Source organism: Novibacillus thermophilus (assembly GCF_002005165.1).
Lineage (GTDB): Bacteria > Bacillota > Bacilli > Thermoactinomycetales > Novibacillaceae > Novibacillus > Novibacillus thermophilus.
Genome location: NZ_CP019699.1, coordinates 3,281,743 through 3,512,428 on the forward strand (window position 1 = coordinate 3,281,743; position 230,686 = coordinate 3,512,428).

General features: G+C 52.4%; 208 protein-coding genes, 1 tRNA gene and 15 pseudogenes (1 of these 224 cut by a window edge). 24 read left to right on the top strand and 200 right to left on the bottom strand.

The window, feature by feature from the left end:
- On the bottom strand, positions 1-918 hold the beginning of the coding sequence (gene rnr / locus B0W44_RS16015; RefSeq protein WP_077720885.1) for a ribonuclease R. It extends 1,365 nt beyond the left edge of the window; only the first 918 of its 2,283 coding nucleotides appear in the window; the start codon lies at positions 916-918; the stop codon falls past the left edge of the window.
- Between the two features lie 125 nt (positions 919-1,043).
- Positions 1,044-1,277 (bottom strand): preprotein translocase subunit SecG, encoded by a 234-nt coding sequence (gene secG / locus B0W44_RS16020; protein ID WP_077720886.1) that lies wholly within the window; start codon positions 1,275-1,277, stop codon positions 1,044-1,046.
- 157 nt (positions 1,278-1,434) lie between these two features.
- Here secG and B0W44_RS16025 point away from each other — a divergent pair.
- A pseudogene (locus B0W44_RS16025) lies at positions 1,435-2,714 on the top strand (ISNCY family transposase).
- 326 nt (positions 2,715-3,040) lie between these two features.
- Here B0W44_RS16025 and eno read toward each other — a convergent pair.
- From eno to rpoN, 7 genes are all read right to left on the bottom strand, one after another.
- Positions 3,041-4,357: a phosphopyruvate hydratase gene (gene eno / locus B0W44_RS16030; RefSeq protein WP_077720887.1), complete on the bottom strand. Its 1,317-nt coding sequence runs from the start codon at positions 4,355-4,357 to the stop codon at positions 3,041-3,043.
- A gap of 32 nt (positions 4,358-4,389) precedes the next feature.
- Positions 4,390-5,931 (bottom strand): 2,3-bisphosphoglycerate-independent phosphoglycerate mutase, encoded by a 1,542-nt coding sequence (gene gpmI, locus B0W44_RS16035; protein ID WP_077720888.1) that lies wholly within the window; start codon positions 5,929-5,931, stop codon positions 4,390-4,392.
- Between the two features lie 10 nt (positions 5,932-5,941).
- Complete coding sequence (gene tpiA, locus B0W44_RS16040; RefSeq protein ID WP_077720889.1) at positions 5,942-6,697, bottom strand: triose-phosphate isomerase; 756 nt, start codon at positions 6,695-6,697, stop codon at positions 5,942-5,944.
- A 259-nt stretch (positions 6,698-6,956) separates the two neighbouring features.
- Positions 6,957-8,138: a phosphoglycerate kinase gene (locus B0W44_RS16045; RefSeq protein ID WP_077720890.1), complete on the bottom strand. Its 1,182-nt coding sequence runs from the start codon at positions 8,136-8,138 to the stop codon at positions 6,957-6,959.
- A gap of 145 nt (positions 8,139-8,283) precedes the next feature.
- A complete protein-coding gene (gene gap / locus B0W44_RS16050; protein WP_149027056.1) occupies positions 8,284-9,288 on the bottom strand; it encodes a type I glyceraldehyde-3-phosphate dehydrogenase in 1,005 nt (334 codons plus the stop codon).
- Positions 9,266-10,336, bottom strand: coding sequence for a sugar-binding transcriptional regulator (locus tag B0W44_RS16055; protein ID WP_077720892.1), 1,071 nt, complete (start codon positions 10,334-10,336; stop codon positions 9,266-9,268). Before B0W44_RS16055 ends, gap begins: the two co-directional genes overlap by 23 nt.
- A 133-nt stretch (positions 10,337-10,469) precedes the next feature.
- Positions 10,470-11,792 (bottom strand): RNA polymerase factor sigma-54, encoded by a 1,323-nt coding sequence (gene rpoN, locus B0W44_RS16060; protein ID WP_077720893.1) that lies wholly within the window; start codon positions 11,790-11,792, stop codon positions 10,470-10,472.
- A 138-nt stretch (positions 11,793-11,930) separates the two neighbouring features.
- Between rpoN and B0W44_RS16065 the strand changes: the two genes are divergently transcribed.
- Both B0W44_RS16065 and clpP read left to right on the top strand, forming a co-directional pair.
- Positions 11,931-12,005 (top strand) — tRNA-Arg (locus B0W44_RS16065).
- Positions 12,006-12,261: 256 nt separating this feature from the next.
- A complete protein-coding gene (gene clpP / locus B0W44_RS16070) occupies positions 12,262-12,855 on the top strand; it encodes an ATP-dependent Clp endopeptidase proteolytic subunit ClpP (RefSeq protein ID WP_077720894.1) in 594 nt (197 codons plus the stop codon).
- Positions 12,856-12,919: 64 nt separating this feature from the next.
- Here the strand turns inward: clpP and B0W44_RS16075 are convergent, their stop codons facing one another.
- The 14 genes from B0W44_RS16075 to B0W44_RS16140 form a co-directional block, all read right to left on the bottom strand.
- Complete coding sequence (locus B0W44_RS16075) at positions 12,920-13,186, bottom strand: HPr family phosphocarrier protein (protein WP_077720895.1); 267 nt, start codon at positions 13,184-13,186, stop codon at positions 12,920-12,922.
- A gap of 53 nt (positions 13,187-13,239) precedes the next feature.
- On the bottom strand, positions 13,240-14,184 hold the full coding sequence (gene whiA, locus B0W44_RS16080) for a DNA-binding protein WhiA (RefSeq protein ID WP_077720896.1): 945 nt from the start codon (positions 14,182-14,184) through the stop codon (positions 13,240-13,242).
- 43 nt (positions 14,185-14,227) lie between these two features.
- Positions 14,228-15,253, bottom strand: a complete 1,026-nt coding sequence (locus tag B0W44_RS16085) for a gluconeogenesis factor YvcK family protein (protein ID WP_228441273.1) — start codon at positions 15,251-15,253, stop codon at positions 14,228-14,230.
- Positions 15,231-16,139, bottom strand: coding sequence for an RNase adapter RapZ (gene rapZ / locus B0W44_RS16090; protein WP_077720898.1), 909 nt, complete (start codon positions 16,137-16,139; stop codon positions 15,231-15,233). Before rapZ ends, B0W44_RS16085 begins: the two co-directional genes overlap by 23 nt.
- Positions 16,140-16,322: 183 nt before the next feature.
- Positions 16,323-18,047 carry a DUF6584 family protein gene (locus B0W44_RS16095; RefSeq protein WP_077720899.1) on the bottom strand — a complete coding sequence of 575 codons (1,725 nt, stop codon included), beginning with the start codon at positions 18,045-18,047 and terminating at the stop codon, positions 16,323-16,325.
- 91 nt (positions 18,048-18,138) lie between these two features.
- Positions 18,139-19,092 carry a ribose-phosphate diphosphokinase gene (locus tag B0W44_RS16100; protein WP_077720900.1) on the bottom strand — a complete coding sequence of 318 codons (954 nt, stop codon included), beginning with the start codon at positions 19,090-19,092 and terminating at the stop codon, positions 18,139-18,141.
- 67 nt (positions 19,093-19,159) lie between these two features.
- On the bottom strand, positions 19,160-19,798 hold the full coding sequence (gene hisIE / locus B0W44_RS16105) for a bifunctional phosphoribosyl-AMP cyclohydrolase/phosphoribosyl-ATP diphosphatase HisIE (RefSeq protein WP_077720901.1): 639 nt from the start codon (positions 19,796-19,798) through the stop codon (positions 19,160-19,162).
- Entirely contained in the window at positions 19,792-20,553 is a 762-nt protein-coding gene (gene hisF / locus B0W44_RS16110; protein ID WP_077720902.1) for an imidazole glycerol phosphate synthase subunit HisF, read from the bottom strand. Before hisF ends, hisIE begins: the two co-directional genes overlap by 7 nt.
- A gap of 171 nt (positions 20,554-20,724) precedes the next feature.
- Positions 20,725-21,480: a 1-(5-phosphoribosyl)-5-[(5-phosphoribosylamino)methylideneamino]imidazole-4-carboxamide isomerase gene (gene hisA, locus B0W44_RS16115; RefSeq protein ID WP_077720903.1), complete on the bottom strand. Its 756-nt coding sequence runs from the start codon at positions 21,478-21,480 to the stop codon at positions 20,725-20,727.
- Positions 21,480-22,094 (bottom strand): imidazole glycerol phosphate synthase subunit HisH, encoded by a 615-nt coding sequence (hisH, locus tag B0W44_RS16120; protein ID WP_228441277.1) that lies wholly within the window; start codon positions 22,092-22,094, stop codon positions 21,480-21,482. The genes hisA and hisH overlap by 1 nt, the downstream gene beginning before the upstream one ends.
- Position 22,095: 1 nt before the next feature.
- Positions 22,096-22,698, bottom strand: a complete 603-nt coding sequence (hisB, locus tag B0W44_RS16125; protein ID WP_077720905.1) for an imidazoleglycerol-phosphate dehydratase HisB — start codon at positions 22,696-22,698, stop codon at positions 22,096-22,098.
- Positions 22,691-23,986, bottom strand: a complete 1,296-nt coding sequence (gene hisD / locus B0W44_RS16130) for a histidinol dehydrogenase (RefSeq protein WP_077720906.1) — start codon at positions 23,984-23,986, stop codon at positions 22,691-22,693. The genes hisB and hisD overlap by 8 nt, the downstream gene beginning before the upstream one ends.
- Positions 23,964-24,632, bottom strand: coding sequence for an ATP phosphoribosyltransferase (gene hisG / locus B0W44_RS16135; protein ID WP_077720907.1), 669 nt, complete (start codon positions 24,630-24,632; stop codon positions 23,964-23,966). The genes hisD and hisG overlap by 23 nt, the downstream gene beginning before the upstream one ends.
- Entirely contained in the window at positions 24,629-25,852 is a 1,224-nt protein-coding gene (locus tag B0W44_RS16140) for an ATP phosphoribosyltransferase regulatory subunit (protein WP_077720908.1), read from the bottom strand. The genes hisG and B0W44_RS16140 overlap by 4 nt, the downstream gene beginning before the upstream one ends.
- 468 nt (positions 25,853-26,320) lie before the next feature.
- Here B0W44_RS16140 and B0W44_RS16145 point away from each other — a divergent pair, with 468 nt between their 5' ends.
- Entirely contained in the window at positions 26,321-27,898 is a 1,578-nt protein-coding gene (locus B0W44_RS16145; protein ID WP_077720909.1) for a PTS sugar transporter, read from the top strand.
- Between the two features lie 431 nt (positions 27,899-28,329).
- Here B0W44_RS16145 and B0W44_RS16150 read toward each other — a convergent pair whose 3' ends face one another.
- From B0W44_RS16150 to lgt, 3 genes are all read right to left on the bottom strand, one after another.
- The gene (locus tag B0W44_RS16150) at positions 28,330-28,830 is read right to left on the bottom strand and encodes an acyltransferase (RefSeq protein ID WP_077720910.1); all 501 of its coding nucleotides are present in this window, start codon (positions 28,828-28,830) and stop codon (positions 28,330-28,332) included.
- Positions 28,831-28,935: 105 nt separating this feature from the next.
- Entirely contained in the window at positions 28,936-29,883 is a 948-nt protein-coding gene (locus B0W44_RS16155) for a nucleoside recognition domain-containing protein (RefSeq protein WP_077720911.1), read from the bottom strand.
- Positions 29,880-30,797, bottom strand: coding sequence for a prolipoprotein diacylglyceryl transferase (gene lgt, locus B0W44_RS16160; RefSeq protein ID WP_149027057.1), 918 nt, complete (start codon positions 30,795-30,797; stop codon positions 29,880-29,882). Before lgt ends, B0W44_RS16155 begins: the two co-directional genes overlap by 4 nt.
- A gap of 231 nt (positions 30,798-31,028) precedes the next feature.
- Here lgt and B0W44_RS16165 point away from each other — a divergent pair, with 231 nt between their 5' ends.
- Complete coding sequence (locus B0W44_RS16165) at positions 31,029-33,692, top strand: M14 family metallopeptidase (RefSeq protein ID WP_228441279.1); 2,664 nt, start codon at positions 31,029-31,031, stop codon at positions 33,690-33,692.
- Positions 33,693-33,742: 50 nt separating this feature from the next.
- Here the strand turns inward: B0W44_RS16165 and hprK are convergent, their stop codons facing one another.
- The 32 genes and pseudogenes from hprK to B0W44_RS16325 all read right to left on the bottom strand — a co-directional run bounded on the left by hprK (position 33,743) and on the right by B0W44_RS16325 (position 73,221).
- Positions 33,743-34,678, bottom strand: coding sequence for an HPr(Ser) kinase/phosphatase (hprK, locus tag B0W44_RS16170; protein ID WP_077721448.1), 936 nt, complete (start codon positions 34,676-34,678; stop codon positions 33,743-33,745).
- Between the two features lie 174 nt (positions 34,679-34,852).
- Positions 34,853-35,962 carry an ABC transporter ATP-binding protein gene (locus tag B0W44_RS16175; protein WP_077720912.1) on the bottom strand — a complete coding sequence of 370 codons (1,110 nt, stop codon included), beginning with the start codon at positions 35,960-35,962 and terminating at the stop codon, positions 34,853-34,855.
- Between the two features lie 114 nt (positions 35,963-36,076).
- Positions 36,077-37,093 (bottom strand): PucR family transcriptional regulator, encoded by a 1,017-nt coding sequence (locus B0W44_RS16180; protein ID WP_077720913.1) that lies wholly within the window; start codon positions 37,091-37,093, stop codon positions 36,077-36,079.
- Between the two features lie 175 nt (positions 37,094-37,268).
- Positions 37,269-37,607: a phage holin family protein gene (locus B0W44_RS16185; protein ID WP_077720914.1), complete on the bottom strand. Its 339-nt coding sequence runs from the start codon at positions 37,605-37,607 to the stop codon at positions 37,269-37,271.
- Between the two features lie 48 nt (positions 37,608-37,655).
- Complete coding sequence (locus B0W44_RS16190; RefSeq protein ID WP_077720915.1) at positions 37,656-38,366, bottom strand: class F sortase; 711 nt, start codon at positions 38,364-38,366, stop codon at positions 37,656-37,658.
- 9 nt (positions 38,367-38,375) lie between these two features.
- Complete coding sequence (locus B0W44_RS16195) at positions 38,376-39,095, bottom strand: DUF4397 domain-containing protein (protein WP_228441693.1); 720 nt, start codon at positions 39,093-39,095, stop codon at positions 38,376-38,378.
- A gap of 80 nt (positions 39,096-39,175) precedes the next feature.
- The gene (gene uvrA / locus B0W44_RS16200) at positions 39,176-42,040 is read right to left on the bottom strand and encodes an excinuclease ABC subunit UvrA (protein ID WP_077720917.1); all 2,865 of its coding nucleotides are present in this window, start codon (positions 42,038-42,040) and stop codon (positions 39,176-39,178) included.
- Between the two features lie 7 nt (positions 42,041-42,047).
- Positions 42,048-44,027 (bottom strand): excinuclease ABC subunit UvrB, encoded by a 1,980-nt coding sequence (uvrB, locus tag B0W44_RS16205; RefSeq protein ID WP_077720919.1) that lies wholly within the window; start codon positions 44,025-44,027, stop codon positions 42,048-42,050.
- Between the two features lie 304 nt (positions 44,028-44,331).
- Positions 44,332-45,516: a PDZ domain-containing protein gene (locus B0W44_RS16210; RefSeq protein WP_077720920.1), complete on the bottom strand. Its 1,185-nt coding sequence runs from the start codon at positions 45,514-45,516 to the stop codon at positions 44,332-44,334.
- 83 nt (positions 45,517-45,599) lie between these two features.
- Positions 45,600-47,051, bottom strand: a complete 1,452-nt coding sequence (locus B0W44_RS16215; protein WP_077720921.1) for a S41 family peptidase — start codon at positions 47,049-47,051, stop codon at positions 45,600-45,602.
- A 116-nt stretch (positions 47,052-47,167) separates the two neighbouring features.
- The gene (locus B0W44_RS16220; RefSeq protein ID WP_077720923.1) at positions 47,168-48,346 is read right to left on the bottom strand and encodes a murein hydrolase activator EnvC family protein; all 1,179 of its coding nucleotides are present in this window, start codon (positions 48,344-48,346) and stop codon (positions 47,168-47,170) included.
- Positions 48,347-48,371: 25 nt separating this feature from the next.
- A complete protein-coding gene (gene ftsX / locus B0W44_RS16225; RefSeq protein ID WP_077720925.1) occupies positions 48,372-49,259 on the bottom strand; it encodes a permease-like cell division protein FtsX in 888 nt (295 codons plus the stop codon).
- A complete protein-coding gene (gene ftsE, locus B0W44_RS16230; RefSeq protein ID WP_077720927.1) occupies positions 49,249-49,935 on the bottom strand; it encodes a cell division ATP-binding protein FtsE in 687 nt (228 codons plus the stop codon). The genes ftsX and ftsE overlap by 11 nt, the downstream gene beginning before the upstream one ends.
- Positions 49,936-50,099: 164 nt before the next feature.
- The gene (gene argH, locus B0W44_RS16235; RefSeq protein ID WP_077720928.1) at positions 50,100-51,503 is read right to left on the bottom strand and encodes an argininosuccinate lyase; all 1,404 of its coding nucleotides are present in this window, start codon (positions 51,501-51,503) and stop codon (positions 50,100-50,102) included.
- On the bottom strand, positions 51,500-52,774 hold the full coding sequence (locus B0W44_RS16240) for an argininosuccinate synthase (protein ID WP_077720930.1): 1,275 nt from the start codon (positions 52,772-52,774) through the stop codon (positions 51,500-51,502). The genes argH and B0W44_RS16240 overlap by 4 nt, the downstream gene beginning before the upstream one ends.
- 94 nt (positions 52,775-52,868) lie before the next feature.
- Complete coding sequence (gene argF, locus B0W44_RS16245; RefSeq protein WP_077720931.1) at positions 52,869-53,825, bottom strand: ornithine carbamoyltransferase; 957 nt, start codon at positions 53,823-53,825, stop codon at positions 52,869-52,871.
- 97 nt (positions 53,826-53,922) lie between these two features.
- Positions 53,923-57,159 carry a carbamoyl-phosphate synthase (glutamine-hydrolyzing) large subunit gene (gene carB / locus B0W44_RS16250; protein ID WP_077720932.1) on the bottom strand — a complete coding sequence of 1,079 codons (3,237 nt, stop codon included), beginning with the start codon at positions 57,157-57,159 and terminating at the stop codon, positions 53,923-53,925.
- Complete coding sequence (locus B0W44_RS16255) at positions 57,152-58,243, bottom strand: carbamoyl phosphate synthase small subunit (RefSeq protein ID WP_228441281.1); 1,092 nt, start codon at positions 58,241-58,243, stop codon at positions 57,152-57,154. The genes carB and B0W44_RS16255 overlap by 8 nt, the downstream gene beginning before the upstream one ends.
- Positions 58,240-59,399 (bottom strand): annotated as a pseudogene (locus B0W44_RS16260) (acetylornithine transaminase). The gene B0W44_RS16255 and the pseudogene B0W44_RS16260 overlap by 4 nt, the downstream one beginning before the upstream one ends.
- Entirely contained in the window at positions 59,353-60,201 is an 849-nt protein-coding gene (gene argB, locus B0W44_RS16265) for an acetylglutamate kinase (RefSeq protein ID WP_169835637.1), read from the bottom strand. Before argB ends, B0W44_RS16260 begins: the two are co-directional and overlap by 47 nt.
- A 67-nt stretch (positions 60,202-60,268) precedes the next feature.
- Complete coding sequence (argJ, locus tag B0W44_RS16270) at positions 60,269-61,531, bottom strand: bifunctional glutamate N-acetyltransferase/amino-acid acetyltransferase ArgJ (protein ID WP_077720935.1); 1,263 nt, start codon at positions 61,529-61,531, stop codon at positions 60,269-60,271.
- A 14-nt stretch (positions 61,532-61,545) separates the two neighbouring features.
- On the bottom strand, positions 61,546-62,580 hold the full coding sequence (gene argC, locus B0W44_RS16275; RefSeq protein ID WP_077720936.1) for an N-acetyl-gamma-glutamyl-phosphate reductase: 1,035 nt from the start codon (positions 62,578-62,580) through the stop codon (positions 61,546-61,548).
- Between the two features lie 140 nt (positions 62,581-62,720).
- A complete protein-coding gene (locus B0W44_RS16280; protein WP_077720937.1) occupies positions 62,721-63,110 on the bottom strand; it encodes a c-type cytochrome in 390 nt (129 codons plus the stop codon).
- Between the two features lie 185 nt (positions 63,111-63,295).
- A complete protein-coding gene (gene tkt, locus B0W44_RS16285; protein ID WP_077720939.1) occupies positions 63,296-65,293 on the bottom strand; it encodes a transketolase in 1,998 nt (665 codons plus the stop codon).
- Positions 65,294-65,405: 112 nt separating this feature from the next.
- Positions 65,406-66,513 (bottom strand): peptide chain release factor 2 gene (gene prfB / locus B0W44_RS16290; protein ID WP_149027058.1). Its coding sequence is split into 2 segments (ribosomal slippage): positions 65,406-66,440 and positions 66,442-66,513, totalling 1,107 coding nucleotides; the frame shifts between segments, so codons are not numbered across the junction.
- Between the two features lie 142 nt (positions 66,514-66,655).
- Positions 66,656-69,196 (bottom strand): preprotein translocase subunit SecA, encoded by a 2,541-nt coding sequence (secA, locus tag B0W44_RS16295; protein ID WP_077721452.1) that lies wholly within the window; start codon positions 69,194-69,196, stop codon positions 66,656-66,658.
- 159 nt (positions 69,197-69,355) lie between these two features.
- Positions 69,356-69,925, bottom strand: coding sequence for a ribosome hibernation-promoting factor, HPF/YfiA family (gene hpf, locus B0W44_RS16300; protein WP_077720942.1), 570 nt, complete (start codon positions 69,923-69,925; stop codon positions 69,356-69,358).
- 178 nt (positions 69,926-70,103) lie between these two features.
- Positions 70,104-70,301, bottom strand: a complete 198-nt coding sequence (locus B0W44_RS16305; RefSeq protein ID WP_077720943.1) for a cold shock domain-containing protein — start codon at positions 70,299-70,301, stop codon at positions 70,104-70,106.
- A gap of 215 nt (positions 70,302-70,516) precedes the next feature.
- Complete coding sequence (locus B0W44_RS16310) at positions 70,517-70,912, bottom strand: hypothetical protein (protein ID WP_077720945.1); 396 nt, start codon at positions 70,910-70,912, stop codon at positions 70,517-70,519.
- Positions 70,912-71,310, bottom strand: a complete 399-nt coding sequence (gene fliS / locus B0W44_RS16315) for a flagellar export chaperone FliS (protein ID WP_077720946.1) — start codon at positions 71,308-71,310, stop codon at positions 70,912-70,914. Before fliS ends, B0W44_RS16310 begins: the two co-directional genes overlap by 1 nt.
- Before the next feature lie 30 nt (positions 71,311-71,340).
- Positions 71,341-72,840, bottom strand: coding sequence for a flagellar filament capping protein FliD (gene fliD, locus B0W44_RS16320; protein WP_169835638.1), 1,500 nt, complete (start codon positions 72,838-72,840; stop codon positions 71,341-71,343).
- Between the two features lie 27 nt (positions 72,841-72,867).
- The gene (locus B0W44_RS16325; RefSeq protein WP_169835639.1) at positions 72,868-73,221 is read right to left on the bottom strand and encodes a flagellar protein FlaG; all 354 of its coding nucleotides are present in this window, start codon (positions 73,219-73,221) and stop codon (positions 72,868-72,870) included.
- A gap of 212 nt (positions 73,222-73,433) precedes the next feature.
- On the opposite strand from B0W44_RS16325, the gene tagD reads away from it, so the two are divergent.
- Together tagD and B0W44_RS16335 are read left to right on the top strand one after the other, a co-directional pair.
- Positions 73,434-73,832 carry a glycerol-3-phosphate cytidylyltransferase gene (gene tagD / locus B0W44_RS16330; protein WP_077720949.1) on the top strand — a complete coding sequence of 133 codons (399 nt, stop codon included), beginning with the start codon at positions 73,434-73,436 and terminating at the stop codon, positions 73,830-73,832.
- 23 nt (positions 73,833-73,855) lie between these two features.
- Positions 73,856-75,139 (top strand): annotated as a pseudogene (locus B0W44_RS16335) (CDP-glycerol glycerophosphotransferase family protein); the annotation flags it as partial.
- Between the two features lie 106 nt (positions 75,140-75,245).
- Here B0W44_RS16335 and csrA read toward each other — a convergent pair.
- The 8 genes from csrA to B0W44_RS16375 form a co-directional block, all read right to left on the bottom strand.
- Positions 75,246-75,509 carry a carbon storage regulator CsrA gene (csrA, locus tag B0W44_RS16340; RefSeq protein WP_077720952.1) on the bottom strand — a complete coding sequence of 88 codons (264 nt, stop codon included), beginning with the start codon at positions 75,507-75,509 and terminating at the stop codon, positions 75,246-75,248.
- Entirely contained in the window at positions 75,509-75,970 is a 462-nt protein-coding gene (gene fliW, locus B0W44_RS16345; protein WP_077720955.1) for a flagellar assembly protein FliW, read from the bottom strand. The genes csrA and fliW overlap by 1 nt, the downstream gene beginning before the upstream one ends.
- Entirely contained in the window at positions 75,967-76,440 is a 474-nt protein-coding gene (locus B0W44_RS16350; protein ID WP_228441694.1) for a DUF6470 family protein, read from the bottom strand. The genes fliW and B0W44_RS16350 overlap by 4 nt, the downstream gene beginning before the upstream one ends.
- 28 nt (positions 76,441-76,468) lie before the next feature.
- A complete protein-coding gene (flgL, locus tag B0W44_RS16355) occupies positions 76,469-77,398 on the bottom strand; it encodes a flagellar hook-associated protein FlgL (protein WP_077720957.1) in 930 nt (309 codons plus the stop codon).
- A gap of 32 nt (positions 77,399-77,430) precedes the next feature.
- A complete protein-coding gene (gene flgK, locus B0W44_RS16360; protein WP_077720959.1) occupies positions 77,431-79,032 on the bottom strand; it encodes a flagellar hook-associated protein FlgK in 1,602 nt (533 codons plus the stop codon).
- A gap of 18 nt (positions 79,033-79,050) precedes the next feature.
- Positions 79,051-79,542, bottom strand: a complete 492-nt coding sequence (locus B0W44_RS16365; RefSeq protein WP_077720961.1) for a flagellar protein FlgN — start codon at positions 79,540-79,542, stop codon at positions 79,051-79,053.
- 11 nt (positions 79,543-79,553) lie between these two features.
- Entirely contained in the window at positions 79,554-79,838 is a 285-nt protein-coding gene (flgM, locus tag B0W44_RS16370) for a flagellar biosynthesis anti-sigma factor FlgM (protein WP_077720962.1), read from the bottom strand.
- A 63-nt stretch (positions 79,839-79,901) separates the two neighbouring features.
- Positions 79,902-80,330, bottom strand: a complete 429-nt coding sequence (locus B0W44_RS16375; RefSeq protein WP_077720963.1) for a hypothetical protein — start codon at positions 80,328-80,330, stop codon at positions 79,902-79,904.
- 133 nt (positions 80,331-80,463) lie between these two features.
- Between B0W44_RS16375 and B0W44_RS16380 the strand changes: the two genes are divergently transcribed.
- Positions 80,464-82,200, top strand: coding sequence for a flagellar assembly protein A (locus B0W44_RS16380; protein ID WP_077720964.1), 1,737 nt, complete (start codon positions 80,464-80,466; stop codon positions 82,198-82,200).
- 67 nt (positions 82,201-82,267) lie between these two features.
- Here the strand turns inward: B0W44_RS16380 and B0W44_RS16385 are convergent, their stop codons facing one another.
- The 9 genes and pseudogenes from B0W44_RS16385 to B0W44_RS16425 form a co-directional block, all read right to left on the bottom strand.
- Positions 82,268-82,540, bottom strand: a complete 273-nt coding sequence (locus B0W44_RS16385; protein WP_077720965.1) for an HU family DNA-binding protein — start codon at positions 82,538-82,540, stop codon at positions 82,268-82,270.
- Positions 82,541-82,673: 133 nt separating this feature from the next.
- Complete coding sequence (locus B0W44_RS16390) at positions 82,674-83,381, bottom strand: ComFC family protein (protein ID WP_149027059.1); 708 nt, start codon at positions 83,379-83,381, stop codon at positions 82,674-82,676.
- A gap of 45 nt (positions 83,382-83,426) precedes the next feature.
- Entirely contained in the window at positions 83,427-85,193 is a 1,767-nt protein-coding gene (locus B0W44_RS16395) for an ATP-dependent helicase ComFA (RefSeq protein WP_077720967.1), read from the bottom strand.
- 225 nt (positions 85,194-85,418) lie between these two features.
- On the bottom strand, positions 85,419-85,841 hold the full coding sequence (locus tag B0W44_RS16400; protein ID WP_077720968.1) for a hypothetical protein: 423 nt from the start codon (positions 85,839-85,841) through the stop codon (positions 85,419-85,421).
- 76 nt (positions 85,842-85,917) lie between these two features.
- Positions 85,918-86,622, bottom strand: a complete 705-nt coding sequence (locus tag B0W44_RS16405; RefSeq protein WP_077720969.1) for a response regulator — start codon at positions 86,620-86,622, stop codon at positions 85,918-85,920.
- Complete coding sequence (locus B0W44_RS16410; protein ID WP_228441284.1) at positions 86,612-87,784, bottom strand: sensor histidine kinase; 1,173 nt, start codon at positions 87,782-87,784, stop codon at positions 86,612-86,614. The genes B0W44_RS16405 and B0W44_RS16410 overlap by 11 nt, the downstream gene beginning before the upstream one ends.
- 205 nt (positions 87,785-87,989) lie before the next feature.
- Positions 87,990-89,258 (bottom strand): O-antigen ligase family protein, encoded by a 1,269-nt coding sequence (locus B0W44_RS16415; protein WP_077720970.1) that lies wholly within the window; start codon positions 89,256-89,258, stop codon positions 87,990-87,992.
- Between the two features lie 63 nt (positions 89,259-89,321).
- A pseudogene (gene metK / locus B0W44_RS16420) lies at positions 89,322-90,529 on the bottom strand (methionine adenosyltransferase).
- 106 nt (positions 90,530-90,635) lie between these two features.
- On the bottom strand, positions 90,636-93,065 hold the full coding sequence (locus tag B0W44_RS16425) for a S8 family serine peptidase (protein ID WP_169835640.1): 2,430 nt from the start codon (positions 93,063-93,065) through the stop codon (positions 90,636-90,638).
- A gap of 343 nt (positions 93,066-93,408) precedes the next feature.
- On the opposite strand from B0W44_RS16425, the gene B0W44_RS16430 reads away from it, so the two are divergent.
- From B0W44_RS16430 to B0W44_RS16440, 3 genes are all read left to right on the top strand, one after another.
- The gene (locus tag B0W44_RS16430) at positions 93,409-94,431 is read left to right on the top strand and encodes an LCP family protein (RefSeq protein ID WP_077720972.1); all 1,023 of its coding nucleotides are present in this window, start codon (positions 93,409-93,411) and stop codon (positions 94,429-94,431) included.
- Positions 94,432-94,622: 191 nt separating this feature from the next.
- The gene (locus B0W44_RS16435) at positions 94,623-95,558 is read left to right on the top strand and encodes an LCP family protein (protein WP_169835641.1); all 936 of its coding nucleotides are present in this window, start codon (positions 94,623-94,625) and stop codon (positions 95,556-95,558) included.
- 32 nt (positions 95,559-95,590) lie between these two features.
- Positions 95,591-96,214, top strand: coding sequence for a YigZ family protein (locus B0W44_RS16440; RefSeq protein ID WP_077720974.1), 624 nt, complete (start codon positions 95,591-95,593; stop codon positions 96,212-96,214).
- A 271-nt stretch (positions 96,215-96,485) separates the two neighbouring features.
- On the opposite strand, the gene B0W44_RS16445 is transcribed toward B0W44_RS16440, so the two are convergent.
- The 9 genes and pseudogenes from B0W44_RS16445 to B0W44_RS16485 form a co-directional block, all read right to left on the bottom strand.
- A complete protein-coding gene (locus B0W44_RS16445; protein ID WP_077721455.1) occupies positions 96,486-97,121 on the bottom strand; it encodes an exopolysaccharide biosynthesis polyprenyl glycosylphosphotransferase in 636 nt (211 codons plus the stop codon).
- Positions 97,122-97,228: 107 nt separating this feature from the next.
- Complete coding sequence (locus B0W44_RS16450) at positions 97,229-98,563, bottom strand: UDP-glucose dehydrogenase family protein (protein ID WP_077720975.1); 1,335 nt, start codon at positions 98,561-98,563, stop codon at positions 97,229-97,231.
- A 51-nt stretch (positions 98,564-98,614) separates the two neighbouring features.
- Positions 98,615-99,504, bottom strand: a pseudogene (gene galU, locus B0W44_RS16455) (UTP--glucose-1-phosphate uridylyltransferase GalU).
- A 17-nt stretch (positions 99,505-99,521) separates the two neighbouring features.
- On the bottom strand, positions 99,522-100,898 hold the full coding sequence (locus B0W44_RS16460) for a sugar transferase (RefSeq protein WP_077720976.1): 1,377 nt from the start codon (positions 100,896-100,898) through the stop codon (positions 99,522-99,524).
- Between the two features lie 573 nt (positions 100,899-101,471).
- Entirely contained in the window at positions 101,472-102,785 is a 1,314-nt protein-coding gene (locus tag B0W44_RS16465) for a nucleotide sugar dehydrogenase (protein WP_269466618.1), read from the bottom strand.
- Complete coding sequence (locus B0W44_RS16470) at positions 102,766-106,449, bottom strand: glycosyltransferase (protein WP_077720977.1); 3,684 nt, start codon at positions 106,447-106,449, stop codon at positions 102,766-102,768. Before B0W44_RS16470 ends, B0W44_RS16465 begins: the two co-directional genes overlap by 20 nt.
- Positions 106,409-108,967: a glycosyltransferase gene (locus B0W44_RS16475; RefSeq protein ID WP_077720978.1), complete on the bottom strand. Its 2,559-nt coding sequence runs from the start codon at positions 108,965-108,967 to the stop codon at positions 106,409-106,411. Before B0W44_RS16475 ends, B0W44_RS16470 begins: the two co-directional genes overlap by 41 nt.
- Positions 108,968-108,995: 28 nt before the next feature.
- Positions 108,996-110,519 carry an ABC transporter ATP-binding protein gene (locus B0W44_RS16480; RefSeq protein WP_077720979.1) on the bottom strand — a complete coding sequence of 508 codons (1,524 nt, stop codon included), beginning with the start codon at positions 110,517-110,519 and terminating at the stop codon, positions 108,996-108,998.
- A gap of 13 nt (positions 110,520-110,532) precedes the next feature.
- Positions 110,533-111,308: pseudogene (locus B0W44_RS16485) on the bottom strand (ABC transporter permease).
- 267 nt (positions 111,309-111,575) lie between these two features.
- Between B0W44_RS16485 and B0W44_RS16490 the strand changes: the two are divergent.
- Positions 111,576-112,898 (top strand): IS1380 family transposase, encoded by a 1,323-nt coding sequence (locus tag B0W44_RS16490; protein ID WP_077718401.1) that lies wholly within the window; start codon positions 111,576-111,578, stop codon positions 112,896-112,898.
- Between the two features lie 220 nt (positions 112,899-113,118).
- On the opposite strand, the gene B0W44_RS16495 is transcribed toward B0W44_RS16490, so the two are convergent.
- The 13 genes from B0W44_RS16495 to B0W44_RS16555 all read right to left on the bottom strand — a co-directional run bounded on the left by B0W44_RS16495 (position 113,119) and on the right by B0W44_RS16555 (position 127,130).
- Positions 113,119-113,847 (bottom strand): glycosyltransferase family 2 protein, encoded by a 729-nt coding sequence (locus B0W44_RS16495; protein ID WP_077720980.1) that lies wholly within the window; start codon positions 113,845-113,847, stop codon positions 113,119-113,121.
- Positions 113,848-113,889: 42 nt separating this feature from the next.
- Positions 113,890-115,014, bottom strand: coding sequence for a glycosyltransferase (locus B0W44_RS16500; RefSeq protein WP_077720981.1), 1,125 nt, complete (start codon positions 115,012-115,014; stop codon positions 113,890-113,892).
- A gap of 150 nt (positions 115,015-115,164) precedes the next feature.
- On the bottom strand, positions 115,165-118,434 hold the full coding sequence (locus tag B0W44_RS16505) for an N-acetylglucosaminidase (RefSeq protein WP_169835642.1): 3,270 nt from the start codon (positions 118,432-118,434) through the stop codon (positions 115,165-115,167).
- Between the two features lie 27 nt (positions 118,435-118,461).
- Positions 118,462-119,583 (bottom strand): glycosyltransferase, encoded by a 1,122-nt coding sequence (locus tag B0W44_RS16510; protein ID WP_077720983.1) that lies wholly within the window; start codon positions 119,581-119,583, stop codon positions 118,462-118,464.
- An 88-nt stretch (positions 119,584-119,671) separates the two neighbouring features.
- Entirely contained in the window at positions 119,672-120,652 is a 981-nt protein-coding gene (locus B0W44_RS16515; protein WP_077720984.1) for a CDP-alcohol phosphatidyltransferase family protein, read from the bottom strand.
- A gap of 6 nt (positions 120,653-120,658) precedes the next feature.
- Positions 120,659-121,393: an ABC transporter ATP-binding protein gene (locus B0W44_RS16520; protein WP_077720985.1), complete on the bottom strand. Its 735-nt coding sequence runs from the start codon at positions 121,391-121,393 to the stop codon at positions 120,659-120,661.
- An 18-nt stretch (positions 121,394-121,411) separates the two neighbouring features.
- The gene (locus B0W44_RS16525; RefSeq protein WP_077720986.1) at positions 121,412-122,185 is read right to left on the bottom strand and encodes an ABC transporter permease; all 774 of its coding nucleotides are present in this window, start codon (positions 122,183-122,185) and stop codon (positions 121,412-121,414) included.
- Between the two features lie 28 nt (positions 122,186-122,213).
- The gene (locus B0W44_RS16530) at positions 122,214-123,293 is read right to left on the bottom strand and encodes an iron-containing alcohol dehydrogenase family protein (RefSeq protein WP_077720987.1); all 1,080 of its coding nucleotides are present in this window, start codon (positions 123,291-123,293) and stop codon (positions 122,214-122,216) included.
- 30 nt (positions 123,294-123,323) lie between these two features.
- The gene (locus B0W44_RS16535; RefSeq protein WP_077720988.1) at positions 123,324-124,040 is read right to left on the bottom strand and encodes a phosphocholine cytidylyltransferase family protein; all 717 of its coding nucleotides are present in this window, start codon (positions 124,038-124,040) and stop codon (positions 123,324-123,326) included.
- Positions 124,041-124,098: 58 nt separating this feature from the next.
- Positions 124,099-124,299 carry a hypothetical protein gene (locus B0W44_RS16540; protein ID WP_077720989.1) on the bottom strand — a complete coding sequence of 67 codons (201 nt, stop codon included), beginning with the start codon at positions 124,297-124,299 and terminating at the stop codon, positions 124,099-124,101.
- A gap of 38 nt (positions 124,300-124,337) precedes the next feature.
- Positions 124,338-124,847 carry a CDP-alcohol phosphatidyltransferase family protein gene (locus tag B0W44_RS16545; protein ID WP_077720990.1) on the bottom strand — a complete coding sequence of 170 codons (510 nt, stop codon included), beginning with the start codon at positions 124,845-124,847 and terminating at the stop codon, positions 124,338-124,340.
- Positions 124,807-125,859 carry a glycosyltransferase family 2 protein gene (locus B0W44_RS16550; protein ID WP_077720991.1) on the bottom strand — a complete coding sequence of 351 codons (1,053 nt, stop codon included), beginning with the start codon at positions 125,857-125,859 and terminating at the stop codon, positions 124,807-124,809. Before B0W44_RS16550 ends, B0W44_RS16545 begins: the two co-directional genes overlap by 41 nt.
- A gap of 401 nt (positions 125,860-126,260) precedes the next feature.
- The gene (locus tag B0W44_RS16555) at positions 126,261-127,130 is read right to left on the bottom strand and encodes a polysaccharide pyruvyl transferase family protein (protein ID WP_077720992.1); all 870 of its coding nucleotides are present in this window, start codon (positions 127,128-127,130) and stop codon (positions 126,261-126,263) included.
- Between the two features lie 133 nt (positions 127,131-127,263).
- Between B0W44_RS16555 and B0W44_RS16560 the strand changes: the two genes are divergently transcribed.
- Positions 127,264-128,223, top strand: coding sequence for an LCP family glycopolymer transferase (locus tag B0W44_RS16560; RefSeq protein ID WP_169835643.1), 960 nt, complete (start codon positions 127,264-127,266; stop codon positions 128,221-128,223).
- A gap of 70 nt (positions 128,224-128,293) precedes the next feature.
- Positions 128,294-129,343 carry a hypothetical protein gene (locus B0W44_RS16565; protein ID WP_077720994.1) on the top strand — a complete coding sequence of 350 codons (1,050 nt, stop codon included), beginning with the start codon at positions 128,294-128,296 and terminating at the stop codon, positions 129,341-129,343.
- A 60-nt stretch (positions 129,344-129,403) separates the two neighbouring features.
- Here the strand turns inward: B0W44_RS16565 and B0W44_RS16570 are convergent.
- Positions 129,404-129,679: pseudogene (locus B0W44_RS16570) on the bottom strand (group II intron maturase-specific domain-containing protein); the annotation flags it as partial.
- Positions 129,680-129,906: 227 nt separating this feature from the next.
- Between B0W44_RS16570 and B0W44_RS16575 the strand changes: the two are divergent.
- On the top strand, positions 129,907-131,133 hold the full coding sequence (locus B0W44_RS16575) for an IS256 family transposase (RefSeq protein WP_077718568.1): 1,227 nt from the start codon (positions 129,907-129,909) through the stop codon (positions 131,131-131,133).
- Between the two features lie 123 nt (positions 131,134-131,256).
- Here the strand turns inward: B0W44_RS16575 and istB are convergent.
- From istB to B0W44_RS16600, 5 genes and pseudogenes are all read right to left on the bottom strand, one after another.
- Positions 131,257-132,024 (bottom strand): annotated as a pseudogene (istB, locus tag B0W44_RS16580) (IS21-like element helper ATPase IstB).
- A complete protein-coding gene (gene istA, locus B0W44_RS16585) occupies positions 132,021-132,899 on the bottom strand; it encodes an IS21 family transposase (RefSeq protein WP_237087421.1) in 879 nt (292 codons plus the stop codon). Before istA ends, istB begins: the two are co-directional and overlap by 4 nt.
- A 253-nt stretch (positions 132,900-133,152) precedes the next feature.
- Positions 133,153-133,837, bottom strand: a pseudogene (locus tag B0W44_RS16590) (reverse transcriptase domain-containing protein); the annotation flags it as partial.
- Positions 133,838-134,357: 520 nt separating this feature from the next.
- Positions 134,358-136,094 carry a phospho-sugar mutase gene (locus B0W44_RS16595; protein ID WP_077720995.1) on the bottom strand — a complete coding sequence of 579 codons (1,737 nt, stop codon included), beginning with the start codon at positions 136,092-136,094 and terminating at the stop codon, positions 134,358-134,360.
- A gap of 235 nt (positions 136,095-136,329) precedes the next feature.
- The gene (locus B0W44_RS16600; protein ID WP_335582673.1) at positions 136,330-137,061 is read right to left on the bottom strand and encodes a glycerophosphodiester phosphodiesterase; all 732 of its coding nucleotides are present in this window, start codon (positions 137,059-137,061) and stop codon (positions 136,330-136,332) included.
- A 241-nt stretch (positions 137,062-137,302) separates the two neighbouring features.
- Here B0W44_RS16600 and B0W44_RS18710 point away from each other — a divergent pair, with 241 nt between their 5' ends.
- The gene (locus B0W44_RS18710) at positions 137,303-138,073 is read left to right on the top strand and encodes a VanZ family protein (RefSeq protein ID WP_228441287.1); all 771 of its coding nucleotides are present in this window, start codon (positions 137,303-137,305) and stop codon (positions 138,071-138,073) included.
- Between the two features lie 6 nt (positions 138,074-138,079).
- Here B0W44_RS18710 and B0W44_RS16610 read toward each other — a convergent pair whose 3' ends face one another.
- Positions 138,080-138,292, bottom strand: coding sequence for a hypothetical protein (locus tag B0W44_RS16610; RefSeq protein ID WP_077720997.1), 213 nt, complete (start codon positions 138,290-138,292; stop codon positions 138,080-138,082).
- Positions 138,293-138,535: 243 nt separating this feature from the next.
- Here B0W44_RS16610 and B0W44_RS16615 point away from each other — a divergent pair, with 243 nt between their 5' ends.
- On the top strand, positions 138,536-139,279 hold the full coding sequence (locus B0W44_RS16615) for a sigma-70 family RNA polymerase sigma factor (protein ID WP_418304108.1): 744 nt from the start codon (positions 138,536-138,538) through the stop codon (positions 139,277-139,279).
- Positions 139,280-139,581: 302 nt separating this feature from the next.
- Here B0W44_RS16615 and B0W44_RS16620 read toward each other — a convergent pair whose 3' ends face one another.
- From B0W44_RS16620 to B0W44_RS16640, 5 genes and pseudogenes are all read right to left on the bottom strand, one after another.
- On the bottom strand, positions 139,582-140,856 hold the full coding sequence (locus tag B0W44_RS16620) for a peptidase (RefSeq protein ID WP_077720999.1): 1,275 nt from the start codon (positions 140,854-140,856) through the stop codon (positions 139,582-139,584).
- A 30-nt stretch (positions 140,857-140,886) separates the two neighbouring features.
- On the bottom strand, positions 140,887-142,074 hold the full coding sequence (locus tag B0W44_RS16625) for a thiolase family protein (RefSeq protein WP_077721000.1): 1,188 nt from the start codon (positions 142,072-142,074) through the stop codon (positions 140,887-140,889).
- A 28-nt stretch (positions 142,075-142,102) separates the two neighbouring features.
- The gene (locus B0W44_RS16630) at positions 142,103-142,765 is read right to left on the bottom strand and encodes a 3-oxoacid CoA-transferase subunit B (RefSeq protein WP_077721001.1); all 663 of its coding nucleotides are present in this window, start codon (positions 142,763-142,765) and stop codon (positions 142,103-142,105) included.
- Positions 142,766-142,779: 14 nt separating this feature from the next.
- The gene (locus B0W44_RS16635) at positions 142,780-143,472 is read right to left on the bottom strand and encodes a CoA transferase subunit A (RefSeq protein ID WP_077721002.1); all 693 of its coding nucleotides are present in this window, start codon (positions 143,470-143,472) and stop codon (positions 142,780-142,782) included.
- Positions 143,473-143,509: 37 nt separating this feature from the next.
- A pseudogene (locus B0W44_RS16640) lies at positions 143,510-144,875 on the bottom strand (aspartate aminotransferase family protein).
- A gap of 182 nt (positions 144,876-145,057) precedes the next feature.
- Between B0W44_RS16640 and B0W44_RS16645 the strand changes: the two are divergent.
- Complete coding sequence (locus B0W44_RS16645; protein WP_077721003.1) at positions 145,058-146,707, top strand: PucR family transcriptional regulator; 1,650 nt, start codon at positions 145,058-145,060, stop codon at positions 146,705-146,707.
- 115 nt (positions 146,708-146,822) lie between these two features.
- On the opposite strand, the gene B0W44_RS16650 is transcribed toward B0W44_RS16645, so the two are convergent.
- From B0W44_RS16650 to B0W44_RS16745, 20 genes are all read right to left on the bottom strand, one after another.
- The gene (locus B0W44_RS16650; protein WP_077721004.1) at positions 146,823-147,668 is read right to left on the bottom strand and encodes an ABC transporter substrate-binding protein; all 846 of its coding nucleotides are present in this window, start codon (positions 147,666-147,668) and stop codon (positions 146,823-146,825) included.
- 40 nt (positions 147,669-147,708) lie between these two features.
- Positions 147,709-148,431, bottom strand: a complete 723-nt coding sequence (locus B0W44_RS16655) for an amino acid ABC transporter ATP-binding protein (RefSeq protein WP_077721005.1) — start codon at positions 148,429-148,431, stop codon at positions 147,709-147,711.
- 6 nt (positions 148,432-148,437) lie between these two features.
- Complete coding sequence (locus B0W44_RS16660) at positions 148,438-149,094, bottom strand: amino acid ABC transporter permease (protein ID WP_077721463.1); 657 nt, start codon at positions 149,092-149,094, stop codon at positions 148,438-148,440.
- Positions 149,095-149,354: 260 nt separating this feature from the next.
- Positions 149,355-149,996: a bifunctional 2-keto-4-hydroxyglutarate aldolase/2-keto-3-deoxy-6-phosphogluconate aldolase gene (locus B0W44_RS16665; RefSeq protein WP_077721006.1), complete on the bottom strand. Its 642-nt coding sequence runs from the start codon at positions 149,994-149,996 to the stop codon at positions 149,355-149,357.
- A 15-nt stretch (positions 149,997-150,011) separates the two neighbouring features.
- Complete coding sequence (locus B0W44_RS16670) at positions 150,012-150,590, bottom strand: glucose-6-phosphate isomerase family protein (protein WP_077721007.1); 579 nt, start codon at positions 150,588-150,590, stop codon at positions 150,012-150,014.
- 21 nt (positions 150,591-150,611) lie between these two features.
- Positions 150,612-151,553 carry a hypothetical protein gene (locus tag B0W44_RS16675; RefSeq protein ID WP_077721008.1) on the bottom strand — a complete coding sequence of 314 codons (942 nt, stop codon included), beginning with the start codon at positions 151,551-151,553 and terminating at the stop codon, positions 150,612-150,614.
- A 15-nt stretch (positions 151,554-151,568) separates the two neighbouring features.
- Positions 151,569-152,537: a phosphotriesterase family protein gene (locus B0W44_RS16680; RefSeq protein ID WP_228441290.1), complete on the bottom strand. Its 969-nt coding sequence runs from the start codon at positions 152,535-152,537 to the stop codon at positions 151,569-151,571.
- A 2-nt stretch (positions 152,538-152,539) separates the two neighbouring features.
- Positions 152,540-153,496 carry a phosphoglycerate dehydrogenase gene (locus B0W44_RS16685; protein ID WP_228441697.1) on the bottom strand — a complete coding sequence of 319 codons (957 nt, stop codon included), beginning with the start codon at positions 153,494-153,496 and terminating at the stop codon, positions 152,540-152,542.
- Positions 153,497-153,615: 119 nt separating this feature from the next.
- Entirely contained in the window at positions 153,616-154,641 is a 1,026-nt protein-coding gene (locus B0W44_RS16690) for a zinc-dependent alcohol dehydrogenase (RefSeq protein ID WP_228441294.1), read from the bottom strand.
- Between the two features lie 13 nt (positions 154,642-154,654).
- Positions 154,655-155,686: a zinc-dependent alcohol dehydrogenase gene (locus B0W44_RS16695; protein ID WP_077721011.1), complete on the bottom strand. Its 1,032-nt coding sequence runs from the start codon at positions 155,684-155,686 to the stop codon at positions 154,655-154,657.
- Positions 155,687-155,708: 22 nt separating this feature from the next.
- Positions 155,709-156,668 carry an ABC transporter permease gene (locus B0W44_RS16700; RefSeq protein WP_077721012.1) on the bottom strand — a complete coding sequence of 320 codons (960 nt, stop codon included), beginning with the start codon at positions 156,666-156,668 and terminating at the stop codon, positions 155,709-155,711.
- A gap of 5 nt (positions 156,669-156,673) precedes the next feature.
- Complete coding sequence (locus tag B0W44_RS16705) at positions 156,674-158,155, bottom strand: sugar ABC transporter ATP-binding protein (RefSeq protein ID WP_077721013.1); 1,482 nt, start codon at positions 158,153-158,155, stop codon at positions 156,674-156,676.
- A 258-nt stretch (positions 158,156-158,413) separates the two neighbouring features.
- Positions 158,414-159,499: a substrate-binding domain-containing protein gene (locus B0W44_RS16710; protein WP_077721014.1), complete on the bottom strand. Its 1,086-nt coding sequence runs from the start codon at positions 159,497-159,499 to the stop codon at positions 158,414-158,416.
- A gap of 159 nt (positions 159,500-159,658) precedes the next feature.
- A complete protein-coding gene (locus tag B0W44_RS16715; protein ID WP_077721015.1) occupies positions 159,659-160,435 on the bottom strand; it encodes a glucose 1-dehydrogenase in 777 nt (258 codons plus the stop codon).
- A gap of 66 nt (positions 160,436-160,501) precedes the next feature.
- Complete coding sequence (gene pfkB, locus B0W44_RS16720; protein WP_077721016.1) at positions 160,502-161,449, bottom strand: 1-phosphofructokinase; 948 nt, start codon at positions 161,447-161,449, stop codon at positions 160,502-160,504.
- Positions 161,446-162,486: a galactitol-1-phosphate 5-dehydrogenase gene (locus B0W44_RS16725; RefSeq protein ID WP_077721017.1), complete on the bottom strand. Its 1,041-nt coding sequence runs from the start codon at positions 162,484-162,486 to the stop codon at positions 161,446-161,448. Before B0W44_RS16725 ends, pfkB begins: the two co-directional genes overlap by 4 nt.
- A 33-nt stretch (positions 162,487-162,519) precedes the next feature.
- Positions 162,520-164,004 carry a xylulokinase gene (locus B0W44_RS16730; RefSeq protein WP_077721018.1) on the bottom strand — a complete coding sequence of 495 codons (1,485 nt, stop codon included), beginning with the start codon at positions 164,002-164,004 and terminating at the stop codon, positions 162,520-162,522.
- Between the two features lie 17 nt (positions 164,005-164,021).
- The gene (locus B0W44_RS16735; protein ID WP_077721019.1) at positions 164,022-164,879 is read right to left on the bottom strand and encodes a class II fructose-bisphosphate aldolase; all 858 of its coding nucleotides are present in this window, start codon (positions 164,877-164,879) and stop codon (positions 164,022-164,024) included.
- Positions 164,870-166,411 (bottom strand): xylulokinase, encoded by a 1,542-nt coding sequence (gene xylB / locus B0W44_RS16740; RefSeq protein WP_077721020.1) that lies wholly within the window; start codon positions 166,409-166,411, stop codon positions 164,870-164,872. The genes B0W44_RS16735 and xylB overlap by 10 nt, the downstream gene beginning before the upstream one ends.
- Before the next feature lie 29 nt (positions 166,412-166,440).
- Entirely contained in the window at positions 166,441-167,178 is a 738-nt protein-coding gene (locus B0W44_RS16745) for a GntR family transcriptional regulator (RefSeq protein WP_077721021.1), read from the bottom strand.
- A 194-nt stretch (positions 167,179-167,372) separates the two neighbouring features.
- Between B0W44_RS16745 and B0W44_RS16750 the strand changes: the two genes are divergently transcribed.
- Positions 167,373-168,245, top strand: a complete 873-nt coding sequence (locus B0W44_RS16750; RefSeq protein ID WP_077721022.1) for a D-psicose 3-epimerase — start codon at positions 167,373-167,375, stop codon at positions 168,243-168,245.
- Between the two features lie 64 nt (positions 168,246-168,309).
- Here the strand turns inward: B0W44_RS16750 and B0W44_RS16755 are convergent, their stop codons facing one another.
- The 5 genes from B0W44_RS16755 to B0W44_RS16775 are packed head-to-tail and all read right to left on the bottom strand — an operon-like array spanning position 168,310 to position 172,697.
- On the bottom strand, positions 168,310-169,122 hold the full coding sequence (locus B0W44_RS16755) for a carbon-nitrogen hydrolase family protein (RefSeq protein ID WP_077721023.1): 813 nt from the start codon (positions 169,120-169,122) through the stop codon (positions 168,310-168,312).
- Between the two features lie 24 nt (positions 169,123-169,146).
- On the bottom strand, positions 169,147-170,430 hold the full coding sequence (locus B0W44_RS16760) for a TRAP transporter large permease (protein ID WP_077721024.1): 1,284 nt from the start codon (positions 170,428-170,430) through the stop codon (positions 169,147-169,149).
- Positions 170,431-170,907 carry a TRAP transporter small permease gene (locus tag B0W44_RS16765; protein WP_077721025.1) on the bottom strand — a complete coding sequence of 159 codons (477 nt, stop codon included), beginning with the start codon at positions 170,905-170,907 and terminating at the stop codon, positions 170,431-170,433.
- 48 nt (positions 170,908-170,955) lie between these two features.
- Entirely contained in the window at positions 170,956-172,002 is a 1,047-nt protein-coding gene (locus tag B0W44_RS16770) for a TRAP transporter substrate-binding protein (RefSeq protein WP_077721026.1), read from the bottom strand.
- A 35-nt stretch (positions 172,003-172,037) separates the two neighbouring features.
- On the bottom strand, positions 172,038-172,697 hold the full coding sequence (locus B0W44_RS16775) for an RraA family protein (RefSeq protein ID WP_077721027.1): 660 nt from the start codon (positions 172,695-172,697) through the stop codon (positions 172,038-172,040).
- 149 nt (positions 172,698-172,846) lie between these two features.
- On the opposite strand from B0W44_RS16775, the gene B0W44_RS16780 reads away from it, so the two are divergent.
- From B0W44_RS16780 to B0W44_RS16790, 3 genes are all read left to right on the top strand, one after another.
- A complete protein-coding gene (locus B0W44_RS16780) occupies positions 172,847-173,152 on the top strand; it encodes a helix-turn-helix domain-containing protein (protein ID WP_228441296.1) in 306 nt (101 codons plus the stop codon).
- A gap of 76 nt (positions 173,153-173,228) precedes the next feature.
- Positions 173,229-173,612, top strand: coding sequence for a helix-turn-helix transcriptional regulator (locus B0W44_RS16785; protein ID WP_077721028.1), 384 nt, complete (start codon positions 173,229-173,231; stop codon positions 173,610-173,612).
- Positions 173,613-173,872: 260 nt separating this feature from the next.
- A complete protein-coding gene (locus tag B0W44_RS16790) occupies positions 173,873-174,736 on the top strand; it encodes a VOC family protein (RefSeq protein WP_077721029.1) in 864 nt (287 codons plus the stop codon).
- Here B0W44_RS16790 and B0W44_RS16795 read toward each other — a convergent pair.
- From B0W44_RS16795 to B0W44_RS19295, 10 genes and pseudogenes are all read right to left on the bottom strand, one after another.
- Positions 174,720-175,022: a nucleotidyltransferase domain-containing protein gene (locus B0W44_RS16795; RefSeq protein ID WP_169835645.1), complete on the bottom strand. Its 303-nt coding sequence runs from the start codon at positions 175,020-175,022 to the stop codon at positions 174,720-174,722. The two genes, B0W44_RS16790 and B0W44_RS16795, sit on opposite strands and share 17 nt — an antisense overlap.
- A 27-nt stretch (positions 175,023-175,049) precedes the next feature.
- Positions 175,050-176,066, bottom strand: coding sequence for a tRNA dihydrouridine synthase DusB (gene dusB, locus B0W44_RS16800; protein ID WP_077721031.1), 1,017 nt, complete (start codon positions 176,064-176,066; stop codon positions 175,050-175,052).
- 324 nt (positions 176,067-176,390) lie between these two features.
- Positions 176,391-177,536 (bottom strand): non-hydrolyzing UDP-N-acetylglucosamine 2-epimerase, encoded by a 1,146-nt coding sequence (gene wecB, locus B0W44_RS16805; RefSeq protein WP_077721032.1) that lies wholly within the window; start codon positions 177,534-177,536, stop codon positions 176,391-176,393.
- Positions 177,537-177,792: 256 nt separating this feature from the next.
- Positions 177,793-179,079 (bottom strand): TIGR02710 family CRISPR-associated CARF protein, encoded by a 1,287-nt coding sequence (locus B0W44_RS16810; protein WP_077721033.1) that lies wholly within the window; start codon positions 179,077-179,079, stop codon positions 177,793-177,795.
- 213 nt (positions 179,080-179,292) lie between these two features.
- A complete protein-coding gene (locus B0W44_RS18300; RefSeq protein WP_169835646.1) occupies positions 179,293-179,454 on the bottom strand; it encodes a hypothetical protein in 162 nt (53 codons plus the stop codon).
- Positions 179,455-179,536: 82 nt separating this feature from the next.
- Positions 179,537-180,346, bottom strand: coding sequence for a PHP domain-containing protein (locus B0W44_RS16815; protein WP_077721034.1), 810 nt, complete (start codon positions 180,344-180,346; stop codon positions 179,537-179,539).
- A 91-nt stretch (positions 180,347-180,437) separates the two neighbouring features.
- A complete protein-coding gene (locus B0W44_RS19280; RefSeq protein WP_418304057.1) occupies positions 180,438-180,707 on the bottom strand; it encodes a UDP binding domain-containing protein in 270 nt (89 codons plus the stop codon).
- 16 nt (positions 180,708-180,723) lie between these two features.
- Entirely contained in the window at positions 180,724-180,861 is a 138-nt protein-coding gene (locus B0W44_RS19285) for a hypothetical protein (RefSeq protein ID WP_418304058.1), read from the bottom strand.
- Between the two features lie 12 nt (positions 180,862-180,873).
- A pseudogene (locus B0W44_RS19290) lies at positions 180,874-180,927 on the bottom strand (hypothetical protein); the annotation flags it as partial.
- A pseudogene (locus B0W44_RS19295) lies at positions 180,918-181,061 on the bottom strand (hypothetical protein); the annotation flags it as partial. The pseudogenes B0W44_RS19290 and B0W44_RS19295, both read right to left, overlap by 10 nt.
- Positions 181,062-181,295: 234 nt before the next feature.
- Here B0W44_RS19295 and B0W44_RS16825 point away from each other — a divergent pair.
- Entirely contained in the window at positions 181,296-182,237 is a 942-nt protein-coding gene (locus tag B0W44_RS16825; protein WP_169835647.1) for an MltG/YceG/YrrL family protein, read from the top strand.
- A gap of 262 nt (positions 182,238-182,499) precedes the next feature.
- Here the strand turns inward: B0W44_RS16825 and fabZ are convergent, their stop codons facing one another.
- The 45 genes and pseudogenes from fabZ to B0W44_RS17050 form a co-directional block, all read right to left on the bottom strand.
- Positions 182,500-182,925 carry a 3-hydroxyacyl-ACP dehydratase FabZ gene (gene fabZ, locus B0W44_RS16835; protein ID WP_077721037.1) on the bottom strand — a complete coding sequence of 142 codons (426 nt, stop codon included), beginning with the start codon at positions 182,923-182,925 and terminating at the stop codon, positions 182,500-182,502.
- Positions 182,926-183,114: 189 nt separating this feature from the next.
- Positions 183,115-183,636, bottom strand: a complete 522-nt coding sequence (locus B0W44_RS16840) for a CDP-alcohol phosphatidyltransferase family protein (protein WP_077721038.1) — start codon at positions 183,634-183,636, stop codon at positions 183,115-183,117.
- A 44-nt stretch (positions 183,637-183,680) separates the two neighbouring features.
- On the bottom strand, positions 183,681-183,965 hold the full coding sequence (locus tag B0W44_RS16845; RefSeq protein WP_077721039.1) for a DNA-directed RNA polymerase subunit beta: 285 nt from the start codon (positions 183,963-183,965) through the stop codon (positions 183,681-183,683).
- Positions 183,966-183,977: 12 nt separating this feature from the next.
- Positions 183,978-184,802 carry a flagellar hook-basal body protein gene (locus B0W44_RS16850; RefSeq protein ID WP_077721040.1) on the bottom strand — a complete coding sequence of 275 codons (825 nt, stop codon included), beginning with the start codon at positions 184,800-184,802 and terminating at the stop codon, positions 183,978-183,980.
- Positions 184,803-184,816: 14 nt separating this feature from the next.
- Positions 184,817-184,915, bottom strand: a complete 99-nt coding sequence (locus tag B0W44_RS19300) for a flagellar basal body rod C-terminal domain-containing protein (protein ID WP_418304059.1) — start codon at positions 184,913-184,915, stop codon at positions 184,817-184,819.
- Positions 184,915-185,646 (bottom strand): flagellar hook-basal body protein, encoded by a 732-nt coding sequence (locus B0W44_RS19305; RefSeq protein ID WP_418304060.1) that lies wholly within the window; start codon positions 185,644-185,646, stop codon positions 184,915-184,917. Before B0W44_RS19305 ends, B0W44_RS19300 begins: the two co-directional genes overlap by 1 nt.
- A 299-nt stretch (positions 185,647-185,945) precedes the next feature.
- On the bottom strand, positions 185,946-186,236 hold the full coding sequence (gene spoIIID / locus B0W44_RS16860; RefSeq protein ID WP_077721041.1) for a sporulation transcriptional regulator SpoIIID: 291 nt from the start codon (positions 186,234-186,236) through the stop codon (positions 185,946-185,948).
- Between the two features lie 164 nt (positions 186,237-186,400).
- Positions 186,401-187,105: a M23 family metallopeptidase gene (locus B0W44_RS16865; protein WP_077721042.1), complete on the bottom strand. Its 705-nt coding sequence runs from the start codon at positions 187,103-187,105 to the stop codon at positions 186,401-186,403.
- A 267-nt stretch (positions 187,106-187,372) separates the two neighbouring features.
- On the bottom strand, positions 187,373-188,341 hold the full coding sequence (gene spoIID, locus B0W44_RS16870) for a stage II sporulation protein D (RefSeq protein WP_077721043.1): 969 nt from the start codon (positions 188,339-188,341) through the stop codon (positions 187,373-187,375).
- A gap of 140 nt (positions 188,342-188,481) precedes the next feature.
- Positions 188,482-189,795 (bottom strand): UDP-N-acetylglucosamine 1-carboxyvinyltransferase, encoded by a 1,314-nt coding sequence (murA, locus tag B0W44_RS16875; RefSeq protein ID WP_077721471.1) that lies wholly within the window; start codon positions 189,793-189,795, stop codon positions 188,482-188,484.
- A gap of 24 nt (positions 189,796-189,819) precedes the next feature.
- The gene (locus B0W44_RS16880) at positions 189,820-190,572 is read right to left on the bottom strand and encodes a YwmB family TATA-box binding protein (protein WP_169835648.1); all 753 of its coding nucleotides are present in this window, start codon (positions 190,570-190,572) and stop codon (positions 189,820-189,822) included.
- A 237-nt stretch (positions 190,573-190,809) separates the two neighbouring features.
- On the bottom strand, positions 190,810-191,043 hold the full coding sequence (locus B0W44_RS16885; RefSeq protein ID WP_077721045.1) for a DUF1146 family protein: 234 nt from the start codon (positions 191,041-191,043) through the stop codon (positions 190,810-190,812).
- 231 nt (positions 191,044-191,274) lie between these two features.
- Positions 191,275-192,786 (bottom strand): NADH-quinone oxidoreductase subunit NuoN, encoded by a 1,512-nt coding sequence (nuoN, locus tag B0W44_RS16890; protein ID WP_077721046.1) that lies wholly within the window; start codon positions 192,784-192,786, stop codon positions 191,275-191,277.
- 4 nt (positions 192,787-192,790) lie between these two features.
- Positions 192,791-194,317 carry a complex I subunit 4 family protein gene (locus B0W44_RS16895; protein WP_077721047.1) on the bottom strand — a complete coding sequence of 509 codons (1,527 nt, stop codon included), beginning with the start codon at positions 194,315-194,317 and terminating at the stop codon, positions 192,791-192,793.
- The gene (gene nuoL / locus B0W44_RS16900; RefSeq protein WP_077721048.1) at positions 194,232-196,184 is read right to left on the bottom strand and encodes an NADH-quinone oxidoreductase subunit L; all 1,953 of its coding nucleotides are present in this window, start codon (positions 196,182-196,184) and stop codon (positions 194,232-194,234) included. Before nuoL ends, B0W44_RS16895 begins: the two co-directional genes overlap by 86 nt.
- Positions 196,185-196,195: 11 nt before the next feature.
- Positions 196,196-196,501 (bottom strand): NADH-quinone oxidoreductase subunit NuoK, encoded by a 306-nt coding sequence (gene nuoK / locus B0W44_RS16905; RefSeq protein ID WP_077721049.1) that lies wholly within the window; start codon positions 196,499-196,501, stop codon positions 196,196-196,198.
- Complete coding sequence (locus B0W44_RS16910; protein WP_077721472.1) at positions 196,501-196,998, bottom strand: NADH-quinone oxidoreductase subunit J; 498 nt, start codon at positions 196,996-196,998, stop codon at positions 196,501-196,503. Before B0W44_RS16910 ends, nuoK begins: the two co-directional genes overlap by 1 nt.
- A gap of 2 nt (positions 196,999-197,000) precedes the next feature.
- On the bottom strand, positions 197,001-197,420 hold the full coding sequence (gene nuoI / locus B0W44_RS16915) for an NADH-quinone oxidoreductase subunit NuoI (protein WP_077721050.1): 420 nt from the start codon (positions 197,418-197,420) through the stop codon (positions 197,001-197,003).
- 75 nt (positions 197,421-197,495) lie between these two features.
- A complete protein-coding gene (gene nuoH, locus B0W44_RS16920) occupies positions 197,496-198,509 on the bottom strand; it encodes an NADH-quinone oxidoreductase subunit NuoH (protein WP_077721051.1) in 1,014 nt (337 codons plus the stop codon).
- Positions 198,509-199,591, bottom strand: a complete 1,083-nt coding sequence (locus tag B0W44_RS16925) for an NADH-quinone oxidoreductase subunit D (protein ID WP_077721474.1) — start codon at positions 199,589-199,591, stop codon at positions 198,509-198,511. The genes nuoH and B0W44_RS16925 overlap by 1 nt, the downstream gene beginning before the upstream one ends.
- 25 nt (positions 199,592-199,616) lie before the next feature.
- Entirely contained in the window at positions 199,617-200,309 is a 693-nt protein-coding gene (locus B0W44_RS16930) for an NADH-quinone oxidoreductase subunit C (RefSeq protein WP_077721052.1), read from the bottom strand.
- Entirely contained in the window at positions 200,306-200,824 is a 519-nt protein-coding gene (locus tag B0W44_RS16935) for a NuoB/complex I 20 kDa subunit family protein (protein WP_077721053.1), read from the bottom strand. The genes B0W44_RS16930 and B0W44_RS16935 overlap by 4 nt, the downstream gene beginning before the upstream one ends.
- On the bottom strand, positions 200,815-201,189 hold the full coding sequence (locus B0W44_RS16940; RefSeq protein ID WP_077721054.1) for an NADH-quinone oxidoreductase subunit A: 375 nt from the start codon (positions 201,187-201,189) through the stop codon (positions 200,815-200,817). The genes B0W44_RS16935 and B0W44_RS16940 overlap by 10 nt, the downstream gene beginning before the upstream one ends.
- 160 nt (positions 201,190-201,349) lie before the next feature.
- Complete coding sequence (locus tag B0W44_RS16945) at positions 201,350-201,751, bottom strand: F0F1 ATP synthase subunit epsilon (protein ID WP_077721055.1); 402 nt, start codon at positions 201,749-201,751, stop codon at positions 201,350-201,352.
- A 28-nt stretch (positions 201,752-201,779) separates the two neighbouring features.
- Positions 201,780-203,201 carry a F0F1 ATP synthase subunit beta gene (atpD, locus tag B0W44_RS16950; RefSeq protein WP_077721056.1) on the bottom strand — a complete coding sequence of 474 codons (1,422 nt, stop codon included), beginning with the start codon at positions 203,199-203,201 and terminating at the stop codon, positions 201,780-201,782.
- 79 nt (positions 203,202-203,280) lie between these two features.
- Positions 203,281-204,135 carry an ATP synthase F1 subunit gamma gene (atpG, locus tag B0W44_RS16955; protein ID WP_077721477.1) on the bottom strand — a complete coding sequence of 285 codons (855 nt, stop codon included), beginning with the start codon at positions 204,133-204,135 and terminating at the stop codon, positions 203,281-203,283.
- A 145-nt stretch (positions 204,136-204,280) separates the two neighbouring features.
- Positions 204,281-205,794, bottom strand: a pseudogene (atpA, locus tag B0W44_RS16960) (F0F1 ATP synthase subunit alpha).
- Between the two features lie 29 nt (positions 205,795-205,823).
- Entirely contained in the window at positions 205,824-206,363 is a 540-nt protein-coding gene (locus B0W44_RS16965) for a F0F1 ATP synthase subunit delta (RefSeq protein WP_077721057.1), read from the bottom strand.
- Positions 206,360-206,854 (bottom strand): F0F1 ATP synthase subunit B, encoded by a 495-nt coding sequence (gene atpF, locus B0W44_RS16970; RefSeq protein ID WP_077721058.1) that lies wholly within the window; start codon positions 206,852-206,854, stop codon positions 206,360-206,362. Before atpF ends, B0W44_RS16965 begins: the two co-directional genes overlap by 4 nt.
- A 170-nt stretch (positions 206,855-207,024) precedes the next feature.
- Positions 207,025-207,243, bottom strand: coding sequence for a F0F1 ATP synthase subunit C (atpE, locus tag B0W44_RS16975; protein ID WP_149027062.1), 219 nt, complete (start codon positions 207,241-207,243; stop codon positions 207,025-207,027).
- 102 nt (positions 207,244-207,345) lie between these two features.
- Positions 207,346-208,056, bottom strand: coding sequence for a F0F1 ATP synthase subunit A (atpB, locus tag B0W44_RS16980; protein WP_077721059.1), 711 nt, complete (start codon positions 208,054-208,056; stop codon positions 207,346-207,348).
- Positions 208,057-208,455 (bottom strand): ATP synthase subunit I, encoded by a 399-nt coding sequence (locus B0W44_RS16985; RefSeq protein WP_077721060.1) that lies wholly within the window; start codon positions 208,453-208,455, stop codon positions 208,057-208,059.
- On the bottom strand, positions 208,452-208,676 hold the full coding sequence (locus B0W44_RS16990; protein ID WP_077721061.1) for an AtpZ/AtpI family protein: 225 nt from the start codon (positions 208,674-208,676) through the stop codon (positions 208,452-208,454). Before B0W44_RS16990 ends, B0W44_RS16985 begins: the two co-directional genes overlap by 4 nt.
- Before the next feature lie 204 nt (positions 208,677-208,880).
- On the bottom strand, positions 208,881-209,510 hold the full coding sequence (gene upp / locus B0W44_RS16995; RefSeq protein WP_077721062.1) for a uracil phosphoribosyltransferase: 630 nt from the start codon (positions 209,508-209,510) through the stop codon (positions 208,881-208,883).
- A gap of 101 nt (positions 209,511-209,611) precedes the next feature.
- The gene (locus B0W44_RS17000) at positions 209,612-210,859 is read right to left on the bottom strand and encodes a serine hydroxymethyltransferase (RefSeq protein ID WP_077721063.1); all 1,248 of its coding nucleotides are present in this window, start codon (positions 210,857-210,859) and stop codon (positions 209,612-209,614) included.
- A gap of 210 nt (positions 210,860-211,069) precedes the next feature.
- The gene (locus B0W44_RS17005) at positions 211,070-211,627 is read right to left on the bottom strand and encodes a TIGR01440 family protein (RefSeq protein ID WP_077721064.1); all 558 of its coding nucleotides are present in this window, start codon (positions 211,625-211,627) and stop codon (positions 211,070-211,072) included.
- A 5-nt stretch (positions 211,628-211,632) separates the two neighbouring features.
- Entirely contained in the window at positions 211,633-212,076 is a 444-nt protein-coding gene (gene rpiB / locus B0W44_RS17010; RefSeq protein WP_077721065.1) for a ribose 5-phosphate isomerase B, read from the bottom strand.
- A gap of 111 nt (positions 212,077-212,187) precedes the next feature.
- Positions 212,188-212,709 (bottom strand): low molecular weight protein arginine phosphatase, encoded by a 522-nt coding sequence (locus B0W44_RS17015; RefSeq protein WP_077721066.1) that lies wholly within the window; start codon positions 212,707-212,709, stop codon positions 212,188-212,190.
- Positions 212,624-213,304: a manganese efflux pump MntP gene (locus tag B0W44_RS17020; RefSeq protein ID WP_228441299.1), complete on the bottom strand. Its 681-nt coding sequence runs from the start codon at positions 213,302-213,304 to the stop codon at positions 212,624-212,626. Before B0W44_RS17020 ends, B0W44_RS17015 begins: the two co-directional genes overlap by 86 nt.
- Positions 213,305-213,384: 80 nt before the next feature.
- Positions 213,385-214,443: an L-threonylcarbamoyladenylate synthase gene (locus tag B0W44_RS17025; RefSeq protein ID WP_077721067.1), complete on the bottom strand. Its 1,059-nt coding sequence runs from the start codon at positions 214,441-214,443 to the stop codon at positions 213,385-213,387.
- An 81-nt stretch (positions 214,444-214,524) separates the two neighbouring features.
- Complete coding sequence (locus B0W44_RS17030) at positions 214,525-214,971, bottom strand: GNAT family N-acetyltransferase (protein ID WP_077721068.1); 447 nt, start codon at positions 214,969-214,971, stop codon at positions 214,525-214,527.
- A 90-nt stretch (positions 214,972-215,061) separates the two neighbouring features.
- Complete coding sequence (spoIIR, locus tag B0W44_RS17035; protein WP_169835649.1) at positions 215,062-215,712, bottom strand: stage II sporulation protein R; 651 nt, start codon at positions 215,710-215,712, stop codon at positions 215,062-215,064.
- A 195-nt stretch (positions 215,713-215,907) separates the two neighbouring features.
- On the bottom strand, positions 215,908-216,792 hold the full coding sequence (prmC, locus tag B0W44_RS17040) for a peptide chain release factor N(5)-glutamine methyltransferase (protein ID WP_077721070.1): 885 nt from the start codon (positions 216,790-216,792) through the stop codon (positions 215,908-215,910).
- A gap of 14 nt (positions 216,793-216,806) precedes the next feature.
- Positions 216,807-217,874, bottom strand: a complete 1,068-nt coding sequence (gene prfA / locus B0W44_RS17045) for a peptide chain release factor 1 (protein WP_077721071.1) — start codon at positions 217,872-217,874, stop codon at positions 216,807-216,809.
- A 150-nt stretch (positions 217,875-218,024) separates the two neighbouring features.
- Positions 218,025-218,246 carry a helix-turn-helix transcriptional regulator gene (locus B0W44_RS17050; protein ID WP_077721072.1) on the bottom strand — a complete coding sequence of 74 codons (222 nt, stop codon included), beginning with the start codon at positions 218,244-218,246 and terminating at the stop codon, positions 218,025-218,027.
- A 160-nt stretch (positions 218,247-218,406) separates the two neighbouring features.
- Between B0W44_RS17050 and B0W44_RS17055 the strand changes: the two genes are divergently transcribed.
- The gene (locus tag B0W44_RS17055; RefSeq protein WP_077721073.1) at positions 218,407-218,733 is read left to right on the top strand and encodes a helix-turn-helix transcriptional regulator; all 327 of its coding nucleotides are present in this window, start codon (positions 218,407-218,409) and stop codon (positions 218,731-218,733) included.
- 131 nt (positions 218,734-218,864) lie between these two features.
- Here the strand turns inward: B0W44_RS17055 and B0W44_RS17060 are convergent, their stop codons facing one another.
- The 11 genes and pseudogenes from B0W44_RS17060 to B0W44_RS17110 all read right to left on the bottom strand — a co-directional run bounded on the left by B0W44_RS17060 (position 218,865) and on the right by B0W44_RS17110 (position 230,559).
- On the bottom strand, positions 218,865-219,242 hold the full coding sequence (locus tag B0W44_RS17060; protein WP_077721074.1) for a hypothetical protein: 378 nt from the start codon (positions 219,240-219,242) through the stop codon (positions 218,865-218,867).
- Positions 219,243-219,364: 122 nt separating this feature from the next.
- Positions 219,365-219,565, bottom strand: coding sequence for a 50S ribosomal protein L31 (rpmE, locus tag B0W44_RS17065; RefSeq protein ID WP_077721075.1), 201 nt, complete (start codon positions 219,563-219,565; stop codon positions 219,365-219,367).
- A gap of 121 nt (positions 219,566-219,686) precedes the next feature.
- The gene (locus tag B0W44_RS17070; protein WP_077721076.1) at positions 219,687-220,652 is read right to left on the bottom strand and encodes a peptidoglycan DD-metalloendopeptidase family protein; all 966 of its coding nucleotides are present in this window, start codon (positions 220,650-220,652) and stop codon (positions 219,687-219,689) included.
- A 109-nt stretch (positions 220,653-220,761) separates the two neighbouring features.
- Positions 220,762-222,032 (bottom strand): annotated as a pseudogene (gene rho / locus B0W44_RS17075) (transcription termination factor Rho).
- 70 nt (positions 222,033-222,102) lie between these two features.
- On the bottom strand, positions 222,103-223,068 hold the full coding sequence (glpX, locus tag B0W44_RS17080) for a class II fructose-bisphosphatase (protein WP_077721077.1): 966 nt from the start codon (positions 223,066-223,068) through the stop codon (positions 222,103-222,105).
- Positions 223,069-223,128: 60 nt separating this feature from the next.
- Positions 223,129-224,409, bottom strand: coding sequence for a UDP-N-acetylglucosamine 1-carboxyvinyltransferase (locus B0W44_RS17085; protein ID WP_077721078.1), 1,281 nt, complete (start codon positions 224,407-224,409; stop codon positions 223,129-223,131).
- Positions 224,410-224,826: 417 nt separating this feature from the next.
- On the bottom strand, positions 224,827-225,474 hold the full coding sequence (gene fsa / locus B0W44_RS17090; RefSeq protein WP_077721079.1) for a fructose-6-phosphate aldolase: 648 nt from the start codon (positions 225,472-225,474) through the stop codon (positions 224,827-224,829).
- Positions 225,475-225,578: 104 nt separating this feature from the next.
- Entirely contained in the window at positions 225,579-226,439 is an 861-nt protein-coding gene (fba, locus tag B0W44_RS17095) for a class II fructose-1,6-bisphosphate aldolase (RefSeq protein ID WP_077721080.1), read from the bottom strand.
- Positions 226,440-226,510: 71 nt separating this feature from the next.
- On the bottom strand, positions 226,511-226,882 hold the full coding sequence (locus B0W44_RS17100) for a response regulator (RefSeq protein ID WP_077721081.1): 372 nt from the start codon (positions 226,880-226,882) through the stop codon (positions 226,511-226,513).
- Positions 226,883-227,113: 231 nt separating this feature from the next.
- Positions 227,114-228,515 (bottom strand): annotated as a pseudogene (gene ltrA / locus B0W44_RS17105) (group II intron reverse transcriptase/maturase).
- A gap of 424 nt (positions 228,516-228,939) precedes the next feature.
- Complete coding sequence (locus B0W44_RS17110; protein WP_077721082.1) at positions 228,940-230,559, bottom strand: CTP synthase; 1,620 nt, start codon at positions 230,557-230,559, stop codon at positions 228,940-228,942.
- Positions 230,560-230,686 lie beyond the last annotated feature (127 nt).

Sequence of the window (230,686 nt, forward strand, 5' to 3'; positions counted from 1 at the left end):
GCCACGGCGGTACGCTTCTCGATCCAAGGCAGATCCTTCCCGGACGTAGTAACTGACGTCGGCGATGTGGACGCCGAGACGGATGTGACCGTTGTCCAACGGCTCCACTGACACCGCATCGTCCAAATCTTTGGCATCGTCTCCGTCTATCGTCACTGTGGTCCTTTCTCTGAGATCCCGACGTCCCGAGATTTCTTCCGGCGCAATCTCATCCGGCACTTGACGCGCTTCTTCCATCACTTCTTCTGGAAATTTTTCGGGTAAATCGTATTTGCGGATGATGGACACAATATCGACACCTGGATCGTTTTTGTGCCCGAGAATTTCCACCACTTCACCGGCAGCGCTTTTGCGGTCATCCGGGTAGTCTTTAATCTCGACGACGACTTTTTGGCCGTCAACGGCGCCGTTTAATCCGTCTGGCGGAATGAAGACATCTGCCGTCAACCGTTTATCGTCCGGAATGACAAAGCCGAAGTTGTGGCTGGCGGAAAATGTGCCGACGATTTTCGTCTGGCCGCGGCCGATAATGCGGACGATCTCCCCCTCCATCCGCTTTTCACCCGTGTGTTGCTTGTTGATGCGGGCGATGACGGTATCGCCGTCCATCGCCCCTTTCATATCGTTGGGGTGAATGAAAATGTCCGGGTGATCCGTTTCGGAAGGGAGGACAAAACCGAACCCTTTCGGGTGTACTTGCAATTTGCCGCGAATGAGATTCAACCGCTCTGGAATGCCGTAACGGTTAGTACGGGTGCGGACGATTTGCCCGCTCTCTTCCAATTGATTCAATGTTTTAACGAGTTGGCGGAAGCCGTCCGATCCTTCGACGCCAAATACTTGTTCCAATTCTTTGACCGTCAACGGTCTATACGCCTTTTCCCGCATAAAGGCGACAATGTCTTCAGCCTGTACCAAACACCTGCAGCTCCTTCCCTCACAGTTTCTGCTTCTTTTCACAGTGTACCCTTAACCTTTTCGCCTTTAAACACAAAAAGAAACAGCCAGGGCAAAACCCCGCTGTTTCCCGAGTACTCGCCGCTTTATCGCAAGAAGTAACCCACGATCAAAGTAATAATGAAAAATAACGTGGACAATACGATGGTCAACTTTCCGAGTAATGCGTCGATCCCGCGGGCTTTCTGTTTCCCCATTAAGTGTTCGGCACCGCCGGCGATGGCTCCAGAGAGGCCAGCACTTCTTCCGGACTGCAGGACAACGACGAGAATAAGGGCAATCGAAACGATAATGAGTACTATTTTGGCTGCGAGTTCCATCCCTCACACCTCCTGATGTCCGTTCCATCCCACTTTTGTTAATGTACCATAAGTAAGCGGAGAGTTCAAGAAAGGGATGTCCCGGTGTTGTTCGTCAGTGATATTGTCATATTGTAACGCGTCAGTGAAAATGTCACATATGGGAGAGAACATATTCATGAGCAGACAAGAGCTGAAGCGTTACACCGTCATTGATCGCTGGATTCAAGGTTTGATCACAGGAGGTGAAGCCGCTGAACTCCTTGGGTTAAGTTACCGCCAGGTTTGTCGTCTCAAAAAACGGGTGCTTGAGGAGGGGGAAACGGGGATTATCCACAAAAACAAAGGACGCAAACCGGCACACGCACTGTCTGACAATACACGTCAAAGAATTCTGGAGCTCCACCAAAGCGATGCGTATCAAGGGTGTAATGATGTGCATTTTGCCGAATTGTTGGCCAAGTACGAAGGAATTCACGTCAGTCCGTCAACCGTGCGTCGCATTCGCTCTGAGGCCGGCATCAAACCGAAACGCAAACGGCGCCCGCCGAAAGTGCATCGCCCGCGACAGCGCAAACCGCAGCCAGGCATGTTGGTCCAAATGGACGGCAGTCCTCACCCTTGGCTGGAAGATCGGGCAGAACCGATGTCCCTGCTTGCCGCCATTGATGATGCCACCGGTCACATTGTGGCTGCGCTTTTCCGGCCACAAGAAGACACGGAAGGTTATTTCAGGCTCACACAACAGATGATCGAGCAGAAAGGTATTCCGATGAGTGTGTATTCGGATCAACACATGATTTTCCGTTCCCCTCACGAAAAGCAAACGATCGAGCAGGAATTGGCGGGAGAACCCGTTCCGTTGTCGCCATTCGGACAAGCTTTGGAGGAGTTAGGCATAACCCACATCAAGGCCTTAACCCCCAAGCCAAAGGTCGGATTGAACGGCTGTTTCAAACGCTACAAGACCGTTGGATTGTCGAATTGCGCCTCCGGGGGATTTACACCATTGAGGAGGCCAACACGGTGCTGCAGGAGTTCATCGAAGCCCATAATCCACAGTTTGCTGTTGCGCCACGTGATACGGAAAGTGCCTTTGTCCCCTTAGAACCAGGGCAGTCTTTAGATTTGATTCTTTGCTACCGTGATCAACGCACGTTGAGCACGGGAGAAACGATCTCCTACGAAGGCAAAACGTACAGGATCGATATCGCAGGAAACAAACAAGTTATCCCGATCAAAACACGTGTCGAGGTGCGAAAAACACTGGACGGCCAGTTGTTTGTCCGGTACAAAGGGAAAGATTATCCCCTAAAGGAAACGGTGAAGCCAAAGCGTGAGCCATCGCCAAAACAAAAGGCGAGCTCGGAGAGGAAACCTCACAAGCCCGCACCCCATCATCCTTGGCGCCAATATGGGCGCACCCAATCTAACTCTAGGATACGACAACGGGCTTAAAAAATCTAGTCTGTGCCGTTAGAATACGGACTGTGATCCCTTCATCCCTTTTAGCCAGGGAGCTTGTCGTGGGCATTTTTATCAAGGGCGAGTGAATCTCGGGCGCAAGCCTTTACCCTTGATGAAAGGGCCACTACAAGCTACGCTCCTGAACGGGATGGAGGGAACAACTAAAATAGGACAGAATCACTGACGAGTTAATAGGACATTTTCACTGACGCTTGACAGAAAGGGATGTCCCGGTTGCTCCGATGTCTGCTCGACGTTGTGGAAATGACCATAGAGGTTGCACTGGCGCTCCCGCGCCAGCACTCCTGATGTCATGTCTACTCCGATGTCTGCTCGACGTTGTGGAAATGACCGTAGAGGTTGTAGAAGGCGGATTTGGCGGCATAGCGGGCAATGTGTCCCAGTTCGTCCTCGATTCGGAGCAATTGATTGTACTTGGCGACGCGGTCGGTGCGGGAGGGCGCCCCGGTCTTTATTTGACCGGCATTCGTGGCCACCGCAATGTCTGCGATGGTCGTGTCTTCTGTCTCTCCCGAGCGGTGGGAAATGACAGCGGTATATCCTGCGCGTTTCGCCATCTCGATGGCATCGAACGTCTCCGTCAGTGTCCCGATTTGGTTCACTTTTATCAGGATGGAATTGCCGCTGCTCGCCTCGATGCCCCGCTTAAGCCGTTTTGTATTCGTAACGAAAAAGTCGTCGCCGACGAGCTGGACGTTCTTTCCTAAACGCTCCGTCAACTGTCTCCAGCCTTCCCACTCGTCTTCAGACAGGCCGTCTTCAATGGAAATAATCGGGTACTTCTTCACCAATTTCTCGTAGTAGGCAATCATGTCGTCCGTTGACCGCGTGACTCCTTCTCCAGCAAAGACGTACTTGCCGTCCTCATACAGCTCGGTCGCGGCCACGTCGAGGGCGAGAAACACCTCTTCTCCCGGTTTGTATCCCGCCCGTTCAATAGCGGCGACGATCGTTTCCAGCGCCTCCTCGTTCGAACGTAAATGAGGCGCAAAACCGCCTTCGTCCCCGACAGCCGTGCTGAGGCCTTTTTCTTTGAGCACATTCTTCAAACTGTGGAAGACCTCTGTTCCGGCACGGAGCGCTTCCTTGAAACTTTCAAAACCGGTCGGCATGACCATAAATTCTTGTATGTCCACATTATTGTCTGCATGTTCTCCGCCGTTCAGAATGTTCATCATCGGTGTGGGGAGTGTCTTGCTGTTAAACCCGCCCAAATAGCTGTAAAGGGGAATATTGAGTGCCTCCGCCGCTGCCCGGGCCGTGGCCAGCGATACACCGAGAACGGCGTTCGCCCCGAGCTTTCCTTTGTTCTCCGTACCGTCCAACTCGATGAGCAGTTGGTCGACCCCTGCTTGATCGAGGGCATCCAGTCCCTCCAACTCGGGGGCGATGACAAGGTTCACGTTGTCGACGGCTTTTTGCACGCCCTTTCCGACGTAGCGCTTTTTGTCGCCGTCCCGCAGTTCGACGGCTTCATGGGCCCCTGTCGACGCACCGGACGGGACGATGGCCCGGCCGACGGCGCCTGACTCGAGGACAACTTCCACTTCCACCGTAGGATTGCCGCGCGAATCCAAAACTTCACGCCCGTACACTTCAAGTATCATCGTCATACAACATACCTCCTGCCTAGCATGTTCATTTTTTACGGTACCTGCTTGATCACGGATTTTCCTGTCATCGCTTTCGGTTGCTTTAGCTCCATTAACTGAAGGACGGTGGGGGCAATATCGGCGAGAATGCCGTCGTCCCGCAACCGGAGCCCTTTTTTCGTCACGATAAACGGTACGGGATTTGTCGTGTGGGATGTCACCGCGTTACCGTTCTGATCGACCACCATGTCGGCGTTGCCGTGATCGGCCGTTATGACGGCAATCCCCCCGACACCGAGCAGTGTGTCAACGACTTGGCCGAGGCACGCGTCCACCGCTTCCACGGCCCGGACAGTCGGCTCAAACTTACCAGAATGACCGACCATGTCCGGATTGGCAAAATTCAAGACAATAAAATCGTGAGTTCCCTCTTCTATTTCTTTCATGAGGGCTTCCGTCACTTCATACACGCTCATCTCCGGCTTCAAGTCGTACGTCGCCACCTTCGGGGAGTTAATTAATATGCGTTTCTCCCCCGCGAATTTCTCTTCGCGCCCGCCGCTGAAGAAGTACGTGACGTGGGGGTATTTTTCCGTTTCAGCTATGCGCAACTGTTTCAAGCCCGCCTGGCTCACCACTTCTCCCAACGTCTCTTGCGGGAGCTCAGGCGGAAAAGCGACCCTGGCGTCAATCGTATCGCTGTATTTAGTCATCGAGACGTAACACAAATCTTCTGGGCGCGTCATGCGTGTAAAGCCGTCAAAATCGTCTTGCGTCAACGATTGGGAGATTTGAATCACCCGGTCTGGACGGAAGTTAAAGCAAATGAGGGCATCGCCGTCCGATACCTTTCCGACTGGTTCACCGTCCTCCCGCACACACACCGTCGGAAGGACGAATTCGTCATACACTCCTTCTCCGTAGGAATCACGAATGGCCTGCAGCGGGTTGTTCGTTTCTTGCCCAGTCCCTTCCACGATGGCGCGGTACGCTTTTTGTACCCGATCCCACCGTTTATCGCGGTCCATAGCGTAGTAGCGTCCCTGTAAAGTCGCCAGTTCACCGATCCCGATGTCTTCCATTTGCCCCATCAACTCTTCTACATAGCGGACTCCGCTGTCGGGAGCGACATCGCGGCCGTCTAAAAAAGCGTGCACGTAGACACGATCCAGACCTTCCCGTTTTGCCAATCGCAGCAGGGCGTACAAGTGCTCATTGTGACTATGTACACCGCCGTCAGACAGCAGTCCCATCACGTGCAGGGAACTGTTCCGCTTTTTTACGTGGTTGATGGCTTGGAGCAGGGCATCGTTGGCGAAAAACGTACGATCTTCCACCGCTTTCGCAATGCGCGTTAAGTCTTGATAGACGATGCGTCCGGCCCCGATGTTTAAATGCCCGACTTCCGAATTGCCCATCTGCCCTTCCGGTAAACCGACGGCTTCACCGCACGCGGTCAACGTCGTGTGCGGGTACTCGGACCAGTAGCGGTCAAAATTGGGCTTGTGCGCATGGGCGACAGCGTTCCCCTCACGCTCTACACGCAGGGCGAAACCGTCCAATATGATGAGAGCTACAGGTTTAGGTACTGCCATCACGGTCCTCCTATCCCCGTCCTCCTTCTACGAGAGCCCTGAACGATGCCGGATCCAGGCTGGCACCGCCGACCAGCGCTCCGTCAATGTCGGGCTGAGCCATGAAGCGTTCGACGTTATCCGGTTTTACACTGCCGCCGTACTGAATGCGCACTTCGTTCGCCACTTGCTGGTCGTACAAATCAGCAATCACCTTGCGAATATAGGCAATGACGTCGTTGGCGTCTTCTGCCGTCGCAGTCTTCCCGGTGCCGATCGCCCAAACGGGTTCATACGCGACGACGAGACGCTTCACGTCGCGGGAACGCAAGCCGTCTAACGCCTGTGTCACCTGCCGTTTGACGACTTTTTTCGTTTCGTCGTTTTCCCGCTCTTCCAATTGTTCTCCGACACATACAATGGGGACGATATCTACATCGAAGAGGGCTTTCGCCTTTTTGTTGACTGCCTCGTCCGTTTCGGCGAAATAGGCCCGCCGTTCGGAGTGTCCAATGATGCAATAGCCGACTCCTAGCTGTTTGAGCATCACGGGGCTGATTTCTCCCGTAAAAGCCCCTTCCCGTTCCCAGTGAACGTTTTGAGCGCCAACACCGATTTCACTGTTTCGTGCAGCATCTGCGAGTGCCGGCAGCGCGGTAAAAGGGGCACAAATGACAGCTTCCACCCCGCTGGGCTTCTGCCAGTTTTTGACCGTGTCCCAAAAATTTTTCGTTTCTTCCACAGTTTTGTGCATTTTCCAGTTTCCCGCTATGATCGGGATTCGCATGAACCATGCCTCCTTAGCCGTAAGAAAGTAAGTGTCCACCAGTTGCGGGCACATGCAAAAGGGAGGGGCGTGTGGTCCAAACCTGGACCGAACGGTATGGCCACTTTACTTTTCCCAAGTTGACTGGACACGTCAGGGCCTTAGGCCTTAGCGCGTACCGTTCTCTTTTCCGTCCAAAATGGCCCCGTACTGCCTGAAGGTGTAGCAGTCTTACCGAGTAACAGGCTTACAGGTCCCCGTACTGCGCCGTTCCGACCGGTTACCGGTCGTTGAGGGCCGCGACGCCGGGGAGTTCCTTCCCTTCCATGAATTCAAGCGACGCGCCACCCCCCGTCGAAATATGGGTGATCCTGTCGGAAAGCCCCGCTTTTTCCACAGCTGCTGCTGAATCGCCCCCTCCGATAATGGTGGTGGCATCCGCTTCTGCCATCGCCTGGGCAACCGCGTTCGTCCCGTGGGCAAACGCGTCGAATTCAAAAACGCCCATCGGACCGTTCCAGATAACGAGTTTGGAGCTTTTTATCACGTCGGCGTACACTTCCCTCGTTTTAGGGCCGATGTCAAGCGCCTCCGCATCTTTCGGAATGCGGTCAATCGGAACGACCTCAGATGGTGCATCCGGGGCAAACTGTGTGGCCACGACAGCGTCTTCCGGCATATAAAAGTTGACACCTAGGCGTTCGGCTTTCTCCATAAACTGTTTCGCCAGATCGACCTTGTCCCGCTCGAGAAGGGACTTTCCGATTTCAAAACCTTTTGCTTTGACGAAAGTGTAAGCCAATCCCCCTCCAATCATAAGATTGTCCGCTTTGTCGAGCAAGTTTTCGATCACACCGATCTTGTCCCGCACTTTCGCGCCCCCGACGATAGCCGTAAACGGCCGTTCCGGTGTTCGAAGGGCTCGACCGAGGGTTTCCAGTTCTTTTTCCATAAGCAGTCCGGCCACTGCCGGCAGGTACTCCGCAATCCCGGCCGTTGACGCGTGGGCCCTGTGGGCCGCACCGAAGGCGTCATTGACGTAGACATCGGCCAGCTTAGCGAAGGCGCGGGCCAGTTCGGGATCGTTTTGCTCCTCTCCCGGATAGAACCGCACATTCTCCAACAGCACGATATCCCCTTCCCGCATTGCGGATATTTTCGCTTCAACCTCGTCTCCGACGGCTTCGTCCACTTTTTCCACCGTGCGGCCCAATATGTCCGCCAAGCGGACAGCGACGGGAGTCAGGCGGAGCTTTTCCACAACTTTTCCTTTCGGTCTTCCGAGGTGGCTTGAGAGGATCACTTTGGCACCTCGTTCCACGAGGTAGCGGACAGTCGGAATCGCCGCTTTAATTCTTGTATCGTCGACAATGCGACCGTCTTCTAACGGAACGTTGAAGTCGACGCGGCAAAACACTTTCTTTCCCTTGACGTCAATATCGCGGACAGACTGTTTGTTCACATGCCATCACTCCCCGAGCTCGTATGTATGAAATTTGTCGAGTGCGCCTGTCCCCATAGTAGGCCGTAAGACCTGCATTGTCAAAAGAAAGAGGAGATACTCCATCTCCCCTTTACTTTCCTCCAGTCATATGACACTTTCGCGTTCATCCCTGTTTCATCACGTAAGCGGCCAGTTCCACACAACGGTTGGAATAACCCCATTCGTTGTCATACCATGAGACGACTTTCACCATGTTGTCATCGAGCACCATCGTCGACAGGGCGTCGATGACAGAAGAATGGGGGTCGCCGTTATAGTCTTTAGATACGAGGGGCTCGTCGCTGTACGCGAGTATACCTTTTAACCGGCCTTCCGCAGCTGCTTTTAATGTCCTGTTGACGTCTTCCACCTCTACACGTTGCTCTAACTCAGCGACGAGGTCGACGACCGAGACGTTCGGTGTCGGAACCCGCATCGCCATCCCGTTCAATTTGCCGTTCAACTCCGGCAGCACCTTACCGACAGCGGCAGCGGCACCTGTCGTCGTCGGAATGATCGACTGGCCGGCAGCGCGGGCCCGGCGCAAGTCCTTGTGCGGCAGGTCTAAAATCTGCTGGTCGTTCGTGTAGGAGTGGACGGTTGTCATCAGACCTCGCTTAATTCCGAATGCCTCGTGCAACACTTTAGCCATGGGAGCCAAACAGTTCGTCGTACACGATGCGTTGGAGATGACGTCGTGGGCGGCAGGATCGTACGTGTCCTCGTTCACACCCAAGACGATCATGTGGTCGGCGTCTTTGGACGGAGCGGAAATAATCACTTTTTTCGCACCGCCTTCTAAATGTTTCGCCGCATCGGCCCGCTTCGTAAAGCGTCCCGTCGATTCAATCACCAAGTCGACCCCGAGGTCCCCCCACGGCAATTGGGCGGGGTCTCGTTCGGAAAGGACTTTGATTTCTTTTCCGCCGACTGTGATCGCCCCTGCCCCCGCTTCGACTGCCGTCTCCAGGGTACCGTGTACGGAGTCGTATTTTAACAAATGGGCCAGTGTTTCCGCGTCAGTCAAATCGTTAACAGCGACGACTTCGACATCTTTGTGCTGAAGTGAAGCGCGGAACACGTTGCGCCCGATGCGTCCAAATCCGTTAATCCCTATTCTCGTTACCACGGTATACATCCTCCTCAGTTTTCTTTGCTAAAAGGTGGATCATCGATTGCGCCGCAGCCTCGTCCGTCACCAGTATGTCACGGCTGCCGCCCCGGCACACGGAAGCGATCGCTTCCCCTTTACTCGCACCGCCGGCGACCGCAATGACAATTTCCGCCTGGTGCACATCTTCGAGGCGCAACCCGACTGTTTGCATGCGATGCACGATTTCGCCCCTCCGGTTGAAGTAGTAGCCAAACGCTTCTCCGACAGCTTTCTTTTCTCGCAGTTTGGCGATCAGTGATGCCGGGGCGTTCCTCCTGGTGGCCATGGCCAAGGCATCTCCAATCCCGTGCAACACGATGCGCGCCCGTCGAATCACCTTGAGCACGTCTAAAATGTTCGGCTCATTCATCAGTGACCGGTACACCTCTTCGCTCATTTGATCCGGTACGTGCATCAGCCGGTAAGAGGCCCCAGTTTTTTTGGCCATGAGCGAAGCCAGATAGTTTGCCTGCAGCTCAACGGCTTCTCCCAGCCCTCCGCGAGACGGGACAAAAATCGTCTCTTTCAATACCGGAGAATCTGTGAGCATTTCGGCCACCGCTGCAACAGTCGTCCCGCCGTTCACCGCGATCACGTCTCCCGGCCGGGCCTTATTCAGCAGGACGTTGGCTCCAGCTCGGCCTAAAGCTTTTTTAGCGGCGAGAGACTGATCCGCGTTTCCGGGGACGATGACCACTTCCGACAGACCGAACTTCACGGCGAGCTCCTGCTCTAGTTCCCCCAACCCGAACAGTTCTTTCATTAAGAGCTCCATCTCATCAACTAACTGCCGTCCCTCATCCGTCAGACTCATGCCGACACTCTGGGTGACGATCAAACCCTGACGTTTGAGAAAGTCGACTTCCCCCCGCAAAACCCGTTCTGTCATGTTGACGGACACCGCCAAACTCCGCCTTCCGATCGGCTGCAGCAACTGGATGTGACGCAAAAGGTCGTAACGCTTCTTCATCACATCCAACAAGTCAGGGAGCAGCTGTTTTTGCATCGCTAGAAGCCGCTTCATACAATCTCCTCTGGGTCATTTAATGTCCCGCGTAAACATTTTATGTCCCGCATCAGCTAAAAAAAAGGTGATCTCTTCACCTTCATTTTAACGAACGTTCCTCTATTATGCAATACCCGCCATTTTGACAATTTCAGCCCAACCGCTTTCGCTTGGCTGAAGAAGGGATGGCCAGCTCTTCGCGGTACTTGGCTACCGTCCGCCTCGAAATTTTGATGCCCATTTTGCTCAGCACGTTGGCCAACTGTTGATCGGACAACGGTTTCTTTTTGTTTTCATTGCGCACAATTTGCTTAATTTGTTCCTTTACCCCGACCCGCGACGTCCCTTCTCCTCCGATCGTCGCCAACCCACCGGAGAACAGTGTTTTAAAGGACATGAGGCCGCGAGGCGTCTGCACATATTTATTGCGAATGGCGCGACTCACTGTCGATTCGTGGAGGCCTAGCTCATGGGCGACGTCTGCTAAGGTCATCGGGCGTAAAAAAGCAATGCCTCGTTCCAAAAAGATCTCTTGTCGCCGCACGATCACCTTTGAAATGTTGTACAGCGTCTTTCGCCTGGAATCGAGACTGCGAAACAGCCAGTCTGCCGCTTGAAATCGTTCCGCTAAATACTGTCTGACCGGGTGATGCTGCTCTCTCACTTGTGATCGGAGGCGGACGTATTCCGGGCGTATGCGCAGCATCTCTTGAAACGGATCGTTCACGCTGATGGCGTACTCGCCGTCGACACGTTCGACAATGACGTCAGGGACGATGTAATTTCCCGGGTCGTGGAGCAACTGCAAGCCGGGATTCGGATCTAACTTGCGAAGCATATCCACCAGTTGTTGCAACGTGCGTTCGTCACAGTCCAATGCGAGTGCCACTTGCTTCCACTTGCCCTCTGCCAAATGTTCCAAGTGGTCCCGGACTAAGGGAGCTAGGAGAGGCGGGGCATCCTGCATGCGCGCAATTTGCAACAGCAGACACTCGCGCAAGTCGCGGGCGCAAATGCCCGCCGGCTCGAATTGCTGCAAGGTGTGTAAAACGCGTTCAACCGTTTCTTCATCTGTGTTAAAACGTTTACACACTTCGTGCACGGATAGCTGGACGTAACCCCTTTCGTCCAAGTGGCCCAATATGAAGAGGGCCAATCGCCTTTCAAGCGGTTTCAAGTTTACGAGACGTAACTGCTCTTCCATCTGTTCCTGTAACGACTTCCCAACACTGACGTTCTCCCACCACTTGTCCGGTGTCTCATCAGTCTGGCGGTATTTTAAATTTTTCCACGATGTCACCGTCCCGGATGTCGGTTCCTCCCAGTCGAGTACCGGGTTTTCCATCACTTGTTCTGCCAGGTACGTGTTTAACTCTGTTATGGAATACTGCAATACAGACAAGGCCTGTCGCAACTCGGGAGTCATGACTAACTGCTGACGTTGTTCTTGAACGAGATGCATTCCCGCTTGCATTGTGATCACCTGTCTCTATGATAACAAAAAATCGGCGTTCTGTATCTACTTTTGTCAACTTACATGTCAATTTTTTTGATGAATGCCGTCTTGATTGTGAACGGGAAATCACATATAATAGTTAATGTTTCACTCTCTGCGCCTATAGCTCAGGGGATAGAGCGCTGGTCTCCGGAACCAGGTGCCCAGGTTCGAATCCTGGTAGGCGCACCACTTATAAACGGAATATCCCAAGGGTTCAGCGCCTTGCCACAAGTCGGCAGGGCGCTTTTGATTTTCCTCCACCCCGTCGTCCGGGAAAAGGGGCGTGTTTTACCTTGAAGGTTATCAATCTGTCAAAAGTAGTATACAATAAGGAGTGTGACAATTGCTGCAAAATACATACAGGGTTGAGTTTGACCTTTTTTGACCTTTACGTTATGATAAAAAGACGTAAACTGAATGACTTAACTATGAGGAGGTTACGACATTGACCACTTTAGTTCCGACAGTGGTAGAACAAACGAATCGCGGCGAGAGAGCTTACGACATCTATTCCCGCTTGTTAAAAGACCGGATCATTTTCTTAGGCAGCCCCATTAACGACCAGGTGGCGAATTTAGTCGTGGCACAGCTGTTGTTTTTACAGGCAGAGGACTCCAGCAAAGACATCTCCCTGTACATCAACAGCCCCGGCGGTTCAATTACAGCTGGTATGGCCATATACGACACGATGCAGTACATCAAACCGGACGTGAGCACCATCTGTATCGGATTGGCGGCGTCCATGGCAGCGTTTCTGCTCTCTTCCGGAACGAAGGGCAAGCGTTTCGTGCTGCCTAACAGCGAAGTCATGATTCACCAACCGCTCGGCGGCGCAGAGGGACAAGCGGCAGACATCGAGATCAGAGCCAAACGCATCTTACGACTGCGCGACCGCTTAAACCAACTGCTTTCAGAACAGACGGGACAATCGCTGAAAAAAATCGAAAAAGATACCGACCGCGATCATTTCATGAGCGCAGAAGAAGCCAAGGCGTACGGTCTGGTCGACGACATTATTCAACGCCCGCCCGTGAAGTAAAGTCTTATAGGTGTATAGAAGACAACCGATCCTAAAAGTGGATCGGTTGCATTTTTTATGTCGGCTACTCTTCTTTACTGACCATTGCCACAAGGGCGTCAACGGCTTCCTGGGCATCGGAGCCTTCGGCCGAAATGGTGATTTCCGTGTTCGTACTGATGGCGAGGCTCATAATGCCCATAATGCTTTTGGCATTCACTTTTTTCTCGCCTTTGTGCACGAAGATTTCGGAAGAGTATTTGTTGGCTTCCTGTACGAACAGCGCTGCCGGGCGCGCATGCAATCCCGTCTTCAATTTGACGACGACATTCTGTTCAGCTGTTTCCGCCATTTTTCGAACCTCCTAAGGGAATATAGAACAATCGATGTTATTATAACACGTCTTTATGCCCTGTTACTCGCATTCCTCAATTTATCCGCAATTTGGTTCAATTTTCGCAATCTGTGGTTAACGCCGGACTTGCTCACCTTTTGGCCGGACAGCCGTTCCCCGAGCTCTTTCAAGCTCATGTCCGGATGGCGAAGCCTTAATTCTGCCACTTGCCGCAATCGGGGTGACAACTGGTCCAGTCCAATTTCCCGCTCGATGAGACGGATATTTTCCACTTGTCGCATTGCGGCGCTGATCGTTTTATTTAAATTGGCCGTTTCACAGTTGACGATCCGGTTGACAGAATTGCGCATGTCTTTCACGATCCGCACGTCTTCAAAGTGCAAGAGGGCCTGGTGGGCACCGATGAGATTGAGAAACTGTGTAATTTTCTCTCCCTCTTTGACGTAGACGATGTACCCGTTTTTGCGCTCAATCCACTTCGCGTTCAAGTCAAACCGATTACACAGATGCCGTAGGGCTTCGCTGTGCTCCCTGTACAACGCCGCCAGTTCGAGGTGGTAAGAACCGCTCTCCGGGCTGTTCACCGACCCTCCAGCTAAAAATGCCCCGCGCAAGTATGCGCGTGCGCAGCAGGTCGAGTGAACGAGGGACGGGTCAATGCCCGGCTTGTACTGACCATCCTCGCCTGCGATGCGTAAGCTTTTTAAAATGTCGCGCCCTCGCCCGGGAACGCGCACTAAGTACACGTTGTTTTTTTTCAGCCGCATTTTGCGCCGAACGAGAAGTTCGCTGTTGATGCCAAATAGTCGTTTGATCAAAAGGTAGATGCGCCTGGCGATGGCTGCATTCTCTGTTTGTACTTCCAGCGACACGCGGTGCCCCTGAATATTGAGGGTTCCGTTTATCCGGACGACAGCCGACAATTCTGCTCTGTTACAACAGTGCTTAGCCTCAATTTGCGTCAGCTCTTTTTTCGTCTTGGACGCAAACGACACAATGATCACTTCCTTCACATGCCTTTAAAACAGCCCAAGAACGTTACACTTGACTGCGGTGCTTTCGACTGATCAACTCCACAATGCGACGGCTCAACCGCCCTGTGTCATGCCGTACGTAAGTTTCGTACTGGAGAAAGTTGTCGGCGATCACATCGTATCCGTACTGTTTGATCCGATCTGAGTCCAGGCGCACGGCGACTGCCCCTTTTTTTTGATACTGCCTCGCCACTGGGTCGGGCGGCTCACAGTTGTTGGCTAGGACGCAGTGAAACAACCCGTCACCGACGTGATCGTGAATGGCTTTCAGGTGGTCACTCGCCGTGAAACCGTCCGTCTCTCCCGGTTGCGTCATCACATTGCAGACGAACATCTTAAGGGCATTAGACTTGCGAATGGCGTCTGCCATCCCGCTGACGAGCAAATTAGGTAAAATGCTCGTGTACAAACTCCCAGGGCCTATCACGATCGCATCCGCCTCTTCTATGGCACGGAGGGCTGCCTCAAGGGGTTTGGGACGCGGAGGGTCCAAAAATACGCGTTTAATCCGACTGCCCTGCAACGGAATAATCGACTCGCCGACGACAACCGACCCGTCAGCCATTTCGGCCTTCAGCACGACATCTTCTTCCGATGCCGGCAGCACTTGTCCGCGGACTGCCAGGACACGGCTCATTTCTTTGATCGCTGTGACAAAATCGCCTGTTATTTCCTTCATCGCAGCAAGAAATAGGTTCCCCAAATTGTGCCCGGCGAGCCCATCTCCGTTTTTGAACCGGTACTGTAACATCCGCTCCAACAGCGGCTCCGTATCGGCCAAGGCAACGAGCACATTGCGAATGTCCCCGGGCGGCGGAATTTTCAGTTCTGAACGCAGCCGTCCTGAACTTCCTCCGTCGTCGGCAACTGTCACGATGGCGGTCAAATGTAGCGGGTACTCTTTCAGGCCGCGGAGCATGACGGACAACCCCGTTCCCCGCCGATCGCGACTACTTTTGCCTCTTTTGCCAAGCTGGGTTGTGCAGTTTCCATGGAGCACCTCGTTATTATCGGTCTTTCTCCCAATCACGGTGATTTACTCTTGTGAACGCATGTTCTTCGAAGTGAGTCTTCAAGTATTCGGCGATGGCGACGGATCGGTGTTTGCCGCCGGTACAGCCGATTCCGACGACGAGTTGCGTTTTGCCCTCGCGATGATAGTGCGGTAAAAGAAAAGTGAGCAAATCGACCAATTTGTTCAAAAACTGTTTCGTTTCAGCCCACTTCAATACATATTCATACACTTCCGGTTCTTTACCTGTGAAAGGTTTTAGCGATTCCACATAGTGCGGATTCGGCAAAAAGCGAACGTCAAACAAGAGATCGGCATCGATCGGAACACCGTACTTAAAGCCAAAGGACATGAACGTCACGGTCAAGCGATTTTGCTCTTCGTTGGAAAATCTCGACACAATTTTCTCTTTCAGCTGGGCAGGGGTGAGCTGGCTCGTGTCGATAATCTGGTGAGCCCGTCCCTTCACTTCCTCCAGCATCCTGCGCTCTTGTTGAATGCCGCTCAACAGCGATCCTCTCATCGACAGCGGGTGTCGTCTCCGCGTTTCTTTGTATCGGCGCACCAGCGTTTGGTCACTGGCGTCCAAAAACAACACCTGGTAGTGTATGTGTGGGTGTTCAGCCAATCCGTCTAACGACTCGATCAGGGAATCAAAAAACTCCCGACCGCGCAAATCGACCACGACGGCAACTTTCCCCACCTTTCCTCCGGACTGTTCGATCAGTTCGGCAAACTTTGGAATAAGCTGAGCGGGCAAGTTGTCGACGATAAAAAAGCCTAAATCTTCCAAACTTTGGATGGCGACGGTCTTACCTGCACCTGACATGCCGGTAATAATCAGAAAATTAATCTCCCTTTCCACTTTGACGAACCACCCACCGATCAGTGTCACTTTATTCATCTTACCCTATCTCTGCTTAGGATGAAAGAGGGGATTGTGACATTTTGCACAAAAAAAGGAAGCACAAGGGGCGACCTGTGCTTCTGCATCCAATCTATATGAAAGGGGGTCTCTTACGTTCCCCACTATTATACATGAGCTTTATTGCGCCCATGTTACAGCAGAGTTAAAACTTCGTAACATCTAGTCTTTTTCGTCCGTCCGAAAGAAGGGGAGCCATACACCTTCATTCATGCGCCGAATGACACCACATACCGTTTCAATTTCCCGCACATGCCTTCCAATCGTCCCAGGGGAAACACTGTACTTCCGCGCTACCTCATGCTGGGTCACAGCCATGCCGTACATTTTTGCCACAAAGTACTCAAGGGCAGCAGCCCACCCTTCCGCTTTGCGAATGGACGGGACGTTCGGGTACGATTTGCGCAAAAACTCGAACCACAGCGATTGCACATCGTACTGTTGAATGATGTCATAGTCGCCCTTCATCGAGGTCAGAACTTTATCGAGAACCAATTGCCACGGGCGGCGCCATACTGGGAGTTCTTCCCGAAGGTCGGCCGTGTTGACAGACAGTTTCCGGCGGTTCAGCCAGACAGTGAAGGGGCCCTTCGCTTTCATTTGCCGCAAGACGAACAGCGCCACACGTTTTAAATCGTCGTCTTCGTCCTTTCGGAGCAGAAAATCGCGCAATGCACGCTCTGCATCTTCATCCCCTATATAGCCGATAGCCTGAATGACCTGCAGCTTTGTCTCCCGATCGCCGTGAACGAGAGCCCAGAAAAAGGCGGCGCGAATCACCGGATCGTGGCGCAGCTGATCGGGGATCAGTGACGGTTCTCTCTCCAGTTGGCGAAACTGTTCACCAAACGGGAGGCGATAGTGGTAGCCGATGACCGGGGGATTTTCACGCCATTCAGACAGTTGATTCAAGTAAAACGTCGGAACGCCCGACTCCCCGTCGATCCGTTCGGCCTGTTTCCAAAGGCGCTCGGCCTCATCCAGCCGCCCCGTGTTGAAGGCGGCGGTTGCCGCGTGGTGAAGCAGGGCGGCATCCGCGCCAGGTTCCCACCGCAACAAGCGCTGAAATGTGTTGTACGCCGCTTCGTGCTCCCCTAGCGTACCGAGAGTCGTGCCGAGTTTCAACACGTGCTCTCTTTGCAGCGGAAAACACTTCTTCAATCCCGCCAGTAAGTGACCCAGTTTTTCCGTTTCGCCCAAGCGGAAGAAAAACACGGCCAAATTGCACAGTGCGTGAAAATCGCCTGGATGTTCCTCCAACAGCTCGTATACTGTCTCCAAGGCTTGATCTATTTGACCGCAGTAGTAGTAAGCCAAAGCCAAATGGTTGCGAGCCGGCAGACAGTCCGGATATTGATGGACTAGTTCGCTCAACAGGCGCCGGGCCGCCGAAAACTGTCCGTTCTCCAAGAGCATTTGAGCCCGGTCCAGTTCCTCTTGCCATTCTGCGTAAGGAACGTCTTCAACCGTCAGCGGGCGACGCCCCAATTCAACTGCCAACATGTGTAACATTTCATCCGCTTCCTCTGCGAACTCACCTTCGGGGTCTGCCTGCAGGTAACGCAAAATATATTGTTCCGCCTCTTCAAAGCGTTCCATGTTCGCGGCGTTGTTCGCCATGTAAAAGTAACATTCGGCCAAATCAGGCGCAACCTTTTCGGTGACGTGACGCAACACTTCGTTTGACTCCTCGAATCGTCCCATCTCCGAAAGCACTCCGGCCAAGTTGCAGTAGTTCACCGGATTGTTCGGTTCTTTCTCCACTGCCAGCCGAAAGTATTTCAAAGCTTTTTCGTAGTGGTTTTTCTCCAGCGACTGAATGGCTCGCTCAAAAAAGAAGTTGGCATCCATGGATAGAGAGATGACATTGTTTACATGCTCCGGCATTGAGGGCTATCCTCCAGTGTCGACACACACATGTGCTGTCAGCGTATTAAATCCGTTCCTATGGCCAACAGTATATCACACCTTTTTCCGTCTAACTACCCGATCCTGTCCGAAAAAGCGTGCTGATGGAACCGCCAAACTGTACAATTTTGATCCCTTCGGCGATAAGGGGGGCGACTGACAAAACTTTAAACCGCGGCGAAAGGGTTTCAGGCACGGGCAATGTGTCCGTGATCACGAGCTGGCGAATCGCCGGGTGATCCAAGCGCTTCACGGCGTCCGCGGAAAAAACCGGGTGGGTCGCACAAACGTAGGCGTCACGAGCTCCTTTTTCCTTCAGTCCCTCCACCACGTTCACAATCGTCCCGCCTGTATCGATCATGTCCTCGATGATGATCGGCGTCCGACCTTCCACTTCCCCGATGATGTGTGTTACTTTCGCTTCGTTATGGGCTGGACGCCGTTTAATCATGATCGCAAAAGGAGCGTCGATCATCGTCGCCAGCTTTTCAGCCGTCTTGGCCCGTCCAGCATCCGGGGAGACGATGACAGGGTCGTCGATCCGCTGGGCCTCCAAGTACTCGGTAATGATGTCGAGGGCAGTCAAATGATCCACGGGAATGTTGAAGAACCCTTGAATAGCTGGAGCGTGTAAATCGAGGGTCACGACGCGGTTGATGCCGACAGTCGTCAACACGTCCGCCACCATTTTGGCCGAAATCGGTTCGCGGGGGGCGTCTTTCTTCTCCTGACGGGCGTACCCGTAATACGGTATGATAGCGTTTACTGTACGAGCCGATGCCCGGCGCGCCGCATCTGCCATCACCAAAAGTTCGACGAAATGTTCATTTACGGGGGGTGAAAAAGACTGCAGCAAGTACACGTCTCGATTACGGACACTTTCTTCGTAGTGAACGTAAATTTCACCGCTCTTAAATCGGCTGAGTTGAACGTTGCCCGGTTTGATTCCCAATACGCGTGCCACTTGACGGGTCAGCTTAGGATTGGAAGAACCGGCAAACAGTTTCATGCTCTCGTTTTTCACTATGTGTCGCCTCCGCTTTATCCTGTTCTTCCCCTTACTCGATTATAGCATGTCCGCCGCTCCTTCCTCACCGGTCCTTTTGACGATTCTGCAACTCCTTTAACACGTTGTCGAGCGGCAGTTTTTGTTCCTGCAACAACACGAGCAAGTGGAACAAGAGGTCAGCGACCTCGTGCTGCAATTCAGAAGCTGACCGGTTTTTCGCGGCGATGATCACTTCACTCGCCTCTTCCCCCACTTTCTTTAAAATTTTGTCCACGCCTTCTTCAAACAAATAGGTCGTGTAGGCCCCTTCCGGACGTTCCGCGTCCCTTTTGGCGATTAACGCTTCCAGGTCGCGTATGACCGCCAATCGATCCGATTGTGTTTGCGTTTTGTTCCCCTTTTCACTGAAGCAGGAAAAAGCTCCCGTGTGGCACGCGGGACCGTCTGGATTTACTTGGACGAGCAGCGCATCCCGGTCACAGTCGTAGGCGAGCGACACAACTTGCTGCGTATGTCCAGACGTGGCACCTTTGTGCCACAGTTCCTGACGCGAACGACTCCAGAACCACGTCTCCCCCGTCTCGACGGTGCGTTTCAGCGCTTCTTCGTTCATGTAAGCGAGGGTGAGGACGGTCTTGCTCTGGGCGTCTTGTACAATAACGGGGACGAGCCCGTTCTCATTGAACTGAATCCCGGATGTGTCAAACTGGGAGATTACCATCGCACCGGTACCCCTTCCTTCTGAAGATGTTCTTTCACTTCACGAATCGTCACTTCTTTGTAATGAAAAATGGATGCAGCCAGCGCGGCGTCCGCTTTCCCCACTGTGAAAACGTCGACGAAATGCTGGCTGTTGCCCGCCCCGCCGGAAGCGATGACCGGGATGTCTACAGCTGTCGCCAGTTCCTGCGTCAGTTCGAGGTCGTAACCGTTTTTGCGACCGTCTTGATCCATACTGGTCAACAATATTTCTCCCGCTCCGAGTTCCGCAACTTTTTTCGCCCACTCCCGAGCGAGGAGGCCCGTCGCTTTTCGCCCGCCGTGTGTGTAGACGTACCAGTCTTGTTGCGCCGGTTCGTACCGGGCATCGATGGCGACGACGATACACTGGCTGCCGAATGCCCGCGCACCTTCCTCAACCAGTTCTGGATTTAGTACAGCTGCCGTGTTGACGGATATTTTGTCCGCTCCGGCACGGAGTAAACGCTGCATGTCATCCGTGGATGAAATGCCGCCGCCGACGGTAAACGGAATCCGAACGCTTGCGGCAGTCTCGCGGACGACGTCGACCATCGTCTCCCGGCCTTCGTGGGAAGCGGAAATGTCCAAAAACACGAGTTCGTCCGCCCCCTCCCGGTCGTACACATCGGCCAGTTCCACCGGATCACCGGCGTCGCGCAAGTTGACAAACGACACCCCTTTGACGACACGGCCGTCTTTGACGTCCAGGCACGGAATTATGCGCTTTGTTAACATATCAGTCATCCTCCGAACGACCATTTAGCTGAGATAGCGTTACTGTCCTTTTCCAGTCCCCACAGGGAGAAACACGCCTTACGACGGAACACTGGAAACGGACGCTCCACGTGTCGCCGATGCGAGACAGACGCTTTAAGCAACCCGTTTCTCGCTGGCATCACGTGTGCATCAACTATTTCGCGTATCATCCCGTACGTTCGACGCAACTGCCCGGAGAGCGTCCTGCAACACGACGTCCCCCGTGTACAGGGCGCGGCCGACGACGGCGCCGGTAACGCCGTCGCCTTCGTGTTGAGCAAGCTGAACAATGTCCTCTAACCGGCTGACTCCCCCCGACGCAATCACATTAGCGCCGCTCGTCACAGCCAAGCGGCGAACGGCGTCGACGTTCGGACCGGACAGTGTTCCGTCCCGGGCAATGTCGGTAAAAATAAACGTTCTCGCTCCTACTTCCACAAGCTCTCTGGCCAGCACTTCGGCCTTCACCTCTGACGTCTCCAGCCAGCCGTGTGTGGCGACATATCCGTCTTTCGCATCGAGGCCAATGGCGATCCGCTCGCCGTAAGCGGCGAGGGCCTCTTTCACGAGCTCGACGTTTTCCACGGCCGCCGACCCGAGGATTAACCGCTCCACCCCTAACTGCAGCAGCTCCTCGATCCGCTCATGGCTGCGGATGCCGCCACCTACCTGCACCGGAATATTCACGGCCTGAACGATGGCTTGAATCGAGGGCATGTTCACGGGTTCCCCGGTCCGCGCGGCGTCCAAATCGACGAGGTGCAGCCACTCTGCGCCGCTCTCCTCCCAGCGCTGCGCCACTTCCACAGGGTCTTTTCCGTAAACTGTCTCCTGGTTGTAATCGCCTTGCCGCAAGCGGACGCACTGTCCTCCGCGCAAGTCAATGGCTGGGTACAACGTAAACACTACACCGTCTCCTTTTCACACATGCGTGCGAAATTTTGCAGCAGTTGTAAGCCGAGGTCTCCGCTTTTTTCCGGGTGAAACTGCATGCCGAACACTGAGTGGCGGCCAACTAAGGCCGCGATGTTCCCGCCGTAATCGGTCGTCGCCAGCAAGTCTTCCTGATTCGCCACTTCCGCGTAGTAGGAGTGGACAAAGTACACGTGTCCCTCATTCAACCCGTAAAACAGCGGGTGCGGTTGGACAAAGCGCAGTTCATTCCACCCTACGTGCGGAATTTTCACACCTTGCGGCAAACGGCGCACTGTGCCCGGCAACAAGTTGAGACCGCGGTGTAACCCGTTTTCCTCACTCTCCGTAAACAACAACTGCATGCCGAGGCAAATGCCCAGGAGGGGGGTGCCGCGTTTAGACAGCTCCCAAAGCGTTTCATCTAGACCAGCTTTGCGCAACTGCAACATCGCGTCGCCGAACGCACCAACTCCCGGCAGGATGACGCCGTCGCTGTCCAAAAGGTCCTGCGGGTCGGCACTGATCCGCGCGCTGAACTTCAGCCGCTCCAGCGCCTTCTGCACACTGTACAAATTTCCCCTGCCGTAATCGACGATTGTAATCACCCTAGAGCACCCCTTTTGACGACGGGACGCCTTTGACGCGGGGGTCGATCTCGACGGCTTCATCCAGCGCACGCCCTAACGCTTTAAACAACGCTTCGACCATGTGGTGTGTGTTCATGCCGTAATGCAACATGACGTGCAAATTGCACCGCGCCTCTAACGCCAGCTTCCAGAAAAATTCGTGCACGAGTTCCGTGTCGAATGTGCCTACGCGTTGGGCCGGCAGTTGGACGCGGTATTCCAAGTGAGGCCGGTTGCTCAAGTCGATAACGACTTGTCCGAGGGATTCGTCCATCGGGATCACCGCCTGGCCGTACCGGCGGATGCCCTTTTTGTCCCCCAGTGCTCGGTTGATCGCCTGTCCCAAGCAAATGGCGATATCTTCACTCGTGTGATGGTCGTCCACGTCCGTGTCACCGCGCGCCGCCACCGTCAGGTCGAAATGGCCGTGTTTGGCAAACAGGTCGAGCATGTGCGACAAGAACGGCACACCCGTATTCAACTCTGTTTTTCCGCGGCCGTCCAGTTTTAATGTCAGGTGAATATCTGTTTCACCGGTCTTGCGGCTAACGGTGGCCACCCGCTGTCTTTCACTGTCATTCATCGGATTCACCCTCTCTCCTGTCTAAGCGGATGCGAATCGCTTCCGCATGTCCCCCGAGTCCTTCACTTTCAGCCAGTGTGACGATGCGCTCGGCGTCGCGCTCCAACGCTTGGCGACTGTAGGCGATCAAGCTGGACCGCTTCACAAAGTCATCCACACTAAGGGGTGACGCAAAGCGGGCCGTTCCGTTCGTCGGCAAGATGTGATTCGGCCCCGCCCAGTAATCTCCTACCGGTTCCGGACTGTACGGCCCGATGAAAACCGCACCCGCATGTGTAATGCGCCCCAACACACCCCACGGGTCTTCCACCATCAATTCTAAATGCTCCGGTGCCAGGCGATTGACGACGTCAATGCCTTCGCCCAAACAGTCTGTAACGCAAATCGCTCCGTAGTCCCTCAGCGACTGGGCGGCAATGTCGGCACGGGACAAGCGCTGACACTGCCGCTTGAGTTCTTCTTCTACGGCGTCGGCCAATGCCGTCGACGTCGTCACCAGTACAGCTGAGGCAAGAGGGTCGTGTTCGGCTTGGGACAGAAGGTCCGCCGCGACGAATGCCGGATCTGCCGTTTCGTCCGCTAACACGACAATTTCACTCGGACCGGCGATCATATCGATGTCCACCAGTCCAAAAACAGACTGCTTCGCCAAAGCGACATAAATATTGCCGGGCCCGACAATTTTATCCACCCGCGGTATCGATTCCGTGCCGTAAGCGAGGGCCGCCACCGCTTGAGCCCCGCCCACCTTGTATATTTCTGTCACGCCGGCAATGTCGGCAGCCACCAAGATGGCAGGATGGACGGAACCGCCTTTTTCCGGCGGCGTCACCATGGTAATCCGTTCCACACCCGCCACCTTGGCCGGGATGGCGTTCATCAAGACAGAAGACGGGTAGGCCGCCCGTCCCCCAGGGACGTAAATGCCGACAGACGCGAGGGGAAGATAGCGCTGTCCGAGAATCGTTCCGTCGTCTTTGGCCTCCCACCAGGACGTTCGCCTTTGCCGTTCGTGAAACACCCGGATCCGCTCCGCTGCCCCGCGGAGAGCTGTCACGAATTCCTCAGACGTCTCCGCGTAGGCCCGCTTCACTTCCTCCCCTTGGACGCGTAACCGATCGCGATCCAACGCCACACCGTCGAAGGTTTCCGTCCATCGGAACAGTGCAGCATCGCCTTCGTGCTTGACTGTGTGCAATATGTGGGTGACACGCTCCCGCTGTTCGGGTGTCCCAACTTCGGTTTGCCGCCGCGTGTCCAGCGTGTCACTTGTCAACCGCCGTATCATATTGCTCGCTCCCCTCTACGACCTCTCTCACTTGCCGGCACAACTGGTCGATCCTTTCGGCCTTCATCCGGTAACTGGCCCGGTTGGCGATGAGACGCGACGTGATGGTCGTGATCGTCTCCTCTTCGACTAAGCCGTTTTCCTTCAGCGTCCGTCCCGTAGAGACAATGTCCACAATTCTCTCCGCCAACCCGATGAGCGGGGCCAGCTCCACCGAACCGTTCAGCTTAATGACTTCCACCTGCTGGCCCTGCCCGCGGAAATAGCGGGAAGCTGTGCGGGGGTATTTCGTCGCCACGCGGGAAAACGGATCACCTAAAGTGTGCGGAGGGCCGGCGACACACATGCGACATTGTCCAATAGACAGATCCAACAATTCGTACACGTTGCGCTCTTCTTCCATCAACACATCTTTGCCGACGATGCCGATGTCCGCGACACCGTATTCCACGTACGTCGGCACGTCCGTCGGTTTGGCCAAGAAAAAGGTGAAACCCGCCTCCTCAAGCGGGATAATCAGCTTCCGCGACGACTCAGAGAAGTCGGCGGGAAGCGGAATGCCGGCTGAGCGGAAAAGTTCGACCGTCTCACTGAAGATACGCCCTTTCGGCATCGCCACTGTCAACATTTGCTGCTTGTCACTCATCCGTCTCCCCCCGATCCGCCCTCCACACAAACCACCTCGTCGTACCGTTCACTCAGCTTTTCGACATCCGCCTTTTCCAGCTCTGACCCCACTTGCATGGTCACCCGACGGCCTTTCTGCCGCCATTTCCTCGCTGAACGCAACGCCTCGAACCTCTCGGAAGGGTCGTACACGATGAGCACGTGCTCCTTCTGATCCTCGGTCAAAGGGCTTACGTCCAGCACGCGATCCACCTTCAACTGAAAGCCGACGGCTGCTGCGGACCGGCCGAACCGGGCGAGCAGCGCGTCGTACCGGCCACCACTTAACAAGGGAAAGCCGTGGTCCTCTGCGTACCCTTCAAAGTATATTCCCGTATAGTAGTTCATCTTGCCAATCATGCTCAGATCTAACGTGACAAACGGGGTCACACCGTAAACGTCCAGCGCCTCCCACACTTTGCGCAAATGATCGAGGGCCTCTCGTTCCTCGACCGATGCCGCTTCAGCCATCCTCTCCTGTAACAGCGCCTTTCCGCCCCGCCACGCGAGGAGCTCGTTGAGCCGCCGCTTGGCATCGCCGCCGAGAGACAACTGTGCCACCGCTTCGCGATAACCGACATAGTCGTAGTCGTTCAAATAGCTTTTGAGCTGTTCAATCGCCTTGTCGTCCCCAATACAATGTCGCAGAAAGGCGTTTAAAAAACCGACATGCCCGATGGCCAACTGAAACGGTTCGACTGAACAGACCTTCAAACTCTCGATGGCCAGGGCCAGCATTTCCGCGTCGCCGTCGGGAGATGCGTCTCCGATCAACTCCACACCCATCTGTTTGAATTCCGCGCTCCGTCCCGCTTCGTTCTCCTGGGCTCGAAATATGTGGGCGCAGTAAGACAGGCGCAAGGGCAGCGGTTCGTGGCGCAACACCGAAGCGACGACACGCGCAATCGGCGTGGTCATATCCGGGCGCAGGACGAGGGTGTTGCCGTGTTTGTCCAACAGTTTAAACTGTTTATGATTCAACGTGGAGCTCGCTCCACCGACCGTCTCGTCATACTCCAGTGTCGGAGTCATCACTTCATCGTAGCCCCATAGCCCAAACAAGCGGCCGACGCGCTCCTCAATCAAGCGCAGTTTGCGCACGGCTTCGGGCAAGTAATCGCGCATACCCACGGGCTTTTCAAAACCTCGTGGCTCATCCGCTGCATGGCCGGGATGCGATGTGTGGCTCAAACGCCTCATCCAATTGCCTCCAAACTCACAAACACTTTAGTGTGGTAGCAAACTAAAGCGCCTTATCGTTGCCAGTTATCTTACCACGCGTCCCTTTTTCCGTCAATACAATGAACCCAGCTAAGCGCAAGTTGCGATGCTCTTAAAAACCGATCATACCAGGCATTGAACATTGCAAAACAAGACTATCCCTTTTTAAGGTCAAGATACGTCTTCATCTTTTTTTCAAATGTAAAGGCGATTGACGGTAAGATCGGTTTATGGGATTCTAATTTTAAAGTTCTTCAATAAAGGGGCAAAGTCCTTTTTTTGAGCTTCAAATTCCTCACGCTTCAGAGGCGATTTTCATGCAAAATGCTCAAAAAAAAAAGAGGGGGGCGTGACACAACGCCTAACGGCTAATTTTCAACTCAACTCTTAGCTCGCTGGTCACAATGGTGGTTCCCTTCTCGTGAGCGATATAAAGGAGGTCCTAGCTTGAGTTCGAAAAAGGTTGCGATCTTGGGAAGTAGCGGCGGGAATTTGTATACCCTCGGTGGAAAAGATCCAATGAAACTTCTGCAAGAAATACACGCCCAGTGTGTTGCGGCGAATGTTGGCATTGCTGCCGTGCAATTCATTGGTGCGAAGGCCTCGATGGACACGGTCCAGGAGACGACACCGGCGGAGTTATACGTATGGGATTCGTCGACACAAACAGCCCGTGTGGCGTTTTCTGGAACACTTCGAGAAGTGAACGAACAGGCCGTGCACATCGACAACGAAGTCGCTCAACAAATTGACGCCGGCCACATTGACGGCATTATCTTAATGAGTGCCGATCCAAACGGTACGAATAAAGAAGCGATTGCCGCAGCGATTAGAAAGCGCATCCCGATTGTTGGGACAGGCGGTACCTCTATGGCGATAACCAGTTCTAAAGGCGGTCATGTCATCGCCGCGTCGGGGACGACGGGAACGACGAACCGGACGCGCGCTGTTTCGTTCCTCAGTTCACTGGCGAAATATTGGGGGATGAGTTATCGGCCGGCGATTGGTCACTCGAAGGAGACCGTGGCAGACAACCCTCTAAAACGGATTCAATTTAGAGGGATCATGTTAGCTGCCTTACCGGGCTTTATTTCTCTCGCCATTATTCTCGCTCTTAGTAAAATCCCCATCCTGTCAAGCCTAAGTGACGTTTTTGATATCCTAATAAAAGCGTTGCCAGTTATACTAGCTGCCATAGCCGCTAGACAAATATCCGGATTAGACGAAATTGCCATAGTTGCAGGCATTGTCTCGGGTGTGTTATCTGTTGATGGCGGGATCATTGGCGGGATGATCGCGGGAATCCTCGCGGGAATTCTTGTCAGTTTCCTTTTTCAAAAGTGTGTTAGCTGGAATTTCCCGACAACGACCGTTAACATTGTCGCCGGTGGACTATCCGGACTCATGGCCGGCTCGTTTGTTTACTTTCTCATCGCACCGTTGGCGTTGGAAGCCGGAAATTTAATTCGGCAAGCCATTGAATCGACGATTGCTTTAAGTCCGATTTTGGCTGGTCTTGTAGCCGGACTCCTTATTTGGCCGGCCATTCTTGGCGGCGTTTATCATGCAGCTATTTTACCTATTGTGCTCTTGGAAATGGAAAAATCAGGAAATAGCTTTCTCGGCGCTGTAGATATGACGGGTCTCGTCATGGTATCGGCTGGAATAACTTTGGCCAACGTTATCTTACCCCGCAAGAGGGGAGAAGCGACACTCGCAACACCCGGATTTTTAATCAATATGGGGTTTGGGACGTTTGTCGAGGCGGCCTATCCATTTATGTTCTCTAACAAAATGGTTTTTGCCGGAGCGATAGGATCGGCTGGATTGGCCGGTTTACTTGTCGGACTTTTTGAAGTAAGGGGAACGGCTTATGTGCCATCCCTCGTATCTCCCTTTTTGTCCAACAATGTGACCGGACTCACGATGGCCATGGCAGGCGGCTTTGTCAGTTCATTTGTGATTACACTCATTGCAAACAAATTGAGTAAGAAAAAAGACAGTACCACAATGAAGGGGGACTGACGAATGTTTAAAGGAGACATGGAGAGAAAACGTAAAATTGCCATCGAAATAAAGCGTGGTAAGCAATGGAAGAATATAATGGACAAACGATATGAAGTGCTGGCATAACCGGAGATGATGTAAAAATCGCAAAAGCGGTTGTCGACGCTGGTGTACAAATGTCGGAGCCTCATCACCCGACAGTTGCCCTTTCCCGCTGACATCAGGAAGTGACAACGATACACGGTGGGAACACGTCAGGCATACGACTTGATTTAGTAGAGGACGTGTAGCAGCCTCCAATCCGCTATGGAAGCATCTCTCTCGACGCAGTAAACGCGTCGCCAGAAGAAACACGATTACTGCCAATGGAGCCGTTTTCGTCCATTCGCCGCGCGTCATGAAGAACCGTCGTTCAAACCGTTCGACACCATATTAAATCCTGCCATTTTTTAAGACCGTGGATGATCCTCCACATACCGGACAAACTTCGCCGGATTGCCGGCGACGAACGCGTTCGGTTCCACGTCTTTCGTCACAATGGAACCGGCGGCGACAACGGCGTTGTCGCCGATTCTCACTCCTGGCAAAATCGTACAGTTGGCCCCGATCATGACGTTAGAACCGATCTCTACCGCCCCGAGTCGGTACTCGTGCAGTAAGTATTCGTGAGCTAAAATCGTCGTATTGTAGCCGATAATGGTGTTGTCGCCGATTTTAATTTTTTCCGGAAAAAAGATATCCATCATCACCATAAAAGCGACAGCCGTCTGCTGTCCCACTTCCATTCCCAAAAACGAGCGGTACATGGCGTTCTTAAGCCTTAGACTCGGACAGTAGCGGGCCAACTGGATGACGATGACGTTTTTGAACACTTTCCAAAAAGGGACAGTGCGGTACATTTGCCACAATGAATTGCTGCCGCTTACAGGATACCGCGTTGTACGGCGCATCGGAGCCCCCCTATCTCAAATACGTCTGCCGTTCTAGGGTCATCCTGCACAATCATCCGTCTGCCCTCCGACCACCGGGCAAAAGATGATGGCGGCTGGGAAACGTCACAACGACTCCCCTTTCGCCAGCGGCGGCTGATAGCTGCGACGCCGCCAAATGCGCGCCACAACCACTGTGAGGACTATCGCCACGACGACTCGTAACAACAGCAGCGCCCAGATCGGGATTCCCAGCGGGACGAACAGCAGTGTGTCCTCCACGACAGCGTGACAACCGCTTAAGAACAGCAGCATCACATACAAATCGCGTTTGGAAAAAGCCTGCTCCCGCGCCTGCTCGATGATCACCCCTGCTCCGAAAGCAAGGCCAAAGAGCAGCCCCGCCGCCATCGTAACGGCCCCGCGCTCCGGGATGCCGAGGACGTTCATGGAAGCAGAAAGTTTGCGCGAGACGATGTCCAGTACCCCCCAGTCGTTCAACGCTTGAATCATGATCATCAACAAAAAGACGACGACGGAAAACTGCAGGGTACCTGTCACCGCCGTTTGCAAGGCATTCCAGACAATCGGGAGAAAACCGCTCACTTCCGCCTGATCGGGGGCGACCAACCCGTAGCGGGCCGGCTGGTCTCCACCCGACCAGACGAGATGAATGAGGGCCGCTGAACTGAAGGCCATAAACAGCCGCATCGCTGAGACAGCCAGGAGACTGACGCCAATTTTTTTGCACAGAGCCCCTTCCACGAGCAAGTTGTGAGAAAAACTGAGCATGACGGCGAGGATAAACACTTCCTTCACCGTAAATTCCATCGTGAGCACAGCTCCGATGGCAGCGTACAAATTGAGCAGATTCCCGAGCGCCAGCGGAATCGCCGCATCTCCCGGGAGACCGATCCAGCCCATGACCGGCTCGAACAAAAGGACGGCCCAGTCGATGATGGGCGTATGTTGCAAGACGGCTACGATAAACGTGACGGGGAACAGCACTTTTCCTAACGCCCACGCTGTCCTGATCCCAGTCTCGCATCCTTTGCGCCACTGGATTGACTTCATGTCGCCTCTGGCACCTCACCTGCATCCAAGTATTTCACCTTCGCCCGACCTGTTGACCGACGCACAATGATGACAGCGACGGCCGCGATCACGGTGAGGACACTCACTAATTGCGCCGTGCGAATGTTGCCGTAAGCCATCGCTCCCGGCTCAAACAATACGTACATAGGAGACCACAACACCTCGAGGACCCCTTCCAGCCACACCGGTCCGTCAAAAGCCAAACTGTCCGTGCGCAGTCCTTCGATAAAAAAACGCCCTAGTGAATACCATATGAGATACCCGAAGAAAATTTCACCGCGGCGCGGGTTAAATTTTCGCAAGACGACCAATATGGCGACACCGACCACGTTCCACACCGATTCGTACAAAAACGTCGGGTGGTAGTACGCGCCGTCAATGTACATCTGATTGACAATCCAATCTGGCAGGTGAAGGTCTTCCAAAAACGAGCGCGACACTTCGCCGCCGTGCGCTTCCTGGTTCATAAAATTGCCCCAGCGCCCGATCGCCTGCCCGAGCAAAAGGCTCGGCGCCACAATGTCTGCCATCTGCAAAAACGGAATCCCTTTTTTCCGCGTATAAAAATAGCCGGCTGTGATGGCACCGATCAACGCGCCGTGAATGGCGATTCCGCCTTTCCACACGGCGATAATGTCCATTGGGTTCTGCGCGTAGTAATCCCACTGAAAAATGACGTAATACAGCCTCGCGCCGACAATCGCCGCTGGCAACACCCACACGAGCATGTCAAAAAAAACGTCACTGACCCACCCGTGCCTTCTGCCTTCGCGAACGGCCACCCACAGTCCGACTAACGTCGCTGTTCCGAGAATGATGCCGTACCAATGCACTGAAAGGGGGCCAAGTTTAAACGCAATCGGATCCAACGCTTGCACCGCTGCCATCATCATCTCGTGGTACTCCTTCCTCAATCGTCCACATCTCACCTTATTGTAGCGCAAAATTCGGTGAAGTGCGAACCTGTCAGACGCCGGAAAAGGCGGACAGACCGAACGACCGGCATCATCTGTTCTGTTGCTTTCTTCCTATTTTTGTTGAAAATTATCTCAATAAAGTACAATTTTATGCAAAGTAATGTTATATTTCTACTATACAAATAAATATATCAAGGAGGATGCAAGATGGGAGTTAAACGGTTGTGGACATCTGCCTTGACTGTGTTCAGCATCATGGCGTTGCTCGCACCGTCCCTTTGGACAAGCCCGTCAGCCGCAGCTTCACTTCGCGATGTCGACCTCGAGCGCGAAACATCCCTCGTCCGCATTACGGTTCCGGATCGGTCGACATTGGACGAGCTGGTGGCAAGTGACCTCGATTTGACCGAGTACGTGCGCGAGCGAGACGGTGCTATCGAAGTGGACGCCGTTGTCACCGAAAGTGAACGAAAGGCCTTAAAGGCGCAAGGCTACACCGTCGAAACGGTGACGACTTACAGTGAAGTCGAGCGCACTTTAAAGCAGCGAGAACAAAAAGTCCGCCAACTCCAACAAGCGACAGCACGCGTGGACAAAATCAACATCTTGCGGGCCCAACACTTTGCGAACCAGGGCGGAACGTTCCTGTACGTTGAAGCGAAAACGAGCGCAGGGGATGCCGGAAGTGTTTCCCTCACCGCCACGTGGACGGAAGACGGTGAAAAGAAAACAGCCACGCTGCAGCGCAAAGTGGACCAGAACGAATATTTGTACCACCACATGTTAGTCGAGATCGGTGCAGTGCCCGATCGCGTCGTCATCACCAGCAACCAAGGCGGACGCGCTGAAGTGCCGGTCACGGAGTGGGTTGGCGGAGAACCACCCGATGAAGGAGAACACTACGTCAGTGACTTTATCGACCACTATATGACTCCGACAGAGGTGACGGCACGCATCGAGCAACTGGCCGCAGAATTTCCAGAGCTGGCCGAGATCGTCACTCTCCCTTACGAAACGAATGGCTACCGCCGAAAAGCGCAAGCCTTGATCGGCAATCCCGAAATCCACCCCGATGCCACGGTGGTGCTCACATCCAAAGCCTGGGGACACGAAGGCGGAAACGACATCACCGTAGACGTTGAGGCATCAGATGAAGCAAACGCCGACTTAACCGTCGAAGTCAACGGAAACCACATGACTGTCAACCTCGCGACGAACGCGTCGGCTGAACCTTCTAGCACAGCTGCCGACGTCGTGGACGCCGTGAATGCATCCGCCGGACATCTAGTCACGGCGACCCTGTTTCGCAACAGTTCAGGCGACGACACGGTCCGCCCGCAGGAGAGAACGGCGCTGAACAACGGATTGGACGCACCCCCGGAAGTGTCGCGGGAACCGTTCGAAGTCAAAGCGATTCGCATCGGAAAACACCGTGACGGATCCAAGGTGGGCGTCATGGCCTACGCCCAGGAACACGCTCGCGAATGGGTGACGCCCCTCGTCGCTGTGGAGACTGCTGAACGCCTCTTGCGCAACTACGCCACCGACGCCGACACGAAAAAACTCGTCGACAACTTGGACATCTTCATCGTTCCGACGGTAAACCCAGACGGCGGACACTACTCGTTTTACGACTACAACTGGCAGCGTAAGAACATGACGAACCACTGTGGACCCGAAAATTCCGACCCTTACCGACAGGATACGTGGGGTGTAGACTTAAACCGCAACCACACCGTCGGGTCTGTCTACGACGGCTACATCGGCGCTTCGACCAACTGTACGTCGGGCACGTACGCCGGACCGGAGGAACTGTCGGAACCAGAGAGCCGAAATTTGATCTGGCTCGCTGAAGAAAACCCAAACATTCAGTTCGCCATGAACATTCACAGCTACGGCGGCTATTTCATGTGGCCCCCAGGTGCGTACGACGCTGAACGCAACACGTTGCCACGTCCGACCGCAGGAGAGGAAGCTTATTTCTGGCAGGCGTCGCAAACGATTTTGGAAGCGATCAAAGCGTACAGAGGGACTGTGATTTTGCCTGGACGAACCGGTCCGATTCCGGACGTTCTTTACTCCGCAGCTGGAAACTCAGCCGACGCTCTCTGGTATGAACACGGGATTTACGCGTGGGACTTTGAAGTCGGTGCAGACTTGTGGAACCCGGACACGAAAGAGTGGGAACCTGTCGGATTCCAGCCCCCGTTTGAAGAAGGGCACGCCGAAGCGATGGAGTTCGCAAACGGCATGATCGGGCTGTTTGAAGTCGCCTACCAGTACGCGACAGACGACAGACCGCCCCATTCGACGCTGAGCCCGGGAGAAGGTGCGTATGACGGACCGGTGAAAGTTCGCTTCGATACGAGCGAGCCCGCTACCGTCTACTACACACTGGACGGGTCGCGCCCGACGTTCGATTCCGACAAAATCCAAATTGCCGGTACCCGGGAAGGCGCCGAAACGTTAACGATCAGCAAAACGACGACGATCCATTGGTTTTCAGTGGACCCTGCCGGCAACGTTGAGGGAAATTACGATCCAGAAGGCGATGGAGACAACTACAACAAAGCGACGATTGAAATAAATTACGGTTTACCTGACGGCATCAACGCCGCCGGCCTGAAGACGCTCATCGATCGATTGGAGCGAGAAGGAGAAATTACGCACGACGACTCTGCTCGCCATTTACGCACCCATCTGACAGCCGTCGACCGCTACGAAAGACAAGAAGCAGCAGAAAAGGTCGTCAAACACGTACAAACCTTTAAACAAGTGTTGAACCACCAGCAAGAACACGAGTGGATCTCCGAAAAAGCTTTTGACATTTTGAAAACGTACGCCGACTTTTTGCTGGAGAAGTGGCAATAGACGAGACGGCAAAAAGCCCTTGCGGAAAGGCACCGGTCCCGCAAGGGTTTTTAATCAAACTCGTCCGCATCTTCAATCACGTTCGTCAGCTGTTCAGCAAATTGGACGGCAGCGTTGTACCCCATGCGCTTCAAACGGTAATTCATCGCGGCCACTTCGATGATGACCGCCAAGTTTCGGCCCGGCCGCACCGGGACCGTGAGCATGGGGAGCTCTGTGTCGATTATTTTCATTTTTTCTTCGTCCAGTCCTAACCGCTCATACTGTCGGTTTTCCTTCCACACTTCCAGCTGAATGACGAGAGAAATCGCCTTAAAGTCCCGGACGGCGCCGGCCCCGAACAACGTCATCACATTAATGATGCCGAGGCCGCGAATCTCCAACAGGTGACGAATCAAATGCGGGGCGTTTCCGACGAGTCGGTTTTCCGCCGTTTGCCTGATTTCCACCGCGTCATCGGCTACGAGGCGGTGTCCCCGCTTCACAAGTTCTAGTGCCGTCTCACTTTTACCGATCCCGCTCGCCCCGACGAGCAAAATTCCGACTCCGTACACGTCCACGAGGACGCCGTGCATCGTCGCCCGCGGAGCGAGGACGTCTTCCAAATAGTTCGTCACCCGGCTGGCAAATTTCGTCGTCGGCAGTTCCGTTCTCAACACGGGCAACCCCATCTCCGATGCCGGACGCACTAATTCGGGAGGAGCTTCAAAATTGCGCGTAATACAAATGCACGGCGTTTCCTTCCGACACAACTTCCGCATTCTGTCCTGCCGTTCTTCCTCATTTAGTTTATGAAAAAACGATAACTCCGTCTTACCCAACAGCTGTATGCGTTCCGCCGGGTAGTACGTGAAGTAACCGGCCATCTCCAATCCAGGGCGAGACAGGTCACTGACCTTTATTTTGTGATCGAGACCTTCGCTGCCACACACGACTTCCAGATCAAATTTGCGCACTAAATCCTCTACGGTTACATCGTTCGCCATCCACAACCGCCTGCCTCATTCTGTCTTCACATGCCTTTCAATCCATTCCATTGCGGATGCTGCAACGGAGATGGCGGTCGGCATGTGTTACTGTCTTTTTCGATGTTAGCAAATCTCGTCCTTCGTTTCCACAAAAATAGGCCGGGAAAACACCCGACCACTGGAGAAAAACGATTAAAAAACTGTTTCTTCTGTCTCCTTGTCGAAAATGTGGCACTTGTTCATATCGAAAGCTAACTTCACTTCGTCTCCCATCTCGACGCCGGAACGGGCATCGACGCGGGCAACGACCGTCTCGTCTCCGATCCCGCTCAAGTACAAATACATCTCGGACCCCATGTTTTCCGACACTTCTACTTTTGATTTCAACACGCTGTGGGGAGACGCCTCCAGAAACACCGGCTCGTCGTGAATGTCTTCCGGCCGAATGCCGAAAACTACCTCTTTACCGGCATACCCTTTGTCTTTCAACAGTTTGGCTTTGCCTTCTGGAATTTCAACATCTAAATTGTTCGTCTTGAAGTGCAGCTTGCCACTCTCCTCTAGCACGGTACCAGAGATGAAGTTCATCGCCGGCGATCCGATAAATCCTGCGACAAACATGTTCGCCGGATGATTGTATATCGTGTCAGGGGAATCGGCTTGCTGGATGACGCCGTCCTTCATGACGACGATGCGATCTCCCATCGTCATCGCTTCCGTCTGGTCGTGGGTCACGTAGATGACAGTCGTCTCCAGCCGCTTGGCCAACTTGCTGATTTCCGTGCGCATTTGCACGCGCAACTTCGCATCGAGGTTCGACAGCGGTTCGTCCATGAGAAACACTTGCGGTTCGCGTACAATCGCCCGTCCGAGGGCTACGCGCTGCCGCTGACCGCCTGAGAGCGCCTTCGGTTTGCGGTCCAGCAGGTGTTCGATGTCGAGGATGCGCGCCGCTTCCTTCACCCGCTTGTCGATCTCGTCTTTCTTAAACTTGCGCAACTTCAGTCCAAACGCCATGTTTTGGTACACATTCATGTGCGGGTACAAGGCGTAACTTTGAAACACCATGGCGATGTCCCGGTCTTTCGGCGCCACATCGTTGACCAGTCGGTCTCCGATGTACAGTTCTCCTTCCGAAATTTCTTCCAGACCGGCAATCATGCGCAACGTGGTCGACTTCCCACAACCCGACGGACCGACGAGCACCAAAAACTCCTTATCGTTGATCTCTAAGTTGAAATCTTTGACGGCAGTCACATCGCCGTACCGCTTGTAGACGTGGTTTAATGTTAAACCTGCCACAACATCACTCCTCTCACCATTTCCTGTTCATTGTAGCGTTTTCACCCATTCGCAAGCTAGGGGCATCCTGTCCAAAATTAATTGAACAGTTTTACCAAAAAATGTGGACGTCGATTACGGTTTCGTCATCAACAGGGCGAGACGGATTAATATAGCGTCCTCAAACCGGCGCACGTCCCGTCCGGTTTCTTGCTTCAGTTTGTCCAACCGGTAAAGGAGGGTGTTGCGGTGCACGTACAACTGCCGCGCCGTTTCGCTCACATTTAAATTTAAGCGGAAAAATGTTTCAAGGGTCTCCCGCATTTCTTGATCTTTCCACCACGTATGGCTGGCCGAGGCCACGTCTTCCAGGAAAGCGCGCCTTTCCTCACGGGGCAGCGCCTGCAGCAGTCGTTCCAGGGCCATGTCCCACGTGGCAAAAACACGGCGTCCAGGGTGAAGGGCCATCCCGAGGGAAAACGTCTGTTTGATCTCCAGCCACGCTTTGCCGAGCTCCTCGATCGTCTCAACTGGCGGGTGAACCACTGCCCGAACGTCTTCACTGAGTTCCGACGTAAACATTTCCACTAATCCGTCAGCCCAGTGCCACAGCATCTCCTGCCATTCTTCCGCTTCGTCACCTTCGTAAACAATCCCAGCCAGCGGAAGCAAGAGGTAGTCTCTCGTCGACATGGCAAGCACCCAGACCTGCTCGTCAAAAAACGACTGGATCACGCGGATCACTTCTTTTTCACCGGTCAAGACGTGCTCTCCGCACCGAGCCACATAGAACGGAATGCGTTCTGACAGCGTGAACCTGCCACCGAGCGAAGGGAGCGCAGAAAAAGCGTCTCGCGACTGTTCCACTTCACGCAACCACGCGATTAACTGATTTTTCGGTGACCTCCCTCTGCCTGTTGACATCTCCTCCTTCTCCCTCTCAACCAGTAAGGAAATGAGCTGTTTTTCACGGTCGCTGACAGAACCTGCCACCCACAACCCCCGCGTCCGGTCTGTCGGAAAAACCAGCACGTCACTGTCACCACTGTGCTGCATGCCCTCTGGTCTCGAGTCGAGCCGACCCCATTCTACGTCTGTCAGCAAAATATCTTTTAGTTTTTGGGCAACCTTTTGCCAACGATGTTCGCTCAACCCGCGTTCCTCCCGTCATCAGCTTCTTGAGATGCGTGGTTCAGAAGGGTGTTGGGGCATGTGTCAAAGTCACGGGCTCTTGGTGGAAGTGGCCCTTTCGACGAAAGTGGGCCACCTACTCTATAACCATCCCCTCCTGGGGGACGTCCCTGAGACCCTGAGACACGGATGCCACCTAGTCGCGGATCATGCCGTTTAAGGCCCAACTGACCACGCTGACGATGAGCGCTCCCCAGAAAGCGCCCCAAAAACTCGTCACTTCCAGCCCCGGTACGAGCATGCCAGTCACATAAAACGTCACGGCGTTAATGACGAGCAAAAACAGCCCAAGACTCAAAACGGTGATCGGAAGCGTCAAGAATACGAGAACGGGTCGGATAAACGTGTTGATCACAGCGAGAATGACAGCAGCGATCAGGGCCGATCCGAACCCGTCAACTTCAATGCTATCCAACAGAAAAGCTGCGGCTAACACGGCCACTCCGTTAATCAGCAGACCAACGAGCCAGCGCATTTTCAAAAGCACTCCTTTCCGTTCGCCTTCTCCCTCTATTTTATTCCACTATACACCGATCTTGACATACGTGTACACATTTGCTCCTGAGACTTTTGCTGGAGCAGGAACAATCTCTTCCAGTTCACAGCGGACGAGGATGCGCTCCAGATGAGTCTGTGCGCTTTTTGAATAAGCGCCGACACAGGAAAATAAATGGAGAGACGGGAAGGGGGACTGTGCGACAAACACTTCGCGCGCTTGCCATTTGTCGAGGGGTTTTATCTCTTTACTGACGACCCGGTACTGCCACCTCGTCCCATGCCGATCTTCAATCACGACGACATCTCCTGCCTGCAGCCGTTTAAGGTGATAAAAGACGGCAGGACCCGTGTAGTGGTCCACGTGGCCGGACATGACGGCGGTGCCCCATTCCCCCATGTGGGCACTGCCACGGTACCACCCTACCTCTTGCCAATCTTGTGGCATCTCCATGGCACCCGTTTGATCTATCCCGACTTCGCGCACGTCGGCATCGAGCTTCAAGGCGGGAATGACGAGTTTCACCGGTTTTTCCGTGCGGCCTGGCGGAATGCCGTCCCACGCATGTGAGCCGGTGTCAGCAGAGACTGTGTGGGGCTTGCCCAACAACAGCAGAGCGAACAGAATAGAGACGACCACAACGGACACCTTCCGTCGAATCGGAAACGCTGTCGGAGAATCGACGTCCCCGTTCAAACTAAAACAACGGGGGTGTTCCCCCGTTGTTTCCACCGCCATCGATTGGAGTTACTCCACAATGGGGCTGGCTCCCCCCATTCCAGACTTCGGCAAGCCCGGCACCACCCCGTCTTCCAACAGCAAGACTTCGAGGCCGGGCGCCTGGCCGGCCACTCCCATCAATACGGTGCTGTACGCTTTTCCTGGCTCCAAATCGAGAGCCACTTCAGATACCGTAGGCGCTTCGGGATTGCCGCTCGGGTTGATGGACAGGTTGACCTCGCCAGCTGGTAAATCACTGTACTGCGACGCCGTCAACACCCCGATGCCTGTAAACAGCGCTCGATCGTCTGCTGACACGTCCACTTCAGGAGCGTTCGGCGACAAGTGAATTAAGCGCAACGAAGCCTGGTCTCCCCTTCCACCAGAACGGTCGGGAAACAGCGCCACATCCAGATCTTCTTCTTGACCGGCTATGGCCGCCGTAACGGCCACCCCCGGCTCTAGTTCAAAGCTGTCGCGCACAATCGGCGTTTCGGTCTCACCGGAAGCAAACAATTCGACCTTATGCTTTCCCCCTCTAAGCGAAGCGTAGTCGGACACGGACTGGAATTCAAATCCTTCCAGGACTCTGTGCCCGTCCACGTATACATCTACGTTGAGGAGATCCGGCGAAGCGTGCAAAAAACGGACGTAGGCGTCATCCGAGGCAGCTTGACTTCCCGCTGCCGGCAAACTGACAGCGAACGATAACACCAATGAACAAAGCAAGACACTCAACGTACGCATCAATGTGCTCATCCCCTTACTGGCATGTTGGATACAGTGTTAGTATTTGTCAACGCCCTGCCAGTATAGGTGGAAATAATTTACGCGTTTGACGCCTTTTCATACAAGGTTTCCGTCCGCTTTTTATCCCTCTCCAAGATCGGGGCGAGGTACTGTCCGGTATACGACCGCTTCACCTGTACGATCTCCTCTGGAGTCCCAGTGGCCACGACTTTTCCGCCTCCGTCACCGCCTTCGGGTCCGAGATCGATCACGTAGTCAGCCGTCTTGATGACGTCTAAATTGTGCTCGATCACAATGACGGTCTCGCCGTTTTCTACGAGACGGTGCAACACTTTCAACAACCGGGCAATGTCGTCGGTGTGAAGCCCCGTCGTCGGCTCGTCGAGGATGTACAGCGACCTTCCGGTATTGCGGCGATAAAGTTCAGATGCCAGCTTCACCCGTTGAGCTTCTCCACCGGACAGGGTCGTCGCCGGTTGACCCAATTTCATATAGCCGAGACCGACATCGTACAGCGTCTGGATTTTCCGCTTGATGCGCGGAATATTCTGGAAGAACGTGAGGGCATCTTCCACCGTCATGTCCAAGACTTCCGCCACGTTTTTCCCTTTATAGCGAACGTCTAACGTTTCCCGATTGTATCGTTTTCCTTTGCACACTTCACACGGCACGTACACGTCGGGCAAGAAGTGCATCTCGATTTTGATCACCCCATCACCGCGGCACGCTTCACACCGCCCCCCTTTTACATTGAAACTGAAGCGCCCTTTTTTGTACCCGCGCACTTTCGCTTCCTGCGTCGTGGCAAACACTTCACGGATGTCGTCAAATACTCCTGTGTACGTGGCTGGATTGGAGCGGGGTGTGCGGCCAATGGGCGACTGGTCGATGTCGATCACTTTGTCGAGGTGTTCAATTCCGAGAAGGGCTTTGTGAGCCCCCGGTTTTTGTTTGGCGCGGTGCAATTCACGGGACAGCGCTTTGTGCAAAATTTCATTCACGAGGGTACTTTTTCCCGAGCCGGACACACCCGTCACAACCGTAAACGTGCCGAGGGGGAACTTGACGTTAATATTTTTTAAGTTGTTTTCTTTGGCGCCCCGCACTTCAATCCATTTTCCGTTCGGTTGGCGCCGTTCCACCGGCAGCGGAATGAACTTCTCCCCGCTTAAGTACTGTCCGGTGAGAGACTGTTTATCCCGCATCACTTCATCCGGTGAACCGGCGGCTACCACTCTCCCGCCGTGAACGCCTGCCCCGGGACCGATGTCGATAATGTAGTCTGCCGCGCGCATCGTGTCTTCATCGTGCTCGACCACAATGAGGGTATTGCCCAAGTCACGCATCCGCTTCAGTGAGTCGATCAGGCGGTTGTTGTCCCGTTGGTGCAAACCGATGCTCGGCTCGTCCAAAATGTACAGCACCCCTACGAGACTGGAACCGATTTGCGTCGCCAAGCGGATGCGCTGCGCTTCTCCGCCGGACAGTGTACCTGCTGCCCTGCTCAGCGTCAAGTAATCGAGGCCGACGTCCGCTAAAAAAGAGAGGCGCGATTCAATTTCCCGCAAAATGAGGCGCGCAATGGCGACTTCTCGCTCGCTCAGTTCCAAATTTCGAAAGAAGTCAAGCGCTTCCTGGACGGAGCGCTCGGTCACCTCGTGGATCGTCTCGCCCCCGACGAGGACCGCGAGGGATTCTGGACGCAATCTCGCACCCTTACACGCCGGACACTTCGTCTCCGACATGTACGTTTCTGCCAGTTCGCGGACGTAATCCGAACTCGTCTCACGGTAGCGGCGCTCCAGATTCGGAATGACTCCTTCGTAGCGCACCAACGTCTCCCTCACCCGTCCGAAGTCGTTCGTGTAGCGAAACGGAATGCGCTCATGGCCACCGTACAGCAACAAGTGCTGCTCTTCGTCGCTCAACTCCTCAAACGGAACCTTCGGGTCAATGCCGTAATAAGCGCAGACGGCGTCCAACAACTGTTCGTAATAGTTGGATGACGAATTGGCCCACGGATCGATCACGCCCTCTTTGAGGGACTTTGACTTGTCGGGAATGACCATGTCTTCGTCCACTTTTTTTTGCATGCCGAGGCCGTCACACGTCGGACACGCGCCGAACGGACTGTTAAATGAAAACATGCGCGGTGTCAGTTCGTCTATACTGAAGCCGCACTCCGGGCAAGCCAGATTTTCACTGAACAAAAACTCCTCACCGTCTACAACGTCCACCACAACAGTGCCGCCAGTCAGTTTGAGGGCCGTTTCCAGCGAATCGGAAAGGCGTGACTCAATTCCGGCCTTTATGACAATGCGGTCAACCACGACTTCAATCGTGTGCTTCCTGTTCTTCTCCAATTTGATCTCGTCTGTCGCTTCCCGCAATTCGCCGTCTACGCGCACACGGACGTACCCTTGTTGACGGATGCTTTCCAACACTTTCACGTGTTCGCCTTTACGCCCCCGGACGAGAGGAGCTAATATTTGAATTCTCGTGCGATCAGGCAATTGGGTGATACGGTCCACCATCTGTTCGACCGTTTGCGATTGAATTTCGATTCCGTGTTTCGGGCAGTGGGGACGGCCGATGCGGGCGAACAAGAGGCGCAAGTAGTCGTAAATCTCCGTTACAGTACCGACCGTCGAACGTGGGTTGCGGCTCGTCGTTTTTTGGTCGATGGATATGGCCGGCGACAACCCGTCGATGGAGTCGACATCCGGTTTGTCCATCTGCCCGAGAAACTGGCGCGCATAAGCCGAGAGAGATTCCACGTAACGGCGCTGTCCTTCGGCGTAAATCGTGTCAAAGGCGAGGGACGACTTTCCAGAGCCGGAAAGCCCCGTCAACACGACAAACTGATCCCTGGGAATGGTGACGTCAATATTTTTTAAGTTGTGGGCCCGTGCCCCTTTAACTACAATGCGATCGTGTGCCATGAACCCGTTAGGCTCCTTCCGCTTTCAACTCGATAATTAAGTCTCTCAACTCCGCAGCCCGTTCAAACTGCAACGCTTTGGCCGCTTCTTTCATCTCGGCTTCCATCCGCTCGATGACGGCTTTGCGGTCCCGCTTCGGCAGTTTGGTTAAGTCTTTGTCCAAGTAATCGGCTTTTTCCTCGGCGACGCGCGTCGCCTCGATGACATCCCGTACGGCTTTTTGAATTGTTCGCGGCGTGATGCCGTGCTTCTTGTTGTACTCGAGCTGAATTTGACGGCGCCGCTCTGTTTCGTCGATCGCTTTCTGCATCGACTCCGTGATCGTGTCCGCGTACATGATCACCATGCCGTCCGCGTTCCGCGCTGCGCGTCCGATCGTCTGAATGAGGGCTCGTTCTCCGCGCAAGAAGCCTTCTTTGTCCGCGTCCAAAATGGCGACGAGGGACACTTCCGGCAAGTCGAGACCTTCCCTGAGCAAGTTAATGCCAACGACGACGTCGTGCACGCCGAGGCGTAAATCGCGCAGTATTTGCATTCGCTCTATCGTCTTAATGTCGGAATGCAGGTAGCGCACTTTAATCCCTACGTCGTTCAAATAGTCCGTGAGGTCTTCCGCCATTTTTTTCGTCAACGTCGTCACGAGGACGCGCTCGTCCCGCTCCCGCCTCTTGTTGATCTCCTCGATCAGATCGTCAATCTGCCCTTTGATGGGCCGGACGACGACTTTCGGATCGACAAGCCCCGTCGGACGGATGATCTGCTCGACGACTTCCGGGCACTTCTCCAACTCGTACGGCCCGGGCGTCGCCGACACGTACACGATCTGGTGGATGTGTTTCTCCCATTCTTCAAACCGGAGCGGACGGTTGTCGGCGGCAGAGGGAAGGCGGAACCCGTGCTCGATCAAGGTCATCTTGCGCGCCCGGTCTCCTTTGTACATCCCGTTGATCTGCGGCAACGTCACGTGCGATTCGTCGACGATCATCAAGTAGTCGTCGGGAAAGTGGTCCAGCAGCGTGTACGGCGCTTCTCCCGGGGCGCGGCCGGTCAAATGGCGGGAGTAGTTCTCGATCCCCGAACAAAAGCCGACTTCCTGCATCATCTCAATGTCGTAGCGCGTGCGCTGCTCCAAGCGTTGCGCCTCCAGCAATTTGTTCTCGGCTTTCAGCTCGGCGAGCCTTTCTTCCAGTTCAGCCTCAATGCGCTGAATGGCCACGCGCATTTTGTCTTCCCGGGTGACGAAGTGGGAAGCGGGGAAAATGGCCACGTGTTCGCGTTCGCCGATCACTTCGCCGGTGACGACGTCAATCTCGCGGATGCGTTCGATTTCGTCCCCAAAAAATTCGACCCGCACCGCCTGTTCCGAGCGAGATGCCGGAAAAATTTCCAACACGTCCCCGCGCACGCGAAACGTACCCCGCGTAAAGTTGACGTCGTTGCGGGTGTACTGAATATCCACCAGGCGGTGCAGCACTTCATTGCGGTCTTTCTCCATTCCGACGCGCAGTGACAGGAGCAGATCTCGGTACTCTTCCGGAGATCCTAACCCGTAAATGCAGGACACACTGGCGACAATGATCACGTCGTTGCGCTCGTACAGCGCACTCGTCGCCGAGTGCCGCAGTTTGTCAATCTCATCGTTGATCGAGGCGTCCTTCTCGATGTACGTGTCGGTCTGGGGGACGTACGCTTCCGGCTGGTAATAATCGTAGTAGCTGACGAAGTACTCTACGGCGTTGTGTGGGAAAAATTCTTTCAACTCACTGCACAACTGTGCTGCCAACGTTTTGTTGTGGGCGATGACGAGGGTCGGCTTGTTCACTTTGGCGATGACGTTGGCCATCGTAAACGTCTTTCCGGTGCCGGTCGCCCCTAACAGTGTCTGGTGTTTCTTGCCTTGCTTTATACCTTCAACAAGCTTCTCAATCGCTTGGGGTTGGTCACCTTGAGGTTCGTAATCGGAAACGAGCTGAAATGTGCCCTTCACTACCCTCTCACCTCTTCACGGGTTAATGACTTCTGTTCCATTATAGCACAACGGCACAACGAAGGGGAACGCTTGTTCCGATGGCACATCAAAAGAAAAGATGACCCTAAACGGCGAGTCAAAACAGGTACAACTATTGTTCCCGATGAGGAGTGGGGGTAAACGGATACGGGTTTCACCTCTCAAAAACCAGTTGCCTCACATCTAGCTCTTTAGCGGGATGAAATGATGTACAGAAACTGTGACCGCTCCGCACGTCATTCTCTTTTCTAAACGATGACCATCCCGTTGTCAGGGTCATTCGCTACCCTTCCAGTCCTTTCTTCACCTCGCTGCCCCGGTAGCTGGTACGGTCCGTGAACAGTGTCCACCATCCGTAGCGGTGCAAGGACGGCGCCACTGCCCGGGGTGACTCTTCTACTGGGACGAGGCCCAATTGATGAGGTTCGTCTGCATACAGCGAACGCTGCACAATGCGTCGTTCGTTATCTCCGTCCACCACTTCCAGCTTGCAAAAAGCGGGGGACAGTTGCAACGCCGCGTACAGGTCCGTCGTGTTGTACACGGCTTGTCCGTTCGCACGGGTTATGACTTCTCCGGGGCGAATGCCCATATCTTCAGCTGGGCTCCCCGTTTTTACCGCCAGAACCCGTATCCCGTCTTCACACATTTTAAACACTGGTGTTCCGCTCACCTCTTGCCGACGAGACAACCGGGTGACCCCTTCCTGGCCGAGCAGTGCCCAAAGGGCACCGATCCAAAGCCAGATGTCCGCGTTAAACGTAATGGGCATCATGCTGACCAGAGCCAGTGTAGCGCCGAAAACGGCCGTCATAGATCCGGTGAAACGGGCCCGCTGTTCTTGGGTCCGGGCGACGGCGAAATCCGAGTAGACCAAGGGAACCGGTAAGACAAACCAACTGCTCCCAGTCTGAACCACGACGGGAACGACCCACAGCGACTGCAACATTACTGCCCCCACGTGCTTCCCCCGGTGGGGCATTAAAACAGGACAATAAGATCGACCGGCCTCCCACACGGTGAGCAAACCGCCTAACACAGTGAGCACAGCGGTGAACATGAGCAGATTTTGAACATCTAGCGTCTGCAGTGAAAGCAATGCCGACTGGATGGCAGAAGGAACGGCAGTCAGCTCGATCCGCTGACAGATGAGGGCCAGCACACTCGTCGCTCCCGCCACATAACTGAAACCCATCCACCTTACGCGAAAGAGACCGAGTACGACAGCAGCCGTCCCCAGCCACCACCCGTGGACGGCCTTTATGCCGGCATCCCAGTCAAACGACAGCATGACGGCCGAAACGGCTGCACCGACGGCGAGTGCTGACACCATGCGCCTTGTCACCAGACTCCCGGGTGACAAGAGACTGATCCCAAAGAAGCGGCGGTGCCACGCCCGCAGGCGAAAGCCATGCCAGATGACGAACATTAGTGCGACGTAAAGGTAAGGGTTCAGAAAAGTGTCCATGGCGGCCTCCTAAAAACGAAGATACTTACACTTTTCATGACAGCGTAAGTATCTTCGACACACGTTAGATCGTTTCCTGCAGGTTACAATCTTTTTTTCAATTCGTCAACAGCGCGCTGTAACATCACGTCGTTTTCCGGATTGCGAATCAATTCCACCAGTTGTTCCTGCAGTTTCAGTGCAGTTGGCTTGTCAATGGCACCTGTCTGCTTAAGGTTGTGATCGCGTTGAAAAGTTTCGACTGCACTCTCTGTCTCAGCGTCAAAGTACCCGTCCGTACGTCCCGTGTCGTATCCAAGCCCTTCGAGGATCAGTTGAGCGCCGCGCACCTGTTCCGAATTGTCATCCCGTTTCCACTCCTCCTCTGCAGAAGGGGGAGTCGCCTCGTAATAGGGAGGGTACGTGACTTTAATGTCCGGCTGCACCCCTTTTTCGTGTACCCAGTTTTGATCAGGGGTCAGCCATTTGGCAATGGTGTACTTCAGATTGCTGTTGTCTTTGAAGTCCCGTGTCGTCTGTACGGTCCCCTTGCCGAAAGACGGTTCTCCGATCAGCGTATATCCGCCAGCTTCTTTTAAAGCAGCCGCCAAAATTTCGGAGGCACTCGCGCTTCCCCGATCGATCAACACGACGATCGGGTACGGTTTTTTTCCGTCCAGCGACGACTTCGTCGCTTTTTTGTTTCCGTCCCGGTCCTCGATCCACAAGATGGGCCTTCCTTCTGGAACGAGCAGGTTGCTGATCTCTTCAACGGCAGCCAAATACCCTCCAGGGTTTCCGCGCAAATCGATAATCAAGCCTTGCATGTTTTGTCCTTCCAGCTGTTTTAAACTGGCAGCAAAGTCTTCTGCCGTTTTCTCAGCAAAATTGGACAGACGTATCTTTCCGATGTTGTGGTCCAACATGTCAGAGGATACCGTTTCTAGAGGAATTTCGTCGCGGGTGACAGTAATTTTCAGCGGAGTGGAACTTCCAGAGCGCAGAATCTCCAACTCCACCTCTGTCCCTTTCGGTCCGCGAATTTTTGCAACGGACTCGTTTAGCGTCAGCCCTTCCAAACTTTCCCCATCTACACGCAACACTTGATCATTTGGGCGCAGACCTGCTTTTTCCGCCGGCGACCCGTCGATAGGAGCGACAATGGTAACTCTGCCATCTTGCATCGTCACTTCAGCGCCGATGCCTTCAAAAGACGATTCCAGTGACGAGTGAAAGTGGTCGGCTGCTTCGGGATCCATGTACTCGGAATAAGGGTCCCCGAGGGATTCCACCATTCCCTGAATGGCACCGTCAATCAGCTTCGCCGAATCCACTTCGTGCAAGTAATTCTTTTGCAGCAGCTCATACGTTTCTTCCAGTTTGTCAAATTCTTCCTCCAAATCGCGATCCACCGGGCTGCCCGATTCGGACAGACTGGAGAAAACGCTCGCTTCCCGAAGCCACGATCCGTCTGACAAGACAGCCATTGTGACCAATGCCGTCAGGACTATCGAAAGAATGACGAACAAAAAAGCCGTTCGCCCCCGTACATACATCCGCCTTGCACCACCTTTAACAGTCTGCTCCCAGTATATGTAGAGCTCGACTATATTATAAAAACACTTTAACAGTGACGCGACGATTTCTCAAGGGCGAACCTTTACCAGGAGATCTACTTTAAATAGTTCATTGGATTAACGGCTGTACTGCCTTTTAGCACTTCAAAGTGCAAGTGCGGGCCCGTTGAGCGGCCAGCGTTACCGACTTTCGCAATTTGTTGGCCCCGTTTGACGCTTTGACCCGGGGACACGAGAATCCCGTCGGCGTACATGTGGGCGTACAGCGTCGACAATCCGTTCCCGTGGGCAATCATGATGCGGTTACCGTAACCGCTGGACGGGCCTGCTGCCGTCACCACGCCGTCCGCAGCGGCGTAAATTGGTGTGCCGACTGGAGCGGCGATGTCAATCCCTTTGTGCATGCGGCCGTTCCGGGGACCGTAAGGAGAGGAGAGCCTTCCGTTCACAGGCCACGCCAGCGTCCCGCCAGAATCGCGAAAGGCCGCCCCGCTGCCTCCTCCGACACCGGACGAAGGCGATTGCTGCCGCTGCTGCGCTTCAACTTTTGCTGCCAACTGGGCCGCAAGCTCCCGTTCGCGTTGCGCCTCTTTCTCACTGATCTCTTCCAGTTCCGCGTGCTCCCTTTTAAGACTGGCAAGGGCCGTTTCCTTTTCCTTTTGCTTTTGAGCCAACAGTTCCCGCTGTTCTTCAGCCTCGGCCCGCAGCGTGTTCAACTTGGCGAGCGACGATTCAATCGTCTGTTTCGCTTTTGCGATGAGGTCACGATCGCGTTTTTGCTCTTCTAGCAAGTCTTTATCCTGCTTCATGATCGTCTGGATCGATTCGAAGCGCGCCAGGAAGTCACTGAAGTTTTCCGCACCGAGCAGAACTTCTAAGTACGACACTTGCCCGTTTTCGTACATGAGGCGGACGCGCTCTTTAAACAGCTTGTCCCGTTTCTGGACACGCGCTTCCGCTTCTTTTAACTTTTGTCTTGCTTCTTCAAGCTCTGCCTCTGTCTTCGCGATGTCGTCGTTCAGTTGACGGATCTTCTCCCTTGTCTCTTCCAGGCTCTCTTCCAATTGATCCAGTTCGCTCTGAATCGACTCCTGCTTTCGTTCGTTCTGTTTGAGCTGCTGTTTCAGCTCTTTCTGCCTCTCCTGTTTTTCCTTCACGTTTTGGCGCAACTCTTTAATGTCGTCATTCACACTGCCGGCTGCTGTCCAACTGGGAGCGGTTAGTGACACCATTAACGTTGTCGCTGCAGCCAGCGGCAAAAGCTTTTTCTTCAACACAATTCCTCCCCCAATGGTATTGCTACACTTTCAAAAAGCGGTGAATCGAGATAAAGCTCCCCATCGCCCCAATGATCGTTCCAATCCCCAAAAGCAGCGCAGTCACTTGGAAAGCGAGGGGGTACATGGGCAACAAGTCCAAAAACCACAGTTCAAATTGAGTGACGAGCTTCGTCGTGATACTGTAGTAGCCGAACAGCAGAACGGCAGAAGGCAAAATCGCTCCGAGGAGCCCGATGAGCAGCCCTTCTATGAAAAACGGCCAGCGAATGAACCAGTTCGTGGCACCGACTAACTTCATAATTTCAATTTCGCGGCGCCGGGCCAGAATGGTGAGACGGATCGTGTTCGATATGAGAAACATGGCCGTCAATCCGAGGAGGACGATGAGAACGACCCCCACGTTGCGTACTGTTTTCGTCACGTTGAACAGCCTGTCCGTGAACTCTTCGCCGTAGCGTGCGTTGTCTACACCGTCAAACTGTTCGATATTCGCTGCGACGGCCTTTGTCTGCTGAGGTTCAAACGTCTCGACCCGAAAAACGTCCGGGAGGGGATTTTCTTCAATGCCTTCCAGCAAACTGGCGTCTCCCAAATCTTCTTCCAGCTGTTTCAACCCTTCTTCTTTTGAAATGAACTCCACCTGGCTCACTTCGGGCATAGCCGTAATTCGGTGTTCAACGCGGCGGATCACACTCTCATCCGCTTCAAGCTCGAGTGATACGCGAATTTCCACCTGATCTTCGATCACTTCGGCCACGTGGTTCACATTCATCGCCAACAGAAGGAAGATGCCGAGTATAAACAAGGTCACGGTCACGGCGCTGACGGCCGCAAAGCTCATCCAACCGTTCCGGCCGAGACTCTTCCAGCCTTCGCGCACGTGACGAACGAATGTTCTAGCTTTCATACCCGTACTCTCCCCGCAACTCGTCGCGCACAATTTGACCGTCCTCAATGGCGACAACCCGTTTTTTCATCTGGTTGACGATGTCCCGGTTGTGTGTCGCCATCACTACTGTCGTGCCTAAGTCGTTAATTTCCTCGAACAGTTCCATGATGCCCCACGACGTTTCCGGATCCAAGTTCCCGGTAGGTTCATCCGCGATGATGACCGACGGCTTGTTCGCCATGGCCCGGGCGATGGCAACGCGCTGCATCTCTCCGCCGGACAGCTCGTCTGGATAAGCGTCCATCCGGTCTTCCAAACCGACAAGTTCAAACAGCTCGCGTACCCGTTGCTCAATGCGCTTTCGCGGCGTTTCGACAACTTCCATGGCAAACGCGACATTTTCAAATGACGTCATCCGCGGCAGAAGCCGGAAATCTTGAAAGACGACCCCGATGTTTCGACGAATTTGCGGAATTTTGCGTTCTTTCACTTTGTCCACGTTAATGCCGTTTATGTATATCTGGCCTTTTGTCGGGCGTTCTTCGCGGTACATTAACTTGATGAACGTCGACTTCCCGGCCCCGCTCGGCCCGACTACGTACACAAATTCACCGCGGCCAATCTTGATGTCGATGTTTTGTAACGCGTCGTTTCCGTTCTCGTAGACCTTCCACACGCCGTACATCTCAATCACGACACATCATCCTACTCTGTCAAAATCCCTCTCGATGCTACAAATTTAACTCTATTATAGCTTGTCTATTGACAAAAATAAAAGAAAAATTGTGGAAATGTGTAGAAAAGAAAACTCTCATACCTTATGTATCGGCAATGAGAGTCTCTCGATGAAATGACATTCTATTGAACGTGTTTTATCCAAGAGAAAGTTTCGTTCAAGCGGGATTTTCTTTCAGAAAGGACTCGTTCCACCTGTCGGCGGGACGGGCCCCCGTACACATCGCGAGCGTCGACGACACGCTCGACATTTAGGGCATCGTAGACAGTTTCATCGATTTCCGGACAAAACTGTCGATACTCGTCCAGTGAAAGATCAAGGAGATATTTTTTCTGTTCAATACAGTATAAGACAATTTTCCCGACAATTTCGTGGGCCTGTCGAAAGGGGATGTTTTTTCCGACTAAAAAGTCAGCCAAGTCGGTGGCGTTGGAAAAGTCGCGCTCAACGGCAGCGCGCATGTTGTCTTTCTTCACCTTCAGCGTGGCAATCATCGGCGCCATCAGTTTCAAGGCCCCCGACACTGTGTCCACCGTGTCGAACAACCCTTCTTTATCTTCTTGCATGTCTTTGTTGTAAGCGAGGGGGAGCCCTTTGAGCACTGTTAAAAGGGCGATGAGATGACCGTACACGCGGCCCGTTTTGCCCCGCACCAGTTCCGCCACGTCGGGGTTCTTTTTTTGCGGCATGATACTCGATCCGGTGCAAAACGCATCGTCCAGCTCGATAAAGTCGTACTCCTGACTCGACCACAAAACGAGCTCCTCCCCCATGCGAGACAAGTGGGCCATGATCAAAGAGGCGGCACTCAGAAACTCGACGATAAAATCGCGGTCGCTGACAGCATCCAAGCTGTTGTCGTACATGGTGGAAAACCCGAGTTCTTCGGCGACGACTTTCCGGTCAAGGGGAAATGTGGTCCCGGCGAGAGCACCCGCTCCGAGGGGACTGCAGTCAGCGCGCTTGTAACTGTCTTGCAGCCGTTCGATGTCCCGGCCGAACATGGCCACATAGGCGAGCATGTGGTGGGCGAGGCGAATTGGCTGCGCCCGCTGCAGGTGGGTGTACCCGGGGAGAATTGTATCCACATGCTCCTCTGCTTTTTGCAACAGGGCTTCTTGAAGCCGAGCCAACTGCTCGACAGTCTGCACTGTGACCCGCTTGACGTACAAATGCAGGTCTAGAGCCACCTGGTCATTGCGACTGCGTCCCGTGTGCAGTTTACCTCCGAGAGGTCCGATTTCGTCCGTCAGCATTTTTTCGATGTTCATGTGAATGTCTTCATACGCAACGGAATAGCTCACCTCACCGCTGTCGATCCGCTGCTTCACTTTTCGCAATCCTTGGACAATCGCATCCGCCTCGTCCGGAGTCAACACACCGACACGTCCGAGCATGCGGACGTGTGCCATACTTCCCTCGATGTCTACTTCTGCCAAACGCTGATCAAATCCGATGGAGGCCGTATAGGCCTCCACTAGTTTGTTCGTCGGTTGTGTGAAGCGGCCGCCCCACATTTTTTTCATCGTCCGTCCTCCTGTCCCGCTCCTGTTGTGACGATTTTCTGTTCAGACTGGGGAACGTCGACCTTACCGCTGTCTGCTTCACGGTTCACCTGGGCGTAAACTTTCGTCGGCAGCCCCCACAAGTGGATGAATCCGACAGCGGCATCGTGGTCGAACGTGTCCTCCACAGTGTAAGTGGCCAATTTTTCGTTGTACAGCGACTTAGGCGACTTACGGCCGTTCACTGTGCAATGGCCCTTGAACAGCGAGAGGCGGACGACGCCCGTGACGTTTTTCTGCGTTTCGTCAATGAAGGCATTGAGGGCCTCAGTCAACGGAGAAAAGTACAACCCTTCATAAATGAGCTGCGCCCACTTTTGTTCGATAATCGGTTTGAACTGGCTGATTTCACGCGTCTGGGTCAAAAATTCCAGTTCTTTGTGGGCTGTGAGCAGCGTAATTGCTGCAGGGCACTCGTACACTTCCCGGGATTTAATGCCGACGAGCCGGTTCTCGACGTGATCGATCCGTCCGATTCCGTGCGCCCCCGCCAAACGGTTCAACTCTGAAATCATGTGGGCAAACGACATGTTTTCACCGTTTAGCGCAACGGGAACCCCTTGCTCAAACGCGATTTCCACTTCTTCTGGTTCATCCGGCGTATCGGCTAATGCCCGCGTCCACTCGTATGCGTCTTCCGGCGGCGCTGTCCAAGGATTTTCGAGGACGCCGCACTCGCAGCTCCGCCCCCACAAATTTTGGTCAATGCTGTACGGTTTTTCCACTTTCACCGGCACGGGGATGCCGTGGTTTTGGGCGTACGCAATCTCTTCTTCCCGCGACATCGCCCACTCCCGCACCGGTGCCAGCACCTTCAAATCAGGGTTTAAGGCCGCGACTGCTACGTCGAAACGCACTTGGTCGTTGCCTTTACCCGTACAGCCGTGGGCGACGGCTTCAGCTCCTTCCTGTTCCGCAATCTGCACGAGCACTTTGGAAATTAAGGGTCGGGACAGCGCCGATACGAGCGGGTACTTCCCCTCGTACAGGGCGTTCGCCTTCAGGGCCGGCTTGATAAATTCTTCCGCGAGCATGTCTTTCGCATCGACGACGAACGACTGGATCGCACCGATTTTGAGCGCTTTTTCCCGAACGAAATCCAAATCTTTTCCTTCTCCCACATCGAGGGACACAGCAATCACGTCGTAGCCGTACTTCTCTTGCAGCCACTTTATCGCCACTGACGTGTCCAACCCCCCGGAATACGCCAACACCACTTTCGGATTCGCCATTTTAATCGATCCTCTCAAATAAAAATTCACTTATAGGTATAATTATACACAAATGGCGCGAAAAAGCTAGAGGGGTATTCAACTTTTTCCCTCGTTAGAGCAAACTGGCAAGAATCGCCTTCTGCACGTGCAAGCGGTTCTCAGCCTGGTTCACGACAACGGACTGGGGACCATCTATCACGTCGGCGGTCACTTCTTCTCCCCGGTGCGCCGGCAAACAGTGCAAGAAAATGGCGCCGTCCTTCGCTTCGGCCATCAACTCCCCATTCACTTGATACCCTTGAAACGCCTTCCGCCTTTCCGACGCTTCTGCTTCCTGCCCCATACTCGCCCACACGTCGGTGTAGACGGCATCCGCTCCTTTCACCGCTTCATGCGGGTCATGGGTCACGGTCACACGGGAGCCGTTTTCTCGGGCCGCCTGTTCACTGTCGCGGACGATGTCTCCGTCCGGCTCGTAACCCGAGGGCGTGGCCACGGCAACGTGAATGCCCATTTTGGCCGCACCGAGGAGAAGCGAATGGGCCATGTTGTTTCCGTCCCCGACATAGGCGAGCTTGAGCCCTTTTAGTTGACCGAAGTGCTCCTTGAGCGTCAACAAGTCGGCCAGCACTTGACACGGATGGAACGCGTCCGTTAAGCCGTTAATCACCGGCACACTCGCATAGCGCGCCAGTTCGACGACGTCAGTGTGGGCGTACGTGCGAATCATGATCCCGTCTACGTAGCGGGAAAGGACCCGTGCCGTGTCTGGAATCGTCTCTCCCCGTCCGAGCTGAATGTCGTTCTTCCCGAGAAAAAGGGCGTGCCCTCCTAGCTGAAACATGCCGACTTCAAACGAAACCCGCGTCCGCGTGGACGATTTGGCAAAGATCATGCCTAACGTCTTGCCGACGAGGGGGCGGTACGGTTTCCCTTGCTTCTGCCACTGTTTTAAATCTTTCGCGAAGGCGAGCAGTGACGTCAGTTCGTCCTGACTAAAATCGGCTAACGTGAGAAAGTGGCGCCCTTGCAACTCTTCCGCATTGTACGCTGCCTCTGTAGAACTCATCTAGCCGTCTCTCCTTTCTTTCCGGTAACAATTTTACGCTTGCGGCATTGGAAACATGTAAATGTATTGGCGGCGGAAGAAGGGATGCCTTACGTGTTTATACCGGTGATGCCGTCGATTGTGACAGCCCGTAAAACTCTTTCAAAGAATAGACAGTGTCCGGCGGCCGATTTGCGGCTACTTTGAGTGACCACTCCACTGCCTCCAACGTGAGAAAGAGGGGAACGTTGTACTGTAAAGCTGTTTCCCTCAACTTAAACCCGTCGCGGGTCTGCTCCCCGCTTCGAGTTGGAATGTTCACGACGGCTTTGACGCGTTCAGCTTTGACCGCTTCTCGCGCTTCCGCCCACGTGCAGGTGTGAACGTGTAGACCGTTTTGTCGCAACGTTTCGGCTGTTCCGGGAGTGGCGAGAAGGTCCAGTCCTTTTTTCGCAAGGCGCTTCAACAGAGGGAGCGCTGCTTCTTTTTTGCTGTCGCCAATGCTGATGAGCACGCGTTTCCCACAGGCATCGTCCCACACTCCGTCCGTGTAGCCCGGTACAGACCACGGAAGGACTTTCGCCATCGCCTCCACTGCCGTCGAACCGAGGCCGATCACTTCACCGGTCGACTGCATGTTCGGGCCGACTGCGGCGTCTACCCCCGGCAACTTCGCCGTTGAAAACACTGGGGCTTTCACTGCGCATCCGGCAGGCCTCGGCAACAAGCCCAGTGGCGCCACGTCAGACAGCCGTTTACCGAGCTGCACCTCGGTCGCCCACAGCAGGACAGGATGTCCGGTCACTTTGCTCACAACGGGAGCGGTGCGCGAGGCGCGGGGGTTTACTTCCAAGACGTACACCCGCCCGCGCCAAACGACGAACTGTATGTTGAGCATTCCTTTGTGGGGCAGCGCGCGTGCGATGCGCTCCGTGTAATCGACGATTTGCTGCTGCACAACTTTTGAAACGTCAACCGCCGGGAAAAATGCCATGCTGTCACCAGAGTGGACACCTGCCCTCTCCACGTGCTCAATCAACAGCGGGATTGTCACGTCGCGTCCGTCCGTCACCGCGTCTACTTCGATTTCCGTTCCTTCCAGGTAGCGGTCGAGAAGGAGCGGATACGCCTGCGGAGCAAACGCCTCCCGCTTCAGCAGTGCCGTCAACTGTTCGGAAGCGTGCACGATGTGCATGCCTTGACCGCCAATGACGTACGACGGACGCAACAAGAGGGGGTAGCCGAGCTGTTCAGCCGCTTCAAGCAACACGTGATCGTTCTGCACTGCCACACCGGGGATGTGCGGGATGCCCAGCTGCTGAAGCAATGTATAAAACCGGTCGCGGTCTTCCACAAGGTCGATGGCTTCGCGGCACGTCCCCAGAACGGGGAGCCCGGCTGCTTCCAGCTCCGCCACTAGCTTCACTGCCGTTTGACCCCCGTACTGCAACAGGACGCCCCTCACCTGCTCTTTCCGGGCAACAGCGACGACGTCGTCTGCCGTCAACGGCTCAAAGTACAGTCGGTCTGCCGTCGCGTAATCAGTACTCACCGTTTCCGGGTTGTTGTTGACGACGACCGACGGTATGCCCATCTGCTTTAACGCTTTGACGCCGTGCACGGAGCAGTAGTCGAATTCGATGCCCTGCCCGATGCGAATCGGTCCCGATCCGGCAACGAGCACTTTCTCCCCTTGGGCGTCGACCGGCACTTCGTCAGTTCCCGACCACGTGGAGTAAAAGTACGGCGTTTCCGCTACGAACTCGGCCGCACACGTGTCGACGCACTTGTAACCCGGTTTGAAGCCGGCCTGTTCGCACCGCTTGCGCACCGCCTGTGCGGGCACACCGAACAGCCCGGCCAAGTGCGTAGCCGTGAAGCCGAGCCGTTTGGCCTTGCGCAACTCCTCCCCGGTCACGTCCTGCCACGCCGTCTGTTTCAACTGCTGTTCCGTTTGAACGAGCGTACGGAGCTTAAACAGAAAAAACGGGTCGATATCCGTCAAACGGTGCACGTCTTCCAGCGACCAGCCCCGCCGGAACGCTTCCCCCAGCAAAAACAGCCGCTCGTCATCGGCACACTCAAGCCTGTGTTGCAACACATCGTCCGGCAATGCCTCGTGTTCCGGCTGCAGCAGGCCGTACTGGCCAACGTCGAGGGAGCGCACGGCTTTCATCAGAGCGGCTTCAAACGTCCGCTCCAGTGCCATTACTTCACCCGTCGCCTTCATTTGCGTCCCCAACACGCGGTCCCCTTGCGGAAATTTGTCAAAGGGCCAGCGGGGCAGCTTGACGGCGATGTAGTCGACGGCCGGCTCAAAACTGGCATACGTGTGGCCGGTCACTGGGTTCACACATTCGTCCAAGTGCAAACCGACAGAAAGTTTGGCAGCGATGCGGGCGATCGGATAACCCGTCACTTTCGACGCCAGCGCACTGGAACGGCTGACCCGCGGATTCACTTCGATAATGGCATACTCTCCCGTCTCAGGGTGGAGGGCGAACTGAATGTTACAGCCGCCGACGACGCCGAGGGAGCGGATGACCTTGAGGGCCGAGCTGCGCAGCATCTGATGTTGCTGGTCGGTCAGCGTCTGCGACGGCGCCACAACGACGCTGTCGCCGGTATGGATGCCCACGGGATCGACGTTTTCCATGTTGCACACGGTGATGCACGTGTCGTTCACATCCCGCATCACCTCGTATTCGATCTCTTTCCACCCTTTTATGCTCTGCTCGACGAGCACTTGGTGAATCGGGCTCGCCTTCAGTCCCCGGCGCACAATTTGCCTCAGCTGCTCTTCGTCACGGGCAATGCCGCCTCCCGAACCCCCCAGCGTATACGCCGGACGCACAATCAGCGGGTAGCCCGTCTCGCCGGCAAACGAAAGGGCTGTCTCCATATCGCGGGCGATGATGCTGGCAGGGACCGGCTCCCCGATCTGTTCCATCATGTTTTTAAACATTTCCCGATCTTCGCTGTTTTCAATTGTACGAATCGGGGTCCCCAACAATTGGACGCCGTATCGTTGCAACACCCCCGCTTTGTTTAAGGCGATGGCCAAGTTTAAACCAGTCTGACCGCCGGTGGTGGCGAGCAACCCGTCAGGACGCTCCCTGGCAATGATCTTCGTCACCGATTCAACCGTCAACGGTTCCAAGTAGAGGGTGTCGGCTACTTCTTCGTCGGTCATAATCGTCGCCGGGTTGTTGTTCACCAGTACGACGTGAATCTGTTCCTCTTTTAAGGCGAGACACGCCTGCGTCCCGGCGTAGTCGAATTCCGCCGCCTGCCCAATCGTGATCGGACCGGAGCCGATGACGAGCACTTTCTGTATGTGGGGCTGTTTAGGCATAAGTGGTCTCCTTTCGCTGACGGTTCACTTTGCGGACAAACTGCTGGAAGATCACTTCTGCTTCGGCAGGTCCCGGTCGGGCTTCAGGGTGAAACTGTACGCACTGAATCGGGTAGCGCTTGTGCCTGAACCCTTCTACCGAGTCGTCGTTCACGTTCACATACGTCAGCTCCCACTCGTCAGGGTCGAGAGACTCCTTCACGACGACGTAGCCGTGATTTTGCGAGGTGATCCACACTTTGTCTGTAGACACACTTTTGACGGGATGATTGCTGCCCCGGTGTCCGTATGGCATTCTTTCTGTCGAAGCGCCAAAGGCGAGGGCGACGACTTGCTGTCCGAGGCAAATGCCGAGGGTAGGAAGTTGCTCTAACAACGGCCGTAGCCTCTGGGCGTAGGGCGAGAGTGCCTGCGGATCTCCAGGGCCGTTGGAGAGGAGCAAACCGTCGGGGCGAAGGGCTAAAATTTGTTCGTTCGACCAATTGAACGGAACGGCCGTGACCCGGCACCCGTGGGCCAAAAGCGCCTCGACGATGGACTGTTTACGCCCGTAGTCGATCAGCACAATGTGTGGTCTGCCGTCGTTTTTCCCGTACGTTTCCGGCTGTGTGACAGAGGCCTTTTGCACCCATTCAAGGGAGAGCGAATCCGGCCACTCCACGTGACGCGGCCACCGGCTTTCACAGCTCAACCTTCCCCGCACCAACCCTTTTTCCCGCACGATGGTCGTCACGGCCCGGGTGTCGATCCCGCTGATCCCTGGAATGCCGTGACGGTCCAGCTTCTCCGCCAGAGTCTCCGCCTTTCCGTAAGGGGACGGATGCGGACAGTATTCGCCAACGACAATCCCAGCAGCCTGTGGCCTCGGACTCTCGTCTTCCCCCGCGTGAACGCCGTAGTTGCCAATCATCGGATACGTAAACGTCACGATCTGCCCCCCGTACGACGGGTCAGTCAACACCTCCTGGTAACCGGTCATCCCGGTGTAAAACACGATTTCCCCCACAGCCTCTCGCGGCTGACCGATCCACTCACCGGGGAAGACGTCCCCAGTGTCGAGCAGCAAAAAAGCTTTCATCGTCATTCCCCCACTCCTACTGCCGTGAACGCGCGTGTCAATAAGTCAACAGCTTGGTCGAGCTCCGCCTCACTCACAGTTAACGGCGGCAGCAGTCGCAACACGTCTGGACCTGCTGCCAGCACGAGCAACCCTTCTTTTTGGGCGGACGCGATCAGCTCTTGCGTTCGCGGTTCGTTGAGCGCGATCCCGACCATCAACCCGCGCCCCCGAATTTCAGACACGAGGGGATGGGACTGCAAACGATGCTGAAGCCGGGATTTGAGCGTCTGCCCTTTCGCTTTTACATCGTCCAAGAACCCAGGCTGCTGCAAGACGTCCAAAACGGCAAGCCCCGCTTCCATCGCCAACGGATTGCCGCCGAACGTGGACCCGTGACTACCCGGCCCAAAGTGAGCCGCCACCTCGGACGCGGCCAGGAGACACCCGACTGGAAATCCGTTGCCCAACCCTTTGGCCAACGTGACCACGTCCGGCTGAATGTCGTACGATTCGTAGGCAAAAAGCGTCCCCGTCCGCCCCATGCCGGTTTGCACTTCGTCCACGACGAGAAGCGAGCCGCGCTCGCGGCACAACTGCTCCACCCTTTTCAACCAGACAGCGTCAGCCGGACGCACGCCGCCTTCACCTTGAACCACTTCCAGCATCACCGCCGCCGTGTGAGGTGACATCGCGCTGTCTAACGCCTTGACATCTCCCCACGGCACGGTGACAAAGCCGGGCACTAACGGCTGAAAGCCGTCTTTCACCTTATCCTGTCCCGTGGCGGTTAACGTGGCGAGAGTCCGGCCGTGAAACGACTGGGTAAAGGTGACGATCTCCGGCCGGGGCTGTTGGCTGCCTTCCGCGCCAGTTTAATCGCGGCTTCATTCGCTTCGGCTCCGCTGTTACAGAAGAAAGCGGCACCTAAACCGCTCGCCTCGGTCAGGCGTCGCGCCAGCGCCTCCTGCGCTGAAATGGGAAACAAGTTGGAGACGTGCCACAGCGCGTGCAGTTGCCGCTCCACACGCTGTACGACATGCGGGTGGCAATGGCCGATGTTGACCACCCCGATGCCCGACGTAAAATCTAAGTACTCGCGCCCGGACTGATCCCAAATGCGCGTCCCTTTCCCCTCAGTCGGCACGATGGGCCAACGCGTGTACGTCTCCATTAAGGCCATCCATCTCACACCCTTCCGCGACCACTTTCGTCCCCGGAAACGAATCGTCGTGTTGGGACAGCGTCCCTGCAAGGAAACCTGCTGCACGACCGTCTGCTATGCAAACCGTCTGCACGCCGTTCGCCACACATTCAGCCGCCGCCTTCACTTTGGGAATCATACCGTCCCGAATGACGCCTTCGTCTATGAGGCGGGCAACGTCTCCCGGCGTAATGCGATCAATCGGATTCAAGCCGTCCCCGGCCAAAATTCCCGGGACATCCGTCGCCAGGACGAGACAGTCGGCCTTTAGCGCCTTCGCAACGGCCCCGGCCGCCGTATCGGCGTTAATGTTGTAGTGCTGTCCATCGCCATCGACACCTAGGGAAGCGACGACGGGAATCCAACCGAGGGAGCGCAGCTCATGCAGTACGCTGACGTTCACCTGCTCAACCTCACCGACGAAACCGAGGCGGGGGTCTTGCTGCCGCACCCGTATCAAATTTCTGTCCACACCGGAAATACCGACGGCGGAACAACCCGCTTGTTCCAGACGGGAGACGAGTTGTTTGTTGATTGAGCCGCCTAACACCATTTCTACTAATTCTAGTACGGCCTCGTCCGTCACCCGAAGCCCGTTCACGAATTTCGCTTCCAGCGACAGCTGTTTCGCAAAGTCGTTTATACGCAGTCCGCCGCCGTGGACGATGACGACATGCACGCCTGCCTTCTGGAGTGACGCGCACTCTTGAAAAAAGGAAGCGGGCAACGTATTCAAAAGACTTCCGCCCAGCTTGACGACGATCGTCTGTTTTTCGGCCATTTTAGAAACTCTCCCTTTTCTAGCCTTTCCTCTACAGGTCACTACACAGCGGTTACCGCCCTTGTCGTCACGTCCGGTAACTGGAATTGATGCGCACGTAGTCATACGTGAGATCACAGCCCCAGGCCGTCGCCTCTTCTTTCCCCTGGTGCAAGTCAACGTCAATGACGACCGGGTCGTGTTTCATCGCTTCCGCCACTTTCGCCTCATCGTAATCGACGGGGAAGCTGCGGCGGACGACGGGAATTCCACCGATGGCAATGTCCACGTTGTCCGGTTGGACGGGAACGTCACTGTATCCGACAGCGCAGATGATGCGTCCCCAGTTGGGATCAGCGCCGAACACGGCCGTTTTGACCAAGTTGGAACCGATCACCGCTTTCGCCGTCTGCCGCGCCATTTCACAACTTGCCGCGCCCGTTACACGCACTTCGATCAGCTTCGTCGCCCCTTCTCCGTCGCGGGCAATCGCCTTCGCCAGCTGTTCGTTGACATAGTGAAAGGCAGTGGCAAACGCCGCCCAATCTGGGTGCCCTTCATGGAGCGCCTGGTGCCCTGCCAGGCCACTCGCCATGGCGATGACCATGTCGTTCGTGCTCGTGTCCCCGTCGACGGCGATCATGTTGTACGTCGCATCCGTTGTCGACCGGAGCAGGTGTTCTAAAGCAGAAGGTTCAATGACAGCGTCTGTCGTGATAAACCCGAGCATCGTCGCCATGTTCGGTTGAATCATCCCCGAACCTTTTGCCGCCCCGGCCACTTGTACGTCTACCCCGTCAACTTTGACCGTCACGTGAACTTTTTTTACACACGTGTCCGTCGTTAATATGGACTGGCAAAAGTCATCGGAGGCGGAGATGTCTTTTTGCGGCTTAAGTTCTTGAATCCCCTTGGAAATTTTGTCCATCGGCAACCGTTCACCGATCACCCCTGTCGACGCCACTCCGACGTAGTGGGGCGGTATGCCGATGACCCGGGCGGCCTCCGCCTGCATGCGGTAAGCGTCCTGCTCACCTTCAACGCCCGTGCACGCGTTAGCGTTGCCGCTGTTGACGACGATGGCTTGCATTTTGCCGTCAACTTGCAAGCTGGATTGCGTCACCTTCAGCGGCGCTGCTTGAAACGTGTTCGTCGTGTACACGGCCGCCGTCACTGCAGGGACATCACACACGATCAGACCTAAGTCCAAGCGCTTGCGCCTGACGCCGCAGTGAACTCCGGCCGCTCTAAAACCGCGGGGAGCGGTCACATCAGGCTCTTCTACTACGCTGAACTCAGCCGATGTTTCGTTTGCGTTCCCGTCTTCCGTTGTGAGCACGCTGTTTTTCATCTGTTTCCACTCCTTCAAGGATATACAGGAGACCCTGTCAATCCGGCTGTCTCCGGCCAACCCATGCGAATGTTCAAATTTTGCAACGCCTGCCCAGAAGCCCCCTTCATTAAATTGTCGATGACAGACAGCACGACAACCCGCCCGGTGCGTTCATCGACATGAAACCCGATGTCGCAAAAATTGCTTCCGGTCACGTCCTTTGTCTGCGGCCACTGCCCCGGCCCGCGCAAGCGAACAAACGGTGCCTCGTCGTAATGTTCGCGGTAGAGAGCCTGAATGTCGTCGGTTGTCACCCCGCCAGTCAGGGCTGCGTACACCGTACAACAAATCCCACGGCTCATCGGGATCAAGTGGGGGGTAAACGATACACGGAGATCGACTCCCGCAAAGCGGCGGCAGCCGAGTTCAATTTCCGGAATGTGTTGATGGCCGTCCACTTTGTACGGCCGTACATTCTCATTCACTTCGGCGAACAGCAGCGGCACTTTCGCACTCCGGCCGGCACCGGAAACACCGGACTTGGCATCGATGACGACAGTGCCCGGATCGATGACGTTCTCCGCCAACAGCGGCAACAACCCCGTTAGAGCTGCCGTCGGATAGCACCCGGGATTGGCGACGACTGACGCTTCCCGAATCGCCTCCCGGTTCCACTCGCTCAAACCGTAAACCGCTTGCTCTAAGTAACGCGGCTCAGCCGGTTCACGCCCATACCACGATCGGTACTCCCCGGGATCAGTCAAGCGAAAGTCCCCGGACAAGTCGATGCAGATTAAACCGCGCTCTGCGAGCCGGGGGACCCACTGACTGCTCACGCCAGCCGGTGTAGCAAAAAAGACAACCTCTCCCGAAGACGCTATAAGATCCAGTGACCATTCAGATAACGAGTCGTGCACATGGCTCAAATGGGGGTACACCTCTCCCAACGTTTCGCCTCCAGCCGATGTGGAAATGAGGGCTCCTATCTCAATGTGGGGGTGCTGCTCACACAACCGCACCAGTTCAATGCCGCTGTAACCTGTCGATCCTACAATAACGACTTTCACTTTCCAAACACGCCTTTACCAACGTTTTGTATTATTATACATTTACACTTATATTAATACAATCCCTTTTTGGCCCTAAATCAAAAAAAGCACAAAAAAAACTTGCTTCACCTGAGCAAAGCAAGTTTTTGCGTGACGTGTTATTTTTGATCGGCCAGCCAGGCGGCCAGGTCTTCCTTAGCCTCTTCGTCCACGGCGTCGCCCTGCGGGGGCATTGATCCGATACCGTTATTGATGATGTCTAAAATTTCTTCCTCACTATACTTCGTACCGACTTGTTCCAACGACGGACCGGCACTCCCTTCCAAGTTCCCGCCGTGGCATGCAGCACACGACCCGGCGTACGCCTCCTGCGCAGCGGCTTCGTCATATGCGGCTGCACCGCCTTCTTCTGGCGCCTCCTCTTCTACGGCAGTGTCGCCGTCTTCCGTCCCTTGCTGCCCTTCTTCGTCCGTACTGGCGCCGCAACCGCTCATGAGCGCGAGCGACAGGACGACACCGAGTAGCACGTTAAGCCATTTCACTTGCATTGTCACAACCTCCCAAGTTGTTCTCACTATCGGTAGGGTGTCCGTCACACGTCCGGCTTATGCATGTTTCGTAGTAGTCCGTACAGACGTTTGTCAAGGCTACGTGTCCGGAACGTCGGCCGATCCCATGTAAAAAACTCCGATCGACCATTTCCTGCCGATCGGAGCTTGGCCTGATTGATCCGTTACAATAATTCTCGCAAACGGGCGACGACATTCTCCACGGTAAAACCGAAAGCTTCCATCACCTTGTTGCCCGGTGCTGATTCGCCAAAGCGGTCGATGCCGAGGACGTCACCCTCTGCTCCGACGTATCGCTCCCATCCCATAGAGGAGCCTGCTTCTACCGCCAGGCGCTTTGTCACTGCCGGCGGCAACACGTCATTTCGATACGCCTCGTCCTGCTGTTCAAACAGTTCCCAGCTGGGCATGCTCACGACGCGCACGTGGATGCCGTCTTCTGCCAACCGCTGCTGGGCTTGCACAGCGAGGTGCAGTTCCGAGCCGGTGGCGATGACGATGGCGGCCGGGTCGCCATTGGCCGCTTCCTCCACGATGTAGGCACCTCGCCGCACACCATCCCGGGCATGTTTCACCGTCCCTTCCAACACCGGCAGTCCTTGTCGGCTAAGGGCGAGGACGGCGGGGCCGTGCGTCTGACTCAGCACGTAGCGCCACGCTTCCGCTGTCTCGACGGCATCGCCGGGACGAAGGACGGTGAGGTTCGGAATGGCCCGGAGGGCAGCTAGATGTTCCACGGGCTGATGGGTCGGGCCGTCTTCGCCGACCCCGATGCTGTCGTGGGTGAAGACGTACACGACCGGCTGGTCCATGAGGGCGGCGAGGCGGATGGACGGTCGCAAGTAGTCGGAAAAGACGAGGAACGTGCCGCCGTAAGGGCGTACGCCTCCGTGCAGGGCGAGACCGTTCATGATGCCGCCCATGGCGTGTTCTCTTACGCCGTACCATACGTTGCGGCCGCTGTAGTCTTCAGCTGAATAAATGTCGAATTGTTTCAGCGTCGTCTTGTTGGAGCCACTCAAATCAGCTGATCCGCCGAGCAAGGTCGGATAGTGAGGAGCAACAGCGTTAAGCACATCACCAGAGGCGTTGCGCGTCGCCAGCTTGTCACCTGCTCGGTAGCGGGGAAGCTCGTCTTCCCACCCTTTCGGCAAGTTGCCATGTAAAGCTGCACGCAGTTTTTGCCCTTCTTCGGGATAGGCGGCTTCGTAAGCTTTCAGCCGGGCCTCCCACTCTCGTTCAGCTTCTTCTCCAGCGGTGCGCACCGCGCGAAACGCTTCCTTCGCTTCGTCCGGCACGTGAAACGGGGGATGCTCCCACTGGTAGGTCTGTTTCGTCAGTTTCACCTCTTCCTCCCCGAGGGGAGCGCCGTGGGCCGCAGCTGTGTCCTGTTTGTTCGGACTGCCGTAGCCGATGTGGGTTTTCACTTCGATCAAGGTCGGCTGCCCTCGATGGTTTTTCGCCTCTTCCAGGGCTCGGTGGATGGCGCCGAGGTCGTTTCCGTCTTCGACGCGGAGGACGTGCCAGCCGTACGCCCGAAAGCGCGCTGCCACATCTTCGGTGAACGCTTTGTTCGTCTCCCCGTCCAGGGAAATGTCGTTAGAATCGTACAGCACGATGAGGCGGTCCAGTTTCAAGTGCCCGGCGAGGGAGGCAGCTTCGGCCGTCACACCTTCCATCAAATCGCCGTCGCCGACGATCGTGTACGTGTAGTGATCGATCACGGTGTGTTCCGGCTTGTTGAAGGTGTGGGCGAGGAAACGCTCGGCCATGGCAAAGCCGACGGCGTTGGTAAACCCTTGTCCGAGGGGACCGGTCGTCGTTTCCACACCGGGCGTCATGCCGTATTCCGGATGCCCCGGGGCTTTGCTCCCCCACTGGCGGAAGTTTTTCAACTCGTCCAAGGACAAGTCGTAGCCGCTTAAGTGCAGCAAACTGTACAGCAGCATCGACCCGTGGCCGGCCGACAATACAAAGCGATCCCGGTTCGGCCAGGCAGGGTTAGCCGGGTTGTGGCGCATGAACCGCGTCCACAACACGTACGCCATCGGCGCAGCTCCCATCGGCATTCCCGGGTGGCCGGAGTTCGCCTTTTCTACAGCGTCGATGGACAACGTGCGAATGGCGTGAACCGCTAACTGGTCTTTTTCCGTGTACTTCATAACAATCCAAACTCCCCAATATTGTGTGATATGTATTCGGTTGCCCCTATTATACACAATCTGGCAACCGTTTTTCACAAAGTTTTCCAAAAACATACATCCTACAGCAGAGTCATTGGTCCATATTGCTCCGCAAATAAGCGTCGATGAAAAGGTCGATCTCCCCGTCCATCACGGCATTGACGTTTCCAATCTCCACGTTGGTGCGGTGGTCTTTCACCATGCTGTACGGGTGGAAGACGTAGGAACGTATCTGATTCCCCCAAGCGATCTCACGCTGCTCGCCTTGGATTTCGGCCAGTTTCTTCTCCCTCTCGGCACGCTTCAACTCGTACAGGCGGGCTTTTAATATTTTCATCGCCCGTTCGCGGTTTTTAATTTGAGACCGCTCCGACTGGCACGTGACGACAGTGCCGGTGGGAATGTGGGTAATGCGAACGGCTGAGTCCGTCGTGTTCACATGCTGTCCGCCGGCCCCGCTGGAACGGTACGTATCGATTTTCAGCTCGTCTGTGTTCAACTCAATCTCGGTGTCGTCGTCTGCAATCTCCGGCATGACGTTGCAGGAGACGAACGACGTGTGACGGCGGCCGCTCGAGTCAAACGGAGAAATGCGCACGAGGCGGTGGACACCCTTTTCCGCCTTTAGATACCCGTACGCGTTGTGCCCTTTAATCAGGAGCGTGACACTCTTGACACCCGCTTCGTCCCCCGGGAGGTAATCGAGCGTCTCCACGTGAAACTGGTGATGTTGAGCCCAACGCGTATACATGCGCAAGAGCATTTCCGCCCAATCCTGGGACTCCGTTCCACCAGCACCGGGGTGCAGTTCGAGGATCGCGTTGTTGCGGTCGTAAGGATCACTCAAGAGCAGTTCCAGTTCGAACTGAGACAAGGCTTTTTTCAACTCACGCATGTTCTGAGATGCCTCGTCGTAGAGGGATGCGTCACCCTCTTCTTCCGCCAGTTCCATGAGCACTTGAATGTCCTCGTACAGACTGTACAATGTTTCCATCTGTTCCACTTGGTGTTTCAAGTGGTTACTCTCGTCAATGACTTGTCGAGCTTGATCCCGGTCGTCCCAAAAATCGGGGCGGGACATTTTCTGTTCCAGTCGTTCAATTTGTTTCTTTTTCTCCCCGAGGTCAAAGAGACCCCCTGATTTCCGCCAGTCGGCTGGCTGTCTTTTCGAGCTCTTGCTTCAGTTCCGTTTCGTTCATCTCACATCATACCTTTCCGTGTAAAAATTGAGGGATTGAATGCTAAAAACGTCATCGGCATGAGAAAGAAAACCGTCTGCCTATCGGATTGGCGTCACGCGGTAGGCGTACGCCATGGTGTTGGTTCCCCGAGGCCGGGGCGCTATTCCGTCCCCGTCTTCCCAACAGCGCCGTGACACTGTTTGTACTTTTTGCCGCTTCCGCACGGGCACGGGTCGTTGCGGCCCACTTTCGCTCCTACGCGGACAGGCTGTCTTTTTTTCGGTTCCTGTTTCGGAGCGGGTTGATTGTAATTTCTCGTCGTCGCCGTTTGTCCGACGGCCACTTCTTCCCGTTCCAGATTGTCGCTCACTTCCGCCTTCATGACGAGCTTCGCCACTTCCTCGGATATTTCGAATACCATCTCGTTGAACATGTTAAACCCTTCAAACTGGTATTCGCGGAGCGGATTGCTCTGCCCGTACGCCCTGAGGTGGATGCCCTGACGCAGTTGTTCCATAGCGTCGATGTGGTCCATCCACTTGCGGTCAACAGTCCTCAGCACGACCACTTTTTCAAACTCGTTCATCCGTTCACGGGTGATTTGCTGTTCCCGTTCATCGTACTGCGTGAGCACTTTGTCTTCAACAATTTGAATGACCTCATCCCGCTCTTTCAACTTGATCTCATCGGCTGTCAGACGTTCCGGTTCTTTGAGCAAGTTAGCGTTGACGTAATCGACGATCGCGTCAATGTCCCACTCTTCCGGGATGTCCTTCTCCGGTGTGCTCAGCTCGACAATGTGCTCGATGACGGTTTTGATCATACCACGGACAATGTCGCGCATGTTGTCCGTTTCCAGCACTTCGCGCCGCTGTTTGTAGATGATGGAGCGCTGCTCGTTCAACACGTTGTCGTACTGCAACACAATCCGCCGGGTATCAAAGTTCGCGCCTTCAATACGCTTCTGCGACGTTTCGATCGCCTTCGTAAACATCCGCCCTTCGATCTCTTGCTCGTCGTCCATCCCCATTTTCTCCAAGACCCCTTTTATCCGGTCGGACCCGAAGCGGCGGATCAAATCGTCTTCAAAGGAAAGGAAAAACTGGGACGAACCCGGGTCTCCCTGTCGGCCGGAACGTCCTCGCAACTGGTTGTCGATGCGCCGGCTCTCATGCCGCTCCGTCCCGATGATGTGCAGGCCCCCCAGCTCGGCAACCCCTTCGCCGAGGACGATGTCTGTTCCGCGCCCGGCCATGTTCGTCGCAATGGTGACGGCCCCCTTCTGTCCTGCCTGACTGATAATTTCCGCTTCTTCCCGGTGGTGTTTGGCATTCAACACTTTGTGGGGAATGCCCTTTTTCTTCAGCATTTTCGACAGGCGTTCCGAGTTGGCGATGGACACAGTGCCGACGAGGACCGGCTGCCCTTTCTCGTGGCGCCTCACGATTTCCTCCACCACTTTGCGGTACTTCACTTCTTCCGTCTTGTACAGGACGTCGGACAGGTCCTTTCGGATCATCGGTTTGTTCGTCGGGATGACGACGACGTCCATGCCGTAAATTTTGCGGAACTCTTCTTCCTCTGTTTTCGCTGTACCGGTCATCCCCGCCAGTTTCTCATACATGCGGAAGTAGTTTTGGAACGTTATCGTGGCCAGCGTCATGCTCTCCTTCTGCACCTGCAGCCCTTCTTTTGCTTCGATAGCCTGGTGCAGCCCGTCACTGTAACGGCGCCCGTGCATGAGGCGGCCAGTAAACTCGTCGACGATGACGACACCGTCTTCGTTGACGACGTAATCTTCGTCGCGGTGCATCATGACGTTCGCCTTGAGCGCCTGGTTGATGTGGTGATTGAGCGTCATGTTTTTCGCGTCGTACAAATTGTCGATGCCAAACGCCTGCTCCGCCTTGTCGACGCCCTGTTCGGTCAGCATCACGGAGCGGGTTTTCTCATCGACGGTAAAATCTTCGTCCGGCTTCAACCGCTTGGCAAACCGGTCCGCGGCGTAGTATATGTCTGTCGTCTTGTTCGCCTGCCCGGTAATGATGAGCGGTGTCCGCGCTTCGTCAATTAAAATGCTGTCCACTTCGTCCACGATGGCGTAGTGAAGCGGACGTTGCACGATTTGCTCTTTGTACAGCACCATGTTGTCGCGCAAGTAGTCAAAGCCGAATTCGTTGTTCGTGCCGAACGTAATGTCCGCCTGATACGCCTCTCGCTTCTCTTCGGCTTTCATCCCGTGCAAATTCAACCCGACGGTCAGGCCGAGAAATTCGTAAATTTGTCCCATGCTCTCCCGGTCGCGCTGGGCCAAATACTCGTTCACAGTGACGACGTGCACGCCTTTTTCCGTAAGGGCATTTAAGTAGGCGGGAAGCGTCGCCACGAGTGTCTTCCCTTCCCCCGTCTTCATCTCCGCAATGCGCCCTTGGTGCAGGACGACGCCCCCCATTAACTGCACGTAAAAATGGCGCATCCCGAGCACCCGCCGCGCCGCCTCCCGCACGACGGCAAACGCTTCCGGCAGCAAGTCGTCCAACGTCTCCCCGCCCGCCAGCCGCTCTTTAAACTCAGACGTCTTGTTCCTCAGCTGTTCGTCCGTACAACGGCTGATCTCCGGTTCCAACGCCTCGATGCGGTCGGCTATTTTCTTTATCTTTTTCAGTTCCTTGTCGTTTTGACTCGGAAACACTTTTCGCATCGCCGATTTAAGAGACACGCGTTTTCACTCCTTTCGCTCGTTGTCCCAATCCGTGCTTTACCGTATAGTTTATCATGAAAAAGCGCCGATGACCTAATTTGGTCAACTGCATGCAGCAAAAAGGCTTGCCGGTGCGGCAAGCCGTGGTCGCGATTCAAACTACATTTCCGGCTCAATTAAACCGTAACGCCCGTCTTTTCGCTTGTAGACGACGTTCACTTCATTCGTGCTGGAATTAGAAAAGACGAAAAAGTTGTGTCCCAGCATGTCCATCTGCAAGATCGCTTCTTCTACATCCATCGGCTTTAAAGTAAAGCGCTTCGTGCGCACAATTTCAAATTCGCTTTCATCCGTCTCCTCTGCGTCTACGGCGGAAGGCGGTGAACCGTTTAACCCGTTTTCTTTAAAAAGCGTGCGGAGGCTTCCATTCTGTCTCGCTTTTCGGTTGACTCTCGTCTTATACTTGCGAATCTGTCGTTCCAGCTTTTCCACCACGAGGTCGATGGACGCGTACATGTCGCCGCTCGTCTCCTCGGCTCTGAGCAACACCCCTGGAAACGGGATCGTCACTTCCACTGTGTGCTCATCCTTGAGAACCGATAGCGAGACGTTCGCCGGAGCCGTCGGAGCCGTGTTGAAGTACTTTTCCACGCGGCTCAGCTTCTTTTCCACGTAATCGCGCAATGCAGCTGTGACCTCGATGTTGTGACCCCGGATGTTATATTGCATCAGGTCATTCCTCCTTATCGCTTTTATACTTATGTATTCCCGAAGAAATGTAAAAATCCTTCTCAAACCCTTAATCTTTTCTTTACATATTCTTGACACTATCCATCGTGAGCATTGAAAAACCCCTTGCATCCACTTGGATCCAAGGGGTATCCATTCGACGTTAGGTTAATCAGTTTTACAACTTGTTGACGTTAGAAGCTTGCGGGCCGCGTGCGCCTTCGACGATTTCGAATTCGACGGCTTGGCCCTCTTCTAATGTCTTAAAGCCCTCTTCATTGATGGCAGAGTAGTGAACGAACACATCACCGCCATCTTCGCGCTCGATAAAACCGTAACCTTTCTCTGCATTGAACCACTTAACTTTCCCTTGCATGAACGTACACAATCCTTTCTAAAGTTAAAACTATGAGAGGGCATCTCACATACACTACTATACCATTCCTGAAAGTGCCAGTCAATTGAAAGCGCTGTTAAAACTTTGCCATTTATCCACAGCAAAGCCCACGGTCCATTCAGTTATGCACAATCTTATCCACATTATCCACAGCTTCATGTCCACACTTTCCACAAGAACGTGGGTTTTTTTGTCTAAAGTGACAGAATGTTGTCGAAAAAACCCGCCTGCACGGGCGGGTCACTCTTTCCGGTCGAACAGCACAGGGGGACCGACGAATACGGTATTCTGCTCGCGTAACCCCGGTGCTGTCTCTCGGCAGTTTTCAGTTTTTTTAAGTTTAAGGCAGCTGTTTCCTTGACGTCTGCAACTCGCTCTGTCAAAGCCGTTTGTTTTTGCAGGATGCGGCGCAATCGATCTTGGACGTCGGGTTGGCGCTTTTCTGTCTCAGGCAGTGCATCAAATTGCTGCTGAAGGGCCTCTATGCGGTTTTGCGCCTCCTCCAGACGCTCCCAATCTTCCTCGGACAGTGCGCGGTCCACCACATTCACGAGGCGTTCGTAGGCCGTTAAAACCGTGAGAGCTGACATTATAAACCGGCCTCAACGGACGCCTGTTGTCTCGCGTACTTCACGACTTCTTTCCACGCATCGCGCAACTCAGTCAACAACCCTGTCACTTCCTCTACGACGGCCGCATCTTTTTTCACGTTGGCTTGCGTTAGGCGGAACAACATGTAGTCGTACAGCGCCTCCAGCTGTCGCCCGACGTTCACGGACGTGTCGAGAGTCAGCATGAGTTCTTGAATAATGTCTTGTGTTCGGTGCAACCGGTCGTTAGCTGTTTCAATTTCTTGGCGCTCGATGGCCTCCCGCGCCTGGCCGAGAAAGCGAATCGCACCGTTGTACAACTGCAGGGTCAACTCTGCAGGAGACGCGGTTTCATACTGATTGCGCAAATACACTTGCTGTGCGTTATGGTATGCCACGTTCGAAAACCCCTTTATCAGCTGTTTGCCTCAACCTTGCATGCTGCCCAGTTGACTCATCAACCAGGCGTTCTGCTGATTTAACCGCTCCATTGCCTTCTCCAGTGCGGTGAACTGGCGCCAGTAACGGTCTTCGATTTGCTGCAGGCGGCGCTCCATGTCTGAAATGCGTTCATCGAGATCGCGCAACTGTTTTCCGATGAGGCTGTTGTCCGCTTCAGAGAGGGAAACGGGGTAACCCGCTTTTTCATTGAGCTGACTGATGACTCGGTTTACGGAATCGTACACCCTTTTGGCGATACCCGTCTCCTTGTATTTCGCTGCCTCGTCTTGAGACGTGCCGCTCACAGTGAACAAGTTCATGACGAAGTCAGGGTCGTTGGAAATGGCTTCACGCAGCTTCGCTTCGTCTATATACAATTTCCCGCCGTCGCGGTAGCGGGAAAGCCCGACGACGGGGTCGCCGACCGTAATGCCGATCTCAGACAAGTGACCGACACCTTCTACCGTTGAATAAAAGTCTAGGCGCAAGTCGCTCAACGCTCTGCTCAAAAGCGGATCGTTTTTAATCAGGCCGCTTCTCGCTCGTTCCTCCCACTTCTCGATCTCTGTCTCGGACAGCTGTTCCCGCTGTTCATCGGTGAGGGGTGGATAATCGCGGTATCGATTCTCTCCCAGCTTTTCGTTGACTTTCGCAATTAAATCGTTGTACGCTTCCACAAACGCCTTCACTTTCTCAAATATAGCATCTACATCGCGGGAGATGGACAGATTGACCGTCTGCCCTCCCGTCATCTGTTTGACGTCCATCTGGATGCCGTCGTACGTAAAGCGGTTCGTATCACTCGTCAGTGTGACACCGTTAATCACGATTTTGGCCTGCTGTGGAGGTTCATTCTTTGGATGAAGACCGGCCAAACTGAGCACATTGTTGTCTTCGACCGCGACGCTAATTTCTGCCTGCGAGTGAACGTCATCCGATTTCAACACAATTTGATTCACGTTATTGCGGTCAATTTCGGCTCTAAATCCACTTTCATAGAGCTTTTCATTCAACTTGACGACGACGCTCTCGACGGTGTCTTCTCCGGTCACATTGAACTCTACACCGTTCACTGAAAACGTGAAGTCACCGGCCCACCCTTCCGCTTCGGAAAACTTCTGTCCAGGGTGTGCCACCGCAAAGTCAAACGTGGCCGACGCGTGTTTCCCCGCCTGAGCCAACTGGACGACTTCCACCGAGTACATCGATTGGGACGGACGCCCCACGACCGAACTGGTGAGTGCGGCTTCGTTTGACGACACGACGTTGTACACGGAAAAACCGCTTTGGAGCCGGAGGGCGTCTACTTTTTCCCGAAAAGAGGTGAACAGGCGGTTCATCTCCCGGTAGTCCTCGCGCTGCCACTCGAGCATTTGCCTGTTTTGGTTCAACCGGTCGAGGGGAAGGCGCTCAACGCGCATCAAGTCTCGGATGATCTGGTTCGTATCCAGCCCTGTCGCCAAGCCGGTAAACATGGTCCGATTCACACTGTACACCATCTCGGTCACCCTTTGCTAACGTTTTTCATCGACCATCATTCCCATGAACCTGTACATGTCCGCCATCATGTCCAAAAACCGCTTTGGCGGAACTTCGCGAATGACTTCATCCTCCAGCGTGTCCACAATCTCTACGTAGTAGCGGTGCGTATCTTCATGCAACCGAAACCGCAAGTGGGTCTGCAACACTTTCAGCGCTTCGTTTAACCCGCCGATCGCCTGGTCCAGATCGGAAACGTCCGGTACTGTAACCGTCTGTTGCGATGCCCCCTCGTTTAAGTGACTGCGAAGAGCATCTCTCAGTTCTTGTCCATTCGGTTGCTGAACAAGAGGTGTGAACGTTGTAACGGATTGAATGGAAAGCGTCAAAAGGATCACCCCAGTTCCATAACCCCAATTCAATTGTTAGTTATAGTATCGGAAGAATCAGATGGATGTTTAACCGCAACTTTTCGCCATCACCTCCCGTTTCTCTGTTAGAGCGCCACCCCAGAAGCTCGGGACCAATTCACCACATCTCGTCTTGAATGAAACGGCTCACATATTATAATGGAACTATGGTTTACAAGGGGGTACATCACATGAAAAAAGTCATCACTTACGGAACGTTCGACCTATTGCACTGGGGCCACGTCAACTTGTTGAAACGGGCCAGGGAACTAGGCGATTACCTGATCGTCGCCCTCTCGACAGACGAATTTAACGCCGTCAAAAAGAAAAAGGCGTACTACAGCTACGAAAATCGGAAACTGATTCTCGAGGCGATCCGTTACGTCGACAAAGTGATTCCAGAGAAAACGTGGGAGCAAAAAGTCGACGATGTCCTCAACCACGACATCGACATTTTCGTCATGGGGGACGACTGGAAAGGAACATTTGACTTTTTGAAGGAGTACTGCGAGGTCGTCTACCTGCCGCGCACGGTCGGCATCTCCACTACACAGATCAAACGGGATTTACTCTCCGTGAGAAACGGATAAGCGCGGGCTTTCGCCATGTGACGAAGCATTTCACACGTTTGAGAAGGGAAAGGAACGACACCGTGAGAGAGACGATTAAACAATACAAGCGATTGTACAGATGCTTAAAAAAAACGTACAAGCGACTGTTTCGCCTGATGTCACGCCTTCCGGTAAAAAAAGATTCCATCGTCTTCGAAAGCTTTCGCGGCGTGCAATACAGCTGTAATCCCCGGGCCATCTACGAATACATGCGACAGTACCATCCCCACTTTCGCATGGTGTGGAGCGTGGACAAGCGCTCTGTCGATTACTTTGAGAAACACCGCATTCCGTACGTCAAGCGCTCCTCCATCCGCTGGATGTTTTGGATGGCGCGAGCCCAGTACTGGGTGACGAACAGCCGCTTACCGCTCTGGCTCCCCAAACCGAAACACACGACCTACGTCCAGACGTGGCACGGCACGACCCTTAAGAAGTTAGCCGGCGACATGGACGAGGTGCACATGCCTGGAACGGACACCGTGAAGTACAAGCGCAACTTTTTTAAAGAATCGGGCAAGTGGGACGTGCTCATCTCGCCGAACGCTTATTCAACGGACATCTTTCGCCGGGCGTTTCTTTTTGGCAAAACGCTGATCGAAACGGGGTATCCGCGGAACGACTACCTGTACACACACAACAACCGGCAGGCGATCGAACAGTTAAAGACGACGTACGACATCCCGAAGGACAAAAAAGTACTCCTTTACGCTCCGACGTGGCGTGACGACCAGTCTTACGAAAAAGGCCGCTATAAATTTGACCTCCCCCTCGATTTGAACCTGCTCAAGCAAAAGTTGGGGGAGGAGTACGTCGTCATTTTACGCATGCACTACCTCGTGGCAGAAAATTTTGACCTTTCGCCTTACGAAGGGTTTGTGTACGACTATTCGACGAACGTGGACATTCGCGATTTGTATCTCATATCCGATTTGTTGATTACCGACTACTCGTCCGTCTTCTTCGACTACGCCAACTTGCGGCGCCCCATCGTCTTCTACATGTTTGACATCGATCAGTACCGGGACACGCTGCGCGGCTTTTACTTCGACATCGAGAAAAACGCTCCCGGCCCCATCGTGAAGACGACAGAGGAAGTTGTCGAGGCCATCGAGTCTTTTGCCGCTCAAAACTTCGCCGTACCGCCTTCGTTCCATCCATTTTACGACAAATTTTGTTACCTGGAAGACGGTGAAGCGACGAAACGGGTGGTGGAACGCGTGTTTCTGGGAAAAGACTTGACGCAAGAGACGGCGAACACCGCTGTCACGACCTCCACCCGCTGAGCGGATCCACAACCGGCTACGCCATACGGTGTGCCATTTGTATGTGGAGAGGTGGCGCACCTCCCCGCACCACGTCACACAATGTCCATTCCATTGCTCTCGCAAGTCACTCGCCTCTACCCTGTTCTTCCCCTTTGCGGTCTTCGCTCACTCGCTTCAGCTGCCGCAACAAATCGGCAGAAGGTGGCCCTGTGCGGGCCCGCCTGTTCTCCTCTTCTACGGCGTCCAGCAGTTCCTTGCGCACAATTTCCACATCCTTTGGCGCCTGTATACCGAGCTTCACCCGGTCGCCCTCCACTTGCAGGACGACGACTTCGATGTTCTCATCGATAACCAGCGTCTCCCCGACTTTCCTCCGCAGGACGAGCATCAGCGTTCCCCGCTTCCTGCCGCCTGTTTGGAGAACAGCGGGTGTTTGACGGCGTAGCGCGAATCGTTCAAAATGACCTGCCGCCCTAACCGGCGGCGGTGATTGATGACGACCGGAGCTTGCAGATTGACGGTGGACTGTCTGAAGTCTTCTGCGACGACGACGATATTCCGCACCCAGATGTCTTCCGGCGCGTGAATCTCCAATTGCTCGACGATCGCTTCTGGCAGTTGGAAGTCGTAATCACGGAAAAACGCGAAAGGATCGACGGTCAAAAAGCACAACTGTGCCTCCTCAAGGGACTGCAAGTGGTAGAACGGCCACATCTCCTCATGAAAAAGGACCGCAAAACGGGTGCGGTCAGGCCACCCCGGCAAACCTGCCGGGAAAACGATCTGGTCGTCGTCTGGTATGTCCACTTCCCCCATGTAAGCAGTCTGATAGTGGGTCATGCCCTTCATCCTTCCAAGTCAAAGTCACGGTTCACATCGTAATCAGACAGCCAAAGCTTCGTCACCTTTCCTTCCTGCTCCATCCGGTAGGCGACTTCGCCCAGTTTCCAGTGCCGTGTCACGCGGTCAGGCGTATAGCGCAAGCGAGGCGGCTCCGAAGGAGGCGGATCAAGGGCAACCCCTTTGGGGCGAAACATCGATTCGAACGCTAATTCGACGATGACGTCCTCCCCGGTGTGAATGGCAGCATACCGATCCCCTTCCCGGGCGACGCGGGCCGTCCCTTCCAACACCGCCTGACGGGCCAGCTCTGCCAGGCGTCCGCTTAATTCGACCGGAGGATACATGCCGAGGGCCCGTCGGCCGGCCGTCTGGTCAATTTCCAGGCCGCCGCGTTCCCGAACCGTCTCGTACCGGGGCATGACGGCAGGCTGTACACCTAACCGGGGCAACTGCTGTCTTATATTGAGGAGCTTCATTCCGCTCACTGATCTACAACCCCTGTCTCTACTTCAAAAAGTCCACAAGGCTCGGTTGAATGATGCGGGCACCGGTGGAGAGGGAGGCGATGTACACATTCTCTGCCATTTTCAAGTTCGTAATGGCTTCAGCAATGTCGACGTCCTCCGTGCGGGACAGCAATCTCTGCAAGTTGACACTGTCGTCGTTCAGCCGCTCCGTCGTCAGCTCCAGCCGCCGGGTCCGCCCGCCGACGCTGGCCAGTGACCGGAGCAAGGCGTCTTGCCGCTCATCCAAACGGCCGATGATCTCATGTATCCCCTCAGTATCTTCGTTTCGCAACGCTTGCGACAGTCCGTGCATGACGTCAAAAAGGTTGTTGTACACGTCTTGATGATCACCGTCACCACCGCCTTCATCCACAAGCGGTCCGAACACTTCCTCGAACGTGACGTTCACCTCGATTTGTACGCCCGGCCCCACTTGTAATACGATTTTGCCGTTGTCGATATCGCTTAGGTCGGGATTTTCAGGATTATAAGGCGGTGCATCCGTCTTTTCCCCGTTAAAGACGTACTTGCCCTGGAACTTTTCGTTGGCGATGCTCTCCAGCTGCTCAATCATTTCGTCGATTTCCGCCGCGATGTTCTCCCGGGCGGTATCCGGGTTTGTATCGTTCGCCCCTTGAATGGCCAGCTCTTTCGCCCGCTGGATGATCTCGTTCACCGCGTGCATCAGACTTTCCGTCGTCTCCAGCCGGGAGAGGGCGTAGTCCCGGTTCTTCTGGTACTGTTCGTTGGCCCGCAGTTCACTGCGGTAGCGCATCGAAAAGTTAAACCCGACCGGGTCGTCGGAAGGGCGGTTCATTTTCCGTCCGGTCGTCAAGTATTCCTGGTAACGCTGCATGTGCAGCAAGTTGTGGTTCAAGTTCGTCATCATGTTCCGCGAAAGCATGCTTTGTGTCACACGGAAACTCATCCCGTTACCTCCTCACGAATATACGTGTCCGCTTACCTTCCCACGTGGCCCATGCCGTTAATGATCCGGTCCAGCATTTCGTCGATGGCCGTGATGTTGCGAGCCGCGGCGTTGTACGCGTGCTGAAACATGATCAGATTCGCCATCTCTTCGTCTAAGGACACAGCGCTGACGGACGCCCGCCTCATCTCCACGTGGTTCAAGACCGACATGTTGTTGCTCAACTGCTTTCCGGCGCTGTCCGTTTCGACTCCCAGATTGGCTGCATACGCACTGTAGTAGCCGCCGATCGTCCCTTTGGCCACCGTCGCATTGCCGTTTCCGTCGTCGAACTCGAATTGCCCTTCGTCTTTGAACTTGGCTATGATCAAGGCGATGCCGTTACTTTCCGGCAGGGCTGTGTAGCTACCATCCTCATGGACAATGACTTTGTTCGACGGCGCGAGCAGCGATTCATCTTTTAAAAGTTCTGATGAAACACGAATATTTTCAGCGGTGAAGGCCTCGCTGTCATCTGCTGTCTCAAACAACAGGCCACCCGGCTGAGGCGGCTCCTGACCGTCCCACCCTAGCTGGTGGAGACCGTTTAAGCCGTTTACGGTAATCGTAAGGGGTTCGTCAAGAACCGTGTCTTTTTGATACAAAATAGTCCCGTCTTCTGCTATGATGTCACTTGCCAACACTGTCCCTGCTGGAAGGGTGACTTCTACCTTTCCTTGAACGAGCGTGTTCACCAGGGCGTTCAGCTCATTTTGATAACGCGTAACGGTATCGAGGGACACGAATATCCCGTTGATCTCGCCGCCGTCGATAAAGTCTTTTAAAGAATCATCCAGTGAATAAGGGTTATTCGTGCCGTCCAAAAGTACGCCGTCAAATTCTTGGTCTGACGGGTCACTCTCACCGTTGGCCAAGACAATCTTGTACGTCTCGTTCCCTTTCTCGCCTGACACTTCGACGCGGATGTCGAGGAGCCGAGACAACTGGTCGACGGCCAGATCGCGCCGGTCGCGCAAGTCGTTGGCGTTGTCTCCCGACGCCTCCACTTTGTTAATCTGCTCGTTTAAATCCCGAATGTGTTTGAGGAGTTCGTTCGCTTCGTTAAACTTAATGTCGAGGTTTTCCTCCAGATCGCGTTTCAAATCGCTCAACTGTCGACCCTTGGCGTTAAAAGCTTCCACCAGCGCCTGCATCTTTTGGATCACGAGGGTCCGCGTCGTGTGCTCCCCTGGGTTGGCGGCGAGCTCGTCCCACGCCGTCCAAAACTCATCCAAGGCAGCGCCGAGCCCGTTTTCAGACGGCTCGTTAACGATCGCTTCCAATTTTTCCAGCGTGTCCAGGCGGACTTCCCAGTCGCCCACCCGCTGGTGCTCATGGCGAAACTGGCTGTCGAGAAAAGCCTCACGTAAACGGACGACGTCGCGGACGATGACCCCAGTCCCAAGCTGTCCGGCCATCGCCGAGCGGTTTACGCCAATCGGGTCAAGGGGCGTCATCGTTCCCATATTGACCCGCTGCCTGGTATACCCTTCCGTATTGGCGTTGGCGATGTTGTGCCCTGTCGTGTAGATTCCGTACTGTTGGGCGTAAATTGCCCGTTTCATCGTTTCCAGACCGTGAAAAGTAGATCGCACTTACGTCTCCTCCCGTTCTCACGCTTTGCGGTCAAATATGCCACTGCTTTCCCTGTTTTCTGCCGGCTCCTGCTGTCTCGGGCCGTACAGGTAATCTTCTGCCGGGTGTTTCGTCAGGACGTTCAACGTGTGCTGCACGTGCTGCAGCGACTCGTGCACGAGCGTCTGATTGAGCTCGTTCTCGCGCTTCAACTGTTCAATGAGCTGCAACAGTTGTTTCATTTGCCCTTGAATCGCAGTGCGGTCGCGTTCATCCATCTGTTCCAACAGTTGATGGAGCGTCACGTGTCGCACATCTTTCGCAGCCGGCGCAATTTGCCCCACGCACTTCAACCGCTCTTCTTCCACGGTTTCAAGCTTTGCGATCAGAGCGTCCTCTTCTTTCAGCAAATTTTGGAGGGCGTCTGGCTGCCCAGACATGACAACCTTTCGCTTTTTCTCCGCAACAGTCAACAGTTCTCGGTGAAGTTCTATGAGTTGATCCAAAATGGCGGACAGTTGTTTAAACATGAGTCCGCCTCCTACAGCGATTTCCAGTACTGGATCATTTTCTCCACGACTTGACGGGCGTCGACGTAGTACGTGCCGTTCTGTACGGCATCCATGAGCTGGTTGATCCGTTCACTCCGCTCCGGTGATGTCACATCGCGCACGGTCTGTTGGTGCAACGCTTTCGCTTCCTGTGAAATATTCACTTCATCCCGTGCGTTCTCCGTTCCCGAAGGCTTGTTGCCAGAGGGAGCCGACTGCTTCGTCTGCTGGTAGGCACTGATCGACTGTACCGATTGGTTCCCTTCGATTCTCACATTCTCACGTCCTTTTAAGTCAACCTATCATTGTTATCGGAAAAATGGACAGACGTTACAGTCCTAATTTTTGGGCTTGTAAATCCGGTATTTATGTCGCACATTTGAATGAAGAGAGTCTCTGTCATGCTTCTTTTGAACCACTTTCTCCACTTCGTCCGTCAAACGTTTTTCACATTGGGAGCACAGCCTCCCCGAGCGGATTCGTTTTCCGCAACTCTCACAATGGTAAAACATGTTGGGATTGTCCTTTGTTAAAACGAGACGGCCTTCGATAATGAATTGAATGATTTCCCGCACGCTCACCCCGGTCGCCTCACTCAGTTCTTTCATTCTCGTTTCTGGGTTGTCGCGCAAGTAGTCCCGACACCGCATAAAATCTTGTTCCCTCTTTTCCGTGCAAGCGGGGCAGAGGGATTGCTGGCGGTAACGCACGAACACCTTGCCGCAGCGGGAACAGTTCCCAATCCGGTTCATCGCGTTTTTGTTCACGGGGCACCCTCCTGCTCTTCGGGGACATCTATCGAAAAACAAGCGTCATCGTCCGATATATTGATATATAAGGGCAACGTGTGACTCACTCCAGACTACTTCACTTTTGATATCGGCAAGGGGGCGGTTTATTTTGAATGCTGGCAACAGTTTACAGGTCACCGGTGACAAAATCCGGATGGCAGACCCCGACTTAAAATCGGCCCTCATCGTTCCCGGCAAACACTGCATATTGATTGTAAGCGGAAAAAAAGTGTCCAGCCCGATCCAAATCGCTCCGGAAGACGACGTGACGTGGCGCGGGGCACACGAAACTGACCCCCCTTTTGAATTTAAAGTCACGGCCGACCGTCTGCAAGTGCAGCTGACCGTGTACGCTGACTGTTACGACAAGTGGGCGGCTTCCCTGGAGCGAAAAAAAGAGGGGTGGGTCGTCAACTGTTCCCCGGAACCGGATCCCAACCGGCCAGTGAGGGTTGACGACATAATACGACAGTACCGTGCGCGCCGTTTCCAAGCCGTCCTCGACCGTTCAGCAGTCGAACAGGCCCTTGATGAAAAAGCGGGAACGCCTGTCGTCATCGCCAGAGGAATTCCTGCGACAAAAGGGAAAAACGGGTGGGTAGAGCCCCACTTCGCCCTTGATGAAGAAGTGGAGTTTGAAACGACGGGAAACAGAATCAACTTTCGAGAAAAACGGCGCATCCCGATCCTCCGGGCTGGTGATCTGATGGCAACGGTGCACCCTCCCATTCCAGGCAAGCCGGGAACAGACGTATGGGGACACCCCATTCCACCCGCTCCCGCTCGGCCTGCCAAATACCGTCTAAAACAAAATGTGCGGGAAGACAACGGGAAAATTTACGCGAAGATCACCGGACGCCCGAGTATGACGCGAGAGATCAACCCCGTACTGGACGTCGTCTCTGTCTACACGGTCCCCGGAGATGTCGACCTCACGTTCGGTCACGTCCGCTTTGAGGGGGACGTCATCGTGTTGGGGAACATTCTGGAATCGATGAAAGTCACGGCGACGCAGCGCATTATCGTGCACGGCGGCGTATACGGTGCGGAGCTAGCCGCGGGCGGCTCTGTTCACGTCGATCAAACGATAAGCAACAGTAAAGTGTACGCCGGTCAACGCGGCACACTCGCCCGCAAACTGCAACAGCCCCTCAAAAAACTTTACAGACACGTCATGTCTGTCGAGAAATCGCGTCAACAGCTGGAAAGCGAAGCGAAAAAACAGCAGAAAACCGTCTTGCAAACTGACATTTTGCATCACTTGCTCACCCGCTTTTACCCGGACACGACCAAACAGATTAAGACTGTCCTCAACCTGTTGGACACGACAAACAAAGGGTTACTGCCCAACGAATTCATTCCGGTCAAAGAAAGTTTGGAACGGCTAGTCGAAGAAAGCAAGTCCCGGTTCCGTCTCGCAACGTGGCACAGTGTACGGGATGAACTCCAACACTTCCTTCACGAAACGCTGGCTACCTGTCTACAGAAAGAAACCCTCACGTTGCAAACGGCGGATGTGAGTGAACTGGAAGTGCACGGCGACATCGTGTTTACCGGAAAGGGGAGCACTCATTCCCACATGTCCGCCAGTGAATGCATTTTGTTCACGAAACCGAATGCCTCTTGCCGCGGCGGATCTTTAACCGCCGGAAAACGCATCGTAGCAGAAAACTTGGGGAGTTTAAGCGGGAGCAAGACCGTCTGCCGGGCCGGCAAGCGGATCGCCGCTAAATCGATTCAGCACTGCGACATTCAAATCGAAGGACCCGTCCAATACGTGGAAGACATGACAGACATCGAATTTTACAAAGATAAAGGCCAAACGCGATCCCGTCCCTGGACTTGACCGCAAACTCAAAATAGAGCCTTCGCACAAAGCGCGGCTCTATTTTGACCTTTTTGACCTTTCGCGGTTATTGAACTGATTCTTTTAACTGTTTTCCAGGTTTGAAAGCGGGCACTTTGCTCGCTTTAATCTGAATTTCTTCACCCGTCTGCGGATTGCGCCCTTTGCGAGCGGAGCGTTCCCGCACTTCGAAGTTGCCGAATCCGATAAGGGAAACTTTTTCTCCGTTCTTCAGCGCTTCTGAGATCGTTTCCAATACCGCATCCACCACTTGTGTGGCATCTTTCTTCGTTAATCCTCGCTTCTCTGCCACCTTCTCGACGAGTTCCGTCTTGTTCATTCATCTCACTCCTTATCCAAAAATGAAGTCTCGTTCCTTTTGTTACCCGTATGCACGCAATTTATACTTGATGGCACAACATTCTACTCAGTTTATCGGCCCAATTTTCACAAATTGTTAGTTTTTAACCTTCTCAACGCGCAAACGTCACCGCCAGCACCTGGGGACAACCTCCTTGCAACAACTCACGGGAACAGGCGCGCAACGTCGCCCCCGTCGTGTAGACATCGTCGACGATTAACAGCGGACCGCAGTGTCCTAAGTCGCTTTTCAACGTAAAGGCTCCCGTCATCCCCATCAAGCGGCTTTGCCTCGGTTGTCGGCTCTGTTTCGGCGTATCCCTCGTGCGGACTAACGTACTGACGACTGGACGGCGCAACTTTTTGCCGATGACGCGGGCTAACAATTCGGCCTGGTTAAAGCCCCGCTCCTCTTCTCGCCTTTTGTGCAGCGGAACGTACGTGACGGCGTCGATCTCTTTACTTTCGTATTCCCGCCACACCACGTCCGCCATCATCGTCCCCAGAACATCTGCTAACGTCTCCCGCCCGCGGTATTTGAATAGACTGATCACTTCGCGCGCTAGGGGCGTGTACTGCACAACGGCGCGGTTCACCACGGGCACCCCTCCTTCGAAGCGGACGCAATCGGAACAGTGCGCTACTCTCGCCTTCTCCGGAAACGGCTCCATGTGTCGACCGCACTGTTCACAACGCGTCTCACCGATCCATCCGATCTCCTCCCGGCATTCAGTGCAGAGCGGCCATCTCCCGCCCCTCTCAGCTGGGCGGGAACAAAAAGCACACGGCTTCGGTTGCGGAAACAGCCAGTCTACATACACGGTTTGAGATCCCCCTCAACGTAACGGGCCGTCAGGTGCTCAAGGCTACCTCCCGTCTTTCGCTTTAAGCCAACCGTTCTCCCACGCCTCTCGATTCATGCGGCGGATATGTTTCAACGCGCGACTCTGTTCCCGGGAGGCTTCCTGCGCGATCCAAAATACGTGCCCACTCGGAAACGAAGAAGATCGGCCACACCGGCCCGACATTTGGACGAGTGCCGCTTCGTCCCATATCGGGTGGTCCGCCTGCAGGATGGCGACGTGGGCATTGGAGACGGTCACCCCCCGTTCCAATACGGTCGTCGTCACCAAACAGTCGTACTCGCCGTCGCGAAAGTCTTGGACTTTCTTTTCCCGTTCGCGGTCACGGCTGGAAACTCCTGCCGCACGCAGTTCCGGCGCGTGCGCGCTCAACCAGTGTAACACCGGGGTGACATGAGACAAACTGGGGACAAACAGATAGGCTTGACCACCTACACGCTGCACGTGAGCCAAAAATTGATCGAGAGCGGTTATCTGCCGCTTCTTTAGAACCTTCTCCCACAAGCGCCGCTCCAAGGTGATGTACGGCTCCGGAAGTGGGTGGCCGTGATGGCGTACCGGAATCGTGACTCCCGGCAATTTACCCTGTCGAAACGCCGTCTGCCAGCTCCGCGGCGGCGTCGCCGTCAGCCACAGCTGTTGGCCGGTTTCTTTTAGCGCGCGACGAACGCCCGCTTGCAGTGACTCATTGTGCCTGTAAGGAAACGCGTCTACCTCATCGACGACGATCAAGTCAAACGTCCGGTACCACCTGAGCAGCTGATGTGTCGTCGCGATCACCAACTCGCCGTCCAGCCACGTCTCGCCGCTCTCTCCGTGCAGCTTCACGATGCGGACAGCGGGAAAAGCGTGTCGAAAGCGAGGCGTTAATTCGTTGACGACATCTTTGCGCGGAGTGGCGACGGCGACACGCCCCTGCCTGTTCAGCACGTGCGAAACCGCGGCAAACGTCATCTCCGTCTTCCCCGCCCCGGTCACCGCCCACAAGAGCAGTACCGGTTCCTTCCCGTCTCGGACAAACGCCAAGGCCCGCTCCGCCGCCCGCCTTTGGGCGGGAGTCAACGACATGGTCCCGGCCTGAGTCCCGTTTCGACTGGACGCCCTTTCCCTTCCAGCTGCTTCCTGTACAGTGTTCTCCTCCTCCCGTGCAGGCATGGGAATTTGCAACAGCGGCTCACAGGCACGGCTCCTTCCGAGCAACAAACATTCGTCACAGTAGTAACACGTGCCGCCGCACCGGGCGCAAGCCGTTTGAACTAAGCGACTCCGACCTGCGTGACAGCGTTCACATCTCCAGTTCGCTTGTCCGCCTATCGTGCGAACCGCCGAACGGAGGAACACCTCCCCCTTCAGCACACCCACTTGCAGCACACGCAGTATCCTCTGCTGCGAAAGGTCATCCCCTTTCCAGCGGATTGCGAGGACTCGCCGTACCTCACTCAAGAGGAGTGATCGGCCGCCCAAGAGGGGACGCCATTCACGCCACAGCTCGGCACTCTTCTTTAAGCTCCCTCTCTCCATCGCTGCGCCTAATCCGACTGGCACGTTTTCTCCCCCGACTCCGCCTCTCGCAAAGCCCACGTGCATCCACCCTCTTTCCCGCCTTTTTCCTTTCTCCAAAGCCTCCCGCTCACACATCGCCTGCGCCACGGATCTGTAACGCCATCCCTCCGTCACGTCGACCCCTTTCTCTCGCCAGTACGCCACGTCGGTTTCGAGCGCGAGACTGACACACCACCGCCCTTCGACACGGTACAACCAGGCAGTCATCGCCCCGCCTCCACCTTTCGTCTTAATGCGTGCAGCAGGCCATTCTTCCTACATTTTATATTGAGATCCTGTGAGAGGCGACCAACCGCTTTCTTCTTTTTGCTGCACTTTTTACAGCAAAATGTGCGATACCGCTTCCATTCGCGGGTTTTCAGGATTTTCCAACACACGTGAAAAAAGACCTATCCTTGCCGATAGATCTCGTGAAAAACGGGATGCTTCGATTTATAGCAAATCTTGAACGACACTGCGAGCTCTGGCGTTATCCAGTTGCCGCAAGTCGAGGACGGCTGGGCGCACCTCCTGCAAGCGCTCCGGAATGAGCTGGTCGGACGGGCACTCCCTGTCTGCAGCGTTAAAACGTCTCACTTCTATCCAGGAGAACCGGCGTTTAAGCCGTTGCAAAATAGCCAGTGTATCGTCTGTCGAGCCTAAATCAATGCACGTACACCTGCAGACCTCTCCGCGCACCCAGTTCCAAAACACGTACGAGCGCACCCACCACTCTATCGTCGCCTGACTGTCGGCGGAAATCACGACAAGGTGCTTTGTCCCCTTGCCTGATCCGCTGCGGCGCAGAGACGCCCAGAGTCGCCAAACACTTCCCAACAACACAGTCAAAACGAGCACGCTGATCCACGGGAACATGGTTCGACCCTCCTTTATGCCATCCTATGCACAAAGGGGGGTACGAGTGCCTGGGACGGTCCGGAGCCTTTCGGGGTTATTTGACTTTAACCCAGCCGCTCTTAATGGCCGTGATGACGGCTTGCGTCCGGTCTTGCACGTTCATTTTTTGCAGAACACTGCTCACGTGGTTTTTCACCGTCTTTTCACTGATGAACAAGTACTCGCCAATGGCCCGGTTGCTGCGCCCTTCAGCCATCAGCTTTAGTACCTCCATCTCCCGGCGAGTCAACAACCCTCGCCACCCTTCGTTCATGTTGGCAGAATGCAGGTCGTCTAGCACTCCTTCTTGCTCACTTAACCGCCGGAACTCTTCGATCAATTTGCCGGTCACTTTCGGATGGATGTATGCGTTTCCCGAAGCGACCATCCGCACGGCTTCAATCAAGTCCTCTGCTTCCATGTCTTTTAACAAATACCCGAACGCACCCAGTCGAAGGGTTTCAAACACGTACGCTTCATCGTCGTGAATCGAGAGGACGATGACGCGCGTGTTCGGACACGAATCCCGCAAACACTGGGTCGCTTCCACTCCGTTCACATTGGGCATATTGATGTCCATGAGGACGACGTCAGGTTGTAATTCGCGGCAGACTGCGGTTACTTCCTCCCCGTCCGAACACTCTGCCACCACTTCCATATCTTCCTCCAAATCGAGGATTCGTTTCACTCCCTCTCGAAACAACTGGTGGTCGTCCGCCAAAACGACTCTTGTTTTCTCTGCCTTTTCATTACCCAGCATGATGTTTCCCCCCGTCCATCGGAATGTTAAATTTCACATGTGTGCCCGCTCCAAGGGATGTGCGGATCTCCATCTTTCCTTCTAACATCTCGACGCGTTCCCTCATGCCGATTAAACCGAACTGATTTTCGCTCTGTTCTTCCGGTGGATATTCAAAACCGACACCGTCGTCCCGAATGCTGACCGTGACGCCCCGCGGCTGAAATTCGAGGCGAACCACCACTTCAGACGCCTTGGCGTGCTTCCCCACATTGCTCAACGCTTCCTGGATCAGCCGGAACAAAGCCACCTCCATCGGAGGGGCGAGACGCTTTTCTTTTCCTAGAACAATTAACTCATACATGACCCTGTACCTTTGTTTAAAATTTTCTAAGTATTTGCGCAGCGTCGGTAACAATCCGAGATCATCCAGCACCATCGGGCGTAAGTCAAAAATAATTTTACGCACTTCCGACAAACTGGAACGCACGGTTTCCTTTAAATCATGCAGTTCACGGCGCGCCTGTTCCACATCTTTCTGCAGCAGCCGCTCTGCAATTTCAGAAAGCATGACGACGTGCGCCATCATTTGCGCGGGGCCGTCGTGAATTTCCCGGGCCACCCGCTTGCGCTCCTCCTCTTGCGCCTGTATAATTTTTAAACCGATCATCTGCCGGTGCTGCGCCTTCTCCAATTCTGCACCTAACTGATTTAAGTCTCCCGTCAGAAAATCTAGCACGACCCCGACTTGCGCGGCCAGACTGTCGGCTCGTTCAATCGTTTTCGCAATGTTCTTCAGCCTTTGTTGCAGCTCGTTGCGCTGGTTGCGCAAATTCGCTTCCCGCTCACGCGCCACAAACAAATTCAGCTGTTTCTCATTTGCGCTTTCATACGCTTTACGTATATCTTCTTCCGTGTATGTATTGAAATAGCGGCTCACTTCCGCCAAACGTTGGCGGGATATGCGATACTGCACCTCCAACCTGTCCACTTCGCGAATGACGTGCCTCACTTCTGCTTCCACTTGCTGAAGTTTCTGATAAAGGGCTTCTTCTTCTTTACGAGCCATTTCGGCTATTTCAAAAATTTGAGACTTGCTCCGCTCCACAGCCTCAACTGTATTTTCAATCACTTTGTCTAAAAGAGCAATATCGATTTTCCGGCTATTTCGCACATTTTTCACCCCTTTAGACAACAACTGCAACGAATTTACTAAATTTTTCGCAATACTGTTCTTTTCCAGCGATTTGTTTTACAGGATTAGTACTTTTGGACAGTGCGAATATATCTATTTTAGCCGATGTCCAAATCGTTGGCTATCGACCTCTTGGATTAGGCCTAAAGACCTATTTTGGAGCCAAAAGAAAATCCCCGCCTGGCCTCGGGGACTAATGAACGGCACGCGGAGAGTGGGATAGCTTCCGCTTTTCTATTTTCGGTTGCTTCAAAGGCGCGAGCTGCATCCAGCGGATGTGAATAAAGCCGAGGGAGAGAAGGAACAGCCACCCCGTCTGAGGGACGAGAATCGTGTAGTCGGCCAGACCCTGGCCGAGAAAGGCCATGACGAGAGACATGAGCACAATGGCCAACTCTTTCTCGCGACGGCTGTTTGCCCAGTGAATCCACTGTACTCCCCGGATGAGGCCGGTCACGAGCAACAGCGTGAACAGTGTAAACCCGATCAGCCCAAAGTCGACGGCGATGCCAATCCACAAGTTGTGGGCGTGATACTCGTACTGTCCGAAATACTCCATGAACACTTCGCCGAAGTGAAGCGGCAGCACTCCGAACAACCAGTTGTCGTAAAAGATGTCCAGCGACCGCTCCCATATTTGCAACCGCAAAAACAGGTCTGTGTCAAAACTCGCTTCCCTCGGAAGCCACTCTTTACCCAAGAGCAACAGTAAGCCCGGTAAGGCGATGAGCAGCAACACGTGTGAAAAGTGAAAACTCTTGAGCCAGTGTTTGAAGAAAGAGCCGTACAAAAACCAGAGCTGGACGGCCATCCCTGCGCCGAGAGCAATCCAGGCCATGCGCGTTCCCGTGAGATCGAATCCGAGCGCGTACACGGCGAAAATCCCCGCCCAAAACAGCCGCTGCTTCAACGAACGGCCCGCTGCTACGATCTTGTAGAAACAGACGAGGGCCAAGCAGACCAACAGTCCCGCTGCCAGGTTGGCGTTGCCAGACGTTCCCGTACTGCGGATAGATTCTGTCGGCTTCCACGACTCCAAGCCAAAGAAGTAAGCGAGGGACGAAGGCAAAAAGTCGAAGCCGCCCAGGCGGTCTATGAGCATCACGGCTACGATGCCGGTTCCGGTCACAGCCGTCAACGTCAGCCCAGTCCGAAAGTGGGCCACCGTCAAACTTTTCTTCATCCAGCTGTAAACTACCACGTAAACGGTGAGAAAGAGGATGGCGACAAACCCCCACGGCGTTTGGTGAACGAGTGTCGCCACTAATGCCACTGAAGCGAGCCCGAGCAGTGTGACAGTGACGAGATCCCCTTCCAGCAACTGCCACCTGTACTTTCCCCAAGCCCACAAGGCGATGAACCCGAGCCACACGCCGGGCAAAACCGGTGAAAGGACGGTACACACTAATAAAGCAGCAAACAAAGGGTTCTGCCATACACCCTCAGCACGAATGTGAGTCACGATGAATCCCCCATATAAGTATCTTTCTGTTTTTTTTTTGTTATCTGTCTTTGTCACGAGATGTCAAACGATTGCCTCAGCCTGCTTGCGCAACAATTCCGCTTTGTCCGTACGTTCCCACGGCAGGTCGAGATCCATTCGTCCGAAGTGGCCGTAGGTCGCTGTTTGCCGGTAAATCGGCCGTTTCAAATCGAGCATCTGGATAATGCCTGACGGTCGTAAGTCAAAATTTTGTCGTATGAGGCGTACGAGCACCCGTTCGCTCACCTTTCCCGTTTCAAACGTGTCCACACTGATGGATACGGGTTGGGAGACCCCGATGGCATAGGCCAGCTGAACTTCACACCTGTCGGCCAGGCCGGCAGCCACGACGTTTTTCGCGACGTAGCGCGCAGCGTAAGCAGCCGAACGGTCCACCTTCGTCGGATCTTTCCCGGAGAAAGCACCCCCTCCGTGTCGGGCGTATCCGCCGTACGTGTCGACGATAATTTTACGTCCCGTCAAACCGGCGTCTCCTTGTGGCCCGCCGATGACGAACCGCCCCGTCGGATTGATAAAGTACTTCGTTTCACTGTCGAGCCACACACTGGGCACGACAGGTTCGATGACGTCGCGACGTATGTCTTGTCGAATTTGTTCCAGCGATACCTCTTCGGCGTGTTGAGCGGAAACGACGACGGTATCTACCCGCACCGGACGATCCCCGTCGTATTCGACGGTCACTTGCGTTTTGCCGTCGGGTCGCAAGTAAGGGAGCGTTCCGTCTCGGCGCACTTCAGACAACCGACGGGCCAGTTTGTGGGCTAACGAGATAGGCAGCGGCATCAGTTCCTCCGTTTCATTACAGGCGTATCCGAACATCAAGCCCTGGTCCCCTGCCCCAAGTTGTCGTCTGTCTGCCGATTTTCTCCCTTTTCCCGATCTTCGTAAGCGACGTTGACGCCGGCTGCAATTTCTGGGGACTGTTCGTCAATGGAGGTCAGCACTGCACACGTATCGGCGTCAAACCCGTACTTTGCCCTCGTATAACCGATCTCCTTAATCGTCTGCCGCACAATTTTCGGTATGTCCACATAACACGTCGTCGTAATCTCTCCAGCAACGAGGACGAGCCCAGTCGTCACGGACGTCTCACACGCGACACGGGCATTCGGATCTTGAGTTAAAATCGCATCCAAAACAGCGTCTGATATTTGGTCGCAAATTTTGTCAGGGTGCCCTTCCGTTACCGATTCAGATGAAAACAAGCGCCGTCCTTCAGTTAATACCATCATGAATTCCTCCGTGTTAGAGCCTATCTGTTTCGTTCGACGGCATTTCAATGATATGCTTATGTTAGCGAACTTACACGCACCTGTCAATTGACAGCTTCTGCACCTATTCCAAAAAATAGGTGATCGTATACGGAGTGGCTTGTTCTCCGGACAGGCGTCGAACGCGGATGTAGTACCGCCCTTCCGGCAGTGTCTCCGTCCAGCTGAGGGATTTGTCGCCAGGGGCGATCTCGCGACGCTCTAGTGCCATCCTCTCCTCGTCGTACACGGTGACTTCCGCCCGAACCGCCTCTTCCAGACCGTCGATGCGCACTGTCACGTCCGATTCCCGTGGCACGGTCAACTGGTACCAGTCGTAGTCTGCAGCACTGTGAAGGGAAGATTCAACCGGAGTCGACGGATGGGACAAATGCCGCGCCTGATCGGATCGGTCGTTCGGCTCGCTGACGTCGTTGACGAGGGGCTCGTAATGGACGGCCAAATCGTACTTGCCCACGGTGGGGTGCATGTTCAGATCGCTGACGCGAACGTAGTAAATCCCGCCGGCTTCGGCCCGGATTTGCAACTGTTCCCTTCCGGTAGGCCCGTTTTCGTCGACGAGTACGCCACTGCCCCCCAGTTGCTGTACGAACAGAACGAGATCGGTGCGCGGCGAAGCAGCTGACACGTCCACGTACAAATTGCCGCCCTCTGGTGTCCTGAGGCGGTACCAATCATCGTCCCCTTCTGTATGAAACGTCCCTTCGACGAGCGTTGCCTCATCCAGGTCTAACTCGTGTGCATGCCACTGCTGGTCGTTGTCCTCGTACAGATCCGGAGACATGAGCACCTCCGTCTCCAGCGCGTAGGCGAGGAATCGGGAAGGCTCACTCTCGTGAAAACGGACGTTCACATACGTCTCACCCGGTCTCAACGTCAGCAGTACCTCGTCTGAACGCTCCAGCGTATACGTGACGAACGTTTCCTTCCCCGGCTGTTTGATGCGCACCTCGACACCGCTTTCTAACGAACGGGGCATCTCCAGCCGCACTTTTACGTGAAAATCGAGAGCGTCACTCAAATTCGGAACGTCAAACACAAACCAGTCTTCATCGTCGGGACGATTCAGTACCGCTTCGGCTCTGGCATTAATCGAAACGCGTGCCGCCGTGTCCTGCGTTTCATTTTCTTCATAAATGTCGGGCTGAGGCGCTTCCGTCAACGCGCGAAAGGCGTTCACCCGTCCATAACCCGTCTGTTCGTTCCACCCGTGGACATCCGTGTCTGCCGTTTGGCGCAGTAAATTGCGCACTTGAGCCGGTGACATGGTGGGGTGCTGTTGCATCACCATCGCTGCCACAGCTGTCACTTGTGGCGTTGAAAAGGAGTTCCCGTCTACAAGGCGGAACCGTTCTCCGTCCCGATTGCCCGTCGTCCAAATGTGTTCGTCCGGTGCCACCAGATCGAGGCCTGTCCCGTGATTGGAGTAGACGTCAAACACCCCGTCGGCCGTCACGCCTCCAACGGCGAGCACAGTGGGGAAAGCGGCAGGATAAAAGATCGGTTCATTGGTCGCCCCCTGTCGGTTTCCGGCAGCCGCCACGACTAGCACTCCGGACTCCTCTGCATACTCTACGGCATCCCGCGCGTTTTTTGAATACGCCCAGTCGCCGAGGGAGAGGGATATAATGTCTGCCCCTCGATTTACTGCCATACGGATCGCCTCTGACATGTCAAAGTCGGACCCGCCTTTCTTCTCACCGTCGTGGTACCCCATCACTTTGATCGGCATAATTTTGGCTGTCGTCTCTGTCGATTCGACCGGATTTTCTCCATCGACCAACCCCAACATTTGCAACAAGACCCCGACGACCCCCGTGCCATGGCCGACTGCTCCGAGCCGTTCTTCGTAGTCGTTGTAGACGCCGCTCTCTGCATACATCGCGTCAATTTCTTCGGCTGTCTTTCCTCGCTCCTCTGGCCTTTGGATGTCCTCTACCGTAATATCTTCCGCCCCCTCGCCAGGGTAAGCGATATTCATCGGGTTGACGATGTGCGGGGCAATGAGCGGATGGTCCAAATCCACTCCCGTGTCGATGACGGCGATGACCACTTCTTTCTTCGGTTTCCACACGTCCCACGCTTCGACAGCGGACGTCTGTCGCAAAAAATAATCGGGAGAAGGCTCCTTCGCCGCTGCTGAAGGAGCCTCCCCTCGTTCATCTACCGTTTCGTTGTTTAATTTATACTGGAAATTCGGTTGAATATACTCCACTTGATCGTGGAGCAGCCATTCGGCCCGCCACTTTTCTTGATCGACATCCTCGTGAACCTTTACCAGCATCGTTTGATCTTCATCATTCTTGCGCAACACATCTACCGTTTCCAGAAAAGCCGGATCAGGCTCGCCGTTCCATTTGACGACCCACTCGCGCGTTTCTGTCGGCTTCTCTGCCGGCTCCTGTCCCACCTGATCCGGTTCGCCTAAACTGCAAGCGTTCAGTATAAAAATGAAGAGCATCATGCCAGCGGTCCGGATGCACTGTTTCACCATAGCCCCGAGCCTCCTGTAAGACTTACACACAGTGTACCACGTGCGTCCATTTTTTGGCGAGTCGAAAAGCCTCTTCGACAGGTGCGGGCCCGGAAGGAAAGCACCCATCTACATGACTCCGCCGCAACGATTCACTGCGCGAAGGCGGTAAAAATATGTTAAGACAATTCTCAAGGGGAGCGCGCCTCCTTGCTGAAATAATGACAGCAAAAGCCCACCCCCCATCTTGATGTGAAACCTTTGCCCCACAAAGGGCGTCTAATTCCACGAACCATCTTTAAAACGTACCGCTCCAACACATACTACCCGTTAAACGCAGTTTCACGATTGGAGAGAGTGTGCCATGCGAAACCGTGGGAAAAAAGCCCTGCGCGCGACGGGAGTCCTCGTATTCGCCTCAATTGTGGCCGCTGTCGCTTTTGCGCAGTGGATGGATACCGGAAACCCGGGCCATTCGACGAACGACATCGCACAAACGGAGAACGCTCGCCCCCAACCGTCGGGCATCTCCCAGGGGGACAAGGCCGGTCACGACACAGTCGACAGACTACCGAAAGCCGAACGGGATAAGGACTCACTCTCTCCTCCGCCGTTGAACAAAAACCTGAAACGGCCCCTCGCGTTCCTCGTTGTCGGGATCGACGAACGCCGACACGACAGCGGGCGAACCGACACGATTATCGTGTTCACCGCCAACCCCGACAATCGCACGATCAAAATGATGAGCATCCCGCGGGATACAAAGACCGCCCTGGCGGACGTCTCCCACCATGTGTACGACAAAATCAACCACGCCTATTCCCGCGGGAAAGGTCTGGAATCGACGAAAAAAACAGTGGAACAGTTTCTCGGCATCCCTATCGACTACACGGTGAGCATTAACATGAGGGGGTTCGAACAGTTAGTCGACACATTCGGCGGGGTCGACGTGAACGTTCCCCGCGACTTCACTGTTGAGGGGCACCACTACACGAAAGGACCGATGACTTTGGACGGTCGAGCCGCCCTCTACTACGTGCGCGAGCGCAAAAACAGCAACGACTTCGACCGCAACTTGCGACAACAGCAAGTGCTCAGGTCGCTCATCGACAAATCGTCCCGTTTCTCCACGGTAACAAAGATCGACGACATCTTGAAAATTGTCGGCCGTAACGTGAAGACGAATTTGACACCGTGGCAACTTTACCAGCTGCAGCGCCTGTACGGCAACGTCACAGACGACGACATCGAACGACTGGAACTGACAGGAACCGACGAATGGTCAGACGCTTACTACTTCATCGTCAATGAATCCAGCAAAAACAGAGCCGTTGAAACATTACGCGCCCATTTAGAGTTAAATCGTACAAAAGCAACTTTCTACTAAAATTCGACAGTATGAGTTGCTGAACTAGCCATTAAGCTTTAATATAGAAAAGGACACGTAACTAGAAAAAAGCGAGGTTTCCAGACTTGGAGAGGATAGACAGAAGCCGGGCAAGCCGTTTGCCTCAACGGGGCAGACGCCGCCGACAGAGAAGAAAAAAACCGAACTGGTTTTTACGGATCATGGTGTTCATGTTGGTGGGCATTTTCGTATTCGGAGCTTACATTCTGTACAACGTCCTCGGTGCTTTTTCCGACACGCAGTACGAACTGGCCAGAGGCGATAAGTCAGACAAGCGGGAACAGGCCGTCAATACAGACGACCCCGTCTCACTGCTGATCATGGGGATCGACGAACGCCCTGATAAACAAGACGTCGGACGCCCCGATGTGTTAATGGTCGTCACAGTCAACCCGGAAGACAAGTCAGCCAAAATACTCAGCATTCCGCGGGATACGTTAACGTACATCCCCGCCATCGGCAAAGAGGACAAAATAAACCACGCCTATTCCCTCGCCGAAGTGCAACAACCCGGGACCGGTATCGAAAGCACCATCACGACTGTGGAAGAACTGCTCGACATTCCCATCGACTACTTTGCTAAAATTAACTTTGACGGATTTGTCGAAATTATTGACACGTTAGGCGGCGTCGACGTCAACGTTGAGCGGGCGTTTAAGCAGAAAGCTTTTGACGGGGGAGAAGAAATTTACTTTGAAGAAGGGCCGGCCCACCTGAACGGCAAAGAAGCCCTCGCTTACGTGCGCATGCGCAAGGAGTGGGGCGGAGACGCCGGACGCAACGAACGGCAGCGCGAAGTGCTCGCCCAACTGATGCAAAAAGGCGCCAGTTTCTCCAGTTTGACAAAAATTGACGACATCATCGAGAGCCTCGGCCGCAACGTCGACATGAACGTGAGCGGCGGCGAACTGTTAGCCTTCTCGCGCAAATACGGCAGTATTCCGAAAGAGAACATCGAATCCTTAACGCTGGAAGGTACAGACGTTATGCGGGACAGGTCGTACTTCATTTTGGAAGAAGGCGAGGCAGAGCGAGTCGGCAACATTTTAAAAGCGCACTTAAACCTTCCAACGACATCCACCGTCAACACCGGGGCTGAATCTTAGGCCCCTCTTCTTTTGGAAAGGAGACATGATGTTTGCCTTACAAAACCGTTGCAGCTTACGCTACCGACGAGATCACAATCGAGAAATCCCGTTTTATCGCCCACGTCTACCCAGCTCCTGACGAGGAGACAGCCAAAGGCCACATTCACACTGTATCCAAAAAGCACTGGGACGCCACGCACAACTGCTACGCCTATGTCATCGGGGAAAACGGATACATCCAGAAGGCGAACGACGACGGAGAACCGAGCGGGACTGCCGGGGTCCCTATTTTGGAGACAATCAAGAAAAACGGCCTTACAGACACATTGGTGATCGTCACTCGCTACTTTGGAGGAATTAAGCTGGGAGCGGGAGGGTTGGTCCGGGCTTATACGCGATCTGCAAGCCAAGGCCTTCGGCAAGCTCAACTGGTACAGCGCGAAAAACACCTTTTTTATGAACTAAACATGGATTACGCGATGTGGAACAAAGTAGAGCAACAACTTAACAAAGTTTGTTTCTTCCACGACAAGACGTTTACGGATAAAGTCACCGTCTTAATTTCTGTCCGCGAACAAAACAAGGCTAGCCTCACGTCATTCTTTCAAAAATGGGGAAGCCATGTTATTCAATACAAGAAGGTAAAAGAAGACTGGGTTGCCGTTCCATTATAGTACGTGAATGTGATGCAATTTTTACAATGCTGTAAAGAAAACGTAATAATCCCCCTTTATAATGGGTCGCAACACACTAAACGGGGGTGGCACGATAAGTGGACAGCTGCCAACGCGTCAACGCGTCATTTTGGATTGGAATCACCTCTGCCACGCTACTCAGCTTGCCTTTTTGGTGTATAATGATCTTACTTGCGAAAATATTCCTTCTGTAGTTGCAAAACATTTAAAGGAGGTACTCCCTCTGTCGGGATACCTCCTGACTTTCAGTTCACCTTGCACCTTCACCTGTCAATACGACCTTCACCGTCTTCAGCAATATTTTTAAATCGAGGACGGGCGACTGATGCCGTATGTAATACATATCCATTTCAAATTTTTGCTCTGGTGACACGTCATATCCGCCATTCACTTGAGCCCATCCTGTTAAACCAGGTTTCACCGAGAGGCGCTGCGTAAATTGGGGAATCTTCTTCACAAACTTGCGCGTAAAACATTCACGCTCCGGTCGCGGTCCAATCAAGCTCATGTCTCCCTTAATCACATTGAACAATTGCGGAATTTCGTCAATACGAGTTTGGCGAATAAACCTCCCGATTTTCGTCACGCGCGGATCATTCTTTTTCGCCCATTGAGGTCCATCCTTTTCTGCATCAACACGCATGGAACGAAATTTATAAATGTAAAATTTCTTCCAATTCTGGCCTAACCGTTCTTGTCGATACAAGATAGGGCCTGGTGATTCAAGTTTAATCAGTACAGCCACAACAAGCGTTGTCGGCAGGGTCAGTACCAACAAGAGTACTGCAATCAGTACTTCGACAATCCGTCTGATAAACGGGTAAATACTGACTAAGTAAGGTATACCATGAGCTGATTGAAGTGAGTATGAATGTCTCTCCGCCATTGGCTTCAAGATGAAGACACCCCTGTCAAATCACAAAAACTTTTTCTGTCTGTTCACTTATATAGACGGTACTTTGTGTCAAAATGTTTCACTTCATGTCGGATCATTTAACTGTTAACCAATTCCTGGAGGATCTGTTGACTATTTTGGCGTCCAAAACTGCTATACTGAATGCCCATCGCCCTCATTTCCTCTGGATCAAACACATTCCTTCCGTCTATCACCACGGGCCTGTGCATCTTATCCTTCATGAGCCCCCAATTAATTGTCTTAAAGTCTTCCCACTCTGTCAACAGGACAGCTGCATCGACACCTTGAAGCAATTCTTCAATGCCATCACAGTATACGACGTCAGCTGGAAGAACCCTTCGCGCCATTGCCATTGCCACCGGATCGTACACCTTAATTTTACTATTATATTCTTTCAAATTGTGAATAACATCAACTGACGGCGCTTCACGCATGTCATCCGTGTTCGGCTTGAAAGCCAGTCCCAGAATACCAATAACTTTGTCCTCCAGGCGTCCCAGTTGTTGCTGCAGCTTTTCAATAACTTTCAGCCGCTGTTGGCTGTTGATCTTCACCACTGATTTCAACAGCTCAAAATCGTGGTCCACATCTTCCGCAATCTGTATAAGGGCATTCGTATCTTTTGGAAAGCAAGAGCCACCATAACCGACTCCCGCCTTCAAAAAATGGGAACCGATTCGTTTGTCCAACCCGATGCCTTGTGCAACCATAGTCACGTCTGCATCGACTTTTTCGCAAATATTTGATATTTCGTTTATGAACGATATTTTAGTCGCCAAAAAAGCATTAGAGGCGTATTTAATCATTTCAGCACTTCTCGGATCCGTCTCAATGATCGGAGCGTCAAACGGTTCATGCAATTTGTTCAATACTTTGACAGCTTCCGGATTGGCTCCCCCGATGACGATGCGATCCGGATTCAAAGAATCTCTCACTGCCGACCCTTCACGCAAAAACTCCGGGCATGACACCACGTCGAACGGAACATCTTTTTCCAGGTGTTCCTCTATCCAAAGCTTGACTTTGTCCGCTGTTCCTACGGGCACAGTACTTTTATTGACGATAATCTTGTGTCTGTCCATATTCTGGGCGATATCCCGGCAAACAGCTTGGACGTACCTTAAATCAGCACTCCCATCTTCAGCAGACGGTGTACCAACCGCAATAAAAATGATATCTGAGGATTGAACAGCTCGCTTCGCATCCGTCGTAAAGTCCAATCGTCCACTGGACATGTTACGTATAACCAATTCTTGCAGTCCAGGCTCGTAAATCGGGACATCTCCTCGTAAAAGTCTGTTAATTTTCTCTTCATCAATGTCCAGACAAATCACCGAGTTTCCTTTATCAGCAAAAACAGTTCCCGATACTAGGCCCACATATCCAGTGCCAATAACCGTAACGTTAAACATAAGTGTTTTTTCTCCCCTCATTTCTGTTTGTCAGACCAACATACTCTCTGTTTACCCTTTCAAGGCTTTATTTTTATCGAGTGTTTCTTCAAGGTAACGGAGAACGTCATCACGTAGATCGTCGCGATCTAACGCAAAGTCCACCGTTGCTTGAATAAAACCGAACTTATTCCCTACGTCGTACCGCCGTCCCGCAAATTCATAGCCAAGGATTGCTTGAGATTGGTTCAATACTCTTAGAGCATCCGTCAGTTGGATTTCACCTCCGGCACCGGGGGGAGATCTCGCAAAATGTTAAAAATTTCCGGGCGTAAAACATAACGTCCCATAATCGCCATATTCGACGGCGAATCCTCTTGCCGCGGCTTCTCAACCAGATCGATGACGTTATGCACACCAGGTTCCAGCGGATTTCCGTTCGGTTTAATCACACCGTATTGGCTGACATCTTCAGGTTCCACCTGTTGCACACCGATGACGGAAGAGTGATACCGCTCAAAAACATAGATCAGCTGTTTAAGACAGGGTTCTTCAGATACGACAATGTCATCCCCTAAAAGGACAGCAAACGGCTCATCTCCAACAAACTTACGCGCACACCAAATAGCGTGGCCCAAACCTTTGGCTTCCTTTTGCCTGATGTAATGTATATCGACCATATTCGATATGTTCTCAACTTCATGCAATAAGCCTGTTTTCTTCTTCGAGGCCAAGACTGCTTCCAGTTCATACGACTTATCGAAGTGGTCTTCAATCGCTCGCTTGCCACGGCCTGTTACAATCATAATGTCTTCGATACCCGACTGCACCGCTTCCTCGACAATATACTGGATGGTAGGCTTGTCTACGATGGGAAGCATCTCTTTCGGTTGGGCTTTTGTCGCCGGCAGAAATCGTGTACCCAGCCCGGCAGCCGGAATAATCGCTTTTTTGATCTTCAATTCAATCCCCCCAGATACTACATCCCGATGTTTTTACTTTCTTTCATGTTCTTCACCTTCTTTGGCAGAGCAACCCCCGACGCCTTTTGCTTATCCAACAAAACCTTCAAGGTCTTAAGAATAATCACAATATCGAAAAATACAGAGTAATTGCGAATGTAATACAGATCGTAACGCAACTTGTCTTCAACGTCCGTTTCGTATTTTCCATTAATTTGAGCCAATCCGGTCAATCCAGCTTTTACGGCCGACCGATAGCGGTAGGCGCCGTATTTTTTCTTATAAATTTTTGTAAAGTGCGGCCTTTCAGGCCGTGGACCGACAACGGACATGTCCCCTTTTAACACATTGAACAATTGGGGGAGTTCGTCGAGTCTTGTCGCCCGTAAAAAACGGCCGACAGGTGTAATCCGTTCATCAGATTTAGACGCTAAAACGGGGCCGCTGTTACACTCTGCATTCGGAATCATAGTGCGGAATTTATAAATGTCGAATTCCTTGTCGTCTATTGTCATTCTTTTTTGCTTATAAATCACAGGATGTCTCGGTTCTGAAATCTTAAGCGCCAAAGCCACAACAATCATGATGGGGAGGGTTAAAATGAGTAGACAGATCGAAAACACTAAATCACCTATTCGCTTGATGATTTGCTTATCGGGCGGGAGCTTCCAATCTTTTACAGACATGACGAGTAGGTCGTCGAACGTCGTCGCATCTGCCTTGCTAAGTAACAGCTCATACGCTTCAGGGACGACATATACTTTCACTTGCTTCACCATGCATTCCTGAATGAGGGTCTGGCTGATCCTTTTGTCGACACTGTCACAAATAAACACGTTATCTGCTTTTGCAATACGTGAATACATAACATCGAGTTTCTCATCGGGTGGCAAAGAAATGAAGTTAGCGCGTTTCGACATGTTTTGTGCTACTCGTTCCTGTACATGGTGTACTTCTTCATCGGTACCAATGATCAAAATATTTTTCGTGTCGTCTTTAATAAAAATACTTAACATATATTTCCAGAATAGAATAGCCGTTAACGAAATACATGCTCCTATTAAAATGATGGAACGTGGAAAAGCAAACGCTCTGAAGGTAAAAGAAGCCAGACCAATTAAACCGGCGATCACGACAACGGATACGATAGTCGACGAAATGTTTTCCCAAGTCACGCGACTGGCAATCACATAGGCGTCGTACAATAAAAAAACCAAGATGGATATAAGTGCCATCCAGGGTAAAACATCTAAAAAGGCTTGCATATTCCGTATCGGGATATTGCCGATGGAAAACCGCACATGAAAGGCAGCATAATAAGAACCGATGACGATTAACGTATCCACAAGTATGACAAATGTGTAAAATAACTTATGCTCTCGAAAGCGTGACATAAGTCCAATATCCCCTTTTGAACCCTTGTCAAACCTTACATCATTATAACGTATTGGTGGGCAAAATTAAACTGGAATTCCATAACCTCAGGGCCTACGCTTTAAACATCAACTACACTATTCACCCGGGTTTAAGAGTTCATCAACCCTTCAATTAAAAATCTTTGTTCGTTAAACAAAATATTCAGGAAAAAGACGCTCCACTTCCAACAGATTTTAAGAAAACAGTACAGATTAAGTACTCCATCTCGTCCTGTTTAGGGCCAGTACTTGTGGTGGAAAAGGATCGCTAAAACAATTCAGCTCCATCCATCACGACTATACACCAAATTTTTATGTCCCTATTTTGGACCAACGACTTTGTTTAAATCTCCATATAAAATTGGACAGAGCTTTCGGTCAAACGTTAAATCCGATTGACATAAACCGTTCCAAAACGTCTCATGAGAATATAACGAGTATGTGAAAACTATTTTGAGTCTTTTTTAATGATATCTAATGTGTAGACGTATGACAGATCTATATCAAAGAAACGAGTTAAAGACCAAAAATATCAATTATGCTCTTATTATGTTAGGATGTCCTTTTTTTGTAAACACACCTTGTATCTACTATTAAATTGCTGTGTTTTAAAATTAAGTTGTAATCAAATAGATCGTGATCAGTAGCCAAAAGTACACAATCCATTTTCTCTAAGTTTTCTTCATTTATTTCTATAGATTGCAAATCAAAAATATGTTCCCTCATTTTAGGAAACCTTGGCACAAATGGATCAGAATAGAAAACATTCCCTCCTCTCTCCCTTAATTTTTCCATGATCTTTATAGCCGGAGATTCCCTTACATCCGCAATATTTTTCTTGTAAGATATCCCTAAAACAAGGATATTTGAGTTTTTTAATGCCTTTTCTCTTTCATTTAACGCATCTACTACCTTTTGAACCACCCAATCAGGCATCAACCTATTAATTTCACCAGAGAGTTCAATGAACCTTGTATTTAAACCATACTCCCTTGCCTTCCATGTAAGATAAAATGGATCGATAGGAATACAATGCCCTCCCCATCCAGGTCCAGGATAAAAGGGTGTAAAACCAAAAGGTTTCGTAGCAGCAGCATCAATAACTTCCCAGATATCTATATTCATTTTGTCCGCTACTATCTTCATTTCGTTCACCAATCCAATATTCACTGCTCTATAAATATTCTCTAATAATTTAGTTAACTCTGCTGCCTTTGTAGAACTTACAGGAACTACTTTTTCTATTACTTCTTTATATAGAGCTACACCCACATCAAGACAATTCGATGTTATACCCCCTATAACTTTAGGAATATTGCTAGTAGAAAAGCCGGGATTTCCCGGATCCTCTCTTTCAGGAGAATAGACTAAATAGAAGTCTTCACCAACGCAAAACCCTTTCGATTCTATTGTTGGTTTAAGTACCTCTTCTGTAGTTCCAGGATATGTCGTACTTTCTAAACTTAATAACTGACCACTTTTTAAAAACGGACAAATTTTTTCCATTGTATTTGTGATATAAGATAAGTCTGGTTCTCTATATTTGTTAAGAGGTGTTGGAAGGCAGAGTATAACAACATCTTGTTGTTCTATTATTGAAAAATCAGTTGTTGCACAGAGATTTCCTTTCTCTACAAAATAGTTTATTTGATCATCTTTAATATGTTTAATATAGCTCTTCCCATTATTTATACTCAGTACTTTTTCATGATCAATATCAAAACCTATCACTTTAAAATTTGAATTAGAAAATGTTATGGCAAGTGGTAAACCCACATACCCCAATCCAACTATACCTATATTAGCTTCTTTATTTTTTATTTTTTTTATTTGCCTATGTTTTATTTTATCCACCAAATTTTCCAAGGAGATCACCTCTGTATTTTTTTATTCTGTCGGCATGCTTTGAATACCCAAAATGTTGTTCAACATATTCATACGCTCTATTCACTTGAGCTTCATAGTAATCATCATCACTCATTAATTGGTTAATTTTTTCCTTCACTTCAAAAGGGTTGGCATAAATCGCAGCTTCTCTAAATAACTCTTGGTAACTATACGGAACAATAACCGGTACACCTACCGCCATAGCTTCTATGATCACTCGACCAAAGGCTTCAACTAAATCAGCATGTGTGAAATACACAAAGACATCCAACGTGGATAGAAAGTCCTTAGGATGCATCTCTCCAAACTCTAATACATGCCAATTGGAAGGTAATCGTCCAAGTGCCTTCTTCGGCGTTTCCGCTCCACCAAGTATGTGTACTTCATATCCATCTGAATCTGGATAAATTGCAAGCAATTCTTCTCGATTTGAAGGCCATTTTACGTATTGGTCTCTAGAATGCCTTCCTATTCTCACGCTTGTCCCCCTTTTAGGGCGTGAAGGGCGTTTCCACTCCTCTACATTAATAATGTTTGACCAGTCCTCTTTTGCTAAAGTGATAGACTTTAACTCCTCAGCATGATGCTCATGGAGTGCCTTTCGAATGAGTGGTCCGATTGGATGCCATACTCCTTCCTTACCAAAATATTCCCGAAGGTGTTCACTGGCTCTTCTAATATCGTAACGCAACACGGCATTCGGTCCATAATCGCTCATAGGGGTCTGGTTCACGATAACACGAATGTCTTTAGCTTTCACATCTGGAACAAAACGTTGCCATTCCTGCAATATAGGAGGATACCTCAGAAGTAGTATGTCACATGACACCTTCTCCCCATAGACGATCATTTGGACGCTATCACCGTCAATTAGATCCCGTATTTTGGGATTGATTTTTTTTCGGGGAGGATAATCATACCGGGACATCTGAATCAATCCTGTACGAAGTCCCATCTGTTTCTGGGCTTTGATCTCCTCTAAGTTCGATATGTTGGATCCCCCGTCTAAACGAAAATCAGATGCCAAGATCACATCAAAGTGACGTCTACCAGAACCTTGACGTTTCGGCAACATTGGCTCCGGAACAGCAAAAGGACGTGACTGTTGAGGAAATTCATAACGTAAATTCTTATTTTGACTATGGAAATAAGTCTGTGCCTCAGCATATTCTTTACGTGCTCCCATGAAGTATCCAGGAAAGCCGAAGGCGGAGTTTCCAGTCAGAGACGATTCAGATTGACGTTGGAAAGAGAGAGGACCTGTTGGCACCTCGACTACTGCTTCCTCACCAAAAACTTTTTTAATCCTTTTGATAAATTCGGAATCTGCGCCAAACCGGACACAATCCCAGTACCCGACCGCTTCCATCACGGGCTTACGACGGAACATAAAGGATGACATATTGCTAAATATATAGGCCCCCGGCTTACCTCTCCTGAAAAATTTGAGTTCATTAGTTGCACGTGCCTGCTGAGAAGTGTTTCCGATCACTGACGGATTTTCTAGTAAATGACGCACTTGTTTCTCAATCTTTTCAGGATGCGACCAGTCATCGGCGTCATTCACCGTCACAAAATCACCCGACGCCTCGCGAAGCGCAAGGTTGCGAGCTACATAAGCACCTCCGTTAGATTTTGCTTTGATCAAATGCACTCTCTTATCACGCGCTACATATTCTTCTACAATGGAGACTGTCCGGTCCGTACTGCAATCATCGACAACAAATATTTCCAAATTGGTCCATGTTTGTGTGAGTACAGACCCTAGTGACGTGTCAATAACATCTTCGGCATTATAGACAGGAATAATGACTGTGACTTTTACAGTCTCGTGTTCCGAAAGCCGCACCCCTTCGCTTATTTCACGCTCGCATACGAGGCAGTCATACAAGGGACGATCGGTAGACGTCATTAATGAAACAGTACTGATTCCATACAACTGCAATGCTTTGTTGATCCACTTTATGCGCGCAGAAGCTGATGATTCTAAATTCGCAGCCGCAAGATAAAGATCGGCATTAGGTCCCTCTTCTAATGCGGACATTATAGTACGTTTAGCCGCCTCAATATTTCCCAATAATTCATGACATTCTGCTTCTATTATGGCCACACGACGTAACCGCGGACCAGCCCCACCATCAACTGCTTGGGGTAATACTTCCAGACAACGACGGGCATCCTCTCTATTATGTTGATTCGCATACCATAAAGCAACCTCCCACGCAGCTGCTCTTTTTGCAAAAGGATCCTTACTCTCTTGATATATGTTTCTAAGATCATTTAACCCACGTTGTGTAAAACCAAGATTATAAAGACGTTTTTTTTGTTCTAATATTAATTTTTTTATTTTTTTCTGTTGTTTGGACTTACCCCTTTTATGTTTATTTGATTTGCTCTCCTCTATATTTTCAGACCTGTCTTTTTTCTGAACCTCTCTCGGTTCAAATCCACTAAACAGTTTCCTTTTTAACGTTTTTAGAAAATCCATTGTTTTTCTTATAGGTTTCGAATATCGCCATACACGACTATGTTGAATTTTAGTATATTCCCTCTTAAAATAGTTTCTTTCTCGTTTAACTTTTTCGTATCCTTCCTTTATTTCTTGAAAGTTTAATCTCAGTTTATTCATCTCACTTTTAAGTTCCTTTAATCTCTCTTCTTCCTCTCTTATTTTTGAACTAAGTATTTTGTTTTGTTCCTCTCGAATTTTAATTTCTTCTTGGAGTAATTTATTCATTTTGACAGTGCTGTCTATTTTATTGTTCAGTTTCCTATACTCAGGATGAGCCTCTGCTAAAATCGCTGCTCTATTTAGCACATCATGTTTTTCACTAATCAAAAATTTAACATCAATTTGTTTCTTACTAATTGTGTCTTCCGATTTAACATGCTGTTCATCATAAAGTTTCTCTTTTATATAAATAGATGTATCGAATGCATGAGAATTAAATTTATATCCGATATTTTTCAGATACTGGTGAATATCACTGTTCTCTAATCCAACTTCTTGAACAGAGTAGTCCTCAATTAAAATAACGTTTGGACAATATTTTTCCCAATTATTAGACTTTAATACCTGAAGATCTAAACCTTCAACATCTATATTTAATAAATCAATTTCCTGCCCAGCTGGTAGATATTCATCTAAAATATCTGCTAGTGGTTGCACACGAATTTTTTCTTTTCCAACGATTTCTACATCACCTTTAAGCAATTGGCGCTGAACATTTTCTTCTAAAACAGTGTTTCTTGCTGGAAAATTAAACTTCCAATAATCAGTTTCCCTTCTAAAATTCCCAACAGCAGTATGCAGATTTATATCTTTGGGACGATCTTGTTTAAAATGTTCTATAGTTTTATCGGAAGCATCGATGTTAATCCCTTTCCAACCGAAGAAAGTATGCAATATAAACGTGTTAGAATACTTGCGAGGATGAAAAGCGCCAACATCTACATAAAAGCCGTTTCTAATATCACCCTTAAACTTCTTAAACAGTCTTAATAAAATCACATCTTCTGCTGATTGACCGAAGTGAAACCCAACCCCATCAGTAGCAGCCGTTGCCAAAAACATGGCTGGAGAGACCTTTTGACCAAATAATCTAAAAGGCATGTTTTTTGTCCCATTCTTTTTCTCTACCATTGGTTAACTCCTTTCTCAATCGAGATAAATGGGTTGAATACCCAAAATGTTGTTCAACATATTCATACGCTCTATTCACTTGAGCTTCATAGTAATCATCATCACTCATTAGTTGGTTAATTTTTTCCTTCACTTCAAAAGGGTTGGCATAAATCGCAGCTTCTCTAAATAACTCTTGGTAACTATACGGGACAATAACCGGTACACCTGCCGCCATAGCTTCTATGATCACCCGACCAAAGGCTTCTATCCAATTAGGATGTGTGAAATACACAAAGACATCCAACGTGGATAGAAAGTCCTTAGGATGCATCTCTCCAAACTCTAATACGTGCCAATTGGAAGGTAGCCGTCCAAGTACCCTCCTCGGTATTTCCGCTCCACCAAGTATATGTACTTCATATCCATCTGAATCTGGATAAATTGCAAGCAATTCTTCTCGATTTGAAGGCCATTTTACGTATTGGTCTCTAGAATGCCTTCCTATTCTCACGCTTGTCCCCCTTTTAGGGCGTGAAGGGCGTTTCCACTCCTCTACATTAATAATGTTTGACCAGTCCTCTTTTGCTAAAGTGATAGACTTTAACTCCTCAGCATGATGCTCATGGAGTGCTTTTCGAATGAGTGGACCGATTGGATGCCATACACCTTCCTTTCCAAAATATTCCTGAAGGTGTTCACTGGCTCTTCTAATATCGTAACGCAACACGGCATTCGGCCCATAATCGCTCATAGGGGTCTGGTTCACGATAACACGAATGTCTTTAGCTTTCACATCTGGAACAAAACGTTGCCATTCCTGCAATATAGGAGGATACCTCAGAAGTAGTATGTCACATGACACCTTCTCCCCATAGACGATCATTTGGACGCTATCACCGTCAATTAGATCCCGTATTTTGGGATTGATTTTTTTTCGGGGAGGATAATCATACCGGGACATCTGAATCAATCCTGTACGAAGTCCCATCTGTTTCTGGGCTTTGATCTCCTCTAAGTTCGATATGTTGGATCCCCCGTCTAAACGAAAATCAGATGCCAAGATCACATCAAAGTGACGTCTACCAGAACCTTGACGTTTCGGCAACATTGGCTCCGGAACAGCAAAAGGACGTGACTGTTGAGGAAATTCATAACGTAAATTCTTATTTTGACTATGGAAATAAGTCTGTGCCTCAGCATATTCTTTACGTGCTCCCATGAAGTATCCAGGAAAGCCGAAGGCGGAGTTTCCAGTCAGAGACGATTCAGATTGACGTTGGAAAGAGAGAGGACCTGTTGGCACCTCGACTACTGCTTCCTCACCAAAAACTTTTTTAATCCTTTTGATAAATTCGGAATCTGCGCCAAACCGGACACAATCCCAGTACCCGACCGCTTCCATCACGGGCTTACGACGGAACATAAAGGATGACATATTGCTAAATATATAGGCCCCCGGCTTACCTCTCCTGAAAAATTTGAGTTCATTAGTTGCACGTGCCTGCTGAGAAGTGTTTCCGATCACTGACGGATTTTCTAGTAAATGACGCACTTGTTTCTCAATCTTTTCAGGATGCGACCAGTCATCGGCGTCATTCACCGTCACAAAATCACCCGACGCCTCGCGAAGCGCAAGGTTGCGAGCTACATAAGCACCTCCGTTAGATTTTGCTTTGATCAAATGCACTCTCTTATCACGCGCTACATATTCTTCTACAATGGAGACTGTCCGGTCCGTACTGCAATCATCGACAACAAATATTTCCAAATTGGTCCATGTTTGTGTGAGTACAGACCCTAGTGACGTGTCAATAACATCTTCGGCATTATAGACAGGAATAATGACTGTGACTTTTACAGTCTCGTGTTCCGAAAGCCGCACCCCTTCGCTTATTTCACGCTCGCATACGAGGCAGTCATACAAGGGACGATCGGTAGACGTCATTAATGAAACAGTACTGATTCCATACAACTGCAATGCTTTGTTGATCCACTTTATGCGCGCAGAAGCTGATGATTCTAAATTCGCAGCCGCAAGATAAAGATCGGCATTAGGTCCCTCTTCTAATGCGGACATTATAGTACGTTTAGCCGCCTCAATATTTCCCAATAATTCATGACATTCTGCTTCTATTATGGCCACACGACGTAATTGTTCAGAATCCGTCTCTCCTTCAATTGCTTGGGGCAACATTTCCAGACAACGGCATGCATTCTCTCTATTATTTTGATTCGCATGCCATAAGGATAACTCCCATGCAGCTTTTCTTTTTATAAAGGGATCCTTACTCTCTTGATATATGTTTCTAAGATCATTTAACCCACGTTGTGTAAAACCGAGATTCTGAAGCCGAAATTTGGTTAGTTCAATTTCACGTAAATGAGTTTGAATATTCCCTCGACTAAATAGCCTTTTAATCTTCTTTTTCTGTTTTTGAGTAAACAAGTTTGTTATAAATCGCCTTTGTTTTGTATCGAATAACTTATAAGCAATCCATTCAAGAAAATCTATCACTTTGCTCTTGAGTACTTCCATACAAATATCATCTCAGTCTTCAATTAAATTAATTTCGTTTTTTCTTCTCAATATTTGTTAACTTTTTGTATTGTGTCACTGCTTCCTTAGGTTCTCCGTCGAAACGTATCTTACCTTGATCGATCCAAATAACTCGCGTACAAACCTTTTCAACAAATCTCATACTGTGCGAAACGATGATAACCGCCTTAGCCTGTCCTATCATTTCCTGCATTTTTTCACTGGCCTTTTGTTGGAATGCCATGTCCCCGGTTGATAAAGCTTCGTCAATGATAAAAATATCGGGCTGTAATGTAGCTGCTATACTGAATCCAAGTCTCGATCTCATACCACTGGAGTATTCCTTTACCGGCTTATTGATAAACCTCTCTAATTCAGAAAAACTGACGATTTTTTGATATTCGCATTCCACTCTCTTCTTAGGTATTCCAAGGAGCATACCGTTTAAATAAATGTTATCTCTCCCTGTTAGCTGAGCATTAAATCCCGTTCCATAACCGAGTAACGCCGTAGTTTCTCCTTTAAGTTTTAACGAACCTTTGTCTGGAGTAATAATTTTAGTCAAAACTTTGCACAGTGTACTTTTACCCGCACCATTTTTTCCGATAATCCCGACAATTTCCCCTTCATTGATTTCAAAGCTCACATTATCAAGTGCCCAGTGCGTTTCTTTACCGATCTGATAAGAAACACTGATATTCTTCGCTACCATTACACGTCTATTTTTAATGTCTGATTCAGTTTTCTGTATGGAAAAACTTTTTCCTGATTTTGGTTTTTCCGGCACAGTAGAACGGTACATCTCGACAATTTCTTCTGGATTCCCTTCGGCCCTAATGACCCCCTTGTCCAACCATATTAAACGATCACAGTTGGACTGGGCGTAGCGTAGACTGTGAGTCACCAAAATAACCATTTTTGCCCTACTTACAAGTTCCCGCATCTTGGCCGCAGCCTTCTGGCTAAATTCAGCATCTCCTGTATTTAAAGCTTCATCAAGTATGAGAATCTCCGGTTCTAAAAACGAGGCAACACTAAACCCGAGCCGTGACTTCATGCCGCTTGAATATGTTTTGACAGGGCGGTCAAAAAAAGCTCCTATACCGGAAAAATCATGAATTTGTTGAATGAACTTATTTATTTTACTCTTTTCTATCCCTAACATCATTCCGTTTACATATACGTTTTCTCGGCCTGTTAACTCCTTGTTAAAACCCATTCCTAAGGAAAAGAGTGCAGATACACTGCCATCAACATAGAGATTACCTTCATCGGGGTGGAGTATCCCCGCAATTAACTTGCAGAGAGTGGTTTTTCCTGAGCCGTTTGACCCTATGATCCCCAAAATCTCTCCTTGATAACCTGTAAGGTTAATATTTCTCAACGGCCAAAACAGCTGATGTCGATTAAGTTTTTTCTTCCTGCTTAGAAAATCAAATACACGTGACTTATAATCGTCTTTCTGAAACCCAGTTTTAAAGGAAACGCCAATATTTTCGGCTTTTATGACAATTTGATTCGTCAGTTTATGTGGCTTTTTTTCCAATAACATAAGATACCCTCATTTAGAGTGCTTTTATTATTTTGTGTTCATTTTGGCTATAATAAAACAATAAGCCAGCCATTACAACAAGTGAGCTAATACCAATAATAAGCAACCCAGTAAAGTCTGGAGCTGATTGGTACATAAGTATGTCGCGATATGCCCCGACAATAATCGCAACCGGGTTAATATCAGTAACCCAACTGTACTCAGCAGGCAGCCGACGCCCCTCCCAAATGATGGGGAGGCATAGAAAATAATGCGGACAATATGGCCCAAAACATTGTCAATATCCCTTACAAAAACGCAGATATAGGCAACAAATAGACTAATAGCCAATAAAAAAATTAATTGTATTATAATGATAAATGGCAAATATACAATCTGCCATCCGGGTATAACTCCAAAGACAACTAAAAAAATGCCGACAATTATGAGGCCAAATGCAAAGTTAATCAATTGGGTAAATGATATTGTCATTGGAAATATCGCCTTAGGCAAATACACTTGGTTAATAATCGAAGAATATTTTAGGATCGCCTTTGCTGAACTATTTACTGTCGTACTGGTCCAACGCCATGATACCAAGCCAATAACGAGATATACCGGATAATTTTCTCCACCCCGCCCCAACACTATGACAATGAGAAAGTAATAAACGACAACATTGAGTAAAGGATCTAGCAACCACCAAAAATAGCCTAAATAGCTGTTGCGATGATCTGCTTTTAATCCATATTTTACCAGATAGAGTAAAAGATCTTTTCTTTTCCGAATTTCATATAAATATTTTCGCATAATAATCCACTACACCGCCTTAAAGATTCATACACACAATACCGATTATACCATGCTATACTTCTTTATGGAGAAATACAAATAATTCACAAAGTACCATATACCTGAATTATTCATATAGCTGAACTTAAAATATCAAAAAGCGCGTCATACCAGGCCATTAAAAGCATTCCACCTTTTCACCCAATGGGTGAAAAATAGAAATGGAGCCCAACCTTTGGTATTGTAAAAGTGACCAAAACCAATACAAACCAAGGAGGCTCCCTTATGCATAGTGTAAACGAGCAGACCATGCATTTCAACAAAAGTGTGAAAGTCAATTTTGAAGGTGGAAACCTGACCTCAGATGCCGGTTGGTTACTGTATAAAGAATTTGATGAAAAAATCGGGCTCAGTCAAGCGATCACGGATCACCTCAATGTGAATGATCCAAACCGTCATCACATCCATTTTAACGATGACGTCATCATCCAAAAGATCTATCAGCACATTGCCGGGTATCATGCGGATGATCATGCCGATGAATTACGTCATGAACCTGTGTTGACCACCATTTTGGGTAAAGAAGTCCTGGCTTCTCAACCGACCATTTCCCGGCTAAATCAGAAATTGGATAAGGAAACGATGAAGCAGTTGCAATCGGTCAATTCACTGATGCAAAAACGAGTCGATATCATCCAACCCAAGGAAAACATCATGATGGATCTGGACTCGACCAACTTGGCCACCTATGGTGAACAGCATGGATCCGCCTTTAACACGCATTATCAAGCCCAGGGTTACCATCCCCTGATGATGTTTGATGGACTGACTGGAGATTGTCTCAAAGCAGAACTGCGCGCTGGTCATGTGTACACATCCCGGCAAGTCGTCCGCTTTGTCGGCCCTGAAATCAAGCGATATCGGAAGCAAAGTCCATGGGCAACGCTATGCATACGCGGGGACAGCGGTTTTGCCATCCCGGCTCTCTATCAATTGGCGGAAACACATGATGTCCACTATGTGATCCGCTTAAAAGCAAACAACGTGTTGAAACAAAAAGCACAGCCATTTGAAGATGAACTCTGGAAACAGTTTGATCTGAACACGACAGAAGCCAAGGTGTTTTACACATCATTTGACTACCAGGCACGTGCTTGGGATAAGCCGCGTCGTGTGGTGGTCAAGATGGAGAAACCGGAAGGTGAGCTTTTCTTCACCTACACCTTCATCGTGACCAACATGGGGCTCTCACCCAAAAACATCGTCAAGCTTTATGCGAACCGTGGCACGATGGAAAACTTTATCAAAGAAGCCAAGAACGGCTTTGCTTTCGATCAGATGAGCAGTCCATCGTTTTACAGCAACGCCACAAAGCTGCAACTCATGGTGCTCGCCTATAACTTCAACAACTGGTTTCGTCGACTGTGTCTACCCAGAACGATGAACAAAAATCGTATCGACAACATCCGTTTGAAGTTGCTTAAGATCGCGGGAAAGCTGGTTCGTTCAGGCAGATATCTGACATTTAAACTGTGCAGCAGTTGTCTGTATCAAAAGGCTTATTGGCAGACTTTACGAACCATCCATCACCTCCCACGGTTTGGTTGAATGAGATGATATTAGAAAAGTCAATCTCATAGCATTCACATTAACCACAGGATCAGTGTGCCCTTTTACAGCCGATTTTGAAAGCTAGCGTATGACTTCCTGCTGTTTTTCCAGTAGATTAGGTAATATATTATGAGAAAACATCTAGGGAAACCAAAAACTTACAAAAATCAGGCTTGAAACTGGTTTTTAAAACATTTGAGACGCGGTTATGAATAATTCAGGATATACTTTTCAAGAGGCCTAATCGCTCAATTTCGCGGTAAACTTTCCACGTTTGTTTAGCCATCTTTATTTTGTTGCTTGATACCGAGCCTTTGACCACCCTGTATTTAGACAACACCTCTTGTAACCCATAAGCGGTGAAGCCCTTTTTACATAAGGTCAGCCACAATGCGAAATCTTGTCGGGAGCGTATATCAATCATTTTGACCTCACCAATCATTTCAACATCCAGCATAACGGTCAAGCATCCGATCACATTGTGTTTTAAAAGTTGTTTATAATTAACTTTTTCGGGAATGTTTATAATTGAGTTTGTTTCTTTTCCATCTTCTGTTATTTTCATATATTTCGTAAATGAAAACGCGATCTGACGATCTTGCATAAAACGCAATTGTTTCTCCAGTTTTTCCGGCATCCACTGATCATCACCATCCAAAAATGCCAAATAGCGACCTTTAGCGTGCTCAATAGCGACGTTGCGAGCTACGGCGGGTCCGCGATTCTCTTTAAACCTAATTAGGCGAATTCTGGAATCTCGACTTACATACTGTTTAACAATTTCAATGGTGTGATCTTGTGAACAATCATCTACTATAATCATTTCCCAATTCACATAGGTTTGTCTCTGAACAGATTCAATAGTATTATGTATAAATCTTGCCGAATTATATGTGGGAGTAATGACAGATACTAGAGGATGTTTTTGTTGAGTTGTATGTCTCATTAAATCTACACCACCAACAATTCCATACGTTGTTTACTACGTTTAAGTCCTCCTCCATATATCACTGTACCATTTAATTAACTTTTTTTCTTCTAACTGCCAATTCAACTTTTCTTGAACAGCCTTTCTTCCGTTTTCTCCCATTTTCCTTGCAATCTTTGGATTTTCCTTAAGATATTTCAAGGCACACTTTATTTCCAATTCATTCAAAGGATTAACTGCGATGCCACAGGCATATTTTTCTACAAAACGTTTCCAAACTGGGAAATCTGAACACAAAATGGGTATACCTGCCATCATATACTCAAAAAACTTAGTAAGTTCTTTTTGTCTATAATGATCTGTTGGTGGAAAAAGAGCTAATCCGGCTAACCAATCATGACTAATATATTGATTATCAATTTCTTCTCTCGGAACAAAGCGATCAATCCCTTTAATGAAGAGTTGATTCTTTCTGCTTCCTGCTATGTCATACATTTGATTAGCTAAACGAGAATCACATTTCCCTACAAAGTGAACGGAAACGTTAGTATCAATTAAAGGAAGGCTCGCATGTAACAAAGCTCCACGATCAATTGTAACATTTCCGGTATAAATTAAATTTTTGCTTTGTTTTTGTTCTATCTGAAGAGAAGTAATTTTGTCATTTAGAATAGGGTAGTTTAATATACATATTCCTTTTGGGTATTTCCTTTTATAATATTTCTCAGCTAAACATAGTTCTAATTTTCGGGTCAAAATCCTCTCAACGACACGGTAAGACAATGCCACAATTTTTCGGATAGGCTTAATAATGTATTTTTTTTGCAAGATACTCGTCTCGTAATCTTCGTGTATATCATATATAACAACATTGTCATCTTTTTTTAAAATCCTAGCTACTGGCAAAAGCTCTGGATCATGTATGTGGTAATAGTCAGCTTTTATATCACGAGCTTTTTTATATGCTTGTACTGTTGTAAGAAACATTCTGAGCAATCGATTTCGATACTTTTTTATGGGGATGATATTTACTTTGTCCTTTTTGAATCCTCGTATCTCAGGAGCAATTAGTGTTACATTGTAACCTGCTTTGTAGAGAGATATGCACTCTTTGTAATAAATTCTTGTATCATATGGATGATGTACCGTTGTTATATGAACCACATTTTTTTTTAATTTATCCAAATCTCTATTACTCCTTATCAATCACCTTTAAATGGATCCCTATAAATCTATTTTACCCATCATTAAATGGACTCCCGCTGGTCAAGGGAGTTCATTAAAACAGGATTCTTAAAAGTGGTAGTCTGAGTTTAAACTCAGACTACCACTAACTTACTTATATCTTGGTATATCAAAGTGCATAACAGGGTCAGTCAATTGTTCGTACAAATTTTTAATGTTCGGTACTTGTTTCACAGCCCAACCAATATCTGTTGCATATTGTGGGTATCCTGGATTGGCAGGATTCCATCTCATTTTGTATAAAGTGTTTTGTTTGTAGCTATTATGAATGTACCTTTGAGCTATGAACTTTGAACCGCCTATAATCGCATCTTCTGGAGTGAACCAGCCTTGTTCATAAGCGTATGTCGCACCTGCTTTAACGGCGTTACCATCATGTGCACCAACTCCAAACATATTGTATGTCGTTCTAATATTTGTTAGACTGCTTCTATTACTTGAGGTGACTAATACTAAATGACCATCACGGTTCTTTCCAACTTCAACACCTTTTGCTAGTTGCGATGTCCCGTTTCCTGTTTCCAATATAGCATGTGATATTAAGTACACTTCATTAACAGAATATTTTCTTCCTCCGTCAATAAATGCTTGTCCCATGCCACTTAATATTCCTCTCCCAGCTAATACTTTATTTAGCTGTTTAGCCGAAACTCCCACACTTTCAGTTAAAACTAAGTGCTGGAAAATATCGTTATTATTTGGGTCTAAATATTCTGCAACGGCCGCTTCGCTAGCATCATGAAAAAGCCCTGGTGCTGAATAAGAAACATCTAGCCAGTCGCCTTTTTGGCCTAAAATTGTGACTTTTTGCCCCTTTTCTAACTTTCCTATAATATTTCCCGTCATACTCGCTGAACTTCGAACATTTAAATGTCCTGAACTTATATTGACTCTACCGTTCTTTATATAATCTTTATGAACATATCCCCTAGGCGTGGTCGTTTTCGGCGATCTTGTCATTTGTATTCGCAGTGCCTCTTCAAAGGATATATTATAATCTGTATAGGTGATGATAGTTCTACTAAATGGAATTTCACCTTTCTTGGCTAATTCTAGATTTTTTAGAGCTTGGTTCCTTATGCTTTCCGGTACGCCAGGTGCATTTAAAATACGGTTATACCTCTCTATTGCGGTTTCAAATTTTCTTTGTCTGTGTTGTTCCATAGCCCAATTTAACAAACTTTGGGCACTTTCTTCAATTCCCTTTAAAAATCTTTTGTCCTCTGGATACAAAATATATCCTTCTACAAATAATCTTAACCTTTCCGAAGAATGAGGATGATTATTGGCTTCTTCATATATTTTTTCTGCTGATGGAATTTTTTCTCTACGTTCAGCATATTTAAGTTTAATTTCCGTCTCTTGTTTTATTTTTGAATCTAGTGCAGGTGCTGAAAGTATTAGGTTATACCGATCGATCGCCGTTTCATAGTCCCCTTCCTGATGTTTCTCACTTGCCCAATTCAACAATGATCGCGCACTTTTATTTATTCCCTCTATAAATCGACTATCATTCGGATATAAAACATAACCCTCTATAAAAATAGATAGACGGTCAGAAGAATATGGCTTATTTTGGGCTCTATTATAAAGACTGTTTGCTGTAGGTATGTCTTTTCCTTCTTCCGCATATTTTAGTTTGATTTCAGTCTCTCGTTTTATTTTTGAATCTAGTGCAGGTGCTGAAAGTATTAGGTTGTACCGATCGATCGCCGTTTCATAGTCCCCTTCCTGATGTTTCTCACTTGCCCAATTCAACAATGATCGCGCACTTTTATTTATTCCCTCTATAAATCGACTATCATTTGGGTATAATTTATATCCCTCGATAAATTTAGAAAGGCGATCTGAGGAATACGGTTGGTTGTGCGCTAAACTATGTAAAGCACTTTTATGCTTGCTCTCCGTCTCTTGTTTTATTTTTGAATCTAGTGCAGGTGCTGAAAGTATTAGGTTGTACCGATCGATCGCCGTTTCATAGTCCCCTTCCTGATGTTTCTCACTTGCCCAATTCAACAATGATCGCGCACTTTTATTTATTCCCTCTATAAATCGACTATCATTTGGGTATAATTTATATCCCTCGATAAATTTAGAAAGGCGATCTGAGGAATACGGTTGGTTGTGCGCTAAACTATGTAAAGCACTTTTATGCTTGCTCTCCGTCTCTTGTTTTATTTTTGAATCTAGTGCAGGTGCTGAAAGTATTAGGTTGTACCGATCGATCGCCGTTTCATAGTCCCCTTCCTTATGTTTCTCACTTGCCCAATCCAACAATGATCGTGCACTTTTATTTATTCCTTCTTTTATTAACTTTGCTCCCCCATATATGCTATGTCCTTCAATAAATAACGTTAGACGATCTGAGGAATGTTGCTGACTTATAGCATACTTATAGTATAATTCAACAGTCCTTTTCCCTTGCTTAGCATAGTTAAGATTGTACTCAGCCTCTTGTTTTATTTTTGAATCTAGTGCAGGTGCTGAAAGTATTAGGTTATACCGATCGATCGCCGTTTCATAGTCCCCTTCCTGATGTTTCTCACTTGCCCAATTCAACAATGATCGCGCACTTTTATTTATTCCCTCTATAAATCGACTATCATTCGGATATAAAACATAACCCTCTATAAAAATAGATAGACGGTCAGAAGAATATGGCTTATTTTGGGCTCTATTATAAAGACTGTTTGCTGTAGGTATGTCTTTTCCTTCTTCCGCATATTTTAGTTTGATTTCAGTCTCTCGTTTTATTTTTGAATCTAGTGCAGGTGCTGAAAGTATTAGGTTGTACCGATCGATCGCCGTTTCATAGTCCCCTTCCTGATGTTTCTCACTTGCCCAATTCAACAATGATCGCGCACTTTTATTTATTCCCTCTATAAATCGACTATCATTCGGATATAATTTATGTCCTTCAATATAAGCTTTGAGCCTACTTGATGAGTCAGGTTGAGACGCAGCATACTCAAGCCATTCATTTGCTGTTTTAGGCTCATTACTTGTTGAGCGAAAAGGTTTAATTTCTTGTTCTTCAATTTTAACTTCTAAGGATTTACTAATATCTTGATCTAAATCATCGGAGTTTTTTTGCTCAACGAGTTCATTTTCATTATTCTTTTCATCTTCAAATTCTTCTTTCCTGTAGTATTTATGATTGAATTTATCTTCTAGCTCTTCACTTGATGGGGATTTTGAATTTTCTTTACTATCCGTATCACCTTCCATTAAAAGTTCCTTATTATTATCAAGATTTTCAATATCCTTTTTATGTATACCTTTTTCATCTGCGTTCACAAGATGAGGGTGTGTAATCATACTGATAACCAATAAAGTGGTGACTAATAACTTCAAGGACACTCTCACTATTCTCCACACCTCTTTCATTCATTGTTTTAATGTGTCGATAAATATATCCTCATATTGTTGAACGATCTTTTTTGCCTCAAAATCTAAAGCCCGTTTATATCCTTTATCTACAATTTCGGAAGCTCGTTTTTCTTTTTTTAGTGTCAACACTTCCAGCATCTGCTCAGCCATTTCCTCGGCGTTGCCGACTTCGCACAAACGTCCATACTCACCGTTGTTTAAAACCTCACTAGGGCCGGATGGACAATCTGTTGATACAACAGGCGTTCCCGTTGCAAGCGCTTCTGTAATGACATGACTAAAACCTTCGTGCTTCGATGACAACACAAATAAATCTGCTTGTTTAAAGTATACATACGGATTTTTCTGAAACCCGACAAAATGCACGCGGTCTCCGATGTTTAAATCGTCCGCTTGCTGCAACAATTCTTCCTTTAAAGGGCCTTCGCCTAAAACGATCAATCGGCTGTTGATGTGCCTGCTTACCTTAGCAAAGGCATTCAGTAATGTACGGTGATCTTTCTGTTCGACCAGTCGCCCCGCTGTTATAATCACTTTGTCCTCTGTATTAAAAAGTTTACGGTGTTCGGGCGCTATTTCCCCATGTTTTACTTTATCTTCTATATCTTGAAGGTCAACAGGATTATAGATCACTTTAACATTTTCGGAAGGGATGCCGTATCTCGTGATCAAATTTTCTTTAACACCTTCTGACAACGAGATAATTTGATGGGATAATCTATAAATGATGCCAAAACATCTCAGTTTCAAATTCGTCCGAAACGTCCCTCCCAAATTGTCGGCTTCTCTGATTATGTTTTTCGCACCTGTTAACGACAACAACCGGGAAATGATGGCGATCGTATTGACGTTGGGGATAGTACTAAAGACGATATCGGCCTTTTCATCCCGTATGATTTTGGCTAGGGGGAATACAGCTCCTCTCAGCCGTTTAGAGTTCAGTTTAATAAACGTTACATCTGGTTTTAATTCGGATTCGTAAGCGCCGTTAAAGTTAAGAGTTACAAGCACAGGTTTGAATTTTGACCTGTCTAAATTGTTCATAATATTTAATAACGTCCGCGCAGCACCTCCTCCACCCATCTGGTAAATGAAGAATAAAACTTTCACCTTTTTCATTTGTTTCCAAACATCCCCTGTGTCAACATTTTACAATAAACAATACGAATCCCCATACCATAAGTACCTAATGATATAGGGAGAAATTTTACCTGTTTTGAATTTTGGCCAACTCTTTCTCAAAGTCCTTCGTGCTCAACCAGAGCTTGTATATAATCGCCAGTTCGAACATAAACAGCAGAGCGGAGCTGAACAGAATAATCTCAGGGATAAACCCGACGATGGGCGCAATGATGAAGATAAACATCTGAAACTCAATACCGCTGAACAAGTGCATGCGGATGCGATTCCTTAACAGCATCTCTCGGATTTTCAAGTACCGCGGAAATTTCGATTTGAATGCCTGCTGCAGGTCGATCTTCCTCTTCTCTTCTGCATCTTCCTTCACACGCCCCTCTGTATACCTTCGAACCTTTTCCTCAGCTTCCGACAGAACGCGTTCTGCCCGCTCCACATCTTCCTTTAGAGCAGACGCCGGGTGGCTGTCATCTATCCAATGCTCTGTATGGAGCCAATGAGCGCGAACGAGGGCTTTCTCCTCTTTATTGCGGTTCGCTCTCGCCTTCTTGATCTTTCCCCGCATTTGACGGCGAAGTTTGTACAAGGTCAACGCGTTGTAGTGGCGAAAAAAGTAGACAAACATAAAGAGCAAAGCTAAGAACAAAAATGTATGATCCCCTGTCAGCTGAAACTGTCCGACTGTCAGCGCCACGCCGCACACGATGACGCGAATGTGATCGAGCATAATGTCGAGCAAAACGCCGAACATGGAGCCGTTCCCCTTCAACCGGGCGATTTTCCCGTCCATACAGTCGAGAATGAAGCTGATGTGGTACAGGATGGCCCCGGTTAAGAGAGCGTCAGTACTACCCACGTAAAAACTGTAAGCGGCGATCATACCGACTATAAAAGACACGATGGAGATTTGGTTTGGCGTAATGTTCGTGTAGTTGGCGACTGGTACGACTAACCGCGACGCAATAGGGTCGACGAATAAGACGGTCCACCAGGCGTCTTTCGCTTTGTACGTACTATGAACGTCTGACAGGGTATATTTCCCATCTGTCAAAAAGGGTCACGCTCCTCGCTGTTTTCCAGTTTCATACAAATTAATCATCTCGTGAATGTCTCCGATCGCTGTGACCTTTCCTTTTTTCAGTATCAAACCGCGATCACATATTTTTTGTAACGGTTTGAGACTGTGGGAAATGATAACGATCGTCTTTCCCTCTTTCTTTAATTCCTCCAATTTGGCATAACATTTCTTTTTAAAGTCTTTATCACCAACAGCCAACACTTCGTCAATAAGAATTATTTCTGCATCGATGTGAACGGCAATCGAAAAACCGAGACGAGCTTTCATCCCCGAAGAGTAAAACTTCACCGGTGTATCTATAAACTCTTCCAGCTCTGCGAATTCGACGATCTTCGGATAAACCTTTTCGATCTGTTCTCGATTTAAACCAAAGATGGCACAATTAAGGCGGATGTTCTCTCTCCCGCTCAAATCGCGGCTAAGGCCGGCACTCAGTTCGATCAACGGAGCAATCTTGCCGTTAATTTGTACAACTCCCTTGTCTTTTTCTATAATGCCGCTGAGTATTTTAAATAAGGTGCTCTTGCCCGCACCGTTGTCGCCGATAATCGCAAAAGCTTCAGCCTTTTTGACTGCAAAGGATACGTCGTTCAAAGCGTAAAACGTCTCATACAGTCTTTCCCTTTTTGCCAGAGAAATAAAGTAACCTTTTAACGTTTTATCGTAGTACTTTCTAAACTGTTTGCTCAAATGTTTTACTTCGATCGCGTTCACGTTTAACCCTCCATGGGCTTAAATAATTTCCCCGACGCGACGGCTCATCCGGTCGAACAATTTCCAAGAGATTGTTAGCGCCACAACACAAAGTGTCACGACGTAAATAATAAAGTCTCCAGGAACGGTTATGTCAGAGAAAAAAACCCAGCGGTAGAGTGACAAAATCACAGCCATCGGGTTTAACAAATACCAATCAATGAATTGTTCTGGCACAAACGACAGTGGATAAATAATTGGCGACAAGTACATCCAGCCCCTGAGCACAACGGTCAAAATTATTTCCACATCTTTGTAGTACACGTTCATTACGGACAACACGATGGTAATACTCAAAACGAGTAATGCCTGCAACAGAATGATTAAAGGCAGTGCAAGCAATCGCAGAAACGGAATTTCTCCGCCTTCTGTTATGAGGGCTAAAATCAAGACAAGCGCGAGCGCTGGAAGAAAGTGTATAAAATTCGTCAGCACCGTTGATAAAGGGAATATCTGCCTTGGGAAATAAATCTTTTTTATTAATGAAGCATTAACCGTAAGAGATTTTGCCCCCTTTTGTATAGAATTGGACAAAAACATCCACGGTATCAACCCAGACAAGATAAATAACGGGTAATTATCAACCTTAAAGCGGATAATAATGGAAAACACCACTGTGTAAATAGCCATCATCCCGAGCGGTTCCAACAGCGTCCAGAAAAAACCGAAAAACGAGTTGCGGTACTTCACCCGCAGTTCTTTGTGCACGAGAAAGTATATCAGCTCTCTGTAGTTCCGGATCGTCGATAACATGCATGACTTTCTCCTTCCCGCGGGAACCCTAGGCGAATGAGATCACCCGCTTTCCGGTCCTTGACGGAAACACGTCGTCCAACAACTGATCGATTTGGCGATCGTTAAACGAAAACTCGTTTAAAACTGTGTACCGATCGCGCATAGCGGGTGCCATGCGAATGGCGAGGGCCATCTCTTCCCGGGTATACCCAAGGTCACCGAAATGTGTGGGAAGCCCCAGCTGTTCGTAGTACTGGCGGACATTGCCACTGGACCGGTGTTCGTCCTGCAAATATTCCGCGACGAGAATGCCAAGGGCCACTTGTTCGCCGTGGAGTGCTTTCCCCCCGCAGTAGTAGTCCAGCGCGTGACTGATCAAATGCTCTGATCCGCTGCACGGCCGGCTCGATCCTGCGACGGACATGGCGATGCCGCTCATCACGAGCGATTCGGCCAGTACTTTTACTAACGTCGTTTTGTCAAACGAACGGTTGCCTACTGTATTCATAAACGCTTCAACCGCGTGATTCGCCATGAGGCGGGCGAACGTATTCATTGTATCCTGTTGAGCCCGGCATGCCAAGTCCCAGTCGAAAATGGCCGTCTTGTTTGACAGTAAATCGCCGATGCCGGCGATCGTCAACCGCTCTGGACTGGAAGCGATCACCTCCAAATCAATGATGACCGCTTGCGGCATTTTCACCCCGAGGCTCGCCTTCTTGTTCATGCGGATGACGGCTACGGGGGAACAAATGGCGTCATTGGAGACAGAAGTGGGCACGAGGACGACCGGGACGTTGGAGCGGGTGCCGACGACTTTCGCCACATCCAGCGCTTTCCCTCCGCCGACGCCGATGACGATGTTCGCGGACGACTCCAACACTTGGCGCTCTAGAGCGTTGATCGTGTCGAGTGTGTTGTCTCGGCACTTCAGGACGTGTACGCGTCCGGTATCCGGTTGGATGTCGTGGGCGAGGCGATCGGCGACGCGGCACGTCTTCCCTGCACCACTAATGATGACAACCGTTTGTTCTGTTACCCAATTGTAGACATCTGTCCGTTTCCACTTTTTCAACGCATTGCGTTCAATGATAAGCTGTTCCGGGATGTCTGCCGTCTGACTCAACGTCAGTCCCCCCTTTTTCAGCTGTTTTTCTTACGAAACGACGATGGATGAGGCCAACTGCCTAGCTGCCTCCAGATCGTCCGGGTCGTCAATCTCGACCCAAGGATAACCTGCCGTATCGACGGCCATCATCTCGATGTCGTTGGCGCAAGCTTCGTACGCGTTTTCGTACCAGGCGTTCGTCTCGCCGGAGCGGATCAGTTCGTCTGCCTTTTGGTACAGGATGTCCAAATCGCGGACAGACAGTTTAGAAATGCCGATATACTCCCCGTCGGCAGCTGCAGGGTCGATTTTCTTGTTTACGAATTTCACACGGTTGCCTTCGAGTTTCACGCGCATCGCCTCTTCGGTCAGCTCCTTCTCCCGGTCGACGAGAATAGCAGTCTCTGCCTCACTGTCCATGAGGCGCGGGATCAAACGCTCGTCGTAAAAATCGTCGGAATTGATCAGCAAGATGTCGTCTCCGAGTTGCCTCGTAAGCCAAAAAGAGTAAATGTTGTTCATCGTATCGTAATGCGGGTTGTCGATAAACTGAACGTCTGTGCCGCGGAAGTGCGCTTTAATCCGTTCAGACTTGTATCCGGTGAGCACGACGATGTCTTTCAACTCAAAACCGGCATTCAGCACGCTCTCCACTTGGTATTGGATGAGCGGCTTCTGTTTGATTTCAATCATCGCTTTCGGCTTGTCGGCCGTCTCTTCCCTTAATCGGCTGCCGACGCCGGCCGCTAAGATGACAACTTTCACGATAAAACCCCCTTACTTTTTATCATTTTTTAATCTGCTTTTAATCTGCGTGTAACATTTACTTAATACAACGATAGGTAATATATAAGCGAAGCAACGTTTTGAGACTGAATAAACTTAAAAACACGGCAAAAAATACAGCCATAACCGGAGCGTGTAACAACACTTCGCCTGCCACGGCGATCGGCAGCACGGCAAAAAAGCCGGGCAAGCCGAGAAAGAAAGCAAGCCATTCCGCCCGTCGCGATTGTACCCGCATGTCGCCAACGGGGTCCCGTCCCTCCCCCTCACTGTACGTCAAGTGATAAGCGAGGGGACGAGCAGCGCCATGGTCGACATGACCACGATCCCGTAAACGAGCGAGGGCTCACCGAATGACACTTCATGCCAACGGACGAGAGCAAGGCCGATAGAAGCGACAATCGGAATACTGCACGCTCGGATGAGGGTGTCCAGGAAGACGCCGCGGCGGCTAGTTTTGTTTCTCAGGCGCGCCAATTCGCCGTCAATGCAATCACACGCATACCCGGTGTTATAAGTCACAACGGCCAAAAGGTGCGACCACGTTTCACCGACGGCTACGAGCCATCCGGTGAGGAGGAAGAAACCGATGCCGAGCCAGCTGACGCCGTTCGGGGTGAAAGGCGTGCGGTTCAATAACAGCGTCACATAAACCGTCACCCGCCGCAACACAAACCACGACCAGATTTCTTCCTGTTCACGCGGTTTTTGGCAACGTTGGCGGGCCTTAAGGATGCGTTCGGAATCAAGAGGTAATGTCGGGTACGCGTTTGTACTCTGTTTCATAAACCCTTTTTTTCCTCCAGTAATCCTTGCTCACCAAACTGACAGCCGAACCGATGCCACGGCTGAAGTGGAGCAGGAAGAACGCGAGCATACACGGAACAAAATAACGCGCCCCTTTTTTCATGGCCAGCCCTGCCGACGAGACGGTGAGGAGGCAAGCGTAGGCTAAAACTAGGGCCAGCAAGATGGCGACACTCACCCGACTGAAAAACGATCCAGCCAGAAGCAAGCAGCCGGTGAGGAAAGCCAAAAGCGGCATTTTGTGCCGCCAGCGCAAAACCCCTGTTCCCCGCCTCGATGCGACCATCGTCCACTTGCCGTCGCCGAATGATTTTTTTAAGAGGGCGCCAAGTGTGTTGCGGACGAAGTAAGTGGAGCGAATCTCTGTCGAGAGAAAGAACCGCCCGCCGTTGTTGCGGATGCGCGCGTGCATCTCGAGATCTTCATTCCGCTTCAGACTTTCGTCAAAAAGGCCGATTTCTTGAAAGAGTTCCCGTCGGTATGCGCCGTAAGGGACAGTGTCCACATACCCCTCCCACCGGTTCTTCGTAATGCGGAATTTGGAGTTGCCCACACCGAACGGGTGAGAGTACACGTACGCATTCACTTCACCCCAGAATCCCTCACCCTCGGTTTGAATGACTCCGCCGACACAGTCGGCTTCTGGCACGCGCTGAATGACCTCATACGTCTTTGAGAGGAAATCGAAGGGAATGTCACTGTGCCCGTCCACGCGGATGACATAATCTCCCTTGGCGTGCCTTATCCCAATGTTCCATCCCGACGGCAACGTCTGTTGCGGATTTTTGATGTATTGAATCCGTCCTGGATAGCGCGTTTGATACGTTTGGACAATGGCGGGCGTCCTGTCCGTCGAGTACCCATCGACGACGATTATTTCATACTGCTGTTGGGGAAAGTCTTGATGCAAGATGCTTTCCAACACCCGCCGTATATAACCCATCTCGTTACGCACCACTAACAGTAACGAGAACACTAAATCGGCACTCATCGCGCATCACTCACTCACAGTTTAATGGCCTTTTGGATCCTTCATGACATTTAACGATGTGGGACAACCACACGTTGCCGTACTTATTGATTATATCACGTTCTGTCCCCATTCGTTTATACAAAAAACGGAAACGCCGGAAAAAGGGGACCTTTTAAAGGATACAGCTTCTGTACGAAACGTAAACACTTCTTTCGTTCTAATGGGCAGCACAAAAACCTTCCCTAAAGAGACTCACCTTCCTTTCTTCTCATTTAGTTCAAAAGACCTGTCTCGAAACTCGTGCAAGCGTAGCACATGTGGCCATGTGGCGCATTGACTGACGGGAGCGGGTGCCTTAAGACAACCCTTCCCCACGCCACGTCACACTTTTGCGCCGCTGCTCCCGGCAAAGAAGGAATCTATTCATTTACTCCCTGTCTTAGCCGATCGATATCGTTTACCGTCATCTCTTCGTTCAACCTGACGCACGGGACGTGCAATCCGCTGCACAGCGCCTGTACAGCATCGTATGTCGTCACCACGGCGTGCATGTCCGCCAAAATATCGATCCACTGCTGAGGTGGATACATTTTTCGCACGACGGGAACAGCGCGTCGCATGTGGTCCAGCACGTGATTCGCTGCCTCCATGTCGGCAAAGTGATCGACCGGCAAAAACACCAAATGGGTCCCTTCCTCCACCAGTTCGTCGGCCAATGACGCCACATCTCTCGTCCGCTGTGACACGGTTTTATGATCGATACACCAGGCAACGGGTCGTTGTGACGTATAAATCCCTTCCTCCTGAAGGAGGCGCAATCCGTCTCTGCGCGAGGGACGCACGGCGACAAGTGGATGGGGATGAACGTCATCGGTCAAGCCGTACACATAGGTCTCATCACTCTTTGAGCACACACGTCTCGCGGGACCGGCCAGCCAGCCGGCGGGCTGTGGGCTTGCTGCAGGACGGTAGACGACTAAGTGCTTATTCCGCCATTTCGCCAAACGAATGAGTAAGAGCTCTAGGCCGAAAGTCCGCCAGTCCGTCACGTGTTCGGACCACAGCCAGACGACCGTGTCACTGTCCTCTACAGCTTCCCACATCGCTTTCACGTCGTGACGGGGAACAGCCTCCACTCCCAGTTTGGCGGTTTGACCCGGTTGATCACTTAAAACCCCGACATGTGCGCCAGGATGGTCTTGACGCACGTTGACCATCACTTGGTGCATCATACACTCATCGCTCATTTTCCCAAAGCCGATCGCGCCGACTATGAACACACGCTTCATCCTTGTCCGTCACCTCTAAATGACTATCATGGTCGTACAAAGGTTAACGAGATTCGAAAGGCTTGCGTTCCAGAAAAAAGGCGTTTACAATCATTTACAGAAGCTGACAAATACAGATTGGGGAATCTATGAAATGGGTGATTCATTATCCAGGTCTTCTAAAAAGAAGACAAAACGTCGCTGGGTGTGGCTCACGCTCACGGCGGTCTTTATATGTATCTTCATTTACGGCGGTCTGTACGCTTACGATATCTACCATTCGGTAAAATCGACGTACAAACCGATCCCGGAGAGGCCTAAGTCAGAAAAGCGCGAAGAAACCGTTTCGATTCAAGAACAAGACCCCGTCTCCTTTCTCCTCCTCGGAGTGGACAAACGGGCGAATGACCCCGGCCGATCGGACACGATGATGGTTGCGACGCTGAACCCTGCAAAGCAAAGCATGATCTTGTTCAACATCCCCCGCGACACGTATGTGGACATCGTCGGCAAGGGGATCAAGGACAAAATTAACCACGCCTACGCTTACGGTGGCGTGGAGATGGCGATTCACACAGTCGAGAACTTCCTCGACATCCCCATCGACTATTACGCCGAAATCAATATGCAAGGGTTTCGGGAAGCGATCGACGCCCTCGGCGGTGTGGCAGTGAATGTTCCGTTTACCTTTGAATTCGGCGGCATTCTGTTTGAAGAAGGTCCTATGTTTATGGACGGCGAAACGGCGATGAAGTACGTGCAAATGCGAAAGCTTGATCCTCGCGGCGACTTTGGTCGCAACGAACGGCAGCAACAAGTGATCAAAGCGATTTTAAAGCAGAGCCTTTCCGTGAAAAACTTCAACAAAGTCGACAATGTGATCGAAACGGTAGGGAACCATTTGAAGACGAGCGTCGCTCCGTCCGACTACATGTCGTTGCAGGAAATTTACCGCAATCTGGACACCAATCAAATTGAAAGTTTTCAAATCGAGGGACAAGGTCAAATGATAGACGGCATTTATTATTACATCGTCGACGATGCGGAAAGGGAACGCGTCAGCCAACGGTTGAAAGAGCACCTCGATCTCCAAAGCGAATACACGCAAACGTAGTCTTTGGCAACAAGGAGCCACCCCTTGACGGGTGATTTTTTAGGGCGGGAAAGAAAGGGGAAGTTAACTTTTGCAGAGGGATGAAAAACGGGTCGTCACCTGGAGCGTCATCGCCGCCTTGATCTTGATCAGTTATTTTGCTGTCCAAAAGTTTTGGGGACAGGAGTCTTCGATTCAGGCCTCGCTTAACGCTTCATTTGCCGAACGTGAGGTATCGCAAACGGCGCCGGAAAAGGCTGTCGGGGATAAGGCCGTCCTCTCGTATTGGGAGGCGTTGGCTGGACAGGAAGAAGTGGACGTCTTTTTGCACGGAACTGAACAGACGGCTGACCGCGTGATGTCCATCTTGGGAGACAGCTGGCCGGAAGAAGCCAGAGTGAACATCCATCACGAAAGGGATCGGGAACCTGACTTCATCGAGATGTGGCTGCAAACTGCCGAAACCGGCCCTTTATCGGAAAACAGTTGGGTCCTGCTGCAACAGGACGACTGGCAGGCTGAAACATTGACCACGCTGGAACGTGTAGTGCGGCAGCTGTTAATCGAACAACCGCAACTGGCGATCACGATACTCTCCGAACGAAACGACGGCATAAAGCAAGACATCGATGCGTTCACCCGGACATACGGCGTGTCCTGGACGACGGTTGACGAATTAGGACACGTTCTGCCGGACATCTCCCTCGCCCGTTTGCCGGACGAACCGGTGTTTGGCGGTGCAGCGGCACAAGAGGTGAAACGCGTCGACTCAACCGATTGGTTTCACGGAAACGTCGAATTGCGTACCATCTCATCCGAAGACCATCCCTTCGTGTTCGACGAGTACTACGCCCTGTTCGAACCGGATCATCAAGTTGACTTCGAAGTGGAAGGCGATGAAGTCGGTGTCGTTTACTTAACCGATGCGAACGGCGGCATCGGCGCCATTGACGTAAACGGCGAAACAGTCGGAGAAATCAACTGTTACAGCGAGGCACTGTCGCAACGAGTCGAGTGGGTCCCCCTCCCCGGTAACGGGGTCCAAACTCTTTCCATCAACTATACGAGTGAACACAGCGAAAACGCCTCAGACAGCCAAGTGTTCGTCGCAGGTTTGATTGTACTGGAGGAAGAAGAGTAATCGAGTAGGAGGGGGCGGCTAGCCCCCGTCCTCTCACACCACCTAGCATGCGGGTCCGCACTAGGCGGTTCCAAAAGGTTGACGAAGTTCCATATAACGAAAAAGCATACTCTTCAGCCCTTTCGCTTCCCAGTAGGAAGTCGGAAGGGCATTGTTTGTGTTCCGGGACATTTCCCATGGTCCTCGGCGGGAATTGGCCATCATGAAGCAGGCCCATTCTGGTACGCCAAGGGCCCTAAGTTCACGAAGACGGGTTCTGACCCGTTTCCATTGTTTCCATAGGCACATCCTCAGTCTGCGCCGAATCCATTGGTCGAATCTTTCACAGTGCGTCTTCTGTCAACACCAATTGAAAATTCCCCAAAAATAACGTTTTAAAATTCCCCAGTTTCATCATTGAATGCATGTCCATATCCCTTTGTTGTTTTCAGCATCACCCCTTTCAGGAGTTAAGTCCTTATAATTGTGTAAAATGGATTCCTTAAAAATAAAGGAGCCAATTTCAAAATCCTCGGTTAGAATGGAGTTGTCGGAAATACCATTCTGGAGAGGAGAATTTTGAAATGGCTCAATACCAGATTACCGTAGATCAAGAACTTTTGCAGCAACTTTTTTTAGGACATTCAAAAGACGCTGGTGTAGCGAAATTACTGGAATCGGTATTAAACCAAATTCTCCAAGCGCAGGTGACCGAACAGCTGGCAGCTGAACGCTATGAACGCACGGATTCCCGTCAAGGCTATCGCAATGGATCCTATCCTCATCAATTAACCACTCGGGTGGGGACCATTACGTTACGTGTTCCACGGATTCGAAACGGTCAGTTCTCCACTGAACTGTTTGCCCGTTACCAACGGAGCGAGCAAGCTTTGGTGTTGGCTTTGATGGAAATGGTCGTGAATGGGGTTTCCACACGTAAAGTGACTCAGATTACCGAAGAGCTTTGCGGCACTCATTTTTCCAAGTCCACCGTTTCAGACCTGTGCAAAAGGCTTGATCCTATTGTGGAGGCTTGGAATTATCGTCCGCTTTCAGACCGCCGGTTCCCGTTTGTGCTGGTGGATGCCTTGTACCTCAAAGTCCGTGAGGATGGCCGGGTACGGTCCAGAGGAGTGATGATAGGAATCGGTGTCAACACAGACGGTTACCGGGAAGTCTTGGGGATCATGACCGGTGACACGGAATCGGAAGCCAGCTGGAGCGAATTTTTCAGTTGGTTAAAACAACGTGGTCTTGGTGGTGTCGATTTGATCACCTCTGATGACCATGGCGGTTTAGTCCGTGCCATTCGTCACCATTTCCAAGGGGTCACCTGGCAACGCTGTCAAACCCATTTGATGCGTAATATTCTGGATGCCACACCAAAAGCGCTGAGAGACGAAGTTCATCGCCATGTCCGTGGCATCCTGGATGCAGCGGATATCGAAACAGCCAGAATGCTTTTGAACGAAACGCTGAAAGTCTTTGAAGAGAAAGCGCCTAAAGCCATGCGTATTTTGGAAAACGGGTTTGATGATGCCACCGCCGTTTTGGCTTTCCCTGAGAAGTACCGTAAGCGACTGCGTACCACCAACAGCGTCGAGCGGTTGAACGAAGAAATCCGCAGACGGGAACGTGTGATTCGCATTTTTCCCAACCGCCAATCGGTGATTCGTCTGTTGGGGGCCTTACTCATGGAACAGGATGAGAAGTGGGCCAGTGGTCGGAAATACCTCGATATGGAAGATTACTTCACCTGGCGCAAAAGCCATTCAGCAAAAACACATAGTAAGGTGACACGCATCATGTAGGCAGCTTATCTAACCGAGGAGCTTTTTACACACAATTTTGGACTTGATCCTTTCAGGTAGATAAGTGTTGGAGTGCTGTTGTGCTTTCCTTTCCCCCGAGGGGAAAAGGGATGGTTAGAAAATTTATTTCGAATCTCGCGGCGTTTTAAAAAATCCTGCTTTCTTCTTTTCCCGAATCCGGTAACTCTCCCCCTTGATGTTGATGGTGTGCGAATGGTGCAGCAAACGGTCTAATATCGCGGTTGCCAGTACACTGTCCCCGAAAATCTCCCCCCAACTGCCGTACGATTTGTTCGACGTTAAAATAATCGCTCCTTTCTCGTAGCGTTCGGATATGATTTGAAAAAAGAAGTGGGCCGCTGTTTCATCCATCCGACGGTAACCCATTTCGTCGATGATCAATAGATCCGGCTTGGTATATACCTGTAACTTCTTGTGGATTTGGTTGCGATGGTGCGCCTCTTCCAACACCTGGATCATGTCATGAGCTGTGGTGAAGTAGACGGTATGACGCGCTTTAATTGCTTCAAGACCGATCGCTACCGCTAGGTGGGTCTTTCCAACACCCGGCGGGCCGAGAAACACGAGGTTCTCTTGATGGCCCATAAACCGTAAGATAGCGAGTTCCCGCACCCTTTTTTCGTCAATCGAGGGCTGAAAGGAAAACTCAAAGTCCTCAAGGGTTTTATGAAACGGGAGGCGGGCAAGGCGTTTCCTTGTTTGGATGAGTCGATCCTGTTTCGCCATTCATTCTTCCTGTATGAGATTGTCAAGGAACTCGGTATACGCTATATTGTGTTTGGCGGCTTCTTCAGCGTGTTGGTGGAGGATTTCCGGAATTCTCACCCAACCCAGTTGTTTGAACGCCGCTTGCAAGCGATCCTCATTCATGACAGGATCGCCGCCTCTTCCGCGAACTGATCGTAATCTTCAAGGGATCGTTCGCTCACTTCCGGCACCGGTGACGACACAAGGCGCGGTTGGTATTCGGCAGGCCGCCTTGTGGGATGTTGCCGGAGCCCTTTTATATGTTCAAGATGGAAGACGACTTGATGGCGGCCGCTCGCTTTCATGTGCTCCGCGATGAGTGTCCCACCTGCGTAAATCCGGATCCAGCCGTTTTTGTCATCTTGAAGAGACACGGTTTGCCCGACCCATTCAAACGGAACGGAATAACGATTCGCCTGGTACGAGACTAAACTGTCGGCGCTCACTTTGCGGCGATGGCGTTCGACGGTTTCAAACGGCACGAAGTTAAAACGTTTCAGTCCCTCTTTGCGCCAACGTTCCAGCGGGACTTCATGGGTCGTGCCGTGCACCCGCACGTTTGCCACGGTATCCATCCATCGCCGAATCTGTAGATTCAGGTCGTGAAGGTTTTCGAATTCCCGTACGCGCGGCCAGAAGTTATGTTTGACGTATTTTACGCCGTTCTCCACTTTCCCTTTCGTTCGAGCCCGGTAAGGTTGACAGCGTTTGAGGATGAAGCCGTGATGTGCGGCAAAGGCCGCAAACCGCTCGTTCCAAATGACTCCCCCGTTCTCATCCTGACCGGTCACCACCGTTTTCATGTTGTCGTACAGAACCGTTCGTGTGATCCCGTTAAAATACTGCATCGCGCGTAGATGACAGCCCATGAGGGTTTCCAGTTTCTCGTCTTCCGTAAATTCGACGTATAGCATCCGCGAGTAGCACAGGACCATGGTAAAGATGTACAACCGTTTTTTTCGGCCGTTCCAGTCGACGCTGACACGCCCCCAATCCACTTGGGCTTGTTCGCCGGGCGGTGTTTCAAAGCGAACGGTGGCCTTTTCCCGGATGACCGCCGAATTGTTTTGCGATCGCGCCCCAGTTCATTAGCGATTTGGGTAATGTTCATCCCCTTTTGCTTCATGTCTTTGATCATAAAAAACTCCCCATTCTTGATCATGGACGTTTCTCTCCTCCCGGAGAGATTGTCCGTTTTTGGTGGGGAATTTTCAACTGTTACTATTGGGGATTTTACCACCGTTATTTACATACTCCGTTGACCATGACTCCGGCGTTGAGGTACACCCGGATGAGTTTCAGGTCTCGCTTGTCCTTCTCCCTTCTTGCTACCCTCCCCATGAGCATGTCGTGGTTTACTCGGTCAAAGCACTTCTCTAAGTCCAAGTCCACAACCCATCTGTATCCACTCTGGATATAGCGCTGGGCTTGAAGGACCGCATCATGGGCTCGCTTCCCTGGTCGGAAGCCGTAGCTGTCCCATGAGAAGTGAGCATCGAAGATCGGATGCATCACTTGCAGCAGGGCTTGCTGGAGGAGCCGGTCCATCGCGGTCGGGATCCCTAGAAGCCTCACGCCGCCTCCAGGTTTGGGGATTTCCACCCGTTTGACTGGCGCGGGTTTGTAGGTTCCCGCTAGGAGCTCTGCTTTCACCTGTGCCCAGTGTGTGTTCAGGTAAGCCTGCAGTTCAGCTACCGTTACTCCGTCCACTCCGGGCGCTCCTCCGTTTCGGACCACTCGCTTGTTATGCGAGCAAGAGATTTTCTCTCTCAAGCATCCTGTCCAGCAAGTCGTTATGGTCTTCGCGAGAGGAAGGGGCGACTTGTGCCGGAGAAGAGCTCGGCGCTCCAACATACCCTCGCGGCTTCACCGCTGCTCTCTGTTGGCAGCTCCCTTGCGGGATATTCTGCTGTCTGCGCTCTTCTCTCGAACGCATCGGTTTCCTCTCTCCTTTCGGTTCGGCCCTTCCGCTTTCCGGCGCCCCGTACTTGCGTACTATGGCCTCTGCTGACTCCTGCGGATTCAGCGCAGCCTCTCGACTGCGGTTACGATGTTACTTCGCGTGTTCCGCAGGCCTCCCCAGATAAGAGCGTCATCTTTCCGCCCGCGATCACTGGAGTTTACAGGATGAGCCCTTGGCGGCTTTGGATTTCGTTGTGTTCTGGCAACTCATCCGACTAATCCTGCCTCAAATCCAGTTCGTGTACCTTGACCCGTGCGTTTGTCTCCGGCTTCCTTCAGATTCCGCCTCGCGACGGACACCCTTGCCTTTGACTACGGTAGGCGCTCGCCAGCCCCCGTTCGGGACTTTCACCCTATAGATGACGCCCATGCTGGGCGTACAGAAAAAGCCCCGTCTCACTTTGACTGTGAGACGGGGCGCACAAATTTTAATTGATCATCCGTTTATCTTGGCAGTATTCCAGATCGTCAAACTTCTTTTAAGCACGTATCGTTTATTCGGCCATTCCGGTCAACTCCAGAACGCTTGCCTTAAGCGCTTTGAGCTTTTGCGCTGCATCATCTGCCGATATCCCCTTCACCGAGAAGTACAATTTCACCTTCGGTTCAGTTCCGGACGGTCGAATGCAGAACCACGATCCATCTGCCAGCGTGTACCGCAAAACGTTTGACTTCGGAAGGCCCGTATCCGTCTCTTTCCCCGACGAGATATGTTTGCGGGAACGGTGTAAATAATCTTCCGCCACCGTCACGCGTTGTCCGGCTAAGTCCGTCGGCGCCTCTTTGCGGAAGGAATCGAGCATGGCATCCATTTTTTCAGCGCCGCTCTTACCCTTGAACGTGAGGGACACGAGGTCTTCCCGATAGTATCCGTATGTTTTAAACAAGTGCTGCAGCTGCTCGTACAGCGTCTTGCCCTGTGCTTTGTAGTAAGCCGCCATCTCCGCCGCCATGAGACACGCTTGCACGCCGTCTTTGTCTCGGGCAAAGTCGCCGATCAAATAGCCGTAACTTTCCTCGTAACCGAAAAGAAAAGTGTGTTCACCCGTTTCGTGGAATTCTTTTATTTTTTCCCCGATGAACTTGAATCCCGTCAACGTGTCAATCGTGGTCAAACCGTAGTGGGAAGCAATGTCCCGACCGAGTTCTGACGTGACAATCGTCTTCAGCACGACGCCGTTTTCAGGCAGCGACTGTTGTGCCTGTCGCTGGGAGAGGATGTACTCCAAGAGTAAGGCTCCCAACTGATTGCCCGTCAAAACCGTGTATTCTCCGGTTTCGTCCTTCACTGCGACTCCGACCCGGTCAGTGTCGGGGTCCGTCGCCATCAACAAGTCAGCTCCCGTCTCTTTTCCCAGCTCCATCGCCAGCGCAAATGCCGCGTGTTCCTCCGGATTGGGGGAATCCACTGTGGAAAAAGCCGCATCCGGTTTCGCCTGTTCCTCCACGATGGCCACGTTGCGAAAGCCGAAGTTCTTCAACCCTTCCCGCACCGGCACATACCCCGTCCCGTGGAGCGGCGTGTACACGATGCAGAGGTCTCGTTGTTCGCGAATCGCATCGGGATTGAGGGACAACGCCTTTAAATGCCGCTGGTAAGCGTCATCGATGTCCTGCCCGATTGTTTCATACAACCCGCGTTCGACCGCCTCCCGTTTATCCATCACGTCTATGCTCAATTCATCCGGTACTTGTTCCAATTCTGCTGTAATCGCATCAGCCACAGCCGGCACCACTTGCCCACCGTCCGGGCCGTACACCTTGTACCCGTTGTACTCGGGCGGGTTGTGACTTGCCGTGATGACAATCCCGGCCGCTGCCTGAAGTTCTCGAACGGCAAAAGAAAGCTCCGGCGTCGGACGCAAACCGTCGAACACGTACGCCTTAATCCCGTTCCTGGCCAGCACAAGGGCCGCCTCATCGGCAAATTCAGCCGATTTGTACCGGCAGTCGTAGGCGATGGCCACCCCTTGGGCTTTCGTATGGGGACCTTGTTTTAACAGGTAGCGGGCCAACCCTTCCGTCGCCTTGCGCACCGTGTACACATTGATGCGGTTGGTCCCTGCGCCGATGATACCGCGCATGCCTCCGGTGCCGAATTCCAGTGACTTGTAGAACCGATCTTGAATCGCTTCCTCATCACCGCGAATCTGTTCCAACTCGGCCTTCAATTCCCCGTCCAAAGAGGCAAAGCCTGTCCATTTCCGGTATAGCTCAAGACTCGTTGCCACACAATCTCCCTCTTTCGACCAGTATTTCCCTTTGATATGATACCACAACTGGGAGGAGGGGCTCACTTAAAGCCCACCAGATTTCAACGATATCCACCCCTCCGATTCTACGAAAAAAAGCACTTCGTCCATTTAATCTGCTTTAAATACTGGGCTTCAAGAACTTGTGTCTAAGGCAGATGTTGAAGATTCACCCGAGACGTTTGAAGAACATTCCGTTGCGTTTGTCCTCAAATTAGCCAACTGACGATTCGTCCCGAATCTTGACCGCCCTTTCCGGAAAATCGGTAAAAATGCCCGCGCAACCAGCGTCCTTGAAACGGCGAATATGTGCCGCCTTGTTGACGGTGAAAGGGCGAACCGGCATGCCATTCTGCTGCGCCCCCTGCAAAAATTCCGGGACCGCCACCGGCAAGTAGCAGTGCAGCCCGTTCGCGCCGATCGACCGAGCGTAGTGCCACGGCTCATACAAGCCTTCCATAAATAAAATGGCCGTCTCCACATCCGAGTAGTTGCGGTGGACATCGACCAAGCTGTAATGGTTGAAAGAGGAGAGGATCACCCGCTCTTCCATCCGGTATTGCCGTACTAGTCGCACCACGCCATCCTCTAGTCCGGCGTGGCGCACGGCCCCGTTCTTTAACTCAATGTTCAGCTCCAGTGAAGTCCCGGAAATCCAGTCCAGCACTTCTTCTAAAGTCGGGATGCGGAGCCCGGAGAACTCCTCTGAAAACCATCCGCCAAAGTCTAACTCCTTAATTTCATCCAAAGTGAAGTCTTTCACCCATCCTGTTCCGTTGCTCGTCCGGTCAACCTTCGCATCGTGCACAATGACGAGGGCACCATCTTTCGTCATCTGAACGTCCAGCTCGATACCGTCTGCTCCTGCGCGGTACGCCTCTTCAAAAGCCGGCATCGTATTCTCCGGATGCGTTCCGGAAGAACCTCGGTGAGCTAATATTTTCATCACGGCCTCATCATCCCTCTCCTCAACCAGCCGGTCGTATTGCTATTACCATTATATACGCCAATATGGAGTCAAGCCACGTACGACAGCGGCCTAAATACACGGAATAGTTTAGTTAAAACCGCATCACGACACGGGATCTCATGTTATCATGACATAGAATAACACCCCATCCGAACCTTCACAATCCACACGACAAAAAGTGTAAGTCCTTGCTACCCAGTAAAAAAGGTTTTATCTTATGGTGGTGTTCTTTTATCCATCGGGACTGGGATCAGTCCATCGACGCAAGCCGTTTAGTTCAGATACAACCCATCTTAGGCGTTTACCACCGGATGGCCAACTGGCAGCAAATGAGCTTGCGACAAGGATCAAAGAAAAGAAAGGATGGGACATGGAAATGCTCACGAACTTTGAACGGAAACTGGACGAGTGGATCGAACAGAAAAAGGTCGAAGGTTTGGAGATAGGGGATAAAAAAGAATGCAGAAGAAAGGGAACAAAGCCAACACTCATGAAGACGCTAGTGACAGGGCTTCTCACAATTGGTCGTTGGATTCTCCGTTTGTCGCCTTTCGCCTACATGGGAGTGATCTGGCATCTTTCCAGTCAACCGAGTGATGCCGTCGTCCAACTGGGACCGTACGACAGCGTGATCAAAGAAAGCCTGCATTTGGTGGAGTTTGCCATCCTATACGCATTATCGATACTGGCTTTCTTGACATTCGGTCCTTTAAGCCACCGGCGGAACTGCATCGCCGTTGTGTTGGCCATCGCGTACGGGGGAGTGGACGAATTACACCAGTTCTTCGTTCCGTCGCGCTCTGCGGACATCGTGGATGTGTTAAAGGACGTCATCGGCGTCTGCGTTGTCTCGTTCATCGTCTATCGCTCCTATTTTGGCAACAACCGCCGCTCTAACGTCAACCGCATTTTGCGCGCTGTCACCCGCACCTTCGCGCCTTCAAAACAGCACCATTCACCGAGTGGTCACACGTTTCATAAGAGATAGTCGCGTTCACCAGAAGCGTACTTCCCGCTGCGTGATATTTTTTTCTCTGTGGCTCCACAAATACCTTGCCATTCTAAAAATAATGCCTCCTAATACTGCCGCGCAGGTGAGCCATACCAATGTGTAAATTACGTGATGGGTTAGCAATTTGTGAACATTTAAAATTTCCTCCACTTTCCCATGGCGACTGCCGAACCGTGCGTTCTTCATCTTCTTCACTAAACGCCCTCCCCATTGCATCATTTTAAATTCCCAAACACGCGTTTGCTGACCGAATTGGTCACCATGGAAGGGTTATGATGACCCAAAGCATCTAAAGCCGAAACCTTCAGAACCTAAAGACAAGAAAGGTATGAAGCTGTCATGCCATCCGAGGAAGAAACGTACGACATCACAAAGTGTTTAAAAGAATACCGCACCCAACGCGACCCTGCTGTTTTCGCCGAACTCATCCGCCGCAACATGGGGCTCGTGCGCAAGGTTGCAGCTGGATACAGACATTATATCGACCATCAGTTAGACTTTGAAGACTTGGTCTCTGAAGGAGTTTTCGGATTGATAGAGGCAATAGAGAAGTTTGATGAGGCGAGGGGAGTTCATTTTTCGACGTACGCCTATTGGTGGATTCAGCAGCGGATTGCAAGAGCCATCATCAATACCGGCACAACGGTCCGCATACCGGTCCACATGGTGGAAACCGTGTTGAAGGTCAAACAAGCCGAGCACCGCTATATCTCTAAACACGGAAAGGTCAACGCGACAGCGATTTGCCGACAGCTGGACATCCCGTTAGCGGTTTACAAACAGGCCAAAAGGGTAGAACAGCAGTTTTTCAACATGACATCCCTCGATCACCGCCCTTCTGATCGAGAAGATCGGGACGCTGAAGCCTTCGTGTCAGGCGAAACCCATTTTGTCGCTGGTGGTTTTTCGAGCCATTTTGTCGATCCTGCATTACTGGCAGAACGGCGAGACAGGCAAAGACAATTGTATCGAGCAATAGCCCGTTGTTTAAACCCCCGTGAGCGGAATGTGGTAATCGGTCGGTTTGGCCTGTGCGGCGATCGGCCTAAGACACTTGAGGAAATTGGCGATACCTACGGTGTTACGCCGTCACGCATTCGCCAAATTGAGAAAAACGCCCTCAAGAAATTACGAAAGGCGTTAAGCTGTACTGAAAACGGCTATGACAAGATGTGCATATAACAGCCGGAGTGGCGGCCGCCCCGGCAAAAAATACGTTACCATAAAACCTTCTCCCCAATTCCATAAAAGAAGTACAACAGCATGCTAAGTTAAAATTCCAACCTGTCAGCTCAATTAGGATGCCATAGCCTAAATATCCCTTTTATTAAGACCGACTACACTTAAAATCGGTATTTGCGCACCACCGAAGAAGTTAGAATGTTGATCAGACCAGCTGACCTGGCGGCCTCCATCCCTGAACGCGAAAGAATTGCCATAATTCCTCAATTGGCGAAATCGCGGAACCGTTTTTTTAAGACCCACTAATCGTTATCGGTTAGCCCGCACCACTGAATTAACGTCATGGCCACAATTTCAGCTGTCTGAAACACGTTGTCCAACACGATGTACTCGTTCGGATAGTGGGCCACCTCTGTCGCGCCGGGGCCAAACACGACCGTCGGAATATCGCCCACTTGTGTTAACAATCCGCCATCGGTCCCCCACGGAGAAGCTTCCAGCACCGGCTCTTGGCCCAACACGTGCCGATACTGTTCCACCAATACACGCATAAAGGCGTGGTCTGTATCAATCGCCCCTGGCAACCACCGGGCGCCGAACCACTCGATTTGAATGGGATACTCCCGAAACCACCCGTCCTCTTGATGCAGTTTCTTTAGCCAGTGTTCCATCTCCTCTTGGGCTTGCTCCATCGTTTCATCGGGAGAAACGCCCATCCGCCCTTCAAGTCTCACCAGGTCGGGGACGGAAGACGGCCATTTCCCGCCTTCGATGACACCGACATTAATAGGGAGAGGAATCGGCGTCCTCTCGTACAGCGGATCACGGATTCTGGCATTTCTCACTTTCTCCAGTTCCCGGATGTGTTGCAGCACCTTGACACTTTTCTCAATGGCGCTGACCCCTTCGTACCGTGTCCCGCCGTGGGCTGAACGGCCTGCCACGTAGAGGCGGAACCACATGGACCCCTGCTGTTTCGGAAAAATGCGCATGTTCGTCGGTTCTGGGATGAGGGCTGCATCAGCTTTGTACCCGCGGAGCACAGCAGCCAGCGTCCCCGCTCCGCCGCTTTCTTCTTCCACCACGCTCTGTAAGATCACATCGCCTTTCAAGGTCACCCCTAAATCCTTGAGGCACTGGAGCGCCAGGAAGAGGGACACGTTTCCCCCTTTCATGTCGGTGACACCGCGTCCGTACATTTTTTCTCCTACAACTTCCCCGCTGTACGGGGGATGCTCCCATTGGGAAGTGTCCCCTTCGGGAACGACATCGACATGTCCGTTCAATATGATCGACCGGCCGCCTCCAGTGCCTTTCAACACCCCTACCACGTTGGGGCTATTTGAAAACGTACGTCGCGGTGACGCAAAGTACGGGTGCTCCAGCAATGCGTCGCCACCCGGTTCCCACATGTCGACTTCAAAACCGAGCCGCTCCAACTGTTCCGCGACTATCTGCTGCACGCCAGATTCGTTTCCTTGTGTACTCGCTTCCTGTACCATTCGCTGTAAAAGGGCGATGCCCTCGTTGCGATGGTCTGTCATCCAACGGTGAATGTCGTCACAATCAATTGACATATTCCTGACTCCCCTCTCACAAAACGTTTTCTACGCAACACGCATGTTTTCGTAAACGACGGCCATGCCCATGCCACCGGCCATACACAACGTGACTAACCCGTACCGGATGTTCGAACGGAGCATTTCATTCATGAGAGTTACGGTCAATTTGGCGCCGGTGGCACCGACCGGGTGTCCCAATGCGATGGCACCGCCGTTCACATTCACGATCCTCTCATTCAATTCCAGTTCCTTTATGACAGCTAGTGCCTGTGCGGCAAACGCTTCGTTTAATTCGACCAACCCGATGTCTTTCAACGTTAAACCGGCCAAATTCAACGCTTTTTTTACCGCGGGAACGGGACCGATCCCCATCACATCCGGTTCCACGCCGGCACTCGCAAATGCTTTGATCTTTACCAGCGGCTGAAACCCGTTCGACACTGCCGTTTCTTCGCTCATCATCAGCACTGCGGCAGCGCCGTCATTCATCGGGCACGCATTGCCCGCCGTTACCGTGCCTCCTTCTTTAAATACCGGCCGAAGCTTTTGTAAACCGTCCATCGTGGTGTCTTTTCGGACCGATTCGTCCTGATCAAAGATCGCGACATCCCCTTTCCGGTCTTTCACTTCAACTGGAACGATTTCATCGCGAAAACGGCCTTCTTCCATCGCCTGGACCGCTTTCCGGTGACTGTCGTAGGCGAATCGGTCTTGTTCTTCCCGGCTAATGCCGTAACGCTCCGCTAACCGTTCGGCGGTCAGTCCCATGTGTTCATGGACCAGCGAACAGACGAGACCGTCCGACAGCAGGGCGTCTTCCATTTGGATATGCCCGTATTTGCTCCCCCAGCGGTTTTTTACGATGTACGGAACGTTGCTCATACTTTCGACGCCTCCGGCGACGACGACGTCTTCCTGCCCGGCAGCGATGGCTAACGCGCTATTGGCAATCGCTTTCAAGCTCGAGCCGCACGCTTTGATGACGACGTGGGCTGGGACGCGAGACGGAAATCCTGCTCGCTGAGAGGCAATGCGCGCCGAGTTCAGCCCGCCGCCGTGGACGTAGCCGTGTCCAAATACGACTTCACCGACGCATTCTTTCGGCACATTCGTTCGTTCCATTAAGGCTTCGAGTACCGTTTTTCCTAAAGTGTGAGCCGGAACGGACCGCAACGCTTTTCCGAAAGCGCCGACCGCCGTCCGAACGCCCCCGACAATGACGACATCTTTCAATGTCATTCCCCTCTTTCGTTCGCCTGGTTTACGACATATTCAATAAATGGTCCGGTATTTCCAGTGACGCTTCCGTACGGTCTATCACATCGTGCACCGTATACGGGGCCATCACTTCTCTTAACACGAGTATCCCATCCTCCACTTCCATCACGGCCATCTCCGTTATGATCATGTCCACACACTCCGGTGCCGTCAGGGGAAGCGTACACGTTCGAACGATTTTGGGCTGGCCGTCTTTGTTCGTATGGTTCATCAAGACGATCACTTTTTTTGCTTTTTGGGCCAGTTCCATGGCGCCCCCCATCCCGGGAACGCGTTTTCCGGGAACAATCCAGTTGGCGAGGTCGCCCTTTTCGCTCACCTGGAGCGCCCCGATAATCGTGATGTCGATGTATCCCCGGCGGATCATGCCGAACGCCGTCGCACTGTCAAAGTAAGACGCCCCTTCCACGACTGTGATCGGTTCGCCCCCGGCGTTACACAAGTGCGGGTCTTCCTCCCCTTCAGCCGGTGAAGGCCCTGTCCCGAGGATGCCATTTTCTGCATGGAACGTCACGTGAAGGTGTGAAGGGATGTAGTTCGCGACGAGCGTCGGAATGCCAATCCCTAAATTCACGATCATGCCGTCTTCAATTTCACGGGCAGCTCGCCTCGCAATGCGTTCACGGACCGATTGTCGACTTGCCATGTTCCCCCGCCTTTCTACCCCATTTTCTCCCAAGCCCACTTCCAGGAGATGCCGCTACTCTGTACCACCATGTCCACAAAGATGCCCGGCGTGACAATGTCCTCCGGATTCAGCGTCCCGGCAGGGACGATTTCTTCCGCTTCGGCAATCGTATATGCCCCCGCCATCGCCACAAGGGGGTTAAAGTTTCTGGCGCTCTTGTCGTAAACGAGGTTGCCGAACGTGTCGGCCTTTTTGGCGTAGACGATAGCAATCTCCGCCGTCAGCGCCGGTTCAACCAAAAACGTCTTTCCCGAGACGACGACCTTTTCTTTCCCCTTGTCAGCCATCGTTCCGATTCCCACATCCGTTAAAATCCCGCCCAAACCCATGCCTCCTGCGCGGATCCTCTCCGCTAACGTGCCTTGGGGGGAAAATTCCACTTTCATCTTTCCCTCGTTCATCAGTTTCCCGGCAACCGGATTGGAGCCGATGTGGGAAGTGATGAGGTGTTGAACCCGGCCGGCACTGACTAACCGGCCAATCCCGATATCGGGAAATCCGGCGTCATTCCCAATCAGGACTAAATCCTGGACACCTTTGGCGAGGATGCCGTCCACAAGTGTCGGCGGCGTCCCCACACCGCCAAATCCGCCGTACATGAGCGTACACCCGTCCCGAATGCGGTCGAGGGCTTCCCCGATCTCTCCCACTTTACCGCGTTTCACTGTTCTCCACCCCTTTCATGACAGAAATGGCTCCGTTTTACGCACGACGCTGATCAGAGACGTTATAACGGTTCACCCACGATTCGACGTCCGCCAGCGTTTGATCCAGCAAGGCGATCAGCTCATCTATCTCGTCTTTCTCAATCGTCAAGGGGGGGCCACGAGAATCGCATCACCCTCTGTTCCGGTCAGCCCCGCTGCAGCGGGATAAAGCAACAATCCGTTTTGCGCGGCCTGCTTCACGACCCGGTCAGTCAACGTGGTTTCGCTGCGGGGAAAGGGCTGTTTTCTTTCCCGATCAGCCACAAACTCTATCCCGATGAGAAGTCCTTTTCCCCGAATGTCGCCTACCATGTCATACTTCCGTCGAAGGACTTGCAGTTTCTCCATTACATACTGCCCGCTTTCTTCAGCCTTCTGCGCCAGTTGATGTTTCTGGACGTATTGTAATACGGCGAGGGAGACAGCCGTTGACAGTGGATTGGCGCTGTACGTATGTCCTCCCATGATCGATTTCGACCCAGCCAGAATCGTCTCCATCACCCGGTCACTCACGAGAGTTGCCGCAATAGGGGTGTACCCGCCGCTCATGCCCTTTCCGAGGGTCATCATATCCGGTACGACCCCCAATGGTCGATCGCAAACATTTTCCCTGTCCGGGCAATACCGGTCATCACTTCATCGGCAATAAACAAGATGTCGTACTTGTCACAGATCGCTTTAATGTGCTGGTAGTACTCCGGCGGCGGGACGATGGCACCCCCTGCAGCACCGATAATCGGCTCGGCGATAAAAGCGGCGACATGATCTGGCCCCAGCCGTTTAATGGCTAACTCCAGTTCCTTTGCACACAACAAACGGCAACCCGGATACGTTTGGTTAAATGGACACCGGTAACAGTAGGGGGCCGACAGAGACGGCAGGTCGTGCAACAGCGGCAAGAAGCGTTCCCGCCTGGCGACGTACCCTGACATTGACAAAGCGCCAAGCGTCATCCCGTGGTAACTCATCCAGCGAGATAACACTTTGTTTTTTTGGGGCATCCCTCTTTCTTGCCAATACTGAATGGCGATTTTCATGGCGGTTTCCGTCGCTTCAGAACCGCTGTTCACAAAAAACGCCCAATTTAAATGACCGGGCGCAAGGTTGCTCAACTGTTCCGCCAAGCGCTCAGCCGGTTCATTCGTAAATTGAGAACGAAACACGAACGACACTTTCTCCGCCTGGGTCTTCATGACATGAACAATCTCCGGCACCGCGTGGCCGATACTGGCAGTCACGGCACCAGACGAACCGTCTATATATCGTTTGCCTGTCCTGTCGTATAGATAGACCCCCTTGCCGTAATCCACAACGGGATAGTCGTCGTCCAAAACCGGTTTGATCAAATGGGTGTTTGTCATCTGAATGTGTTCCCCTTCAAAGCATCGATGTTAACCTCATCATAGTACGGGCGCATTCCCTTTTCTATTCGTCCCGCGTTTAGAAAAACGCAGGCGATTTTTGTACACTTTGTATAAAACATTGTCAGAGAATGGGATTTGCACTAAGATAGGGACTACCAAGGATGTGAGGACGATGCAGTATGGCGATCAGCATTCGGGAAGCGCTTCAACTTCCGGTCATGTCGCAAACAAAACTGGTCGCAGGGTTCGACGGACTAGACAACATGATTGAATGGGTGACGATCGTCGAAGTACTGGAGGACATTAACCGGCTGCAGGACGGGGAATTTCTCATTACGACCGGGTTCGGTCTCATGGAAAGTGAGGAAAAACAACGCCAGTTTCAGCGTCTCATCTCGATGAAGAAGTTGTCCGGCGTTGCCATTTATACCGGCTTTTACTTACAAGAGATTCCGCCGGCGTTTATCGAAGCCGCCAACGACCACCATCTGCCGCTGATACAAATTCCGACCAGTCTGAACTTCTCCATGATTACAAAGGCGATCTTAGAACAAATTGTCAACAACCAGATGCGTTTACTCCGCTATTCACTCAACATTCACCGGCAGTTAACCGCCCTCGCCTTAAGCAACAAAGGACTAAACGGCATTACCGAGACTCTGTCCAATTTAATCGACGGAAGCATTATCGTCTACACGAGCTTCGGGCATATCACGCACCACGCCATTCGCCACGACACAATCCGGTGGTCAGACGAGCACACATTGATCATTGACGATGAGCAAGTCCCGTTGTCCTTCCAACCTGAACGCCATTCAGAAGCCTTCAGAGAATACGTGCTGCAATCTCACAAAGTCCACACGCGGCGCATCGGCACCGAAGAGACGACGTTCGGTTACGTCGTCGCTGTCAAAGAAGAATCCCAGTGGGAAGACATGGATACCGTCGCCATTGAGCACGCAGCGACGGTGTATGCCATTGAATACTTAAAAGCGCAGGCTGTCGAAGAAACCCACATGCGCTTGCAAGGCGATTTCCTTGACGACATAATGCGTCCGGACCGCGAAAATCGGCATTCTGTCGTGCAGCGCGCCAAAAACTTCGGCCTTGATCTAACAAAAGGGAAGGCCGTATTAAACGTTCAAATTCAAAGCCCCCACACTGGAGAGACCCACATCGTCAAGCGGCTGTACGACGTGATCCACCACGTGTTGAGTTACAACGGCACGCACTTCATCGTTCGGAACAAGCACAACGGGTACCTTGTCCTCCTCGAAGTGAACCGTCAACCTGACCGCACAGCTAAACAAAAAACCGTCCACTTGAGTCGGGAAATACTCGATTACTGGAACCGTTTCTTTCCTCGCAACCCGATCGTCATCGGAATCGGCCGCACGTACGACCACATAGACCGCATAGCTGAAAGCGCGAAAGAGGCCGACTACGCCGTGACCCTCCGGGAGCTGTTACCGAACCTGGCACCCGTCACTCATTACGATGAACTCGGGATGTACCACCTCTTACTCACATTGAGAGAAAAGGGAGTCGAGCTTCGCGATCTTTACGAAGACCCCTTAAGCAGCTTCTTAAATGGCGACAAGCGGAATCGCGAACTGCTGATCACGTTGGAGACTTACCTCCACCACAACCAGAACATGCAACAGACCGCGAACCACTTGTACATTCATCGACACACACTCAAATACCGCCTCATCCAGATCGAAAAAAAGACCGGCCTCTGCCTCGATTCTCCCGACGACCGCATGAAGCTGCACTTGGCGGTATTAGCTCACAAACTCGTTCAACTGATGGAGAAAAAGCTCCTTTGACAAAAGAGGAGGATCGACCCTCAGATTTTGATCCCTATAAAATGAATCAAGTGGAGGAAAATGAGCCGTTTCCCTCCACTTGATTTGCATTTCACCGGCTACCTCTTCTGACCTTTTATAGGTCTTTAGAGATGTCTTCTCCAAAGTATTTCTCGCTAATCTCAGCGTACGTGCCGTCGTTCATGATCTCTTCCAGCGCTTTATTGATTTTCTCCAACAGTTCCTCGTTGCCCTTTTGTACGGGAATTCCCATTTGATCGACGTACAAAGGGTCCCCGACAGGCTTTATATCAAGCCCGTTTGCGTGTATGGCGTGTTTTCCGACCAGCTCGTCGGTAATGACGGCATCGAGACGGCCTTTGACTAACAAGTCTTGAAGTGCTGTCACGTCACTGTCGTAAGTGTCAACGTGATCTGTGTATTCTTTCGCAACTTCTTCAAACGTGCTGGAAACGACGACCCCGATCTTTTTACCGGTTATATCTTCTTCTGACTGAATCGCGTCATTGTCTTCCGCGACAAATATTTGGGCACCGGATTCATAGTACGGGTTGGAAAAATCCGCCTCTTTTTCTCGTTCTTCCGTTATCGCCATGCTGCCGATGATGGCGTCAAACTTGCCTGAATTCAGTGCGGCTAAAATCGTCTGCCACGGATTCGTGACCGGTTCGGCTTCCATCCCCATCTTTTCAGCGAGAGCTTGTCCAATTTCTACGTCAAATCCGACTAACTCGCCGCCTTCTTGGTAATTAAAAGGGGGGTACAGACCGCTCATGGCAAACGTAAACACTTTGTCATTTTCCACTGCGCCTTCTGTCTCCTGGTCAGCACTTTCCTCACCTGTCACCTCCGCCCCGCTGCCGCCTGCTGCTCCGCTCTCACTGTCTGCGCTGCCGCAAGCGATGACGACGACAGACAACAGTAACACACAAGCAAGACCCCAATACTTTCGCTGAAACATGTCGTCTCCTCCTCATTCATCAGTGTGAAACTGTATTTCTTTACAACACCCTGCTCAAAAACTGCTGAGCCTTCGGGTGTTGCGGTTGAGCAAAAAACTGTTCAGGCTCCGCTTCTTCTACAATTTGGCCATCATCCATAAAGACAACCCTGTCTGCCACTTCCCGGGCAAAGCCTATTTCATGCGTCACCACCACCATCGTCATGCTGTCTTCTACCAGCTCTTTCATCACCTGTAGCACTTCACCGACTAATTCGGGATCGAGTGCAGACGTCGGTTCATCGAAGAGCATCACCCGTGGGTTCATGGCCAGGGAGCGGGCGATGGCGACCCGTTGTTTTTGACCTCCAGATAAGGCGTCAGGGTAGACATCTTTCTTATCTTCCAGGCCCACTTTCCGCAACAACGATAAAGCGTTTTCTCTCGCCTCCTCTCGGGGCACCTTTTTGACGTGTACCGGTGCTTCAATAACATTTTCCAGGACACTCATGTGCGGAAACAAATTGAAGTGTTGAAATACCATGCCGATATCCGTACGCACCCGGTTTAAATCTGTTTTCACCGGATCGATAAACTGACCGTCCAGCCAAATCTTCCCTTCGTCTGCTATTTCCAGAAAATTAAGGCAACGGAGTAAAGTGCTTTTTCCAGATCCGCTGGCTCCCAGTAACACGACGACTTCTTGCGGTTCTACTTCCAAATGCACCCCTTTTAACACGTGAAGGGGCCCAAAGTATTTGTGCACATTTTCCACTTTGACCATGTTCCATCACCTATTTCTACGGTCCAGTCTCTTCTCAAGTCGGTTCACGATCAACGTAAACACGATGACCAAAACTAAATAGTACAGGCCGGCAATGGTGTAAAACTCTAGCTGCCGAAACGTGGCAGCGGCCTCGCTCATCGATACGTTAAAAATTTCTTGAACGCCGATAAACGCCACGAGGGACGAGTCTTTCAAGCCGATGATAAACTGGTTGCCAAGGGGCGGAATCGCACGTCTGAACGCCTGCGGCAGTATAATGCGCCGCATGGCCAGAGTGTGAGACATGCCCAGCGAGCGGGCTGCTTCCATTTGCCCTTTGTCGATGGACTGTATCGCCCCCCGGAATATTTCTGCAATGTACGCTCCGCTGTGGATGGCGAGGGCGAGAACACCTGCCCAAAATTTAGACAGCACGAGGAGGTTCGTAATGCCGAAGTACAGCCACATAATTTGCACAATGAGCGGGGTTCCCCTGATTAAGCCGATGTAAGCGTCCGCAACTAAGCGCAAAAGTCGGTAGCGGGATAATTTCATAAAGGCAAAGAGGAGACCGATGACACACGCTAATAAGAGGGAGGTCACAGTTAATTGCAACGTCACCCCGGTCGCCTGTACAAAACCTACAAAAGTGCGGGCAAAGCTTTCGAAAAAGGTTTCCATCATGACTGGACTTTTTCACACCCTTTGTTTTTTGCGGTATCATGTGCAAAGATACGTAACATTCTATATAGAAATAATAGCACACCGGAGACAGGCCCCACTATTGTGCAACCGTGCATAAAGTCACTCCCATTTTTTATACGATGTGTATAAACGGTTAAAGAAAAAAGGGTGAGGAGCAAGGAGGCGCGTTGCCGACAAAAATAAAGCCACCCGCATCATTCGTGACAGAATGATGCGGGTGGCTTTCGTTCGTCCAGTCACTCACTCCGCGCCAGTTTAATCTGTTCCATAAACTGTTTGGCGGTTTCTGTGATTTTCTCGTAGCCGTCCACTTCCGGCTTGCCGATCAGACTGCTGCCCGCTCCAACGGCGACAGCGCCCGCGCGAATCCAGTCGCCGACGTTGTCAACTGAGACCCCGCCCGTCGGCATGAGGTTGGCCTGCGGGATCGGGCCTTTCATCGCCTTGATCACGTTTGGGCCCATCAGTTCGCCCGGGAACACTTTCAGCACTTCCGCGCCGCACTCAAGCCCGCGTACGACGTCCTTGACCGTCATCACCCCTGGCATGTACGGGATCTGGTACCGATTGCACAGCCGTGCTGTGTCCTCGTCGAGGTACGGGCTCACGACGTACTTCGCACCGGCCAGGATGGCAATGCGGGCCGTTTCCCCATCGAGCACTGTACCGGCTCCGACGACGAGGTCTTCGCCAAACGCGGCGCTCAGCTCCTTGATGACGTCTGTTGCACCCGGTACCGTGTACGTGATCTCGACGGACGCCACGCCTCCGTTCAACGCTGCTTCCGCAATCCGCTTGGCCTGATCGGCATCATCTGCCCGGACGACTGCGACCAAACCGCTCTCTTCTATTTTCGCCAGAATGTCCCGCTTTCGCATCACGATCTCCAACCTTTACTTCTGCCACTTCGGATTGTCGATGATTTCCGGCTTGCCGTCCCGCTCGACGACGAGCTTTCGGAACCCTTTCGCCTCGATCGTGCCATAATCGTGGCCAGCGTCGGCACGGAACGCAAAAAACGTGACGAGCGGCTCCTTGCCGGTGTTGATGCTGCGGTGGGCGTAGCGCGGCGGCACATGAACGGCGCGACCTGGAACGAACTTCTCGATTTCCCACTCGCCTTCCGGGTTTTCCATCAACAGATACCCTTCACCGCTGATGCAGAAGTACACTTCCCCCGTTTCCAGAACTTCGTGGTAATGCCCTTTCGTCATGTAGTACTCGTCGCCGACAGTACCTGGATAGACGATGCTCGTGCCGTACTGGATGTCCCCGTCCGTCTTCGGCAGGTCGAGGTCGTAGTATTCGTAGACGAGGGCATCGTGGCCGGCTTCCATTTCTTCCTGGAGCGCCTTCGTATCGTAAAACATCTTCGTCATGTCGGACAGGTGGCGCTGTTTCGTCTTCTCCTCCTTCGACAGTCCCGTCTTCAAGTCGAACAACGTAGCATTTGCAAGGTTAGTCTGGGTCATGGTTCCTCTCCTCCTGACACATTATCTGATCTTGTTAGACAGCTGCTCGATCCGGTCAAACTGCTCTGCGTCAATCTCAATGTCGAAAACTTCGGCCATCACCTGTGTCCAGCCGTGCAAGAAGTAGATCCAACCGTCCTCGACGTGCAAGTTCCGCTCGTCTTTTTGCGCGAGGGCTTGGTGCATGAAGTCTCGCTCCCCGCGGTAGTTCAGCTCCCAGACAAGGCTGTCCTGCGGGAACCTCGCCCTGTCCGGAAGCGGCGAACCCGGACGGTCCTTCCCCATCCCGGTGGCGTTGACGACGAGGGAACGCGGCTTCAGCCCTTCCAACAGGCGCCCGTTCTCCTCCGATCCCGTCGCCAGACGGCATTCTACTTTCGCATCCGGGTTCACCTTGCGGATGATCTTTTCGGCCTCGGCCAGCCGACGCTCGTCGATGTCGGTCATTTTGACGCTTGACGGGATGTCGTCCCCGTGTTGCCTGTCAAGGAGTGCAGAAGAGATGGCGATCGCGCTTCCGCCCGCCCCCAACAGGAGCAATTCCCCGCCGTATTCTTTCCAGTAGCCGTCCGGCACGAACCGCTCCAGCGCCAGCCTGCTTGTGATCGGGTCTTTTGCATGACCCCGCAGTGCGCCGTCTCGCTTCGAGATCGACGACAACTCGCCGAACATCTGGGCATACGGATCCAGGTAATCAAAAAGGTCTTTTGCAGCTTTGTACAGGTCAATCTTGTGAGTCGTGACGAGCGCCCCGAGAGACAGTTCATCGTTCTTAATAAATTCTACGACTTCCCGGTATTCCTTCGGATCAGCGTGAATTTCGAGGTCGATCCCTTTCAAGACAGCTTCGTTCAAGTCGAGCGCCTTCGCCCACTCTGGAAACAGTTTCATGATGGAAGAATTCGTCGTCGTCACTCCGATGAAATACATGGTCGGTACCGTTGCCTTTTCCAGCAGATTCATTTCCAAATGCTCCTTTCAGGATCGCTTGCTGAACGCCTTCGCTGGATTGGTGTGCATCATTTTGTGCATCTGCTGCTCCGTCACCCCTGACTGCCGAAGCATCGGAAGGAACGATCTCTGCAGGTGATCGAGTCCGATCTCCCCCCCGTAGCTCTTCATCCGCTTCCGGGTCGTATCGAGTCCTAACAATATCTGGTCTTCGTAGCCGTGGTCGATCAGCATCCGAATCAGCTGTACTTCTTCTTCATCTGTGTGGTACTTGAACCGACCGATTGTATCGAGCTCGACGTAGACACCAGTCCCCGCGACGTGAAGCAAGTAATCGGCATTCTCCATTTTCCGGTCGAGGTGACAGATGATGAGCTGGTCCGCCGGAACACCTAAGTCAGTGTAGAGTTTGATCTGATCAAGGGCGTTGTGTCCCAGCTCCGTATGGCTCATAATCGGGGTCCCAGTCTCGAGGGATGCGGCAGCGGCTGCACGGAACAGTCTGAAATACTTACCTATTGTCCCGCCGACATCGGCCGCCGTCTTGATCAGACCGGCCCTCGCGTTGAGCCGCTCCCTCGGCCACGCGTCTTCGCCGTCAGCATACAGTCCGTTTTCGATTTCACTCTTGAACAGCTCCCTCAGCTCCTCCTCGGACGTGTCGTGTATCCAATGCCCGCTCGGATAGAATTCGAGCTTGTGGAAGCCGGTGCACGACAAAACGTGGACGTCTGTCTCTTCGGACAGCCGGAGGAGGAGCGCAGCATCGCGGCCGCTCCCGACCGGCTGGGCGTCGACTATCGTCTTCCCACCAAGTTCCTTAAACCTCTCCACTTCCTCTTTTGTCTTGTCGTAGTCATCGAGGACGAGGGCAGGATCGAGCTGTTCCGGCTGTCCCTTCTTGATGAACAAGTGCTCGTGGCTGTGACAAGGGCCGATGTCCGATGCCGGGACGTCTCCTCGAACCGTCGTGACCACCCGGCCTGCTGCTACCACCGTCATTCACCGCCTTTCAGCATCTCGAGCAAGTTTTCAGTCGATCGCACAGCCATCCGCTCCACCGCTTCCTTCGTAAAAGCACCTAAGTGCGGCGTAAGCAGAAAGTTCGGCAGGGAGAGGAGAGGGTCCCCTTCCTCCGGCGGTTCTTTCGAGTACACGTCCTGGGCGGCGACGGCGATCTGCCCCCTCGACAGAGCTTCATACAGCGCCTGTTCGTCCACCAGTTCGCCGCGCGCCGTGTTGATTAGGATGGCCGTCGGTTTCATCTTGCTGAAGACGTCGTCGTCCATCATGTGCTTCGTCTCCTCCGTCGCCGGAAGGTGAAGGGTGACGACGTCCGCCGAGCGTATCAGGGCGTCGAAATCTTCGGAGCGCTCGACCCCGTACTCCACAAGAAACCCCGGGTCATTAAAGTACGGATCGTAGATGGTGACGTCCATCTGGAGTCCCCGACACCGCTTGGCGACTTCTTTTCCAATCTGGCCCCCGCCGATGACGGCCAGGTGCTTTCCCGAAAGCTCGATGCCCATCGTCCGGTCCCAGCCGGAGCTCTTCACGGTGTTGATGTGTTCAGACAGTCGACGGGCACTTTCAAACATGAGGCCAATGGCCAGCTCCGCGACGGAAACGCTGTTCGTCCCCACGGCATTCTTCACTTTGATGCCGAGTTCGACTGCCCGATCGAGGTCAATGTTGTCCATCCCGACGCCGTACTTCGACACTGCCCGGAGATCCCGGCACGAATCAAGCACCCGGGCCGGCAGCGGGTCAACGCCAACGATAATGCCCACGACGCCAACCTTCGCCGTGTCGACAATGTCATCCTCCGTCAGAGTCCGGCCGGTTGTGTTCAAAATGACTTCGTACCCGGCAGCTTCCAGCATCTCAATGGGCTTCTGCTTGTACTTTTGAAAGGATTTCGGGGTGATCAGAACCTTCTTTGCCAATCGCCTCACCTGCATTTCGGTTGATGTGCGTCCATGTCACTATGTCATGACATTCAAACTAGTTCAAAATGCGCAAGGTCAGCTACGGAGAAGGCTCCGCTGGCGCCATTGCGCGATGCGACGGGATTCTATTCCATCTCGATCAGCACCTTCATGACTCGGTCCTTCTCGTTGTCGATGATCGAGTAGGCTTCAGCGTAATCCTCGAAACGAACCCGGTTCGTGATGAGCGACTTGAGGTCGACCTTCCCGGCATTGATCAAGTCCACGGCCCTGTCAAAATCAACCGCCTGGTACATCGCACTGCCCAAAACAGTCAATTCGTGGTCTTGCACGAAGCCCATGTTCACTTTCGTCAAGTCTGGGACGACACCGACGATGACGACGGTGCTCCCTTTCCGCGCCACTTCGATGGACTGAGCGACAGTGAAACTTGAACCGACGCATTCAAATATAACGTCCGCCTTGCGCTCACCGAAATGGCGCCCAATACCTTCCACAAGGTCTTCGCGTTTGCTGTTGATCGTATCGAGGCCACACTGCTCCGCCATCTTGAGGCGGGTTTCGCTCAGTTCGGATACGACGATGTTCGCCGCTCCGAAAGCTTTAGCCGTCTGGGCCACCAGGTTTCCGATCGGCCCGCCTCCGATGACGAGGACGTTCAGCCCTTCAACCGATGGAACGCGGCGTACTGCGTGGACGGCGACCGCGAGCGGCTCGACCATCGCTCCTTCTTCATAGCTGAGGGATTCTGGGAGAATCGTCGCCTTGTCGGCGTCTACGACAAAGTAGTCGCTCGCCATGCCCGTCGTCTGAAAGCCCATCACCTTCAGCTCTTCACAGACGTGATACATACCGTTTTGACAAGGGAAACATTTACCGCAGACGACTTGCGGCTGGATGGTCACTCTGTCGCCGGGCTCGATGCCTTCCACACCCTTCCCCACTTCAATGACTTCCGCTGAAATTTCGTGCCCCTGCACGACGGGATAGGACGTGTACGGGTGCTGTCCGTGATAGACGTGAATATCCGAGCCACAGACGCCGATGTTTTTAATTTTAATCTTGATCTGTCCTTCTCCGACTTCCGGAACGTCAACTTCTCGAAACAAGATTTTTCCCGGCTCCGTCATGACCGCCTGTCTCATTTTCATCGCTTTCACCCCGTCATTCAAATGTGATGATCACTTTCTTCATCGTTTTGCCGTCCAGATACTCCTGGAACGCGTCCAGCACGCTCTCGAAGCCCACCATTTTCGAGATAAAATCCGACAACACCAGCTTTCCGTCCGCCACCCACTCAAGTACCTGCTCGTGGCAGGCAGCCTCTTCCTCCTTGTACGGCATCTGCTGGAAGTTCAGTTTCCAGTTATACGGTGCATCCGTCCAATCGAGCTCCATGTGGTTTACCTTAGGGACGCCGTAGCAGAGAATCTCGCCGCGATCCCGGAGCAGTGAAATCCCTTCATTGATGATGGATTCCGACCCGACCGCATCGAGGACGTAAGCAACACCGTTCGGATAGTGTGAACGGATCTGTTTTTTGACATCCTCTTCCGTACTGACGATGCAGGCGGCAGCTCCGAATTCCTTCATCAGCTCCGCTTTCTTCGCGCTCCGGACGACCGCCGTTACTTCGTCGACGCCCAAGAGTCGGAGCAGCTTGACGAACGTCATGGCAACTGGGCCGCTCCCGTAGACAACGACCGACTCGCCCGGCCGAATGCCGAAGTACCGGATCGTGCTCAGCACTTCCCGCAGTGTCACGAGGACAGGCGCCTCATGCTTGTCGATAAAACGTGGGAGTTTCTGCTGGGCGGCCGCCGCTTCCGGCGCCTCACCGGGGCTGTATGCCGCCGCATCGTCAACAATCCCGTACTCGCTGAAGGCCCCCATCCGGCGTGCAGGGGTCGGCCGTCCTTCGACGGATTGGGGACGAACGGAAGGATGACGCGGTCTCTGCTTGAAGCTCTTCACGGCGGCGCCGACTTCTACAACCTCCCCGACCCCTTCGTGACCTAAGACGAGCGGGTAATGGGACGGCTTGAACCCTTTAAACGCCTGACGGATAATCGTCGCATCCGTCCCGCAGATCCCGCAGCTCACGGTCTTGACTAGCGCCTGCCGTTCTGAAATCTCCGGCCGATCGATCTCTTCAACCGTGAGGCGACCTTCTTCCGTTACAACCAGCGCCTTCATCTCAAAGCCTCCCGCTTCTTGTCTATACTGTTCGGTCTTTCTTGCTTGTCGCAATCTGGAGCAGTACGGCGACAATGATGATAATCCCTTTGATAATATCCTGCGGATAGGACGGCACGGCCATCAAGTTCATGATGTTGCCGATGAGCCCGAGGATGAGGGCTCCTGCGACCGTGTTCATGACGAATCCGCGGCCCCCCATCAGGCTCGCCCCGCCAATCACGACAGCCGCAATCGCGTCGAGCTCTTGCCCCATCCCGACCGTCGCGCTTCCCGTCGACGAACGAGCGGCCACGAAAACCCCGGCAAGTGCCGCCAGTGCACCGGAAAGGGCATAAGTCGACATGACGTAACGCTTCGTGCGGACACCGGCGAGTTCTAGAGCCGTCTCGTTGCTGCCGATGGCGATGACCTTGCGGCCGTAGCCCGTGTAGCGGTGAATAATCAAAAAGACAACGATGAGGATGAACGTCATCCAAATGATGGGATACATGAAGGTCTTGCTCACGAGTGTGTCGATCGTTCCCGTCTCAATCTTAATAGGACGGCCTTCCGTCAAGACGAACGCAAGCCCCCGGGCAATCGTCATCGTGGCCAGTGTGGCGACAAACCCCTGGATGCCGGCATAGGCGACGAGCACCCCAGACATCATCCCAAAGGCGAGGCCCACGAGGACGGCTATTCCGATGGAGGCTGAGAAGTGGAGCCCGACGTCCGTAATCAAGATCGCGGAAAGAGTGGCACCGAGTGCCATGATCGAACCGACTGACAAGTCGATGCCGCCGGCCAGGATGACGAATAAGAGACCGATGGCTACCAGGATCGGGCCGGCCTGTTGCAGCAAAATGTTGCGCACGTTCATCGTCGTCAGGAACGTATCGGACAGCAAGGCGCTCACGATGATCAACAACAACAAGATGATAAACGTGTTGTTGTTGATTAAGAATTCTTTCCAATCGAATCCCTTTTTCGTTTCTTCCATCTATACTAAACCCCCATCGCGAGTTTGATTAAATTGTTTTCCGTGAGGTTTTCTTTCGTGACTTCACCGGTAATCCGGCCCTCTCGCATGACGATGACGCGGTCACACGTGCCGATGATTTCCGGCATTTCCGATGAGATCATAATGACTCCGACGCCTCTCTCAGCCAATTCGTTGATGATCCGATAAATTTCCGTCTTCGCCCCGACGTCAACACCTCGCGTCGGCTCGTCCAGTATGATCAGCTTCGTATCAATGGCGAGCCATTTCGCGAGCGAAACTTTTTGCTGGTTTCCACCGCTCAAACTGTTGGCATTGTCTTCGGTCGAGCCATACTTCGTGGCGATCTGCGCCAGGAGCGACCTGACCTCTTGCTGCTCTTTCCTGTGGTTGATAAACCCGTTTCCCTGTCGGGAGACGAGGGTGGTGTTGATGCGGATCGACTGTTTTAAAAGCAACCCTTGCGTCTTTCTGTCCTCTGGCAGAAACCCGATGCCCAGCTCAATGGCCTGCTTCGGATTTTTAATGTTGACTTCCTCACCGAAGAGCCATACTTTGCCAGACGTCTTCCGGTCGGCGCCGAAAATCGCGCGCATCGTCTCCGTCCGTCCGGAGCCGACGAGGCCGCTGAATCCTAGGACCTCTCCTTTACGTAACGAGAAGGATACGTTCTCAACGAGATCCGCCGTACTCAGATTCTCCACTCGAAGAATCTCCTCGCCGATTTCAGCATGCCGTTCCGGAAACAGTTGCTCGATTTTGCGGCCGACCATCATCGTGACGAGCTCTTCTTTCGTGATCGACGAGGTGTCGACCGTGTCCACATACTTGCCGTCCTTCAGTACCGTGATCCGATCGCTGATGGCAAACAGCTCCTCCAGCCTGTGTGAAATGTAGAGGATGGTGACACCGTCCTCTTTCAACTTGCGGATGAGTTCCAGGAGCTTCTCTGTCTCCGAATGGGTGAGCACGGCTGTCGGCTCGTCGAAGACGAGCACTTTCGAATTCTTCGCCAGGCACTTGCAGATTTCGACGATCTGCTGGTAAGCCACACTGAGTTCTCCGACTTTCTTGCCCGGGTCAATGTGGCCGAAGCCGATCTTCTCAAGCTGCTCCTTCGCCCGTTTTTTCAGCTCTTTCCAGTTGATGAACGGGCCGGATTCATTCATGTTGTCGATAAAGATGTTTTCTGCGACCGTGAGATCCGGTGCCAACATGAACTCCTGATAGATGACCGATACTCCCATGTCGATCATAGTGCGCGGCGTAGCGGCCGTAACCTCTTGACCGTCGATGATAATCGTCCCTTCATCCTTCGGATACGCGCCGGCCAAAATTTTGATCAGCGTGGACTTCCCCGCGCCGTTCTCTCCGATGAGGGCATGGATCTCGCCACGCACGACATTGAGCTTTACATCATCCAGAGCCGTGACGCCTCCGAAGTGTTTCGAGATGTGGTTCATTTGCACAATGTAGTCAGGAGTCATTGTAAGCCTTCTCCTTCCTTCGGCTCTTTCTCCGCGGGTCTGTTGACGAACCTATCTGAGGGTTGTGATTTTCACGGGCAACGAGGGAGCCCCATCAGAATGCCCCACGCTTCCAGGGTCCCCCCACTTGTTATACCCGCACGCGCAAAATCTTACGCCACCGTCATCATCAACACTCCTGAAATATCGCCTTTTCCGAAAAGAAACCCTCCCTGCGACAAGGAGGGATTCTTCAATTGCGAAGAAGTCAGGATGCCGTTAGAATCCGTGGTCGTAGTATTCGTCAACGTTTTCTTGCGTGATCGCCGCGGGCTCCGTCAGCGTCACTTCAGGATAGCTTTCCGGATCTTTTCCATCTACTAAGATTTCTTTAGCGATTTCAATCCCTTTCTCTGCGACCAGGTACGGGCTGTTCAGTCCCGTTGCAAAATACTTTCCTTCTTTGATCAGGTCGAACGCCTTCTGCGCACCGTCAGCTGCCGCTACCATGTCCACGCCTTCGATTCCAGCGTTTTCAAGAGCTGTCATCGCGCCGAAGAGCATCTGGTCGTTCTCGCCCAACACGGTCGTCAGGTCCGGGTTCGCCGTAATCAGGTCCTCAGCCGCCGCTAGACCTTCTTCCTCGGTCCAGGCACCCCAGCCTTGCCCGACAACGGAGAACTTCGCTTCTTCATTCGTCGCCTTTCCTTTGGAGCTCAGCTCTTCCTCGAACTCTTCGGCAAGCTTCCAAGCTTCCTCTTCAGACACGCCAAGCTTCCCTTCAAGGATACCGGCAAAGAGCCCCGTGCGGCGTTCGTAACCGGCTACGTTCCCCTTCTGACCGCTCAAGATGATCGCCTTAATCTCTTCATCTCCCATCTTTTCGGCGTAGGCAAGACCGACGAGACGGCCATTTTGACGGTTGTCGGAGTAAACAGTCGTAATGTCGTTCGCTTCTTCAGACACACCGCTGTCAAGGTTGATGACGCCGATTCCGGCTTCTGCTGCCATATTAATGCTCGGAACGACAGCATCCGGCTCGATAGCATCAATAAAGATCAAGTCTTTGCCTTGTGAGACAAACGTCTCGATGTTAGCCGCCTCTTGTGAAACGTCACCGTTCGCATCGAGGACGGTCACGTCCCAACCTTGCTCTTCAGCGTACTGTTCAACCGCTTCCACGAGAGTTACGAAATATGGCGAATCTTGCGTCTTAATCGCAAAACCGATTTCAAACTTTTCACCTTCTTCGCCGCCGTTACTGCCTTCGGTCGCTCCTCCGTCATCGGCGCCGTTACCGCAGGCAGCCAAGAACATGGATAATGCCAAAACGAGAGATACTAAAACTAGCCCCTTCTTTTTCATGGTCGTCCTCCTATTGAATTTTGTTAATAACATTATTGGATTGTAATGTTACTACATTACAATTTTCTACTAATACTATACAAGCTTTTGTTAGTGGTTTCAATACCTTTTTGCGGGTGTTAAGAATTTCCTTCATTCGCGACTTTTCTTAACAGTGGGCTACACAATCGTAAACCCACCGTCGACGACGAGTTCGCAACCGGTCGTGAACGTCGCTGAGTCAGAGAGGAGGTAGATGACGGCTCCGGCGAGCTCTTCCGGCTTGCCGAGGCGTTTCATCGGCGTCCACTCCGCCCACTTGGCCCGCCAGTCTTCGCGGACGAACGACGTCAGCTCGGTGAAAATGTAACCCGGACTGATACAGTTCACTCGGATACCGTACTCAGCCCACTCGTAGGCGAGGGACTTTGTCAGATGCGTCACACCGGCCTTCGACGTGTTGTAGGACGCCTGGAGTTGGGGATAGTTGACGATGATGCCCGACATCGAAGCCGTGTTGACGATCGAACCCTTGATCCCGTTTTCGATCAAGTACTTCCCGAACAGCTGCGCCACGTAGTACACGCCGTTCAGGTTGACGTCGATCACTTTGTTCCATTCTTCCGGCGTCGACTCGATCACAGGCTTCTGAATGACGATGCCGGCGTTGTTGAAGAGGAGCTCGATCTGACCCATCTTTTCCACGGCCGCCTCGAGAGCCGCCTTGACCCCGTCGTAGTCCGTGACGTCGACCTCGCAGGAATGCGTCCGCCGACCGTAAGTCGCCGCGATCTCCTTCGCTGCCCGCTCAGCCTTGTCGCCCTGTAAATCGAAGATGACGACATCCGCACCCACTGCGGCCACATGGTTGGCCACTTCACGGCCAATGCCCTGGGCACCGCCAGTGATGAGGATTGTCTTTCCTTCTAGTGAAAACAATTTCTTCAACATGTCCATCTCAGTGTTCCCCCTTCTCTGTCAAACATTCTGTGCACTCTCCGGGGATCTCCCCATCGCCGTTGTTTACCGCAACGGGGTGATTTGGACTCGTCCCCGGATCTTTTCAACGTCTTCCAGACGGACGTGCCCAGTCGATTCCGTCAAAGTGTTCGCCGCAGACACAGCGATCCCTTGCCGAAGGAACTCTTCTGGTCCGTCACCGCTTCGCAGCCCGACGGCTAACGCTGCGACCATCGCGTCACCGGAGCCGACCGTGTTGACAACCTCAAGCCCCGGCGGACGACCTTGCCACGCTCCGTCCCGCGTCATCAACAGCGCCCCTTCGTCACCGAGGGAGACGACCACATACCGCACCCCGGCTTCGACGTAAGCCGTGCAGTGGTCGATTAAGTCATCTGCTGCAGCATCCTCGACACCCATGATTTGTTCGATCTCCTGCCGGTTCGGCTTAATGACCGTCGGGGCCGCCTCAATGCCCCGGAGGAGCTTTTCCCCGCTCGTATCAAGGACAGTCGGTTTTCCCGCTTCCCGGGCGATTGCCGTGAGCTCCGCATAAATGTCATCCGGCATCCCTTGAAGGGCGCTCCCTGACAGAGTCACGACGTCTGCTTCGTGCACGAGCCGGGTAAAGTGGTCAAAAAAGAGAGAGACCGTCTCCTCCCCGATCTCGTCACCGGCTTCCAGCACTTCAGTTGACTCACCTGCGGCATCGATGATGTTGATACACGTGCGGGATTCAATCGGCGCCTTCAAGAATTCCGCCTCGATCCCTTCGTCTGAAAGGAGATCGCAGACCAAATCCCCCGTACGGCCGCCGATTATCCCGGTCGCCTTGACAGGAGCCCCCAGTGTACGCGCGACGCGGGCAACATTTAGCCCTTTGCCGCCGGCAGTGGGAATCATCTTCGCGACCCGGTTCACATTACCTGGCAAAAAGTTCGGAACGTAGTAGTATTTGTCGAGTGCTACATTCAGTGTGACCGTCAAAATCATCGCGTACGTCTTCCTCACTTTCCGCTGTCGATCAGAATCTTCCCTTTGACAGCTCCTGGTGTTCGGAACAGTTCGAACGCCTCTCTGATTCGGCTCAGCGGGAAAATTTTGAACAGCAGCGATTCGTCAATCTGGATGTCGCCCGAACGGATGTGCTTCGCCGTCTCTTTCCATTCTTCTCCGGGAAAGTCTTGGCTGTAGGACATCCAGGAACCCGTCAGTGTAAATTCTTTCCGGTTCAGCTTTTCCCACTCGTCCACGGAGAACGTGATCTCCCGCGTCGGCGTCCCGATTAGGCAGACGGCCCCCTTCTTCTTCACGAGTTCAAATGTCAGCTTAATCGTCGCCGTGTTGCCCGCTGTCTCGTAGACGAAGTCGAACCTGCGCTCTTTCCCGCCTTCATTCAGCCGATCGAGGACTTTCGTGTTGATGCATTCGTCTGCTCCGAATCGCTTCGCCAGCTCGAGCCGCTCGTCACTGATGTCAAACACCGTGATATGGCCGGCGCCCAGCACTTTCAGCCACTGCATGGTAAAGAAACCAATATTGCCGACTCCCAGTACGGCAACCGACGCTCCGGGCTTGAAGTCGAGCCGGCGGATGCCGTGGAGGGCGACAGTGATCGGTTCAAAGAATGCGCCTTTCCAGTACGGGATCGACGCATCGAATTTGACGGCGTTTTTTTCCGGAATGACGACGTACTCAGCAAAGCTGCCGGAACGCCTGGACCCGACAAAGCTGTAGTAGGGACAGAGCGCGTAGTCTCCATTCTGGCACTGTTCGCACTCCATACACGGGAGGAGCGGGGCACCTGCCACGCGATCACCTGGTTGGAGCGTCGTGACGTTCTCTCCAGTTTCCACGACTTCTCCAGAAAATTCATGGCCCAAAATGATCGGGTAGTAGTGGGCTGCATCCCCGTTCACCCGGGGAATGTCCGATCCGCAGATGCCGGTGTACTTGACCCTGACGAGGACGTCGTCCGGGCCCGGGACTGGTTGTTCCACCTCTTCGTAGACGAGATTCTGCTTTCCGTACAATACGCCCGCTTTCATCTAGATGCCTTCCTTCGTTGAATATGGTACTGCTCACACAAACATGTTCTCGTTCAACAACTTCGAGAGCCTGAGATACGTCTCCAGCGACGGTTCGTACCGCTTCCGCCGCTTTCGGTCCGGTTCGTGCCGACGGCGGATGGTCACCGTCCGGTCGACGGCTTCTTCAAAGTCGCCATACACGCCGACCCCGACGCCGGCGAGCAGAGCCGCCCCCAGCGTCGTGGCAGTGTCAGAACTCGGGACTTGAATCGGACAGCCCGTGACGTCAGCGTACATCTGGATCCACAGTTCGCTGTTCGCAGCGCCGCCCATGGCGTGGATATCCAGTTTTTCGATGTCGACACCCGCTTCCTTTGCGACGAGCAAGTTGTGGTACACCGAGAAGACGACGCCTTCGAGCACCGCGCGGACCGCATGTCCCTTTGTCTCCTTGAAGCTGAAACCGTAGAACACCGCTTTCGCCTTCGGGTTCCAGAGCGGGCTGCGCTCCCCGGCCAAATACGGAAGGAAGACGACACCGTCGGAACCTTCCGGGATCGGCTCGGCTAACTTCGTCAGCTCGTCGAAGCTGACACCTTCCCCAAACTCCTCCCGGAACCAGCGGAGCGCCCCGCCTCCGCCGGCCGTCCCGCCTTGCAGCAGGTAGCGGTCCGGAATGACGTGGGGGGAGAAGATCAGCTTTGGATGAGTTTTCGGTTCATTCAGGCATATGCTAACGCCGCCCGCTTGACCTCCCTGCAACTGGGTCTCGTAATGGCGGATGACACCGGCACCCAATGTGCCGCACGCCGCATCGAGCCCTCCCGCCACGACCGGCGTGCCGGGTTTAAGCCCCGTTTCCTCCGCCGCGAGCGCCGTCACCGTCCCGATGACGTCGTGGCAGCGGACGATGTCTGGAAGCTTTTCGATGGGGATGCCGAAGCGCGCCGCCAGGTCCCGGTCATATTCGAACGTGACCGGATTGTAAAAATGCCACCCGTAGCTCTGACTCCGGTCGGATGTCATGTTCCCTGTGAGCTTGAACCCGATATAGCCGTTGCTTTGCAGGAACTTGTGCGTCCGATCGAAGAGATCCGGCACGTTCTCCCTGAACCAGAGCACCTTCGGCGTCGAATAGGTGGGGGAGAACGAGTTGCCGGACACTCGAAAAATGGTGTCTTCCGGAATTTCGTCCAATACGCGGCGGGAAAGGTCTGCTGCCCGCGTATCGAGCCAGATCGGCGTCCGTTGGAGAACGTTCCCTTCTACGTCGACGGGAATAGCCGACCACCCTTGTCCCGCGAGTCCGATACCAGCAATTAAACCGGGATCGACGTCCCCGTCCTTCAGGCACTGCCGGATGGCCTGACAGACGGAAGCCCACCACTCTTCGGGATCTTGCTCCACCCATCCGGGTTTCGGGTAATAGAGGGGGTAGTCGGCGGAAGCCTGGGCGACGACACGCCCGTCTTCCTTGAAAACCGCCACTTTGCACGACGACGTGCCAATATCGATGCCTAACAGTAAACGTTCCATCGGTCACCCTCTACTTCTCAAAAAAGTCTGGCCTTCCCATGACTGCCACACACGCGCATCTTTTCGACAGCGACACCCTTCACTTTATCTCGCGCGTAGCCGGTAAACTTTTTCGGATCGACAAAATCGCTCTCAATGGTGAAGTACTCTTTCACCGCCTCGGTGAACGCGATGCGGAGTTCTGTCGCGTAATTGACTTTTGTGATGCCGTGCGCGATGCAGCGTTGGACGTCTTGCTCCGACAGTCCCGACGCGCCGTGGAGGACGAGGGGGACGCCCGCTGTCTCCCGCAGCGTGCGGAGGAGCTTTAGGTCGAGATTCGGCTCTCCCCTGTAGACGCCGTGCGCTGTTCCGATAGCGACGGCCAGGGAATCGACCCCGGTGCGCCTGACGAATTCTTCCGCCTCCTCGGGTTTCGTGTAGCCGTCTGTCCCGTAATCCGGGTCGCCCGGCTTGCCACCGACATTGCCCAGCTCCGCCTCGACAGAGACACCGACCGGACGACATGCGTCGACGACTGCCTTCGTCTGGCGGACGTTCTCCTCGAACGGCAACCTGGACGCATCGATCATAACCGACGTGTAGCCGGCCCGGATCGCTTGAAGGGCCAGCTCTGTCCCGTCCCCGTGGTCGAGGTGCAGCGCCACCGGAACCGTCGCACGTTTCATCGCCGCCCAGACCATGGCGTAGTAATAGTCCATGTGGGCGTACTTCACAGTGTTGGCTGACGTCTGGATGATGACGGGAGAGGCGGTCTCCTCTGCCGCCTCGACGACAGCCTGTATCATTTCCATGTTTTCCACGTTGAACGCGCACACCGCATATCCGTTCTCCCGCGCGTGCTGCAGGATTCGCCTGCTTGTCACTAGAGCCATCCGTCCGCCCCTTCCGCCTGGTGTTTTTCGAAAACGGGTCTGAGGGCGAAGTAGAAATCGTTGAACCGCCGCTTGGCCTCTTCGTAAACCCTTTTGTTTTCCGGGTTGTGCTGCTCGGATCGTTCGATCTCGATGAACCGGTCGACGACGTGGAAGTCGTCGAAGAGACCAGCCCCAACCCCGCCGATGATCGCTGCTCCCATCGAGCCGGCTTCGTCGAGAATCGTCGGAACTTTCACCGGCATCCCGAACACGTCCGCCATGATCTGCCGCCATGCAGGGCTCTTCGCTCCACCGCCGATAATGATCATCTCGTCGATGGCGATGTGTTGCTGGAGGATGTCGAGGATGATGCCGAGGTTGTACGTGACTCCTTCCACGACACTCCGAAGCAAGTCGGCGCGAGTCGTCTCAGATGTGATGCCGATGTACGAGCCCTTTGACGCCGTATCCCAGCGTGGCGCACGTTCGCCTAACAGATAAGGCAAAAACAACAGCCCGTTCGAGCCTGGCGGCGCCTGTTCGATCTGCTCGTTAATCAGGTCGTAGACCGACGTTCCACTCTGCCTGGCCGCTTCCCTCTCACCCGTGCAAACCGCCTCTTTCATCCAGTTGAAAGCCCCGCCGGCATACTGCATCGTGCCGTTGGGCGCGTAGTAGCCCGGAATGGCGTGCGCCCACGTGACCGTCCGCATCTCTGGATCGAAGATCGGCTTCTTCGCGGTCGTCGTCACCCACGCAGACGTCCCGATGGAGCAGTACGTCTTCCCTTCATCCACCGATCCCGCGCCGATGTTCGCCGTCACGCCGTCGCCGGCACCGATGACGACTTTCGTGCCCGGCGCCATACCGGTCGCCCTGGCCGCTTCTTCGGTGACACCGCCGGCCACATAGGTTGACGGCTTCAGATCCGGCAGCTTGACCGGGTCGATGCCGCTCGCCTCCAAAATTCGATCTGACCACGTCAGGTTCTCAAGGTCGAAACAGCCCATGCTGTTGCCGTCGGAGTAGTCCGTGACGAACTTCCCCGTCAGTTTGAACACGATGTAGTCTTTTGCGTTCAACACTTTGTACGTCCTGTCATACGTGTCCGGCTCGTTGTCCCGGATCCACATGAGCTTCTGGATGCCGTACGACGGCGTGTTCCGGTGGCCGACGATCCGGTAGAACTCTTCCTGGGTCAGGTGCTCTTCGAGATCCTTCACCTGCTTCGTCGCCCGTTGGTCCGCCCAAATGATGGAATCGCGGAGCGGATTTCCGTTCTCGTCGACACACAGGCAACCCATCATCTGTCCGCTGAAGCTGACGACCTGGATGTCTTCTGGGTGAACCCCGAGCTCCCCGATCAGCTGCTTCGTCGAGAGGCAGACAGCCTTCCACCAGTCTTCCGGGTTCTGCTCCACCCATTTCTCCTTGAAGTAATGCGTATCATAGGACACAATGCGGCTTCCGACCATCTTGCCGTCTGTCGAGAACAGCGTTGCCTTGTTTCCAGACGTTCCGAGGTCGTGCGCCAAAATGTACTGTGCCATGCTGGTTCCCCTTTCCTTCTGAATCTCAGTTATTTCGCAGTGATGACTATTTCAAAGCGGTTCTTGTCCCCGCGGTAACGGGCGAGCGAGTATTCAAGGGGCTCATCGTCGGCATTGTAGCCGATGGACAAAAACTTCTGGATCGCGCTCCCCGGCGCCACATCCAAGTTTTTCACGTCATAGTCGTTCGCTTCGACTGCTTCGATGTAGCGGCGGATTTTGCTAATGGTCGTCTTATGTTTCGTGCCCAATATCGAGTAGAGCGAGCCATTGACGAGGTTATGGTTTAAAACAAAGCGGCATTTCTCGTACGGCAGGTACGTCTTCACCATGACAATCGGCTCGTTATCCGCAAAGCGGCGGCGATGGATGTAGATCACCTTGTCCTGTTGCTTAAGCTTCAGCTGCTCCGCCACCGATTCGGGAGCATTGATCACTTTGAAGTCGAGGACCTCCGTCGACGGATTCATCCCTAAAGCCCGGATCTGGTCGTTGAATGAGCCGATGGCTTGGGTGAAACTCTGCGAGATTTTCGGGGTTCGGACGAACGTTCCCTTGCTTTTTACCCGGTACAGCCACCCCTCCTGAACCAGCTCAGTGATCGCCTGGCGCACAGTCGTCCGGCTGATGTTGTACATCTCGCTTAATTCCTTCTCTGTTGGGATCGGGTCCTCTACTTTATACGTCCCGTCCTTTATCTGCTTTAGGATGAGCTCCTTCAACTGGAAATAAAGCGGAATGGGAACGGACTTGTCTAATTTATTCATCTCGCTTCACCTTGTACAGTATGATAAATTATAATTTTGAAAAGGCTTTTAATCTTGACCTGAACACATCGCCTCGTTCAGCTCTTGCGTAATATTCTCACTTGACGAAAAGATACCACTTTCATATTATAACATTTAGTCATAATATCGCAATATCATGACAAAGATACTTACAGGACGGGAGGGCCAATCAAATGAAATACGGCGTCTATTTTGCATACTGGGAAAGCTCGTGGAACGTCAACTTCGAAAAGTACGTTCAGAAAGTAAAGGAGTTAGGGTTCGACATTCTCGAAGTGGCGGCCTTGGGCCTCGTCAACCTGCCGGATGAAAAGCTGGAACGCCTGAAGCAGCTCGCCGAACAGCACAACGTGATCCTGACGGCTGGGATCGGTCTGCCGAAGGAATACGACGTCTCGTCATCGGACGCAACGGTGCGCCGAAACGGCATCGCTTTCATGAAAAAGGTGATGGACGCGATGTATCAGGCCGGCATCGACCGCGTCGGCGGCACGGTCTACTCGTACTGGCCGGCCGATTACAGCCACCCGTTCGACAAACCGACGGCACGGAAGCACAGCATCGAAAGCGTCAAGGAGCTGGCGGAGTACGCACGGCAGTACGACATCACACTTCTCATCGAAACGCTCAACCGGTTCGAACAATTTCTCCTGAACGACGCGGAGGAAGCAGTCTCCTACGTGAAAGAAGTGGACGAGCCAAACGTGAAGGTCATGCTCGACACATTCCACATGAACATCGAGGAAGATAACATCGCGGACGCCATCCGCTACACCGGGGATCACCTCGGCCACCTGCACATCGGCGAAGCAAACCGGAAAGTTCCAGGCAAAGGGTCGATGCCCTGGAAAGAGATCGGGCAGGCACTGAAGGACATTCATTACGACGGCTACGTCGTCATGGAACCGTTCGTCAAAACCGGTGGACAAGTCGGCCAGGACATCAAAGTCTGGCGCGACCTGTCGGGGAATGCGACAGAGGAGCAACTGGATCGGGAGCTGGCGGAGTCACTGGTGTTTGTGAAACAGGCGTTTGGGGAGTTATGAAAACGAAATTGTGTAAGAGCGCCGTCAGCGGCGCTCACAATATTTCCTAATCGCTCATGTATCCTCAAACATCACTATACAATGCGGGCTGGCGGTGAGCTAGACACGGGATCTTCCTCCGGATGCCATCCAGCCAATCAAAATCGACCTCGGCTATGGCATACCCTTCCCTCTCCGGCACACGGGCAAGGACGGTTCCCCACGGGTCCACTATCATGCTGCTTCCGAAACTGGTACGACCGAGTGCATACGAACCGAACTGTCCCGCGGCCAAGACGTAACACTGATTTTCAATCGCTCGGGCGCGAAGCAAGACTTCCCAATGATGGATACCGGTATACAAGGTAAAGGCAGCGGGGACAAACAACAGTTTGGCACCACGCAAAGCCATAGAACGGTACAGCTCGGGAAACCGCAAGTCGTAGCAAATACTCAGTCCGACGGTGCCAAACGACGTATCTGCCGTCACCACTTGTTGGCCGGGTTTAATCGTATCCGATTCCTTCGTCACCACCCGCCCTGCGATGTCGACGTCGAACAGGTGCATTTTCCGGTAAGTTGCGATGATCTCCCCTGCATCACTGATGAGAAGACTCGTATTGTAAGATGTCGTGTCATCAGCTACTTCCAATATACTGCCACAATGCAGATAAATTCCCAGTTTTTTTGCCTTCTCCATAAAAAACTCACTCGTCGGTCCGGGGATCGACTCAGCCTGACTGCGCTTCTCACTGTCCTCTCCGAGGAAATTGACATATTCCGGTAGAGAAATAAGCTCCGCTCCGTCTGCCGCTGCTTGCTCGATCAATCTCCCAACCTTTTGCAAGTTGTCTTCTTTGTCATCCCGTGAGTTCACTTGTACAACACACGCTTTCATATTCAAAACACCCCTTCGTCACCATTAATCAAACAGTAATTGCGGAAGCCACAATGACAGTGCCGGGATATACGTTAGAATCAACAACGCCGCGATGAGCGGGATATAAATCGGCAAAATCGCCTTCACCATCTTTTCGAAAGAGATTTTCCCGACTGAGCTCATCACATAAAGCCCCAGCCCTACCGGCGGTGTCGCCATCCCAATTAACAGGTTGTACGACATGACTACGCCGAAGTGGATGCGGTCAATCCCGAGACTGTCGATGATCGGGAGCAAAATCGGCAACAGGATTAATTTAATCGGAATGCCTTCCATCAAACTCCCGAGAAACAGCAGCAAGAGATTGATCAACAACAACATCGTCAGTTTGTTATCTGTTAAGCCTAACAGAAAGTTTGACATCACGATGGGAAGTTGTTCGGCGGAAACAACCCATCCCATGGAGGTTCCGACCCCGACGAGAAACATAATGACCGCCGTCGTCAGTACCGTCTGGCGAAACGCCCCGCCGATGGTCCGCCAATTGAACTCACGGTAAATGAGTGAACAAAAGAGCGCGTACAACACCGCCAGTAGACCCGCTTCCGTCGGCGTAACGACACCTCCCAGCATCCCGCCCAAAATCACGAGAGGCGCCAACAGGGCAAAAAACCCGTCCAAGAACGTTCGAAATACTTTCCTCGGCTCAAAAGGCTCTTCAGGCGGTACCGTCACCCAGCCGTATTTGGAAACAATAAACGTATAAAGCATTAAGCATGCGGCAATGACGAGCCCCGGTACAATCCCTGCTGTAAACAGCTTAGCGACAGACACCTCCGCCAGATAAGCGTATACGACAAAAGGGACACTAGGCGGAATGATGGCGCCGATTACGGACGACGCAAGGGTAATCGCCGCACTGAATGACCTGCTGTACCCTTTCTCCATCATAGCCTTCATTTCAATCGCCCCAAGCCCCGCCTGATCGCCGACGGCCGTCCCGGAAATGCCAGAAAAAATCATGCTGGCGACGATGTTGACTTGCGCCAGTCCGCCGCGGATGTGACTGACAAGGGCGGCAGAAAAGTCAAAAATGCGCTGTGTAATCCCGGTGGCATTCATCAGATTTCCAGCCAAGATGAAAAACGGCACCGCCAACAAAATATAACTCTGTACCCCTTCCACAACCGTCAGCGACAGAATCTCTGTCGAGTAATCGCCCATTAGAAGCGCTACCAATGTCGACAACGCCATGGAATAGGAAACAGGGAGACCGGCAAAGAGCAAAATAATAAACACGGCAAACAGCGTTAAACCAATGACCATTTAACCACTCCTCTGTCCCTCCCGTGCGTTCCACTGCTGCATGATCTCTATCGCCCCCACAATCGACTGGAGTACGACCATCAACATCGCGGCCGCCAGCGGAAGCAAGTAAAGAGTGTAAGGGAGACCGGCAATTTCCGTCGTTTTATCCAACTGTATGCTGATCAAGGATATTGTCCGTATACACAAGTACAATGAGACGCCAAACATCAACACATGGTTCAACAATTGAACCGGCTTTACATACTTTTGAGGAAGTTTGTCCACAAAAAAGGTAATGGCAATATCCTGTTTCTCCACTACGACTCGGGCAAACCCGAGAAAGATCATCCAGCTGACGAGCAGCAAACTCACTTCCTGTATCCAGGTGAAAGAGTAATGAAAGAAATACCGAGAGACGATCTCCACCGTATTGAGCACAATCAGCAGGACGAGACAGAGCAACGCGACGTAAAAAGCCCCTGCCGAACAGACCATCACCCATCTTCTCAGAACAACAACCCCCTTTCATCAACATAAACACCATCATCGAATATTTCTGACCTGCTCTATTGTCCCTTCCGGGAATTGTCCCGATTCGTCCAATTCCTCGAAAAACGGTTCCATTTTCTTCTCCCATTCTTCCCGATTGATGTCATACACTTGGATGCCGTGCTCTTCTTTCATCCGTTCCAAATCACGTTCAGCCGCTTCCTCGACTAATTCCGTCGCCTTCTCCCCTGCCTCGTTTGCCGCGTCGATCAAGATTTGTTGGTGTTCTTCAGAAAGGTTTTGAAAGCTCTTTTCACTCATCACGATCACGACGTCCTGCGGATGTTCGTCGATTATCGTCACGTGCGGAGCCACTTCCGAGAACTTCATCCCCCAGACGAGGGAGATCGGCGACGTCACGGCTTCCACGACCTTTTGTTTCAACGCGAGATACGTCTCCGTCCAGGCGACAACCGTCGGGTTCGCTCCCAAATGTTTGTAAGCGTCGACATATATAGCCGACTCCGGCGCCCGCACCTTCAATCCTTGCAAATCGTCCACACTCTTCACCGGTCTGGTTGACAGCAAGACGCGGTACGGACCGCGTACGAAGTTTCGCTCTGTATTGAGAATGCGCATGCCATTTTCGATCAACGTTTCTTGAATATCGAGACCGATTTCTCCCGTATTAAACTTTTGGTAGTGCTCGAAATCCCGGAACAAAAACGGGACAGACGAAAGTTCAGTGCGGCTGTCGTAATCTTGGAAGTATGTAATCCCTTCCGCATACATATCTTGTGTTCCCAAAATCATGTTGTCGATCTGCGTCGTGCCTTTCCCCAACTGTTCCGCCGGATACACTTGCACGAGCAGTTCGCCGCCACTCTTTTCTTTCACCAGGTCGGCAAAGTACTGGAACGCTTCACCTTCAGGAGTCGACTCCGGCATTTTCGTCCCCAACTTCAATTCAATCGGCTGCGCCGTTTCCTTTTCCGTCTCGCCGCCGTCATCCTGCGAGGCAGACGTCCCTCCGCCGCAAGCGGCTATTATCAACAAAACCATCACCCATACGGCACTAAACACATATGTACGTTTCCCCATGTTTTCCTCCCCTTTGTTTATCACATGTTCATCTATTAGTTGTTTTCAAAAAACCGATCCACTTCTGTAATGGCTGATAGCGGCGTCCCTTCATCCAATTTCTGTTTCATACCGGGTTCATTCCTCTGGCTCGTCTCACATCGATCGAGGAGCGGATTGAGGTTGATCCCACCCGGGAGTACGACGATACCGTTGTCATCAGCGAATATGAGATCTCCCGGATGGACACATACCCCGCCGCACTGGACAGGTGTATTGATCTCGCCGTCCAAACCGAGCAACTTCGTAGTGACGGCAGAGAGCCCGGTGGAAAAGACAGGGAAATTCATTTCCCGGATCGCCTGTACATCTGTACTCGGCCCGTCAATAATAATCCCGGCTAGTTTTCTCACCTTGGCCGCATAAGCCACCATTTCACCGACACACGCATGCCGGCGGTCCCCTGCCCGGTCAATGACGAGCACGTCCCCTTCTTCTGCAAGACTGACCGCTTTGTGGACGATAGCCGAATCGTTAGCCACTGCCTTCACCGTAAAAGCCGAGCCTACTATCTTCACATTGCTGAAAACCGGCTGGATTTTCGGGTCCATAAAGCCGAAGTGCAAATAGTGCCCGATCGTAGCCGGCTCTATTTCCAACAACCTTTGCCGCAACCGCTCGGGTATATCGCTTTCGACTCTTGGGAATAGTTTCATGTGATAGAACCTCCTTCATATATGTTTCTTTATATGGTATTGACTTTAATTCAATTTGTCAATAATAAAGTTGAATTAAATTCATAAATTACTCTAAATACTCTTCTCCGTTATCATTAAGATGAATATAATTCAAGTTGGTGACGCTGATGATTGACGTCGGAAAAAGGATTAGAGAATTACGTCATATATCAGGAATTTCAGGAAGAACGTTATCCAAGATGACAGGCCTTGACCCATCTCAAATTTCCAAAATTGAGAACGGTTCAAGTAAACCTTCATTGGATGCTCTCGATAGAATATGTAAAGCTTTAAATGTAACTGTTCATGAATTTTTCTCCCCAGAAACCGAAGAATTGCCACCTGATTTACTCCAACTTTTAGAGACGACTAAAAATCTAACACCTGAACAAAGGAAGCTTTTAAACGACTTTTTAAAATCACTCGATATTTAACGTATGTGGAATAGGTTTGTAATCCATTTATTTACATCTTTTATAAACAATAGTAAGTTACACGGGAGAATTGCATATGCTTCCTAACCGACTAGACCAGTTAAGGCGGCAGCATAACTTAACTCACCAACAAATGGCCGACAAATTGGGAATTACCCGCCAAGCCTACGGCCATTATGAGAATGGTAAGCGAGAACCAGACTGCGAAACGTTAAAAAAAATAGCAGACTTTTTTCATACCTCCATTGACTACCTTTTAGGTAGAACGGATAACACTTCACAACAGTGTAACAATCAAGAAAAACTGGTTGAGCAATACCCTGACCATTCTGACATTGATCAGGACTTACTTCGAAGAATTGTTGAAACAACAAAAGAGGACCCGTATCAATCTTTATTTTTTGACGATACATTAGGTACACCGAAGGATGAAAGAGAAGAGATTGTACGGGGGCTTTGAAACTGCGAAAAAAGTACAAAAAATAAAAAGAACTATGCAGGGATTGGCCATATCACAATGTGATATTGCTAAAACCTTCAATGTAAACGCCTATTAAGATTAAAGGTTGTGATCACCTTTCCAATGCCATGATCGCATGCATTGGCAAGAGTTCATTTTACTGTTATACTTATGAAAAGTAATTAAGTATAAATAGGTAATTAAGATGAGGAAATATAGATCGAGACGCGGAGCCAATTGAAATAAAAAGGAGAATCGTTGTGGAAAGGAAATTTTTCCAGAAGCCATCAATTTACGTCGGTGAAGTGAGTGTGAATGTAACGAACTTAGAAAGATCCCTTCATTTTTATAAAGATTTCATGGGGTTTCGCGTATTAAAGCAAACCAATCGGAAAGCCATTCTGACAGCAGATGGAAAGACAGCTTTACTCACATTAGAGCAACCGGAGGATGTCGTACCGAAAGCGGGGAGAACGACGGGATTGTATCACTTTGCAGTGTTACTGCCTGAAAGAAAAGAGCTTGCGACATTTCTCAAACATCTTATTCAAACGACGGGACATCAGATCCGATTAGGCGCATCCGATCATTATGTGAGTGAAGCGCTGTATTTTGACGATCCCGATGGCAATGGCATTGAGGTGGCCCGGGACCGCCCGTCCTCCGAATGGAATTGGCATGGTGAAAAGGTTGAAATGGCCACCGTTGCCCTTGATGCAGACGATTTGCTTTCAGAGGCCGATGAAGAATGGACAGGCATGCCGGAGGAGACGTTAATCGGACATATTCACTTACATGTTTCTGACCTGGAGACAACCGAACATTTTTACGTCAATGGCTTGGGATTTAACATTGTGACAAGATACCCCGGGGCTTTATTTGCTTCCACCAACGGCTATCATCACCATCTCGGTCTCAACGTCTGGAATGGCGTCGGGGCACCGAAACCGGCTGAAAACAGCGTCGGGTTAAATTGGTTCACGTTGGTGTTCCCTGATGAGGAAAGGAGAAGCCAAACGGTCGATCAGTTACACCGTATCGGCATGAGTGTGAAGAAGGAGGATGACGACTACGTCACAGAAGATCCTTCAGGGAACAGAATACGGCTTAAAGTGGAGAGGTGATTGTTCCTTTGACACGATCCATTGTTATCGGAATGTCTTTTCCAGTATCGATAATCTCTTGAACCAATCCTGTTGGCTCCATGTATTCTTTCGCGGTAAAGGCAATTGGTTCCAGATCCACATCGTAGTCCATTGCAGTCAACAATAAAAAAGCCGTCCCTTCCACACGACCCATTTTTTCAAAATAATCGGAGAATATGGCCAGATCCATATCACTATCTTTATCAAACGTGCCTTTCGCATAAGAACCAAATAAAATCGCCTTTTTAATAGGAAAGCACCACACTATGGCGCTCGAGCAAGTGTCATACCTTTATGCAGGTTGTCTCGTCGATGGATCCTGACGTTCTTCATACTGTTTGACGAATTCGGTGAGGACGCGGGCCATGCCTTCCCGGGTCGTTTGCCTGTTCACTTCGTCCTTGATGCGGGAAGCTCCCCGCATGCCTTTGACATACCACGACGCGTGCTTGCGCATTTCGCGGATGGCCACATCTTCGCCCTTCAGTGCGATGAGACGGTCCATGTGTAGTAAGGCAATCTCAATCTTCTCCTGCGGTGTCGGCTCCGGCAACAATTCACCATGGGTCAAATAATGGACGGTCCGGTACAGCATCCACGGGTTCCCCAGGGCAGCGCGTCCAATCATCACGGCGTCGCAACCGGTCGTCTCCAGCATCCGCTTCGCGTCTTGAGGCGTTTTGACATCCCCGTTCCCGATAACGGGAATGGTGACCGCTTCCTTCACTTGCCGGATAATGTCCCAGTTCGCTTTTCCGGTGTACATTTGCTGGCGGGTGCGCCCGTGCAACGCGATCGCTTGAGCACCTGCCCGCTCGGCCGCTTGCGCATTTTCAACGGCGTAAATGTGTTTCTCATCCCAGCCCATGCGCATTTTCACCGTCACCGGTTTATCTACCGCCTGCACGACAGCTGAGACCATCTGTTCTATTTTGCCCGGGTCGAGGAGCCAGCGGGCCCCGGCGTCACACTTGACGAGTTTGGGCGCCGGACAGCCCATATTGATATCTATAATGTCGGCGTTCGTCTGTTGATCCACGATCCGCGCCGCTTCGACTAACGTCTCTTGGTCTCCCCCAATTATCTGCAAGGAGAGCGGCTTTTCCCGTTCATCGACGTAAAGCATTTTCATCGAGCGTTTGTTTCCGTTTAAGATCGCTTTGTCGCTCACCATTTCAGCGCAGACGAGGCCGCAACCGAACTCTTTGGCAATCAGGCGAAATGCCGGGTTACACACACCGGCCATCGGAGCTAATACCACATTGTTTTTCGTTTCAATCGGCCCGATTTTCAGTTTCATCGGTTGCATGGTGAACCCCCTTCCTAGCTTTCACAACAGATCAGACTCGTTTATAATTTAACTGCGAATGGCAATATGGTCAGAGTTTTGGTGCGCGACATCAATGTGTCGCCCAATAATTGTTCAAATTGGAGACGTATTAAATCAAACCGTGACCGGTGTCCCTAAATTCCACCAAAAGTCACCACCACTATCAGAAGTTTCTCTACAAACGACTGAACGCTTTTAACAGTCGTCCATCAGCTGTTTAAGATTTCTTCACGTGTTGCTACACCTTTATCTTGAACACTTTTACGCTAGTATATCACGAATACCAGAATTAATGAAAAATGGTCACGGCTGAAATGAATCCGGCCGCTTGTCCCTCCGCTTAAAGTGGTACAGGATCGCTTCCACGATGCGACGCGACGCCTCGCCGTCCCCGTACGGGTTCGACGCTTTCGCCATCTGCTGGTAGGTCCCTTCGTCCGTCAAAAGCTCCTTGCTCATGGCGTAAATCGTATCTTCGTCCGTTCCGGCGAGTTTCAGCGTTCCGGCTTCAATTCCTTCCGGGCGCTCCGTCGTGTCACGCAAGACGAGGACCGGCACACCTAGGGAAGGTGCTTCTTCCTGCACACCGCCTGAATCTGTCAAAATCATGTAAGAGCGTGCCGCAAAGTTATGGAAGTGGAATACATCCAGCGGCTCGATCAGATGGATACGCGGATCATGGCCCAACACGTCATCGGCTACTTCGCGTACGGCCGGATTGAGGTGAACGGGATATACGACCTGGGTATCCGGAAACTCGTCCACCAGCCGTTTGACCGCGCGAAACATCTGCCGCATACGATCCCCCAGATTTTCCCTGCGGTGGGCTGTCAGCAGAATCAGGCGATTATCTCCGACACGGCGCAACACGTCGTGCTCATACGTCTCGGTGACCGTCGTTTTCAACGCGTCAATGGCCGTATTCCCTGTAATAAAAATTGCGTCTTCCGGTTTGTTCTCATTCAGCAAATTAGCCGCCGCCTTCTTAGTCGGAGCAAAATGCAAGTCCGTCATGACACCGGTTAGCTGACGGTTCATCTCCTCAGGGTAGGGGGAAAATTTGTTCCACGTCCTGAGGCCCGCTTCCACATGCCCGACAGCTATCTGGTTGTAGAAAGCGGCCAGACTGGCAACGAAGGTCGTTGTCGTATCTCCGTGGACGAGGACGATGTCGGGCTGTACGTCCTTCATCACGCCGTCCAACCCTTCGAGCGCTCGCGTCGTCACTTCCGTCAGTGTCTGGCGGTCTTTCATGATGTTCAGGTCGTAATCCGGCGTAATGTCGAAAATATCCAGCACTTGATCCAACATTTGGCGGTGCTGTGCTGTCACGGTGACGATCGGTTCAATGTGTTCGGGATATTTCTTCAGTTCCAACACTAACGGAGCCATCTTGATCGCTTCCGGGCGCGTCCCGAAGATGGTCATGACTTTGATCGGTTCTGGCATAATTTGTCTCCTATCGAGTATAAGTGCAGTTCCTACTGTTTATGCATTGCAAACACCCTCCGGTGAGGGTGACAGGGTGACGAACTTCACATGAAAATTAGACAAACTCCGTTATAAGTGTACGAGACTTGCGATTTATCGTCAACATGGGAGACCCAGCGCTCAAATGAATCTAAAAAAAGATAACTCTTTCTGACTGTAATGGAAAATCACTTTTAGAATGCTACGGCGGCCACATTTTGCATTCCCTCTGAGTTTAGAGATCTATTGCAGAAGGAAAATCTTTATACGCATCAATTCCTTGAGAAAAACCAAGAGATTCATCGCATTTTCTAATAAATTGTAAAACAGTATCTTCTACTAGTTTGTACGAATGTTCCTCTATCGGATCAAAACCATGAGCAAGAAAACTTCTATTTCTGATCTCAACAATATTTTTAATCCTTTCTTTCCACTCTTTCCAAGCAGCAGATATAGGGTGTCCCAATATATCTAGAAGCTCGTAAGTATCGACCAGTCCTAATTTGATTCTCCCCTTATTGTCCTTAAACTTACTGTAATCATCGTGGTAGTTTTCCGGAATTTTGTCTAGTTTTATATCAGAAGATAACATTCTCTCTTTACTAGTCATGAGAGAAAATTGAGCATACATCTCTACTGCGCGATAAATCCGGGCCGTAGCATCGTCGTATAGACCTCGCCTACCTTTTCTCATGGCATTGTATATCACATCATAGACAAGCAAAAATCCAGGGCCTGGTGGCCATTTTTTGTTATCAGGAGACCACTTTTTAATAAATTCTTTATAATTAGCCAGCTTTTTTACCGTTTCGTTGTAGCCTGATATGTGTGGATCGTGCTTGTAGAGATCAAAATATTGTACAGCACCATGGTAATCAAATCGATCCCAGGCTTGAAACCCTTTCGTTAAATAATAATACTTGTTCAACTCGTCCTCATGTTCATCTACAAAACCATACTGTTGCAATTGATCCAATGTTTGTAGAGCAGCAGTATAATTATTCTTATTAAAATTTTCCTTCCAGACATTCAGTCCGCGCCTAATAAACGCCTTATTGACTGGAATCCGCTTGCTTTTTTCCATCCCGTCTTTAACCCGAATCAAGTCTTGCCGCACGCCGGTAACAACATTTAGCTTACACTCGGGGTGTTCAATTCCTGCGGCTCCTAAACCAGCTACCATTGAAACCGTGCCACCTGTATAGTCGACAATAACTTCATGACCTTCTTCAACATATTTTTCAATATATTGAAGAGCCTTTTCATACGTGTCATAAGGATCGTCGGTATCGACGGGAACAATCAAATATTGATTCTCAGTTAAGTTCGTCTGCTTGACTATGCTCTCCCGATGCTTACCTGTCTCCCCAACTTCCCCTTCTCCATCAATCATCGTGCAACTGCCACGATGATTGATGGTTGGAGCTGAACAGAAAAAAATAACATAATCCGGTTCATTATTTTGGATAGACGTGACAATCGGCCTGTCACTACCACCTACCGTTGACAACAAAACCCTCATTTTTTCCACCTCCACGGAATGTAGTCATTTTTCTAGGGAGTACCACCGTCTCGATGGTGATTTCCGGTGAATCCGGTTCTTCGTAAGGGGCCGAAACCCTGTAAATCCCTTAACCTCTTCTGTTCTTGTAGGACACGCCTTTATCGATATTATCGTAACGCATCGCCGCCGGATAAATGATGAGGCGCACCCGATCCTACGGATAGTAGTGCTTCAGCAGGACATGGTAATTTTCCCGATATCGTCCAGCACGTCATCTTCTCTCCAACTGAGACTGTCAATGGCGATCCAGTGATCAGGTCTAAATCCGATAAACTCTAGTCCGTCAGCTCCAGGGCAGACATGTTCTTCGTCCGGTTCAGTAGTACCTTGCATCCTCCCCCCACCTCCTCCCGTTGAATAAGGACGCCCCCCGTGCGGTCCGGTCGATGATGGGCTCCTTTATGTGCTGTTGTGCTTATTCAAATATTCCTCCCGTATAGCCAAAACACCCCAACTGGTGGCTGTCATTGTGAAAATCTGATCCGCCGGTCATGAATAAACCGAATTCTTCCGCCATTTGCCGATACCTTCGATTGGCGTCCTCATCCTGTTCCCGGTGCCACACTTCAAGGCCGTCAAACTCACACGTCTTCAACAGCTCCCTGACCAGATTATCGTCGTGAAGATGGACTGGATGTGCCAGTACGGCTTGCCCGCCCGCTGCATGAATCAGTTCAATGCCCTCCTGGGGCGATAATACGACTTTATCCAGGGCGCACGGCTTGCCGTCAGCCAAGTATTCGTCAAACACCGTTTGGTAATCCGACACATACCCTTTCTTTACAATTGCTTTCGCAATGTGGGGTCGGCCGATGACACCGCCTTGACTGAATTCTTTCACGTCCTCTATCGTCATCGGCATACCGAGATCCGTAAACTTCTGTATAATGCGATATGCCCGATCTTCTCTGCCTTCCCGCATGCGGGACAACGTCTGATGCAATTCGGACGGGTCTCTCAGGTCGTACCCGAGAACGTCGACGCTTTTACCGCGATACTTCGTACTGAGCTCCACCCCTGCAATGACGTGAACGCCTAACGCTCGACCGGCACGCTGGGCTTCCTCTACACCAGCCAACGTGTCGTGATCTGTGATCGCAATATGCTTCAGTCCAACTTCTTTTGCCTTTTTCACCAGTTCTTCCGGTGTGTAATCTCCATCAGATGCTGTCGTGTGCACGTGGAGATCGAATGAACCTCCTTGGACGGCCGTTTCGATAGACATTCGGCGAGCCTCCCGGGAAAAGATTAATCATCAGTCTTGGCAACCATACGTTAAAGAGCGCCATCGCGCTCGGCGCTCAACCGTTCACGAACTATCCCTGATGATAGCATTGTATGACAGTAACCGGCTCCTCGCCACGCCGGATGTTCGGTCGGCTGATGGAATAAAATTCATCCCATTCGGTCAAAAGACAGAGGGCTCCACAATCTTTTGCCGCCTCCAACGCATCGGAACACCACTTAATGTGCGGAGAGTTGATCACAGCTTTAAAATTGTGCATAGCATCAGGATCGTACACCTTCACCCGCGCGTCTAACTTCAACAATTCCCCCACAATCTCGACGGACGGTGCTTCTCTCACATCGTCCGTATTCGGTTTAAAGGCCAGTCCCCAGATGCCAATCGTTTTCCCGGCAAAGGACTCGCGTGACTGCCTTCATTTCCTCAATGACGTTGTACCGCTGGTCTTCGTTCACATGAACGACAGATTTCAACAATTTAAAATCGTAATCCACATTTCCGGGTATTTAAATCAAGGCTTTTGTATCCTTCGGGAAGCAGATCCCACCGTAGCCGATCCCGGCGTTAAGAAGGCCGGGCCGATCCGCTTGTCGTACCCCATCCATTTGGCTACCTTCGTCACGTCCGCCCCGACTTTAATACTTGGTAAAATATGGGGGGGACATGATCTATTATCGGATAAACAGCGACAAATGTAAAATGTCTTTCACTATTTTGACAGAATTTGACATCATCTAGGCGGTTGTGAGACTTTCATTCTACGACTATGGGCATGCGGGCGGAAGAAAAAAATGGAAAATCTACAACTTACGACACTTTACGACATTTTCATCTTTTTCTTACACTGGTGTAGGAGAGATTTAGGTGTAAAGGGTGAAGGAAGATTAAGGAAGATACACATCGAAATAAAGACGTTGTCGACAATCCGGTGCTGAAGTCCTTGTGCGGCAAACCGTTGAGACGCGCATTGAACGAGTTCGGTTTTCCGACATTGCGGGAGACGGTGTTTACGGAGCAGGACATTCACGCGTTCCATCGACACATGCCGGAGTTGCCTGCGTCTTACACGCTTACGGCGAAATTGCTGGCGCATTCGCTCGACGGGGGTAAGATCGTCGACGTCAACACACTCCGGGACGGCACCACGGTGTGGACGGTATCGTTTAAATGCTGGCATTACGTCTGCCAGTGCGACTTTGCCCACCGACACGGGACGTGGAAGACGACCGGGACACCGCGGATGCAAAGGTTGCAAGGTGCGTTAAAATGGATGCCTTCGGCCTGGTACGCGCGCTTCAAGCATCCCTTCATCTTTGATGCCGCAGCCATTGCCTTGTTGGTCGTCGTCAGCTTCGCCCTCGGAAGTGTATGGGCCCGCGATGCCGGGGGAACCCCAGCAGTGAAAGCAGCCGATCCCGATGTCGTGCTCCCTGAGGAAGCGGTGAAAGTCGTCGAAGATGAAGGGTACCTCGTCATGACGCCGAAAGAGCGGGATCACCTCATCCAGCAGGCGCAAGCGACAGCGTATGCGCAAGCGGAACAGGAAATGACCGCCAAGGTGGAGGAAACCCGTAAGCAGGCAGATCAAAATATTGCCGCCAAAGTAGAAGAAAAGCAAACGGAAGAAGGAGAAGAGGAGGATCGAGATAACCACCAGACAGAAAAGGTGCTCGTCTACAGCATGCGGGAAGGGATGCCGATTCAAGACCTGGTGAAGGCGCTACACAAGCACGATTTTATCGACGATACGCAGGCGTTTCTGAAAAGGCTGGAGCAAGAAGATTTAGAGACGAAAGTGAAAATTGGCGACTACGAATTTACGAGCGACATGAGCGAAGATGCCATCATCCAAACGTTAAAATCGAAATAGTGTGAGGGGGAGTAAAATTCTGCCGTTCGGGCATACTATGACTAACTCTTTCACAAATGGGGGATGTTTTGTGAAACAGACGTCTATGTCCGAACGACCCGCGGTGTCCAATGCGTTTTTCACCGGGCTGTGGAACGGCTTGTGGATGAGTTTGCCTCTGTGGGGACTTATTTTCGCTTGTTACGCTTATTGGAGGTAAGGTTTTCTGTGACAGCCTGGGCAGGAGCGGCAACCTCCGACGCGCAGGCTGTTCTGTCTGTCTTTACTGCAGTGCGAAGGTGAGCTCGCCTTCGGCAACTACTTTGTCTCCGACGCGGGCTGTGCCGCGCCCTTTGCCAATCGGCCCTTTCAGTCGGGTGAAGGTGACTTCCAGCGTGAGTGTGTCCCCGGGCTTCACTTGTTCGCGGAAACGAAATTTGTCGATACCGGCGAAGAGGGCGAGTTTTCCTCGATTTTCCGCCCGATGCAGCACTGCGACGGCCCCGACTTGCGCCAGCGCTTCCACGATGAGCACACCGGGCATGACGGGGTAATCGGGGAAGTGGCCGTTGAAGTACGGCTCGTTGGCGGTGACGTTCTTGATCCCGACGACCCGCCGGCCCTCTTCCAGCTCCGTGATGCGGTCGACGAGGAGGAACGGGTAGCGGTGGGGAATGATCGCTTTAATTTCCTGAATGTCTAACTCCATCTTATTCTCCTCCAAGCGGTAAGATTTGGTTTCATTATATCGCAAAGGGAAAAGCCCGGCATACAGGCTTGTCACTCTGAATGAAACGGCGAAAAACCGTCTACACTAGAATTGATCCTGCTGTTCTTTAGAACGGCGGGTTCACATAAAGGAGCACGCCACTGGTTTATATTCCGCGGCGTGTTCTTTTTAGGTCGGTTTCCGATTCAACAGGCGGATTTGGCCAATGTAGACGAGGAGTGTCACGTAAGAAAAGAGGATCGTGCCCCACAGTATCGCCTGGTCGTACGGCCATTCGAACAAAAGAAAGACAAAGGTGACGTAGTACAAGACGGTCGTCGCCTTGCCCATCACGTTGGCTGGAACCGTTTGCTTGCCCCGAAAGTGGAAGACGGCCGTACCGACGATCATCCCGGCATCCCGGATAAAAATGGCCAGTGCGGCTGCAAGGGATATGTGTCCGGACACGAGCATGGACAGGAAGACAGTCAGCATCATCAGCTTGTCCGCGAGGGGGTCGAGCATTTCTCCCGTGTGGGTCGTCCACCCGTAGCGGCGGGCGACGTATCCGTCGGCGATGTCCGTCAATCCGGCCAAAATCACGACAAAAAGCGCCCATACGTTACGGTAGGGCACGTCGCTCATAAAGACTACGATATAAATTGGAATGAGCGCCAGACGAAAGAGCGTCAACACGTTCGGTATATTCATACAGTCAACCCTTCTAAGCTTTCACAATGTGCGGATGTACGACCTCAACCCTCAGCGTATATCATGTCGTACAGATGCTGCCACAGCTCCAAGCTGAACACCTCTCCCGGAGGCTCTCCCCCGATGACGGAGTAGCCGATGAGGAGCCCTCCGACTAAAGCTCCCGCCAACAAAAGGGGTAACCATAGTATGTGAAAAACGATACGCGACATCCGCCATTTCCACGAATTTTGTCGCCGGGCTTTACGTCCTGCCCGGGCGGCTTTCCTTCCTTCCGCCGTGCGGTCCGGTTCAGCATGCTGCACGTTGGAATCGGCACCTTCGTCCATCAAACTCCCCCTTTAACTGCGGATGTTGTTCACAATCCCGCTCATAGCGTCAACGGAGTCCAACGCCCTGGCGTTCAGCTGGTAACTGCGCAAGGCGGTCATCAGTTCACTCATCGTCCACCCGAGGTCTACATTGGCCATTTCCAGCGCGCCCTGCCTAATTTCTCCGAAGGGATTGTCGTTCAAGTCTGTATTGAGCACGACGTCATCAGGCCGTTCGCCGCCCACCTCGGCGATACGGTACACGTTCGCCCCAACGCGTTCTAACTGCTGCGGGTTCAGCACGTGGACGTAACGCAATGTAGCGACGAACACTTCAGCACCGTCTTCGCCACGGGCGTATACGTTCCCCTCTTCGTCAACCCGCATTTCTGTGTTCTCAGGCAGGTCGATAGGATTGCCGTTTACATCGAGGAGGGGGAGCCCCTCGCTCGTGACGAGACGTCTCATGCCGCCTTCTAACGGTGCCAACTGGAAGGATCCGCCGCGGGTAAAGCGCCGTGCGCCCGTGTCATCGGCAGCCAGTTCGAAGACACCGCCGCCTGCAATCATGAGATCAGTCGGGACGTCAGTCTGTTTGACGCTGCCTTGTGTCCACACGGTCTGGTTGTTGACCAAGTGGGCTCCGTGGCCGAGGGACATTCCAGGAGGGGTTTCGCGCCCGGGAAACTGAACGGCTTGCAACCCGTGAAGACGGCTGTTCAACACGTCGGAAAAGGACGGGTCCTTGCGCTTATACCCGACAGTGTCGACGTTGGCCATCTGATCCGCCAACTGATCGATTTTAGACTGGATGCTGTGCAAGCCCGTCACAGCATGAATCATGGCGAGTCTCACTGTTTATCCTCTCCTTAACCGAGGCGTCCTATCTCGTTCACTGCCTTTTCCAAGCTCCGGTCGTACGCCTGGATCGTCCGCTGGTTCGCTTCGTACAGCCGCTGGACTTGCATCAAGTCCACCATGGCCTGTTGGGGATTGACGTTGGAGCGCTCTGTAAAGCCCTGGTACACTTCAACGTTAGGGGCTGCTGCATCGGGAACGTCTGCACCGGTCCACTCGTACAGTCCGTCCCCCGTTGAATGAACAAATTCGGATCGGGGGCGGAAACGATGCCGAGTTGTACTGTGTCAACCACTCCGTCGGCATTGGCGAAGGTGACGTTGCCGTTCACATCCACTTCGAACGATTGGGCATCTGGCACGGTGATGGGATTTCCGTCACTGTCCAGCACCAGAAACCCTTGCGCTGTGACGAGGGTGTTGTTCACGTCCAGCGTCCACTCGCCGTTGCGCGTGTAGCGCACCCCGTCCGGCGTCAACACGGTGAAGAACGCATGCGGCCGCTCTCCGGTCTCGGGATCGACGGGCATCCCTTCATCCCACAAGGCCACGTGGTACGGGTTCCCCGTTTCCACAATGTCCCCTTGGGCAAAGTTCAGAACCGTCTCTTCACTGAGGACTCCGTGGGGAAGACTGCCGACGGCCCTTCGGTTTTTCAACGTCCGGCCCGCACTTTCGAGCGCTTCGATGCGGGAGACGAGCATTTCGGGAAAGGAGCGCTGTACGGTCTCCCCTTGTTTAAATCCGGGGGTGTTCGCGTTGGCGATATTGTTCGTAATCGTGTCGTGGCGGCGCTGAAGGGCAATCATCCCTGCCGCAGCCGTATACAACCCTCGTAACAAAAGACTACCTCCTTACACGTAACGTCACTCTTTCAACGCGCTGACTCGCATTGGTTATGTATGAATGTGGTGGCCAAGCTTGTCCATAGGATAATGTCGGTGTATGATAGCGTTCTTTCTCTTTAGACTATACCGCAAAGCAGGTCGGAAGTCCACATACAGTCCCAGAATTTAACTTGTCCGCTAGCTGGTGAAGAGAAGAGGCGGTTGCGACTCACAGTCGTCCCTCCGCCGGCAGTCGGGTCACTTTTCACATGTGGACCATGTAGATTTCCCTTGTTCGTGCCTGTCTATGTACGTTATCGGAGTACAGGCTCGGATTCTTTATCTTCGTCTTTTTTAGCGGGGCGGCGGTACTTTATTTTGGTCGCTTCACCTCCGCGCAAATGCCGAATGGACTTGTGATATTCCAGTATTTCTTTAACTTTACTCGCCAACTCTGGATTGATTTCTGGCAGTCGCTCGGTCAGATCTTTATGGACAGTGCTTTTGGAAACGCCGAATTCTTTCGCGATCATCCGGACGGTATTGTGGGTTTCGACGATGTATTGACCGATTTTGATAGTGCGTTCCTTGATGTAATCGTGCACTCCCTTCGCCTCCCTGATTCGGAATGTCTGGTACATTATATGAGGCGAAATGGCGGTTATTCTCGTCTTACAAGCCTTGACAGGCTGTTTTGTACAGATTTTCTCAAAAAGAATCCGCCCGCATCGAGATGTGCGGGCGGATCTCGCTTGTCGCAGGTTGTCCCTTATTCCACCTGCGGCAAGTGGTTCACCGGGTTCACCGGTTCACCGTCTTGATGCACTTCGAAGTGCAGGTGAACGCCGCTCTCTTTTTCCACTTTACTGCGCCCGGCGGTGCCGATGACGTCACCTTGGGTGACGGTATCGCCTTCCTTCACCTGGACTTCTTCCAAACTTTGATAAACGGTCTCAAGGCCATCAGTGTGCTGAACCCGTACTTCCTGGCCGTTCAGCGGGTGGGTGTCGACAGACGAGACGGTTCCCGAGAGAGCGGCCAGTACATCGAACGATTCCCCGTCTTCCCGGGCAAAGTCGATCCCGGTGTGGGGATTGAAACTTTGACCGTATTCGACGAGGGCCGCTTCTTTCTCCTCTTGGGAGGCGTTCTCGTCGTAAAAGTTCATCGTGATGTCCACTTCACCGCCCACGGGCAGTGCCATCTCTTCCGCTTCGGCACCGGTCTGAACGGCTTCATCGTTTTGACCCAGGCTGATATCTTGCTGCTGCTCTTCACTCATGCCCGTTTCGTTCGGGTCCACACTCATTCTAGAGTCCTGGTACCACCACATGAGGGCTAAGATGAGAGCTGCGGCTAACATGTAGATGCCCGGGAAAACCCACTTTTTGCCAAAGAACCGTTTCCAACCGCCGGACCGTTTGCTAGCTTTCTGAACAGGACTGCTAGATTTCTGTTCAGGTTTGTTGTCCATTGAGCATCACCTCAACCCTCATTGTTGACAGGATGAGGCGTTTTCATACGTCCGATTAGCAAAAAGGGGCGCTAGCTGTGTGCGAAATGCAAGATTCATATACTGTGTACACAAAAATACCGGCTCGTCGCCGGTGAGATCCCTTCATCTATCCCTTTTTACTCTTCGGTTGATCGGTTTTATGCACCCACTGGCGGTAGTCTTCCACGCGGACACCCTGGTAGTAATGGGCCACGATGTCTTCCGCCGTTTTGCCTTCTTCGGCCATCAAGTTGGCCCCCACTGGCTCATGCCCACGCCGTGTCCGTAGCCGCGGGTTTGGAAAGTGACGCGGTCGCCTTCAATCTTCCACGAAAAGTCGCTCGACCTCAGGTCCAGCGCCTCCCGGACTTCGCGCCCAGTGTACGTCTGATCCCCGATTTTCACTTCGGCTACATTCCCGCCTTCCGTTTTGCTGACGACGTCTATCCAGTCTGGGCTCCCTGTCGACGCGGAGACGGCCACCGGCTTTCCGGTGTACTGTTCCAACTTTTGCGCCAACTGGGCGATTGTGAGGACGACGGGTTCACCTTTGTAAGACGGCGCATCTTTGTCCCAGGAGGAGTCGACGCTGCGCAAGTAGGGATACGCCGCCTCCCAGTAATCTTCCGAGTTTTCCGTTTTGCCGTTGCTCGTGGAGAAGAAGGCCGCAACGATGGGACGGCCGTCGTACGTCAGCACTTTCCCTTTCGTTTCGTTGACTGCTTGGTTGACGCGGCTGATTTTCTCGTCGTAACGAGCTCCCCAGTTTTCGCGCAGCCTGTCCTCGGTGTAAAACACCTGATGTTGCACCGTGTCGCTGACCCACGCTTCTTTCGCTTTCTCTCCGAACAACTCCACCATGTCGGAAAAATCTTGGCGGGCGACACGGTCAATGATGTACGTCCGCGCGGCCAGCGCCTGGGCTTTCAGCGCTTCGATGTGGAAGTCTGCCGGCATTTCCGCTGCGACGACGCCGCGGACGTACGCCTCGAGGGGCAGTTGCACGATGCGCTCCTCTTCGGAGAGGTAAACGGGGATGTGGGCGGCGTTTTCTTCAATGATCAGGTCTACTTTTTCTCGTTCGGCTGTGTGGACTGCTTTTTTTTTCGCTGTCGGGTCGGGTTCGACTTTGGCTTGGACGGTGACAAGTATGGCGGGTATGGCGAACATGGCAGTGAAGAGTATGACGATGGTCGTTAAGATCGGTCGGTTCAATTCGGATCACGCCTCCTCAGTACAGCTTATGGGACGCATCCCCGTTTCAGAACCTTTTTTTGGGAAAAAGGAGACATAAAACGAAAAAAGAAAGAGCCTTATGCCCTTTCTTCGTTTGAGTACGTGTGTGGAATCGATCATTATGCGTATGAAGGCTGGACGACGAGTTCGGACGCCGACTCCTTTTGTTCGACTTCTACCGGTACACGTTCGATGTCGGCTCCCAGCCGGTGAAGCTTTCCAGCCAAGTCGACGTATCCCCGGTCGAGATGGTGCAGTTCGGTCACTTCTGTCTCCCCTTCCGCCGCAAGGCCGGCGATGATGAGAGCGGCCCCGGCTCTCAAATCACTCGCTTTCACCCGGGCGCCGGACAGGGGTTCCCCACCTTCCACGACGGCCGTTCGTCCGTCGATCTTAATGTTAGCCCGCATCCGTTTAAATTCTTCGACGTGCATAAAGCGGTTTTCAAAAACAGTCTCGGTGATGAGGCTGGTGCCTTTAATTGTGAGCATGAGTGCCATCATTTGCGCTTGCATGTCGGTAGGAAATCCGGGATACGGCAATGTCTTCACATCGGCAGGTTTGAGCTCTCCCTCACAACAGGCGTGGATGCCGTCGTCTTCCTCAGTGACCGTCACCCCGATTTCCTCCAGTTTGGCGATGAGCGGACGGATGTGATCCCCGATGGCGCCTTCTACGAAGACACTGCCCCTTGTCACCGCCGCTGCGACGAGAAAAGTTCCCGCTTCTATGCGGTCCGGTATGACGGTATGTTGCGCTCCTTTTAAGAAATCGACGCCTTCGATGCGGATTTCGCCCGTACCGGCCCCCCGCACGTTTGCCCCCATACTGTTGAGAAAGTTGGCCAGGTCGACGATTTCCGGCTCCCGGGCCGCGTTCTCGATGACGGTCTGCCCTTTGGCGAGTGTTGCCGCCATCATGATGTTCTCCGTCGCACCGACGCTGGCGATGTCGAGGTAGATGTTCGCCCCTTGCAATCGGCCGTCTACTCTCGCCTCGATGTAACCCTGCCCCATATCAATCTGGGCGCCCATGGCCTTAAACCCTTTTAAGTGCTGGTCGATGGGGCGGGTCCCGATGGCGCAGCCGCCCGGTTGCGGGATACGCGCCCTTCCCGTCCTGGCGAGTAACGGGCCCATGACGAGAAATGAGGCACGCATTTGGCGAACGAGTTCGTACGGCGCTTCCGTCTCCGAAATCGATTCAGCATTTGTATAAATCCGGCCGTTAGCATAACGGATCTTGATACCGAGTGCTTTTAAAACTTTGACCATGTTTTCGACGTCTTTTAGGGGTGGGGCGTCGCCGATTTCGCTTTCGCCGCGTGCGCTTAACAGGGTGGCAGCTATTATGGGCAGAACGGCGTTCTTCGCACCTTGTACTTTCACTCTCCCCTTTAACCGCCGACCTCCACGGATCACGATTTTCTCCAACATTCTTCCCTCCGCGTATGTGGGTTAATATTCGATTGTTATGATTGGCGTTCCCATCGTCATGATCGTTCGCTGGTGAACCTTGTCGTTTCTCAACGCAATCTGCACATTCATTTCTCGTCCGTTCGACATGATCGGTTGACCTAGTTGTGGGGAAAACGCGGAGACACTCGTTGAAGTCGCATCACGCAGGGCTTCAACCTCGTACGCATCCAAATGATGTAGTGTGCGATGTATAAACTGCTCCTGTTCGTCCCGACTTAACATGCGAGGCGTTGAACCTTGGATGGACACCTGTATGTTAGGGTGAATACCGGCTTCCGCTAAACCTTCCGACACGTACTGAACCACTTCCGACAGTGAGTCACTGGTCCGTCCATCTGCCTGCACTTGAACGACGAGATAGTGGCTGGACACAGCCTTTTCATTCCCACGCCTAATAACGCGAATTTCTAAAGGGATGTTTCGCCGCCAGTCCGAAAAATAGACATCTTCCGACTGGGTGGAATTAGGTGTGGGCTGAAAAGGAGAATCCGTCTTCCTTTCCTGAAGGTGAAAGTAGCGGACCAGGTGATTCAATTGTCGTTCTGTGAGCGGCCGGTTCAGTGGAGCCCCATGGTGAACCATCCATGATTCGAGTTGCCAATTATTCGTCTGAAGGGTTTGAACGAGTGGATGAACATTGACCGTTTGTTGCGCAGCCGACAAGTGGCTCCAACCTGTGTACAGAAAAACGATCCCCAGGGCTAATATGGAGAACCCCCACTGCTTTACCATATGAACCTCTCCCATGTGCCGTGTCTATGTATTACACATTCTTCACGAATGGGCGGGGATCTATACTGTCGGACAGGCTGGAAAATGCATGAGATACACGCCATACATTATATAGCAAAATTCACCATCTGGCGACATTCTTTTTAAATTTAGACCAAGCCATTTTCTGGATGGGACAGACGAAGGCTTCAGACGCGGTGGGACCGCGACAGGTTTCCGGCACGAATAAACGGTTCCCTAAAAAAGCTGGGTCAGCATTTGTGACCACCCGGCATAATCGCTTAAAAAGCGGGTAATGCCGTGTCCGAGGACGATCGATAGGATGATGATGAGGACTTTTGCCTGAACTCCCTGGGGGTTGGACAGAAACAAGTCGAATTTCACGCTTTGCAAAGCCCACCAGCAGAGAGCAATGCCGGCAAGCGTTAAAACAATGTTGACGATGGCGGTTAATCCCAAACTAAACGACATCGCGTTTCCTCCCTTGCGTTGACAACTTGCGTGTTTCGAGTTGTCCTTTTTTCATCGTAACGCAAGTCAAGCGCCGACTCAAACTCCGTCGACACGTTTTTTGCAACATGTTCATGTTATCAAACTTAGCACGTGGCTGCATGCGTGTTTAAACCTATGGTTCGCTACGTTCGATGTGCACCAAAAACCCCCTCCGTGCCGGAGGGGGTGTCATGAGGGTAACGTCTGGCTTCACTGGTTCTCGGCCGGCATCAGCACTTCGGTCAGCTGTAGCTGACTGAGGTAGTCGAAGACGGCCTGGGGCATGACGCCGAGGGCGACAGTGCCTACGACGCCGATGACGACGGCGGCCGCCACGCCTGCCGGTAGGCGCCACTGATCCAGGTCTTTCGGCGGGCGAAAGAACATCTGGCGCACAATCTCAAAGTAGTAGAAATACGAGATGACGGTGGTGACGACCATGATCCCCGCCAGCCAAAAACTCTGCCCCGCGATGGCGTTGAAGAAAATGTAGAACTTCCCGACAAAGCCTCCGGTGAGGGGAATGCCCGCCAGAGACAAGACGAAGACGAGCATAGCGGCAGCCGTCCACGGAGAGCGCCGGTACAGACCAGCAAACGATCGGATGTCTTCCGTGTCCGCCATGCGGTTCACGTGCATGATAACGGCGAAGGCGCCGACGGTCATGAACACGTACGCCAGCAAGTAGAAAGCAACCGTTTCGAACAGGCCGACCCCGAGAATCGCAAAGGGCACGAGGATGTACCCCGCCTGGGCGATACTGGAGTAGGCCATCATCCGCTTTACGTTGCGCTGTCGCAATGCGGCTGTGTTCCCGACGATCATGGACAAAGCGGCGAGGATGACGAAAAACAAGCCGATCCGTTCCATCCACACCTGATCCATCGCATTCAGCAAGCCGCTGTACCCGACGAGGACGATGCGGATGAGCAGCGCGAAGGCGGCCGCCTTGGAAACGACGGCGAGAAAAGTCGTGGCCGGCGTCGGCGCGCCTTCGTACACGTCCGGTGCCCACATGTGGAACGGGGCCGAACTGATTTTAAACCCGATCCCGACGAGCATGAGCACGAGGGACAGCAGGACGAAAAACGCGTAACCGGTGTTGTACGCCTCGGTCAGTCCGTTCTGCATCTCGAACAAGTTCGTCGTTCCCGTCAAGCCGTAGGCAAACGACATTCCGTACAAGATAAAAGCTGACGACGTTGCTCCTAACACGACGTACTTAAACGCCGCTTCAGTCGATTTCAGTACGTGTTTGCGCGTCCCGACCAAGATGTAAGATGAAATGCTCAACAGCTCCAGCCCGACGTACAGGGTGATCAAGTCTGCCGAGGAAGCCATCATCATCCCGCCCAGGGCGGCTGTCAACAGCAAGTAGTAAAACTCGCCGCGGTACGCGATGTCCGAGCGCTTGAGAACGGACTGGGAGACGAGCAAGACGAGTAGCGTCCCGGCTAAAATGATCAGCTTGAACACGTTCGCGAAGTCGTCCAGCCGGTACGTGTCAGCTAAAATTTGATACGGCTCGCGGTCCATGTAATTGATGACAAACAGACCGGCGACGACGACACCTGCCATGCCGATCCAGGCGACGAAGCGGCGGTCGGCTTTGCCCCCCATCGCCAAGTCGACGACCGACATGAGGGTTGCGGCGATTAATATGGTCAGTTCAGGGGCCAATACCGTCCAGTCGTAATCGAGTAAAAATTTTTCTATTTCCATCCGGCTAACCCCCCATCCTCGCGACGATCGATTCCAGTGTGACGTACAGCGGGTCATTGAGTACGGCGGGATACACGCCGATCAAGATGATAAACCCGAGCAGCACGAGCATCGGCACGGCTTCAGCCGGGCGCGTATCTTTAAGGGACTGCCAGCGTCCTTTTGCTGGTCCGAATGTCGTCCCCAGTACGGCTCGCAGCATGTAAAGAGCGGCGAGGATCATGCCCAGCACCCCGAGTACGCCCAGTACGGGCTGTGTCTCGAAAATGCCGAGGAAAGCGAGGAACTCGCTGATGAACCCGGACATTCCCGGCAACCCGAGGGTCGCCATCCCGGCCGCGAGGAAAATCCCGCACAAGACCGGCGCCGACTTGGCCAGCCCGCCCAGCTCCGGTATGAGTGTCGTACCCGTCCGCTCCGTCAGAGCGGCGATGAAGAAGAACAGCAGGGCTGATATGAATCCGTGCGACACCATTTGGAAGACAGCCCCCTGCAAGCCGGTCACGTTCAGCGCTGCAATGCCGAGGAGGATAATCCCCATGTGGCTGATACTGGAATAGGCGATGACCCGTTTCAAATCGGTCTGTACGAAAGCGAGAACCGCTCCGTACAAAATGTTCACAACGCCGAGTACGCCGATGAAAAAGGCCAAATCCGTCACATACCCCGGGAACAGCTCTACACCGAAGCGAATGAGCCCGTAAGCACCCATTTTCAACATGACGCCAGAGTGCAGCATGACCACCGGCGGAGGTGCTTCCACGTGCACTTTCAGCATCCACGTGTGAAACGGGAAGAACGGCAGTTTAATGCCGAAAGCGACGAGGATCGCGATGAACGTGCCCAGAACTAACCAGTTCATCTCCGGCATCGTGCTCAGCTGCTCCGTCAGCTGTACGGCCCGTTCTATCAACTCGTCGTACTGCATCGTGCCGAAGATAAACCAGATGGAGATGAACGCGAGAAGCATGACCCCTGACCCGATGCCATTGTAAATGAGAAATTGGTTTGCCGCTTGCTCGCGATGCACATACCCCCACTTGCCGACGAGCAGGAAAGTGGCGACGAGTACAATTTCAAAAAAGATGAAAAACAGGAACAAGTCACGGGCGGCAAAGACGCCGAGCAGGCCGACTTCCAAAATGAGCAGCCAGATGAAATACGACTTCCAGTTGCGTTTGATGTACATAGACGCGACCGCAGCCAGCGTCGTGACAATTGCCGTCATGACGAGAAGCGGCATGGACAGTCCGTCAACCCCCATGCTGTACGTGATCGGAAATTCGATGGGCTGCCCCATGGAGCCAATGGCCGTAAACGTAATCCAGTTGACTTCTTCTTTAAACTGAACCCCTTCCTGACCTGTCTGAAAGTTCGCATAAAGGGAGAGCGCTCCAACCAGCGGAATGAGGGTCGCCATCATGCCCATGGCTTTTAGCCGCCTTTCATTGCCGCGGTCGACAAACAGTAAAAACAGAACACCGATGAGAGGCGAAAACGTGAGAAGTGTCAATACGATAACCCCATCCATTACTGCAAGTACCCCCCATCATCAGGCCGGCGAGCAACAGGACGACACCCGCAACCGTCACGAGCCCGTACGTCTGAACTTGCCCGTTCTGGACGTAAGTTCCGCCGCGCCCAACCGCTACCGATAGACGTCCGAGAAATGCCACCAGTCCGGCGATCACATAGCGGTCAACGGCCTGCAAGGCGTATCCCACCGCTCTGAGTGGGGTTGCGATGACGTACTGATACAGCTCATCGACGTAATATTTGTTCAGCAGCGTGCGGTACACTCCCGGCAGCGGTCGGCTGAATGTGTCCCTGGCAAGCTTCCGGCCGACGTACATCGCCCAGGCCAAAGCGACTCCCAAGAGTGAAACCGCCACTGTCAACACGGGCAGCCACACCGGCGCGCTGTGATCTCCTAACGCGGCGACGGCACTCCCCTCGGCTGTCAACCAGCGCCCCAATCCCTGGTTCCACGGGGTATGGACCCATCCGGCGACAACGGACAAAGCTGCCAACGCCCACATCGGCGCCGTCATGACGAGCGGCACCGGTTTGACATCCGGGTGGTTGCTGCGGTTTTTCCCGGTGAAGACGAGGAAAAACAGGCGAAACATGTAAAAGGCGGTGAAAAAGGCGGCGACAATCCCTACGGTAAAGACGGCAAACCGTCCGTCGGCGTATGCGGCCGCCAAGATCTCTTCCTTGGAAAAGTACCCGGAAAAAGGCGGAATGCCTGCAATGGACAGACAACCGATCAAAAACAGCCATCCTACGGCTTTATTGCGGTGCCAAAATCCGCCCATGTTGCGGATGTCTTGCTCGTGGTGCAGGGCGTAAATCACCGCTCCGGCCGCCAGGAACAGCAGCGCTTTAAAAAAAGCGTGCGTCATCAAGTGAAACGTACCGGCCACGTATCCGGCCGATCCGAGGGCGAACATCATAAACCCGAGCTGACTGACTGTGGAGTAGGCGAGCACGCGTTTAATGTCGTTTTGTACGAGGCCAATCGATGCGGCGAAAATCGCCGTAAACGCCCCGATGAACGCGATGACGTCCAGTGCGAGGGGTGACGCCTCGATGAGGGGATACACGCGGGCCACGAGGTACACCCCGGCCGCCACCATCGTCGCGGCGTGGATCAGGGCACTGACCGGCGTCGGGCCTTCCATGGCGTCGGGCAGCCACGTGTGCAGCGGAAACTGGCCCGATTTGCCCACCGCCCCGACAAATATGAGGATCGCGATCAGACTCAACGTGCCTACTGCGATCGTCCCCGATTCAGCTGCAGCAAACACGTCGCCGTATTCCAGGCTGCCCACCTGCCAGAAGACGAGGCAGATGGCGACAAACAGGCCCACGTCCCCGATGCGGGTGACGATAAACGCCTTTTTCGCCGCTGCTTTCGCCTCGGGCTTGTGGTACCAGAAACCGACGAGCAAGAACGAACAGAGGCCGACTAGCTCCCAAAATATGTACAGCTGTAAGAAGTTGGGCGAGATGACGAGTGCCAGCATGCTGAACGTGAACAGGGCCAAATAGGCGTAAAACACGTGGAAGCGTTCGTCTCCTTCCATGTAGCCCCGCGAGTACACGTGCACGAGGAAACTGACGAGGGAGACGACAAAAAGCATCATCGCGTTTAACGCGTCCACTTGAAACCCCATCGTCAGCACGCCGTCGCCGATGTTCAACCATTCGAATGCCACATGGACCTGGTTCCCACCCACGCTCTCCACAACGGCAAAAACTGCCATCACCAGTGGAGCTAAAGTAGCCAGTATCCCTACGATTGCCGATGATTCCCGTAATCTTCGTCCGAAGCCTAATAGCAGCACAAAGGCGATCAGCGGAAAGAGCGGCATTAGCCATGCATTGTTTAACATGGGATCACCCTCTAGCGTTTAAGTGTATTCATATCTTCGACGTTAACAGATTCTCGCCTGCGGTAAAGTGCAATGAGAATCGCGATGCCGACGGCAACTTCGGCTGCCGCCACCGTAATGGTAAACAAGCTGAAAATGTGCCCCGTCACGTTTGCGCCGATCCCGTACTTCGCAAAGGCGACCAGGTTGATATTGACGGCGTTGAGCATCAGTTCGATGCAAAACAGGACGATGACAGCATTTCGCTTGGTCAGGACGCCGTACAAACCGATGCAAAACAAAATTGCCGCTAACGCGAGGTAAGACGATACCGGCATTACTCCGCCTCCTTCTTCGCCAAAATAATGGCGCCGACAAGGGCGACCAGTAACAGCACAGAAAGCAGTTCGAAGGGGATGACAAACTGTTTAAATACCGTCAACCCGATATTTTCGACAGTGAACGTGCTGACGTCTGCCGCCTCTCCCGGAAACGGCGTCGTGTTAATCCCCCACATGAGAAAGGCGAACAGCACGGCGACGGCGACAAAGCTGAGACCCCGGTGCAGCGGGCGGCGGGTCGGCGTTTCTTCCCCAGTATGCCGCGTCAGCATGATCCCAAACAACATGAGAATCGTGACGGCCCCGGAGTAGATGAGCACTTGAACGACAGCGACGAACTCCGCGTTCAGCAAGAAAAAGATACCTGCCACGCTTAACATCGTGGCGGCCATGGAGATCACCATGTGCACCACTTTTGTAAAGTTAATCATGAACACGGCGCCGCCGATGGCGAAGACGGACAGTACAAAAAAGGCGACGAACTCTCCGGTTATATTCATACTTTGTTCTCACTCCGGATATTGGTGTTGTTCTCATGCAGCCACTCCATGTCTTTGTACAAATCGTCGCGGCTGTATGCAGACAGCTCAAAGTTATTCGTCATCACGATCGCTTCTGTCGGACACACTTCGGTGCACAAGTCGCACAAAATGCAGATTTCAAAATTGATGTTATACGTGTCCAGAATCTTCCCCTTTTTGCCGGGATCCGGATGGGGTCGTCCGCTGAGCGTAATGCAATCGGTCGGGCAGACGCGGGCACACTGGTTGCACACGATGCACTTCTCCGGATCGAGGTGCTGAATGCCTCGGAAGCGGTCGGGCATCTCCATCGGCTCATCGGGATAGTGGTGGGTCACCTTTTTTTTCGGTATGTGCTTCAGTGTGTACGCGAGGCCTTTAATGATGCCTTGCATGCGATCACCCCGTTTCGTTTGAGAAATTATTTCTTGTGCTCCCTCGCCTTCTGTCGTCCTCGAACCTATGGGCCTCTAGTAGAACTGGCTAATCCACGGGACCTCTTTCAACAGGGCGGAAAGGAAGATGTTGGCGATTGCGAGGGGCAACAGAACTTTCCACCCGAGGCTCATCAGCTGGTCGATACGGATGCGCGGCAACGTGGCCCGCACCCAGAACAAGAAAAAGACGATCAGCAAAAATTTAAGTAAAAACCAGACGATGCCGGGGATGAAGCCGAGAAAGTCGAACGGCGGATGCCAACCGCCGAGAAACAGCACGGTCGTCAGCGATGACATGGCGAAGATGTACACGTACTCGGCGAGCATGAAAAATGCCCAGCGAAATCCGCTGTACTCGACAAAATAACCGGCCACAAGTTCCGATTCAGCTTCTGGCAAGTCGAACGGCACCCGGTTCAACTCCGCAATAGACGCGATGAGAAAGATGACAAACCCGAGAATTTGCGGCACGATGAACCACATGTTCTGCTGAGCTTCAACGATGTCGATCATGTTCAGCGACCCAGCGGCCAATATCACGCCCACGACAGACAAAATGAGGGGTATTTCGTAGCTGATCATCTGGGCGGCGGAGCGCATCGCCCCCAAAAGGGCGTAGTTGTTGTTGGACGACCAGCCCCCGGTCAAAATTCCGATCACTGTAATGCTCGTCAAGGCCAAGTAGTACAGCAGTGCCACCCCGATGTCGGTAAAATACAAATTTTCCGTGAACGGAATGACTGCCACAATGGCGAACGACGGCACAAAGGCGATGATCGGCGCGATCTTGAACAGCGGTTTGTCCGCCTGGGCCGGGATCGTATCTTCTTTCACGAGCAGTTTCAGAATGTCAGCGACCGTCTGGAACATGCCCCACGGTCCAACGCGCACCGGCCCGTGGCGCAATTGCACCCAGCCCAACACTTTGCGCTCGAACAAAATGGCGTACGTCACGAACCCGAGAATGACGAGGAGTAAGGCTACAGCGCCCAAGGTGAACAATGTGGCGTTTAGCGGGGACAGCGGTTGCGACAGCAATTGGCCCATCAGGCGTCCACCTCCCCTAGCACGATGTCGATGGAACCGAGGATCGCCACCAAGTTCGAGACGTTTTCGCCGTGCAGCAGTTCAGGCAGGATTTGCAAATTGCAGAAAGAGGGGCGGCGAAATTTGACGCGCCACGGATTGGACTTACCTTTACTGACGAGATAGCAGCCTAGCTCCCCCCGCGGTGCCTCGATCCCGACGTACACCTCTCCTTCCGGCACCCGCACGACCCGCGGAATTTTGGCCATGATCGGGCCGGAAGGCGGAAACTGCTCGACAGCTTGTTCTAAAATGCGGACGGATTGGCGCATTTCCTCCATCCGGCATTTGAATTTGTCGTACACTTCCCCTGTCTGCCCTGTTGGCACGTCGAATTCGAACCGGTCGTAAATCGAGTACGGCTGATCTTTGCGCAAGTCCCACTTTACACCTGTTGCCCGCAAGTTGACGCCGCTCAAGCCGTAGTCGATGGCCTGTTCCTTCGTGTACTTTCCGATCCCCTTCGTCCGGTTGAGGAAGATTTCATTGTTCGATACGAAATCTTCGTACTCGTCAATCTTTTCTTTCATGACGGGGAGAAAGTTCTTCACCTTCTCAATCCAGCCGTCCGGCGCATCCCACTTCACACCGCCCACCCGCATGTAGTTAAAGGTGATGCGGGCGCCACACAGTTCGTTAAACAGATCGAGGATCGTCTCCCTCTCCCGCATGGAGTACAAAAACGGAGTCGTCGCCCCCAAGTCCAGCAGAAAGGTGCCGAACCACAGACAGTGACTGGCGATGCGATTGAGTTCCATGGCAATGACGCGCAAGTATTCGGCGCGCTCCGGGATTTCTAGCTCCATGAGTGTTTCGGCGGCGTGGCAGATGACGTAGTTGTTCGTCATACCCGACAAGTAGTCCATGCGGTCCGTGTACGGAATAATCTGCGTGTAGGACAAATCTTCTGCCAGTTTCTCCGTACCGCGGTGCAAATAGCCGATGACGGGACGCGCTTCTTGAATGATTTCACCGTCAATTTTGATGACGATGCGAAACACGCCGTGGGTGCTCGGGTGTTGGGGGCCGACGTTTAGCAACATTTCTTCTGTTCGCACTGCCAAGGGGCTACACCTCCTCGTCCAACGGAACGTAGTCTTTGCGCAACGGGTGCCCGACCCAGTCGTCTGGCAGCAAAATGCGCTTCAAATTCGGGTGTCCCCTAAATTCGATGCCAAACAGGTCGTACACTTCCCGCTCGTTCCAGTTGGCACCGCGCCAAACGGGTGTGACAGACGGCACCCAGGCCGGCTCGCGTTCCGTATGAACGTGGACGGCCAACATCTCGTTCCTGGAAAACGAGTACAAGTGCGTGACGACGGACATGTAGTCTTGATCGTCGTAAGCTGTCAAATCCTTTAAGTAATCAAAGGCAAACGCGTCGTCTGCTTTTAACATGTGCGCGACGTCCAGCCACGTTTCCCGTTTGACGCGAATCGTCGGCAAATGTCCGTTCGGACGGTTGATGTGCGCTTCTTCTACGACGTCGTCCCCGAACGCTTCTTTCAGTTTGGCCACATAGGCGTCGAGGAGCGGCTGTTTCGGCGACGGTTCAAGGGGCTCTTCCTTTTTCTTTTTCGGCGTGCGCCTCGGCCGCGCTTTAGCCTCTTTCGCCTTCTGGGCGGCTTTTTCTTTCGCCTCTTTTACTTTTCGGGCTTTCTCCCTTTCATCTGCGTCTGAGACCGCCCCCTTTTCGCCGTTGACGGCATCTTTTGCTGCTGTTTCACTTTTTGGCTGGACAGGTTTTTGTTCATCACTCACTGACTGGTCACCTTCTTCCCAGTCTTCGCTTCGTAGCGAATCTTTTCCTGCAATTTGTTCACGCCGTAAATGAGGGCAGCCGGGTTCGGCGGACAGCCCGGGATGTAGACGTCAACGGGGATGATCTGGTCGACCCCTTTGATGACTGAATACGATTTCACGTAGGGCCCTCCGGCCGTCGCACACGACCCCATGGCGATGACCCACTTCGGTTCCGGCATTTGATCGTACAAGCGCCGAATGACGGGCCCCATCTTCTTCGTGACGGTCCCGGAAACGATCATGACGTCGGCCTGCCGCGGTGAGCTGCGGTAGAACACGCCAAAGCGGTCGAAATCGTACCGTGCTGTACTGGCTGTCATCATTTCAATGGCACAGCAGGCAAGGCCGAACTGCAGCGGCCACATCGAATTGCTGCGCGCCCACGCCTTAATTTGTTCCAGAGTCGTAAACAGTACGTTCCGCTCGACGGCTTCTTGCTCGTCTACGGCCAGTTGTTCAAGGTTCATATCCATTCCAACACCTTCTTCTTCCAAGCGTAGATGAGGCCGATGATCAGAAGGAAGACGAAGATTCCCATTTCTAGCAGGATGAACAGTCCAATGTCGCTTCTCAACACGTCGTACGCCACAGCCCAAGGGTAGAGGAAGACGGTTTCAACGTCGAAAATGACGAACAGCAAGGCGAACATGTAGTAACGGACGTTAAACTGCAGCCAGCTTTGCTGGTACGGGTCGATACCGCTCTCATAAGGGAGCAACTTTGCCTCGTACGGTTTGGACGGTCGCAACAACCGGCCAATCGTCCAAGCTACAATCGGAAGGGCAATGGCCAACAAGAAAAAAATAGCGAGGACGACGTAGTGGTTCGTGTACTCCATGCACGTTCCCTCCGGACATCAAGAAACTGATCCCTTAAGAATCAGTCTTTTCTAATATTTATTATGAACAATATGCATGCCGCCTCAATTATAGCAAATGCCATTCTTTGTGTCTAACGGGAAACGGGAAAGGCCTCTTCCGTCCTTTCCCGCTCACCACCTATTTCTTTTTGGCTACTTTCAAACGGTTGAGCGCACGATTTAGCGCCAGCTCTGCCCGGTGAAAGTCGATGTTCTCCTGTTTTTCCCGCAGCCTTTTTTCGGCCCGCTCTTTGGCCGCCTTCGCGCGTTCGACGTCAATTTCCTCCGGAAATTCGGAAGACTCCGCCAGAATCGTGACCGACTCCGGTTTGACCTCCATAAATCCTCCACTGATGGCAGCTATCACTTCACGGCCGTCTTGTTTGATGCGGACGGCACTAATCTGGAGCATAGCCGCCAGTGGAGAATGGTTGGGAAGCACACCGATCTCACCTTCTGTCGTTCTGGCGATCACCATTTCCGCCTGTTCGCTGAACACTTTGCGATCAGGTGTGACGATATCGACTTGCATCGTACTCATCTCTGCCTGCCTCCCCGCGCCGCGTCACTTACGACGCATTTGCCTGTAGTCTTTCCGCCTTTTCCCGGGCTTCTTCAATCGTTCCCACCATGTAGAACGCGTCTTCTGGGAGATCGTCGTGTTTCCCTTCCAACACTTCTTTAAAGCTGCGCACCGTTTCTTTGACCGGAACGTATTTGCCCGGCTGTCCGGTAAACTGTTCGGCCACGTGCATCGGCTGTGACAAAAAGCGCTGCACCCGGCGAGCCCGGTTGACGGTCAGTTTGTCTTCGTCAGACAGTTCGTCCATTCCGAGAATGGCGATAATGTCCTGCAGCTCGTTGTAGCGCTGCAACAGTTTTTGTACTCCCCGCGCGACTTCGTAGTGCTCCTCCCCGACGACAGCCGGACTTAGGATGCGCGACGTCGATGCGAGGGGATCGACGGCTGGGAAAATTCCGATCTCCGTCAGCTTCCGCTCCAGGTTCGTCGTCGCATCCAAGTGGGCAAATGTCGTGGCCGGCGCCGGGTCCGTGTAGTCGTCTGCTGGCACGTAAATAGCCTGGATCGAGGTGACCGACCCTTTCTTCGTCGACGTGATGCGCTCTTGCAACTGCCCCATCTCCGTTGCCAACGTCGGCTGATATCCAACGGCAGACGGCATGCGTCCGAGGAGCGCCGACACTTCTGAACCGGCTTGCGTGAAGCGGAAAATGTTGTCGATGAAGAGCAACACGTCCTGCCCTTGCGCGTCCCGGAAGTACTCCGCCATCGTCAGGGCGGACAGGGCCACGCGCATCCGCGCTCCCGGCGGTTCGTTCATCTGACCGAACACCATTGTCGTCTTGTCCAGGACGCCGGCGTCGCGCATTTCGTGATACAAGTCATTTCCTTCCCGCGTCCGCTCGCCGACCCCGGCAAAGACGGACAACCCGCCGTGTTCCTGGGCGATGTTGTTAATGAGTTCTTGGATGAGGACGGTCTTGCCGACGCCTGCTCCGCCGAACAGACCGATTTTCCCCCCTTTGGCGTACGGAGCCAACAGGTCGATCACTTTAATCCCCGTTTCCAAAATCTCGTCTTCTGTCGACAAATCGTCAAAGGCGGGGGCCTCTCTGTGAATGGGGTGGCGCTCCTTCACTTCGACTGGACCGGCTTCGTCAATCGGCTCTCCCAACACGTTAAACACGCGTCCCAGCGTTCCTTCACCGACCGGAACTGCAATGGGCTGCCCGGTATCCGTCGCTTGCATGCCGCGAACGATACCGTCCGTCGACGCCATCGCAATACAGCGCACCCGGTTGTCCCCCAGGTGAATCGCAACTTCAACGGTCAGGTCGATGTCCCGTTCACTTTCAGATTGGGCTGTATGCGTGATGCGAATGGCGTTGTTCAGTTCAGGCAGGTGGCCGCCGTCGAATTCGACATCGACGACAGGACCCATCACCTGAACGACGCGTCCCTTGCTCATACATTTCCCTCCTGTTGGTTGTTCATCGCACTCAGTCGAACTCCTAGCACTCCTGTTCGTTTCAACCTCGGCATTCCGCTTAGGCTTGGGCGTTGGCACCCGCTACGATCTCCGCGATTTCCTGCGTAATGGCAGCCTGTCTGGCCCTGTTAAACTGCAGGTTCAACGTCTCGATCAATTCGCTGGCGTTGTCACTCGCATTGCCCATGGCCGTCATCCGGGCGCCGAATTCGCTCGCTTTCGCTTCCAACACTGCATTGTATATTAACGTCTCAGCGTACTTCGGCAACAACTCGGCCAACACCTTTTCTTCCGACGGCTCGTAGTCGTAGAGCACTTTTTCCTCCGATTCGCCTTCTTGCAGTCCTTCCAGCGGCAGCAGGATCTTCTCTGTCGGCTTTTGGGTCACGGCGTTGACGAAACGGTTGTAGTGGATGTACAATTCGTCGTATTCTTCGTCGGCAAACATCTGAACCGCGCGTGCCACGATGTCTTTCACATCCGCGAACTCAGGTGAATCGGAGAGGTTCGTCACTTCGCCGATGATCGGATACCCACGGCGATTGAGAAAGTCTCGCCCTCTGCGCCCGATGACAAAAATGACATACTCCTCCGCGTTGTCGTGCCGACTCTCAATCTGCCGCGTCAAGTTGCGCAGGACGTTGGCATTGTAACCTCCGGCCAGCCCTCGGTCCGACGTGATGACCAAGTAGCCGGTGCGCTTCACGTCGCGTTTTTCCAACATCGGGTGGGTGTTGCCCCTGGCTCCCGACGCGATGCTGGCGATAACTTCGCGCATTTTGTCCGCGTACGGCCGAGAGGCGACAACCCTTTCCTGGGCGCGGCGAAGTTTGGCCGATGCGACCATTTCCATCGCCTTCGTAATCTGCCGCGTATTGGTGACGCTGCGTATACGGCGCTTAATGTCGCGCATACTTTCCACGTGGTATCACCACCTTATCTCAAAACGTTGTGGCGAAAGACTAATTTCCAGTACACACGCAGTGAGCTTGAAACACTCCCTCTCACTGGGAATCAACCTGTTCGCCGACTGTATGCACCGTCCTGTACTCCCAAGGTCATTCGGATACGGCAAACCCTTTTTTGAACTGTTCGACGGCTTGTGCGAGTTTTTCACTCGTGTCGTCTTCCAGTTGTCCCGTGGTGCGGATCGTTTCGAGGAGATCAGCATGTTCGCTTTCCATGTAGGTTAAAAGCTCGCTCTCGAATCGGCGCACATCTTCGAGGGGAATGTCGTCGGTATATCCCCTGACGGCCGCAAAGATGGCGACGACCTGCTTTTCCATGGGCAGCGGTTGGTTCTCGTCTTGCTTTAAAATTTCTTCCAGCCTAGCGCCGCGGGCAAGCCGCGCTTGTGTCGCTTTGTCCAGATCGGACCCGAACTGGGCAAACGCCTTTAGCTCGCGATATTGGGCGAGGTCCAGCTTCAGCGTACCGGCTACTTTCTTCATCGCTTTCGTCTGCGCATCACCGCCCACCCGCGACACAGACAGCCCGACATTGACAGCCGGGCGTTGACCGGCGTAGAACAAGTCAGATTCGAGGAAGATCTGGCCGTCCGTAATGGAGATCACGTTCGTCGGGATGTAAGCGGAGATGTCCCCGGCCTGCGTCTCAATGAACGGCAATGCCGTGAGCGACCCACCGCCGTTCTCGTCGTTCAGCTTCGCCGCGCGTTCTAACAGACGTGAATGCAAGTAGAACACGTCACCGGGGAACGCCTCCCGCCCCGGCGGACGGCGTAACAAGAGCGACAGTTCACGGTAGGCTGCCGCCTGCTTACTCAAATCGTCGTAGACGCACAACACGTGCTGACCTTTGTACATAAAATACTCGCCCATGGCACACCCGGCGTACGGGGCCAAGTAAAGCAACGGTGCCGGCTCTGACGCCGAAGCGGTGACGACAATCGTATAGTCCATCGCCCCGTGGCGGCGCAGTTTCTCGACGACGCCGGCGACTGTCGACGCCTTCTGTCCGATGGCGACGTAAATACAGATCATGTCCTGGTCTTTCTGATTAATAATGGTGTCGACCGCGATGGTCGTTTTCCCGGTCTGGCGGTCTCCGATGATGAGCTCCCGCTGCCCGCGCCCAATGGGGACGAGAGCATCGATAGCTTTTATCCCTGTCTGCATCGGCTCGTATACGGACCGCCTGTCAATGACGCCCGGCGCCCTCGATTCCACCGGACGGTATGCGCTTGTCTCAATCGGTCCTTTTCCGTCAACTGGTTGTCCGAGGGGGTTGACGACGCGCCCGAGGAGCGCCTCCCCTACGGGAACCTCCATAATGCGACCGGTGCGTTTCACTTCGTCGCCTTCGTGTATGTCGTCGTACGGGCCAAGGATGACCACCCCGACGTTGTCTTCCTCCAAGTTTTGCGCCATTCCCATGACGCCGTTCGCAAATTCGAGCAGCTCCCCGCCATCACGTTAGCCAAGCCGTGAACGCGCGCGATCCCGTCACCGACGTAGATGACGGACCCGACTTCCGTCACTTCCAGCTTGGCCTCGTAATTGGCGATCTGCTGCTTGATTAACGAGCTGATCTCTTCTGGTTGAATGCTCATAGCCATTCCCGTCGTTCACCCCTGTCTCATTAAACTTGCGTCTCTTGCAATCGTCTCTGGAACCGTGCCAATTTCCCGGCCACACTCCCGTCGTACACCCGGTCGGCAATCCGCACGAGTACACCGCCTTGAATACCCGGTTCCACTTTGTTCTGAAGCTTCACTTTTTTGCCGACGAGGGCACTAAACCTCGATTCTAACCGGTTTAAATCCGCTTCCGAGAGCTTTATCGCCGTGACGGCCTCTCCCACTGAAACACCGCGGGATTCGTTGGCAAGCTCTGTCAGCTCCTCAGACACGAACGGAAGCAGCGCCTGTCTCCCTCTCTCGATGAGCAGGCTGATAAAATTGCGGCTGATGTCGCTTAACTGGGTGCCAAAGATGTTGGAAACGACCTGCTGTTTCTCATCCGCCGTAATGCGCGGGTGACGCAGAAAAGCGGCAAGCGCATCGTGATCCTGCACACTTTGGCTGACGAGTTCTATTTCCTCGACCACCCGATCTAATTGTCCCCGCTCTCGGGCCAACTCAAACAACGCTTCCGCGTACCTTTTGGCCACAACTCTCATATGCGCTCCCCTACATCTTTCAAGTAGTCGTCGACCAACGTCTTCTGCGCCGCTTCGTCGATTTCTTTCTCAATGATCTTCGACGCGAGCATGACAGACAGCGCCCCGACTTGGTCCCGCACCGCCGCCAGCGCCTGTTCCTTTTCGCGCTGAATTTCCTTCTGTGCGTCCTCCTTCAGCCGCTCAGCCTCCTCGCGCGCTTGCGCCAGTAAGTCTTGCGCCTGTTTATCGGCAGTCTGTTTTGCCCGCTCCAAAATTTCTTGAGCTTCGCGGCGGACCTTCGACATTTCCTCCCGCTGCTCTGCGAGCAGTTTCTCAGCTTCTTGCCGATTTTTCTCGGCCTCGGCCAAATCCTTTTCCACTTTCTCTTGCCGCGTCTGCATCACGTTCAAGAGGGGGCCGAATGCGTACCGTTTCAGCAGGAGAAACAAAATGATGAACACGACCAGTTGGTACAGTGTCGTGCCCCACGATATCTCTATGCCTCCCATGCGTGTTCCACTCCTTTCAACAAGGCACTCACCTTTCTTGCCACTTCCGTTAGCTTCGATCGGCACAGTGATGCCCAAACGAGTCTCAGATGTTCGCCGGTAAACGGTTCTGAGCGGTAAAAGATGGCGAAAGTCTCAAACGGACTTCGCCATACTTCCTCGTCGCTTGCTTACAAGAACATCAGCATAAAGGCAATCACGATAGAGATGATCGGCAGCGCCTCGACGAGCCCAAACCCGATGAACATCGTCGTCTGCAACCTGTTGGACATTTCGGGGTTACGGGCCATCCCTTCGATGGCACGGCTAATGACCAGGCCGTCACCGATCCCTGCTCCAATGGCCGCAAGACCTGCGGCGATCCCAGCTGCTAACAAACCTAATTCCACTTGTAACGTCCTCCTTTTATTATGAAAAATGTTCATGCGTAGTTGAATGTATTGAAACGGAAAACAGCAACGCGAAACGGTCACTCTCTTCCGTAAACCACATTAGTGCCCTTCAATTTTTTGCTTCATGTAGGCCAGCGTCAACACGGTAAAGATAAAGGCCTGAATGGTCCCGACAAAAATACTGAACCCTTGCCAGACCAGCATCGGAATGGCTGCGCCGAGCATGGCAAAAAAGCCAGCGTTGTACCCCAACACGAGCAAGCCGAGCAACACTTCCCCGGCGTAAATGTTCCCGAACAGACGCAAGCCGAGCGTTAAAATTTTGGCAAATTCCTCGATGACGTTGATTGGGAAGAACAAGGGGTTCGGCTTAAAGTACTCTCTGGCGTAAGCAGCGGGCCCTCGCAGTTTCAAGCCGTAATAGTGACTTAAAATGACGACCATCGCCGACAGTGTGAGCGTCACGTGGGCGTCGGCCGTTGGGGATTTCCACCACAGTTCGTGGTCAATGCTCAACGCAAACGGCAACCCCAACATGTTGGAGACAAAGATGAACATGATGAGGGTCAATGCAAGGGCTAGAAATCGCTCGCCCTTTTTGTAGTCCATCGTCGAAGCGATCAAGCCTTTGACGAAGTCCACCACCCACTCCAGAAACATCTGCATGCCTTTCACGTTTTGGATGCGGGCATTTCGGGACCCGGCGATGGCGAGGATAAAGACAATCGCGGCCGCAATCGTCGACATGAGCATCGTTGACAAGTTAAAGTCCAGTCCCATGAAGGTGACAATTGGCGACTCGTGTTCCAACTAATCTTCCCCCCTTTCAACGTCTGACTGGCGGAGACGGTAACTGTAGACCAGTCCGTCAATATACAGTATAACGGTGGCGAGGATGAGTCCGACGGCAAGTGACGGCAAGTGGAACGTCTCAGCGTAGCGGATGGCGATCAAAGCTGCCAGCGCCACCAAGCTAAACCGCGTCATCATGCCGAGACCGCGGGGCTTCAGTCCGGCCGCCACCCGTTTGCCGAATTGATGCACTTTGACGGCCGTGTACAAGGCGTTGACGAGACTGACAACGGCGCCCAGGATCAAACCCGCAAACACGTGCTTGTACTCGGTAAACGCAAGACCCAGGACAAACAGAGCGAGAAGGTAGCACATCGTTTTGACTAGGCGGTGAACCCGCACTCTCAATTCGCTCATAAACCGTCTCCCAAAAAACGCTTGATCAAAAGGATCGTTCCGACAATGCCTAAGACCACTCCGGACAGGATGCCAACCACGAGAAAGATAGGACCCGTGCCGAGCACGCTGTCCAACCAGCGGCCTGCGAAAAGGCCGGCGACGATCCAAACGGCCGTCTGCATCCCGAGTGCCCCAAACAGACCGAAGGCACGCCACGGGCTCGATGTGTCCTTCTTCAACGGTCCGGCCCCTTTCTCACGTTGAGCCGTCTCTTCGACAGAGTCGTGATGGAGGGATCTCGATGACTTGCCATCCCCGCCATGTTACAACAGCGGAACTACTTTGTCAACGCGTTCACAAGCACGGTTATTTTTACACTACACATTAAATTCTAAACAAATGTTGACGGTCTCGCCGATGTAAATTTGACGTTTTCTTGACGGTTATTTTGTCCCGAACAAGCGGTCTCCGGCATCGCCTAAACCGGGAACGATGTAACATTTTTCGTTCAGTTTTTCGTCCACGGCGGCGACAAAAATTTCGACGTCCGGATGTTGTTTTTGCACGCGCTCAATGCCTTCAGGGGCGGCGATAATGCACATCAGCTTGACGTTGTGGGCTCCTTTCTCTTTGAGCATGTGAATGGCTGCCGCCGCAGACCCGCCCGTGGCCAGCATCGGGTCCGTGACGATCAGTTCCCGCTCTTCAATGTCGGATGGCAGCTTGGCGTAGTATTCGACCGGTTCGTGCGTATCCGGATCGCGATACAGTCCGATGTGGCCGACTTTCGCCGCCGGAATGAGTTTCAAAATGCCGTCCACCATGCCGAGACCGGCACGCAAAATCGGAATGACCCCCACTTTTTTACCGGATATGACGTGACACGTTGCCGGGGCGACAGGCGTTTCCACCTTCACCTCTTTGAGCGGCATTCCGCGTGTAATCTCGTAAGCCATCAGCGTGGACACTTCGTCGACGAGTTCGCGGAACTCTTTCGTTCCGGTTCGCTTGTCCCGAATGTAGGTCAATTTGTGCTGAATAAGGGGATGGTCGAGTATGTGTACTTTGCTCAAACGTTGTCGCCTCCTTTGGATTCCTTCAACATTTTACAAGGGAAGGGGACGAATGTCCACACACCTGGCCCCCTCTTGCAACCAAGAGGGGGCACTCACCGTCAAGCGTGTAAATCCGGGTAGAGCGGGTACTTCTCACACAAGTCGGCGACTCGCTTGCGCGCTTCGTTGTGGGCGGACTCGCTTTCCGGGTTTTTCAGCGTCAGCGCCATGATGCCGGCGATTTCTTCCATGGCCGCTTCGTCAAAGCCACGCGTCGTGACCGCCGGTGTCCCGATTCGCAAACCGCTTGTGACAAACGGCTTTTCTGGATCGAACGGGATGCTGTTTTTGTTGGTGGTAATTCCGACAAGGTCCAAAAGCTCTTCGGCTCTTTTTCCGGTAAGGTTTAAGTTGCGCACATCGATGAGGATCAGGTGATTGTCGGTACCGCCCGAAATGAGATCGAATCCTTCGTCGAGAAGAGATTGCGCCAGTGCTTTCGCGTTGGCGACGATTTTTTCGGAGTACTGTTTAAAATGGTCTTGTTGAGCTTCGCCGAGGGCGACGGCTTTCGCGGCAATGACATGCATGAGCGGTCCGCCTTGAATACCGGGAAAGATCGCTTTGTCCACAGCTTTGGCGTGTTCAGCTTTGCACAAAATCATGCCACCCCGCGGCCCGCGCAACGTTTTATGGGTTGTCGTCGTGACAAAGTCGGCGTGTGGCACTGGATTCGGATGATGCCCCGTCGCCACGAGACCGGCAATGTGCGCCATGTCCACCATAAACAAGGCCCCGACTTCTTTGGCGATCTGTCCCAGCTTTTCAAAGTCGATGATGCGCGGGTAGGCGCTCGCTCCGGCGACGAGCAGTTTCGGCTTCTCCTTCAGCGCGATGCGCCGCACGTCGTCGTAGTCGATTTGGTGGGTGTCCTTGTCGACGCCGTAGTCGACAAACTCGTACTGTTGTCCGGAAAAGTTCACCGGGCTGCCGTGCGTCAAGTGACCCCCGTGGGCAAGGTTCATGCCGAGCACTTTGTCTCCCGGTTGAAGGGCGACAGTGTAAACCGCCATGTTCGCTTGCGAACCGGAATGGGGTTGAACGTTGGCGTGGTCGGCCCCGAACAGGGCTTTAGCTCGGTCCCGCGCAATGTCTTCGACGACGTCCACATATTCACAGCCGCCGTAATACCGTTTGCCGGGGTACCCTTCGGCGTATTTGTTCGTCAACACCGTTCCCATCGCTTCCAGTACGGCGCGGCTGACGAAGTTTTCTGAAGCGATGAGTTCAATTTTTTCTCGCTGCCGTTTCAATTCTTTTGCGATGGTGTCCGCCACTTGCGGATCGCTTTGCCGGACGTGTTCCAAGTCACATCTCCTCCTGTCGTCACAAAACTCAAATCCCCCATATTGTAGCACAGTCTCACAAGCTTTCAGACGTCATAGGCACGATGTATGGCTCGGCCGGCACTTTTCGCCATCTGGAGACTGTACGACACGAGGGTACGTCGCTAATACGACGATCTGGGAAAACTGCTCAACCAAAAACGTGGACAACATCCCTCTCCCGCAAGACTCTCACTCGCCGTCCAGCACGTAGACGGCGCGGTGGCCGCCGATGAGTTTCGGGCGCGTCCGGGCGACGGTGACATGGGCTTGTCCGATTCGTTTCACGGACGGACGCACCGGCACGGCGACCGGCCGCAAGTGCATGCCAATGAAGGTGTCCCCGATGTCGATACCAGCGTGGGCTTGTACACTTTCGGCCATGACAGCATCGGGCCACTGCCGGTAAACGTAGGCTGCCATCGAACCGCCCGCGTTCGGAGCAGGGACGACGGTCACTTCGTCCAGCCTGAACCGTTCCAGTGTTTCCCGACGGACGACGAGGGCGCGGTTTAAATGTTCACAGCATTGGAAGGCGACGTGAAAGCCGTGTTCGCCGCTCAATTTTTCCACAGGAGCAAAGACAGCTTTGGCCACGTCACGGTTCCCTGCTGTCCCGATCCGCTCCCCGAGGACTTCGCTCGTACTCACCCCGACGACGAGAATGTGATTTTCAGAAAGGGGCATCACGTCCAGCAGCTCATCCAGCACCTGCTCGACCTGTTGCGAGATGTGGGACGTCACACGGATTCCTCCTAGTTTTTCGCTTCAATCTCGTGAATTTTGCCGATGCGCCGCTCGTGACGGCCGCCGGCGAATTCAGTCTGCAACCACACTTTGACAATGTCTGCCGCCAGCCCAGGGCCTGTGACGCGCTCTCCCAGTGCGAGCACGTTGGCGTCGTTGTGCTCCCGACTCATGCGCGCGGAGTAGGTGTCGGTGACCACAGCACAACGGATGCCTTTCACTTTGTTTGCACTGATAGACATGCCCAGCCCGGTGCCGCAAATGAGAATCCCCCGGTCCGCTTTTCCTTCAGCGACTTTCTCCGCAACGGGAAGGGCGTAGTCCGCGTAGTCGACAGAGTCAGTGCAATCACACCCGACATCTTCTATTTCCACCTCTAAATCCGCCAGCACCGTTTTAATTTCTTCTTTCAAGTGGTATCCGCCGTGATCAGAACCGATGGCAATTTTCATCTCAGTCGTCCTCCTCGAAGCTCTTTTCACTTCATTATACCTTGTTGGGCAGCTCTCGCGAGATCGTTTTCCCTTCACTACCCTCAAGCTGTCTCAAGAAAGGGGGCTTTTTCAGGTCCCTTGGGCTTTCAGGCGGGCGACTAACCGGCGAAGGAGTGATTCCAGCTCGTCCGCACAATGTCGGTAGTCATCTAGTGTGCCACCTACCGGATCGGTTATGTCGTTACTCGCAGGAGCTTCCCCGTTTTCTTTTGGTCGGTCCGCGTTCTGGGACTGCCTCCTTTCCCTCTCGTTCTCGTTTACGTATTCCTTCAGCAAGTGAATTTTACCGGCATGTTCTGTAAAGCGGGCGGACAACGATTGCTTGTGCTGCGCCGTCATCACCAGCACGATGTCAGCCCACGCCATGATTTCCGGGCTGACAGCCGTTGCACTTCCTTCAAAAAGGGCCTCCCGCTCCTTGAGTACAGTCACGGCGTTGTCAGCAAAATCAGCCCCCGGTATGGCGGCGACACCCGCCGACCTGACATCGACGTCTAATTCCGATTCACGCGCCAAACGGCGAAAGAGCCCTTCCGCCATTGGGCTGCGGCATGTGTTCCCGGTACAGACGAACAGGATGCGCATACGCATCACACTCCCTCCTTAGGTAAAAACGAATGTGATCACAACAAAAATTTAATGCCGAAAGACAGTAGGATGGTCCCCCCACCAACTCACCGTAATCGCCCAACCACCTGCCGGCGAAGCGGCCGACGGTCAGTCCGATGCCCGCCATCACGCCGCCCCCGATGCCGAGCATGCTGGCCGCAAGGGTCATATTCGCGGAAAACAAGCCAAGGGAAAGTCCCGTCGACAGGGAATCGACACTGACACCCAAAGACAGCAGGACCATTTTCCACAACGACGAATCATTCCACGACACGCGGGCTGTCTCACCGCGAAACCCGGACCAGATCATGTTAATCCCCAGCGCACAAAGCAGTACGCCCCCTGTATACGCGGCGACGGTCCCCATGACTTCCCCGAGCCACCTGCCGATGCTGATCCCGAGGAGCGGCATCAAAAAGTGAAACAAACCGATCAAGAGGCTGATGACGTATATTTTTCGAAAAACGAGGCCGCGGATTCCGATGCTCAACCCGAGGGAAAAGGCGTCCATCCCAAGAGCGACGGCGATCATTGACAAGGTTACGAACTGCCCCAAGCTTTCCGGATCTAATACCATGCGATCCCTCCGCACGTACGTCTCGTACAACATATGCCGTGCGCGGGGAAAACATGACAAGCCTTGGGGCGGCTCCGTCTTTAAATGACGCGCCCTCCAGCCGCTTTTCTCAAGCGGTTCATAATCGTTCGTCCCCACCCGCATTCTGGAAACGACTCGGCCAGCACGCGTTCTACCCCGGCGTCGTCAAACTGGCGCAAGGCGCGGTACAAACCGCGAGCTACAGTGGGCAGCGCCTTGCGGCTGCCGCACGCAACGACCACGTCGGCCCGATATTCTTCCTTTCGCTCTTCCGTCGTCAAGATGCCAACTTTCAGCCCCTCGGCACGGTATTGATCGGCAAGGGCTTGAATGCGACGGACCATGTCCCCTTCGCTTCCGCCCACTAACGTCATTTCCCCCTGCGGTGCGTAATGGCGGTATTTCATGCCCGGAGAGCGCGGAGCACGGTCCGTTGCGTTGTCGATGAGAGTGGGGTCTGTCGTGACCGACCCCAATACGCGTTCCAGCTGTTCGACAGTAATTCCTCCGGGCCGCAGAAGCGCCGGCTCATCCCCTGTGACGTCTAATACCGTCGATTCCAGTCCGTACCCTGTTGGGCCGCTGTCGATCACTCCGTCGATGCGCCCGTCTAAATCGTCTAATACGTGACGGGCCTCTGTCGGGCTCGGGCGGCCGGAACGGTTGGCGCTGGGGGCCGCCACCGGACACCTCGCCACCTGCAGTAAAGCCCGTGCAACAGGATGTTCCGGCAGCCGTACGGCCACCGTCGGCAAGCCGGCCGTCACGTTGTCCGACACCGTCCCGGCCGACGGGAGCACGAGCGTCAACGGCCCCGGCCAGAAGCGATCCATTAACTTCTCAGCAACGGACGGCACGTGTGCCGCGATGTCTGACAGCTGAGAGTGTTCGCCAATGTGCACTATGAGCGGATTATCCCCAGGCCGCCCTTTGGCACGAAAGATGGACTGGACGGCCTTGTCGTTTTGGGCATCAGCCCCGAGGCCGTACACCGTCTCGGTCGGAAAGGCAATTAACGCCCCTTCTCTTAAGCGGGAAGCCGCCTCTTGGATCGCAGGATGTTCCGTTAGCGTCGTCTTCCGCTGATGGAGGTAGACGGTCCATACGCGTGTTTTCATCAGGTCTCTCCATTTTCTATCTTACTTGTGATGACATAATCCTACCACTTCTTGCCCCTAAAGCGCAAAGTGACAACGTCCTCAGCCCAGCCAATGAACCATCGTCACCGCTTCGCTTCCACTGTCCTGCACATGTGTACTCATCTTGATGTCGTCAGGCAATGCGTCCCGGTCGATTTTTGAAAAGCCCAACGGTTCAAAGAAAAGTGACGGCATACGCGTCAAGAGGTACAGTTCTTGCACACCTTGTTCCTGGACAAATGCGAGCAACACCCGCATCACCTCGACGCCGATGCGGGCGTTTCCTGCTCCGCTGTCCACGACGAGCGAGCGCAGTAACGCTTTCTTGCCGTACAACTCGACACCAGCCGTTCCGATCAACTGACTCGTGTCACGCTTTTGACTTTCGACGACTAAAAAAGTCGTTCCCGGCTTGTCCACACCGGAAGCGTGCACGTTCGCCTTTTTCAACAACCGCTCGATGCGAGGAACGTCTTTTTCTGTCGCCAACCGTACAATCGTCGCCACTGTTTGATAACATCCTCTCACTTTTTTTACACATGGGTATGCCAGACGCTCCCCAAATAGTACATCAGCCGCCCAGTTGGGCGGCTGATGCTAAAAAGCACGCTTAATTTTGTCCATAAAGTCGTGAAACCAATCGAGAAGGAAGAAACGAACTTCGACTTCGTCTCCGCCTTCTGCTTCCTCGACGGGCGATCGCTTTTCACTTTCCGGCTCCGACTGTCTGCCTTCTCCTGCGCTATCGTCGGTTACCGCATCGGCATTGGTCATGTCGACAAAGCACAGGGGGGGAAAGAGGACGCACCACCAATTGGCTCCGGTACCCGAGCCGAGGGAAATTCTGACCGCCTCATACTCGCCCGCCGGGTAGACGCGGTTTCCGTACATTTTCGTCGGAAACGGGATGTACCCGTAATCGACGTCTACACTGTACGTGAAGCCGTACGCTCGGGCTATCGCTTCCGCCCGACGCTTGATGTCTGGCAAGCGGCTGACGATGAGCTTGCGCGCCGTCTCGAGGCTGTCCATTTCGCCGGTCAGTTGTTCCATGTAGTCGACGACGTCATCACGTATTTTTCGTTTTAACCACTGGTCTCGGGGGGCGTCACTGTTGGCCAGAATTCTGAGGCGAATCGCGTCTTCAGGTATCGGTCCAGAAGACGCGACAACGGCTTCATTGTGTTGAACTTCTCCATTGACAATAAACACAAAAAGTGCCAATGCGATAAACACGTACTTACGCATCATGGCTGTCTCCCTCGCTTTCCTCTCCTGTCCTCCAGTATGGACAGAAGGAAAGAGGGCTAAACGCCACTCTACAAAAGTCGTTTATCGCTAAAAGTTATTATGTGTACCGACACAGGAGATCTTTAAAAAGCGGCCGATGTGCACCTTGACTTGACATCCATGTCCATACCGCTTGGCAGTAAGTGATCCCGTTCAGCAGGTCCAGTACAAAACGACGACGCGGTCGATCCCAGCCAGGTCCTTGACGACGTCGATCTTACCGTGCGGAAGGCTTTGGTGTAACAAGGACGCCACTTCTCGACTCTGACCAGCGCCGACTTCCAGTGCCACTATCCCCTTTGGACGTTTCACCACATCTTTCAGCATGGCCGCCAGCCGTCGGTAAACGTCCAATCCATCCTCTCCGCCGTCCAACGCCAATCTCGGCTCGTGTTCCCGCACTTCGACTGCCAGTGTCTCAAGATCCCGAGTCGGAATGTAAGGGGGATTGGAGACGACGATGTCGACGCGTTCCTTCCCTTCAACGAGAGGGATCAACAAATCGCCTTGCAGGAAACGGATGCGCCGTTCCACTTTATGCCGTGCGGCGTTGTCCCGAGCTGTTCGCAACGCGTCTTTCGACAAGTCGATGGCAGTCACATCCCATGACGGCCGTTCCTTTGCCAGCGTAACGGCGATGGCCCCGCTACCGCATCCGACATCGACAACGGAAGGGGCAGCGGTTTGCCATAAGGTATCCGCTCGCTCCAATACCGATTCGACGAGACACTCAGTTTCGGGACGTGGAATGAGAACGTGCGGCGAAACGCGAAACTCCCGCCCGTAAAATTCCTGTGATCCGACCAAGTATTGCAGCGGCATGCCTTGACCCTTCTCCTCAATTAAGCGGCGCAACGCTGGCCACAACTCTTCAGGAAACGGTTCATCCAAGGCCGCAAAAAAACGGGCGCGATCCCACCCCAACAAGTGGCGCAGCAACCGCTCCGCAATAAAGCGGGCATCTTCCGCCGACTGCCCTCCGTTTTGTTGTAAAAAGGAAAAAGCCCAACGATGGGCTTCTCGGATCGTTCTCACCATGCTCAAGTTCCTTTTTATGACGATTGCTTTAACAATTCGGCTTGTTCTTGCATCGTTAAGCTGTCGATAATCTCATCTAGCTCCCCGTCGAGGATGTATTCCAGCTTGTGCAGCGTCAAACCGATGCGGTGGTCTGTGACGCGACTTTGCGGAAAGTTGTACGTTCGGATTCGTTCGCTGCGATCCCCTGTCCCCACTTGTGTTTTACGGTTGTCTGCCAGTCTCGCCTGTTCTTCTTGCCGGTATTTATCCAACAAGCGTGCACGTAACACCCGCATGGCCTTTTCCCGGTTTTTAATTTGCGATTTTTCGTCCTGACACGACACGACGATACCGGTCGGGACGTGGGTAATCCTCACGGCTGACTTCGTCGTGTTCACGCTCTGCCCTCCCGGTCCGCTGGAGCAAAACGTGTCAATGCGCAAGTCCTTCTCATCAATGTCCACTTCCACTTCTTCCACTTCCGGAAGTACAGCGACCGTGGCGGTGGACGTGTGGATGCGCCCGCCGGACTCGGTCGTTGGCACCCGCTGCACGCGGTGAGCTCCGCTCTCGTATTTCAAACGGCTGTAGGCTCCCTTTCCTTGAACGGTGAATATCACTTCTTTAAAGCCGTCCAGCCCGGTGTAGTTTGCTTCAATTATTTCTGTTTTCCACCCTTTTCGCTCAGCGTAACGGGTGTACATGCGGTAGAGGTCGGCGGCAAAGAGGGCGGCCTCTTCGCCGCCGGCTGCACCGCGTATTTCGACGATGACGTCTTTGTCGTCATTCGGATCCTTCGGAAGTAACAAGAGGCGAATTTTCTCCGCAAGTTTCTCTTTCCGCTCGGAAAGTTCTTCGATCTCCAGCTTGACCATCTCGCGCATTTCAGCGTCGAGCTTTTCCTCAAGCATCGATTTGGCGTCGGCAAGCTGCTCACTGACGGATTTGTACTGTTTGTACGCTTCGTATTTATCTTCCAGGTCGGATTGTTCTTTCGAGTATTTGCGCAACTTATCCGGGTTGCTGACGACGTCCGGATCACAGAGCAGCTCGTTCAGCTCTTCGTAACGATCTGCGATCGCCTGCAATTTGTCTAGCATTGTCCCACCTCGATGTTTCCACAATGGATAACATCTTTATATTATAATACACTCCGAAGGATAAGAAAAGTGTTACATCGGTTGAGGACCGTTCCCGGTTGGACTTGGGAGCGGCCTGCGTCGCGTCCCTGAATGGTTTGACATGTTTGTTCACCCCCCGTTATTCGACTCGTCAGCTTGTCCAGTCTCTAGTATTTCCTCAAGCGGGCAATCGTAAAAGTCCGATATGCGTTTCAATGTATAGTAACTGCCCACACGTTTCCCAAGTTCGATCATCGCGTACATGCTACGCGATATTCCTAACGCGGAGGCCACTTCTGCTTGTGTCATGCCACGTTCTCTGCGCAATGCGATGAGTTTATGGCGCTTCATCCTACCACTCTCCGCTTCTCTCACGTGTGGAAATACTGTGGAAACACACCATTAAGAGTATATCACATTTAGTGACAATGTAAAAATGTTTCAGACACTTTCGGTGACTGTCTTTATTTTTGTCACTCTCCGTGATAATCTGTTATGAGGAGGCGCGGATATGACCGAAAAACCGACGTTAGGAAACAGCTTACGCCGTTTGAGGAAACGACACCGCATATCTCAATCTGAATTGGCTAAGCATATTCGCGTTAGCCGAAGCACGATTGCCATGTGGGAAACGAGTCAGCGCGTTCCCGACTTGATGATGGTCGAGCGGTTGGCCGACTTTTTTCAAGTGAGCATCGACGAACTGTTGTCACGCCACGAAAAAAAGACGGTGTACGACCCGCAGACAGAATGGTTTGTCCAAGATTTCCGCAACGCCCCCGAACAACAAAAACAGGAACTCATCCGCATTTGGCAAATTATTCGGGAGAGAAGTTGAAACCCGGCAGTTTTCCTACGCTGCCAGGTTTCCTTCATCGGTTGAAAGATGGTTAAACAGCCGTTCGTCGGAACTGACGCGAAACTCATAGCGCGGGACGATGTCAAACAACTGGCGAGCAACTTCCTCTTCTATCGCTGGCGCCCGGGATCGGGCGACATGGGGGCCAGGTCAATGCGTACCAACGCATTCCCTCCTAAGATGACGACCGTCGCATCCTCCACTCCGTCGACGTTTTCCGCGGCCTGCTCCATTCTCCGTGCATCGGCACTGACTGTCCGCGGTGTCGGATCGCCAACCCGTATGTTCGGGTTTTGTCTGCTGTAATTGTTGTCCCCATCCGTTCGCGGATAGCGATCATCTCGTTCTTCAGGGGCCCGTACACCCGTGTGAGTGAAGCTGTCGTCCTCCCGCTCTTGGGCTTGGTCGTCTGCCGCACAAGCGGCAAGTGCCCAGATGAGGAGGAACACGATACTGAAGATGAGCGCAACCCTTTGGTACGTACTCACACTAACGCCACCTCCTTGGCCTTAGTGTGTCCAAGAAGGGAGGTTACAGTCGCTCCGTTTCTAAATAAAAACAGGCAAGCGTGTCATTCAGATGCTTGCCTGCCGTTTTTTGCCGTTGCTTTTTATTTAAGGTTGTACTTTTTCTTAAACCGGTCTACCCGTCCGCCAGTGTCGACGAATTTCTGTTTGCCGGTAAAGAACGGATGGCACGCAGAGCAGATTTCTACGCGCAAGTTTTCTTTCGTTGAGCCCGTTTCAAATGTGTTGCCACATGCACAGGTGACGGTGGTTATTTTGTATTCAGGATGAATGGCCGTTCGCATCGTTCTTTCACCTCTTTTCCACCTTACTGTTACGTTCGATGTGATCAAAGTACCATTCAATACATAAGCGCGAGTACGATTATAGCACGGATCTTCTTTCCCTTGCAAGGAACGAAAAAAATCAGGGCAAAACACTCATCGGGTCTAAGTTTTCGCCGTTTTTCCGCACTTCAAAGTGGAGGTGATAACCGGTGCTGTTACCGCTCTTCCCCATGTACCCGATAACGTCGCCACTGGAAACACTCTGTCCCCGGCTGACGTTCATCACGCGCAAGTGCGCGTAGTACGTCGACCACCCGTCTCCGTGGTCGATGACGACGAGATTGCCGTAGCCCCCAGCATGCCCGGCACGGCTGACGACACCAGAGGCCGCCGCTTTAATGGGGGTGTTCCCTTCCTGTTCGTTCCATATGTCAATCCCGCGATGCAGACGGCCGTTTCGGTTGCCGAACCCACTCGTCAGCTGTCCGCCCACCGGCCACGAAAAACTGCCACTGAAATGCCCACTCTCTTCGTTCGCCGGGCGGGAAGCGATTTGAACGCTGTTTTGGCCGCCGTGAAGTTTTTTTTGTTTTGGACTTGGACGCTGAACCTTTATCCGCTTCGGCACGGACACCACTTGGCCGACGTACAAGCCGCCCGTTTGTGTCAACTCTGGGTTAAACCGTTTCATCAACCCTTCGGATACGTTGTACTGTTCGGCCAGTGAAGCGAGATCGCGCTCTTCTCTGATCCGAATTTGTTCTTCGCGGTACGGGATTTTCAGCGTGTGACCGGCGCGGATGGCATGAATGTTTTGGATCTGGTTAAAGTCCGCGAGTTGCCGTGTGGTCAAATCAAAACGCTTCGCTATTTCGCTTAGTGTGTCGCCGGGTTTTATTTTGTACGTCATCGGTTTGTCCGACTGTTTCAACGGTTTCGCGTGTTCCAGAGATGCGAGAGGATTGTAGAACCGGTATACGGCTTCTTCGGCAATCTGTTCCCGAATGGCGTCGGGGTTTTCCGGAGGCTGTACGGGCACAGCGTACGCCGCGTTTCCGTGAACGGGAAATAACCAGGAGGCTGTACACAATCCTAACGACGACATCACGATCTGCTTTCGCTTCAGGAGTCACCCACCACCTCTGTGTCAAGATGTGTCCTTCTACTAGGAACGTATGCCCATGACTTGTCTCAATATGATGCAGGTGTCTCCCTTACGCCGTCGATGAACGCGTGTGTTTTACGGAAGACTGGTTTTCGAGAGTGGCCAAAAACTCTTCATTTGTCTCCGTCTGTTTCAGTTTACGCAAAAAGCTTTCTGTAAAGTCCGGATGGTCAGACATCGTTTTACGCAGCGCCCACAACCGATCCAACTCGTCTTTTGAGAGGAGCAACTCCTCGCGCCGCGTTCCGGAACGGACGATGTCGATGGCAGGAAAAATGCGACGTTCTGCCAACCGGCGCTCCAAATGCAACTCCATGTTGCCCGTCCCTTTGAATTCCTCGTAAATGACGTCATCCATTCGACTGCCGGTGTCGACCAGTGCTGTCGCGAGTATCGTCAGGCTGCCACCTTCTTCTACGTTGCGCGCCGATCCGAAAAACCGCTTTGGGCGGTGAAACGCAGCCGGGTCAATCCCTCCGGACAGTGTGCGTCCGCTGGGCGGTATGACCAGATTGTAGGCCCGCGCCAACCGGGTAATGCTGTCCAACAAAATGACGACGTCTTTTTTGTGTTCGACGAGGCGCTGTGCCCGCGCCAGCACGAGTTCAGCCACTTTAATGTGGTTTTCCGGCATCTCGTCGAAAGTCGAGCTGACCACTTCCCCTTTAATGGAACGTTGCATATCTGTCACTTCTTCCGGCCGCTCGTCAATCAAGAGGACGAACAACTCAATTTCAGGGTGGTTGGCGACTAGACTGTTGGCAATTTCTTTGAGGAGAACAGTTTTGCCAGCTTTGGGGGCGATACGATTAAACCGCGCTGCCCGAATCCGACAGGCGAAATTAAATCCACGATCCGCGTTGACAGTCGGTCTGGCGTCGTTTCCAACTGGAATTTCCGGTTCGGATGGAGCGGTGTCAAAGCTGGGAAGTGCAGTCTTCCAGCCGCTGTTTCCGGATCTTTCCCGTTGACGGCTTCCACGTGCAACATGCCGAAGTAACGTTCATTTTCTTTCGGAGGCCGAGCTTTACCGGACACGAGATCACCCGTGCGCAAGTCAAATCGCCGGATTTGCGAGGCGGAGATGTAAATATCGTCCGAGGAGGGGAGGTAATTGATCGGGCGGAGGAACCCGAACCCTTCCGGCAAAATCTCTAACACACCTTCCATAAACGTCAGCCCGTCTTTTTCCGCTTGAGCTTTCAGTATGGCATAGATGAGTTCTTGTTTTTTCATCTGGCTGTAATAAGGAATCTGGTATTCTTTTGCCAGTTTGTACAATTCAGTCAATTTCTTGCTTTCAAGGTCACCCAAATGCATTTCCACAACGTATCCACCACTTTCTCTCACACGCAGTTTACTTCTCCATCATTGCCCTATAGGCGTTTGTTTATTCCCCTACAAAATTCGGTTTTTTCTCTAAACGGTGTTTGCCGTCGATAAAGCGTACCGTACCGGTTTTGGCCCGCATGACGAGCGACTGGGTCGTAGCGATTGAACCGCGGTAGCGCACTCCTTCCAACAACTCGCCGTCTGTCACTCCTGTCGCAGCGAAAATGGCGTCATCCCCCTTGACGAGGTCGCTCATCTTCAACACTTGCTTCGGATCAGACAATCCCATCTTGCGGCAGCGTTCGTATTCCGTCTCGTCTTCAGGCATGAGCCGTCCTTGAATTTCTCCTCCGAGGCACTTCAAGGCGACTGCTGAAAGGACGCCCTCGGGTGCACCGCCTACGCCCATCAAGATGTCGACACCCGTATCCGGGAATGCCGTATTAATGGCAGCCGCTACATCGCCGTCGGGTATGAGCTTGATTCTGGCACCGGCTGAACGCACTTCTTCAATCAGTTGACTGTGGCGGGGCCGATCGAGAATGGACACGACCAGATCTTTCACATCGCGCCCCAGCGCATCGGCGACGGCATTTAAATTATCGGCGACCGGTGCATCTATGTCAATATGCCCCACAGCTTCAGGTCCGACGGCGATTTTCTCCATGTACATGTCGGGAGCGTGCAACAGACAACCCCTTTCTGCGATCGCCACGACGGAAATAGCGTTCCACAGTCCTTTAGCCACGATGTTTGTCCCTTCCAACGGATCGACCGCCACATCTACTTCAGGCGGGTACCCCATCCCTAAGCGCTCACCAATGTACAACATCGGGGCTTCGTCCTTTTCTCCCTCGCCGATGACGACGGTTCCCCGTATCGGAATGGTGTCAAACACTGCGCGCATGGCCTCGGTCGCCGCGTTGTCCGCTCCGTTGTTGTTCCCGCGGCCCATCCATCGACCAGAAGCGAGGGCGGCCGCCTCGGTGACTCGCACCAGTTCCATTGCTAGACTTCGTTCCACGACACCTTCATCCTCCCAATGAACGAAATAATGGTAACCTAATATAGTATATATGTTACATTATTTCTGGTGCAAGAACGAACGCGCCCTCTCCTCTATCCGCCACGTCTCGGCGCCGAGCAAATTTAACTTCCTCTCCAAGTGTTCGTAGCCGCGGTCGATATGCTCAACTCCCGTCACTTCCGTGATGCCTTCTGCCATTAATCCAGCCACGACGAGGGCTGCGCCTGCCCGCAAGTCAGTCGCTTTGACCCGCGCCCCTTGAAGGGGGGTTGCGCCTTCTATGACCGCCGACCGGCCTTCGACTTTAATTTGCGCTCCCATTCTACGCAGTTCGTCGACGTGTTTGAAGCGGGAAGAATAGATGTTGTCGGTGACGATACTCGTACCGTCGGCTGCTGTCAAAAGAGCTGTCGCCGGTTGTTGCAGATCGGTGGGGAAACCGGGATAAGGAAGGGTTTTGATGTCCACTGGGCGAATGGCATCGACGCCCACCACTCGAAGAGAGTCTTCTTTTTCTTCGACAGTGACGCCCATCTCACGCAGTTTAGCGGAGATCGGTTCTAAGTGTTTCGGAATGACGTTGTCGATTGTGACATCACCTTTCGTCGCAGCGGCGGCAATCATGTAAGTGCCTGCCTCAATTCGGTCGGGAATGATCGGGTGACGGCAACCGCTCAATGCGTTCATTCCGTAGATGCGGATCACATCTGTACCAGCTCCTTTGATTTTCGCCCCCATGGCGTTTAAAATGGTCGCGACGTCAATAATTTCAGGCTCTTTGGCTGCGTTCTCGATAACCGTCTGTCCCTCGGCCCGGGATGCAGCTAACATAATGTTGATCGTGGCGCCGACACTGACGACGTCAAGGTAAATGCGGCAGCCGACGAGACGCTCTGCCGCTAGACGGACGGCTCCTTGTTCATAGGACACTGTGGCGCCAAGGGCTTCAAAACCTTTCAAGTGTTGGTCAATCGGGCGAGGTCCTAAATTGCAGCCGCCGGGCATTCCGATGACGGCTTCTTTGAAACGGCCGAGCAACGCCCCCATTAAGTAGTACGAGGCACGCAGTTGTTTCACGTTTCCGTTGACGAGCGGTACGTTGGTCAGGTTGAGTGTGTCGACCTCCATGACCGACCCATCTTGCCTCACTTTAGCCCCTAACCGTTCCAGCAATTCGCGGTAAATGTGTACGTCGCGGATGTCCGGCAGATTTTCTACGACAGTCGGCGTATCGGCCAACAACGTTGCGGGGATTAAAGCGACAGCGCTGTTCTTCGCACCGCTAATATGTACGGTTCCGCGGAGAGGACGGCCGCCTTTTATTTTTAATATTTCCATTCGGAGACATCCTCCACTCTTTCATGTTTGGGTCTATGTTAAAACTTTACATTCATGGTGAAGTGAAGTACTGTTGCACAATCACTGTCCATTATAGCACAGTCAGGACGCACTCATTCAACGGCAAATCGTACAAATGAGTGGACCTGAAGTGGGGCGAACAAGAGTGCTTAGAGTGTTCGACTGATTCAGAAAGGAAACGCCCCTGTGCCACTTTGACCACCATTAAGTTGTAAACCGAATTGGAAAAGATGTGTGTCGTGGAGGGGAAGGAAATTTCCGTTCCGTTAACGCAGGGAAAGAGGGAATTGCTTTGAGACAATTCCCTTCCCCCACTGTCAGAACGTCCCGTTGGTTGTAAGGTCTCATCCGCCGGGGCGACACGTGTTTTCGAGGAGGCACGTGAAATGTCGGCGTTTATTTCTTCGCGCTTTCCCAGTCGGCGAGAAACCGTTCGATGCCTTGGTCGGTTAAAGGGTGCTTGACCATTTGTTCAATGACTTTAAACGGCATCGTTCCAATGTCGGCCCCCAGTTTCGCCGCTTCTGTCACGTGGACGGGGTGGCGGATGCTGGCCGCGATAATTTCTGCCGGCAGTCCGTGAATATCGAAAATTTCCGCGATGTCCGCGATCAGTTGCAATCCGTCCTGGTTAATGTCGTCAAGGCGGCCGATAAACGGGCTCACGTAAGAGGCTCCCGCCCGCGCCGCCAGGAGGGCTTGGTTTGCGGAAAAAATGAGGGTGACGTTCGTCTCAATTCCTTTTTGCGTAAATCGGTGGACGGCCTTCAACCCTTCCATCGTCATCGGAACTTTAATGACGATGTTGTCCGCGATCGCTGCCAGCTTCTCACCTTCCGCGACCATTTCGTCCGCTTTTAGACTCACCACTTCGGCACTGACAGGCAATTCTCCGACAATGTCCGCAATTTCGCGCAAAACTTCTTCAAAGTTGCGGCCTTCTTTAGCCACTAAACTCGGGTTGGTCGTCACACCGGACAGTATGCCGAGCTCGTAAGCTTGTTTGATTTGCTCTACGTTGGCGGTGTCGATAAAAATTTTCACAGTTCCGTCACGCTCCTTTTCGTTACAGTATATGATCTGATTCCTTTGCCATTCGCAAGGGGGATTTGTACGGTATGTCTCCGACTCTTCGAGCAGACACTCGCTTACAGCGGAGCTTTTCCAGAACTGCCAAACAGGCGCATCTTGTGTTTGACGACTTCTTTAATGGCGTCGCGGGCAGGCCCCAAATATTTGCGCGGATCGACAAGGGTATCGTCTTCGTTCAGCAGTTTTCGCACGGTCTTCGTACAGGCGACTTGGCTCTCCGTGTTGACGTTCACCTTTCCGACACCTAACGAGATGGCTTTCTGAATAGATTCATCCGGCACGCCCGACCCGCCGTGCAACACGATGGGCACATCCACTTGGCGACTCACTTCTTCAATGATGTCAAAACGAATTTTCGGCTCTCCCCGGTACATGCCGTGGGCAGTCCCGACAGCGATAGCCAAAGCGTCGACGTTTGTCTCTTCGTAAAAGCGAATCGCCTCTTCCGGTTTGGCTAGGGCCGCTTCGCTCTCGTCGACGCTGACGTCGTCTTCCACACCGCCGATCGTGCCTAACTCTCCTTCTACGGAGACCCCTACAGCGTGCGCTGCTTTGACCACCTCTTTCGTTAAGCGGATGTTTTCTTTTAACGGGTAGTGCGAACCGTCAAACATGACGGAGGAAAACCCAGCTCGAATACATTTCATGACCACGTCGAAACTGCTGCCGTGGTCCAGGTGCAACGCGATGGGCAGACCGGAGTTGTCCGCTGCCGTCCGTGCGATGGCGATCACGTAATCCAGCCCGATGTACCGCATCGCTCCCTCACTCACACCGAAAATAAGCGGAGACTGTTCCTCCTGGCCAGCCTCTGTTATCGCCTGAGTGAATTCCAAATTGTTGATGTTGAACTGTCCCACCGCAAAACGTTCCCGCTTAGCTTGTGGCAAAAATTCCGTCATCGGAACAAGTGGCATGGGGAAGCCCTCCTTCACATGAACTGTTCACGTGGGACATTATATCACTTTGCCTGGGAAAAAGGGAGTGATCACCCTGCCATTTGTTTGTTAACTTCCAACTTCAACTCTTCTATATCGAAAGGCTTGGTAAAATGACGAAGGACTCCGAGTTTAGACGCTTCCTTCAGCATATCCAGTTCACCGTAGGCTGTCATCATAATCACTTTCATGTCGGGTTCCATTTTTTTAATCTGCTTTAAAATTTCGAGACCGTCCATCCCTGGTATTTTCATGTCGAGAAGGACTAGACACGGTTTTTCCCTATTCACAATCTCTAACGCGACCCTTCCGTTTTCCGCCTGAAATGTTTCGTAACCCTCTTGATTGAACACTTCACTCAACAACGCCCGAATTCCGAATTGGTCATCGACAATTAGGATTTTCTTGCCGTCCGCACACATGCTCACGCATCTCCTTTCGCTTTACCGAACGTTTGACTCTTCACTCATGGTGACTTTTGAGGAAAAGGGTGACGAATTCTAGGCACGACGGATGATTCCTTATGAGGTACTCTTTTTATATATTTCGATCAAAAGTTCCATTTTCCTCTTAATTGTAAAAAGTTTTTGTAATCGAGTAGGAGGGGGCGGCTAGCCCCCGTCCTCTCACACCACCTAGCATGCGGGTCCGCACTAGGCGGTTCCAAAAGGTTGACGAAGTTCCATATAACGAAAAAGCATACTCTTCAGCCCTTTCGCTTCCCAGTAGGAAGTCGGAAGGGCATTGTTTGTATTCCGGGACATTTCCCATGCGGGAATTGGCCATCATGAAGCAGGCCCATTCTGGTACGCCAAGGGCCCTAAGTTCACGAAGACGGGTTCTGACCCGTTTCCATTGTTTCCATAGGCACATCCTCAGTCTGCGCCGAATCCATTGGTCGAATCTTTCACAGTGCGTCTTCATCGATGCCAGTCGAAAGTACCTGACCCAACCGATGATGTAGCGGTTGAGCCGTTTAATTCGCTCTTCCATGGAGATCGCCCGTGAACGACTCGTCATCTCACGTATTCTATCTTTGAATCGGGAGATGGTCTTCGGGGCTAACCGAATCGTTGCTTGTTTGTCCGGCAGAAAACTGAACCCTAGGAATTTCCGGTTCCAGGGGCGGTCTACCGCACTTTTGTCTCGCTTCACTTTCAGTTTCAGCTTTCCCTCTACAAAGCGAATTACCGATTCCATGACGCGTTCCCCTGCGCGCTTGCTAGCGACAAAGATGTTACAATCGTCCGCATAACGTGCGAATTGCAACCCGCGTTTCTTTCGTTCTTTGTCCAGGTCGTCCAACAAGATGTTGGCCAGAAGCGGACTCAGCGGTCCGCCTTGCGGCGTCCCTTCCTCTGTCCGTTGGCATACTCCGTTGACCATGACTCCGGCGTTGAGGTACGCCCGGATGAGTTTCAGGTCTCGCTTGTCCTTCACCCTTCTTGCTACCCTCGCCATGAGCATGTCGTGGTTTACTCGGTCAAAGCACTTCTCTAAGTCCAAGTCCACAACCCATCTGTATCCACTCTGGATATAGCGCTGGGCTTGAAGGACCGCATCATGGGCCCGCTTCCCTGGTCGGAAGCCGTAGCTGTCCCATGAGAAGTGAGCATCGAAGATCGGATGCATCACTTGCAGCAGGGCTTGCTGGAGGAGCCGGTCCATCGCGGTCGGGATCCCTAGAAGCCTCACGCCGCCTCCAGGTTTGGGGATTTCCACCCGTTTGACTGGCGCGGGTTTGTAGGTTCCCGCTAGGAGCTCTGCTTTCACCTGTGCCCAGTGTGTGTTCAGGTAAGCCTGCAGTTCAGCTACCGTTACTCCGTCCACTCCGGGCGCTCCTCCGTTTCGGACCACTCGCTTGTATGCGAGCAAGAGATTTTCTCTCTCAAGCATCCTGTCCAGCAAGTCGTTATGGTCTTCGCGAGAGGAAGGGGCGACTTGTGCCGGAGAAGAGCTCGGCGCTCCAACATACCCTCGCGGCTTCACCGCTGCTCTCTGTTGGCAGCTCCCTTGCGGGATATTCTGCTGTCTGCGCTCTTCTCTCGAACGCATCGGTTTCCTCTCTCCTTTCGGTTCGGCCCTTCCGCTTTCCGGCGCCCCGTACTTGCGTACTATGGCCTCTGCTGACTCCTGCGGATTCAGCGCAGCCTCTCGACTGCGGTTACGATGTTACTTCGCGTGTTCCGCAGGCCTCCCCAGATAAGAGCGTCATCTTTCCGCCCGCGATCACTGGAGTTTACAGGATGAGCCCTTGGCGGCTTTGGATTTCGTTGTGTTCTGGCAACTCATCCGACTAATCCTGCCTCAAATCCAGTTCGTGTACCTTGACCCGTGCGTTTGTCTCCGGCTTCCTTCAGATTCCGCCTCGCGACGGACACCCTTGCCTTTGACTACGGTAGGCGCTCGCCAGCCCCCGTTCGGGACTTTCACCCTATAGATGACGCCCATGCTGGGCGTACAAAAAAGACCAACCTCGCTAAAAAAGGTTGGTCTTTTGCTCTGTTCGTTTGACGCTCGCGCCGACAAACCCTTGGAACAGCGGATGTGGCCTGTTCGGACGGGAGGTGAATTCAGGGTGAAACTGGCAGGCGACAAACCACGGGTGGTCTTCCAGCTCGATCATTTCCACCAGGCGGCCGTCTGGAGAAGTTCCGCAAAACCGGATGCCCGCCTCCGCCATCTGATCGCGGTATTCGTTGTTAAATTCGTAGCGGTGACGGTGCCGTTCGTAAATGAGGTTTTGTCCGTAAGCTGCTTCCGCCCGGCTCCCTCTCTCGATTTGACACGGATAGATTCCGAGGCGCATCGTCCCGCCCAAACGCTCGACATCCTTCTGTTCCGGCAATAAATCGATCACTGGGTGCAATGTGTCCGGGTTGATTTCTGAACTGTGGGCCCCTTCCAAATGGAGGACGTTGCGGGCAAATTCGACACACGCCACCTGCATCCCGAGACAAATGCCCAAAAACGGGATGCGGTTTTCCCGCACGTAACGAATCGCCTCCATTTTGCCGTCAATGCCCCGGTCGCCAAAACCGCCCGGCACGAGGACGCCGTCCACATCCCGCAGCAAGTCGGCCACATTGTCAGAACGGACGTCTTCCGCATTAATCCATCGAATGTTCACTTCCGTGTCGTGGGCAATGCCGGCGTGATTGAGCGCCTCCGCCACACTCAAATAGGCGTCACGCAACGAAACGTATTTCCCGACGATGGCAATGGTCGTTTGCCGCGCCAAGTTGCGCACACGTTCGATTAAAGCCTGCCACTCGCTCATGTTCGCCTCCCCTTCCGGAAGTTGCAAGTGGCGGACGACGATGTCGTCGAAATGTTGCTTTTGCAACAGGAGTGGCATCTCGTACAAATTCTCTACGTCGACTGCTTCGATGACAGCTTCCTGTTCAATGTCGCAAAAGAGAGCGATTTTGTTCTTCATCTCTTGTGACAGCGGCTGTTCACTGCGACAGACAATCACTTGCGGTTGAATGCCGATACTGCGCAATTCTTTCACGCTGTGTTGCGTCGGTTTCGTCTTCAATTCCCCTGCTGCGTTCAAATACGGGATTAGGGTACAGTGAATGTACATGACGTTTTCCCGGCCGACTTCACTCTTGATCTGCCGGATCGCTTCCAAAAACGGAAGACTCTCGATGTCCCCTACCGTCCCGCCGATCTCCGTAATGACCACGTCTGGGTGATCTTCCCGTCCGGCGCGGTAGACGCGGTCTTTAATTTCGTTTGTAACGTGCGGAATGACTTGCACAGTGGCACCCAAGTAGTCGCCGCGCCGCTCTTTTGAGATGACGGAAGAATAAATTTGCCCGGTGGTGACATTTGAGTTTTTGTTTAAATTAATGTCGATAAATCGTTCATAATGTCCAAGGTCCAAATCTGTTTCCGCCCCGTCCTCTGTGACGAAGACTTCCCCGTGTTGGTAAGGGCTCATCGTACCGGGGTCGACATTTAAGTACGGATCAAACTTCTGAATGGTGACGCTAAGACCCCGGTTTTTTAAGAGTCGGCCGAGAGAGGCAGCGGTAATCCCCTTTCCGAGGGAAGATACGACGCCTCCGGTTACGAAAATGTATTTGGCCATACGACGGTTGCTCCTTTCTTCTCACCGATAGCCTGAATCTTAAGCATGCACATCAAAAAAGAAACGTGCCGCCCTTTTTGTGAAGGGGGCACGATTTTTGACGACGTTAAGTTCATGAAGCCCACCG

Bases quoted from the DNA above. Each gene is read 5' to 3' on its own strand.
- secG (WP_077720886.1), bottom strand. From the start codon at position 1,277: ATGGAACTCGCAGCCAAAATAGTACTCATTATCGTTTCGATTGCCCTT.
- eno (WP_077720887.1), bottom strand. From the start codon at position 4,357: ATGACGATGATACTTGAAGTGTACGGGCGTGAAGTTTTGGATTCGCGC.
- gpmI (WP_077720888.1), bottom strand. From the start codon at position 5,931: ATGGCAGTACCTAAACCTGTAGCTCTCATCATATTGGACGGTTTCGCC.
- tpiA (WP_077720889.1), bottom strand. From the start codon at position 6,697: ATGCGAATCCCGATCATAGCGGGAAACTGGAAAATGCACAAAACTGTG.
- B0W44_RS16055 (WP_077720892.1), bottom strand. From the start codon at position 10,336: ATGAAGCGGCTTCTAGCGATGCAAAAACAGCTGCTCCCTGACTTGTTG.
- rpoN (WP_077720893.1), bottom strand. From the start codon at position 11,792: ATGCAAGCGGGAATGCATCTCGTTCAAGAACAACGTCAGCAGTTAGTC.
- B0W44_RS16075 (WP_077720895.1), bottom strand. From the start codon at position 13,186: ATGGCGGAAACAGCTGAACAGAATGTCGTCGTCAAATTGAAGACGGGA.
- rapZ (WP_077720898.1), bottom strand. From the start codon at position 16,139: ATGAATAAAGTGACACTGATCGGTGGGTGGTTCGTCAAAGTGGAAAGG.
- B0W44_RS16095 (WP_077720899.1), bottom strand. From the start codon at position 18,047: ATGCCGGAGCATGTAAACAATGTCATCTCTCTATCCATGGATGCCAAC.
- hisIE (WP_077720901.1), bottom strand. From the start codon at position 19,798: ATGGTAATCTCCCAGTTTGACACATCCGGGATTCAGTTCAATGAGAAC.
- hisF (WP_077720902.1), bottom strand. From the start codon at position 20,553: ATGTTAACAAAGCGCATAATTCCGTGCCTGGACGTCAAAGACGGCCGT.
- hisB (WP_077720905.1), bottom strand. From the start codon at position 22,698: ATGAATGACAGTGAAAGACAGCGGGTGGCCACCGTTAGCCGCAAGACC.
- hisD (WP_077720906.1), bottom strand. From the start codon at position 23,986: ATGATACGGCGGTTGACAAGTGACACGCTGGACACGCGGCGGCAAACC.
- hisG (WP_077720907.1), bottom strand. From the start codon at position 24,632: ATGAGTGACAAGCAGCAAATGTTGACAGTGGCGATGCCGAAAGGGCGT.
- B0W44_RS16140 (WP_077720908.1), bottom strand. From the start codon at position 25,852: ATGAGGCGTTTGAGCCACACATCGCATCCCGGCCATGCAGCGGATGAG.
- B0W44_RS16150 (WP_077720910.1), bottom strand. From the start codon at position 28,830: ATGCGCCGTACAACGCGGTATCCTGTAAGCGGCAGCAATTCATTGTGG.
- B0W44_RS16155 (WP_077720911.1), bottom strand. From the start codon at position 29,883: ATGAAGTCAATCCAGTGGCGCAAAGGATGCGAGACTGGGATCAGGACA.
- lgt (WP_149027057.1), bottom strand. From the start codon at position 30,797: ATGATGATGGCAGCGGTGCAAGCGTTGGATCCGATTGCGTTTAAACTT.
- B0W44_RS16165 (WP_228441279.1), top strand. From the start codon at position 31,029: ATGGGAGTTAAACGGTTGTGGACATCTGCCTTGACTGTGTTCAGCATC.
- hprK (WP_077721448.1), bottom strand. From the start codon at position 34,678: ATGGCGAACGATGTAACCGTAGAGGATTTAGTGCGCAAATTTGATCTG.
- B0W44_RS16185 (WP_077720914.1), bottom strand. From the start codon at position 37,607: ATGCGCTGGCTCGTTGGTCTGCTGATTAACGGAGTGGCCGTGTTAGCC.
- B0W44_RS16190 (WP_077720915.1), bottom strand. From the start codon at position 38,366: ATGGCGGTGGAAACAACGGGGGAACACCCCCGTTGTTTTAGTTTGAAC.
- B0W44_RS16195 (WP_228441693.1), bottom strand. From the start codon at position 39,095: ATGCGTACGTTGAGTGTCTTGCTTTGTTCATTGGTGTTATCGTTCGCT.
- uvrA (WP_077720917.1), bottom strand. From the start codon at position 42,040: ATGGCACACGATCGCATTGTAGTTAAAGGGGCACGGGCCCACAACTTA.
- B0W44_RS16210 (WP_077720920.1), bottom strand. From the start codon at position 45,516: ATGGACACTTTTCTGAACCCTTACCTTTACGTCGCACTAATGTTCGTC.
- B0W44_RS16215 (WP_077720921.1), bottom strand. From the start codon at position 47,051: ATGTATGTACGGGGGCGAACGGCTTTTTTGTTCGTCATTCTTTCGATA.
- ftsX (WP_077720925.1), bottom strand. From the start codon at position 49,259: ATGAAAGCTAGAACATTCGTTCGTCACGTGCGCGAAGGCTGGAAGAGT.
- argH (WP_077720928.1), bottom strand. From the start codon at position 51,503: ATGAAAAAAATGTGGGGCGGCCGCTTCACACAACCGACGAACAAACTA.
- B0W44_RS16240 (WP_077720930.1), bottom strand. From the start codon at position 52,774: ATGGCGAATCCGAAAGTGGTGTTGGCGTATTCCGGGGGGTTGGACACG.
- argF (WP_077720931.1), bottom strand. From the start codon at position 53,825: ATGAGTTCTACAGAGGCAGCGTACAATGCGGAAGAGTTGCAAGGGCGC.
- carB (WP_077720932.1), bottom strand. From the start codon at position 57,159: ATGCCTAAACAGCCCCACATACAGAAAGTGCTCGTCATCGGCTCCGGT.
- B0W44_RS16255 (WP_228441281.1), bottom strand. From the start codon at position 58,243: ATGACGATGAAAGCTTTTTTGCTGCTCGACACTGGGGACGTCTTCCCC.
- argB (WP_169835637.1), bottom strand. From the start codon at position 60,201: ATGGCCGAAAAACAGACGATCGTCGTCAAGCTGGGCGGAAGTCTTTTG.
- argJ (WP_077720935.1), bottom strand. From the start codon at position 61,531: ATGAAAAACAGCGTGCTCACAACGGAAGACGGGAACGCAAACGAAACA.
- B0W44_RS16280 (WP_077720937.1), bottom strand. From the start codon at position 63,110: ATGCAAGTGAAATGGCTTAACGTGCTACTCGGTGTCGTCCTGTCGCTC.
- tkt (WP_077720939.1), bottom strand. From the start codon at position 65,293: ATGAAGTACACGGAAAAAGACCAGTTAGCGGTTCACGCCATTCGCACG.
- secA (WP_077721452.1), bottom strand. From the start codon at position 69,196: ATGCGAAAAGTGTTTCCGAGTCAAAACGACAAGGAACTGAAAAAGATA.
- hpf (WP_077720942.1), bottom strand. From the start codon at position 69,925: ATGCAATATAACATCCGGGGTCACAACATCGAGGTCACAGCTGCATTG.
- B0W44_RS16305 (WP_077720943.1), bottom strand. From the start codon at position 70,301: ATGCAAGGGAAAGTTAAGTGGTTCAATGCAGAGAAAGGTTACGGTTTT.
- B0W44_RS16310 (WP_077720945.1), bottom strand. From the start codon at position 70,912: ATGTCAGCTCTCACGGTTTTAACGGCCTACGAACGCCTCGTGAATGTG.
- tagD (WP_077720949.1), top strand. From the start codon at position 73,434: ATGAAAAAAGTCATCACTTACGGAACGTTCGACCTATTGCACTGGGGC.
- csrA (WP_077720952.1), bottom strand. From the start codon at position 75,509: ATGCTCGTCCTGCGGAGGAAAGTCGGGGAGACGCTGGTTATCGATGAG.
- fliW (WP_077720955.1), bottom strand. From the start codon at position 75,970: ATGAAGGGCATGACCCACTATCAGACTGCTTACATGGGGGAAGTGGAC.
- B0W44_RS16350 (WP_228441694.1), bottom strand. From the start codon at position 76,440: ATGAAGCTCCTCAATATAAGACAGCAGTTGCCCCGGTTAGGTGTACAG.
- flgL (WP_077720957.1), bottom strand. From the start codon at position 77,398: ATGAGTTTCCGTGTGACACAAAGCATGCTTTCGCGGAACATGATGACG.
- B0W44_RS16365 (WP_077720961.1), bottom strand. From the start codon at position 79,542: ATGTTTAAACAACTGTCCGCCATTTTGGATCAACTCATAGAACTTCAC.
- B0W44_RS16385 (WP_077720965.1), bottom strand. From the start codon at position 82,540: ATGAACAAGACGGAACTCGTCGAGAAGGTGGCAGAGAAGCGAGGATTA.
- B0W44_RS16395 (WP_077720967.1), bottom strand. From the start codon at position 85,193: ATGACTGCCTGGTTGTACCGTGTCGAAGGGCGGTGGTGTGTCAGTCTC.
- B0W44_RS16400 (WP_077720968.1), bottom strand. From the start codon at position 85,841: ATGTTCCCGTGGATCAGCGTGCTCGTTTTGACTGTGTTGTTGGGAAGT.
- B0W44_RS16405 (WP_077720969.1), bottom strand. From the start codon at position 86,622: ATGCTGGGTAATGAAAAGGCAGAGAAAACAAGAGTCGTTTTGGCGGAC.
- B0W44_RS16425 (WP_169835640.1), bottom strand. From the start codon at position 93,065: ATGGTGAAACAGTGCATCCGGACCGCTGGCATGATGCTCTTCATTTTT.
- B0W44_RS16430 (WP_077720972.1), top strand. From the start codon at position 93,409: ATGCGAAACCGTGGGAAAAAAGCCCTGCGCGCGACGGGAGTCCTCGTA.
- B0W44_RS16435 (WP_169835641.1), top strand. From the start codon at position 94,623: ATGTTGGTGGGCATTTTCGTATTCGGAGCTTACATTCTGTACAACGTC.
- B0W44_RS16445 (WP_077721455.1), bottom strand. From the start codon at position 97,121: ATGGCGGAGAGACATTCATACTCACTTCAATCAGCTCATGGTATACCT.
- B0W44_RS16450 (WP_077720975.1), bottom strand. From the start codon at position 98,563: ATGTTTAACGTTACGGTTATTGGCACTGGATATGTGGGCCTAGTATCG.
- B0W44_RS16460 (WP_077720976.1), bottom strand. From the start codon at position 100,898: ATGTCACGCTTTCGAGAGCATAAGTTATTTTACACATTTGTCATACTT.
- B0W44_RS16470 (WP_077720977.1), bottom strand. From the start codon at position 106,449: ATGGTAGAGAAAAAGAATGGGACAAAAAACATGCCTTTTAGATTATTT.
- B0W44_RS16475 (WP_077720978.1), bottom strand. From the start codon at position 108,967: ATGGAAGTACTCAAGAGCAAAGTGATAGATTTTCTTGAATGGATTGCT.
- B0W44_RS16480 (WP_077720979.1), bottom strand. From the start codon at position 110,519: ATGTTATTGGAAAAAAAGCCACATAAACTGACGAATCAAATTGTCATA.
- B0W44_RS16490 (WP_077718401.1), top strand. From the start codon at position 111,576: ATGCATAGTGTAAACGAGCAGACCATGCATTTCAACAAAAGTGTGAAA.
- B0W44_RS16495 (WP_077720980.1), bottom strand. From the start codon at position 113,847: ATGAGACATACAACTCAACAAAAACATCCTCTAGTATCTGTCATTACT.
- B0W44_RS16510 (WP_077720983.1), bottom strand. From the start codon at position 119,583: ATGAAAAAGGTGAAAGTTTTATTCTTCATTTACCAGATGGGTGGAGGA.
- B0W44_RS16525 (WP_077720986.1), bottom strand. From the start codon at position 122,185: ATGTTATCGACGATCCGGAACTACAGAGAGCTGATATACTTTCTCGTG.
- B0W44_RS16540 (WP_077720989.1), bottom strand. From the start codon at position 124,299: ATGCGGGTACAATCGCGACGGGCGGAATGGCTTGCTTTCTTTCTCGGC.
- B0W44_RS16545 (WP_077720990.1), bottom strand. From the start codon at position 124,847: ATGAAACAGAGTACAAACGCGTACCCGACATTACCTCTTGATTCCGAA.
- B0W44_RS16550 (WP_077720991.1), bottom strand. From the start codon at position 125,859: ATGAGTGCCGATTTAGTGTTCTCGTTACTGTTAGTGGTGCGTAACGAG.
- B0W44_RS16555 (WP_077720992.1), bottom strand. From the start codon at position 127,130: ATGAAGCGTGTGTTCATAGTCGGCGCGATCGGCTTTGGGAAAATGAGC.
- B0W44_RS16560 (WP_169835643.1), top strand. From the start codon at position 127,264: ATGGGTGATTCATTATCCAGGTCTTCTAAAAAGAAGACAAAACGTCGC.
- B0W44_RS16575 (WP_077718568.1), top strand. From the start codon at position 129,907: ATGGCTCAATACCAGATTACCGTAGATCAAGAACTTTTGCAGCAACTT.
- B0W44_RS16600 (WP_335582673.1), bottom strand. From the start codon at position 137,061: ATGAAAATATTAGCTCACCGAGGTTCTTCCGGAACGCATCCGGAGAAT.
- B0W44_RS18710 (WP_228441287.1), top strand. From the start codon at position 137,303: ATGGTGGTGTTCTTTTATCCATCGGGACTGGGATCAGTCCATCGACGC.
- B0W44_RS16615 (WP_418304108.1), top strand. From the start codon at position 138,536: ATGGGGCTCGTGCGCAAGGTTGCAGCTGGATACAGACATTATATCGAC.
- B0W44_RS16620 (WP_077720999.1), bottom strand. From the start codon at position 140,856: ATGTCAATTGATTGTGACGACATTCACCGTTGGATGACAGACCATCGC.
- B0W44_RS16630 (WP_077721001.1), bottom strand. From the start codon at position 142,765: ATGGCAAGTCGACAATCGGTCCGTGAACGCATTGCGAGGCGAGCTGCC.
- B0W44_RS16645 (WP_077721003.1), top strand. From the start codon at position 145,058: ATGGCGATCAGCATTCGGGAAGCGCTTCAACTTCCGGTCATGTCGCAA.
- B0W44_RS16650 (WP_077721004.1), bottom strand. From the start codon at position 147,668: ATGTTTCAGCGAAAGTATTGGGGTCTTGCTTGTGTGTTACTGTTGTCT.
- B0W44_RS16655 (WP_077721005.1), bottom strand. From the start codon at position 148,431: ATGGTCAAAGTGGAAAATGTGCACAAATACTTTGGGCCCCTTCACGTG.
- B0W44_RS16660 (WP_077721463.1), bottom strand. From the start codon at position 149,094: ATGGAAACCTTTTTCGAAAGCTTTGCCCGCACTTTTGTAGGTTTTGTA.
- B0W44_RS16665 (WP_077721006.1), bottom strand. From the start codon at position 149,996: ATGCGAAAGCGGGACATTCTGGCGAAAATAGAAGAGAGCGGTTTGGTC.
- B0W44_RS16670 (WP_077721007.1), bottom strand. From the start codon at position 150,590: ATGACCCAGACTAACCTTGCAAATGCTACGTTGTTCGACTTGAAGACG.
- B0W44_RS16675 (WP_077721008.1), bottom strand. From the start codon at position 151,553: ATGAATCTGCTGGAAAAGGCAACGGTACCGACCATGTATTTCATCGGA.
- B0W44_RS16690 (WP_228441294.1), bottom strand. From the start codon at position 154,641: ATGAAAATGAGACAGGCGGTCATGACGGAGCCGGGAAAAATCTTGTTT.
- B0W44_RS16695 (WP_077721011.1), bottom strand. From the start codon at position 155,686: ATGAAGGCGCTGGTTGTAACGGAAGAAGGTCGCCTCACGGTTGAAGAG.
- B0W44_RS16700 (WP_077721012.1), bottom strand. From the start codon at position 156,668: ATGGAAGAAACGAAAAAGGGATTCGATTGGAAAGAATTCTTAATCAAC.
- B0W44_RS16705 (WP_077721013.1), bottom strand. From the start codon at position 158,155: ATGACTCCTGACTACATTGTGCAAATGAACCACATCTCGAAACACTTC.
- B0W44_RS16710 (WP_077721014.1), bottom strand. From the start codon at position 159,499: ATGAAAAAGAAGGGGCTAGTTTTAGTATCTCTCGTTTTGGCATTATCC.
- B0W44_RS16715 (WP_077721015.1), bottom strand. From the start codon at position 160,435: ATGGACATGTTGAAGAAATTGTTTTCACTAGAAGGAAAGACAATCCTC.
- B0W44_RS16725 (WP_077721017.1), bottom strand. From the start codon at position 162,486: ATGAAAGCGGGCGTATTGTACGGAAAGCAGAATCTCGTCTACGAAGAG.
- B0W44_RS16730 (WP_077721018.1), bottom strand. From the start codon at position 164,004: ATGGAACGTTTACTGTTAGGCATCGATATTGGCACGTCGTCGTGCAAA.
- B0W44_RS16735 (WP_077721019.1), bottom strand. From the start codon at position 164,879: ATGGCTCTAGTGACAAGCAGGCGAATCCTGCAGCACGCGCGGGAGAAC.
- xylB (WP_077721020.1), bottom strand. From the start codon at position 166,411: ATGGCACAGTACATTTTGGCGCACGACCTCGGAACGTCTGGAAACAAG.
- B0W44_RS16745 (WP_077721021.1), bottom strand. From the start codon at position 167,178: ATGAATAAATTAGACAAGTCCGTTCCCATTCCGCTTTATTTCCAGTTG.
- B0W44_RS16750 (WP_077721022.1), top strand. From the start codon at position 167,373: ATGAAATACGGCGTCTATTTTGCATACTGGGAAAGCTCGTGGAACGTC.
- B0W44_RS16755 (WP_077721023.1), bottom strand. From the start codon at position 169,122: ATGAAAGCGTGTGTTGTACAAGTGAACTCACGGGATGACAAAGAAGAC.
- B0W44_RS16760 (WP_077721024.1), bottom strand. From the start codon at position 170,430: ATGGTCATTGGTTTAACGCTGTTTGCCGTGTTTATTATTTTGCTCTTT.
- B0W44_RS16765 (WP_077721025.1), bottom strand. From the start codon at position 170,907: ATGGTCTGTTCGGCAGGGGCTTTTTACGTCGCGTTGCTCTGTCTCGTC.
- B0W44_RS16770 (WP_077721026.1), bottom strand. From the start codon at position 172,002: ATGGGGAAACGTACATATGTGTTTAGTGCCGTATGGGTGATGGTTTTG.
- B0W44_RS16775 (WP_077721027.1), bottom strand. From the start codon at position 172,697: ATGAAACTATTCCCAAGAGTCGAAAGCGATATACCCGAGCGGTTGCGG.
- B0W44_RS16780 (WP_228441296.1), top strand. From the start codon at position 172,847: ATGATTGACGTCGGAAAAAGGATTAGAGAATTACGTCATATATCAGGA.
- B0W44_RS16785 (WP_077721028.1), top strand. From the start codon at position 173,229: ATGCTTCCTAACCGACTAGACCAGTTAAGGCGGCAGCATAACTTAACT.
- dusB (WP_077721031.1), bottom strand. From the start codon at position 176,066: ATGCAACCGATGAAACTGAAAATCGGGCCGATTGAAACGAAAAACAAT.
- wecB (WP_077721032.1), bottom strand. From the start codon at position 177,536: ATGCCAGAACCGATCAAAGTCATGACCATCTTCGGGACGCGCCCGGAA.
- B0W44_RS16810 (WP_077721033.1), bottom strand. From the start codon at position 179,079: ATGAGGGTTTTGTTGTCAACGGTAGGTGGTAGTGACAGGCCGATTGTC.
- B0W44_RS18300 (WP_169835646.1), bottom strand. From the start codon at position 179,454: ATGCAAGGTACTACTGAACCGGACGAAGAACATGTCTGCCCTGGAGCT.
- B0W44_RS16815 (WP_077721034.1), bottom strand. From the start codon at position 180,346: ATGTCTATCGAAACGGCCGTCCAAGGAGGTTCATTCGATCTCCACGTG.
- fabZ (WP_077721037.1), bottom strand. From the start codon at position 182,925: ATGGAGTTAGACATTCAGGAAATTAAAGCGATCATTCCCCACCGCTAC.
- B0W44_RS16840 (WP_077721038.1), bottom strand. From the start codon at position 183,636: ATGAATATACCGAACGTGTTGACGCTCTTTCGTCTGGCGCTCATTCCA.
- B0W44_RS16845 (WP_077721039.1), bottom strand. From the start codon at position 183,965: ATGGACGAAGGTGCCGATTCCAACGTGCAGCATGCTGAACCGGACCGC.
- B0W44_RS19300 (WP_418304059.1), bottom strand. From the start codon at position 184,915: ATGCAAGTCCAGCGGCTGTACGAAGCGAACCAGCGGACGATCCAGGCG.
- B0W44_RS16865 (WP_077721042.1), bottom strand. From the start codon at position 187,105: ATGGACAACAAACCTGAACAGAAATCTAGCAGTCCTGTTCAGAAAGCT.
- B0W44_RS16880 (WP_169835648.1), bottom strand. From the start codon at position 190,572: ATGGTAAAGCAGTGGGGGTTCTCCATATTAGCCCTGGGGATCGTTTTT.
- B0W44_RS16885 (WP_077721045.1), bottom strand. From the start codon at position 191,043: ATGTCGTTTAGTTTGGGATTAACCGCCATCGTCAACATTGTTTTAACG.
- nuoN (WP_077721046.1), bottom strand. From the start codon at position 192,786: ATGGAAATAGAAAAATTTTTACTCGATTACGACTGGACGGTATTGGCC.
- B0W44_RS16895 (WP_077721047.1), bottom strand. From the start codon at position 194,317: ATGGATGGGGTTATCGTATTGACACTTCTCACGTTTTCGCCTCTCATC.
- nuoL (WP_077721048.1), bottom strand. From the start codon at position 196,184: ATGTTAAACAATGCATGGCTAATGCCGCTCTTTCCGCTGATCGCCTTT.
- nuoK (WP_077721049.1), bottom strand. From the start codon at position 196,501: ATGCCGGTATCGTCTTACCTCGCGTTAGCGGCAATTTTGTTTTGCATC.
- nuoI (WP_077721050.1), bottom strand. From the start codon at position 197,420: ATGCAAGGCATCATTAAAGGCCTCGCGTACACACTGAAGCACATACCG.
- nuoH (WP_077721051.1), bottom strand. From the start codon at position 198,509: ATGGGCCAATTGCTGTCGCAACCGCTGTCCCCGCTAAACGCCACATTG.
- B0W44_RS16925 (WP_077721474.1), bottom strand. From the start codon at position 199,591: ATGTTGCTAAACGTCGGCCCCCAACACCCGAGCACCCACGGCGTGTTT.
- B0W44_RS16935 (WP_077721053.1), bottom strand. From the start codon at position 200,824: ATGGATATGAACCTTGAACAACTGGCCGTAGACGAGCAAGAAGCCGTC.
- B0W44_RS16940 (WP_077721054.1), bottom strand. From the start codon at position 201,189: ATGGAGTACACGAACCACTACGTCGTCCTCGCTATTTTTTTCTTGTTG.
- B0W44_RS16945 (WP_077721055.1), bottom strand. From the start codon at position 201,751: ATGAGTACGATGCAAGTCGATATCGTCACACCTGATCGCAAAGTGTTC.
- atpD (WP_077721056.1), bottom strand. From the start codon at position 203,201: ATGAGCAAGGGACGCGTCGTTCAGGTGATGGGTCCTGTCGTCGATGTC.
- atpG (WP_077721477.1), bottom strand. From the start codon at position 204,135: ATGCGCGACATTAAGCGCCGTATACGCAGCGTCACCAATACGCGGCAG.
- B0W44_RS16965 (WP_077721057.1), bottom strand. From the start codon at position 206,363: ATGAGAGTTGTGGCCAAAAGGTACGCGGAAGCGTTGTTTGAGTTGGCC.
- atpF (WP_077721058.1), bottom strand. From the start codon at position 206,854: ATGGGAGGCATAGAGATATCGTGGGGCACGACACTGTACCAACTGGTC.
- B0W44_RS16985 (WP_077721060.1), bottom strand. From the start codon at position 208,455: ATGAGCGAATTGAGAGTGCGGGTTCACCGCCTAGTCAAAACGATGTGC.
- rpiB (WP_077721065.1), bottom strand. From the start codon at position 212,076: ATGAAAATTGCCATCGGTTCTGATCACGGCGGATACCACTTGAAAGAA.
- B0W44_RS17015 (WP_077721066.1), bottom strand. From the start codon at position 212,709: ATGCGTATGCGCATCCTGTTCGTCTGTACCGGGAACACATGCCGCAGC.
- B0W44_RS17020 (WP_228441299.1), bottom strand. From the start codon at position 213,304: ATGGTATTAGATCCGGAAAGCTTGGGGCAGTTCGTAACCTTGTCAATG.
- B0W44_RS17025 (WP_077721067.1), bottom strand. From the start codon at position 214,443: ATGAAAACACGCGTATGGACCGTCTACCTCCATCAGCGGAAGACGACG.
- spoIIR (WP_169835649.1), bottom strand. From the start codon at position 215,712: ATGCGTAAGTACGTGTTTATCGCATTGGCACTTTTTGTGTTTATTGTC.
- prmC (WP_077721070.1), bottom strand. From the start codon at position 216,792: ATGGTGAGAACGATCCGAGAAGCCCATCGTTGGGCTTTTTCCTTTTTA.
- prfA (WP_077721071.1), bottom strand. From the start codon at position 217,874: ATGCTAGACAAATTGCAGGCGATCGCAGATCGTTACGAAGAGCTGAAC.
- B0W44_RS17050 (WP_077721072.1), bottom strand. From the start codon at position 218,246: ATGAAGCGCCATAAACTCATCGCATTGCGCAGAGAACGTGGCATGACA.
- B0W44_RS17055 (WP_077721073.1), top strand. From the start codon at position 218,407: ATGACCGAAAAACCGACGTTAGGAAACAGCTTACGCCGTTTGAGGAAA.
- rpmE (WP_077721075.1), bottom strand. From the start codon at position 219,565: ATGCGAACGGCCATTCATCCTGAATACAAAATAACCACCGTCACCTGT.
- B0W44_RS17070 (WP_077721076.1), bottom strand. From the start codon at position 220,652: ATGTCGTCGTTAGGATTGTGTACAGCCTCCTGGTTATTTCCCGTTCAC.
- B0W44_RS17085 (WP_077721078.1), bottom strand. From the start codon at position 224,409: ATGGAAATATTAAAAATAAAAGGCGGCCGTCCTCTCCGCGGAACCGTA.
- fba (WP_077721080.1), bottom strand. From the start codon at position 226,439: ATGCCACTTGTTCCGATGACGGAATTTTTGCCACAAGCTAAGCGGGAA.
- B0W44_RS17100 (WP_077721081.1), bottom strand. From the start codon at position 226,882: ATGTGTGCGGACGGCAAGAAAATCCTAATTGTCGATGACCAATTCGGA.
- B0W44_RS17110 (WP_077721082.1), bottom strand. From the start codon at position 230,559: ATGGCCAAATACATTTTCGTAACCGGAGGCGTCGTATCTTCCCTCGGA.